This window comes from Pseudomonas sp. Z5-35 (assembly GCF_051131945.1).
GTDB classification, from domain to species: Bacteria; Pseudomonadota; Gammaproteobacteria; order Pseudomonadales; family Pseudomonadaceae; genus Aquipseudomonas; species Aquipseudomonas marvdashtae.
This window is the reverse complement of sequence record NZ_CP071640.1, coordinates 650,001-877,644: the sequence shown is the minus strand read 5'-3', so window position 1 is coordinate 877,644 and position 227,644 is coordinate 650,001. Positions and strand designations below refer to the sequence as shown.

The 227,644-nt window shown below is 59.7% G+C and carries 209 protein-coding genes, 6 tRNA genes, 5 rRNA genes and 2 pseudogenes (1 of these 222 running past the window's edge); 74 read left to right on the top strand and 148 right to left on the bottom strand.

Translation table 11 applies throughout. The features are described from left to right. Positions 1-177: 177 nt before the first annotated feature. Positions 178-1,191, top strand: a pseudogene (locus J3P95_RS04165) (methyl-accepting chemotaxis protein); the annotation flags it as partial. 42 nt (positions 1,192-1,233) lie between these two features. After that, complete coding sequence (locus J3P95_RS04160; RefSeq protein ID WP_434626627.1) at positions 1,234-2,097, top strand: methyl-accepting chemotaxis protein; 864 nt, start codon at positions 1,234-1,236, stop codon at positions 2,095-2,097. Positions 2,098-2,429: 332 nt separating this feature from the next. Here J3P95_RS04160 and J3P95_RS04155 read toward each other — a convergent pair whose 3' ends face one another. From J3P95_RS04155 to J3P95_RS04140, 4 genes are all read right to left on the bottom strand, one after another. Continuing rightward, positions 2,430-2,798, bottom strand: coding sequence for a glyoxalase superfamily protein (locus J3P95_RS04155; protein WP_434578584.1), 369 nt, complete (start codon positions 2,796-2,798; stop codon positions 2,430-2,432). A 142-nt stretch (positions 2,799-2,940) separates the two neighbouring features. Beyond that, positions 2,941-4,407: an N-acyl-D-amino-acid deacylase family protein gene (locus J3P95_RS04150; RefSeq protein ID WP_434578586.1), complete on the bottom strand. Its 1,467-nt coding sequence runs from the start codon at positions 4,405-4,407 to the stop codon at positions 2,941-2,943. 1 nt (position 4,408) lies between these two features. Then, positions 4,409-5,269 carry a MurR/RpiR family transcriptional regulator gene (locus tag J3P95_RS04145; RefSeq protein ID WP_434578588.1) on the bottom strand — a complete coding sequence of 287 codons (861 nt, stop codon included), beginning with the start codon at positions 5,267-5,269 and terminating at the stop codon, positions 4,409-4,411. Between the two features lie 24 nt (positions 5,270-5,293). Further along, on the bottom strand, positions 5,294-6,643 hold the full coding sequence (locus tag J3P95_RS04140) for a gluconate:H+ symporter (protein ID WP_434560912.1): 1,350 nt from the start codon (positions 6,641-6,643) through the stop codon (positions 5,294-5,296). Positions 6,644-6,922: 279 nt separating this feature from the next. Here J3P95_RS04140 and J3P95_RS04135 point away from each other — a divergent pair, with 279 nt between their 5' ends. Then, the gene (locus J3P95_RS04135) at positions 6,923-8,368 is read left to right on the top strand and encodes a SulP family inorganic anion transporter (protein WP_434578590.1); all 1,446 of its coding nucleotides are present in this window, start codon (positions 6,923-6,925) and stop codon (positions 8,366-8,368) included. A 40-nt stretch (positions 8,369-8,408) separates the two neighbouring features. On the opposite strand, the gene J3P95_RS04130 is transcribed toward J3P95_RS04135, so the two are convergent. Both J3P95_RS04130 and J3P95_RS04125 read right to left on the bottom strand, forming a co-directional pair. After that, positions 8,409-9,320, bottom strand: coding sequence for a LysR substrate-binding domain-containing protein (locus J3P95_RS04130; protein ID WP_434560908.1), 912 nt, complete (start codon positions 9,318-9,320; stop codon positions 8,409-8,411). Positions 9,321-9,515: 195 nt separating this feature from the next. After that, positions 9,516-10,106 carry an NAD(P)H-dependent oxidoreductase gene (locus tag J3P95_RS04125; RefSeq protein WP_434578592.1) on the bottom strand — a complete coding sequence of 197 codons (591 nt, stop codon included), beginning with the start codon at positions 10,104-10,106 and terminating at the stop codon, positions 9,516-9,518. A 195-nt stretch (positions 10,107-10,301) separates the two neighbouring features. Between J3P95_RS04125 and J3P95_RS04120 the strand changes: the two genes are divergently transcribed. Continuing rightward, on the top strand, positions 10,302-10,616 hold the full coding sequence (locus J3P95_RS04120; protein ID WP_434560904.1) for a putative quinol monooxygenase: 315 nt from the start codon (positions 10,302-10,304) through the stop codon (positions 10,614-10,616). On the opposite strand, the gene J3P95_RS04115 is transcribed toward J3P95_RS04120, so the two are convergent. Beyond that, complete coding sequence (locus tag J3P95_RS04115) at positions 10,606-11,370, bottom strand: sulfite exporter TauE/SafE family protein (protein ID WP_434560902.1); 765 nt, start codon at positions 11,368-11,370, stop codon at positions 10,606-10,608. The genes J3P95_RS04120 and J3P95_RS04115 overlap by 11 nt on opposite strands. An 86-nt stretch (positions 11,371-11,456) precedes the next feature. Here J3P95_RS04115 and J3P95_RS04110 point away from each other — a divergent pair, with 86 nt between their 5' ends. Together J3P95_RS04110 and J3P95_RS04105 are read left to right on the top strand one after the other, a co-directional pair. Further along, positions 11,457-12,338, top strand: a complete 882-nt coding sequence (locus tag J3P95_RS04110; protein ID WP_434560900.1) for a LysR family transcriptional regulator — start codon at positions 11,457-11,459, stop codon at positions 12,336-12,338. Between the two features lie 97 nt (positions 12,339-12,435). Continuing rightward, positions 12,436-12,780 carry a cupin domain-containing protein gene (locus J3P95_RS04105; protein WP_003177747.1) on the top strand — a complete coding sequence of 115 codons (345 nt, stop codon included), beginning with the start codon at positions 12,436-12,438 and terminating at the stop codon, positions 12,778-12,780. Between the two features lie 66 nt (positions 12,781-12,846). Here J3P95_RS04105 and mmsB read toward each other — a convergent pair whose 3' ends face one another. Beyond that, the gene (gene mmsB / locus J3P95_RS04100) at positions 12,847-13,743 is read right to left on the bottom strand and encodes a 3-hydroxyisobutyrate dehydrogenase (RefSeq protein WP_434560898.1); all 897 of its coding nucleotides are present in this window, start codon (positions 13,741-13,743) and stop codon (positions 12,847-12,849) included. Positions 13,744-13,753: 10 nt separating this feature from the next. After that, positions 13,754-15,280, bottom strand: a complete 1,527-nt coding sequence (locus J3P95_RS04095; RefSeq protein ID WP_434578594.1) for a CoA-acylating methylmalonate-semialdehyde dehydrogenase — start codon at positions 15,278-15,280, stop codon at positions 13,754-13,756. Between the two features lie 140 nt (positions 15,281-15,420). On the opposite strand from J3P95_RS04095, the gene J3P95_RS04090 reads away from it, so the two are divergent. Then, a complete protein-coding gene (locus J3P95_RS04090) occupies positions 15,421-16,368 on the top strand; it encodes a LysR family transcriptional regulator (protein WP_434560894.1) in 948 nt (315 codons plus the stop codon). On the opposite strand, the gene J3P95_RS04085 is transcribed toward J3P95_RS04090, so the two are convergent. The 13 genes from J3P95_RS04085 to J3P95_RS04025 all read right to left on the bottom strand — a co-directional run bounded on the left by J3P95_RS04085 (position 16,365) and on the right by J3P95_RS04025 (position 37,002). After that, the gene (locus tag J3P95_RS04085; RefSeq protein ID WP_434560892.1) at positions 16,365-16,868 is read right to left on the bottom strand and encodes an OmpA family protein; all 504 of its coding nucleotides are present in this window, start codon (positions 16,866-16,868) and stop codon (positions 16,365-16,367) included. The two genes, J3P95_RS04090 and J3P95_RS04085, sit on opposite strands and share 4 nt — an antisense overlap. A 4-nt stretch (positions 16,869-16,872) precedes the next feature. After that, complete coding sequence (locus tag J3P95_RS04080) at positions 16,873-18,141, bottom strand: diguanylate cyclase domain-containing protein (protein WP_434560890.1); 1,269 nt, start codon at positions 18,139-18,141, stop codon at positions 16,873-16,875. Beyond that, positions 18,138-18,710, bottom strand: a complete 573-nt coding sequence (locus J3P95_RS04075) for a YfiR family protein (protein ID WP_434560888.1) — start codon at positions 18,708-18,710, stop codon at positions 18,138-18,140. The genes J3P95_RS04080 and J3P95_RS04075 overlap by 4 nt, the downstream gene beginning before the upstream one ends. A gap of 137 nt (positions 18,711-18,847) precedes the next feature. Beyond that, positions 18,848-20,941 (bottom strand): exodeoxyribonuclease V subunit alpha, encoded by a 2,094-nt coding sequence (gene recD / locus J3P95_RS04070; protein ID WP_434578597.1) that lies wholly within the window; start codon positions 20,939-20,941, stop codon positions 18,848-18,850. Then, a complete protein-coding gene (gene recB, locus J3P95_RS04065) occupies positions 20,938-24,627 on the bottom strand; it encodes an exodeoxyribonuclease V subunit beta (protein ID WP_434578599.1) in 3,690 nt (1,229 codons plus the stop codon). Before recB ends, recD begins: the two co-directional genes overlap by 4 nt. Further along, on the bottom strand, positions 24,624-28,082 hold the full coding sequence (gene recC / locus J3P95_RS04060) for an exodeoxyribonuclease V subunit gamma (RefSeq protein WP_434578601.1): 3,459 nt from the start codon (positions 28,080-28,082) through the stop codon (positions 24,624-24,626). Before recC ends, recB begins: the two co-directional genes overlap by 4 nt. Before the next feature lie 155 nt (positions 28,083-28,237). After that, positions 28,238-28,353: ribosomal RNA gene (rrf, locus tag J3P95_RS04055) — 5S ribosomal RNA — on the bottom strand. 160 nt (positions 28,354-28,513) lie between these two features. Then, positions 28,514-31,405 (bottom strand): 23S ribosomal RNA (locus J3P95_RS04050). 242 nt (positions 31,406-31,647) lie between these two features. Then, positions 31,648-31,723 (bottom strand) — tRNA-Ala (locus J3P95_RS04045). 10 nt (positions 31,724-31,733) lie between these two features. After that, positions 31,734-31,810 (bottom strand) — tRNA-Ile (locus J3P95_RS04040). Between the two features lie 123 nt (positions 31,811-31,933). Continuing rightward, positions 31,934-33,470: ribosomal RNA gene (locus tag J3P95_RS04035) — 16S ribosomal RNA — on the bottom strand. The 16S, 23S and 5S rRNA genes sit together here with 2 tRNA genes alongside, the layout of an rRNA operon. A gap of 625 nt (positions 33,471-34,095) precedes the next feature. Next, entirely contained in the window at positions 34,096-35,589 is a 1,494-nt protein-coding gene (locus J3P95_RS04030; protein WP_434560880.1) for a CoA-acylating methylmalonate-semialdehyde dehydrogenase, read from the bottom strand. 63 nt (positions 35,590-35,652) lie between these two features. Beyond that, positions 35,653-37,002, bottom strand: coding sequence for an aspartate aminotransferase family protein (locus tag J3P95_RS04025; protein ID WP_434578603.1), 1,350 nt, complete (start codon positions 37,000-37,002; stop codon positions 35,653-35,655). A gap of 122 nt (positions 37,003-37,124) precedes the next feature. On the opposite strand from J3P95_RS04025, the gene J3P95_RS04020 reads away from it, so the two are divergent. The 3 genes from J3P95_RS04020 (at position 37,125) to J3P95_RS04010 (ending at position 39,401) form a co-directional block, all read left to right on the top strand. Further along, entirely contained in the window at positions 37,125-38,045 is a 921-nt protein-coding gene (locus J3P95_RS04020) for a LysR family transcriptional regulator (RefSeq protein ID WP_434578605.1), read from the top strand. A 105-nt stretch (positions 38,046-38,150) separates the two neighbouring features. Then, positions 38,151-38,801 (top strand): TetR/AcrR family transcriptional regulator, encoded by a 651-nt coding sequence (locus J3P95_RS04015; RefSeq protein ID WP_186613642.1) that lies wholly within the window; start codon positions 38,151-38,153, stop codon positions 38,799-38,801. Between the two features lie 6 nt (positions 38,802-38,807). Further along, the gene (locus J3P95_RS04010) at positions 38,808-39,401 is read left to right on the top strand and encodes an IMPACT family protein (protein ID WP_434578606.1); all 594 of its coding nucleotides are present in this window, start codon (positions 38,808-38,810) and stop codon (positions 39,399-39,401) included. A 310-nt stretch (positions 39,402-39,711) separates the two neighbouring features. Here the strand turns inward: J3P95_RS04010 and J3P95_RS04005 are convergent, their stop codons facing one another. Beyond that, positions 39,712-40,161 carry a hypothetical protein gene (locus J3P95_RS04005; RefSeq protein ID WP_434560872.1) on the bottom strand — a complete coding sequence of 150 codons (450 nt, stop codon included), beginning with the start codon at positions 40,159-40,161 and terminating at the stop codon, positions 39,712-39,714. A gap of 84 nt (positions 40,162-40,245) precedes the next feature. Between J3P95_RS04005 and J3P95_RS04000 the strand changes: the two genes are divergently transcribed. The 3 genes from J3P95_RS04000 to J3P95_RS03990 all read left to right on the top strand — a co-directional run bounded on the left by J3P95_RS04000 (position 40,246) and on the right by J3P95_RS03990 (position 42,813). Continuing rightward, positions 40,246-40,596: a MerR family transcriptional regulator gene (locus J3P95_RS04000; protein ID WP_434560870.1), complete on the top strand. Its 351-nt coding sequence runs from the start codon at positions 40,246-40,248 to the stop codon at positions 40,594-40,596. A 23-nt stretch (positions 40,597-40,619) separates the two neighbouring features. Further along, entirely contained in the window at positions 40,620-41,306 is a 687-nt protein-coding gene (locus tag J3P95_RS03995) for an SDR family oxidoreductase (protein ID WP_434560868.1), read from the top strand. A 148-nt stretch (positions 41,307-41,454) separates the two neighbouring features. Beyond that, positions 41,455-42,813, top strand: coding sequence for an 8-oxoguanine deaminase (locus tag J3P95_RS03990; RefSeq protein WP_434560866.1), 1,359 nt, complete (start codon positions 41,455-41,457; stop codon positions 42,811-42,813). A gap of 28 nt (positions 42,814-42,841) precedes the next feature. Here the strand turns inward: J3P95_RS03990 and J3P95_RS03985 are convergent, their stop codons facing one another. After that, positions 42,842-43,933 carry a calcium:proton antiporter gene (locus J3P95_RS03985; RefSeq protein ID WP_434578609.1) on the bottom strand — a complete coding sequence of 364 codons (1,092 nt, stop codon included), beginning with the start codon at positions 43,931-43,933 and terminating at the stop codon, positions 42,842-42,844. 187 nt (positions 43,934-44,120) lie between these two features. Here J3P95_RS03985 and J3P95_RS03980 point away from each other — a divergent pair, with 187 nt between their 5' ends. Further along, positions 44,121-45,074 (top strand): adenosine deaminase, encoded by a 954-nt coding sequence (locus tag J3P95_RS03980; protein WP_434560862.1) that lies wholly within the window; start codon positions 44,121-44,123, stop codon positions 45,072-45,074. Positions 45,075-45,216: 142 nt separating this feature from the next. Here the strand turns inward: J3P95_RS03980 and J3P95_RS03975 are convergent, their stop codons facing one another. After that, positions 45,217-46,593: an MFS transporter gene (locus J3P95_RS03975; RefSeq protein WP_434560860.1), complete on the bottom strand. Its 1,377-nt coding sequence runs from the start codon at positions 46,591-46,593 to the stop codon at positions 45,217-45,219. Positions 46,594-46,680: 87 nt separating this feature from the next. Next, positions 46,681-47,415, bottom strand: a complete 735-nt coding sequence (locus J3P95_RS03970) for an ArsR/SmtB family transcription factor (protein ID WP_434560858.1) — start codon at positions 47,413-47,415, stop codon at positions 46,681-46,683. A 391-nt stretch (positions 47,416-47,806) separates the two neighbouring features. On the opposite strand from J3P95_RS03970, the gene J3P95_RS03965 reads away from it, so the two are divergent. Next, positions 47,807-48,820 (top strand): zinc-binding alcohol dehydrogenase family protein, encoded by a 1,014-nt coding sequence (locus J3P95_RS03965; RefSeq protein ID WP_434560856.1) that lies wholly within the window; start codon positions 47,807-47,809, stop codon positions 48,818-48,820. 155 nt (positions 48,821-48,975) lie between these two features. Then, positions 48,976-49,146: a hypothetical protein gene (locus J3P95_RS03960; protein ID WP_434560854.1), complete on the top strand. Its 171-nt coding sequence runs from the start codon at positions 48,976-48,978 to the stop codon at positions 49,144-49,146. 1 nt (position 49,147) lies between these two features. On the opposite strand, the gene J3P95_RS03955 is transcribed toward J3P95_RS03960, so the two are convergent. Next, positions 49,148-50,350 carry a multidrug effflux MFS transporter gene (locus J3P95_RS03955; RefSeq protein WP_434578612.1) on the bottom strand — a complete coding sequence of 401 codons (1,203 nt, stop codon included), beginning with the start codon at positions 50,348-50,350 and terminating at the stop codon, positions 49,148-49,150. 93 nt (positions 50,351-50,443) lie between these two features. Continuing rightward, positions 50,444-50,641: a heavy-metal-associated domain-containing protein gene (locus J3P95_RS03950; RefSeq protein WP_434560850.1), complete on the bottom strand. Its 198-nt coding sequence runs from the start codon at positions 50,639-50,641 to the stop codon at positions 50,444-50,446. 148 nt (positions 50,642-50,789) lie between these two features. Here J3P95_RS03950 and J3P95_RS03945 point away from each other — a divergent pair, with 148 nt between their 5' ends. From J3P95_RS03945 to cueR, 3 genes are all read left to right on the top strand, one after another. After that, positions 50,790-51,173, top strand: coding sequence for a hypothetical protein (locus tag J3P95_RS03945; protein ID WP_434578614.1), 384 nt, complete (start codon positions 50,790-50,792; stop codon positions 51,171-51,173). Positions 51,174-51,302: 129 nt separating this feature from the next. Continuing rightward, on the top strand, positions 51,303-53,699 hold the full coding sequence (locus J3P95_RS03940) for a heavy metal translocating P-type ATPase (protein ID WP_434578616.1): 2,397 nt from the start codon (positions 51,303-51,305) through the stop codon (positions 53,697-53,699). Next, the gene (gene cueR / locus J3P95_RS03935) at positions 53,696-54,109 is read left to right on the top strand and encodes a Cu(I)-responsive transcriptional regulator (RefSeq protein WP_434560844.1); all 414 of its coding nucleotides are present in this window, start codon (positions 53,696-53,698) and stop codon (positions 54,107-54,109) included. The genes J3P95_RS03940 and cueR overlap by 4 nt, the downstream gene beginning before the upstream one ends. A 285-nt stretch (positions 54,110-54,394) precedes the next feature. Here the strand turns inward: cueR and J3P95_RS03930 are convergent, their stop codons facing one another. Continuing rightward, positions 54,395-55,288, bottom strand: coding sequence for a PA4780 family RIO1-like protein kinase (locus J3P95_RS03930; RefSeq protein WP_186641802.1), 894 nt, complete (start codon positions 55,286-55,288; stop codon positions 54,395-54,397). A gap of 210 nt (positions 55,289-55,498) precedes the next feature. Further along, a complete protein-coding gene (locus J3P95_RS03925) occupies positions 55,499-56,290 on the bottom strand; it encodes an AraC family transcriptional regulator (RefSeq protein ID WP_434578618.1) in 792 nt (263 codons plus the stop codon). A gap of 79 nt (positions 56,291-56,369) precedes the next feature. Here J3P95_RS03925 and J3P95_RS03920 point away from each other — a divergent pair, with 79 nt between their 5' ends. Next, the gene (locus tag J3P95_RS03920; protein WP_434560841.1) at positions 56,370-57,398 is read left to right on the top strand and encodes a bile acid:sodium symporter family protein; all 1,029 of its coding nucleotides are present in this window, start codon (positions 56,370-56,372) and stop codon (positions 57,396-57,398) included. On the opposite strand, the gene J3P95_RS03915 is transcribed toward J3P95_RS03920, so the two are convergent. Next, entirely contained in the window at positions 57,385-58,662 is a 1,278-nt protein-coding gene (locus J3P95_RS03915; RefSeq protein ID WP_434560840.1) for an acetyl-CoA C-acetyltransferase, read from the bottom strand. The two genes, J3P95_RS03920 and J3P95_RS03915, sit on opposite strands and share 14 nt — an antisense overlap. A gap of 136 nt (positions 58,663-58,798) precedes the next feature. Between J3P95_RS03915 and J3P95_RS03910 the strand changes: the two genes are divergently transcribed. Together J3P95_RS03910 and J3P95_RS03905 are read left to right on the top strand one after the other, a co-directional pair. Next, on the top strand, positions 58,799-60,151 hold the full coding sequence (locus tag J3P95_RS03910; protein ID WP_434560838.1) for a 3-oxoacyl-ACP reductase: 1,353 nt from the start codon (positions 58,799-58,801) through the stop codon (positions 60,149-60,151). A 2-nt stretch (positions 60,152-60,153) separates the two neighbouring features. Then, positions 60,154-61,011 (top strand): MaoC family dehydratase, encoded by an 858-nt coding sequence (locus J3P95_RS03905; RefSeq protein WP_434560836.1) that lies wholly within the window; start codon positions 60,154-60,156, stop codon positions 61,009-61,011. A 67-nt stretch (positions 61,012-61,078) separates the two neighbouring features. Here the strand turns inward: J3P95_RS03905 and J3P95_RS03900 are convergent, their stop codons facing one another. Genes J3P95_RS03900 through J3P95_RS03885 form a run of 4 tightly spaced genes read right to left on the bottom strand, consistent with a single transcriptional unit; the run spans position 61,079 to position 63,328 of the window. Further along, positions 61,079-61,636: a DUF4136 domain-containing protein gene (locus J3P95_RS03900; protein ID WP_434560834.1), complete on the bottom strand. Its 558-nt coding sequence runs from the start codon at positions 61,634-61,636 to the stop codon at positions 61,079-61,081. A gap of 20 nt (positions 61,637-61,656) precedes the next feature. Beyond that, positions 61,657-62,265 carry a DUF4136 domain-containing protein gene (locus tag J3P95_RS03895; protein WP_434578621.1) on the bottom strand — a complete coding sequence of 203 codons (609 nt, stop codon included), beginning with the start codon at positions 62,263-62,265 and terminating at the stop codon, positions 61,657-61,659. 12 nt (positions 62,266-62,277) lie between these two features. Further along, on the bottom strand, positions 62,278-63,027 hold the full coding sequence (locus J3P95_RS03890) for a methyltransferase (RefSeq protein WP_434560830.1): 750 nt from the start codon (positions 63,025-63,027) through the stop codon (positions 62,278-62,280). After that, positions 63,020-63,328, bottom strand: coding sequence for a MazG-like family protein (locus J3P95_RS03885; RefSeq protein ID WP_434560828.1), 309 nt, complete (start codon positions 63,326-63,328; stop codon positions 63,020-63,022). The genes J3P95_RS03890 and J3P95_RS03885 overlap by 8 nt, the downstream gene beginning before the upstream one ends. Before the next feature lie 163 nt (positions 63,329-63,491). Here J3P95_RS03885 and J3P95_RS03880 point away from each other — a divergent pair, with 163 nt between their 5' ends. Together J3P95_RS03880 and J3P95_RS03875 are read left to right on the top strand one after the other, a co-directional pair. Then, positions 63,492-63,785 carry a hypothetical protein gene (locus J3P95_RS03880; RefSeq protein ID WP_003197447.1) on the top strand — a complete coding sequence of 98 codons (294 nt, stop codon included), beginning with the start codon at positions 63,492-63,494 and terminating at the stop codon, positions 63,783-63,785. Positions 63,786-63,912: 127 nt separating this feature from the next. Then, positions 63,913-65,262 (top strand): MATE family efflux transporter, encoded by a 1,350-nt coding sequence (locus J3P95_RS03875; RefSeq protein WP_434578623.1) that lies wholly within the window; start codon positions 63,913-63,915, stop codon positions 65,260-65,262. Positions 65,263-65,266: 4 nt separating this feature from the next. Here the strand turns inward: J3P95_RS03875 and J3P95_RS03870 are convergent, their stop codons facing one another. From J3P95_RS03870 to J3P95_RS03805, 14 genes are all read right to left on the bottom strand, one after another. Next, positions 65,267-66,064 carry a DUF4123 domain-containing protein gene (locus J3P95_RS03870; protein WP_434560824.1) on the bottom strand — a complete coding sequence of 266 codons (798 nt, stop codon included), beginning with the start codon at positions 66,062-66,064 and terminating at the stop codon, positions 65,267-65,269. Further along, positions 66,061-67,371: a contractile injection system protein, VgrG/Pvc8 family gene (locus tag J3P95_RS03865; RefSeq protein WP_434578625.1), complete on the bottom strand. Its 1,311-nt coding sequence runs from the start codon at positions 67,369-67,371 to the stop codon at positions 66,061-66,063. Before J3P95_RS03865 ends, J3P95_RS03870 begins: the two co-directional genes overlap by 4 nt. Before the next feature lie 316 nt (positions 67,372-67,687). Then, complete coding sequence (gene lipA, locus J3P95_RS03860) at positions 67,688-68,710, bottom strand: lipoyl synthase (RefSeq protein WP_434560820.1); 1,023 nt, start codon at positions 68,708-68,710, stop codon at positions 67,688-67,690. Position 68,711: 1 nt separating this feature from the next. After that, on the bottom strand, positions 68,712-69,359 hold the full coding sequence (lipB, locus tag J3P95_RS03855) for a lipoyl(octanoyl) transferase LipB (RefSeq protein WP_434560818.1): 648 nt from the start codon (positions 69,357-69,359) through the stop codon (positions 68,712-68,714). Further along, on the bottom strand, positions 69,359-69,634 hold the full coding sequence (locus J3P95_RS03850; protein ID WP_003185772.1) for a DUF493 domain-containing protein: 276 nt from the start codon (positions 69,632-69,634) through the stop codon (positions 69,359-69,361). Before J3P95_RS03850 ends, lipB begins: the two co-directional genes overlap by 1 nt. A gap of 81 nt (positions 69,635-69,715) precedes the next feature. Then, complete coding sequence (locus tag J3P95_RS03845) at positions 69,716-70,873, bottom strand: D-alanyl-D-alanine carboxypeptidase family protein (protein ID WP_434560816.1); 1,158 nt, start codon at positions 70,871-70,873, stop codon at positions 69,716-69,718. A gap of 167 nt (positions 70,874-71,040) precedes the next feature. Further along, on the bottom strand, positions 71,041-72,069 hold the full coding sequence (locus J3P95_RS03840) for a septal ring lytic transglycosylase RlpA family protein (protein WP_186613704.1): 1,029 nt from the start codon (positions 72,067-72,069) through the stop codon (positions 71,041-71,043). After that, positions 72,069-73,079 (bottom strand): lytic murein transglycosylase B, encoded by a 1,011-nt coding sequence (gene mltB / locus J3P95_RS03835; RefSeq protein WP_434578629.1) that lies wholly within the window; start codon positions 73,077-73,079, stop codon positions 72,069-72,071. The genes J3P95_RS03840 and mltB overlap by 1 nt, the downstream gene beginning before the upstream one ends. Positions 73,080-73,096: 17 nt before the next feature. Further along, entirely contained in the window at positions 73,097-74,200 is a 1,104-nt protein-coding gene (gene rodA / locus J3P95_RS03830; RefSeq protein ID WP_186613787.1) for a rod shape-determining protein RodA, read from the bottom strand. A gap of 31 nt (positions 74,201-74,231) precedes the next feature. Continuing rightward, positions 74,232-76,127: a penicillin-binding protein 2 gene (gene mrdA, locus J3P95_RS03825; RefSeq protein WP_434578631.1), complete on the bottom strand. Its 1,896-nt coding sequence runs from the start codon at positions 76,125-76,127 to the stop codon at positions 74,232-74,234. Between the two features lie 10 nt (positions 76,128-76,137). After that, complete coding sequence (rlmH, locus tag J3P95_RS03820; RefSeq protein ID WP_047229490.1) at positions 76,138-76,605, bottom strand: 23S rRNA (pseudouridine(1915)-N(3))-methyltransferase RlmH; 468 nt, start codon at positions 76,603-76,605, stop codon at positions 76,138-76,140. A gap of 9 nt (positions 76,606-76,614) precedes the next feature. Then, on the bottom strand, positions 76,615-77,109 hold the full coding sequence (gene rsfS / locus J3P95_RS03815) for a ribosome silencing factor (protein ID WP_186613710.1): 495 nt from the start codon (positions 77,107-77,109) through the stop codon (positions 76,615-76,617). Positions 77,110-77,179: 70 nt separating this feature from the next. Next, on the bottom strand, positions 77,180-77,851 hold the full coding sequence (nadD, locus tag J3P95_RS03810; RefSeq protein WP_434560808.1) for a nicotinate-nucleotide adenylyltransferase: 672 nt from the start codon (positions 77,849-77,851) through the stop codon (positions 77,180-77,182). A 28-nt stretch (positions 77,852-77,879) separates the two neighbouring features. Further along, entirely contained in the window at positions 77,880-79,151 is a 1,272-nt protein-coding gene (locus J3P95_RS03805) for a glutamate-5-semialdehyde dehydrogenase (RefSeq protein WP_434560806.1), read from the bottom strand. A gap of 198 nt (positions 79,152-79,349) precedes the next feature. Here J3P95_RS03805 and J3P95_RS03800 point away from each other — a divergent pair, with 198 nt between their 5' ends. Beyond that, entirely contained in the window at positions 79,350-80,030 is a 681-nt protein-coding gene (locus J3P95_RS03800; protein ID WP_434560804.1) for a DNA-3-methyladenine glycosylase, read from the top strand. 61 nt (positions 80,031-80,091) lie between these two features. Next, entirely contained in the window at positions 80,092-81,408 is a 1,317-nt protein-coding gene (locus J3P95_RS03795; RefSeq protein ID WP_434560802.1) for a bifunctional DedA family/phosphatase PAP2 family protein, read from the top strand. Positions 81,409-81,426: 18 nt separating this feature from the next. On the opposite strand, the gene J3P95_RS03790 is transcribed toward J3P95_RS03795, so the two are convergent. Genes J3P95_RS03790 through J3P95_RS03780 form a run of 3 tightly spaced genes read right to left on the bottom strand, consistent with a single transcriptional unit; the run spans position 81,427 to position 83,106 of the window. Continuing rightward, positions 81,427-82,017, bottom strand: coding sequence for an LON peptidase substrate-binding domain-containing protein (locus J3P95_RS03790; RefSeq protein WP_434560800.1), 591 nt, complete (start codon positions 82,015-82,017; stop codon positions 81,427-81,429). Between the two features lie 10 nt (positions 82,018-82,027). After that, positions 82,028-82,744 carry an LrgB family protein gene (locus J3P95_RS03785; protein ID WP_434560798.1) on the bottom strand — a complete coding sequence of 239 codons (717 nt, stop codon included), beginning with the start codon at positions 82,742-82,744 and terminating at the stop codon, positions 82,028-82,030. Then, on the bottom strand, positions 82,741-83,106 hold the full coding sequence (locus J3P95_RS03780; protein WP_434560796.1) for a CidA/LrgA family protein: 366 nt from the start codon (positions 83,104-83,106) through the stop codon (positions 82,741-82,743). Before J3P95_RS03780 ends, J3P95_RS03785 begins: the two co-directional genes overlap by 4 nt. 189 nt (positions 83,107-83,295) lie before the next feature. On the opposite strand from J3P95_RS03780, the gene J3P95_RS03775 reads away from it, so the two are divergent. The 3 genes from J3P95_RS03775 (at position 83,296) to J3P95_RS03765 (ending at position 86,232) form a co-directional block, all read left to right on the top strand. Then, complete coding sequence (locus J3P95_RS03775; RefSeq protein ID WP_434578635.1) at positions 83,296-83,751, top strand: MaoC family dehydratase; 456 nt, start codon at positions 83,296-83,298, stop codon at positions 83,749-83,751. Positions 83,752-83,844: 93 nt separating this feature from the next. Continuing rightward, positions 83,845-85,563, top strand: a complete 1,719-nt coding sequence (locus J3P95_RS03770) for a C13 family peptidase (protein ID WP_434578637.1) — start codon at positions 83,845-83,847, stop codon at positions 85,561-85,563. Positions 85,564-85,590: 27 nt separating this feature from the next. Next, a complete protein-coding gene (locus tag J3P95_RS03765; protein ID WP_434560790.1) occupies positions 85,591-86,232 on the top strand; it encodes an oxidoreductase in 642 nt (213 codons plus the stop codon). A gap of 157 nt (positions 86,233-86,389) precedes the next feature. On the opposite strand, the gene J3P95_RS03760 is transcribed toward J3P95_RS03765, so the two are convergent. The 4 genes from J3P95_RS03760 to J3P95_RS03745 all read right to left on the bottom strand — a co-directional run bounded on the left by J3P95_RS03760 (position 86,390) and on the right by J3P95_RS03745 (position 90,711). Continuing rightward, on the bottom strand, positions 86,390-86,674 hold the full coding sequence (locus J3P95_RS03760; RefSeq protein ID WP_434578639.1) for a YceK/YidQ family lipoprotein: 285 nt from the start codon (positions 86,672-86,674) through the stop codon (positions 86,390-86,392). Further along, complete coding sequence (gene ubiX, locus J3P95_RS03755; RefSeq protein ID WP_217860410.1) at positions 86,667-87,299, bottom strand: flavin prenyltransferase UbiX; 633 nt, start codon at positions 87,297-87,299, stop codon at positions 86,667-86,669. The genes J3P95_RS03760 and ubiX overlap by 8 nt, the downstream gene beginning before the upstream one ends. Next, a complete protein-coding gene (gene mpl, locus J3P95_RS03750) occupies positions 87,296-88,645 on the bottom strand; it encodes a UDP-N-acetylmuramate:L-alanyl-gamma-D-glutamyl-meso-diaminopimelate ligase (protein WP_434578641.1) in 1,350 nt (449 codons plus the stop codon). The genes ubiX and mpl overlap by 4 nt, the downstream gene beginning before the upstream one ends. Before the next feature lie 161 nt (positions 88,646-88,806). Continuing rightward, positions 88,807-90,711, bottom strand: coding sequence for a sigma-54-dependent Fis family transcriptional regulator (locus tag J3P95_RS03745; RefSeq protein WP_434578643.1), 1,905 nt, complete (start codon positions 90,709-90,711; stop codon positions 88,807-88,809). A 473-nt stretch (positions 90,712-91,184) separates the two neighbouring features. On the opposite strand from J3P95_RS03745, the gene exaC reads away from it, so the two are divergent. From exaC to J3P95_RS03700, 9 genes are all read left to right on the top strand, one after another. Beyond that, positions 91,185-92,705 (top strand): acetaldehyde dehydrogenase ExaC, encoded by a 1,521-nt coding sequence (gene exaC / locus J3P95_RS03740; protein WP_434578645.1) that lies wholly within the window; start codon positions 91,185-91,187, stop codon positions 92,703-92,705. Positions 92,706-92,804: 99 nt separating this feature from the next. After that, positions 92,805-94,253, top strand: coding sequence for an ethanolamine permease (gene eat / locus J3P95_RS03735; protein WP_434578647.1), 1,449 nt, complete (start codon positions 92,805-92,807; stop codon positions 94,251-94,253). Between the two features lie 57 nt (positions 94,254-94,310). After that, positions 94,311-95,705, top strand: coding sequence for an ethanolamine ammonia-lyase subunit EutB (locus J3P95_RS03730; RefSeq protein ID WP_434578648.1), 1,395 nt, complete (start codon positions 94,311-94,313; stop codon positions 95,703-95,705). Positions 95,706-95,716: 11 nt separating this feature from the next. Further along, entirely contained in the window at positions 95,717-96,541 is an 825-nt protein-coding gene (gene eutC / locus J3P95_RS03725; protein ID WP_434578649.1) for an ethanolamine ammonia-lyase subunit EutC, read from the top strand. A 106-nt stretch (positions 96,542-96,647) separates the two neighbouring features. Beyond that, on the top strand, positions 96,648-97,109 hold the full coding sequence (locus J3P95_RS03720) for a GNAT family N-acetyltransferase (protein WP_053214645.1): 462 nt from the start codon (positions 96,648-96,650) through the stop codon (positions 97,107-97,109). A gap of 451 nt (positions 97,110-97,560) precedes the next feature. Then, positions 97,561-98,217 carry a DedA family protein gene (locus J3P95_RS03715; RefSeq protein WP_434578651.1) on the top strand — a complete coding sequence of 219 codons (657 nt, stop codon included), beginning with the start codon at positions 97,561-97,563 and terminating at the stop codon, positions 98,215-98,217. A gap of 6 nt (positions 98,218-98,223) precedes the next feature. Further along, the gene (locus J3P95_RS03710; protein WP_434578653.1) at positions 98,224-99,045 is read left to right on the top strand and encodes a zinc-dependent peptidase; all 822 of its coding nucleotides are present in this window, start codon (positions 98,224-98,226) and stop codon (positions 99,043-99,045) included. A 114-nt stretch (positions 99,046-99,159) separates the two neighbouring features. Then, on the top strand, positions 99,160-99,687 hold the full coding sequence (gene ppa, locus J3P95_RS03705) for an inorganic diphosphatase (protein ID WP_186641429.1): 528 nt from the start codon (positions 99,160-99,162) through the stop codon (positions 99,685-99,687). 195 nt (positions 99,688-99,882) lie between these two features. Further along, entirely contained in the window at positions 99,883-100,614 is a 732-nt protein-coding gene (locus J3P95_RS03700; protein WP_434578656.1) for a LexA family transcriptional regulator, read from the top strand. Between the two features lie 487 nt (positions 100,615-101,101). Here J3P95_RS03700 and J3P95_RS03695 read toward each other — a convergent pair whose 3' ends face one another. Beyond that, positions 101,102-101,509: a very short patch repair endonuclease gene (locus J3P95_RS03695; protein WP_434578658.1), complete on the bottom strand. Its 408-nt coding sequence runs from the start codon at positions 101,507-101,509 to the stop codon at positions 101,102-101,104. Between the two features lie 28 nt (positions 101,510-101,537). On the opposite strand from J3P95_RS03695, the gene J3P95_RS03690 reads away from it, so the two are divergent. The 5 genes from J3P95_RS03690 to J3P95_RS03670 all read left to right on the top strand — a co-directional run bounded on the left by J3P95_RS03690 (position 101,538) and on the right by J3P95_RS03670 (position 110,633). Then, positions 101,538-103,163, top strand: a complete 1,626-nt coding sequence (locus J3P95_RS03690; RefSeq protein WP_434578660.1) for a DNA cytosine methyltransferase — start codon at positions 101,538-101,540, stop codon at positions 103,161-103,163. 236 nt (positions 103,164-103,399) lie between these two features. Continuing rightward, entirely contained in the window at positions 103,400-104,866 is a 1,467-nt protein-coding gene (locus tag J3P95_RS03685) for an ATP-binding protein (protein ID WP_434578662.1), read from the top strand. Beyond that, positions 104,863-107,607, top strand: a complete 2,745-nt coding sequence (locus J3P95_RS03680; RefSeq protein ID WP_434626334.1) for a Z1 domain-containing protein — start codon at positions 104,863-104,865, stop codon at positions 107,605-107,607. Before J3P95_RS03685 ends, J3P95_RS03680 begins: the two co-directional genes overlap by 4 nt. Next, entirely contained in the window at positions 107,591-108,529 is a 939-nt protein-coding gene (locus J3P95_RS03675) for a PD-(D/E)XK motif protein (protein ID WP_434578666.1), read from the top strand. The genes J3P95_RS03680 and J3P95_RS03675 overlap by 17 nt, the downstream gene beginning before the upstream one ends. Positions 108,530-108,545: 16 nt before the next feature. Beyond that, positions 108,546-110,633: an AIPR family protein gene (locus J3P95_RS03670; RefSeq protein ID WP_434626332.1), complete on the top strand. Its 2,088-nt coding sequence runs from the start codon at positions 108,546-108,548 to the stop codon at positions 110,631-110,633. Positions 110,634-110,741: 108 nt separating this feature from the next. Here J3P95_RS03670 and J3P95_RS03665 read toward each other — a convergent pair whose 3' ends face one another. The 3 genes from J3P95_RS03665 to J3P95_RS03655 all read right to left on the bottom strand — a co-directional run bounded on the left by J3P95_RS03665 (position 110,742) and on the right by J3P95_RS03655 (position 112,581). Continuing rightward, the gene (locus J3P95_RS03665; RefSeq protein ID WP_434578669.1) at positions 110,742-111,101 is read right to left on the bottom strand and encodes a DUF6124 family protein; all 360 of its coding nucleotides are present in this window, start codon (positions 111,099-111,101) and stop codon (positions 110,742-110,744) included. A gap of 654 nt (positions 111,102-111,755) precedes the next feature. Next, positions 111,756-112,022 (bottom strand): helix-turn-helix transcriptional regulator, encoded by a 267-nt coding sequence (locus tag J3P95_RS03660; RefSeq protein ID WP_434578670.1) that lies wholly within the window; start codon positions 112,020-112,022, stop codon positions 111,756-111,758. 199 nt (positions 112,023-112,221) lie between these two features. Further along, positions 112,222-112,581 carry a DUF6124 family protein gene (locus J3P95_RS03655; protein ID WP_434578671.1) on the bottom strand — a complete coding sequence of 120 codons (360 nt, stop codon included), beginning with the start codon at positions 112,579-112,581 and terminating at the stop codon, positions 112,222-112,224. A gap of 588 nt (positions 112,582-113,169) precedes the next feature. Between J3P95_RS03655 and J3P95_RS03650 the strand changes: the two genes are divergently transcribed. Both J3P95_RS03650 and J3P95_RS03645 read left to right on the top strand, forming a co-directional pair. Beyond that, complete coding sequence (locus J3P95_RS03650) at positions 113,170-117,960, top strand: RNase A-like domain-containing protein (protein ID WP_434626329.1); 4,791 nt, start codon at positions 113,170-113,172, stop codon at positions 117,958-117,960. Beyond that, on the top strand, positions 117,957-118,277 hold the full coding sequence (locus J3P95_RS03645; RefSeq protein WP_434578675.1) for a contact-dependent growth inhibition system immunity protein: 321 nt from the start codon (positions 117,957-117,959) through the stop codon (positions 118,275-118,277). Before J3P95_RS03650 ends, J3P95_RS03645 begins: the two co-directional genes overlap by 4 nt. Positions 118,278-118,391: 114 nt before the next feature. Here J3P95_RS03645 and J3P95_RS03640 read toward each other — a convergent pair whose 3' ends face one another. After that, positions 118,392-118,751 carry a DUF6124 family protein gene (locus tag J3P95_RS03640; RefSeq protein WP_434581303.1) on the bottom strand — a complete coding sequence of 120 codons (360 nt, stop codon included), beginning with the start codon at positions 118,749-118,751 and terminating at the stop codon, positions 118,392-118,394. A 416-nt stretch (positions 118,752-119,167) separates the two neighbouring features. Between J3P95_RS03640 and J3P95_RS03635 the strand changes: the two genes are divergently transcribed. From J3P95_RS03635 to J3P95_RS03605, 7 genes are all read left to right on the top strand, one after another. Next, a complete protein-coding gene (locus tag J3P95_RS03635) occupies positions 119,168-119,404 on the top strand; it encodes a hypothetical protein (RefSeq protein WP_434578677.1) in 237 nt (78 codons plus the stop codon). A 213-nt stretch (positions 119,405-119,617) separates the two neighbouring features. Continuing rightward, a complete protein-coding gene (locus J3P95_RS03630; RefSeq protein ID WP_434578679.1) occupies positions 119,618-120,241 on the top strand; it encodes a CDP-alcohol phosphatidyltransferase family protein in 624 nt (207 codons plus the stop codon). A 10-nt stretch (positions 120,242-120,251) separates the two neighbouring features. Next, entirely contained in the window at positions 120,252-122,009 is a 1,758-nt protein-coding gene (locus J3P95_RS03625) for a bifunctional alpha/beta hydrolase/class I SAM-dependent methyltransferase (RefSeq protein ID WP_434578680.1), read from the top strand. Next, the gene (locus J3P95_RS03620) at positions 122,009-123,346 is read left to right on the top strand and encodes a phosphatase PAP2/dual specificity phosphatase family protein (protein ID WP_434578682.1); all 1,338 of its coding nucleotides are present in this window, start codon (positions 122,009-122,011) and stop codon (positions 123,344-123,346) included. The genes J3P95_RS03625 and J3P95_RS03620 overlap by 1 nt, the downstream gene beginning before the upstream one ends. Further along, complete coding sequence (locus tag J3P95_RS03615; RefSeq protein WP_434581305.1) at positions 123,343-123,801, top strand: hypothetical protein; 459 nt, start codon at positions 123,343-123,345, stop codon at positions 123,799-123,801. Before J3P95_RS03620 ends, J3P95_RS03615 begins: the two co-directional genes overlap by 4 nt. A 233-nt stretch (positions 123,802-124,034) precedes the next feature. After that, the gene (locus J3P95_RS03610; RefSeq protein WP_434578684.1) at positions 124,035-124,655 is read left to right on the top strand and encodes a lysophospholipid acyltransferase family protein; all 621 of its coding nucleotides are present in this window, start codon (positions 124,035-124,037) and stop codon (positions 124,653-124,655) included. Position 124,656: 1 nt separating this feature from the next. Next, positions 124,657-125,589, top strand: a complete 933-nt coding sequence (locus tag J3P95_RS03605; RefSeq protein ID WP_186614607.1) for a phosphatidate cytidylyltransferase — start codon at positions 124,657-124,659, stop codon at positions 125,587-125,589. Between the two features lie 144 nt (positions 125,590-125,733). On the opposite strand, the gene cyoD is transcribed toward J3P95_RS03605, so the two are convergent. From cyoD to J3P95_RS03575, 6 genes are all read right to left on the bottom strand, one after another. Then, positions 125,734-126,063: a cytochrome o ubiquinol oxidase subunit IV gene (cyoD, locus tag J3P95_RS03600; RefSeq protein ID WP_186641099.1), complete on the bottom strand. Its 330-nt coding sequence runs from the start codon at positions 126,061-126,063 to the stop codon at positions 125,734-125,736. Beyond that, a complete protein-coding gene (cyoC, locus tag J3P95_RS03595; RefSeq protein WP_434560736.1) occupies positions 126,064-126,678 on the bottom strand; it encodes a cytochrome o ubiquinol oxidase subunit III in 615 nt (204 codons plus the stop codon). It abuts the gene before it with no gap. A gap of 3 nt (positions 126,679-126,681) precedes the next feature. Further along, the gene (gene cyoB / locus J3P95_RS03590; RefSeq protein WP_434578686.1) at positions 126,682-128,655 is read right to left on the bottom strand and encodes a cytochrome o ubiquinol oxidase subunit I; all 1,974 of its coding nucleotides are present in this window, start codon (positions 128,653-128,655) and stop codon (positions 126,682-126,684) included. A gap of 3 nt (positions 128,656-128,658) precedes the next feature. Next, entirely contained in the window at positions 128,659-129,591 is a 933-nt protein-coding gene (gene cyoA / locus J3P95_RS03585) for a ubiquinol oxidase subunit II (protein ID WP_434578688.1), read from the bottom strand. A 14-nt stretch (positions 129,592-129,605) separates the two neighbouring features. Beyond that, the gene (locus J3P95_RS03580) at positions 129,606-129,848 is read right to left on the bottom strand and encodes a YdcH family protein (RefSeq protein ID WP_434560730.1); all 243 of its coding nucleotides are present in this window, start codon (positions 129,846-129,848) and stop codon (positions 129,606-129,608) included. Positions 129,849-130,008: 160 nt separating this feature from the next. Further along, complete coding sequence (locus J3P95_RS03575; protein WP_434560728.1) at positions 130,009-130,896, bottom strand: MBL fold metallo-hydrolase; 888 nt, start codon at positions 130,894-130,896, stop codon at positions 130,009-130,011. Positions 130,897-131,179: 283 nt separating this feature from the next. On the opposite strand from J3P95_RS03575, the pseudogene J3P95_RS03570 reads away from it, so the two are divergent. Then, a pseudogene (locus tag J3P95_RS03570) lies at positions 131,180-131,302 on the top strand (type II toxin-antitoxin system RelB/DinJ family antitoxin); the annotation flags it as partial. 114 nt (positions 131,303-131,416) lie between these two features. Here J3P95_RS03570 and J3P95_RS03565 read toward each other — a convergent pair. Genes J3P95_RS03565 through J3P95_RS03540 form a run of 6 tightly spaced genes read right to left on the bottom strand, consistent with a single transcriptional unit; the run spans position 131,417 to position 141,617 of the window. Next, positions 131,417-132,250 carry a YfaP family protein gene (locus J3P95_RS03565; RefSeq protein WP_434560726.1) on the bottom strand — a complete coding sequence of 278 codons (834 nt, stop codon included), beginning with the start codon at positions 132,248-132,250 and terminating at the stop codon, positions 131,417-131,419. A gap of 3 nt (positions 132,251-132,253) precedes the next feature. Beyond that, a complete protein-coding gene (locus tag J3P95_RS03560; RefSeq protein WP_434578690.1) occupies positions 132,254-133,873 on the bottom strand; it encodes a DUF2300 domain-containing protein in 1,620 nt (539 codons plus the stop codon). Between the two features lies 1 nt (position 133,874). Further along, on the bottom strand, positions 133,875-138,443 hold the full coding sequence (locus J3P95_RS03555) for an alpha-2-macroglobulin family protein (protein ID WP_434581307.1): 4,569 nt from the start codon (positions 138,441-138,443) through the stop codon (positions 133,875-133,877). Then, positions 138,440-139,099, bottom strand: coding sequence for a DUF1175 domain-containing protein (locus tag J3P95_RS03550; RefSeq protein WP_434560722.1), 660 nt, complete (start codon positions 139,097-139,099; stop codon positions 138,440-138,442). Before J3P95_RS03550 ends, J3P95_RS03555 begins: the two co-directional genes overlap by 4 nt. Next, positions 139,084-140,793 carry a DUF2138 domain-containing protein gene (locus J3P95_RS03545; protein WP_434560720.1) on the bottom strand — a complete coding sequence of 570 codons (1,710 nt, stop codon included), beginning with the start codon at positions 140,791-140,793 and terminating at the stop codon, positions 139,084-139,086. Before J3P95_RS03545 ends, J3P95_RS03550 begins: the two co-directional genes overlap by 16 nt. A gap of 35 nt (positions 140,794-140,828) precedes the next feature. Next, entirely contained in the window at positions 140,829-141,617 is a 789-nt protein-coding gene (locus tag J3P95_RS03540; protein ID WP_434578692.1) for a YfaP family protein, read from the bottom strand. A 268-nt stretch (positions 141,618-141,885) separates the two neighbouring features. Between J3P95_RS03540 and J3P95_RS03535 the strand changes: the two genes are divergently transcribed. From J3P95_RS03535 to J3P95_RS03515, 5 genes are all read left to right on the top strand, one after another. Then, on the top strand, positions 141,886-143,022 hold the full coding sequence (locus J3P95_RS03535; RefSeq protein WP_434578694.1) for a Fic family protein: 1,137 nt from the start codon (positions 141,886-141,888) through the stop codon (positions 143,020-143,022). A gap of 227 nt (positions 143,023-143,249) precedes the next feature. Next, the gene (locus J3P95_RS03530; RefSeq protein ID WP_003185917.1) at positions 143,250-143,492 is read left to right on the top strand and encodes an exodeoxyribonuclease VII small subunit; all 243 of its coding nucleotides are present in this window, start codon (positions 143,250-143,252) and stop codon (positions 143,490-143,492) included. After that, positions 143,489-144,376 (top strand): (2E,6E)-farnesyl diphosphate synthase, encoded by an 888-nt coding sequence (gene ispA / locus J3P95_RS03525; protein WP_434578695.1) that lies wholly within the window; start codon positions 143,489-143,491, stop codon positions 144,374-144,376. Before J3P95_RS03530 ends, ispA begins: the two co-directional genes overlap by 4 nt. 113 nt (positions 144,377-144,489) lie before the next feature. After that, positions 144,490-146,388 (top strand): 1-deoxy-D-xylulose-5-phosphate synthase, encoded by a 1,899-nt coding sequence (gene dxs, locus J3P95_RS03520; protein WP_434560712.1) that lies wholly within the window; start codon positions 144,490-144,492, stop codon positions 146,386-146,388. A 74-nt stretch (positions 146,389-146,462) separates the two neighbouring features. Beyond that, the gene (locus J3P95_RS03515; RefSeq protein WP_434578697.1) at positions 146,463-148,343 is read left to right on the top strand and encodes a TonB-dependent receptor domain-containing protein; all 1,881 of its coding nucleotides are present in this window, start codon (positions 146,463-146,465) and stop codon (positions 148,341-148,343) included. A gap of 36 nt (positions 148,344-148,379) precedes the next feature. On the opposite strand, the gene J3P95_RS03510 is transcribed toward J3P95_RS03515, so the two are convergent. From J3P95_RS03510 to nrdR, 12 genes are all read right to left on the bottom strand, one after another. Continuing rightward, on the bottom strand, positions 148,380-149,165 hold the full coding sequence (locus J3P95_RS03510; RefSeq protein WP_434560708.1) for a cobalamin-binding protein: 786 nt from the start codon (positions 149,163-149,165) through the stop codon (positions 148,380-148,382). Continuing rightward, a complete protein-coding gene (locus J3P95_RS03505; RefSeq protein ID WP_434578699.1) occupies positions 149,165-149,584 on the bottom strand; it encodes an MFS transporter in 420 nt (139 codons plus the stop codon). The genes J3P95_RS03510 and J3P95_RS03505 overlap by 1 nt, the downstream gene beginning before the upstream one ends. Beyond that, the gene (gene ribA / locus J3P95_RS03500) at positions 149,581-150,198 is read right to left on the bottom strand and encodes a GTP cyclohydrolase II (protein WP_186614576.1); all 618 of its coding nucleotides are present in this window, start codon (positions 150,196-150,198) and stop codon (positions 149,581-149,583) included. The genes J3P95_RS03505 and ribA overlap by 4 nt, the downstream gene beginning before the upstream one ends. 109 nt (positions 150,199-150,307) lie before the next feature. Further along, entirely contained in the window at positions 150,308-151,066 is a 759-nt protein-coding gene (locus J3P95_RS03495) for a substrate-binding periplasmic protein (RefSeq protein ID WP_434578701.1), read from the bottom strand. An 11-nt stretch (positions 151,067-151,077) separates the two neighbouring features. Next, the gene (locus tag J3P95_RS03490) at positions 151,078-151,581 is read right to left on the bottom strand and encodes a phosphatidylglycerophosphatase A family protein (protein WP_434560702.1); all 504 of its coding nucleotides are present in this window, start codon (positions 151,579-151,581) and stop codon (positions 151,078-151,080) included. Further along, positions 151,578-152,543, bottom strand: a complete 966-nt coding sequence (thiL, locus tag J3P95_RS03485; protein WP_434560700.1) for a thiamine-phosphate kinase — start codon at positions 152,541-152,543, stop codon at positions 151,578-151,580. The genes J3P95_RS03490 and thiL overlap by 4 nt, the downstream gene beginning before the upstream one ends. 17 nt (positions 152,544-152,560) lie before the next feature. Beyond that, the gene (gene nusB / locus J3P95_RS03480; RefSeq protein ID WP_434560698.1) at positions 152,561-153,061 is read right to left on the bottom strand and encodes a transcription antitermination factor NusB; all 501 of its coding nucleotides are present in this window, start codon (positions 153,059-153,061) and stop codon (positions 152,561-152,563) included. Beyond that, positions 153,058-153,534: a 6,7-dimethyl-8-ribityllumazine synthase gene (gene ribH, locus J3P95_RS03475; protein WP_181288414.1), complete on the bottom strand. Its 477-nt coding sequence runs from the start codon at positions 153,532-153,534 to the stop codon at positions 153,058-153,060. Before ribH ends, nusB begins: the two co-directional genes overlap by 4 nt. 150 nt (positions 153,535-153,684) lie before the next feature. Continuing rightward, entirely contained in the window at positions 153,685-154,776 is a 1,092-nt protein-coding gene (gene ribBA / locus J3P95_RS03470; RefSeq protein ID WP_434578703.1) for a bifunctional 3,4-dihydroxy-2-butanone-4-phosphate synthase/GTP cyclohydrolase II, read from the bottom strand. Positions 154,777-154,792: 16 nt separating this feature from the next. Further along, positions 154,793-155,467, bottom strand: a complete 675-nt coding sequence (locus J3P95_RS03465) for a riboflavin synthase (RefSeq protein WP_434578705.1) — start codon at positions 155,465-155,467, stop codon at positions 154,793-154,795. Positions 155,468-155,513: 46 nt separating this feature from the next. Further along, positions 155,514-156,647, bottom strand: a complete 1,134-nt coding sequence (ribD, locus tag J3P95_RS03460) for a bifunctional diaminohydroxyphosphoribosylaminopyrimidine deaminase/5-amino-6-(5-phosphoribosylamino)uracil reductase RibD (RefSeq protein ID WP_434578707.1) — start codon at positions 156,645-156,647, stop codon at positions 155,514-155,516. After that, positions 156,644-157,108: a transcriptional regulator NrdR gene (nrdR, locus tag J3P95_RS03455; protein ID WP_013694316.1), complete on the bottom strand. Its 465-nt coding sequence runs from the start codon at positions 157,106-157,108 to the stop codon at positions 156,644-156,646. The genes ribD and nrdR overlap by 4 nt, the downstream gene beginning before the upstream one ends. 127 nt (positions 157,109-157,235) lie before the next feature. Here nrdR and J3P95_RS03450 point away from each other — a divergent pair, with 127 nt between their 5' ends. From J3P95_RS03450 to trxA, 3 genes are all read left to right on the top strand, one after another. Beyond that, positions 157,236-157,700, top strand: a complete 465-nt coding sequence (locus J3P95_RS03450; protein ID WP_434560690.1) for a YbaY family lipoprotein — start codon at positions 157,236-157,238, stop codon at positions 157,698-157,700. Further along, the gene (locus J3P95_RS03445) at positions 157,697-158,350 is read left to right on the top strand and encodes a class I SAM-dependent methyltransferase (protein ID WP_434578709.1); all 654 of its coding nucleotides are present in this window, start codon (positions 157,697-157,699) and stop codon (positions 158,348-158,350) included. The genes J3P95_RS03450 and J3P95_RS03445 overlap by 4 nt, the downstream gene beginning before the upstream one ends. Positions 158,351-158,435: 85 nt before the next feature. Then, positions 158,436-159,308 (top strand): thioredoxin, encoded by an 873-nt coding sequence (gene trxA, locus J3P95_RS03440; RefSeq protein ID WP_434578710.1) that lies wholly within the window; start codon positions 158,436-158,438, stop codon positions 159,306-159,308. A 73-nt stretch (positions 159,309-159,381) separates the two neighbouring features. Here trxA and J3P95_RS03435 read toward each other — a convergent pair whose 3' ends face one another. Next, positions 159,382-159,738 (bottom strand): hypothetical protein, encoded by a 357-nt coding sequence (locus J3P95_RS03435; RefSeq protein ID WP_434560684.1) that lies wholly within the window; start codon positions 159,736-159,738, stop codon positions 159,382-159,384. Between the two features lie 120 nt (positions 159,739-159,858). On the opposite strand from J3P95_RS03435, the gene J3P95_RS03430 reads away from it, so the two are divergent. From J3P95_RS03430 to J3P95_RS03410, 5 genes are all read left to right on the top strand, one after another. Next, positions 159,859-160,443, top strand: coding sequence for a DUF2796 domain-containing protein (locus tag J3P95_RS03430; protein ID WP_434578712.1), 585 nt, complete (start codon positions 159,859-159,861; stop codon positions 160,441-160,443). A 70-nt stretch (positions 160,444-160,513) separates the two neighbouring features. Continuing rightward, positions 160,514-161,224, top strand: a complete 711-nt coding sequence (locus tag J3P95_RS03425; protein WP_434578714.1) for an ABC transporter ATP-binding protein — start codon at positions 160,514-160,516, stop codon at positions 161,222-161,224. Between the two features lies 1 nt (position 161,225). Next, the gene (locus tag J3P95_RS03420; RefSeq protein ID WP_434578716.1) at positions 161,226-162,491 is read left to right on the top strand and encodes an ABC transporter permease; all 1,266 of its coding nucleotides are present in this window, start codon (positions 161,226-161,228) and stop codon (positions 162,489-162,491) included. A gap of 11 nt (positions 162,492-162,502) precedes the next feature. Then, the gene (locus J3P95_RS03415; protein ID WP_434560676.1) at positions 162,503-163,021 is read left to right on the top strand and encodes a DUF3299 domain-containing protein; all 519 of its coding nucleotides are present in this window, start codon (positions 162,503-162,505) and stop codon (positions 163,019-163,021) included. A 127-nt stretch (positions 163,022-163,148) separates the two neighbouring features. Next, entirely contained in the window at positions 163,149-163,847 is a 699-nt protein-coding gene (locus J3P95_RS03410) for an OmpW/AlkL family protein (protein WP_434560674.1), read from the top strand. Between the two features lie 68 nt (positions 163,848-163,915). Here the strand turns inward: J3P95_RS03410 and J3P95_RS03405 are convergent, their stop codons facing one another. After that, positions 163,916-164,845 (bottom strand): NAD-dependent epimerase/dehydratase family protein, encoded by a 930-nt coding sequence (locus J3P95_RS03405; protein ID WP_434560672.1) that lies wholly within the window; start codon positions 164,843-164,845, stop codon positions 163,916-163,918. Continuing rightward, a complete protein-coding gene (locus J3P95_RS03400; RefSeq protein ID WP_434560670.1) occupies positions 164,838-165,722 on the bottom strand; it encodes a sugar nucleotide-binding protein in 885 nt (294 codons plus the stop codon). The genes J3P95_RS03405 and J3P95_RS03400 overlap by 8 nt, the downstream gene beginning before the upstream one ends. A gap of 201 nt (positions 165,723-165,923) precedes the next feature. On the opposite strand from J3P95_RS03400, the gene J3P95_RS03395 reads away from it, so the two are divergent. After that, positions 165,924-170,237 carry a DEAD/DEAH box helicase gene (locus tag J3P95_RS03395; RefSeq protein ID WP_434578719.1) on the top strand — a complete coding sequence of 1,438 codons (4,314 nt, stop codon included), beginning with the start codon at positions 165,924-165,926 and terminating at the stop codon, positions 170,235-170,237. 142 nt (positions 170,238-170,379) lie between these two features. On the opposite strand, the gene J3P95_RS03390 is transcribed toward J3P95_RS03395, so the two are convergent. After that, complete coding sequence (locus J3P95_RS03390) at positions 170,380-172,491, bottom strand: mechanosensitive ion channel family protein (protein WP_434578720.1); 2,112 nt, start codon at positions 172,489-172,491, stop codon at positions 170,380-170,382. 276 nt (positions 172,492-172,767) lie between these two features. Between J3P95_RS03390 and J3P95_RS03385 the strand changes: the two genes are divergently transcribed. From J3P95_RS03385 to J3P95_RS03370, 4 genes are read left to right on the top strand one after another with little or no spacing between them, the layout of a single operon-like run. Next, positions 172,768-173,694 carry a DUF72 domain-containing protein gene (locus J3P95_RS03385; RefSeq protein WP_434578722.1) on the top strand — a complete coding sequence of 309 codons (927 nt, stop codon included), beginning with the start codon at positions 172,768-172,770 and terminating at the stop codon, positions 173,692-173,694. Further along, positions 173,691-174,503 carry an endonuclease/exonuclease/phosphatase family protein gene (locus J3P95_RS03380; protein WP_434560662.1) on the top strand — a complete coding sequence of 271 codons (813 nt, stop codon included), beginning with the start codon at positions 173,691-173,693 and terminating at the stop codon, positions 174,501-174,503. The genes J3P95_RS03385 and J3P95_RS03380 overlap by 4 nt, the downstream gene beginning before the upstream one ends. Continuing rightward, on the top strand, positions 174,500-175,798 hold the full coding sequence (gene clsB, locus J3P95_RS03375; protein ID WP_434560660.1) for a cardiolipin synthase ClsB: 1,299 nt from the start codon (positions 174,500-174,502) through the stop codon (positions 175,796-175,798). The genes J3P95_RS03380 and clsB overlap by 4 nt, the downstream gene beginning before the upstream one ends. Further along, positions 175,785-176,789 carry a lysylphosphatidylglycerol synthase domain-containing protein gene (locus tag J3P95_RS03370; RefSeq protein ID WP_434578724.1) on the top strand — a complete coding sequence of 335 codons (1,005 nt, stop codon included), beginning with the start codon at positions 175,785-175,787 and terminating at the stop codon, positions 176,787-176,789. The genes clsB and J3P95_RS03370 overlap by 14 nt, the downstream gene beginning before the upstream one ends. A 60-nt stretch (positions 176,790-176,849) precedes the next feature. Here J3P95_RS03370 and J3P95_RS03365 read toward each other — a convergent pair whose 3' ends face one another. From J3P95_RS03365 to J3P95_RS03355, 3 genes are all read right to left on the bottom strand, one after another. Next, entirely contained in the window at positions 176,850-177,608 is a 759-nt protein-coding gene (locus J3P95_RS03365; RefSeq protein ID WP_186614527.1) for an alpha/beta hydrolase family protein, read from the bottom strand. After that, positions 177,598-178,707 (bottom strand): DUF3182 family protein, encoded by a 1,110-nt coding sequence (locus J3P95_RS03360; protein WP_434560656.1) that lies wholly within the window; start codon positions 178,705-178,707, stop codon positions 177,598-177,600. The genes J3P95_RS03365 and J3P95_RS03360 overlap by 11 nt, the downstream gene beginning before the upstream one ends. 199 nt (positions 178,708-178,906) lie before the next feature. Next, positions 178,907-179,890 (bottom strand): GlxA family transcriptional regulator, encoded by a 984-nt coding sequence (locus J3P95_RS03355; protein ID WP_434578727.1) that lies wholly within the window; start codon positions 179,888-179,890, stop codon positions 178,907-178,909. Positions 179,891-179,987: 97 nt separating this feature from the next. Between J3P95_RS03355 and J3P95_RS03350 the strand changes: the two genes are divergently transcribed. Both J3P95_RS03350 and J3P95_RS03345 read left to right on the top strand, forming a co-directional pair. After that, positions 179,988-180,545: a cysteine hydrolase family protein gene (locus J3P95_RS03350; RefSeq protein ID WP_434560652.1), complete on the top strand. Its 558-nt coding sequence runs from the start codon at positions 179,988-179,990 to the stop codon at positions 180,543-180,545. Between the two features lie 89 nt (positions 180,546-180,634). Further along, positions 180,635-181,258, top strand: coding sequence for a hypothetical protein (locus tag J3P95_RS03345; protein ID WP_434578729.1), 624 nt, complete (start codon positions 180,635-180,637; stop codon positions 181,256-181,258). Between the two features lie 78 nt (positions 181,259-181,336). Here J3P95_RS03345 and arsH read toward each other — a convergent pair whose 3' ends face one another. From arsH to J3P95_RS03325, 4 genes are all read right to left on the bottom strand, one after another. Continuing rightward, a complete protein-coding gene (gene arsH, locus J3P95_RS03340; protein WP_434578731.1) occupies positions 181,337-182,050 on the bottom strand; it encodes an arsenical resistance protein ArsH in 714 nt (237 codons plus the stop codon). Positions 182,051-182,097: 47 nt separating this feature from the next. Beyond that, positions 182,098-182,568 (bottom strand): arsenate reductase ArsC, encoded by a 471-nt coding sequence (locus J3P95_RS03335; RefSeq protein WP_434560646.1) that lies wholly within the window; start codon positions 182,566-182,568, stop codon positions 182,098-182,100. 380 nt (positions 182,569-182,948) lie between these two features. Next, the gene (locus J3P95_RS03330) at positions 182,949-183,473 is read right to left on the bottom strand and encodes a single-stranded DNA-binding protein (protein WP_186614519.1); all 525 of its coding nucleotides are present in this window, start codon (positions 183,471-183,473) and stop codon (positions 182,949-182,951) included. Positions 183,474-183,482: 9 nt separating this feature from the next. After that, positions 183,483-184,880: an MFS transporter gene (locus tag J3P95_RS03325; protein WP_186641024.1), complete on the bottom strand. Its 1,398-nt coding sequence runs from the start codon at positions 184,878-184,880 to the stop codon at positions 183,483-183,485. Positions 184,881-185,049: 169 nt separating this feature from the next. Between J3P95_RS03325 and uvrA the strand changes: the two genes are divergently transcribed. Next, entirely contained in the window at positions 185,050-187,884 is a 2,835-nt protein-coding gene (uvrA, locus tag J3P95_RS03320) for an excinuclease ABC subunit UvrA (protein WP_186614515.1), read from the top strand. Positions 187,885-187,971: 87 nt separating this feature from the next. Here the strand turns inward: uvrA and bfr are convergent, their stop codons facing one another. The 52 genes from bfr to J3P95_RS03060 all read right to left on the bottom strand — a co-directional run. After that, a complete protein-coding gene (gene bfr / locus J3P95_RS03315; protein WP_434560644.1) occupies positions 187,972-188,436 on the bottom strand; it encodes a bacterioferritin in 465 nt (154 codons plus the stop codon). A 158-nt stretch (positions 188,437-188,594) separates the two neighbouring features. Then, complete coding sequence (locus tag J3P95_RS03310; RefSeq protein ID WP_434578735.1) at positions 188,595-190,043, bottom strand: catalase; 1,449 nt, start codon at positions 190,041-190,043, stop codon at positions 188,595-188,597. A 240-nt stretch (positions 190,044-190,283) separates the two neighbouring features. After that, positions 190,284-190,670, bottom strand: a complete 387-nt coding sequence (gene rplQ, locus J3P95_RS03305; RefSeq protein WP_003176402.1) for a 50S ribosomal protein L17 — start codon at positions 190,668-190,670, stop codon at positions 190,284-190,286. 42 nt (positions 190,671-190,712) lie between these two features. Continuing rightward, positions 190,713-191,714 (bottom strand): DNA-directed RNA polymerase subunit alpha, encoded by a 1,002-nt coding sequence (locus J3P95_RS03300; protein ID WP_003186012.1) that lies wholly within the window; start codon positions 191,712-191,714, stop codon positions 190,713-190,715. Between the two features lie 22 nt (positions 191,715-191,736). After that, a complete protein-coding gene (gene rpsD / locus J3P95_RS03295; RefSeq protein WP_003176404.1) occupies positions 191,737-192,357 on the bottom strand; it encodes a 30S ribosomal protein S4 in 621 nt (206 codons plus the stop codon). An 18-nt stretch (positions 192,358-192,375) separates the two neighbouring features. After that, positions 192,376-192,765 (bottom strand): 30S ribosomal protein S11, encoded by a 390-nt coding sequence (gene rpsK / locus J3P95_RS03290; protein WP_002555466.1) that lies wholly within the window; start codon positions 192,763-192,765, stop codon positions 192,376-192,378. A 30-nt stretch (positions 192,766-192,795) separates the two neighbouring features. Further along, positions 192,796-193,152 carry a 30S ribosomal protein S13 gene (gene rpsM / locus J3P95_RS03285; RefSeq protein WP_009045849.1) on the bottom strand — a complete coding sequence of 119 codons (357 nt, stop codon included), beginning with the start codon at positions 193,150-193,152 and terminating at the stop codon, positions 192,796-192,798. Positions 193,153-193,282: 130 nt separating this feature from the next. Further along, positions 193,283-193,399 (bottom strand): 50S ribosomal protein L36, encoded by a 117-nt coding sequence (rpmJ, locus tag J3P95_RS03280; RefSeq protein WP_002555468.1) that lies wholly within the window; start codon positions 193,397-193,399, stop codon positions 193,283-193,285. A 30-nt stretch (positions 193,400-193,429) separates the two neighbouring features. Beyond that, complete coding sequence (gene secY, locus J3P95_RS03275; RefSeq protein WP_047229771.1) at positions 193,430-194,758, bottom strand: preprotein translocase subunit SecY; 1,329 nt, start codon at positions 194,756-194,758, stop codon at positions 193,430-193,432. Further along, a complete protein-coding gene (gene rplO, locus J3P95_RS03270; RefSeq protein ID WP_003186032.1) occupies positions 194,759-195,196 on the bottom strand; it encodes a 50S ribosomal protein L15 in 438 nt (145 codons plus the stop codon). A gap of 3 nt (positions 195,197-195,199) precedes the next feature. Beyond that, entirely contained in the window at positions 195,200-195,376 is a 177-nt protein-coding gene (gene rpmD / locus J3P95_RS03265; protein ID WP_003186033.1) for a 50S ribosomal protein L30, read from the bottom strand. Between the two features lie 2 nt (positions 195,377-195,378). Continuing rightward, positions 195,379-195,879, bottom strand: coding sequence for a 30S ribosomal protein S5 (gene rpsE, locus J3P95_RS03260; protein WP_003186035.1), 501 nt, complete (start codon positions 195,877-195,879; stop codon positions 195,379-195,381). A 3-nt stretch (positions 195,880-195,882) separates the two neighbouring features. Further along, complete coding sequence (gene rplR, locus J3P95_RS03255; RefSeq protein WP_003186037.1) at positions 195,883-196,233, bottom strand: 50S ribosomal protein L18; 351 nt, start codon at positions 196,231-196,233, stop codon at positions 195,883-195,885. 10 nt (positions 196,234-196,243) lie between these two features. Beyond that, positions 196,244-196,777 carry a 50S ribosomal protein L6 gene (gene rplF, locus J3P95_RS03250; RefSeq protein ID WP_003186039.1) on the bottom strand — a complete coding sequence of 178 codons (534 nt, stop codon included), beginning with the start codon at positions 196,775-196,777 and terminating at the stop codon, positions 196,244-196,246. Between the two features lie 12 nt (positions 196,778-196,789). After that, a complete protein-coding gene (gene rpsH, locus J3P95_RS03245) occupies positions 196,790-197,182 on the bottom strand; it encodes a 30S ribosomal protein S8 (protein ID WP_003186040.1) in 393 nt (130 codons plus the stop codon). A 210-nt stretch (positions 197,183-197,392) separates the two neighbouring features. Continuing rightward, positions 197,393-197,698: a 30S ribosomal protein S14 gene (rpsN, locus tag J3P95_RS03240; RefSeq protein ID WP_003186042.1), complete on the bottom strand. Its 306-nt coding sequence runs from the start codon at positions 197,696-197,698 to the stop codon at positions 197,393-197,395. Between the two features lie 13 nt (positions 197,699-197,711). Then, complete coding sequence (rplE, locus tag J3P95_RS03235; protein ID WP_003186044.1) at positions 197,712-198,251, bottom strand: 50S ribosomal protein L5; 540 nt, start codon at positions 198,249-198,251, stop codon at positions 197,712-197,714. Between the two features lie 20 nt (positions 198,252-198,271). Further along, positions 198,272-198,586, bottom strand: a complete 315-nt coding sequence (rplX, locus tag J3P95_RS03230; RefSeq protein WP_003186046.1) for a 50S ribosomal protein L24 — start codon at positions 198,584-198,586, stop codon at positions 198,272-198,274. Positions 198,587-198,597: 11 nt separating this feature from the next. Next, on the bottom strand, positions 198,598-198,966 hold the full coding sequence (gene rplN / locus J3P95_RS03225) for a 50S ribosomal protein L14 (RefSeq protein WP_002555479.1): 369 nt from the start codon (positions 198,964-198,966) through the stop codon (positions 198,598-198,600). 23 nt (positions 198,967-198,989) lie between these two features. After that, a complete protein-coding gene (gene rpsQ / locus J3P95_RS03220; protein ID WP_003176419.1) occupies positions 198,990-199,256 on the bottom strand; it encodes a 30S ribosomal protein S17 in 267 nt (88 codons plus the stop codon). A gap of 2 nt (positions 199,257-199,258) precedes the next feature. Further along, positions 199,259-199,450 (bottom strand): 50S ribosomal protein L29, encoded by a 192-nt coding sequence (rpmC, locus tag J3P95_RS03215; protein ID WP_002555481.1) that lies wholly within the window; start codon positions 199,448-199,450, stop codon positions 199,259-199,261. Beyond that, entirely contained in the window at positions 199,450-199,863 is a 414-nt protein-coding gene (gene rplP / locus J3P95_RS03210) for a 50S ribosomal protein L16 (protein WP_003186052.1), read from the bottom strand. The genes rpmC and rplP overlap by 1 nt, the downstream gene beginning before the upstream one ends. A 12-nt stretch (positions 199,864-199,875) precedes the next feature. After that, complete coding sequence (rpsC, locus tag J3P95_RS03205; protein WP_003176422.1) at positions 199,876-200,562, bottom strand: 30S ribosomal protein S3; 687 nt, start codon at positions 200,560-200,562, stop codon at positions 199,876-199,878. 13 nt (positions 200,563-200,575) lie between these two features. Beyond that, complete coding sequence (gene rplV / locus J3P95_RS03200; RefSeq protein WP_003103908.1) at positions 200,576-200,908, bottom strand: 50S ribosomal protein L22; 333 nt, start codon at positions 200,906-200,908, stop codon at positions 200,576-200,578. An 11-nt stretch (positions 200,909-200,919) separates the two neighbouring features. Next, on the bottom strand, positions 200,920-201,195 hold the full coding sequence (gene rpsS / locus J3P95_RS03195) for a 30S ribosomal protein S19 (protein WP_002555486.1): 276 nt from the start codon (positions 201,193-201,195) through the stop codon (positions 200,920-200,922). 16 nt (positions 201,196-201,211) lie between these two features. Continuing rightward, positions 201,212-202,036 carry a 50S ribosomal protein L2 gene (gene rplB, locus J3P95_RS03190; protein ID WP_003186055.1) on the bottom strand — a complete coding sequence of 275 codons (825 nt, stop codon included), beginning with the start codon at positions 202,034-202,036 and terminating at the stop codon, positions 201,212-201,214. Between the two features lie 14 nt (positions 202,037-202,050). Continuing rightward, the gene (gene rplW / locus J3P95_RS03185) at positions 202,051-202,350 is read right to left on the bottom strand and encodes a 50S ribosomal protein L23 (RefSeq protein ID WP_002555488.1); all 300 of its coding nucleotides are present in this window, start codon (positions 202,348-202,350) and stop codon (positions 202,051-202,053) included. Then, positions 202,347-202,949 carry a 50S ribosomal protein L4 gene (gene rplD / locus J3P95_RS03180; protein WP_186615425.1) on the bottom strand — a complete coding sequence of 201 codons (603 nt, stop codon included), beginning with the start codon at positions 202,947-202,949 and terminating at the stop codon, positions 202,347-202,349. The genes rplW and rplD overlap by 4 nt, the downstream gene beginning before the upstream one ends. Before the next feature lie 12 nt (positions 202,950-202,961). Beyond that, positions 202,962-203,597, bottom strand: coding sequence for a 50S ribosomal protein L3 (gene rplC / locus J3P95_RS03175; RefSeq protein WP_003186059.1), 636 nt, complete (start codon positions 203,595-203,597; stop codon positions 202,962-202,964). Between the two features lie 80 nt (positions 203,598-203,677). Further along, complete coding sequence (gene rpsJ / locus J3P95_RS03170; RefSeq protein WP_003186070.1) at positions 203,678-203,989, bottom strand: 30S ribosomal protein S10; 312 nt, start codon at positions 203,987-203,989, stop codon at positions 203,678-203,680. Between the two features lie 156 nt (positions 203,990-204,145). Beyond that, a complete protein-coding gene (tuf, locus tag J3P95_RS03165; protein ID WP_003186071.1) occupies positions 204,146-205,339 on the bottom strand; it encodes an elongation factor Tu in 1,194 nt (397 codons plus the stop codon). A gap of 30 nt (positions 205,340-205,369) precedes the next feature. Continuing rightward, the gene (fusA, locus tag J3P95_RS03160; protein ID WP_434560640.1) at positions 205,370-207,475 is read right to left on the bottom strand and encodes an elongation factor G; all 2,106 of its coding nucleotides are present in this window, start codon (positions 207,473-207,475) and stop codon (positions 205,370-205,372) included. Between the two features lie 30 nt (positions 207,476-207,505). Then, a complete protein-coding gene (gene rpsG / locus J3P95_RS03155; RefSeq protein ID WP_003186074.1) occupies positions 207,506-207,976 on the bottom strand; it encodes a 30S ribosomal protein S7 in 471 nt (156 codons plus the stop codon). Positions 207,977-208,092: 116 nt separating this feature from the next. After that, positions 208,093-208,464 carry a 30S ribosomal protein S12 gene (gene rpsL / locus J3P95_RS03150; protein WP_002555494.1) on the bottom strand — a complete coding sequence of 124 codons (372 nt, stop codon included), beginning with the start codon at positions 208,462-208,464 and terminating at the stop codon, positions 208,093-208,095. 216 nt (positions 208,465-208,680) lie between these two features. After that, a complete protein-coding gene (rpoC, locus tag J3P95_RS03145) occupies positions 208,681-212,880 on the bottom strand; it encodes a DNA-directed RNA polymerase subunit beta' (RefSeq protein ID WP_434560638.1) in 4,200 nt (1,399 codons plus the stop codon). A gap of 64 nt (positions 212,881-212,944) precedes the next feature. Beyond that, positions 212,945-217,018, bottom strand: coding sequence for a DNA-directed RNA polymerase subunit beta (rpoB, locus tag J3P95_RS03140; protein WP_434560636.1), 4,074 nt, complete (start codon positions 217,016-217,018; stop codon positions 212,945-212,947). Between the two features lie 220 nt (positions 217,019-217,238). Then, on the bottom strand, positions 217,239-217,604 hold the full coding sequence (gene rplL / locus J3P95_RS03135; protein ID WP_025215758.1) for a 50S ribosomal protein L7/L12: 366 nt from the start codon (positions 217,602-217,604) through the stop codon (positions 217,239-217,241). Between the two features lie 78 nt (positions 217,605-217,682). Next, entirely contained in the window at positions 217,683-218,183 is a 501-nt protein-coding gene (gene rplJ, locus J3P95_RS03130) for a 50S ribosomal protein L10 (protein ID WP_047230484.1), read from the bottom strand. A gap of 198 nt (positions 218,184-218,381) precedes the next feature. After that, on the bottom strand, positions 218,382-219,077 hold the full coding sequence (gene rplA / locus J3P95_RS03125) for a 50S ribosomal protein L1 (RefSeq protein WP_003186095.1): 696 nt from the start codon (positions 219,075-219,077) through the stop codon (positions 218,382-218,384). Beyond that, positions 219,077-219,508 carry a 50S ribosomal protein L11 gene (gene rplK / locus J3P95_RS03120; RefSeq protein WP_003176435.1) on the bottom strand — a complete coding sequence of 144 codons (432 nt, stop codon included), beginning with the start codon at positions 219,506-219,508 and terminating at the stop codon, positions 219,077-219,079. Before rplK ends, rplA begins: the two co-directional genes overlap by 1 nt. Before the next feature lie 117 nt (positions 219,509-219,625). Then, entirely contained in the window at positions 219,626-220,159 is a 534-nt protein-coding gene (nusG, locus tag J3P95_RS03115; protein ID WP_003186097.1) for a transcription termination/antitermination protein NusG, read from the bottom strand. Positions 220,160-220,168: 9 nt separating this feature from the next. Beyond that, entirely contained in the window at positions 220,169-220,537 is a 369-nt protein-coding gene (gene secE / locus J3P95_RS03110; RefSeq protein ID WP_024776457.1) for a preprotein translocase subunit SecE, read from the bottom strand. Positions 220,538-220,582: 45 nt separating this feature from the next. Next, positions 220,583-220,658 (bottom strand) — tRNA-Trp (locus J3P95_RS03105). Between the two features lie 53 nt (positions 220,659-220,711). Next, on the bottom strand, positions 220,712-221,905 hold the full coding sequence (gene tuf / locus J3P95_RS03100; protein ID WP_003186103.1) for an elongation factor Tu: 1,194 nt from the start codon (positions 221,903-221,905) through the stop codon (positions 220,712-220,714). 84 nt (positions 221,906-221,989) lie between these two features. After that, a tRNA-Thr gene (locus J3P95_RS03095) sits at positions 221,990-222,065 on the bottom strand. Between the two features lie 27 nt (positions 222,066-222,092). Further along, positions 222,093-222,166, bottom strand: a tRNA-Gly gene (locus J3P95_RS03090). Positions 222,167-222,190: 24 nt separating this feature from the next. Beyond that, positions 222,191-222,275 (bottom strand) — tRNA-Tyr (locus tag J3P95_RS03085). 142 nt (positions 222,276-222,417) lie between these two features. Then, positions 222,418-222,873, bottom strand: a complete 456-nt coding sequence (locus tag J3P95_RS03080) for a hypothetical protein (RefSeq protein WP_434560634.1) — start codon at positions 222,871-222,873, stop codon at positions 222,418-222,420. 7 nt (positions 222,874-222,880) lie between these two features. After that, on the bottom strand, positions 222,881-223,630 hold the full coding sequence (locus J3P95_RS03075; protein ID WP_434560632.1) for a pantothenate kinase: 750 nt from the start codon (positions 223,628-223,630) through the stop codon (positions 222,881-222,883). After that, positions 223,620-224,576, bottom strand: coding sequence for a bifunctional biotin--[acetyl-CoA-carboxylase] ligase/biotin operon repressor BirA (birA, locus tag J3P95_RS03070; RefSeq protein ID WP_434560630.1), 957 nt, complete (start codon positions 224,574-224,576; stop codon positions 223,620-223,622). The genes J3P95_RS03075 and birA overlap by 11 nt, the downstream gene beginning before the upstream one ends. 133 nt (positions 224,577-224,709) lie before the next feature. Next, a 5S ribosomal RNA gene (gene rrf, locus J3P95_RS03065) occupies positions 224,710-224,825 on the bottom strand. Between the two features lie 160 nt (positions 224,826-224,985). Further along, a 23S ribosomal RNA gene (locus J3P95_RS03060) occupies positions 224,986-227,644 on the bottom strand (it continues 233 nt past the right edge of the window).

Genomic DNA, 227,644 nt, shown 5'->3' with positions numbered 1-227,644 from the left:
TTAGCCCGCTCTCCCGCGGGCTTTTTTTTGCTCAAAATTTCCTCATCCAGGCAAAAAAACTTTCAGATTCAGGACACGCCGCCGATACAACCCCGTTAAACGTATTTGCTGGCTCTAAACAACAACAATCTTCCAGCCAACTGACGACAAGCAGCACAACGTTCCTGGAGGAATTTGATGAATAGCTGGTTTGGCAACATTAGCGTCAACATGAAACTGGGCCTGGGTTTTGGCCTGGTGCTGGTACTGACCTGTCTCCTGGCCCTGACCAGTTGGACCAGCCTGGGCGGTCTGATCGACCGCAGCAACTGGATGAGCGACATCACCCAACTCAACGCCGGCCTGACCAAACTTCGTGTCACCCGCCTGCAATACATGCTGGCCAACGGCGACGAAACCGTTGCGCAGACTGTGCAGACCGCCCTCGACGGTTTCGTGGCGCAACAGAATTCGCTGCTCAGCAGTTTCAAGAGCCCCGAGAACGTCAAGCTGCTCAAAGAGCAGAGCGCGACCATCAGCGCCTATCAGGTGTCGCTGAACAAAATGCGCGGCGCCTACCGCACCGGCAATAGCGCCCGCGACACCATGGGCGCGGATGCCGAGGCGGCCAACAAGCTGATCGAAGCGATCGACGCCGATGTGCAGCAAATGACCCTCAGCGATGAACGCTTCGCCCCGTTCCAGGCCATCACCCAGGCCAAGCAGGCATTCATGCTGGCCCGCTACGAAGTACGCGGCTACACCGCCAACAGCACGGCCGACACCGAACGCAAGGCCTTCGCCCAACTGGACGCCGCCATCGCTTCGCTCAAGCCGCTCAATGAACATTTCGCCAGCACTCGGCAAAATGAGCTGCGTCAGCTGGAAGCGATCCTGATCCAATACCGCAGCGCCGTGCAGGCATTCAAATCGGCCATGGCCGATGTGGTGCAGGCGCGCAAGGAAATGACCGACCAGGGCGCGACCATCGTGTCCTTGAGCGAACAGCTGTACCAGATCCAGCTCGATCGTCGCGACGTTGAAAGCGCCCAGGCCCGCACGCTGCAACTGGTCAGCACTTTGCTGGCGTTGCTGGTGGGCATCATTGCCGCGGTCATCATCACCCGCCAGATCACCCGCCCGCTGCGCGAAACCCTGGCCGTGGTCGAACGCATTGCCGGTGGCGACCTGTCGCAAAACGTCATCGTCACCCGTCGCGATGAGCTGGGTGTACTGCAACAAGGCATCGCCCGCATGGGCGTGACCCTGCGCGACCTGATCAGCGGCATCCGCGATGGCGTGACTCAGATCGCCAGCGCCGCCGAAGAGTTATCGGCGGTCACCGAGCAGACCAGCGCCGGGGTCAACAGCCAGAAAGTCGAAACCGACCAGGTGGCGACCGCCATGCATGAGATGACCGCCACGGTCCAGGAAGTCGCTCGCAACGCCGAAGAAGCCTCCCAGGCAGCAGCCGCCGCGGACGGCGAGGCCCGTGCCGGCGACCAGGTGGTCAACGAAGCCATCGCCCAGATTGAGCGTCTGGCCAGCGAAGTGGAACGTTCCACCGACGCCATGAGCGTGCTGCAACAGGAAAGCGACAAGATCGGCGCGGTGATGGACGTAATCAAAGCCGTCGCCGAACAGACCAACCTGCTGGCGCTCAACGCCGCCATCGAAGCCGCCCGCGCCGGTGAGGCCGGTCGTGGTTTCGCCGTCGTTGCCGACGAAGTCCGTGGCCTGGCCCAACGTACTCAGAAGTCCACTGAGGAAATCGAAGGCCTGGTAGCCGGCCTACAGAACGGCACCCAGCAAGTGGCCGCCGTGATGAACAACAGTCGCAACCTCACTGACAGCAGCGTCGCCCTGACGCGCAAGGCGGGTGTGTCACTGGAGAACATCACCCGCACGGTGTCGAACATCCAGTCGATGAACCAGCAGATTGCCGCCGCTGCCGAACAGCAAAGCGCCGTGGCCGAAGAAATCAGCCGCAGCATCATCAACGTGCGCGACGTGTCCGAACAGACCGCCGCCGCCAGCGAAGAAACGGCAGCGTCGAGTGTTGAACTGGCGCGGTTGGGGGGTCAGTTGCAGCAAATGGTCAGCCATTTCAGGGTTTGATTACAGAAGCGCCCGCTTCCAGCAGGAAGCGGGCGAACAGTTCACGCGCCAGCATTCGTGTGGTGTTGAATTATCGAGCGGGTAAATCCAGCTCAACTCCGCCGATGTCTCGGAACCGCCCGTGGATTCGTGTCCCCAATCCCGAAACCATATTAATAGCTTCCGGCTCTTTGTCGGGAGTTGGGCAAACGTTCCTCTTGGAACGCTCGGCATCGGTCTTCAAGTCATACGACTCTTGAGAGTCTGGGCGATGATCAATCATGCGCGCTCTCCTTCGCCTTCATATTGGGGAAACGAGACTAGCATGCCGTTGCACTGTTCGGCCCTGCCTGTTACACACTGATCGCATTGGTAAACACCAACCGATTCCCAAACGGATCGCTGATTGTCATGTCCTGGCTTCCCCAGGGCATGGCCTGGATGTGTGGACGGGCGTAGCGGTATGGCTTGTCCAGCAGTTGCTGCTGAAACGCTTCCAACTCATCGGTCTCGATCCGCAGCGCCGAGCCCGGTGTGCAGTCGCCGTGGTGCTCGGACAGGTGCAGCACGCAATCGCCACGGGAGACCTGCAAGTACAGCGGAAAGTCGTCACCAAAGCGGTGTTGCCAGTCGACGGTAAAGCCCAGGAAGTCGACATAGAACTCCAACGCCTTGGCTTCATCGAAAATCCGCAGGATTGGGGTGGTTTTACCGAAGCTCATGGGTTGCTCCCTGGCTGAAATAGACCCAGTTTAGATGGGTTGACCCCAATGCTTCGGCCTTGATTCCGGCTTCTTTAGTGTCGCAATGCCATTATTGTGGCGTCAATTAAAGCAAAATCAGCTGCTTAACCGCCTCCAATCGCTATAAAACAGCTGAAAATCCTTGGCGCAAATCACCTTCACGCGCCAGGAACCGTCCCGCCCTTTGTCCATTGGCTTGCCCATCGCGGTAACTCAGGGCGCCGTTGACCCAAACGCCATCAATGCCCTCAGCGGCCCTTTGCGGTTCGTTGAAGTCGGCAACGTCGCGAATGGTCTGGGGATTGAACAACACCAGGTCCGCCCAATGCCCTTCACGAACTTCACCACGGCCCTTCAAGCCGAAGCGCGCCGCTGAAAGCCCGGTCATTTTGTGTACGGCGGTGTGCAATGGAAAAAGCCCGATATCTCGACTGAAATGTCCGAGCACCCGTGGGAAAGCGCCCCACAAGCGCGGATGGGGAAACGGGTCTTCGGGCAGACCGTCGGAGCCGACCATGGACAACGGGTGAGCAAGGATTCGTCTTACGTCGCCTTCGTCCATGCCGTAATAAACGGCGCCGGCCGGTTGCAGGCGGCGCGCCGCTTCCATCAGCGGCACGCCCCATTCGGCGGCGATGTCCGTCAGATCCCGAGCGCTCATGTGCGGATGCGGCGTCGACCAGGTGATGGTGATGCGATGGGCATCGGTCACTTGCTTGAGGTCCAGGGTGGACGAGCTCGCCGCGTAGGGATAGCAGTCGCAACCAACGGGATGGGTTCTGGCGGCATTTTCCAGGGCGGCGAGCACCTGTGGACTACGGCCCCAGTTTCCAGCGCCGGCGCATTTGAGGTGGGAAATGATCACTGGGCTGCGTGCGTGACGGCCTATCTGGAACGCCTCGTCCATCGCTTCCAAGACCGGCTCGAACTCGCTGCGCAAGTGGGTGGTGTAGACCGCACCGAACGCGGCCAACTCTTCGGTCAGTTGCATGACTTCATCGGTGGATGCGCAAAACGCGTTGGCGTAGGCCAGGCCAGTGGATAACCCCAGCGCTCCGTCCTCCAGGCTTTCGCGCAACTGCTCACGCATGGCGGCGATTTCTCCCGCGCTGGCAGTGCGCAGCAGATCGTCCAGGTGATTACTGCGCAAGGCCGTGTGCCCGACCAGCGCCGCCACGTTGACCGCCGGAGCGGCGGCCTCCACCGCCGAACGATAATCACCGAAGCGCGGGTAGGCGAACGCGCTGGCGGTGCCAAGCAGATACATCGGGTCCGGCGGATCGCCGCGCAGCCTGACCGGCGAAGCACTGATCCCGCAATTGCCGACGATCACCGTGGTCACGCCCTGGCTGAGCTTGGGCAGCATTTGCGGCTGGCGTATCACCACCGTGTCGTCATGGGTGTGCACGTCGATGAACCCCGGCGCCAGCACACGGCCGGCGGCGTCGATTTCCTTTGTCGCCCGGGCATCGCGCAGGTCGCCGATGCGCGCAATACGACCGGCACGGATCGCCACGTCGGCGTTGTAGCCGGGCCTGTCGGTGCCATCGATCACCAAGGCGTTGCGGATAAGCGTGTCGTATTGCATGTCAGTCTCCCAGCGGCAAATCGTCATCGCCGCCGCGGTAGTCGTCCAAGGCGAGCTTGACCCGCCGCAGACGCTCTTGATTGTCTTCAGGATGGGCCAGCGCCAGTTCAGTGGCGAGCACATCGATGGCCAGCAGCATGCCGTAGCGCGCCGCCGTCGGTTTATAGATGAAAGAGGTTTCGGCGCCCTGCAGCGGCAACAGCACATCGGCCAGGCGCGCCAGGGGCGAGTCGGTGCGGGTGATGGCAAGGATCGCTGCGCCGTAGCTGCGGGCCAGCTCGACCGCACCCAACAATTCCGGGGTGATACCGGTCAATGAACAGGCAATGACCAGATGCTGGTCGCTCAACGAAGTGGCCGTGATGCGCATCATCACCGGGTCGTGGCACGCGGCGATCGGATAGCCGAAACGCACCAGCCGCACCTGCAATTCTTCGCTGCACAACGCCGACCAGCCACCGAGCCCGAACGCGTGAATCATCCGCGCCTTGCCGATCATCCGCACCGCGTCGCCGAACCGTGACTCCTCGAACGCGGACAAGTGCTGGCGCAGGGTCGACTCGATATCGCCGACGATCTGTCCATAAAACGCCGATTGCTCGGGGGCGCCGGCGGGGTCGAGGAAACGGCTGCCAACGCCGCTGGCCTGGGCCAGCTGCAGGCGCAGATCGCGCAAGTCGCGACAGCCAACGGTGCGGGCAAAGCGCGACAGCGTGGCGCTGCTGACGTCGGCGCGCTGGGCCAGTTCATCCAGACTGGCGGAAGCGGCAAAGCCGACGTCGTCGAGCATCAGCCGGGCGATTCGTCCTTCCCCGGCGCTGAAGGAATCCTGACGGGAGCGGATCTGATAAAGGATGTCCATGACGGCACCTCTGTTGGGGCGCGCTCAGAGCACGCGCGCAAGCCCGAGGGTCAGGCCGAACGCGACCAGGGAAATCAGCGTTTCGAGCACGGTCCAGGTCTTGAAGGTTTGGGTGACGGTCATATTGAAGTATTCCTTGATCAGCCAGAAGCCGCCGTCGTTGACGTGGGAAAAGATAACCGACCCGGCGCCGGTCGCCAGCACCAGCAACTCGGGATGGGGATAACCCAGGCCGATCGCCACGGGGGCGACGATCCCCGAAGCCGTGGTCATTGCCACCGTGGCCGAGCCCGTGGCGACGCGCATCAATGCGGCGAACAACCAGCCCATGACCAGCGGTGACAATTGGAACTCCTGGGCCAGGCCAACGATTTGCTGGGTCACCCCGGCGTCCACCAGGATCCGGTTCAAACCACCGCCCGCGCCGACGAGCAAGGTGATGCTGGCCGTCGGCGCCAGGCATTCGTTGGTGAATTTGAGGATCGATTCGCGGTTGAAGCCCTGGGCCAGGCCCAGGGTCCAGAAGCTTAGGATCGTCGCCAGCAGCAAGGCGATCACCGAGTTGCCGATGAACAGCAAAAATTGGTTGAAGCCGCTGCCTGGTGTGGAGATCAGGTTGGCCCAGCCGCCGATCAGCATCAGGACCACCGGCAGCAAAATGGTGCCCAGGGTCAGACCAAAACCTGGCAGCTTGGCTCGGGGTTCGCGCTCAAGGAATTGCCGCTCCAGCGGGTTATCCGCCGGCAGTTGGATACGTGGCACGATGAATTTGGCGTACAGGGGACCGGCGATGATCGCGGTGGGGATGCCGATCAGGATCGCGTACAGCAAGGTCTGCCCCACCGAGGCCTGGAACGCCTGCACCGCCAGCATCGCCGCCGGATGCGGCGGCACCAGCGCATGAACCACCGAGAGCCCGGCGACCATCGGCAGCCCCACCATGAGGATCGACACACCGACACGCCGGGCAATGGTGAAGGCAATGGGCACCAGCAGCACGAAGCCGACCTCGAAAAATAACGGCAAGCCCACCAGGAACGCGATGCAGACCATTGCCCAGTGAGCGTTACGCTCGCCGAAGCGCTCGATCAGCGTCTGCGCCATCCGCTCCGCCCCGCCGGACTCGGCCATCATCTTGCCGAGCATCGTACCCAACGCGACCACCAGCGCGATGTGCCCCAACGTTTTGCCCACTCCCGCCTCGTAGGCGCCGACGACGCTGGACGGCGGCATCCCGGCCAAGAGCGCCAGGCCGATGGAAACCAGGGTAATCACGATGAAGGGATTGAGCCGGTAGCGGGCGATCAGGACGATCAACGCAATGATCGCGATAGCCGCGTAGACCAACAGCCAATAAGCGAAAGCAGGTGCCATGCGTTGCTCCTCGAATGGGGTCACGTCGATGTGTTGTGAAACTCATAAATCATTTCGACGACGATTCTTCAAACCCACTGAAAGTAATTTTCGTACGCAGACAAGAAATGTCGCTGACGGATATCGCGACGCGGCGTGGATGAAAATTCCCCACAAGACTTTCATCGCCCTTCGCCGTAGATGGCTGGCCGCCCGCCCCACAATTCCGTACCATCGCCGCCTGTTTTTCCGCACTACTCCCGGCAGTCGACTCTCAACCGACGCCCAGTCAGGTAAACCATGAAACCAGCTCGCCTTCGCGCCGACGTCCTTGCCGGCCTCACCACTTCTTTCGCCTTGCTGCCCGAATGCATCGCCTTCGCCTTGGTGGCTCACCTCAACCCGCTGATGGGGCTGTATGGCGCGTTTATGATTTGCACACTGACCGCCCTGTTCGGCGGACGGCCCGGCATGGTGTCGGGCGCAGCGGGGTCGATGGCTGTGGTGATCGTCGCGCTGGTGGTGCAACACGGCGCGCAATACCTGCTGGCCACGATCCTGTTGGGCGGGCTGATCATGATGGCGTTCGGACTGTTGCGATTGGGCAAGCTGGTGCGCATGGTCCCACACCCGGTAATGCTCGGGTTCGTCAACGGCCTCGCCATCGTCATCGCCCTGGCCCAACTGGAGCATTTCAAAAGTGACGGAAGTTGGCTGAGCGGCGCGGCGCTGTATTTGATGACCGGCCTCGTGGCGCTGACGATGGCTATCGTCTACGTGCTACCGCGCCTGACCCGTAGCGTGCCGCCGGCCCTGGTGGCGATCCTCGGCGTTGGTCTGGCGGTCTACTTGCTCGGCCTGCCGACTCGCACCCTGGGCGACATGGCGCACATCGCCGGCGGCTTGCCGGTCTTTGCCTTGCCGGACACTCCCTGGAACCTGGAAACCCTGCTAATCATCGCGCCCTATGCGCTGGTGATGGCGATGGTCGGCTTGCTGGAGACCTTGTTGACCTTGAACCTGACCGACGAAATCACTCAAAGCCGTGGCTACCCGGACCGTGAGTGCGTGGCGTTGGGTGCGGCAAACCTGGCGTCCGGCCTGTTCGGTGGGATGGGCGGTTGCGCGATGATCGGCCAGACCGTGATCAACCTCAGCTCTGGCGGTCGCGGCCGGTTATCCGGCGTGGTGGCTGGGGTAATGGTATTGCTGTTCGTGTTGTTCCTGTCGCCATTGATCGAGCGCATTCCGTTGGCCGCGCTGGTGGGGGTGATGTTCGTGGTGTCGCAACAGACCTTCGCCTGGGCCTCGTTGCGGGTGATCAACAAAGTGCCGAAGAATGATGTGCTGGTGATCGTTGCGGTCACCACCATCACCGTGTTCACCGACCTGGCGATGGCCGTACTGTGCGGAATCATCATTGCGGCGCTCAACTTCGCCTGGCAACAGGCTCGGGAGCTGTACGCCGATACGCATCTGGAAGCCGACGGCAGCAAGCTCTACCGCTTGCACGGCACGCTGTTCTTCGCCTCGACGACGCCGTTCCTCAACCAGTTCGATCCGGCCAACGACCCGGAGCTGGTGACGCTGGATTGCCGTCATCTGAGCTTCGTCGATTACTCGGCCATCGCCGCGCTGAAGACCTTGCGTGAGCGCTACAGCAAAGCTGGCAAGCACTTGCGGGTATTTCATCTGTCGGAGCGTTGCAAGCAGATGCTCAAGCGCGCGGGTGTGCATCACGACTGAGTTCAACACCTGGTTGGTTGATTGACCTGGACGTCACGAATCAGCCGTGGAATTCTCGCGAAGCGTACCCGGCGAGCTTGCCTTGGATGAAATCCAGGAAGCACTGGATCCGCAATGCCAGTTGGGAGTTGCGGTAATACACCGCGTTGATCGGCTGGCGGTAGCCGCTGTTGGCATCGGCCAGCAATACCTTGAGACGGCCGGCGCTGATGTCGTCGCGGGTCATGAAATCCGACAAGCAGGCGATGCCCTGCCCTTGCAGCGCCAGGTGACGCACCGTCTCGCCGCTGGACGCGCTGATGGCCGGCTGGATTGCCCAGCGATCCCCATGAATGTGGCGCAGCGGCCACTGGTTGAGGCCGTCGTTCTGGGCGAAACCCAGCAGCGAATGCTCGGCCAGCTCGGCGACGCTGGTAGCTGTACCGTGCCGCTTGAGGTACGCCGGGCTGGCCAGGATGTGCAACGGACTGCAGCCCAGCGACCGCGCGTGCAACGTCGAGTCGGTGAGGGTGCCGATACGGATGGCGATATCGGTGCTTTGTTCCAGCAGGTCGATGATCAGGTCGTTGCTGTTGAGTTCGAGCTGGATGTCCGGGTAGAGCGTGCGGAACTCTTCGATGTGCGGAACGATGGCGTGCAGCATGAACGGCGAGGCAGCATTGATCCGCAAGCGCCCGGCGGGGTTCTTCTGACGGGACGACAAGCGCTCCTCCAGCTCGTCCATCTGATCGAGAATGCCCTTGGCCTGCTCGAAGAAATACTTTCCCTCTTCGGTCAGGTCCATGCGGCGCGTGGTGCGATTGATCAATGTGGTATCGAGCTTGGCTTCCAGGCGCGACAACGTGCGGCTGACCGCCGACGGCGTCTGTCCGACCTGCTCGGCGGCGGCGGAAATCGACCCGCATTCGATCACGCAGACAAATATCTGCAACTCGTCGGATCTGGCTTTCACAGACGCCCTCTCGTTGGAATGCACATCCAGTGTGAAGGATGCTTTTGTGGCGAGGGAGCTTGCTCCCGCTGGGCTGCGTAGCAGCCCTAAAAAGGCGGCCGCTGCGCGCCCGAGCGGGAGCAAGCTCCCTCGCCACAGAAGCCCCCTCGCCTTGGGTGCGGGATTGCTTTCGGGTAAGTTCCGATACTAGCCGGATTAACGCGAAAGGCCGAACACCTCAATCAAATGCCGCTCATACCGCGCCACATCCTCTTCGATGTTCGGACGCTTCATCACGTCCACGCACAGGAACGTCGGCAGGCCGGTCATGCCGAGGAATTGGTTGGCTTTGTGAAAGGCGAAATACACGGCGTCCACGCCCTTGGCTTCGAAGAAATCAGTCGGGTCGTCGAAAGCTTGTTGTGGGGCGTTCCAAGTCAGCGACAGCATGTATTGCTTACCCTGCACGAGGCCGCCGCTGCCGTATTTCTGCGATGCATCGGAACGGGTGCGGCCGTCGCTGGCATAGAGGCTGCCGTGGCCTTCGGTGAACACTTCGTCGATGTATTTCTTCACGGTCCACGGCGCGCCCATCCACCAGCCAGGCATTTGGTAGATGATCACGTCGGCCCAGAGAAACTTGGCGACCTCTTCCTTCACGTCGTAGCCGCCGTCGATGAAGGTGGTCTTCACGTCGAAACCGCCGCGGTCCAATACGCTGACCGCCGTGTCGTGAAGGGTGGCGTTGTAGCGACCGTCGGAGTGGGCAAATTGTTTACCACCATTGAGCAGCAGGACTTTTTTCATAGTGCCTCATCAGGTCCCATGACGTGCGCCGTGGAGCGGGCAGCGAAGGGACGGTTGAAAATGATGGCGGCAGAGTACCGGGGAGTGACGCGAGGAATAAGCACTGCGGGAGCAAAACTCATTTGACCAATACGCAAGAATAAGCCTCCGATTGTTGCCGTAGAATCCGTACAAACGTTAATTTCAGGACCTACGATGGACCAGCTGCACGGCTTTATCCTGTACGCCAAGACCCGCCCCGAAAAATCCGAAGCCTTCGAAGCGCTGTTTCGCGCCTACGTAGAACCGAGTCGCGCCGAGACCGGCTGCATCGAATACCACATGTTGCGCGACCAGCAGGACCCGACGTTGTTCATCTTCTATGAGATCTGGGCGTCCCAGGCTGACCTGGAGATGCATTCGAACCTGCCGCATATGAAGCAGTTTTTTGAGCAACGCATGGACTACCTGGAACGCGACTTCGATATCCGCCGCGTCGACATGCTCAGTCCATCCTCGGCTAGCCGCTGATCAACAGATGGCCGCCAAGCACGCCGAGGCCGATGAAAAAGACCCGCTTGAACAGTACGGCGCTGATCCGCTGGCGCAGCCATTGCCCCAGCCACATCCCCAACAACGCCGGCGCCAACGCCAGCAGCGAAGCGCTCAACTCGCCGCCGCCCAAGGCGCCACGCCATAGCAGGCCGGTCGCCAAGGCCAGTGTCGAGACGGTGAATGACAGGCCGAGGGCTTGCACCAGCTCATCCTTGCTCAGGCCCAACGCTTGCAGGTACGGCACCGCCGGAATGACGAACACGCCAGTCGCCGAGGTGATCACACCGGTCAGCAGGCCGCAGAGCGGAGCGAGCCAGTATTCACTGCTGGCGTTGACCCGCAGCGTCGGCAATAACAGCCCACTCAATGCATACAATACCAGCGCGGCACCGAGCGCCCGCACCGCCCAAGCGCCGCCCACCATGCCGATCCACAGCGTGCCGAGACCGGTGCCGATAAAAATCGCCAGCAGCAGCGGCCATAACCGCCGGATAAGCGCTCGCAGATGCCCGCCAGATGCCAATTGCCAAACGTTGGTCAGCGTTGCCGGAATGATCAGCAACGCCGCAGCCTGCGTCGGCGCCATAGCCAGCCCGAGCAAACCCATGGAGATGGTCGGCAGGCCCAGGCCGATAACGCCCTTGATCGTGCCAGCCAGAAAAAAGGTGCCAATGACCAATAGGGACAGCACCGGACCGAGGTTTTGATAAAACGCGATAAGTGTATTCATGGGCGTATCCTGCGCCGCGAGCGTTTGCTTGAAAATCCGTCATATACTCAGGCAGCCTCTCTTCCTGCAAGAGGCTGGAGTTTTCCATGCACTTCGACCTCATTGACTTGCGGCTCTACCTGAACATCCTCGAGACCGGCAATATCACCGCCGGCGCCGCCAACAGCCATTTATCCCTGGCGGCGGCGAGCGCGCGGGTCCGCGCGATGGAGGCGTCCCTGGGCATCGACTTGCTCGAACGCGGGCGGCGCGGCGTCACCCCGACGCCGGCGGGCAAAGCCTTGGCCCAGCATGCCCGGGTGCTGCTGCAACACGTCGAGCATCTGCAGCAGGACTTGGGCGAATACGCCAAGGGCGTCAAAGGGCGGGTGCGGCTGTTGTGCAACACCAGCGCCATGACCGAATACCTGCCGGAGTTGCTGGCGGGTTTCCTCAAGGCCCATGCGAACCTCGACATCGATCAACAGGAGTTGCCCAGCGCCCGAATCACTCATGCACTGCGCCAAGGCGCGGCGGACCTGGGTATCGTTTCCGACGCGGTGGATACCAGCGGCCTTCAGACCTGGCCTTTTCGCGACGATCCACTGGTCTTGATCCTACCGGCCGGACACCCTTTGGCTGACGGCCGCACGCCAAGTTTCAGCGAAACCCTTAGCCACGATTATGTAGGCCTGAACGCATCAAGCGCCTTGGCAATCCATCTGGAGGAGCAGGCATTGCACATCGGCTCACGCATGCAGATCCGCATTCGCGCCGACGGTTTCGACGGGGTGATTCGCATGGTGGCCCATGGCGCGGGTATTGCCGTCGTGCCGAAGGCTGCGATCGAGCGCCGCCCGCGCCAGCCTTCGTATCATTGCGTCGCGCTGCAGGAAGACTGGGCCCACCGGGCGCTGTTGTTATGCGCACGGAACTTCGAACGCTTACCCGCGTATGCCAAGGCCCTGGCCAGGCATTTGGCCGAGTGATGCGCGCTTCTGGACAACCCGGTGTCGAGCACAGGCATTTGCCCGGTTTCTCTGCGCGCTAGGGTGCAGGTTCTTTCCTGCCCCTTTCGGAGCTCACATGACCGCCCCCATCACCGTCCTGCGCGACACCCATCCGCTGCCCGTACTCGATGCCTGCAAATGGGAAAAACTCGAAGGCGACCCGCATACCGTCAACCTCAACGCCTACACCAGCGAAGACGGCAGCAAGATCATGGGCACCTGGATCTGCACACCTGGCAAATGGCGCGTGGATTACGTGAAGTGGGAATACTGCCATTTCCAGGAAGGCTACTGCGTGATTACCCCGGACGGGATGGCGCCGATTCACCTGCGCGCCGGTGACATTTTTGTCGTTGAGCCAGGCATGAAAGGCACTTGGGAAGTGGTCGAGACCGTGCGCAAATACTTCGTGTTTGCCTGAAACAAAAAAACGAGAGACCACCTGTGGCGAGGGAGCCCGCGCCCTCGCCACAAAAGCCTCCCGATATCAATGATCCTGTTGCGGCTTGCGATAGCTGTTCACAATCGCCGAAAAATCCTTCCCGCCCTCGCCCCGTTGGCTCATCGCCTGATACAACTGCTGCGCCACCGCGCCGAGTATCACCGGCTGACGCGCCTGCCGCGCGGCCTCGGTGGCCAGGCCCAGGTCCTTGAGCATCAGGTCGGCACCGAAACCGCCGGTGTAACCTCGCGCCGCCGGAGCCGTCTCGATCACACCGGGCCATGGGTTATAGGTGTCCGAGCTCCAGCAACGCCCCGTCGAGCTGTTGATGATGCCGGCCAGCACTTGCGTGTCGATCCCCAAGGCATCACCGAGCGCCATGGCTTCGCTGACGCCGACCATGGAAATCCCAAGCAGCAGGTTGTTGCAGATCTTGGCGATCTGCCCGGTGCCGACCTCGCCGCAGTGCACAATGTTGCGGCCCATTTGCGCCAGCACAGGCTGCAAGGTCGCGAACAACTCCGGCGTAGCGCCCACCATGAAGGTCAGGGTGCCTGCCGCTGCGCCGCCGGTGCCGCCCGAGACAGGCGCATCGGCCATGGCCACGCCTTGCCCGGCAGCGGCAGCCGCTACGTCGCGGGCGGTTTGTGGGTCGATGGTGCTGCAATCCACCGCCGGCGTGCCGGCGGCGATGCCAGCGAGCACGCCGTCTTCACCGAGCCAGACACTGCGCACATGAGCGGCAGCCGGCAGCATGGTAATGACCAGTGCCGCGCCTTGCGCCGCATCACGAGGCGAGGCGCTGATGGTGCCGCCCAACGCCGCGAGCTCGGCCAGCACGCTCTGGTTCAGGTCGAACAGATTCAGCGAATGGCCGGCCTTGAGCAGGTTGCGCGCCATCGGCGCGCCCATGTTGCCCAAGCCGATAAATGCGATATTCATGTCCGGCTCCTCAACGCAAATTGATGGTGGTGTTCACACCGTCGTTGACGCTGTCGTCATCGAACCAGCGCGCGGTAACGGTCTTGGTCTGAGTGTAGAACTGCACCACTTGTTTGCCGTATGGGCCGAGGTCGCCGAGTTTCGAACCGCGGGAACCGGTGAAGCTGAAGAACGGCACTGGCACCGGAATTGGGATATTGATGCCCACTTGGCCGACGTCGATTTCGCTCTGGAACTTGCGCGCCGCCGCTCCGCTCTGGGTGAACAGGCCGGTGCCGTTGCCAAATGGATTGGCATTGACCAGGGCGATCGCTTGATCGAGGGTATCGACCTCCAGCACCACCAGCACCGGGCCGAAGATTTCCTCGGTGTAAATGCGCATGTCGGTGGTTACGCCGGAGAACAGGGTCGGACCGACGAAGTTGCCCTGCTCGAAACCCGGCACGCTGATGTCGCGGCCGTCCAGTTCAAGCTCCGCGCCTTGCTGCACGCCGCTTTCGATCAATTCGAGGATACGCGCCTTGGCCCGCTTGGAAATCACCGGGCCGACGTCGGTACCCGGCTCGCTGCCCGCGTTGACCTTGAGTTTCTGCGCCAGCGCCTTGAGCTCCGGCAACCATTGCTTGGCCGCGCCCACCATCACCACGACCGAGGTCGCCATGCAGCGCTGGCCCGCCGCGCCGAAACCGGCACCGACCAAGGCATTGAGGGTTTGCTCGCGATTGGCATCCGGCAGCACCACCGCATGGTTCTTGGCGCCCATCATCGATTGCACGCGTTTGCCGTGACGGCCCGCCAAGTCATAGACATGGGTGCCGACCGCCGTCGAACCGACGAAGGAAACCGCCTTGATGTCCTTGTGGGTGCAGAGCGCATCCACCACGTCCTTGCCGCCGTGCACCACGTTGAGCACGCCCGCCGGCACGCCGGCCTCGATGGCCAGCTCCACCAGCAACATGGTCGACAGCGGATCCTGCTCGGACGGCTTGAGCACGAAGGTATTACCGCAGGCGATGGCCATCGGGAACATCCACAGCGGAATCATTGCCGGGAAGTTGAACGGGGTGATGCCCGCGCACACACCGATCGGCTGGCGCAGCGTGTAGGTGTCCACGCCACCGGCGACGTTCTCGGCAAACTCGCCCATTTGCAGGGTGCCGATGGAACAGCCGTGCTCGACCACTTCCAGGCCGCGGAAAATATCGCCCTCGGCGTCAGCAATGGTCTTGCCCTGCTCGGCGCTGAGCACCGCGGCGATGCGCTTGGAGTGCTCACGGATCAACGCCTGGAGCTTGAGCATGATGCGCATCCGCGCACCGATAGGCGTCAGCTTCCACTTCTGGAACGCTTGCTGGGCGGCGGCGATGGCAGCGTCGACTTCCAACGCAGTGGCGAACGGGACCTTCGCCAGCACCTGTTGCGTGGCCGGGTTGACGATGTCATGCCATTCGCTGGACTGGGATTCAACCCACTCGCCATTGATCAACAACTTGACGGTTTGCAGAGTGGTGTCGCTGGGCGTAAGGGAAACGTTCATGCTGGCCTCCGGGATTTGTTCTTATAAGAGAGCGCTGGTTCAGCAAAGACCAAGGTACACAGACACCTTGGTGACGAGACGGTTTTTGGAGTATAGATGTGCAAACTTCTAATAAGAACGCACATAAAAACCGGTCCATCATGCAAAAAAACATCACCTCTCTCGGGTCGCTGAATTGGGACGACCTCAAGTTTTTCCTCGAAGTGGCCCGTACCCGCAAGGCCAGCACGGCGGCGAAACGGCTGGCTGTCGATTACACCACAGTGTCACGACGCATCAGCTCGCTCGAAACATCACTGGGCACGCTGCTGTTTGAGAAATCCCGGACCAACGGTTTTGTCCTGACGGCTGAAGGCCAGCGGTTGCTGGGCTATGCCGAGTCGATCGAAAGCACGCTGCACATGGCTTGCGAACAGGTTTCAGGATCAGGCGTCGCGCTGTCCGGGCATGTACGCATGGGTTGCACCGAAGGCTTCGGCAGCTTTTTCATCACACCGCAGTTGAGCCATTTCGTCGACGCCTACCCGGCAATCTCGGTGGACATCCTTCCGCTGCCGCACTTCATCAGCCTGTCCAAGCGTGAAGCCGACATCGTCATTGCCCTGGAACGCCCCGAACACGGACCGTATGTATGCTGCAAATTGTGCGACTACCGACTGCAGCTCTACGCCACCCAGCAATACCTGGACAACCACCCGCCCATTCACCGCCCGGCAGACTTGGGCAAGCATTCGTTCATCAGCTATGTGGATGACCTGGCGTTCAGTTCCGAGCTGCTCTACCTGGCCAACGTGCTCCCCGGCGCGCACGCGCATCTGCGCAGCACCAGCGTGATCGCGCAATTCGTGGCGGCGCAGCAAGGCCGGTCGCTGGCAATCCTGCCATGTTTTTTGGCCGCCCAAGACCCGCGCTTGCTGCCGGTACTGCCAGAGGAAATCACCGTGACCCGGCAGTTCTGGATGTACTGTAGAGAAGACCTCAGGAAGCTCAAGCGGATCACCCTGTTGTGGGATTACATCCGGGAAGTCACCGAACAGAACCAGCCATTGCTGATGGGCAACAGCCGGGAGATGGTGTTCGCCGATTAGTCGGCGATGACCACGATGGCGACGCGACGATTCTCGGTGCGACCGTTAGCGGTGTCGTTGGACGCGACTGGCTGGCTACTACCGAGGCCGCGCAACTGAACGTTTTCTTCGCGCATGCCGACGCCGATCAACACTTTGCCGACACTGTTGGCCCGTCGTATCGACAATTGTTCGTTGTAGGCCTGGGAGCCTGATGCGTCGGTATGGCCATCGACGCGTACGCGCTCGATACGTGCACCCAGCAGCGCCTTGCCGATCCGCTCGACGATCTCGGTACTGGCCGTGTTGAGGCTTTCCACGTCGCTGCCAAACAACACCTTGCCGGAAAGACCGAAGGCCCAGCCTTCTTCAGTCAACTTGAACCCCTGCTCCTTGAGGACCGCTATTTGCGCTGGAGTAAGCCCTTTCTGCGGTGCCGTCTGGCATGCGGTGAGGGTAAAAATAGCGATGAATAAAAATGCCGCGTAACGCAGCAGAGGAAAACGAGAATTTGAAAGCATGCAATCAGCTCCTGGTTTGAAGATCCGCGACCGAGTGCTCCGACCCCGCCGTGTGTTGGCCGCCTCGGGCGAGGCGTTTGGCCTGGTACATCGCCGCATCGGCGGCACTGAGCAGGGCACCGGGCGTGGCGCCATGCTCGGGGTAAACGGCAATGCCGATACTGAGGGAAGTCAGGACCGAGGCATTGCCGGGCAATTGAATTGGCATCTCCATGCTCGCGATGATTTTTTCGGCGATACGTTCGGCGTCCTCGGTCTGGTGCAAGGGTGACAACAGCACGGCGAACTCATCACCTCCCAGGCGCGCCACCAGGTCATCCTCGCGCAGCTGCGCGCGGACCCGGGTCGCGACGGCCGTCAATACGGCGTCACCGGCGGCGTGACCAAAGTTGTCATTGATGCCCTTGAAGCGGTCACTGTCCAGGTACAGGACGGCCACTTGCTCGTCGAGCTTGCTGGCATTACGCAACGCACGGATCAGCCGGCCCTCGAAAAACGCCCGGTTCGGCAACCCCGTCAGACTGTCGTGGCTGGCTTGGTGGGCCAGGGTTTCGTTCTCGCTTTGTAAATGGGTCTGCCAAGACTCAAGTTCAGCGAGCAACGCGTTGAAGTCATTGCCCAGATTGTCCAGCTCGGCGATGTCGGCCGGCGGCACTCGACGGTCCAGGACGCGTTCGCAGCGCGCGGCGTGAGCCACTTCAGCCAGGCTGCGTAGAGGCCCGGTGATCGCCCGCAACTGACGTCGCGCCAGGAACAGCGCGACCCAGGCGCTGATCGCCGTGCATAAAATGATCCCAGCCAGGCCGCTGAGCAGAAAACGTAACAGGCTGCCGCCATGTCCTGCCAGCAGGATCCTGCCGACATTCTGCCCTTGATGGACGATGGGCAGGCTGATGGGCTTCTCCAGGAAGGCCTTGGCGATGTGCATTTCCAGTTCCGACAACAGGCCGGTTTCCGGTCGGTGCCAGTGGGCCAACAGTCGACCTTGCTCGTTGAACACCTGGGCATCGGCCACTTCTTCGGTGCTGGCAATCAAGGCAAGCGCTTCGGTGGCGGCGGCCGCGTCATCGAACACCACGGCGGCTTCCACCGTGTAGTTGATGGAACGGGCGATGAGGTGCAAGTTGTGATCGGCATAGACCCGCAAGGCAAGCACGCCCAGCAACGTCAGGGAAACGCTGGCCATGGTGATCGCCACCAGCGCGACGATCAAATGACCGCGGCCAATGACCGAGCCCAACGTAGGACGAATCCGCGGTCTCGACGAATTCATGGTGCGGCAGGCCTGCGGCGTGATAGCTGGAGCACGCTCGGATGGATACGCACGCCACTGCGGGCCACCGAATCGAGATTGACCTCGAACGACACTTGTTCATCACCGACCCGCAGGCAGAACAGGCTGCCGACGGTACATTGATCGCCGCCCTCGCTGATGCTCAACACCGGTTTACCGATCAAAGAGGCAAACAGGCGAACGCGTTCATCGCCGGTCAGCTGGCCGATGTAGACGGCGTTGCAGTCGGTGGGAATGCTTGGATGGTCCGCCAGCACTCGCTGCACGACCACCGGCCGACCGGTAGCCTGGATGGTGCCTTTGACCAGATCGTCCGTGTATTGGGTCGGCCCGACGATGCACAGTTGCAGCTGCGTTGGCTCCACAGGCCAGCGAGCGTAGCTGAGAATGCCCATCACGACTTGCGCAACCGCCTCGGCTCGCAGGTCGGCTCGGGTCGTGGACGGTGGATCCTGGGCGATAGCAACAGGCGACAGCAAACACAAGAGCGCAGCAGGCAAATGCCGGCATCGCTTCCTGCGAACTGTCTCCCATAGCCTCGTTGTCATGGACAATCTCTTGGTTGTAGATAAGAGCCGGAACGATAACACAGTGTCAAAAAGCCAGCGAGACAGTGAACTATAGCGACTTCCGACAAAAAACAGGCGCTTCACGGTCGAGACATTGCACCGCTATAGCTGATCGTTCATTCAGCCTGTTCCCACTCCAACATCAATCCGCTCAAGCGCTTGACCTTGCGCCGGACCGCTTCCTCGAATATTCCCGCACGCGGCTCTATCAGGCTGAACCAGCGCTTGCCCCGGGTAATGGCGGTATACACCAATTCCTTGGTTAACACCGGGTTCAACGCATCTGGAAGAATCAACGCCGTGTGGGTGAATTCCGAACCCTGGGACTTGTGTACGGTCATGGCGTACACGGTTTCCACATCATTCAGGCGGCTGGGAAGTACGAAACGCACTCCACCCTGGCCATCGTTACGCGGGAAGGCGACCCGCAAGACCTGTTTGCCCGCGTCAGGCCCGTCACGTTCGGGCAGCTTGAGGGCAATGCCGATATCGCCGTTCATCAACCCCAGCCCATAGTCGTTGCGGGTCATCAATACCGGACGCCCCTCGTACCACAGGTGATCGTTTTCGATCAGGCGAGCCCTGAGCAGTGCGGCTGTGATTCGCTGATTCAGCCCTTCGACGCCCCACGGACCTTTGCGTACAGCGCTGAGCAGTTGGAACTCGTCGAACGCCGACAGGACATCCCGCGCCCAATCGGCCCAGCAGCGATCTTCCAACGGGCGAGCAATGGCCGGGCGCAGTTGCCGCATGACGCTTAGATAATGCCGATATCCCTGCGGCCCCGCCGGCAGGCCGTCAAGCAGCAAACGCTCCAGCGTCCCGTCGTGCTCGCCTTTCAAGGCCAGGGTAAACAAGTCGTCATACTCGCCTTGCGATAACAACTGACGGGCTTGATCAGGCTGTTGCGCATTGACCCTGCGAGCCAGTTGGCCGATACCACTGCCCTCGCCAAAACGCCGCGAATGCCTGAGCATCACCACTTGCTGGGCCAAGGGGTGAGCACCATCGAGGTCCTGCTTCAGATCGCTGGCCGTCAGGTTTTCCCCGCTGACGGACTCGAGCCAAGCCAGGGTCTGCGGGCTATACCAGCCTTCCTCGGCATCCCGGCACAAATCCCCCAGTACCGCACCGGCCTCTACCGAAGCCAGTTGGTCCTTGTCCCCCAACAATATCAACCGCGCATGGGTCGGCAGCGCATCCAGCAAATTCGCCATCATTTCCAGATCGATCATCGACGCCTCATCGACCACCAATACATCCAGTGGCAATCGATTGCCCCGATGATGACGAAAATGTCGGGTACCGGGACGGCTGCCCAATAACCGGTGGACCGTGGTGACATCGCAAGGAATGCGTTCGCGCACGGCCTCGGTCACATCCAGCGTGCGGACTTGCTGGCTGATGGACTCGGTCAGGCGTGCCGCTGCCTTGCCGGTGGGCGCGGCCAGGCGAATGCGCAGCGGTTTTCCAGCCTCCACGGCCGGTGCCTGCAGCAAGGCGAGCAGGCGCACGACCGTAGTGGTCTTGCCGGTGCCCGGGCCACCGGTAACGATACTGAAGGCGCTCCGTGTCGCCAACGCACAGGCCAGTTTCTGCCAGTCGATCGGTCCTGTCTTGCTGGCCGGCCCGAACAACCCGGCCAGGCGCTCGCCCAAGTCAGCCGGCGCAGTTTCATGTTCGGCCAGTCGCTGGCGCAACGCTTCATCGATCCGTCGTTCGTACCCCCAGTAACGACGCAAGTAAAGGCGCTTGCCGGACAGTACCAACGGGCGTTGCTGCGCCTCCTCGCTCTTATCGACAGCCAGGGCTACCAGCCGGCTGGATGCCAGGACCTTGCACCAATGGGCACCCTCCAGGGTTCGCAACACCTGGGACGGCAGCAGTACCCCGCTTTGCAGGTCACCTTCCGGGGGCAATGACAGGGCAAAATCCGGCTCCTTGAGCGTCTCGAACAGGTCCAGGCAGACATGCCCGTGGCCCAGTTGATGGCTGGTGAGTGCCGCGGCAAGCAAGACCAACGGGTCGTCATCAGGCGCCAGGTCATGGAGAAACGCGACAAAAGCCTTGTCCAGGGCCCGCAGCCAACCACGCTCCACCCACCGCGTGAGCAACAGTAACAGGTCATTGGCGTGGCCCAGGGGCGCCAGGTTCATCAGGCTCTCGTCATCGGACGCCTTGGGCAGCAGATCGGCAAAAGAACGACTCATAACAATTCTCCCTGCACCCACGCCGGCTCGGCCTTGGGTTCGGGCGCCCCTTGGAACAGGCGATCGAGTTGTTCGATAAGGGTTCGTGGGGGTTTGGTGAAGTACACGCCCTGGCTGGCTGCGCGCGTTCCGCGAAGGAAGATGTACAACGCGCCACCCACGTGCCGGTCGTAGTCATAGTCGGGCAAGCGCGCCTTGAGCTGGCGATGCAGGGCCAACAGGTACAACACGTATTGCAGATCGTAACGATTGTCCAGGATCGATTGCTCCATGGCCTGCTCGGTATAGGCCGCATCATCGATACCCAACCAGTTGGATTTGTAATCGGCCACGTAATAACGACCGTCGTGCTCGAAGGTCAGGTCGATGAAGCCCTTGAACATGCCGTTGAGCAGCACCGGCTCCGCAGCGATGCGAGCCACGCCACCATGGGTCGATCGGCAGACCAGGTCATCGAGCTTGAGCACGTCGACCTTATGGCTGGCGAACCAGAACTCCATCTCGACCTGGAATCGCTCCAAGTGCCCCAACACCACCGGAGCCTGGTCCGCACCGCTCGGCAAAGGCGTTGTGATCAGGTGCAGCAACCAATCGCCAAGCGTATTGATCCAGCCGTTCCAGCCCCGACGATTGCAGCGCCGGGCAATGGCGTCCTCGATGATCCCCGGAGTCGTTGGGAAGCCTTCGCCGGCCGCCCATTCCAGAAGCCCGTGAAGAAAGGTGCCGGGGTTGGGACCGCGGGGAAAGCGGTGGATATCGCCGCCGGCAGCGACAGCTTCCCTCGGCGCGTCCGGGTCGAGTCGCTCGTCATCGAACAGCTTCTGCGCCTGCGGATTTTCCGGTGCGGTGTCGCTGCCTGCATTGAGGCTGTCGCCGAAGCGTAATGCGCTGTAGGACGCGATCCACCAGTTTTCGCTGGCCTTACGCACGGGTAGCAAGGGCTCGAGCAGTAACGCGTCGTTGCGGGCAGGCCGGTAGTGTTCAGCGCTGGGCTGCGGCATCTCCAGGCAGTTCACCGCTTGGCTGCCTTGTTGCAGATCTTCCAGCCACCGCCTCAATCCCACCGACTCGGTCAACGGCGCGCCTGCGCCGAGCAGATAACCCAAGGCAGACAGATGCAGGATCGAACGGTTGTTGCTGCCGCGCTTGAGATCGGCAACACCCAGCCAACAGGCATGCTGCGCGCGCGTAAGCGCCACGTACAAGAGGCGCAGATCCTCGGCCAGACGCTCGTCATCGGACTTGATGATCAGCTCTGGGGTAGGCGAGAGACTGATCTGCGCCTGGCCGGTTTCATCGTGGTAATGCAAAGGCAACCGACTGCCGTCGACCGGTTTCGTCGAGCAAATGAACGGCAAGAAAACCAACGGGTATTCGAGCCCCTTGGATTTATGGATCGTAACCACTTTGACCAACTGCTCGTCGCTTTCCAGGCGCAGGATCTGTTCTTCTCCCGCTTGCCCGGTCAATGCCAGGTGTTCGGAAAGATATCGAATCAACGCTTGTTCGCCATCCAGCTCGACCGCAGCCTGCTGCAACAGCTCGCACAAGTGCAACAAATTGGTCAGCACGCGCTCGCCGTCATCGCGCGTCATCAGCGCCTGGGGCAGTTTGAAATCGTGCAGCAGACGCCTCAGCATGGGCAGCACGCCTTGTGTACGCCAGACCATCCGATAGCCACGAAATTGCATGACACGACTTTCCCAGGCCAGCTCATCCTGGTTGAGGCGCTCCAATTCTGTCAGTGGCAAATTCAAGGTGATACTGGCCAGCGCTGCCCGCAGCGGTCGCTCGACATCCGGCTCGGCGCAAGCCTTGAGCCAGGCCAGCAAGTCCCGTGCTTCCTGCGAGGCGAAGACCGAGTCCTTGTCCGACAGATACACACTGCGCACACCGCGAGCGGACAGCTCGCCGCGCACGGCCTGCGCTTCCTTGCCGTCGCGCACCAGAATGGCGATATCGGCTGGCAGAATCCCGCGACGCATCGTTTCTTCCTGGACAAATCCGTCACGCCCCAACTGGCCGCCGTTAAGCAGCGCCGTGATTTCACTGGCGCAAGCAGCGGCCATTTGCTGTCGATACACCGCTCCGGAAATTGGCTGGTCCGAAGCCAGGTGCCAGATATTCAGGGCTGCCATGGCCTGTCCCGCGACCCACAAAGACTCCTTGCGTCCTTGGGACTCGACAGGCAGGAACGGCACCGGATTGCGACCCGATGGCTCACGGAACAAGAAAGCCCCGCGCCCCTGCGGACGCGACTCGGCACTCTGGAAAACATGGTTCACCGCGCTGACCATCGCATGACTGGAACGAAAGTTCGTTCCCAGCGTATGCAACCGACCAGCCGTGGCTTGCCGGGCGCGCAGGTAGGTATAGATGTCGGCACCGCGAAAAGCATAGATGGCTTGTTTTGGATCACCGATCAGGAAAAGCCCCGTCTCGGGATCATTGTCTTCAATGCGGTAGATGCTCTCGAAGATGCGGTACTGGACCGGATCGGTGTCCTGGAACTCGTCGATCAAAGCGACTGGAAACTGCTCGCGAATCAAGCTCGCCAGGCGCTCCCCGCCCTCAGCCTGCAAAGCCGCGTCCAGGCGCAACAGCATGTCGTCGAAGCCCATCTCCGCCCGGCGACGTTTCTCCGCTTCGAAGCGCGCCCCGACCCACTGCGCGGCATGCTGCAACACTGCGGCCTCCGGGGTAGGCAACGCATCCAGGCTGGCCTTGAGGCCCGACATGGCGTCCAGTCCGGGATGATTGGGCACCTCGCCTTTCCAGGCCTCTGCCATGCCCTCGGGCGTCAATCGCGTGAAGCCGGTGCCGATATCCAGGAGCTCGAGGCTTTCGTCTTCCACCCAGGCGGTGATTTTCTGAAACCACGGTTCGAAGTAACGGGCCTGCATCTTGCGCCCGTCGACGCTTTTATTGGCAACGCCTTGCTGGCAGATTTCCAAGAGTTCCACGGCCCATTGGCGCCAAGGAGCCTTGAGATCGAGCAAGGCGGCGCTGCGTTCCTGCAGGGACGTGGCGATGAGTTCGGCGGGGGCAAGTCCATCACCATTGCCGCGCTCGCTGGCAAATAACCCTCTTACTCGCGGCAGCAGCGCGGCGGGCCCGCCCCAATGAGTGCGCACCCAGCTCAACGCTTCGCCCTGCATCGAGTAGCAGAACAGTCGCCAGTAGTCGCGCAGCACCTCGCCGAGCAGTTCGCTGTGATCGGTTTCCAAGGTCTGGGTAAACAGGCTGCCGCTGTCAAAAGCGTGCTCGCGCAGCATCCGCTGGCACCAGCTATGGATAGTCGAAACAGCCGCTTCGTCCATCCACTGCGCGGCAATATCGAGTCGGTTCGCACAGGCTGCCCATTGCTCTGCATCGAACTCGTCGCGCAACGCCGCGATCAACGAGTCCGGGGCAGGAATTTCGTCGCGAAAAAACCGCGCCGCCTCTGCCAGGCGCGTGCGGATACGCTCACGCAGTTCCTTGGTGGCGGCGTCGGTAAAAGTCACCACCAGGATTTGCGGAGGCAGGAGCTCGCGACCAAACCGGTTCTGCGGACCGCCATGCCCCAACACCAGGCGCAGGTACAGCGCCGAGATGGTAAAGGTCTTGCCAGTCCCGGCGCTGGCTTCGATCAACTGGCTGCCACGTAGCGGAAAGGCCAGGGCCAAAGGGATTTGCCGGCTCATGAACGTCCTTCCTCGGCGGCCAATGAACGCCACGCGGCTTCGATTAGCGGTCGGTAAAGCGCATCGCACCAATCGGGAAATGTTTCGTCAGCCATCAAGGCATCGAAGTCGGCATATTGTCGAGCTAGCGCCGGGCTTTCGCGTCGCTCACCTTCAAACGTCAACCCGTCGCCTTCATAGGCTTTTCGAGCCGCCGCCTCGGCTTTGTCCGGGTCGCCCTGGCCGAGCCAGGCGAAAGCCGTCTTCACCGCTATCGGTAAAGGCTGGCGCATACCGCTCTGCCAGGCTTGCAACAGATCGCCGAGCAGCTTTCGCGCAACCGGCTCCTCAAAAGGCGCCAGTAGTAAACTATCGTCGCTGGCGACCAATGCCGTCGTCATCGAAAGTCCGCTGGCGCAGGCTACGAGATGGTTGACCCAGGGGCGTATCAGGCGATGCCATTTGCGGGTCTTGGTAGAGCCAATGCTGTTCGGGATCGCGGTGATGGCCAGGACTTCACCATCGGATCGCTGGTGCAAGCCGCTGAGCCAGCCTTCTACGCTGATATCGTTCAGTTGCAGGCTGACAGGCAACGCGCTTGTCAGCGGGGTTGGCCATAACGCCAGGAGCTGCTGGTAACGCTGGAGCAGGTCAGGCAGCGGCTCTACCAACTCACGCTGCATGCACTCACCAAAACCAGCCATGGGTAGCAGGCCGCTGTTCTGTAACCTCCTGGCATGAGCCTCCAGGGCCAGATCCGGTTGATCGAGGCGAACGAGAGCGGCCTCGAGCAGGCTGTCACTCAAGCTGTAGCGCTGCAGGGCATCGAGGACGAAGGGTTCGTCATTCGCCAGCGGAGCTTCAAAGGTCTCGAAAAATACCTTGAGCCGCTGACTGAAGAAATGACGGACAGGGTTGCGTAGGAAGTCCTGCAATTGACCGAGGGCCAAGGGTTCTTCCTGGACATAGGGGGCCAACATTGGAGGCGTGGCGACCTGATCGTGGCTATGGTGAAGCGCGCGCCATTCGCTGGCATAGCTGAACAGATCATCGCCCTGATAAAAATAACGGGCGCTGAACGGTTGCAAAGGATGTTCTTGGGTCAGTGCTTCGAGAAGCTCGCCATCGCTATCGCCATCTGGCAATTGCCAGCCGCTGGCGAGATGGTCACGCAACTGCCCGATCAAGACGGATGCAGGCCGATCGCTGTTGTCACGGATGCTGCGGCCGACCCAACTGATATAAAGCTTCTCCCGTGCAGAAAGCAGCGCTTCCAATAACAGGTAGCGGTCATCCTCACGCCGGGAACGGTCGCCAGGTCGGTAGTCGCTGCCCATGAGGTCGAAGTCCAACGGCGGTTGCGCTCGAGGGTAATCACCATCGTTCATTCCCAACAGGCAGACCAGCTTGAAGGGGATGGCGCGCATCGGCATCAAGGTACAGAAATTGACCGCCCCGGCGAGGAAGCGCTGGGACAATCGCCCCTGATCCAGCCCGGCCAGCCAGGCTTCTCTCACGACCGTCAAAGGCAGCTCGTCATCCAGTCCAACCGAATCGCAGGTTTCCAGCCAGGTTTCACGCAGGTCCTCCAGTTGGGCCAGCAAGTAGTCGTCATGCTCGTTGCTCGCCAGGAAGAACAACTGCATCAAGTCATGCAGGCGCGCGCCCCAGTCCTGGGGTGACGCCGGTTGACTGAGCTCTTGATGAGCGACCTCAAGCGCGTCCAGCAGGGCAACCAGCGGGCCGATCAATGCGGCGTCAAGGCCGCCGATTTCGTCATAGGGCTCAATGCCCTCGTAAGCCTGCGAGGTGCCGACGGCATATCCCAGCAACATGCGACGCAGGCCAAAACGCCAACTGTTCTGCTCAAGCTCCGCGGGCAGACCCAACCCTGCACGATGCTCGGCGTTCATGCCCCAGCGGATACCAGCCCCCTCGATCCAGCGGTGCAGTGTCGGCAAATCAGCCTCGTCAATGCCGAACCGCTCGCGCAATGCCGGCACATCGAGTAAATCGAGGACTTCGCTGACCGGGAAGCGACTATCAGGCAGCTTGAGCAAATGCTCGACGGCGATCAACAGAGGGTCGCGTCCACGCTGGCCCTGGTCAGTCAGCGTGAATGGAATGAAACGAGGGTCGGTCCTGTCGAGCTGGCCAAATACTGCCCGGATATGCGGCGCATAACTGTCAATGTCCGGGACCATGACGATGATATCCCGGGGGCGCAGGGTCGGGTCCTTGCTGAAATGGGCGAGCAACTGATCATGTAGGATTTCAACTTCGCGCTGGGCGCTGTGGGCAATATGAAAACGGATCGATCCATCTCGCTCGGTATCGACCGCTGGCCAGTGCTCCCGGGTTTCGTCCAAGGGGCGCAATTCGAGGATGTCATCCTGCAGCTGGCTGAGAAGGGTTGTGGGAGCGCTCTCGCTGAACAAATCGATCCGTCCCTCGCGAAATACCGAGCGATAGGTGTTTGGATCGTCATAACTGTCAAGGAGGTTGATGTAGTCGCGCCCTTGCTTTCCCCAGGCCGCCAAAAGCGGATGAGCGTGCTGATGCAACGCTTGCGGGTCGAGAATGTCTGGCATGCCGGTCTTGCGCGCCTGCCGCTTGTATTGATGGCGAAGCAAATCCTTGTCGGCAACGACGTCGGCCCAATGGTGACGGCACGGGTTGTGGACGCACAACAGAACCTGGCTGAATCGTGATAGGCCGGCGAGAGCCTCGAGAGCTTGTGCAGGCAACGAGGAAATGCCGAAGACTATTACCCGCGCAGGCAGACCTTGGGGAGCGACATCCAGACTATTGATCCGCTCAATATAGCGTTGATGGACGCCTGCTCGGCTTTGAGCCATGCCCTTCTCACCCACATCCAGCAACAAGGCCCGCCACAACTCCGCTTGCCAACAATTTGCCGGAGCGAGCGGCTTGGCTTCACCACGGACGCTTCTCGTCTGATGTCGTCCCTGCGCCCAATCTTCAAGCCAGTCGGCCCGGTACACCTGATATTGATCGAACAGATCGGCCAGGCGCTCGGACAGTTGGTATCGCTTGCGCAAGTCCGTGTCGTGGGTAAGAAAACGTCGCAGGGGTTCGAAATGGGGCTGTTCGATCAGTTGCGGAAGGAGGCGCATCAGCCTCCACGTGAGCGGAGCCTTATCCAATAGTGACTTTGCAGGAATTTCGTCACGGCCAAGTACCATCCGGTAGAGCTGCCACATAAAGCTGCCGGGCAACTGCACATCAATGGCAGCCGCAATACCGCAACCGCCCGTGTCATCGTCCTGCGGATCTTCCGCCAGTGCCAACTTCAGCCATTGGGCAATACCGTTGCTTTGTACCAGCGCGACTTCATTCTCAAGAGGCCCCAGCGGATAACGCCGCATCAGGCTGATTACCAGGCTGCGCAGCTCATCGAGGCGATTCCCATGGACCACCATGAAAGCAGGGGTGAGGGACGTCGCGTCTGGCATAAGGGCATCCTTGAAAAGTGCAAAAGCTAGGGCAGAACCTTAGCACTGTCGGGTGGCTGTGACAGCCAGGACCTGTCCGTGTCTGTCGTAAGAACTTTCCTGCGGGCAAAACAAAACCCCTACCTGCATCAGCAGATAGGGGTTTCGGAATTTAATCTTGACGATGACCTACTCTCACATGGGGAAACCCCACACTACCATCGGCGATGCATCGTTTCACTGCTGAGTTCGGGATGGGATCAGGTGGTTCCAATGCTCTATGGTCGTCAAGAAATTCGGGTACTGAGTCGTGGCCGGTTGGCCTCGCTTCAGCAAATTGGGTATGTGATAGCTTCGGTGTTTTGTGAGATTCGAACTTTCGGTTCGTTTCGTCTTCACACACCGCAATCTGGCGCCCTGCGAGCAGGATCAGCAAATTGCTTGGGTGTTATATGGTCAAGCCTCACGGGCAATTAGTACAGGTTAGCTCAACGCCTCACAGCGCTTACACACCCTGCCTATCAACGTCGTAGTCTTCGACGGCCCTTCAGGGGACTCAAGGTCCCAGTGAGATCTCATCTTGAGGCAAGTTTCCCGCTTAGATGCTTTCAGCGGTTATCTTTCCCGAACATAGCTACCCGGCAATGCCACTGGCGTGACAACCGGAACACCAGAGGTTCGTCCACTCCGGTCCTCTCGTACTAGGAGCAGCCCCTCTCAAATCTCAAACGTCCACGGCAGATAGGGACCGAACTGTCTCACGACGTTCTAAACCCAGCTCGCGTACCACTTTAAATGGCGAACAGCCATACCCTTGGGACCGGCTTCAGCCCCAGGATGTGATGAGCCGACATCGAGGTGCCAAACACCGCCGTCGATATGAACTCTTGGGCGGTATCAGCCTGTTATCCCCGGAGTACCTTTTATCCGTTGAGCGATGGCCCTTCCATACAGAACCACCGGATCACTAAGACCTACTTTCGTACCTGCTCGACGTGTCTGTCTCGCAGTCAAGCGCGCTTTTGCCTTTATACTCTACGACCGATTTCCGACCGGTCTGAGCGCACCTTCGTACTCCTCCGTTACTCTTTAGGAGGAGACCGCCCCAGTCAAACTACCCACCATACACTGTCCTCGATCCGGATAACGGACCTGAGTTAGAACCTCAAAGTTGCCAGGGTGGTATTTCAAGGTTGGCTCCACGCGAACTGGCGTCCACGCTTCAAAGCCTCCCACCTATCCTACACAAGCAAATTCAAAGTCCAGTGCAAAGCTATAGTAAAGGTTCACGGGGTCTTTCCGTCTAGCCGCGGATACACTGCATCTTCACAGCGATTTCAATTTCACTGAGTCTCGGGTGGAGACAGCGCCGCCATCGTTACGCCATTCGTGCAGGTCGGAACTTACCCGACAAGGAATTTCGCTACCTTAGGACCGTTATAGTTACGGCCGCCGTTTACCGGGGCTTCGATCAAGAGCTTCGCGTTAGCTAACCCCATCAATTAACCTTCCGGCACCGGGCAGGCGTCACACCCTATACGTCCACTTTCGTGTTTGCAGAGTGCTGTGTTTTTAATAAACAGTCGCAGCGGCCTGGTATCTTCGACCGGCGTGGGCTTACGCAGCAAGTGCTTCACCCTCACCGGCGCACCTTCTCCCGAAGTTACGGTGCCATTTTGCCTAGTTCCTTCACCCGAGTTCTCTCAAGCGCCTTGGTATTCTCTACCCAACCACCTGTGTCGGTTTGGGGTACGGTTCCTGGTTACCTGAAGCTTAGAAGCTTTTCTTGGAAGCATGGCATCAACCACTTCGTCACCCAAAGGGTAACTCGTCATCAGCTCTCGGCCTTAAGATCCCGGATTTACCTAAGATCTCAGCCTACCACCTTAAACTTGGACAACCAACGCCAAGCTGGCCTAGCCTTCTCCGTCCCTCCATCGCAATAACCAGAAGTACAGGAATATTAACCTGTTTTCCATCGACTACGCTTTTCAGCCTCGCCTTAGGGACCGACTAACCCTGCGTCGATTAACGTTGCGCAGGAAACCTTGGTCTTTCGGCGTGGGTGTTTTTCACACCCATTGTCGTTACTCATGTCAGCATTCGCACTTCTGATACCTCCAGCAAGCTTCTCAACTCACCTTCACAGGCTTACAGAACGCTCCTCTACCGCATCACTTGCGTGATACCCGTAGCTTCGGTGTATGGTTTGAGCCCCGTTACATCTTCCGCGCAGGCCGACTCGACTAGTGAGCTATTACGCTTTCTTTAAAGGGTGGCTGCTTCTAAGCCAACCTCCTAGCTGTCTAAGCCTTCCCACATCGTTTCCCACTTAACCATAACTTTGGGACCTTAGCTGACGGTCTGGGTTGTTTCCCTTTTCACGACGGACGTTAGCACCCGCCGTGTGTCTCCCATGCTCGGCACTTGTAGGTATTCGGAGTTTGCATCGGTTTGGTAAGTCGGGATGACCCCCTAGCCGAAACAGTGCTCTACCCCCTACAGTGATACATGAGGCGCTACCTAAATAGCTTTCGAGGAGAACCAGCTATCTCCGAGCTTGATTAGCCTTTCACTCCGATCCACAGGTCATCCGCTAACTTTTCAACGGTAGTCGGTTCGGTCCTCCAGTTAGTGTTACCCAACCTTCAACCTGCCCATGGATAGATCGCCCGGTTTCGGGTCTATTCCCAGCGACTAGACGCCCTATTAAGACTCGCTTTCGCTACGCCTCCCCTATTCGGTTAAGCTCGCCACTGAAAATAAGTCGCTGACCCATTATACAAAAGGTACGCAGTCACCCAACAAAGTGGGCTCCCACTGCTTGTACGCATACGGTTTCAGGATCTATTTCACTCCCCTCTCCGGGGTTCTTTTCGCCTTTCCCTCACGGTACTAGTTCACTATCGGTCAGTCAGTAGTATTTAGCCTTGGAGGATGGTCCCCCCATATTCAGACAAAGTTTCTCGTGCTCCGTCCTACTCGATTTCACTTCTAAGATCCTTTCGCGTACAGGGCTATCACCCACTATGGCCGCACTTTCCAGAGCGTTCCGCTAAAATCAAAGAAGCTTAAGGGCTAGTCCCCGTTCGCTCGCCACTACTAAGGGAATCTCGGTTGATTTCTTTTCCTCAGGGTACTTAGATGTTTCAGTTCCCCTGGTTCGCCTCTTGCACCTATGTATTCAGTACAAGATAACCATCTTATGATGGCTGGGTTCCCCCATTCAGACATCTCCGGATCACAGTCTGTTTGCCGACTCCCCGAAGCTTTTCGCAGGCTACCACGTCTTTCATCGCCTCTGACTGCCAAGGCATCCACCGTATGCGCTTCTTCACTTGACCATATAACCCCAAGCAATCTGGTTATACTGTGAAGACGACATTCGCCGAAAATTCGAATTCCTCAACTAAGAGAACTCACAAATTTTACCTTAGCCTGATCCGTTACCAGTGAAAGTAACGTCCAGTCTATCTTTCTATCACATACCCAAATTTTTAAAGAACGATCTAATCAAAAGACTAGAAATCAACATTCACCATCACGTCGATGGAATGCTCATTTCTAAGCTTTCAGAAGCAGTTTATGGTGGAGCCAAGCGGGATCGAACCGCTGACCTCCTGCGTGCAAGGCAGGCGCTCTCCCAGCTGAGCTATGGCCCCATTACAAAATTGGTGGGTCTGGGCAGATTCGAACTGCCGACCTCACCCTTATCAGGGGTGCGCTCTAACCAACTGAGCTACAGACCCAATTTCGAGCTTGTAACTGTTAGCTGTGAGCTATCAGCTTGGAGCTTAAAGCTGCTTCTATCGTCTTCTTCAATGAATCAAGCAATTCGTGTGGGAGCTCATGGAGCAGCTGCGGTCGTCGATTAAGGAGGTGATCCAGCCGCAGGTTCCCCTACGGCTACCTTGTTACGACTTCACCCCAGTCATGAATCACACCGTGGTAACCGTCCTCCCGAAGGTTAGACTAGCTACTTCTGGTGCAACCCACTCCCATGGTGTGACGGGCGGTGTGTACAAGGCCCGGGAACGTATTCACCGCGACATTCTGATTCGCGATTACTAGCGATTCCGACTTCACGCAGTCGAGTTGCAGACTGCGATCCGGACTACGATCGGTTTTGTGGGATTAGCTCCACCTCGCGGCTTGGCAACCCTCTGTACCGACCATTGTAGCACGTGTGTAGCCCAGGCCGTAAGGGCCATGATGACTTGACGTCATCCCCACCTTCCTCCGGTTTGTCACCGGCAGTCTCCTTAGAGTGCCCACCATAACGTGCTGGTAACTAAGGACAAGGGTTGCGCTCGTTACGGGACTTAACCCAACATCTCACGACACGAGCTGACGACAGCCATGCAGCACCTGTCTCAATGTTCCCGAAGGCACCAATCCATCTCTGGAAAGTTCATTGGATGTCAAGGCCTGGTAAGGTTCTTCGCGTTGCTTCGAATTAAACCACATGCTCCACCGCTTGTGCGGGCCCCCGTCAATTCATTTGAGTTTTAACCTTGCGGCCGTACTCCCCAGGCGGTCAACTTAATGCGTTAGCTGCGCCACTAAGAGCTCAAGGCTCCCAACGGCTAGTTGACATCGTTTACGGCGTGGACTACCAGGGTATCTAATCCTGTTTGCTCCCCACGCTTTCGCACCTCAGTGTCAGTATCAGTCCAGGTGGTCGCCTTCGCCACTGGTGTTCCTTCCTATATCTACGCATTTCACCGCTACACAGGAAATTCCACCACCCTCTACCATACTCTAGCTCGACAGTTTTGAATGCAGTTCCCAGGTTGAGCCCGGGGATTTCACATCCAACTTAACGAACCACCTACGCGCGCTTTACGCCCAGTAATTCCGATTAACGCTTGCACCCTCTGTATTACCGCGGCTGCTGGCACAGAGTTAGCCGGTGCTTATTCTGTCGGTAACGTCAAGACACCAACGTATTAGGTTAATGCCCTTCCTCCCAACTTAAAGTGCTTTACAATCCGAAGACCTTCTTCACACACGCGGCATGGCTGGATCAGGCTTTCGCCCATTGTCCAATATTCCCCACTGCTGCCTCCCGTAGGAGTCTGGACCGTGTCTCAGTTCCAGTGTGACTGATCATCCTCTCAGACCAGTTACGGATCGTCGCCTTGGTGAGCCATTACCCCACCAACTAGCTAATCCGACCTAGGCTCATCTGATAGCGCAAGGCCCGAAGGTCCCCTGCTTTCTCCCGTAGGACGTATGCGGTATTAGCGTCCGTTTCCGAGCGTTATCCCCCACTACCAGGCAGATTCCTAGGCATTACTCACCCGTCCGCCGCTCTCAAGAGGTGCAAGCACCTCTCTACCGCTCGACTTGCATGTGTTAGGCCTGCCGCCAGCGTTCAATCTGAGCCATGATCAAACTCTTCAGTTCAAACATCTTTGGGTTTTGAGAAAACCCTAAACTTGGCTCAGCAATCGTTGGTTACATCTTTGATTTCTCGCGGAGTAACTTGTGATGCTGATAATCTGTTGACTAGCAGTCTGACTCCACAAGCACCCACACGAATTGCTTGATTCAGTTGTTAAAGAGCGGTTGGCTGAGTCTTTCGTCTCAACCGAGGCGCGCATTCTACAGCGCCTTGTGTATCTGTCAAGCGGTTATTTTTAGAAGTTTTCAAAGTTTCCTTATCAACTTCAACCACTTGCGCTTCCGATCTCTCGTTAGCGGGAGGCGAATTCTACAGCGTTAGTCGCTGCTGTCAACACCTCTTTTTCTCCGCTTTCGACCGAGAAGATCGAACCGCCGATAAAGCCAAACAACGCCGCCCTACCCGCTCCTTCCGTGCCTCGACGAACTGAAGCACGCTTACATCGAAACCTACTTAACTCGTTGAAACTCAAGGAGTTTTCCGTTTCGACTGCGCCGGAAGTGGGGCGAATTATAGACACCCAGGATTTGCCGTCAACCCTTTATTTCATAATTCTGTCATATCGGTCGAAAAGCCCCGCGAACACAGAGGCCTGCGTCCTAGGGCGCAGGCCTCCCAGCCATCCCCTTACAAGCTAGGGAAAGCGAACTGCGAAGCCTCGTGACTGGCGCGCTGTGGCCAGCGCTGGGTGATGGCCTTGCGGCGGGTATAGAAACGCACCCCGTCCGGACCGTAGGCATGCAAGTCGCCGAACAGCGAGCGCTTCCAACCACCAAAGCTGTGATAAGCGACAGGAACCGGCAGGGGAACGTTGACGCCGACCATCCCTACTTCAATCTCATCGCAAAACAACCGCGCTGCTTCACCATCCCGGGTAAAGATGCACGTGCCGTTGCCATACTCGTGATCGTTGATAAGTTGCATCGCCTCTTCCAGGCTGTTGACTCGGACGACGCACAATACCGGCCCGAAGATCTCTTCCTTATAGATGCGCATCTCAGGCATTACGCGATCAAACAGACAGCCCCCCAGGAAAAATCCCTCTTCGTAGCCGCTCACACTCAAGCCACGGCCATCGACAACCAGCGAAGCCCCCGCCGCCACACCGTCTTCTATATAGCTACTGACTTTGTCGCGGTGTTGACCGGTCACAAGCGGCCCCATGTCCAGCCCGCAAGACGTCCCGGCGCCGATCTTCAACCCCTTGATTTGCGGCACCAACTTGGCCACCAGTGCATCCGCCACCTGGTCACCGACACACACCGCCACCGAAATCGCCATGCAACGTTCACCGCACGAACCGTATGCCGCGCCCATCAGTGCGCTGACGGCATTATCCAAATCTGCATCCGGCATCAGTACCGCATGGTTCTTGGCACCGCCCAGCGCCTGGACGCGCTTACCGCGCCGGGTACCCTCGGCATAGATGTACTCGGCAATCGGCGTCGAGCCGACAAAACTCAGCGCCTTCACCTCTGGCGCCTCGATCAACGCATCCACTGCCACCTTGTCGCCATGGATCACGCTCAGCACACCCTTGGGCAATCCCGCTTCCAGCAATAGCTGGGCGATCAACAGGGTGGAACTCGGGTCGCGCTCGGACGGCTTGAGAATGAAGCAATTGCCGCAGACGATCGCCAGCGGATACATCCACAGTGGCACCATCGCTGGAAAGTTGAACGGAGTGATACCCGCCACAACTCCCAGAGGCTGGAAGTCTGACCAGGCGTCGATGTTCGGTCCTACGTTGCGGCTGTATTCACCCTTCAGGATTTCCGGCGCTGCACAGGCAAACTCGACGTTTTCAATACCGCGCTTGAGTTCACCAGCGGCGTCCTCCAAGGTCTTGCCATGTTCTTCGCTGATCAGTTGGGCAATGCGCGACTCGTTCTGCTCCAACAACTGCTTGAAGCGAAACATTACTTGGGCACGCTTGGCCGCCGGCGTGTTGCGCCAGGCCGGAAAAGCCGCCTTGGCGGCATCGATGGCCTGCTGGACCGTGGCGCGATCCGCCAGCGGCACCTTATGGATAGCCTGGCCAGTGGATGGGTTGAACACGTCGGCGGTGCGCGCGCTATCGCTCGACAGTTCGCCATTGATCAAATGCGGGATGAGGCTCATGAGGACTCCAGACAATTCGGTCACCAGACGCCCGCTACAGGGCGCCTGTCTATAAAGAAGACATCAATCGATTTTATTCAACACTTCGCCGACTGCATCGAACAGACGATCCAGGTCCTGCGGCTTGCTGTTGAACGTCGGTCCGAACTGCAGGGTGTCACCGCCAAAGCGCACATAGAAACCGGCCTTCCACAGCGCCATGCCCGCCTCGAAAGGACGCACGATGGCATCACCATCGCGCGGCGCAATCTGGATCGCCCCGGCCAAGCCGTAGTTGCGAATATCGATGACGTTCTTCGAGCCCTTCAAACCATGCAAAGCGTTCTCGAAATGTGGCGCGACCTCGGCCACGCTTTGCACCAGGTTTTCTTTCTGCAACAAGTCCAGTGCCGCCAAGCCTGCCGCGCACGCCACTGGGTGCGCCGAGTACGTATAGCCATGGGGAAACTCGACGGCGTACTCAGGTGTCGCCTGGCTCATGAAGGTCTGGTAGATCTCGGAGCTGGCAATCACCGCACCCATGGGGATCGCGCCATTGGTGACTTGCTTGGCGATGCACATCAGGTCCGGAACCACGCCAAAGCTATCAGCGCCGAACATTGAACCGGTACGACCAAAACCGGTAATGACCTCGTCGAATACCAGCAGGATGTTGTGCTGATCGCAGATGTCCCGCAGGCGTTTCAGATATCCCTCCGGCGGCACCAATACACCGGCAGACCCGGCCATCGGCTCGACAAATACCGCCGCGATATTGGAAGCGTCGTGCAGCTCGATCAACTTCAACAACTCATCGGCCAAAGCAATACCGCCTTCCTTGGGCATGCCACGCGAATAGGCATTGCTGGCGAGCAAAGTGTGGGGCAAATGATCGACATCCATCATGGCCTGGCCGAACAACTTGCGGTTGCCACTGACGCCGCCAAGGCTGGTGCCGGCAATGTTCACGCCGTGATAACCACGGGCGCGACCGATCATTTTGGTCTTGGTCGCCTGTCCCTTGAGGCGCCAATAGGCGCGGACCATCTTCACCGCGGTATCGGCGCACTCGGAACCGGAGTCGGTGAAGAACACATGGTCAAGATTGCCTGGGGTCAGGCTGGTGATTTTTTCCGCCAACTGGAACGACAGCGGATGCCCGTATTGGAAGCCCGGCGAGTAATCGAGCGTACCCAGCTGCTTGGCGACCGCTTCCTGGATTTCCTTGCGGGTGTGCCCGGCGCCGCACGTCCACAGGCCTGACAGCGAATCATAGACCTTGCGGCCCTTGTCATCGGTCAACCAACTGCCTTCGGCGGCAACGATCAGCCGAGGGTCGCGTTGGAAGTTGCGATTGGCCGTGTAGGGCATCCAGTGGGCATCCAGCTTGAGCTGGCTGGCCAGGGATCCGGGAGCGTGTTCGGGCATGTTCATCGACAAAACCTCGCAGGGCGTAAGCGGCATGAAGTCAGAAGCGTTCTTGCAGCTAAATTGCCACGGGGATAAAGTCGGTGAAATCCAACTTTTCTAACCTTCAGTCGGCAGATCACTAAACTATGAGCGTCCGTCGTTCCGATCCCCTGGCCCAAGTCAGCGACTTCGACATCCGCTTGCTGCGCATTTTCCGAAGCGTGGTGGAATGCGGGGGATTCTCTGCCGCCGAGACGGTACTCGGGATCGGCCGCTCAGCCATCAGCCAGCAGATGAATGATCTGGAACAGCGCCTCGGCCTGCGCCTATGCCAGCGCGGGCGCGCGGGGTTTTCCCTGACGGAAGAAGGCCGCGAAGTCTATCAATCAGCCCTGCAGTTATTGAGCGCGCTGGAAAGCTTTCGTACCGAGGTCAACGGTCTTCACCAGCACCTGCGCGGTGAATTGACCATCGGCCTGACGGACAACCTCGTCACTCTGCCCCATATGCGCATCACTCATGCCTTGGCCCAGTTGAAGGAGCGCGGGCCAGATGTGCAGATCCAGATCCGCATGATCGCTCCCAACGAAGTCGAGCAAGGCGTGCTCGACGGTCGCCTGCATGTCGGTGTAGTTCCCCAGGCCAGCGCTCTTTCCGGCCTCGAATATCAACCGCTCTACAGCGAACGCTCACTGCTGTACTGCGCGGTGGGACATCCGCTGTTTTATGTCGACGACCAGCAGCTTGAAGATGCGCGTCTCGACAGCCAGGACGCCATCGCCCCGACCTTTCGCCTGCCCACCGAAATCCAGGCTCATTACCAGGCGCTCAATTGCACCGCCAGCGCCTCGGACCGCGAAGGCATGGCGTTCCTGATTCTCACCGGGCGTTTTATCGGTTACCTGCCGGATCACTACGCCAATCTGTGGGTCCAGCAAGGCCGGCTGCGAGCACTCAAACCCTTGGCGCGCTTCTACGATTTGAGCCTGGCATCGGTCACGCGCAAGGGTCGTCGCCCGCACCTGGTACTGGAAAGCTTCCTCGAAAGCCTGGCGGCAACCCGCTGAGATGTCTCCAACGCATGGCTTTTATAGCGGTGGTACTTGTCGGATCGGCACCGGTGCGCTATGAACGCATTTGCCCGCTCCCACAGACCCAGCCCGGAAACGTCCATGACCTTTGAAGTTCCCGCCCATGGTGGCAAGCCTACCGGCCGCATTCGTCAAAAGAATGAAGAGACTATCCTCAGGGCCGCCGAGGATGAGTTCGCCCGGCACGGTTTCAAGGGCACCAGCATGAACACCATCGCCGTGAAAGCCGGATTACCCAAGGCGAACCTGCATTACTATTTCACCAACAAGCTCGGGCTCTACGTGGCGGTGCTGAGCAACATCATTCAGTTGTGGGACAGCACGTTCAACTCTCTGACGGCCGAGGATGATCCGGCACAGGCGTTGACCCGCTATATCCGCGCCAAGATGGAGTTTTCCCGGCAGCATCCCCAGGCGTCGCGGATCTTTGCCATGGAGGTGATCAGCGGCGGCGAATGCCTGAGCGAATATTTCAACCAGGACTATCGCGCTTGGTTCAAGGGCCGGGCAGCGGTGTTCCAGGCGTGGATCGATGCGGGCAAAATGGATCCGGTCGATCCGGTGCACCTTATCTTCCTGCTGTGGGGCAGCACCCAACATTACGCCGATTTCGCCACGCAGATCTGCCGCGTGACCGGACGCAGCAAGTTGACCAAGCAAGACATGATCGATGCCGGCGACAACTTGATCCGCATCATCCTCAAAGGCTGCGGCCTGACACCAGACCTCTAGGATTCCATGCCTTATACCCTCGCCGGCTTTTGCGAATACCGAGAAGAAATCCGCAAGAGCCGATTCATTACCTTCGCGGCCCCCATCACCAGCCCCGCCGAGGCCCAGGCCTTTATCGAACAGCACAGCGACCCTGATGCCACGCATAACTGCTGGGCGTGGAAACTGGGTGACCAGTACCGCAGCAACGACGACGGCGAGCCGGGCGGCACCGCCGGGCGCCCTATCCTCGCCGCCATCCAGGCCCAGGATTGCGACCAGGTCGTGGTGCTGGTCATACGCTGGTACGGCGGAGTCCAGTTGGGCACCGGAGGCCTGGCTCGCGCCTACGGCGGTGGCGCCAATAAATGCCTGCAAAACGCCGATAAGATCCAGTCGATCAGCCGCGTGGCGCTGCGCTGTATCTGCGGGTTCGCGGAGCTGGCCCTGGTGAAGCTGCGGATAGCCGAATGCGGTGGCCTGGTCCACACCGAGGAGTTCACCGCCAACGGCGTGAAACTCCAATTAGCGGTGGGTGAAGAGCACATTGAAAGCCTGCAAGCGCGACTGGCCGACTTGAGCCGCGGACAGATATTGCTGGAGCGCCAACACGCCACATGATGCCCAATGCAGCCACCAGACTTGCCCACACCCGCTGTGCACCCGCCTGTGGATAACCTGGGCGCACTACGCTGTAACCCTTTTGTCATGCGGCTTTCCGAGCATTGTTCATTTTTCGTACAAAAAATGCCGACCAAGTCGAATCCCATCAAAAAACAACTGCTTGCAGTGCTTTAGCACCTTTAGAAGAAAGCTGCACCGGGCTTATGCCTGAGTTTTAACCTTGCGCACAATAACTGTGGAGCAACCTGTGGATAACCCGTTCATGGCTTCAACGGCCCCAAGAACAGCATGGGTTGCAGCCGCTTGCTCATTTTTTAACCAGACATGACGAGACAACCGGTTCATGTTGGGCGGTGAGCGCTTCATCCCGAACGGGCAATAGTTGCGCTACGCCCCATACCAGCTCAAAAAACAGGAAAAACCACAGCACGGCACTGGCACCGTGTAACAGCGCATAAAGCTGCCAAACCGAAAACAGGAACCGCGCCGCCGCGTCGTAACGACCATAGATCGACAGAGGATGACGAATCCGCAAGACCGCCCATACGCAGACAATCGAGCCCAAGAGATTCGCCATCAATAAATGCATCGGCTCGAACGGCGGCAGCTGGCCTGGCAGGTTGAACAGTCGGCTGACGCTTTCCAGCAGACCGTGCAGCGCGACAAAACTCCACGGCGTGATAAACGCAGCCGTGACAATCAGGTCGTAGCAAGCACTGGCCCGAACCAATCGACGATATTGCGCAGAAGTCCACATTCACTTTGCTCCAGATAATCGGGAAGCAAAGAGGCTAAAGCCTGGAGTATGCTCGAGGGTCAAGCGCCTTCTCGGAGACCCACGATGCGTATCGGTGAACTGGCCCAGGCCTGTGCCGTCAGCCGCGACACGCTGCGTTTCTATGAGCAGCGAGGCCTGATCGCAGCGCAACGCACCGCCAACGGCTATCGCGACTATCCCGCCGACATGGTGCAACTGGTGCTCTATATCAAGACGGCCCAACGCCTGGGCTTTACCCTTGGCGAAATCGGCAACAGCGTGGCCGCCCTGTGGCATGCCCCGGATCCGGACGTCGCCGTGACGCAATTGCTACACGACAAGCTGAACCTGATCGAAACCCGCATGACCGAACTCGACGCGTTGCGTCACGAGCTGAAACAACGGCTCGGGCAACGTTGTCCATTAAATCCGTGACTTTTTCTTTCAAGGAAGCATTCATGAATTCGGCAAAAAACGCATTGGTCATCGGCGCCTCCCGAGGCCTGGGCCTGGGTCTGGTAAAGACGCTTCTGAGCGATGGCTGGAACGTGATCGCCACCGTGCGCAACCCGCAGAACGCGCAAGCCTTGAAGGCGTTGGGCCCGGTGCGGATTGAAAGGCTCGACATGGACGACCAACAAGCTGTTATCGCCTTGAGTCAGCAGCTCAAGGATCAAATCTTTGACCTGTTGTTCGTCAATGCCGGCGTCAAGGGGCCGGAAAACCAAGCCCCTGGAGGCGCAACACTGGCCGAAGTGGGGCAGTTGTTCTACACCAACGCGGTGGCACCCATTAATCTCGCCCAGCGCTTCGTCGGTCAGATCCGCGACGGCAGCGGCGTGCTGGCGTTCATGAGTTCGGTGCTGGGTAGCGTGACCATGCCCGATGCGCCAGAACTGGCGCTGTACAAGGCAAGCAAGGCCGCGCTCAACTCCATGACCAACAGTTTTGTCGGCCAATTGGGCGACAAGGCATTGACTGTGCTGTCGCTGCATCCGGGCTGGGTGAAGACTGACATGGGCGGTGAAGGTGCCGACCTGGACGTGGAGACCAGTACCCGCGGGCTGATCGACCAGGTCAATGCCTATGCCGCCAAGGGTGGGCATCACTTCGTCAATTACAAAGGCGAAACGATTCCCTGGTAACCCGAACGCGTTCTCGGTCGGGCACTGGATAAGTGCCCGCCAACCTGAGTAAACTCCGAACCTCGCCGTTCCCCGGCGACCCTGGATCAGCAGACAGGGCATCACTGAGCTGGCTAACCTGAACCCACTTTCAGAGGAGCCGGCCACCATGCCTGCGACCCGTACCTGGTTAAAAAATCCCCTCGCCATTTTCACCGGCAACGGCCTCGATGCCCGTGGCGGTCTCGTCCTGCAGGACGGTGTGATCATCGAACTGCTGCGCGCCGGGCAACGTCCCGCGCAACCTTGCGACAGCGTGTTCGACGCTCGCGAACATGTGATCCTGCCGGGACTGATCAACACCCACCATCATTTCTACCAGACCCTGACTCGCGCCTGGGCGCCCGTGGTAAGCGAACCGTTGTTCCCCTGGCTGAAAACCCTCTACCCCGTGTGGGCGCGGCTGACCCCGGCAAAACTCGCGCTGGCAAGCAAAGTGGCGTTGGCTGAGCTGTTGTTGTCGGGCTGCACCACGGCGGCCGACCACCACTATCTGTTTCCCGAAGGCCTGGAAAACGCCATCGACGTGCAGGTAGAAACAGTCCGTGAACTGGGCATGCGCGCAATGCTGACCCGCGGTTCCATGAGCCTGGGCGAAGCGGACGGAGGTTTGCCGCCGCAGCAGACCGTGCAGCAGGGCGAGGTGATTCTCGACGACAGCCAGCGGCTGATTGCTCAATACCACGAGCGCGGTGACGGCGCGCGAATCCAGATCGCCCTGGCGCCCTGCTCGCCGTTTTCCGTCACGCCCGAGATCATGCATGCCAGCGCCGAACTGGCGGAAAAACTCGACGTGCGCCTGCACACGCATTTGGCCGAAACCCTCGACGAAGAAGACTTCTGCCTGCAACGTTTCGGCCTGCGCACGGTGGACTATCTGGACAGTGTCGGCTGGCTCGGCCCCCGCACCTGGCTGGCCCATGGCATCCATTTCAACCCTGACGAAATCACCCGCCTTGGCGCCGCCGGGACCGGCATCTGCCATTGCCCCAGCTCCAATATGCGCCTGGCCTCGGGCATCTGTCCGACGCTTGAGCTGACCGACGCCGGCGCACCGCTGGGCCTGGGCGTGGACGGCTCGGCATCCAACGATGCCTCGAACATGATCCTCGAAACCCGCCAGGCGCTATACATCCAGCGCCTGCGCTATGGCGCGCAAGCGATCACACCGGAGCGCGTGCTCGGCTGGGCGACCCGGGGTTCGGCGCAACTGCTGGGGCGCAGCGACATCGGTGAATTGGCGGTGGGCAAACAGGCCGACCTGGCGCTGTTCAAACTGGATGAACTGCGCTTCTCCGGCAGTCATGACCCGATTTCAGCGCTGCTGCTATGCGGCGCCGACCGGGCGGATCGAGTGATGATCGCCGGGCAATGGCGAGTGATTGACGGGCAGGTCGAGGGGCTGGACCTGAAGGGACTGATTGCCGACCACAGCCAAGCGGCGCGGGAGCTGATCGCAGCCTCCTGATCCCGCCCATAAGGGGGTTGCCCGGGCGTTAAAGTCCCAGCAACGACAACATGATAAAAGTCGCAAAGAGCACAAAGTGAGTCATCCCTTCGATGGCGTTGGTTTCGCCATCGTTGAGGTTGATGGCGCTGACGATCAGGGTGATGAAGATCATCACCGTCTGCACCGGGGTCATCGCCATCTGGAAAGGCTGGCCGGTGTAAAGCGCCATGGCTTCCATCACCGGCACGGTCAGGATCACGGTGGACAGCGACGCCCCCAGCGCGATGTTGACCACCGACTGCATGCGATTGGCGAGGGCTGCGCGCAAGGCAGTGAGGATCTCCGGTGCAGCGGAGATGGCCGCCACCAGGATCGCCGTCACCACCGGCGGCGCGCCCGAGCCTTCCAGCCCCAGGTCGATGGCCTTGGACATGACCTCGGCCAGCGCACCGATGACCACCACGCCAAACACCAGGGCACTGATGGAAAACGCCAGGCTGATGGGCTTCGGCTCGTTTTCTACCGGCTCTTTCCTGCGACGTTTTTCCGGATAGCTGTAGCTGAAGAAATAACTGTGGGGCCCCACCTGCATGCGCACGAACAACGTATACAACACGATCATCGCGCCGATGGTGAATGCCGAATAATGCTTCCAGTTCTCTTGCGGTATGAACTCCGGCACCACCATCGATACCCCCATGGCGGTGAGGATCATCACACTGTAGGTGCGCGCCGAATCGTCGTTATAGACCTGCTCGCCATGCTTGAGCCCGCCCATCAACGCCGCCAGCCCGAGAATACCGTTGATGTCGAGCATGACCGCTGAATAAATCGTGTCCCGCACCAGGGTCGGCGACGCCTCGTTGCTCATCATGATGGCCAGGATCACGACTTCCACCAGCACCGCGGACAAGGTCAAAATCATGGTGCCGTAGGGATCGCCAACCTTTTCCGCCAACAGCTCAGCGTGGTGAGCGACACGCATGGAGGCGGAAACGATAAAACCGATCAGCACCAATCCACCGACCAGCGCCACGACCCGCCCGCTACCCAGCAGCCAATGCTCCAACGGATAAGCGATGAATGCAGCAAGCAGCGCCAGTAACAACAGTTTTTCTTGCTTGATCAACGTGAACATCGTGGGCCTGTCGCCATGGATGGGTCATGAGCTACTAGACTGTGACGTGCCGGGAACGTTTCCTCCAGATGTGACGTAGCTGTCCTCCAGGCATGAACACTTAGTGGATCAGCCGGTCAGGTTTTACCCGACATCGGCGCCCGTCCCTGTAGAATGCCCGCCATCGATTCGCTGATGAGAAAAACACATGTACGACTGGCTTAACGCCCTGCCCAAGGCTGAACTGCATTTGCATCTGGAAGGCTCGCTGGAGCCCGAGCTGTTGTTCGCCCTGGCCGAGCGCAACAAGATCGCCTTGCCCTGGAATGACGTGGACACCCTGCGCCAGGCCTATGCCTTCAACAACCTGCAGGAGTTTCTCGACCTGTATTACCAGGGCGCCGATGTACTGCGCACGTCCCAGGATTTCTACGACCTGACCTGGGCCTATCTGCTGCGCTGCAAGGCACAGAACGTCATCCACACCGAACCGTTCTTCGATCCGCAGACCCACACCGACCGAGGCATTCCATTCGAAGTGGTGCTCAACGGCATCGCCGCCGCGCTCAAGGACGGCGAGCAACAGCTGGGGATCTCCAGCGGCTTGATCCTGAGTTTCCTGCGCCACCTGAGCGAAGAACAGGCCGAAAAAACCCTCGACCAAGCCCTGCCGTTTCGCGATGCGTTCGTCGCCGTGGGCCTGGACAGTTCGGAGATGGGTCATCCACCGAGCAAGTTCCAGCGGGTGTTCGATCGTGCTCGCCATGAGGGTTTCCTGACCGTCGCCCACGCAGGCGAGGAAGGCCCACCCGAGTACATCTGGGAGGCGCTTGACCTGCTGAAGATCCAGCGCATCGACCATGGTGTCCGGGCGATTGAAGACGAGCGGCTGATGCAGCGGATCATCGACGAACAGATCCCCTTGACGGTGTGCCCGTTGTCCAACACCAAGCTGTGCGTGTTCGACGACATGTCGCAGCACAATATCCTCGACATGCTCGAGCGCGGCGTGAAGGTAACGGTCAACTCCGATGACCCGGCGTACTTCGGCGGCTACGTCACCGAAAACTTCCACGCGCTGCATACCCATTTGGGAATGACCCAGGACCAGGCCAAGCGGCTCGCGCAGAACAGCTTGGATGCGCGACTGGTGAAACCTTAAGTCATGTGGCGTTGGTTACTGGAACATCTGTGGCGAGGGAGCTTGCTCCCGCTCGAGCGCGAAGCGCTCGCAATCGGTGAATAGGGTTTGACGAGGGGCTGCAACGCAGCCCAGCGGGAGCAAGCTCCCTCGCCACAGGGTGTCATCGTCCCCCCTCGCTCAACTCCTCCAGCGTCTTGCCCCGCGTCTCCATGCCAAACAACCAGACCACGCCCGCCGCCACGGCAAAGCACAGTGCGCCGAGGGCGAACACGCCGCCCTGGCCGGTGATAGGAAATACCAGTCCGGTCACCATGGGCCCGAGCAGGGAACCGATGCGCCCGACCGCCGAGGCGAAGCCCGAACCGGTGGCTCGGGCTGAGGTGGGATAGAGCTCCGGCGTATAGGTGTAGAGCACCGCCCACATGCCGAACAGGAAGAACTGCATCAGCAGACCGGTACCGATCAGCAAGCCGATGTTGCCGCCGAACACCGCGCTCTGGCCGTAAAGAAACGCCATCGCCCCGCCGCCCAGCAACGTGGTGACGCACACCGGCTTGCGTCCCCAACGTTCCACCAGCCACGCCGCCATCAGGAAACCGGGGATCCCGCCGAGGGAAATCAGCACGGTGTAATACACCGATTGGGTCACGGCGAATCCCGACTGCTGCAACAACGCGCTGAGCCAGGACGTCAGGCCATAGAAACCGAGCAAGGCAAAGAACCAGACACTCCAGATCATCATCGTGCGCTGGCGGTACAGCGGTGACCAGATCTGCGTCAGGGCCGAGAAGAAATTGCCGGGAACGCTGGCCAGCCTTGGCAGGCGAATCGGCTCAGGCAAGTCGCGCCCTCCCAGCGAAACCCGGACCTTCTCTTCGATCCGCTTAAGCACGGCATCCGCCTCGTCACCTCGACCAGCCTGTTCAAGCCAACGCGGCGATTCTGGAATGAAAAAACGAATCGCCAAGACGAACACCGCCGGCACCGCCAGTACCAGGAAGATGTCCCGCCAGCCAATCACGGGGAGCAGAAAATAAGACAGCACCCCGGCCGCCACGAAGCCCAGCGGCCAAAAACCGTCCATCAGGGCGATGTAACGCCCTCGGCGCTTCGCAGGAATCAGCTCCGAGAGCATCGATTGGGCAATCGGGAATTCCATGCCCATGCCGACACCCAGCAGGACCCGAAACAGCGTCAAGGTCTCGACGTCCTGAGCGGTGGAGCACAGGTAACTGGCAATCCCCCACAGCACGATGCTCCATTGGAACACCGGTTTGCGGCCAAAACGATCGGCCAACATGCCCGACAACGAAGCCCCCACCACCATGCCAAAGAAGCTGGAGCTGGCAAGCAACCCAGCCTGGGCGGAGCTCAGGCCGAACTCGGCTTTGATCGAGCCCAGCAGGAACGTCATCATTGCCAGGTCCATGGAGTCGAAGAAAAAAGCCAAGGCGATAATGATGAAAATGACCCGGTGGTAGCCGCTGATGGGCAACCGTTCCAGTCTTTCCGCTGCACTGTAGGCGTGAGTGTCCATGTTGCGCTCCCCAATCCGATAGAACCCCGGACCGAGTGTGCGCGAACCTCGCAGGCGGCTATTGCTGATTGCGACCTGTCTACCGCCCTAGAGCGCCATTTCCATAGTCTCCTGCCTGGCGAACCGATGGATTTCCTGTTGACCAAGCGCCGTTACTTGCAAGGCCCTTGAGTCATTGGGCAGGCTCAGCCAGCCGGACTGCATGAATAATTGCAGCAGCGCCGCCCCCAGCGCGCCCCCCAGGTGCGGACGCCGCTCGCTCCAATCGGGGCAGGCGCAAGCAACCCGGGCGTTGCGATGGGCCAGTGCCTGGATAAACAGGCCGCGTCCGGCCAACTGATTGGCGCCTTTGTGGGTCACTATCACCCGCTGCTCACATTGCTCAAGCCACCCGGCATCCAATAGCTGCTGATACAGGTCCGCCGCCAGCGTGCCCCCCAGATGGTCATCACAAAGCCTGGCGCGCATCAACGAAGCGGGAGCCGTCGGCGCCTTGGTGGCCAGCAGGCCGCGCTTGAAGACGTCCGGAACCTGTCGCGGCGTACTGGCGAGGGTTGCGCTCGCCAGCGCCTCGACAGCTGCGCCAATCTCGGGCGCCGCCAGGCGAAAGAAGCGCTTGCGTCCGCGAACTTCAACTTTCAACAGGCCCCCGGTGAAAAGGCGTCCCAGGTGGGCGTTGGCCGAGGATGGCGAAAGCCCAGCCAGCAAAGCCAATTCGTCGGCTTGTCGGGCGGTGCCATCCATTAACGCCCACATCATTGCGCTGCGCTTCGGGTCGGCCAGCAGCGTGGCAATCTGGCTGATGCAAGGTGCATGTTCCATGTATTCACTCCCTGTTGAATCATTCGTCTACTGCTTTGGGGCATGTTGACCCGTAAGAAGGTGCCGCCCAAAGCGGCTGACCGCCTGGATGGCCGGCATGCCCGTCCGGGCGTCGCCTTGTGCCGGCGGAGACAGCGGGGTCCAAATTGTTAGTCGCCATCCTCGTTGCCGCGCCGATACAGGCGGCCGCTAGTATAAGCGTGTGGGCCAAGGTTGCCTGTCCTCCGGAAACCTTTGGAGGCGATTGTTGGTGAGGGAAAAGTCTCTATTTACCAGCGACTAATGGTCATTATCAAAAAATCGCTGAAAGACCCTGTTGGTTTAGCCACTTTTATCTCGAATTCAAATGACCAAACATGGCCGCCAACATACCCACTCACGGAGCCACTTCATGAAAGCCATTGCGTACTACCGATCCCTGCCCATCAGCGATTCGCAATCGCTGCAGGACATCGAGCTGCCCACCCCCGTCGCCGGCCCCAGGGACTTGCTGGTGGAAGTCAAAGCGATTTCAGTCAACCCCGTCGATACCAAGGTCCGCCAAAACGTACAGCCTGAGGACGGCGTGGCCAAGGTGCTGGGCTGGGATGTGGCGGGCGTGGTCAAGGCGGTTGGCAACGACGTCACGCTGTTCAAGGCGGGTGACAAGGTGTTCTACGCGGGCTCCATTGCCCGCGCCGGTGGCAACAGCGAATTGCACGTGGTGGATGAGCGCATCGTCGGTCATATGCCGAAGATCCTCGGTTTTGCTGAAGCCGCCGCGCTGCCGCTGACGTCCATTACCGCCTGGGAACTGCTGTTCGACCGATTGCAAATCAACGAAGGCCAGGACGATCAGGGCCAGAGCCTGCTGATTGTCGGTGCCGCGGGCGGCGTGGGATCGATCCTGACACAATTGGCCAGCCAGCTCACCGGCCTGAAGGTCATCGGTACCGCTTCCCGCCCACAGACAGAGGAATGGGTACGAGGCCTGGGCGCCGACCTGGTGGTTGACCACAGCCAGCCGTTGGCCGAGGTCCTCAAGAAAGCGGGCCTGGGCCATGTGACCCACGTCGCCAGCCTGACGCAGACCGACCAGCATCTGGACCAGTTGGTCGAAGTCCTCGCACCCCAAGGCAAACTGGCGCTGATCGACGATCCCAAGTCCCTTGACGTGACCAAGCTCAAGCGCAAGAGCCTGTCGTTGCATTGGGAATTCATGTACACCCGCTCACTGTTCGAGACCGCCGATATGCTTGAACAACACAAACTGCTCAATCGCGTCGCCGGGCTGATCGACGCCGGCACGCTGAAGACCACCGTCGGCGAGCATTTCGGCACCATCAATGCCGAAAACCTGCGCCGGGCTCATACATTGCTTGAGAGCGGGAAGGCCAAGGGCAAGATTGTGCTTGAGGGGTTCTGATTGCGGGGATGGGCAAGCCAGATACCTGGCTTGCCCATCCCCGTATGGAAACCTGCACCGTCAGTCCGACAATTGACCGTCGTCACAACTGCGCCCGCATTCCGGTCTACACTCGAGGCCTTTGCAACGCAGTCTTTTACACGAGGAGGTCAGCAATGAAGATCCTGATAAAAGCAGTGGCAAAATCCCAATGGCAAGTGCGCCTTGACCAGCATGTCGTGACCTTTCGCACCGAGGCCGAAGCCCAGGCTTTCGCCAATACCCTGCAAGCGCGCATTCATGCGCCACATCATTTTCCCGAGCATCAGCAGCGCGCGGCCGGTTGAATCAATCCGGCTGGCCCGCCTGAGCGAGTGCCTGGGCATCCTGCAGACGGCGGGTCAGCATTGCCGCACCCACCACCAATAGTCCGCAGAGGCTGATGACGATCGCCATCGGCACCGCGGTGCCATCATGCAGCGCCGCCACCAGGGCAGCAGCCCCGGCAGCCACCGAAAACTGCAAGCACCCGAGCATTGCCGAAGCACTCCCGGCCCGGGCGCCCTGCCCGTTCATGGCGCACGCAGAAGCATTTGGAATGATGCAACCCAGGCTGGCGATGCAGATGAACAATGGAATCAATAGCGGCCACAATTGCTCCGGCTGCATGGCGCTGACAGCCAACAGGCTGAGCCCGGCGAGCAGGTAGACCCATACCGCGCGGGTCAGCAGGAATGCTGGGCCGCGCTTGGACAACAGCCGCGCATTGACCTGCGCAACCAAAATGAAGCCCGCCGCGTTGGTGCCGAACAGCCAGCCGAAATGTTCGGCCGGCACGCCATAGAGCTTGATGAAAACGAACGGCGAACCGGCGATGTAGGCAAACATCCCGGCAATCGCAATACCACCCGTCAGGGCATGCCCCAGGTAAACCGAGTCTTTGAGCAGCCGGCCATATTGACGCAACGCACCGGACAATGGTTGGCGAGGTACATGGTCCGGCAAGCTTTCAGGCAACCACAAGGCAACCGCCGTTGCCGCGAGTGCACTGAACACTGTCAAGCAGATGAAAATCGATTGCCAACCGTGCAAGTTCACCAGCAGGCCGCCGAGCATCGGCGCGAGGATCGGCGCCAGGCCCATCACCAGCATCAGTTGCGAAAACACCTTGGCCGAGCCCACCGCGTCGCATTTGTCGCTGACCACCGCACGCGAAATCACCATCCCCGCGCATCCGCCCAAGGCCTGGACGAAGCGCGCGCCAATCAGCCATTCGAGGCTCGGCGCATACGCGCAGGCCAGGGAAGCCACGGTGAACAAGCCGACGCCGGTGAGCAAAGGCACACGCCGCCCAAAGCGATCCGTCACCGGCCCATAGGCCAATTGCCCGAGGGACAGCCCGAGAAAATAGGCCGCCAGAGTCAGTTGGATATGGTTTTCGTCGGTTCCGAAGGCAGTTGCCATCGCCGGAAAGGCCGGCAGATAGAAATCGATCGCCAAGGGACCGAAAGCGCTCAAGGCGCCAAGAATCAGAATGGTACGGAGGTTCATCGGGCGTCCAGCTCAGGTCAGTCGGCAGCCCGACAGTCTAGCCGGGCTCGACGCTCTTGAACATTCCGATAGGTCGCTAACGATTAAAATGTTTCAAGCAGGACTGACTTCATATCCTTCTTCTTGGATTGCCTGAATCACGGCATCGGGCGACAACGTGCTTTGGACTTCAACGGTCTTGGCGCCCAGATCGATCTTTACTTCGGCTCCCGCGTCTTTGGTCTGAAGAGCCTGGGTAATGGCCTTGACACAATGACCGCAGGACATTCCCTGAACACTGAATATCTGCATGAAATGACTCCTTGGAATTGAGGTTGCCTGAAGTTTCAAGCTTGCCATCATGGCAAGGTCAAGTTCTGGCGAAAACTGCCGGGCTGGCAATCGGCGTCGCGCTCGGCCAAGCTGCACTTATCAAGGATTTCACACCGGAGGTTCAGCCATGCGCTGGTCAGCGTTCAGTCTGTTTTGCATGCTCGGTTTTTCAGCGGTGGCCCCCCAGACGTTGGGCGCCGGCGAGGATTACGGCGTGTTGATCATTTCTCGCGAGCGCCTGGAGGTGTCCACCAATTGCGAAATCGGCATCTACATCCAGGATCAGCTCTCGGCTAGGCTATTCCAGGAGCAAAGCACCTCGTTCAACCTGCCACCGGGCCAGTTTTCCCTGCGCCTGAAGCTGTTGCCAGGCCAGGCCCCGGGCTGTAATCCGGGCATGCTCGCGCCTGGATCGCAGAACATCACGCTCAAGGCCGGCGATATTTTGAAATACCGCATCGCCATGACTGAACAAGGCATGTACCTCAAGCAGGCTGGGCTCGGTTACTGACCCGTCATAAGCGAAGGGCGCGGGTTTGCCCCGCTCCCCAGGGTTTGAGTCACTCCTGAAGACTGGCGCTTGACCTTGCCAGCATGGCAAGGTTGATCCTGTGGTCATCCACTACAGGGAGCCTGACCCATGCCCGAATCCACTACCTTCGATCTGCCGATCTCCGGCATGACCTGCGCCAGCTGTGCCGGACGGGTCGAGCGCGCCTTGAGCAAAGTCGCTGGCGCTAGCGCCGTCAGCGTCAACCTGGCAACGGAACAGGCGCGGATCCAGGCACCCAAAGAAAGCCTGCCGGCCTTGATGCAGGCGGTTGAGCAGGCAGGCTATAGCGTTCCCGTCCAAACCCTGGAGTTGAGCATCGAAGGCATGACCTGCGCTTCCTGCGTCGGGCGTGTCGAACGGGCGCTGGTTAAAGTCGCCGGTGTCAACCGTGCCAGCGTGAATCTGGCCAATGAGCGCGCGCACCTCGAATTACTTGGGCAGGTCGATCCGCAAAGCTTGGTCGAGGCGGTCAAGCGCGCCGGTTACGACGCCAGCGTCTGGCAAGCCGAGCAGCCTCCTCCCACAGCACAAACCGATCATCTGAAGCGTGAGCGCTTGGCCCTGGTCCTGGCGATTCTGCTGTCCATCCCGCTGGTATTGCCGATGTTGCTGGAGCCGCTTGGCGTGCACTGGATGCTGCCGGCCTGGGCGCAGTTCGCCTTGGCGACGCCGGTGCAATTCATCTTCGGTGCGCGTTTTTACCTTGCAGCGTTCAAAGCTGTCCGCGCCGGCGCGGGGAACATGGACCTGCTGGTAGCGTTGGGCACCAGCGCCGGCTATGGCCTGAGCCTCTATGAATGGGCAACGGCCCGGCCGGCCAGCATGCCGCACTTGTACTTCGAGGCGTCAGCCGTGGTGATTGCCTTGGTGTTGCTGGGCAAATACCTGGAAAGCCGCGCCAAGCGACAAACCGCCAGCGCCATCCGCGCCCTTGAAGCCTTGCGACCGGAACGGGCGATCCAAGTCATTGACGGAGAGGAACGCGACGTCGCGATCAGCGCCCTGCGTTTGAATGATCAGGTGCTGGTCAAGCCCGGCGAACGCTTTCCGGTGGACGGCGAAGTGCTGGAAGGCCAGAGCCACGCCGACGAAGCGCTGATCAGCGGCGAAAGCCTGCCGGTGCCCAAGCAACCCGGCGACAAGGTCACCGGCGGCGCCATCAATGGCGAAGGCCGCTTGCTGGTGCGCACCCAGGCACTGGGCGCCGAGACCGTGCTGGCGCGCATCATCCGCTTGGTGGAAGACGCCCAGGCGGCCAAGGCGCCCATTCAAAAGCTGGTGGACAAAGTCAGCCAGGTATTCGTCCCGGTCGTATTGGTGCTGGCGCTCGCCACGCTGCTCGGCTGGTGGCTGTACGGTGCGCCGCTGGAGACGGCGTTGATCAATGCCGTTGCCGTGCTGGTGATCGCCTGCCCGTGCGCCCTGGGCCTGGCGACGCCGACGGCGATCATGGCCGGCACTGGCGTCGCCGCGCGTCACGGGATTCTAATCAAGGACGCCGAGGCGCTGGAGCGCGCCCACGCCGTCAACACCGTCGTGTTTGACAAGACCGGGACCTTGACGTCCGGCACGCCGCGCATCGCTCACTTGACCGCGCTCGACGGCGACCGGGACACGCTGCTGAGGTTGGCGGGTGCCCTGCAGCGGGGCAGCGAACATCCACTGGCCAAAGCGGTGTTGGACGCCTGTGCCGAGCGAGGCTTGAACGTACCGGATGTCAGCGATAGCCAATCCCTGACCGGACGCGGCATCGCCGGCAGCCTCGATGGGCGCCGCCTGGCCCTGGGCAATCGACGTTTGCTGGAAGAACTCGCGCTGAGCCCCGGTTCGCTGGGCGAGTCGGCGCAGGCTTGGGAAAGCGAAGGCCGGACGCTGTCCTGGCTGATCGAACAAGGCACGACACCTCGGGTCCTGGGCCTGTTTGCCTTCGGCGACACGCTCAAGCCGGGGGCTCTCGCTGCGGTTGAAGCCTTGGACCAGCGGCATATCGCCAGCCACTTGCTCACGGGGGATAACCACGGCAGCGCCCGGGTTGTCGCCCAGGCGTTGGGCATCACCAGCGTCCATGCCGAAGTATTGCCGGCCGATAAATCCGCCATCGTCGAGCAACTGAAAAGCCATTCGGTGGTCGCGATGGTCGGCGACGGTATCAACGACGCTCCAGCACTGGCTGCCGCAGACATCGGCATCGCCATGGGCGGCGGCACCGACGTAGCGATGCACGCCGCTGGCATCACCCTGATGCGCGGCGATCCGCGCCTGGTACCGGCGGCGCTGGACATCAGCCGCAAGACCTACGCCAAGATCCGCCAGAACCTGTTCTGGGCCTTCGTCTATAACCTGATCGGCATCCCGTTGGCGGCGTTCGGCCTGCTCAACCCGGTGCTGGCCGGCGCAGCCATGGCGCTGTCGAGCGTCAGCGTGGTGAGCAATGCATTACTGTTGAAGTTCTGGACGCCCAAGCACTTGGAGGACAAGCGATGAACATCGGCCAAGCGGCCCGCCAGAGCGGGCTGAGCGCGAAGATGATCCGGTATTACGAATCCACCGGCCTGCTCAAGCCAGCCCATCGCACGGACAGCGGTTATCGGATCTATGGCAAGGAGGACCTGCACACGCTGGCCTTCATCAAGCGTTCCCGGGACTTGGGGTTTTCTCTGGAGGAAGTCGGCAAATTGCTGACCCTGTGGCAAGACCGCCAACGCGCCAGCGCCGACGTCAAGACGCTGGCGCGGCAACACATCGACGACTTGAACCAGAAAATCCGCGAACTGGCCGAACTGCGCGACACCCTTCAGGACCTGGTGGATCATTGCCACGGCGACCATCGCCCGGACTGCCCGATCCTCAAGGAACTGGCATCGGGATGCTGCAAGGAAACAGCGCAAGCCTGAGCACTGGACAGCAGGCGCTGAGTGGAGGCGTTGCCCTAACAAAAAACCCGGCCGGGGCCGTAACGCTGTTCACTTAAGGCAATCGACAAAACCGTGGCGAGGGAGCTTGCTCCCGCTGGGCCGCGAAGCGGCCCTAAAACCTGCCAAATGCGGAACATCAGACACACCGCATCCGCCGGTTTACGACTGCTTCGCAGCCGAGCGGGAGCAAGCTCCCTCGCCACGGGTCGTCATTTTTCTTAAATGAACCGCATTGGGCCTGGGCCGGGTTTCATGATCAGCCGATTACTGCATCCACGGCGGAGGCGGTTCTTCGGTCTTGCCGGGCGGCGCATCGTCGGCCGCGCGTACAGCCTGGCGACGTTCCTCGTCGAGGCGCGCGGCTTCGATCTCGCGCATGATCCCGCCGACATCCGCCAGCTCTTCCGGCTCGTCGAACTCACCGGTCAACACGCTGGCCGGGTGCAGGGTGCCGGCCTCGAACAGGGCCCACATTTCCTTGGCGTACTTGGTGCGTTTCAGCTCCGGAGCGAACCGGCCAAAGTAGGATGCCATGTTGCCAACATCCCGCTCCAGCATGCTGAAGGCGTGGTTGTTGCCCGCGGCATCCACCGCTTGCGGCAAATCGATGATGACCGGGCCGGTCGGCGTGAGCAGCACGTTGAACTCCGACAGGTCGCCGTGCACCAGACCGGTACACAGCATCAGCACGATCTGGGAGATCAGGAATGCATGGTATTCACGGGCCTGGTCCGGCTCCAGCACCACATCGTTCAGGCGCGGCGCGGCATCGCCGTACTCGTCGGCCACCAGTTCCATCAGCAGCACGCCCTCCAGGAAGTCGTACGGCTTGGGGACTCGCACGCCAGCGCTGGCTAACCGGAACAGCGCGGCCACTTCGGCATTCTGCCAGGCGTCCTCGGTTTCCTTGCGCCCGAACTTCGACCCTTTCGCCATGGCGCGGGCCTGACGGCTGTTGCGGACCTTGCGGCCTTCCTGATATTCGGCCGCCTGGCGAAAACTTCGCTTGTTCGCCTCCTTGTAGACCTTGGCGCAACGTAGCTCGTTGCCACAGCGCACCACATAAACAGCTGCTTCTTTACCACTCATGAGTGGGCGCAGCACCTCGTCGACCAGACCGTCTTCGATCAGGGGTTCAATGCGTTTTGGAGTCTTCATCAGCTTTTATTCTGGGTCCTTTATTACCAAACACGCGAATGACAGGTCGTTATACGGCAATCCTCCCCTCTCGGGGAGGGGGGCCGACCTATGAACCTCGGATGCACACACTGTGCCGGCTCAGATCAACCGAGCCAAATCATAGCCGAGACCGGGTGCGGCGCTGCTAAATGAATATGCAGGCATTTGCGACAAGAGCTGACAAATGGATCAATGCTTGAACAGTTCGCCCGGTGTAAAACCGAACAGCCCCTTGAATGCCGCAATGAAAGCGGACGTTGATTCATACCCACAGGACAACGCCGCGCCGGTCACGCTGTCGCCTTTTTCCAGCGATTGCAAGGAAGACAACAATCGCATGCGCTGGCGCCAGGCGCGGAAACTCAGACCGGTTTCACGCTGAAACAACCGCATCACAGTCTTTTCCGACGTGCCCAGGCGTTCGGCCCAGGCTTGCAGCGTCACGCTGCCTTCAGGCTGTTCGATCAATTCATTGCACAGTTCCAGCAAACGAGCGTGACGGGGCAATGGCAGGGAAAAGCCCACTTCCGGCAGTGCTGCCAGTTGATCCAGCAGAACCTGGGCCAGGCGTGCTTGCTCGGTATCGCCCTCGGGGTACGTGGCGGGAAACTGACAGAACGCCTTGATCAGCTCCCGCGCCAATGGCGTGACTTCCAGCACCCGACAGCGGTCCTCGGCCCACGGGCACGCTTGGCGATGGACGTAAAGACTGCGCATTTCCGCGCGCATGGAGGACACGACATGATGCTCCAGGTCCGCCGGAATCCAGATCCCCCATTGCGGCGGCGCAAAGAAACTCCCCTCGGCGGTATGGACGCCGAGCACGCCGCTGATCGCATAGGAAAATTGCACCCAATCGTGGCGGTGAACCGGCGTCCATGATCCGGCGTTCAAACTTTCGACCCGGGCATAAAGCGGCCTGGGCAGTTCCGTCAGGTCGGGAATGCGTCGTTCGAGCTGTTGGTGTCCGTTAGTCGGCATTGATTGGCCTTATGTCGCAAGACGACTGTGTAAGGCGACGTTAGGCTAAGTCGACTTCTCTTTCAACGCGCGGTGGCTTATGCACATCCTCCAACATCTCAAACGCATGGTGACCGACTGGTTCCTCTGCGGCATGTTGCTCGCCACGCTGCTGGCTTACTTTTTCCCCCGCTTTGGCGCCACTGGCGGTGCCATGCATGCCGAGTGGGTGGTCAATATCGGCATCTTCGTGGTGTTTTTCCTGCATGGGGTCAATCTGTCCGGCGAACAGATCCGCCATGGCTTGAAGAACATCCGCCTGCACCTGATGGTGCAGGGCTTTACGTTTGTCGTGTTTCCGCTGATCTGGTTGCTCAGCAACTGGTTGTTGCGCAGCCATGTGCCGGCGCTGTTGATGCTGGGCTTCTTCTATTTGTGCGCGCTGCCGTCGACCATTTCTTCGTCAGTGGCCCTGACCGGCAGCGCGGGCGGTAACGTGCCGGCGGCGATTCTCAATGCCAGCCTGTCCAGTGTGCTGGGGATTTTCCTGACACCATTGTTGGTCAGCCTAGTGGTCGGCAGCGGTGCCGGTGGCATCGACCTGGATCCGACACTGCTCGATCTCTGCCTGATGTTGCTGCTGCCGCTGGTGCTCGGGCAGTTCCTGCGGCGCTGGCTGGGCGGTTTTTTCGCCCGCTACAAACGCTACACCAACGTCATCGACAAGCTGGTCATCCTGCTGCTGGTCTACGCGGCGTTCTGTAATTCGATGGTGTCGGGGATCTGGCAGCAGCAAGGCAATAGCGTGCTGCTCAGCGCGGCACTGGGCAGCGCCGTGTTGTTGGCCGTCATTTTGTGGATGACCACCCGAACCGCCCGCGCCCTGCGGTTCAGCAACGCCGATGAAATCGCTGCGGTGTTTTGTGCCAGCAAGAAATCCCTGGCGGCCGGGGTGCCAATGGCGGCGCTGATCTTCGGCAACAACCCCGGGCTTGGGCTGATCCTGTTGCCGATCATGATCTATCACCCGCTGCAATTGATCGTTTGCTCGATCCTCGCCGAACGCTACGCCAGCCGCCAGCGAGCGCAAGCGACTCGGCCGCGCGAAGCCATCGTCAGCGCTCGATAATCGCCGTCACACCTTGGCCGGCGGCCGCACAGATGGATATCAGCCCCCGGCCCTTCCCCGCCGCGTCCAGCAATTTGGCCAGGTTGGCGACGATCCGTCCGCCGGTGGCGGCAAACGGGTGACCGGCCGCCAGTGAGCTGCCTTTCACGTTCAACCGGCTGCGGTCGATGGCACCCAGCGGCGCGTCGAGGCCCAGGCGGGTCTGGCAATAGTGCGCGTCCTCCCAGGCTTTCAACGTGCACAACACCTGGGCGGCGAATGCCTCGTGAATCTCGTAGTAATCGAAGTCCTGCAACGTCAGGCCGTTGCGTGCCAACAGCCGTGGCACGGCATAGACCGGCGCCATCAGCAAGCCTTCGGCGCCATTGACGAAATCCACCGCGGCCGTTTCGCCATCGCGCAGATACGCCAGGATCGGCAGCCCGCGGGCCTTGGCCCATTCCTCACTGCCCAACAATACCAGCGAGGCGCCATCGGTCAGCGGCGTGGCGTTACCCGCCGTCAATGTGCCCTTGGCGCTTTTTTCGAAAGCCGGTTTCAGCGAGGCGAGCTTTTCCAGGGTCAGGTCCGGACGCAGGTTGTTGTCGCGGGTCAGGCCGAGAAAAGGTGTCATCAAATCGTTGTGCCAGCCTTCGGCATAAGAAGCGGCCATTTTCTGATGACTTTCCAAAGCCAGCTGATCTTGTTCTTCGCGCAGAATCTGCCACGTCTGTGCCATCAATTCGCAGTGTTGCCCCATGTTCAGGCCCGTGCGCGGTTCGTTGATGCGCGGCAGGTCGGGGACCAGATGCTGGGGGCGCAATTGCAAGAACGCCTTGATCTTATCGGCGGTGGTCTTGGAGCGGTTGGCTTGCAGCAGAATCCTGCGCAGCCCTTCATTGACGCCGATCGGTGCGTCGGAGGTGGTGTCCACGCCCCCGGCGATAGCGCTGTCGATCTGGCCCAGGGCGATTTTATTGGCCACCAGCAGCACGGTTTCCAGGCCAGTACCGCAAGCCTGCTGTACATCGTAGGCTGGAGTGCTCGGCGACAGCCGCGAGCCAAGCACGCATTCGCGGGTCAGGTTCATGTCCCGTGAAAACTTCAGCACCGCCCCCGCTGCCATTTCGCCGATATGCTCGCCGTGCAGGTTATAACGCTCGATCAAGCCCTCGAGCGCGGCCGTCAGCATTGCCTGGTTGCTGGCGGTGGCATAGGGCCCGTTGGAACGGGCGAAAGGAATGCGGTTACCGCCGATGATCGCGACGCGGCGTAGCTGTGCCATGGAAAACTCCCTGTGTATGCCCGAAACTGTCAACAATAGCCTGCCCCGGCCTCAGCTTAGGCTTTATCCAGGCGATCGAACGACTGATTGCCAAACATGGTCCACACTTGGAACCTCATCAGCCGGAGTGTGTTCCATGTCAGACCGTTACATAGACTTCGCCAATTCGCCCATTGGCCTGCGTCTGGTTGGCGCTCTCGGCCTGCCATCGCCGGTACGCCTGGAGCGTTGGCAAGCCGGGCGCCTGCGGCCAATCGAGGGCGCCCTGCTGCTGGGCGGCGGCCCGTTGGCCGAACAGGTCGGCGCGTTCGCCAAGCGCCTGACCGACGCCATTTTCATCTACGGGGGCGAACCGACGCTGGCGACCGAATGGATTCCCGGCCACGGCCCGAAGATCAAGGCGGTGGTGTACGACGCCAGCCATCTGGTGCAGGTTGACCAGCTCAAGCAGCTGCGCGAATTTTTCCAGCCACTGATGAAAAACCTCGACCACAGCGCCCACGTCGTCATCCTCGGCCGCACCCCGGAAAGCCTCGGCGATCCGTTTGCTGCCAGTGCCCAGCGGGCCTTGGAAGGTTTCAGCCGCTCCCTGGCCAAGGAGCTGCGCAACGGCGGGACGCTGCAATTGCTGTATGTCGGCGACGGTGCCGAAGCGCAGCTCGAAGGCGCCCTGCGGTTCTTCCTGTCGCCGAAAAGCGCCTACGTTTCCGGTCAAGTCATCCGCCTCAAGGCCTGTGAGACCCAGGTCCAGGATTGGACTCGACCGCTGACGGGGCTCAAGGCGCTGGTTACCGGCGCGGCGCGCGGCATTGGTGCGTCCATTGCCGAAACCCTCGCCCGTGATGGCGCCGACGTGATCCTGCTGGACGTTCCGCAGGCCAAGAGCGATCTCGAAGCGTTGGCTGCGCGCCTGAGCGGGCGCAGCGTGACGCTGGACATCTGTGCCGAAGACGCAGCCACGCAGTTGATCGGACATTTGCCCGACGGCGTCGATATCGTGGTGCACAACGCCGGCATCACTCGCGACAAGACCCTGGCCAATATGACCCCGGAATTCTGGGATGCAGTACTGGCGGTCAACCTCAACGCGCCGCAAGTGCTCACCAAGGCCCTGCTCGACAACGGCACCCTGCGCGATAACGGCCGGGTGATTTTGCTGGCGTCCATCAGTGGCATCGCCGGCAATCGCGGCCAGACCAATTACGCCGCAAGCAAGGCCGGGCTGATCGGCCTGGCACAGGCCTGGGCGCCAGCCTTGCAGGCGCGAGGGATCAGCATCAATGCGGTGGCGCCAGGCTTCATTGAAACGCGCATGACCGCCGACATTCCCTTTGGCCTGCGCGAAGCCGGGCGGCGCATGAGTTCGCTGGGCCAGGGCGGCTTGCCTCAGGATGTCGCCGAAGCCGTGGCCTGGCTCGCCCAACCGGGAACCGGCGCCGTCACCGGACAAGCGCTGCGAGTCTGCGGACAAAGCCTGTTGGGGGCATGACCATGACGATCCAATGGCATGAAATAAACGCCGCGCCGTCGATGTCCGGGCTGTACGCAAAGGCCGCGACACGCCGCAAGATAACCGGTACCACGTTGCCGGACGTTGGGCTGCGCCAGATGATCCAAGTCGATCGGCAACGCCTGGCGGCGTATCGCAAGGTCTGCGGTTTCGCTGAAAGCGGGCTGCTGCCGCCGACTTATCCGCACGTCCTGGCGTTCGCCCTGCAAATGCAACTATTGACCGACCGGGACTTCCCGTTCCCGCTGCTGGGGCTGATCCACTTGAGCAACCGCATCCGCGTGCTACGGCCCATGGGCGGGGTCGGTCAGGTACGGGCCAGCGTCAACGTCGAAAACCTGCAACCCCATGCCAAGGGTGCGGTGTTCGACCTCGTGACCCGTATCGAGGATCAACTGGGACCGCTGTGGGAGGCCGAAAGCCAGATGTTGTGCAAGGGCGTCCAGCTTGATGGTGCCTTGGTCGAAGAGCCACCGCAGGTCGAGCACGAGTTGGCCGAAGTGGCGCGCTGGACCGCACCGGCTGACATTGGCCGGCAATACGCGAAGGTGTCCGGTGACTACAATCCGATCCACCTGAGCGGCGCCAGCGCCCGTCTGTTCGGTTTCCCTACCGCCATTGCCCATGGTCTATGGAACAAGGCGCGGACCTTGGCGGCGCTGGATGCCCATTTGCCTGAGGCCAACGTCGAGATCGACGTGACCTTCAAGAAACCGGTACGCCTTCCCAGCGAAGTGACGCTGCTGGCGAGCGCCGCGGGGTCCAGCGGGAAGCTGCGATTGGTAGGCGCTGGGGAGCTGGAACATATGATCGGGGCGTGGCGGCCGGCGGTGGCCTGAGCCACAGACGGCTTTCGCGATAAATCCTCTGTCGGGAGCTGCTCGCCCCCAACGAGAATTTTCACGATCAGCGTGGTGGATAATTGGACAGGATCCGCCCCACCGTCTCGCGCACCTTGGTGCTGCGATCGGTCGGGTTGGGCGAATTGCCCAGCAGTTGCTCGTCGCTGCCGCGCCACACCAGCTTGCCGTCCTTGCCATCGAGCAAATCGATCTGCACCGTCGCGACCCTGTAGCTGACGTTGCGGGTTTCGTTGTACATCGGCCCGCCCCAGTAACCATTCCAGGGACCGCCCCAACCGCCACCGTAATGGGTCGTCACCTGCTGCTGGCGATCCTCGACAATCAGGTAGGCCTGGACTTGCACATCGCCCCGGGCACTGGCAGGCGCCGGTCGCAGGCCGCGTTGGTCGAGTTGATCGGCAACGGCCTGGCGGATCCGCTGCTCGGTCAGGTCGCTCTGGATGCGCGGGTCGTCGGGGCGATACTGCAACGCCGGCTCTTTCCAGCTCCAGCTGCGGTAGGCGGCGAAATCGCGGCTGGTGTCAAAATCATGGTTGACCTGATTGGAAGCACAGGCGCCAAGCAACAGGACAAGGGCAAACAAGGCAAGACGGCGAAACATGGTTTTTCTCCGTTGCGTAATCAACTGGGGGGATAAGCCGACATGGCCTTTTCCACCGCTTCACGAATAGCATCGGTGCGCTCGCTCTGATGGCCTCGCTGGCTCGTCTCGGCACTGGCGCTCCATACCGGCTGGCCATTGCGGGCATCGAACAGATCCACCCGGACCACGACGACCTGTTCCTGGTAGGTGCGCACCATCGGAACGGTGTTGTACATGCCATAGCCTGGGCCGTAGCGGTTGTAGCCGCCGTAATAACCGGAATCATAATCTTCCCGAACCTGGCGGATGCGAGTCTCCAGGCGCAGGTCGGCACTGACGAAAAGGTCCGCCGGCCGATTGTCATGCAATGGGCGCAAGCCACGCTGGTCCAGGGCTTCGCTCACCGCCTCGGCCACTTGGGCCGAATCCGCCCAGGCCGTGCCGGGTGGCAGCCGACCATTGAGCCAGGCCCAACTGCGGTAGCGCCCATAGTCACGGGGCGGCGCCGGATAGGCGCTGCGATCGAACACCTTGGCGGCCTCCGGCGGAGCCGGCGGCAACGGATTGGATGTCGCCACATAGGGGTTGCTGCCCTGGCAGGCTGCCAGTCCCAGGCACAACACCAATAACCCTGAACGACCTTTCATTTCGCTCTCCAGTCACACCGGACGGCAGACCCAGTGCAGATAACGTCCCAATCCGGCAAACGCCGGATGGCGACGGTGAGCCAGTTCCATTTCCAATAACTGCGCAAGCTCTACGCGCCCCTGGAACTCCACCGGCATGTAGTCATGAAAAACCCGCACGCCGCTGTGGATTTCGACCTGCCACAAGCCTTCAAGTTGCGCCGCCAGTTCCCGCGGATCAAGGGGTTGTTGCGGCGTCAGGCTCTGTTTTTCGCCAGCCATGTCGTTTTTGCGCAATTTTCGAAAATGCCCCTTGAGCAGGTTGCGATAAACCAGCGCGTCACGGTTGTAGAAGGCCAGGGACAACCAGCCGCCGGGCACCGTCAGTTGATGCAGCACGGGCAGGATCGCGTGAGGCTCGGCCAGCCATTCGAGCACCGCATGGCACAGCACCAGGTCGTAAGGTTCGGTGAGCTGGCCGAGCAGATCCTGCCACGGCGCCTGGATGAATGTTGCGCTCTGGCCGGCCTCGGCAAACCGCTGGCGGGCGCCTTCGAGCATGGGCTCGGCCGGCTCGGCCAGGGTGACCTGATGGCCCCGCTCGGCCAGCCACAACGACATGTGTCCAAGCCCCGCGCCAATGTCCAATACCCGCAGCGGGCGGTCTGGCAAGGTTTCAAGCAGATCGGCCTGGAGCACGGCCAGACGAATCGCGCCCTTGGCGCCGCCGTAGATTTTTTCAGCGAAGCGCGTGGCGAGCTGATCGAAATGACGGTCACTCATTGGCGAACCGCCGCTCGCTGTCGGTCAACTTGCTGCGTACCACGGCGTCCATGTCCAGCCCCAGTTCGCTGCAAAGCAACAGCAGGTACAAAACGATATCGCCAATCTCCTGCCCGGCATGGGCCAGTTTATCCGCCGGCAATTGGCGCGACTGGTCCTCGGTCAACCATTGGAATATCTCCACCAGCTCAGCCATCTCCACACTGGCGGCCATGGCGAGGTTTTTCGGGCTGTGAAATTGCCGCCAATCGTTACGGTCACGTATTGCGTGCAGGCGTTTGGTCAGTTCAACAAGGTTCATCGGGCTCTCCTGGATGCGCATAGCTTCGGGGGATGATGGGGGGAAGGCAAGCGTCTCGGTACGAAGCGGCGAAATACCCCATAATCGAACCATCGCAGCCGCCATCGCTCCTACTATCAGGAGCCCAGGCTCGATTTCGATCCCCCTTCATCAGGATGCACACATGCAGGTAGAAAGCTTTTTCGAATGGCTTGGCCAGGCGCTCGGTTCGGTGATCCGTTTTATCGTCGATCTGCTCAGCGGCCTGTTCAATACCCTGGCCAATGCCGGCGGCAACTTCGTCGATGGTTTGTCCCGCACCCTCGGCATGGACACGTCGATCATCAGTATCATCGCGCTGATCCTCGGCCTGATGCTCCTGTACTCAGCCATCCGCGCGTTCATGCGGGCGTCGATTGTGATGGGCATCATCTGGCTGGTACTGGGGCTGTGGTTGTTGAGTTGGATCATTCACTAAAGCGCTGATCGATCCCGAGCCGAACACCCTCGTGGCGAGAAAATAAATCCCCTCGCCACAATCAATCCGAACGCTGAGGAACGACTAACTGGAAGCCGCTACAATCGCGGTCCATCCAGGAGCCACCATGTCCAACCTGATCGCCGACTGGCGCGACCGCCTCACCCATCGCCGGGTATGGGCGCTGGCCGCGCCGATGATTCTCTCGAACATATCCGTGCCGCTGGTAGCGCTGGTCGACAGCACTGTCATCGGCCACCTGCCGCATGCCCATCAATTGGGCGCGGTGGCGGTCGGGGCGAGTCTGTATACCGTATTGGCCTGGGCCATGGGTTTCCTGCGCATGGGCACCACCGGGTTCGCCGCCCAGGCTGCCGGGCGGGGCGACGGGGCGGCGTTGCGACAGGTGTTGCTGCAAGGACTGCTGCTGGCGATGGGGCTGGCGATTATGCTCGGCGCGGTGGGCGTGCCGCTGAGCAACGTCGCGTTGCATTTCATGCAGCCATCGGCCGAGCTTGATCAACTGACTCGGGATTTCTTTCACACGCGACTCTTCGGCTTGCCCGCGGCGTTGGCCAGCTACGCGCTGGTGGGCTGGTTTCTCGGCGCCCAGAATGCTCGCGCACCATTGGTGATCCTGCTGGTCACCAATCTGGTGAACATCGCCTTGAACCTCTGGTTCGTCATTGGCCTGGATTGGGGCGTAACCGGTTCGGCGCGGGCGTCAGTCATCGCCGAGTGGACGGGCGCGCTGGTGGGCTTGGCCCTGGCCCGCCACACGTTGCGCGCCTGGCCAGGACGAATCGCCTGGGCGGCCCTGGGGTTGTGGCAGAGCTGGCGACCGTTGCTGGCGGTGAACCGGGACATTTTCATCCGTAGCCTGATCCTGCAATCGGTATTTTTCCTGATCACCGTGCAGGGCGCCCGCCTGGGGGATGCGACGGTGGCGGCAAACGCCCTGCTGCTCAATGGCTTGCTGCTGACCGCCCATGCCCTGGACGGCCTGGCCCATGCCGTCGAGGCGCTGTGTGGCCACGCCATCGGCGCCCGGGATCGCCTGGCGCTGCGCCGCTCGCTGGTGATCGCCTGCGGCTGGTCGCTGATTGCAAGCGTCGGATTTGCCTTGCTGTTTCTGCTCGCTGGGCATTTGTTCATCGATATGCAAACCAACATCCCCGATGTGCGCGACACCGCTTACCACTACCTGCCTTACCTCGCAGCGCTGCCGTTGATTGCGGTGTGGAGCTATTTGCTTGATGGCTTGTTCATCGGCGCCACCCGCGCCCGGGAAATGCGCAACGGCATGTTGCTGACGCTATTGCTGGCGTTGCCATTCGCCTGGGCGCTGCAAGGACTGGGCAACCACGGACTGTGGATCAGCTTCCTGTCGTTCATGGTATTGCGCAGCCTGACGCTCGGTGCCGTCGCCTGGCACTTGCACCGGCGCGATGGCTGGCTCGACGCAACCGCTCGATGAAGGCTCAGCCTTGATCGTCCTGCCACAGCCGACGCAGATGGTCGAGACGTTCTCGCTGCGAGCCGCCCACCAGCCCTGGCACTGGCCGGGCATCGGGATATTGCAGACGTAACCACAACCAGCCGTCGATAACGGCCTGCTCGCTGAACCCCAGCGCCCGGCCTTGTTGCAGATACTCCCAGAGCACCCAATAGTCATGCCCCGTGGAGCGGGACCATTGCCAGACGTGACGCTCCAGCAGGCACTCCTGCAATCTGATCTGCTGTCCGTCGCTGAGGCCATGCTCGGTCTCCAGCGCCGGCACCGGCAGCCTGGGATTAGAGAGTTGTTGCCAACCGTGGCAGCCCGTCGCCCGGTCAGCCCAGGTACCACCGAACCACCGCAACAGGCTGATCGGCCCGAGCCAGCAGCTGAGCTCCCGAGGATCGCAACCATCGAAGAAATAGCTGGCGGTGTGCGGGTTGTAATAGTTCAACAGAGCCTTGTGGTGAAGGCCAAGCGTCACGATCAACATGCGACGCAAATGCGCCAGCAGCGACTCGACTGGCGTCGCGCTCACCAACAGCAGCCCTGGCCAGGACTGGGCGTCCAATCGGCACAGGCTGGCCAGCGCAGGCGACTTGCGCAAATCCACCAACAACGGGCCGTGCGTCTTCAATTCATCGAACTCGGTGTCTTCGAGCAGGGGGAACCGTCGCGCCTCTCTGAACTGCTCCCGCAGGCGCTGCGCAGCCTCCGGCGCGCCCGGCACATCGAGCAGCAACCATTGCGGGGCCGGGCCAGGCAGCATTGCGACGTTCATGGAGCAGCGCCCGCGCCGTGCCGCGTCAACATGCGGCACGTACACACTGGCTCGGCACAAGGGCTGAAGCGCCCCCCGCCGGGCAACAGGCAAAGCAAGACCAGCGGCTCGCCTCCCTGGATCGCGGACAATAAGGATGTATCGACTCCAGACGGCTCCGAGGACGTTAGCGAGGACGCGTTCGACGAGACCGTTTGTGGCGTCCGGGCGTCGGCAGGAGCGCCGAGAAATGCGCAGACCAAGGGGCGATCAGGATCGCCCTCGATAAAACTCACCAATACTTCGGTGCCTTCGCAAATGGCCCCCGCACGGCGCGACGCCAACTCGGGCGCCAATGGCAGCCAACAATGGCTGGGGCTGGCCCCCTCCCCCTGATAGGCCCAGTCGAACTGAACCGCCACTCGTCCGGCCAGCGGTGGTTCATCGACCACCACGACCCATCCGCGTTGCCTGCTCACCATGACGGGCTTGGCTGGCACCCTGTCCGCCACGAAAGGCCACTCCCAGGGAATGGCCCGGAAATGATTGCCATAGATGCCGGACTGACCTCGGTGCTCCACCTTGGTCAATCGCCAGAGCTGGTTGCGTCTTTCGAATGAATGGGCCGTCAGCGACAGAATCTGCTCGGCACGCAAGTGCATCAGATCGCTGCGCCCTTGTGCCACCGGCACTCCCGAAGCGTCAACCTGTACCCTGAAGGCCTGCACTGCGCAGGTTCGCCCTTCATCGCTGCAAACCGCTTTGCCTGCTATGGGAACGCCGACCACCGTGTCAGCGAAAACCAGGCAATGCCGATCCCGAGTGTGTTCGAAATGGAAGTGAATCCCTGCCTGGGCGCACACCCGTTGCAGGAAGTGCAGGTCCGATTCTCGGTATTGGGTGCACAGATCCTGCGGCGGATATTCGCCGCTCAGGTCCAGGCATAGATTGCGACCACCGATGCCATGCCCCTTGAGCACCTGGCGAATGATCTGCGGCACCGAACAAGCATTGAACACTCGTTGGCTGAAGCGCTGGGCGAGGCACGCCAGCTTCGGCCCGATGCGAACACGACAGGCCTCGCCATGCCGGTGGACAATCTCGTGAAGCTGTCCATGGATGCCCCGATCCGGCGCCCCGAAACTCAACCATACGTCGCGGTACAGCAAACCCGCCAAGTCCAGGGTCAGGTCGCCGAGCACCAGTTCCACTTCGAAAACAAACGGTTCGCTGATGGCTTCAAGGCCGGTGAAGGCCACGACGATAAGCGCTTCGGACAAACCGGCTACCTCCAGACGAAATGATAACTCGCAGGCTGGATCGGACATCGGCGTTTCTCTACAGGAGGGGCGACCGGGCATTCTCGCTGAGAGCCGGGGTCGAGTAGAGGGCTCAACTGCAAATTAGGAAAAGGACTACATGAAATACGGAAAGCAGCGGTTAGGGGAAAGGGGGCTGGAGCAAACAGGCTGTACACACGGCAGCCCGACGATGGCTCCCCTTCTCCCTCGCCAGCAGGCAGGCAGAGGCCTCGGAACAAAGCAAAAAAGGCGCTTTTCCTTTTCAGGAGAAGCGCCTTTTCCATAAGTGAACCGCTACGGGCCGCCGATGAGCCCTGCAGTCATTGTTGCATTTGGGTATCGATCAGGAACCCAACAGCTCAGCCTTGACCAGTTTCGCCTGCTCATCGGCATGATACGAAGACCGTACCAACGGACCGGACGCGACGTTCTTGAAGCCCATCTTGTAGCCTTCCTCGGCGAACCAGGCGAAGGTGTCCGGGTGCACGAAACGCTGCACTGGCAAGTGGCTACGGGACGGTTGCAGGTATTGGCCCAGGGTCAGCATGTCGATGTCATGCTCGCGCATGCGCTTCATGACCTCGATGACTTCCTCGTCGGTTTCACCCAGGCCCAGCATCAAGCCGGACTTGGTCGGAATGTGCGGCATCATCTGCTTGAAGCGTTGCAACAGGGTCAGCGACCACTGGTAGTCCGAACCCGGGCGCGCAGCCTTGTACAGGCGCGGCACGGTTTCCAGGTTGTGGTTGAACACATCCGGCGGCTCGGCCGCGGTGATTTCCAGGGCGATGTCCATGCGGCCACGGTAATCGGGCACCAGGGTTTCCAGCTGGACGTTCGGCGACAGCTTGCGGATTTCGCGGATGCAATCGGCGAAGTGCTGGGCGCCGCCGTCACGCAGGTCGTCGCGGTCCACCGAGGTGATGACCACGTACTTGAGCTTCAGGTCGGCGATGGCGATGGCCAGGCTTTGCGGCTCATTGGTGTCCAGTGGCTTCGGACGACCGTGGCCGACGTCGCAGAACGGGCAACGACGGGTGCAGATGTCGCCCATGATCATGAAAGTCGCGGTGCCGCCGGAGAAGCACTCGCCCAGGTTCGGGCAGGAGGCTTCCTCGCAAACGCTGTGCAGCTTGTGCTTGCGCAGCAGGGCCTTGATCCGGTCGACTTCCGGCGAAACCGGGATGCGCACGCGGATCCAGTCGGGTTTCTTCGGCAGTTCGGTGGTCGGGATGATCTTGACCGGGATGCGTGCAACCTTCTCGGCGCCGCGCAGCTTGACGCCGGCCTCTACCTTGGCACGCGGGGCCGGACGTTCGGTGACGTCCAGCGTCGGGATCATGGTTTGCACTGCATCAGTAGTCATATCAGTCGATTCCGCCCGTGAGGGTCGTCTGCTCAGCATAGTCGAGGTGTTTGACGAGCTGCGCACGCAGCCGGGCACTTACCTCGGCAAATTCAATCGATCCTGTGTGATCGCGCAGCTGGGTCATCGCCAGCCCTGCGTAGCCACAGGGATTAATCCGTTGGAACGGCTCAAGGTTCATGTCCACATTCAACGCCAGGCCGTGAAACGAACAGCCATGGCGGATTCGCAGGCCCAACGAGGCGATCTTCGCCCCGTCGACGTAGACACCCGGCGCATCCGGCTTGGCCGCCGCGGTCACGCCATAGCTTTCGAGCAGGTCGACCAGGCATGTCTCCATGCGGGTGACCAACTCGCGAACGCCGAACCCCAGCTTGCGTACATCCAGCAGCAGGTAGGCAACCAGTTGGCCGGGGCCATGGTAAGTCACCTGCCCGCCCCGGTCGACCTTCACCACCGGGATGTCCCCCGGCAACAACAGGTGCTCGGCCTTGCCCGCCTGCCCCTGGGTGAACACCGATGGGTGCTCGACCAGCCAGACTTCATCGCCGGCGGTGGTGCCGCGTTCATTGGTAAAGCGCTGCATGGCATGCCAGACCGGCTCGTAAGCCATCGTGCCCAGCTCGCGAAAGCCCAGCGTGCCCGGCATCACAACACCATGTGCACGAAACCGGTCGCTCGCAGCTCGCTATTGATGTCGTAGAGCTGTTCCTGGCCAGTGGCAATGATATGCAACTGGATAGTCGTGTACTTGCCGTTGGTACTCTGGCGCTCGGCCAGGGTCTTGTGGTCAACGGTGGCGTGCTTCTCAAGGATCGCGATGATCCTGTCCTTGAAACCCACACCGGTGTCGCCGATTACCTTGATCGGATAATCCGCGCAGGGAAATTCGATCTTTGGCGCCTTTACTTCGGAGTCTGTCATGGCGTAACGGCCTCGCAAGCCGTGGTAACGAACATGGCCCCGCGCCGGAAAGGAACGGGGCCATGCAGGTCAACACTCGAATCAGTTGAACAAGCCGTAGAAGAATAGACGGATGCTATCCCACATGCGGCGGAAGATACCACCTTCCTCGACCGCGTCCAGCGCGATCAGGTCGGCGCTGTGCACCACTTTGTCGTCCAGCTTGACTTCGACCTTGCCGATGACGTCGCCCTTGGCGATCGGCGCGGTCAGTTGCGGGTTCATGGTCATGCTGGCGGCGAGTTTCTTGAGCTGGCCTTTAGGCAAGGTCATGGTCAAGTCTTGGGCCAGGCCGGCCTTCACCTGGTTGGTGGTGCCTTTCCAGACCTGGGCCTGGGCCAGTTCGGTGCCCTTCTGGTAGAACGTCTGGGTTTCGAAGAAGCGGAAACCGTAGGTCAACAGCTTTTGGGTCTCGGCGGCACGGGCCACTTCGCTGTTGGTGCCGAACACTACGGCGATCAAGCGCATACCGTCACGGACAGCCGAGGACACCATGCAATAGCCGGCCTCTTCGGTGTGGCCGGTCTTCAGGCCATCGACGGTCTTGTCGCGCCACAGCAGCAGGTTGCGGTTAGGCTGCTTGATGCCATTCCAGAAAAATTCCTTCTGGGAATAAATAGCGTAGTGCGCCGGGTCTTCGTGGATGATCGCCCGCGCCAGCAGTGCCATGTCGTGAGCCGAGGAATAATGCTCGGGGTTCGGCAGGCCGGTCGGGTTCATGAAGTGGCTGTTGGTCATGCCCAGGTCGGCGACGGTTTTGTTCATCATGTCGGCGAACGCATCTTCGCTGCCGGCGATGTGCTCGGCCAGGGCGACGCTGGCGTCGTTGCCGGACTGGATGATGATGCCGTGCAGCAGGTCGCTGACGGTCACTTGCGAACCGACCTTGATGAACATCCGCGAACCGCCGGTGCGCCAGGCGTTTTCGCTGACAGTCACCGGGTCGTTTTCGCCGATCTGGCCACGACGGATCTCCAGGGTCGCGATGTACGCGGTCATCAGCTTGGTCAGGCTGGCCGGCGGCAGGCGCTGGTCACCGTTGTTCTCTACCAGGACCTCGCCGCTGCTGGCATCCATGAGCACAAAGGATTTGGCGGCCAATTGAGGGGGCGCCGGCATCATCTCGACCGCGAACGCGGCCGGTGAAAGAAGCAGCGGGACTAGCAGGCAAAGGCGTTTGGCAAAGGTGGTGATGTTCATCCGTCTCTCGAAATCGCTAATGGAACTGCCCAAAGGCAAAACTAAACAGGCAACTCATCAAGGAGCTGCCGCGTATTTAAGTTGCTCACTCACAACCCTTGCCGGGCTTTTGTTATTCATGGAGCCAACAACCTGACCCGCTGCAACCGCAGCGGGCTTTCAATCAGTTACTCGGCGGTGACCAGGCTCGGCGAACCGAGATTGGCCAGGCGCACGCTGTTCTGTACCTGCTGCACCTCACCCGGAGAACCGATCGGCCCCAGGCGCACCCGATGCAGTGTCTGCTGGTTGCGCACGATCGAGCTGATGAACACCGGCGCGCTGACCATCGAACTCAGCTTCGATCGGAGCAGCTCTGCAGCGTCCGGGTTGGCGAACGCGCCCACTTGCAGATACTGGCCAGACGCTGTTGCAGAAGCGTTTTTTTTTGCGTCGATCTGCACAGGCACCACGGCCGCGGCATGTTGCTGCGGCGGCGGGGTCCATTGCTCGACCGTGCCGGTGGAAGCCGTCAGGGTCGGCGCGGCATTTTGCGCCACTTTCGGTTCGTTGAGCATCAGAGGCGCCGGACGGCCACGCTGGGCCCACCATTCCTGGGGATCGATACCTTCGACCTTGACCCGGGCAGTGCCGGTTTCAGCGTAACCGAGCTTTTTCGCCGCCGCGTACGACAAATCGATGATGCGATCGGAATAAAACGGCCCACGGTCGTTCACCCGCAAGATCACCGTCTTGTTGTTGTCCAGGTTGGTCACCCGTACATAACTGGGCAGCGGCAAGGTCTTGTGGGCCGCGCTCATGCCGTACAGGTCGTACACCTCGCCATTGGCGGTGTTCTGGCCGTGGAACTTGGTGCCATACCAGGACGCCGTGCCCGAAGCGACGTAGCGCTTGGATTCGGCGATCGGAAAATAGGTCTTGCCCAGCACCGTATACGGATTGGCCTTGTAGGGACCGGTGTGCAGCGTCGGCGTCGCGTCGGGAATGCGCGAGACATCGACGTCCCACCACGGCGCGCCGTCCTTGTGGGCCCGGTTGATGTCCAGGCCCGGCGTGGCGCGCACGGCGGTGGTGGGCGTTTTCTGGGTCGGTGCGCGACTGGTCGAACAACTGACGACCAGCAACGACAGCGCCGCCAATGCCACCAGCTTGAGGGGCCTGGCTTTCAGGGGTTGATAGGTAGGCAATGCCCGCATTATTTGACGCCCCGTGCTTTGACCAGCTCTTCAGACAGTTGATGTACGGCCATGGCGTACATCACGCTGCGGTTATAACGCGTAATCGCGTAGAAATTCTTCAGGCCCATCCAATATTCAGGGCCCTGCTCGCCTTCAAGGCGCATCGCGGTGACCGGCATGTCGTCACGCAGCGCATCATGACTCGACCAGCCCAGCGCTCGCAACTCCCCGACGGTTTTCGTCGGCTCGATACCTTCGGTCAAGCCTTCGTCCACCTGCTCGCCACGCACCTCGGCGCGGCTGACCACAGGCTGGCCAGCCTCCCAGCCGTGACGCTTGAAATAGCTGGCGACGCTGCCGATGGCATCGGTCGGGTTGGTCCAGATATTGATGTGGCCGTCGCCGTCGAAGTCCACCGCGTAGGCGCGGAAACTGCTGGGCATGAATTGCGGCAGGCCCATGGCGCCTGCGTAGGAGCCCTTAAGGGTCAGCGGATCGACCTGTTCTTCGCGGGCCAGCAGCAGGAACTCGCGCAGCTCCTTGCGGAAGAACTCGGCGCGCGGCGGGTAATCGAAGCCCAGGGTCGACAGTGCGTCGATCACGCGGAAATTGCCGGTGTTGCGGCCAAAGAAGGTTTCGACGCCGATGATGGACACGATGACTTGGGCCGGCACGCCATATTCCTGCTCGGCGCGGGCCAGGGCCGCCTCATGCTGGCGCCAGAAATCCACGCCCCGGGCGATCCGCGCCTCGGTGATGAACATTGGCCGGTACTCGCTCCACTGCTTGACGCGCTCGGCGGGCCGGGAAATCGCGTCGAGGATCGATTGCTTGCGCTCGGCCTCGCGGAACACGCCCATCAGCTGTTCACCGGCGAAACCGTAGTCACGGGTCATTTCACCGACGAACTCGGCCACCTGCGGCGAGCCTTCGTATTCGCCGGCCAGGGCCTGCGGCGCGCAGCCCAGGAAGCCGACCAGGCCGACCCACGGCGCATATCGCGTCGACCAGCCACGCATTGCTTGCATTGAACTCTTCACCTTATTCAAACCTGTGCGATCCACTTGCGGTGCGTATGAATCGACATCAAAACCCCAAACGCTGACAGTAGCGTCACCAGCGAAGTTCCTCCGTAGCTAATGAATGGCAACGGCACCCCCACGACTGGCAGCAGGCCACTGACCATACCGATATTGACGAAAACATAAACAAAAAACGTCATGGTGAGGCTGCCCGCCAGCAATTTGCCGAACAACGTCTGCGCCTGGGCGGTAATCACCAGCCCCCGGCCGATCAACAGCAAATAGATCAGCAGCAGCACGCAAATGCCCACCAGGCCGAACTCTTCGCCCATCACCGCGATGATGAAGTCGGTGTGGCTCTCTGGCAAAAAGTCCAGGTGCGACTGGGTGCCCATCAGCCAACCCTTGCCGAACACCCCGCCGGAACCGATGGCGGCCTTGGACTGGATGATGTTCCAGCCGGTGCCCAGCGGATCGCTTTCCGGATCGAGGAAGGTCAGCACGCGCTGCTTCTGGTAGTCGTGCATCACGAAATACCACATGGCCACCGACACCGGCACGGCGGCGGCGATCACGCTGAGGATCCAGCGCCAGCGCAGCCCGCCCATGAACAGCACGAAGGCGCCACCGGCCAGGATCAGCAGCGAGGTGCCGAGGTCTGGTTGGCGGACGATCAGGATGAACGGGATGCCGATCAGCAACAGGCTGATGCAAACATGCTTGAGCTGCGGCGGCAAGGAACGTTTGGCCAGGTACCAGGCGATGGTCGCCGGCATGATGATCTTGAGGAATTCCGAGGGCTGGAAACGGATCACTCCGGGAATGTTGATCCAGCGGGTGGCGCCCATGGCGTTGTGACCCATGATGTCCACCACCACCAGCAAACCCACGCCGACGACATAGGCCAGCGGCACCCAGCGCGCCATGAACCGTGGTTCGAGCTGCGCGATGACGATCATCGATACCAGGCCGATGCCGAACGAGGTGGCCTGCTTGGCCAGCAGGTCCCAGCTCTTGCCACTGGCCGAATACAGCACGAACAGGCTGCCGGCGGCCAGCGTCAGCAGCAGGATCAGCAACGGCCCGTCGATGTGCATGCGTTGCAGCAAGGTGGCGCGGCGGCGCATCACGTCTTCGCTGGACAGGATGCGGTCGAAATTATTCTTCACGGGCCGTAGCCTCCGCAGTGGTGGGGCTTGCGTATTCGGGCTTGAGCTGACCGTGCTCATCCAGCAGCCAGGCGTCCATGATCTGGCGCACCACCGGCGCGGCGACACCGGAACCGGACTCACCGTTCTCGACCATCACCGACACCACGATCTTGGGATTTTCGGCCGGCGCGAAGCCGACGAACAAGGCGTGGTCACGATGGCGCTCCTGAACCTTGGAGCGGTCGTATTTCTCGCCCTGCTTGATCGCCACGACCTGGGCCGTGCCGCTCTTGCCAGCGATGCGATATTGCGCGCCAATGGCCGCCTTGCGCGCGGTGCCCCGGGCGCCGTGCATCACCTGCTGCATGCCGATGTTGACCTTCTGCCAGTCCGACGGGTTGCGCAGGATAATGTCCGGCATCGGGTCCGGGTCCAAGGGCTTCTGGCCTTCGATGGTCTTGGCCAGGTGCGGGCGATACCACTTGCCCTTGCTCGCCACCAGGGCCGTGGCCTGGGCCAGTTGCAAGGGCGTTGCCTGCATGTAGCCCTGGCCGATCCCCAGGATCAGGGTTTCGCCGGGGAACCAGGGCTGGCGGCGAGTCGCCCGTTTCCACTCCCGCGACGGCATCAGGCCAGGGGACTCTTCGAACATGTCCAGGGACACCTTCTGACCGAGGCCGAACTTGTTCATGTAGGACGACAACCGGTCGATCCCCAGCTTGTGGGCCAGGTCGTAGAAGTAGGTGTCGTTGGAACGCATGATCGCCGCTTCCAGGTCCACGTAGCCGTCACCGGTGCGGTTCCAGTTACGGTACTTGTGGTCGTAGTTCGGCAATTGGTAGTAACCCGGGTCGTAGACGCGGCTCGACGCAGTCACAACGCCAGCGTCCAGCCCGGCAATCGCCACGGCCGGCTTGATGGTTGAGCCCGGCGGATAGAGCCCGCGCAGTACACGGTTGAACAGCGGCCGGTCGATGGAATCGCGCAGCTCGGCGTAGGCCTTGAAGCTGATGCCGGTGACGAACAGGTTCGGGTCGAAACTCGGTTGGCTGACCATCGCCAGCACTTCGCCAGTGTTGGGGTCCAAGGCAACCACCGCGCCACGCCGTCCTCCCAGTGCTGCTTCGGCGGCTTCCTGCAATTTGATGTCCAGGCTCAGGACAATGTCCTTGCCGGGAATCGGGTCGGTGCGCTTGAGCACTCGCAGTACGCGGCCGCGGGCGTTGGTCTCGACTTCCTCATAACCCACCTGGCCGTGCAGCTCGGCTTCGTAGAAACGCTCGATGCCGGTCTTGCCGATATGGTGAGTGCCGCTGTAGTTGACCGGATCGAGCGTCTTGAGCTCTTTTTCGTTGATCCGGCCCATGTAGCCGACCGAATGGGCGAAGTGCGGCCCTTGGGGATAATGCCGCACCAGTTGCGCCACCACCTCGACGCCCGGCAGGCGGAACTGGTTCACGGCAATCAGGGCGATCTGTTCTTCGGTCAGCTCGAACATGATCGGCACCGGCTCGAAGGGACGCCGGCCCTGGCGCATGCGCTTTTCGAAGATCGCCCGGTCCTCTGGCGTCAGTTGCAGCACCTCGACGATCACGTCGAGCACCTGCTGCCAGTCACCGGAGCGCTCGCGGGTCATGCTCAGGCTGAAACTGGGCCGGTTGTCGGCCACCACCACGCCATTGCGGTCGAAAATCAACCCGCGGGTCGGCGGGATCGGCTGAACATGTACGCGGTTACTTTCCGACAGGGTCGAGTGGTATTCGTACTGGATCACCTGGAGGAAATACAGCCGCGCGATCAGCACGCCGATCAGCGCCACCACCGCAATAGCACCGAACACGACGCGGCCCCGCACCAGGCGGGCGTCTTTTTCGTGGTCCTTGATGCGAATCGGCTGAGGCATGAGGGCAGGATTACTTGTGATAAGGGTGCCCGGACAGGACTGTCCAGGCACGATACAACTGTTCACCGATCAGGATCCGCACCAGCGGGTGCGGCAACGTCAGGGGCGATAAGGACCAGCGTTGATCGGCTCGCGCGCAGACTTCCGGCGCCAGCCCTTCCGGGCCACCCACCATGAAATTGACCGTGCGCGCATCCAGCCGCCAGCGATCGAGCTCGACCGCCAGTTGCTCGGTGCTCCAGGGCTTGCCGTGGACTTCGAGGGTGACGATCCGCTCGTTCGGCCCGACCTTGGCCAGCATGGCTTCGCCTTCCTGGCGGATGAAGCGCGCCACGTCAGCGTTCTTGCCACGGGTATTGAGCGGAATTTCCACCAGTTCCAAGGCCAGCTCGGACGGAAGACGCTTGGCATATTCATGCCAGCCTTCTTCCACCCACTTGGGCATGCGAGAACCGACGGCGATCAGGCGCAGTCGCACAGCGATCCCTTATTGCTGGTCTTTGTTGAGCTTGGTGAAGTGCTCATGGGGGTTTTCCGGGCTGTGGTGCGCGGCGCTGGCCGAACGGCTCTGCTCGGCGCCTGCCCACAGGCGTTCCAGGTCATAGAACTGGCGCGCCGAGGCGGTCATCATGTGCACGATGACGTCGTCCATGTCCAACAGGACCCAGTCGCTGTCGCCCTTGCCTTCTTCGCCCAGCGGCTTGACGCCCTGGGCCTTCACCGCTTCGCGGACCTTGTCGAGCATCGCGCCGATCTGGCGATTGGACGTACCGGTGGCGATGATCATGTAGTCGGTGATGCTCTGCTTTTCACGAACGTCGATCACCTGGATGTCCTGGGCCTTGACGTCTTCGAGGGCCGCCACGGCCACCTTGACCAGCTCTTCGCCGGCCAGCACCACGCCGGTATGCGCCTCTACCGGCAGCGGGGCGCTCTTGAAGGTGCCCTTGCGCTTTACTTTGTTCAGGTCTTTGTCAGTCATATAAAACTCGTTTTGCTCATGTTCGGGCGCTTCGGTACACGTTGATTCGTGTCGGCGAAGCACACCTTGTTCAGTTCGACGCACGGTACAGACCGTGCGCATCGATGTAGGCCAGGACCGCGTCGGGCACCAGGAAACGTACCGACTTACCGCTGGCCAGCAGTTGACGGATCTGGGTGGCGGATACCGCGAGCGGTGTCTGCCAGACGAATGCAATCTGTCCGCTCGGTCCCTTGAGGGCCAGCGGGTCGCTCACCGAGCGCGCCGCCAGCAGGTTGCGCAAGGCATCCGGCGGTTCGCTGTCGGCATCCGGGCGTTGCAGCACCAGGATGTGGCAATGCTGGAGCAACTCTTCCCAGCGATGCCAAGTGGGCAGGCCGCAAAATGCGTCCCAGCCCAGAAGCAGGAAAACCTGGGCATCGGCGGCCAGTTCGGCGCGCATCAGCTCCAGGGTGTCAATGGTGTAGGACGGCTTGTCCCGCTGCAATTCTCGGGCGTCCACCACCAACGGCGCCACACCGGCCACCGCGCACTCGACCATCGCCAGGCGGTCTTGCGCCGACACCTGCGGCGTATCCCGATGAGGTGGCCGGGCGCTCGGCGTCAGGCGCAGCTCATCGAGGCCCAGGGCATCGGCGACTTCCAGTGCACCGCGCAGATGGCCGATGTGCACCGGGTCGAACGTGCCGCCCAGGATACCGATGCGCTTTGACGCGGTCGCCGTCACAGCGGTCGTAGTCATAGAGGCCAGTGGGTCGAGGTCGCCCAAGTCAGACCGGCTCCTGGCCGCGCAGCTGGCCGTCACCGACCACAATGTACTTTTCGCACGTCAGGCCTTCGAGGCCCACCGGGCCGCGGGCGTGCAGCTTATCAGTAGAAATGCCGATCTCGGCACCCAATCCATATTCGAAGCCATCGGCGAAGCAAGTCGGGGTGTTGATCATCACCGACGCCGAGTCCACTTCGGCCACGAAACGCCGGGTTTCACCCTGGTGTTCGCTGACGATGGAGTCGGTGTGGTGGGAGCCATGGCGATTGATGTGCTCGATCGCCTGGTCGAGCCCGTCGACCACGCGGATCGACAGGATCGGCGCCAGGTACTCGGTGTCCCAGTCTTCCTCGGTGGCGACCGCCGCGTCGATGATCGTCCGGGTCCGCTCGCAGCCGCGCAGCTCGACGCCTTTTTCGCGAAACTGGGCGGCCATCGATGGCAGGAAATCGCTGGCAACAGCCTGGTCCACCAGCAGGGTTTCCATCGCGCCGCAGATACCGTAGCGGTAGGTCTTGGCGTTGAAGGCGATGCGCTGGGCTTTCGGCAGCTCGGCGTGGGCACTGACGTAGACGTGGCAGATGCCGTCCAGATGCTTGATCACCGGCACGCGGGCGTCGCGGCTGACCCGCTCGATCAGCCCCTTGCCGCCGCGCGGCACGATGACGTCGACGAACTCGGGCATGGTGATCAGCGCGCCGACTGCCGCGCGATCGGTGGTTTCCACCACTTGCACCACCGCCGCCGGCAGATCGGCTTCAGCCAGGCCGCGCTGGATGCAGGCGGCGATAGCACGGTTGGAATGAATCGCCTCGGAGCCACCGCGCAGGATGGTCGCGTTACCGGACTTCAAGCACAGGCTCGCGGCGTCGATGGTCACGTTCGGCCGCGACTCGTAGATGATCCCGACCACGCCCAGGGGCACGCGCATCTTGCCGACCTGGATACCCGACGGCCGATAGCTCATGTCGCGGATCGCCCCGACCGGGTCCGGCAGGGCCGCGACCTGACGCAGACCGACGATCATGCCGTCGATACGCGCCGGAGTCAGCGCCAGGCGCTCGAGCATCGCCGGCTCCAGACCATTGGCCCGGCCAGCGGCCAGGTCCAGTTCGTTGGCGGCGGACAACTCGGCGCGCGCAGCATCCAGCGCATTGGCGGCGGCCTGCAGGGCGCGGTTTTTCTGCGCGGTGCTGGCACGGCCGATGATGCGCGACGCTTCGCGAGCGGCGCGACCCAAGCGGGTCATGTAGTCAAGAACGGACTCAGTCATGGTCTGTGTGGTCTTGGCAAAGAGGAAAGCGGCAGATTATAGCTGTCGTAACCCTCGACTAACAGCATGGACTCGCAGCGGTGACCGGCGGAGGAGCAAAACCGGCATTAATCGCAGGTATTCCCGTGAATGTTCAGCGGTAATTAAGCTTTCCGTTGTTATCATCGCGCTATCTTTGGCCCTACTCCGTTCCTCGCCATGACCGATTCGCCAACCACGCCCATTGCCTTGCCCCACGCTTTTTTTGATCGCGACGCCCAAGTACTTGCCCAGGATCTGCTGGGCAAGGTCATTCGCCACAAAGTCGGTGACGTGTGGCTCAGCGCGCGAATCATCGAAACCGAAGCGTATTACTTCGCTGAGAAAGGCAGCCATGCCTCCCTGGGCTATACGGAAAAACGCAGGGCTTTGTTTCTGGATGGCGGCCACATCTATATGTACTACGCCCGCGGCGGCGATTCGCTGAACTTCAGCGCCCAAGGCCCGGGCAACGCGGTATTGATCAAATCGGCGTATCCCTGGGTCGACGCCACCAGCGGCCCGGCGAGCCTGGCGCAGATGCTGCTCAACAACCCCGACGCCCAGGGCCGACCACGCACACCGCAAAAGCTTTGTGCCGGGCAGACCTTGCTGTGCAAGGCGCTGGGGCTGAAAGTGCCGGACTGGGACGCGAAGCGCTTCGACCCCGAACGGTTGCTGGTGGAAGATGTGGGCGTGCCGACGGTCAATGTGATCCAGACCACTCGTTTGGGCATCCCACTGGGACGGGACGAAGACCTGCTCTATCGCTTCGTCGATGCCGCCTACGCGCCGTGGTGCACCCGCAATCCGCTGCGGCGCGGCCAGGTCGAGGGCCGTGATTATTTTTTGCTTGCCTGAACGCAGTACCGCTCCCTGACAAAAATTGCATGCCGCTTGAATAAACAATGGAGTTGTCTTTATGGGCCCATGGCTCGATAGCATTACCGGCTGGCTGACTGTAAACCCGCAATGGCTGGCGGTGGCGGTGTTCGTCGTCGCTTGCGTGGAATGCCTGGCCATCGCCGGGCTGATCGTACCGGGCACGGTGCTGTTGTTCGCGATTGCGGTGCTGGCCGGCAGCGGTGCGTTGTCCTTGGGCGAAACGTTGCTGCTGGGGCTTCTAGGGGGACTGCTCGGGGATCTGGTGTCGTACTTGCTGGGCCGGCATTTCCACCAGAACATCCGGCGCCTGCCGGGGCTGCGGCACCATCCGGAATGGATGAGCGCGGCGGAGAGCTACTTCCAACGCTACGGCATCGCCAGCCTGCTGGTGGGGCGCTTTATCGGACCGCTGCGGCCAATGCTGCCGATGGTGGCCGGGATGTGCGACATGCCGTTCCTGCGCTTCGCCGCTGTCAGCCTGGTCGCGGCGGCAGGCTGGACCGTGGCGTACCTGCTGCCGGGCTGGGCCACCGGAGCGGCGTTCCGCCTGCCGCTGCCCGAAGGTTTCTGGCCACAGGCCGGTGTCGTCATCGGCAGCATCGCCGTGATGCTTGGACTCAGCGTCAACAGCAGCCTGCGTCGCCATCGCCACGCCTCGGCGATCATCGCGGTGGTTGGCCTGGCGATCCTGATCGGCCTGTTTATCGGTTTTCGCTACCTGACGGCGTTCGACCAAGGCCTGATGGCCCTGGTCCAGGAGCATCGCAGCGCGACGATGGACGAGATCGCCGTGACCTTTACGCTGATCGGCGAATTTCGCTACATGCTGATTGTCTGCAGCCTGGTGACCGGGTTGCTGCTGTTGGCACGACAATGGCGGCAGGCAATCTTTGCCGGCGGCACAATGCTGCTTACCGCCCTGGCCAACACCGGCTTCAAGCTGTTCTTCGCCCGCGTGCGCCCTGAAATCCTGAGCGAACCCTTGACCAGCTACAGCATGCCCAGCGGCCACGCTTCCGGCGCCTTTGCGCTGTTCCTGGCCCTGGCGATACTGGCCGGGCGCGGCCAACCGCCACGCCTGCGCTTGACCTGGCTGTTGCTCGGCTCGTTGCCGGCGCTGGCCATTGCCTTGTCGCGGGTGTACCTCGGTGCCCACTGGCCGAGCGATGTCGTCGCCGGCGCCGTGCTCGCCGCCACCGTCTGCGCCGCTGTCCTGTGGCTGAGCCAGCGCCAGGAGCCGCTTCGCGCCATGTCGCCAAAAGTCTGGTGGCTAGTCCTCCCGGCACTGATGGCGGCGTTCAGCTTCTTCGCCCTGCGGCATTTGCCCCACGCGATGTTGCGGTATGCCTATTGATGCATCGGCGCAGTCGTGTCAGGCGAACAACTCACCCTGTAATTCATCGAGCAAGGCCTGGATCGCATCCAGGCGCTGCTGGGGATCGTCGAGTTGCAGCAGGTCGATCTTGTCCAGTTCGTTGAACGGCAGCAGATAGGCCAGTTGATTGGCCAGCGATTGCTGGCCGGTCGCTTCGGTGCCCATGTTCAGCGCTTCGACCATGGGGTGTTCGGCCAGGGCCTTGAGCAAGGCGACCAGATCGGCGTCCTCATCCTGTAGCGGTTGCTCCGGCTCGTCTTCGAGCCACTCGACCTGAGCCACGGTGAGTTGATCGGCCTGGACGCTGCTGTTGTGCACCAGGAAACGTCGTGCGCCCTGCACGCGAATACCCAACAGGCCATTCTCTTGCTGGGAAAAGTCGGTGATCAGCGCTTCACAACCCACCCGCGCATAGCCGTCAGGCGCGATGCCGACTTCCTCGCCGTCGAGGATGCAGACCACGCCGAAGCCTTCGCCCTTTTTCATGCAACGCCCGATCATGTCCAGGTAACGCGCCTCGAAGATCTGCAGATCGAGGGTGCAACCGGGGAACAGTACGGTGTTCAACGGGAACAGCGGCAAGCTCATAACCCATTCCTTAAACAGTCATCGACACCACCAGCGGCAGCACCACCGCCGTGGCCACGCCCATCAGACTCATCGCCAGTGCCGCGAAGGCGCCCGACTCCTCGCTTTCCTGCAACGCCACCGACGTACCTACCGCATGGGCGGTCAGGCCCAGGGCCATGCCACGGGCCTCAGGACTGTGGACCCCCAATCGGGACAAAATGCTCGGGCCCAGAATCGCCCCGAGCACGCCCGTGATCAACACGAACACCGCCGCCATCGCTGCCACGCCGCCGATCTGCTCGGCCACCAGCATGGCGATCGGCGACGTCACGGACTTGGGCGCCATGGTCATCAGAATCATGTGTTCGGCACCTAATGCCCAGCCCAGTACCACCGCAGAACCGGTGGCGAACACTCCGCCTATCACCAGCGTAGTAAAAATCGGCCAGAACAATTGACGGATTCGTCGCAGGTTCAAATACAACGGCACCGCCAGCGCCACCGTGGCGGGACCCAGCAGAATGCTGAGTATCTCGGTGCTCTTGCGGTATTCGGCGTAGCTGATGCCGCAGCCGACCAGCACAGCGATCAACAGCAGCATCGACATCAATACCGGTTGCAGGAACACCCAGCGGGTTTTTTCGAACGCCGCCAAGACCAGTTGATAAGCGCCCAGGGTAATGCCGATGCCGAACAGCGGATGATGGATCACCGAAGTCCAGGCGCCCTGCCAATCGAACATCATTGGGCGTCCTCCGGCTCGACACTGTGACGCCGGGACAGGCGCTGCATCAGCACGCCCGTCAACGCCACGGACAGGATCAAGGACAACACCAGTGCACCGACAATCGCCCAGAAATCGGCGGCAATTGCCCGGGCATACACCATCACCCCCACCGCCGGCGGCACCAGCAGCAACGGCAGATAACGCAGCAGGCTGCTGGCGGCCAGGTTCAACGGCTCGCTGACTTCGCCGCGCGTGATCAGGTAGCCCAGCAACAGCAGCAGGCCAATGATCGGCCCCGGCAGGATTGGCAGGAATAAATGATTCAAGGCGGTGCCCAGCAATTGGAACAGCACCAGCCAGGTCAGGCCCCGTAACAACATCCGCTCTTCCCCCTGCAACACTTACTCAAAGAATGCGTCGGCATTATAAGCACGCCGGCGCTATGGTTCGGCATTCGTAAAAAGCATGGTCGATGACCTTCCCGGCGCGCCATGTTGATCTACAGTGATTCCCGGGGGCGCAGCCCCCCGTTCCAAAAAAACAGGACAGATGAACCAAGGAGAGCCTCAATGCCCTACGTTCCAGTTGCAGAGCTTAAAGATTATGTCGGCAAGGAACTTGGACGTTCCGACTGGCTGACCATCGACCAGGACCGCATCAACCTGTTCGCCGAAGCCACCGGCGACTTCCAGTTCATCCATGTCGACCCGGTCAAGGCCGCGCAGACCCCGTTCGGCAGCACCATCGCCCACGGGTTCCTGTCGCTGTCGCTGATGCCCAAATTGATGGAAGACATCCTGATCCTGCCCGAGGGCGTGAAAATGGTCGTCAACTACGGGCTGGACAGCGTGCGTTTCATCCAACCGGTGAAAGTCGACTCCAAGGTCCGTCTCAAGGTCGACCTGGTGGACGTCACCGAGAAAAAACCCGGTCAATGGCTGCTCAAGGCCATCGCCACCCTGGAAATCGAAGGGTCGGAAAAACCGGCCTACATTGCCGAGCCGCTGTCGCTCTGCTTCGTGTAAACCCCCGCGGTCGCGAAACCGCTCATGCAGTTTCGCATCGCTTCAATGCGCATAGCTGCGGCATACTCGTCGCCTGATTACTTGGATCCCGTTATGCGCGCACTTGTCCCCCTGACTCTGGCCCTCTTGCTCACCGCTTGTGGCGACGGCGAATCGCTGTTGCCCCCCGACGCGCGCCTGCCCGACGGCGGGCGCTATCGCGGCGATCTGGTGGATGGGCTCTTGCAAGGCCAGGGCCGCATCGATTACCCCAACGGCAGCTGGTACGCCGGCCAATTCGACAAAGGCCAGTGGCATGGCACCGGGGAATGGCATGGCAGCAATGGCGAAGTCTATCGCGGCCAATTCCAGCAAGGTCTGTTCCACGGCCAGGGCAGCCTGACCACACCGACCAGCAGCTACAGCGGCGGTTTCAAGCTGGGCCGGCGGGACGGCGAAGGGACGCTCAAGGAAAACGGCATGACCTACCGGGGCGAGTTCAAGGCCGACCGCTACTCCGGTCTCGGACGCCTGGAGCTCGACGACGGCAGCCAGTACCAGGGCCCCTTCGCCAACGGCAAGCCCAACGGTGAAGGCCAGCGTTTCGATGCCAGCGGTAACCAGTTCACCGGGCACTTCGTCGACGGCCAGCTCCAGGGCAAGGGCACCTTCAACAGCGCCGATGGCGACGTTTATGTCGGCGGCTTCAGGAACAACCAACTCAACGGTCGCGGTCGCTACGAAAATGCCGATGGCGACGTCTGGATCGGCCAGTTCAAGGACGGCGCGCTGACCGGCAAGGGCGAGTTGATTGGCGCCGACGGCAGCCATTACCGCGGCCGCTTCAATGAATGGCGCTTCACCGGTGAGGGGCGCCTCAACCTGCCCGATGGCAGCTTCTACGTCGGCCAGTTCGAAGCCGACAGCTACCACGGGCGCGGCACCCTGGTGCTGACCGACGGCACTGTGCAAAGCGGCACCTGGGCCAACGGCCAGCGGATACGCGACGCCGACGGCAAGCTGCTGCCGGACGTCCTTGAACTCGGCGTCCTGGCCCAAGGCCGGCTGCTGGACGATGCCCTCGCCAACATCCCGGCCTCGACCCCGGCCGTGGAGCTGTACAGCTTGACCCTGGGCGGCGACGGCAAGCAAAGCGTGTTCCTGCGCGAATCCGACTATGTCGCCAACATGCTCGCCAGCCGTTTCAACGCGTTTGGCCAGATCCGACTGGTGAACCACCGCGATCACCTCGGCGATCGACCCATGGCCAGCCGTGAAAGCCTACGCCGTGCCGCCGCTACCCTGGCCGAGCGCAGCGGCCCGGAAGACCTGATCTTCATCTACCTGACCAGCCACGGCACCAGCGAGCATGAATTGGTGCTCGATCAACCACGCATGGAACTGGCCGACCTGCCCGCCGACGAGCTGGCCGTGGTCCTGGCGCCGCTGAAGAATCGCGACAAGATCATGGTGATTTCAGCCTGTTATTCCGGCGGTTTCATTCCGGCCCTGAAGAATGAGCGCACGCTGGTCATGACCGCGTCCCGGGCTGACCGGGTGTCTTTTGGCTGCTCCGAAGAAGCCAACTTCACCTATTTCGGCGACGCCCTGTTTGCCCAGGCGCTGAACCAGACCGACGACCTGGAACAAGCCTTCAAGCTCGCCAAGGGCATCGTTGCCGAACGGGAGCAGGCGGACAACTTCGAAGCCTCGGAGCCGCAGATCTGGGCGCCCCGGACCGTGCTGTCCCACTGGCAATTGCTGCGCAAGCAACAGGCGCGAAAAGCGTTGCAAAGTGCTGCACTGAACGACGAGCGTAAAAAGAGCAACTAAGCTGAACCGTATCAAGGGGGAAACACTATGTACTTGACGCCTCAGCATGTTTTGCTCGCCGGCGCGACCGGATTGACCGGGGAACATCTACTGGACCGGCTGCTCAACGAGCCGACCATTACTCGGGTACTGGCGCCTTCCCGCCGGCCATTGGCCGAGCATCCGCACTTGGAGAATCCGGTCGGGGAACCGGCCGAGGTGCTGCCAAGATTGGACGGCCCAGTCGATATCGCCTTCTGCTGCCTCGGCACGACGATCAAGAAAGCCGGCTCCGAACAGGCCTTCCGGGCGGTGGACCTGGACCTGGTGGTGGCCTTCGCCAAACGCGCCCGCGAACTGGGCGCGCGGCACCTGATCGTGGTCAGCGCCCTGAATGCCGATGCGAAATCATCGATTTTCTACAACCGGGTCAAAGGCGAAATGGAAGAAGCCCTGACGGCCCAGGACTGGCCGCAATTGACCATTTGCCGCCCTTCCCTGTTGTTGGGCGACCGCGTCGAACCGCGCCTGGCCGAACAACTGGCCGGCCCCTTGTCCAAGCTGATCCCGGGCAAGTACCACGGCATCGAAGCCTGCCAACTGGCCCGGGCCATGTGGCGCCTGGCGCTGGAAGAAGAGGATGGGGTGCGGGTGGTGGAGTCGGATGAGTTGCGCAAGCTGGGTAAATAACCTGCTGCCCAGGCCAATGCGATCATTGTGGCGAGGGAGCTTGCTCCCGCTCGACTGCGCAGCAGTCGCCCTCGGATTTGGATCAGCCCAAGAAGCTTAGGGCCGCTTCGCGGTCCAGCGGGAGCAAGCTCCCTCGCCACGGGGTTCCAGGCGTCTGTTACATGCCGCCCGTCGCCTGAAACCCCACGCCAATCACCGTCAACAACGACAGCGGCAACAACAGCGTGTCGAGCAACGCACTGCCCGGCAGATCAAGACCCGGATAACTCGGCGCCTCGGCACCAAAGCGGTCCTTGGCGCAGCAACCACCGTTCAGGGCGTATAGATCCAGGCGCGTGCCCGCGTATACCACCGGCGCACCCGGCTTGGCGGCGTCGAGGGTGCGGGCGGTGGCGCAGCCGGTCAGTTGCAGCGCCAGCAGCACGATCAGCAGCTTATTCATCACTGCTCAAATGATGCTCGCCCCAGCGCGGCAACATGTCTTGGGGGATGTTCAGCAGATTGAGAATCCGCGCGACGACGAAATCGATCAAGTCGTCGATGGTCTGCGGCTGGTGATAGAAACCCGGCGAGGCCGGCAGGATGGTCACGCCCATGTTCGACAGCTTGAGCATGTGCTCAAGGTGAATGCTCGAATACGGCGCTTCCCGCGGTACGAGGATCAACTGGCGGCGCTCCTTCAGCGTGACGTCCGCGGCGCGCTCGATCAGGTTGTTGCAAGCCCCGGTGGCAATCGCCGACAGCGTCCCGGTGGAACACGGCACCACCACCATGGCCGCCGGCGCACCGGAACCCGAAGCCACCGGTGACATCCAGTCTTCCTTGCCGTACACGCGAATCTGCCCCGCCGCCGCACCGGTGTATTCGGTGAGGAAGGCCTGCATCATCTGAGTCTTGGGTGGCAGGGTGACGTCGGTCTCGGTGGCCATCACCAGTTGCGCGGCCTTGGAGATCAGGAAGTGCACCTCGCGGTCTTCGCGCACCAGGCAATCGAGCAAGCGCAAGCCATACTGGGCGCCGGACGCACCGGTCATCGCCAGCGTGATGCGTTCGGGGCCATTGCTCATTTCAGTGCCTCGGCCAGTTTCCCGTGCAGGCCGCCGAAGCCGCCGTTGCTCATGATCACCACGTGAGTGCCGGGCTGGGCCTGGCTTTTCACACGCTCGATAATGCCTTCCAGAGAATCGCTGACAATCGACGGCACCGTGCACAGCGCAGCGGTCGCTGCGAGGTCCCAGCCCAGGTTGGCCGGTGCGTACCAGATGACTTGGTCGGCATCGACCACGCTTTCCGGCAGGCCGTCGCGGTGGGCGCCGAGCTTCATGGAGTTGGAACGCGGCTCGATGATGGCGATCAGCGGTGCATCGCCGATGCGCTTGCGCAGCCCGTCGAGGGTGGTCGCGATGGCCGTCGGGTGGTGGGCGAAATCGTCATAAATGATGATGCCGTTCACCTCGGCAACTTTTTCCATCCGCCGTTTCACGCTCTTGAACGCGCTCAACGCGGCGATGCCCATGGACGGCACCACGCCAACATGCCGAGCCGCCGCCAGGGTTGCCAAGGCGTTGGCGACGTTGTGCTGGCCGGTCATGTCCCACTCGACCACACCTTGGGACTGGCCCTCGAACATGACTTCGAACTGCGAACCATCGTCCTTGAGCAACTTCACCTGCCACTGACCGCCCGCGCCGGTGGTCTGCACCGGGGTCCAGCAGCCCATTTCGATGACCCGTTGCAGGGCTGGCTCGGTGGTCGGATGGATGACCAGGCCTTCGCTTGGGATCGTGCGCACCAAGTGATGGAACTGCCGCTCGATGGCCGGCAGATCGGGGAAAATGTCGGCATGATCGAACTCAAGATTGTTGAGGATCGCTGTACGCGGACGGTAGTGGACGAATTTCGAGCGTTTGTCGAAGAAGGCGCTGTCGTATTCATCGGCCTCGATCACGAAGAACGGCGTGCCGCCCAGGCGGGCCGACACCGAGAAATTCTGCGGCACGCCACCGATCAGGAAGCCCGGGCTCATGCCCGCGTGCTCCAACACCCAGGCGAGCATGCTGCTGGTGGTGGTCTTGCCGTGGGTACCGGCCACGGCCAGGACCCAACGACCCTGCAACACATGATCAGCCAGCCACTGCGGTCCGGACACGTACGGCAGGCCTTTGTTGAGCACGTATTCCACCGCCGGGTTGCCACGGGACATGGCGTTGCCGATCACCACCAGGTCCGGCGCCGGGTCCAGCTGCGCCGGGTCATAACCTTGGGTCAGCTCGATGCCCTGGGCTTCCAGCTGCGTGCTCATCGGCGGGTAGACGTTGGCGTCGGAGCCGGTCACGTGATGGCCCAGTTCCTTGGCCAAAACCGCCATCGAACCCATGAAAGTGCCGCAAATACCGAGAATATGGATGTGCATAGTCGACCTCGTAAAACATGGCCGCAGGTTAGCGTAGGGAGGGGGAAATCGCACCTTGTGTTTCGAACTTATCCGCGCCAGAACACCGCGGATTCCTGCTCGAGCACAGGTTTTTGTGGCGAGGGAGCTTGCTCCCGCTGGGCTGCAAAGCAGTCCGTAGCTCAGCGGGCGATGGCGTGTTTGCGCAGCTTGCGGTAAAGGGTATTGCGGCTGATCCCCAGTTGTTCCGCCGTATGGGTCATGTGCCAGCGCTGGCGCTCCAGTGCGTCGAGCAGCGCCAGGCGCTCGGCATCTTCCAGCGGCCGCTCCGCCACCGTTTCAACCACTGCAACCGGGCGTTGGCGAATCATCGCCGGCAAGTCCTCGAGCCCAATCCGCCCGCCATCGCACAGCGCGGCGAGGGTGCGCAGTACATTACGCAGTTGCCGCACGTTGCCCGGCCAATCGAAGCCCAGCAATGCCTGGCGCGCAGGTTCGTCGATGAACACGGTGTCAGCGCCGCTCTCCTCGGCCAGCAGGAAATCCAGCAGCTGGGCTTTATCGCTGCGCTCGCGCAAGGCTGGCAACGGGATTTCCAGGCCGTTGAGCCGGTAATACAAATCCTCCCGAAAACTGCCGTCCTGCACCCGATCGAGCAATTGCCGGTGAGTGGCGCTGATGATGCGCACGTTCACCGCCTCGGGCTCGCCGCCGATGGGCACCACTTGGCGATCCTCCAGCACCCGCAGCAAGCGGGTCTGCAAGGCCAGTGGCATGTCGCCGATTTCATCGAGCAATAGCGTGCCGCCATCGGCCTGTTGCAGCTTGCCGCGCATCCCTTCCTTGCGCGCGCCAGTGAAGCTGCCGCCGCGATAACCGAACAACTCGCTCTCGATCAGGCTTTCCGGAATGGCCGCGCAGTTGAGCGCGACGAAATTTTTCCCGGCGCGCTGGCTGGCGTGGTGCACGGCCTTGGCGAACGCCTCCTTGCCGGAGCCGGTTTCGCCGTGGATTAGCAGCGGCACGTCGCGCTCGAAGACCCGCAGCGCCTTGCGAAAATGCTCCTGCAACGCCGCGTCGCCGAGGCAGATGCCCGGCAGGCGCGCGGGCTCGATGGCCTTGAGCTGCGGCGCGACCGGCACCGGCACGCTGCGCGGCTGCCCGCGCAACACGGCGAACAAATGCCGGCCATCACGGGTGCGCAGCGGCCAACTTGCACTCGCCTGGGCGCTGGCCCGGCCCAGTAACTCGTCCAGTGAGCAGTCGAAAAAATCCTCGACCCGCTGACCGAGCAAGCCGCCGCGAATGTGCCCAAGCAGGTTCAGCGCGCTCTGGTTGACTGCACGGATCCGCCCTTCGCCGTCAAACGCCATCAGCCCTTCGCTGAACAGTCCCACGGACTCAGCCTGCAAATGAAAGCGCAGCAGCCACTGATTGTCGAAGCAACGGAGGAAATAGCAGCTCTCGATCATCTTCGCCGAGAGATTGACCAGGGCCATGGTGTGGAACTGGCTCTGGCGCGAGACGTCTGGCCGGGCCGAGGACACGTCGAGCACCGCCAGCAACTCGCCGTGCGGGTCGAACACCGGGCTGGCCGAGCAGGTCAGCCCGGTGTGACGACCGCGAAAGTGTTCTTCCTGGTGGATGGTCAGGGCTTGGCGCTCCACCAGGCAGGTGCCGATGCCGTTGGTGCCTTCGCAGGCTTCGCTCCAGTCGGCGCCGAGCCAGAGGCCGGCCCGTTCGAAAATCTTCCGTTCGCTGGGGGCGGTGACACAGTTGAGGATCACGCCCCGGGCGTCGGTCAGCAGTACCGCATGGCCGGCGCCGGACAGTTGCTGGTGCAGGCTGGTCATTTCATTGCCGGCGATGTGCAGCACTTGTTGCAGGCGCTCGCGGCTTTCCAGCACCCGGCCATGCTCAAGCACCGTCGGCGCCAGGTTCTGGGCCGGGTCGAGGTGATAGTCCTCAAGGCAGCGCAGCCAGGAACGGGCAATCGACGGATCGCTGCCAGGGCCTTGCAATTGGGCCTTGCCTTGGGTGACCGTCAGGACTTGCCGGGCATGGCGACTCAAACGGTTGCTGTGCATTTCTTATTGTTCTCCCCGAAGGACCTTTTGGACCTGCCGACACATTACCCCGTGGCGAGGGAGCTTGCTCCCGCTGGGCTGCGCAGCAGCCCCAAAACCTGAGTGTGCGGTGTATCAGGCTGATCGAGTTGGCTGCCTTGGGACCGCTTCGCGGTCCAGCGGGAGCAAGCTCCCTCGCCACAAAAGCGGTCCGTCCATGGCCTCGCCGTCGGAGCCAGCATCCTCCAGCCCAATAACCTTTGCAATGCTGGCGCGACCTGCCGGTCACAGACCGTCTCGCTAATGGTACAAACTGTCACACCCTGCGTATCGCAACCGTGACACAGCCCATCCGTTTGTCCGACCACCCCCTTCTAAAGCCTTGATTTCCGGGCCCCGCAAGGCAATGGCCCGACCTTTGCTCTAGGCTTTATTACCGGCGCTAAATTTTGCGCGGCCTCCCTTATAAGCACAAAAGCCAAGGAGAACTCATCATGCGTTACGCTCACCCCGGTACTGAAGGCGCCATCGTTTCGTTCAAGGCCAAATACGGTAACTACATCGGCGGCGAGTTCGTCGCGCCGGTCAAAGGTCAGTACTTCACCAACACTTCCCCGGTCAATGGCCAGCCCATTGCCGAATTCCCGCGTTCCACCGCCGAAGACATCGAAAAAGCCCTGGACGCCGCCCACGCCGCAGCCGATGCCTGGGGCGCCACGTCGGCCCAGGCGCGTTCGCTGGTCCTGCTGAAAATCGCCGACCGCATCGAAGCCAACCTTGAAGTGCTGGCGATCACCGAATCCTGGGACAACGGCAAGGCCGTGCGCGAAACCCTCAACGCCGACATCCCCCTGGCTGCCGACCACTTCCGCTACTTCGCCGGTTGCCTGCGGGCCCAGGAAGGCAGCGCCGCCGAGATCGACGGCAACACCGTGGCCTATCACATCCACGAACCGCTGGGCGTGGTCGGGCAGATCATCCCGTGGAACTTCCCGCTGCTGATGGCCGCCTGGAAACTCGCCCCGGCCCTGGCCGCCGGTAACTGCGTGGTGCTCAAGCCCGCCGAGCAAACTCCGCTGGGCATCTGCGTGCTCATGGAACTGATCGGCGACCTGCTGCCGCCGGGCGTGCTGAACGTGGTGCAAGGTTTCGGCAAAGAAGCCGGTGAAGCCCTCGCCACCAGCAAGCGCATCGCCAAGATCGCCTTCACCGGTTCCACCCCCGTCGGCTCGCACATCATGAAATGCGCCGCCGAAAACATCATCCCGTCCACCGTGGAATTGGGCGGCAAGTCGCCGAACATCTTCTTCGAAGACATCATGCAGGCCGAGCCGAGCTTCATCGAAAAAGCCGCCGAAGGCCTGGTGCTGGCGTTCTTCAACCAGGGCGAAGTCTGCACCTGCCCATCCCGCGCGCTGGTGCAGGAATCGATCTACGACGAATTCATGCAAGTGGTGATGAAAAAGATCCAGCAGATCAAGCGCGGCGACCCGCTGGACACCGACACCATGGTCGGCGCCCAGGCGTCCGAGCAGCAATTCGACAAGATCCTGTCCTACCTGGAAATCGCCAAGGGCGAAGGCGCCGAGCTGCTGACCGGCGGCAAGGTGGAAAAACTCGAGGGCAGCCTGGCGACCGGGTATTACATCCAGCCGACGTTGCTCAAGGGCACCAACAAGATGCGCGTGTTCCAGGAGGAAATCTTCGGCCCGGTGGTGAGCATCACCACCTTCAAGGACGAAGCCGAAGCCCTGGCGATCGCCAACGACACCGAGTTCGGCCTCGGCGCCGGCCTCTGGACCCGCGACATCAACCGCGCCTACCGCATGGGCCGGGCGATCAAGGCCGGTCGCGTCTGGACCAACTGCTACCACCTGTACCCGGCGCACGCCGCGTTCGGCGGCTACAAGAAGTCCGGCGTAGGGCGTGAGACGCACAAGATGATGCTCGACCATTACCAACAGACCAAAAACCTGCTGGTGAGCTACGACATCAATCCGTTGGGGTTTTTCTAAGTAAAAAAGGGCGAGGCAGTTCATGCTGCTTCGCCCTTCATAGCTATCGCGAGCTCCCCCTCCCACAGGGCAAAAAACAATAAAAACAGGTAAACCCTTATGCCAAGCGATCATGCAAATCCGCAACCGGCAACGTCCTCGGTCGACTTCGAAAAAGTCGGCTCCGAATATTTCCAACAACGCGAACTGAAAAAAGGCGCGGCGGGCTGGGTCCTGCTGGTGGGCCTCGGCGTGGCCTATGTCATTTCCGGTGACTACGCCGGCTGGAACTTCGGCCTGGCCCAGGGCGGCTGGGGCGGGATGTTCCTGGCCACGCTGCTGATGGCCGCGATGTACCTGTGCATGTGCTTTTCCCTCGCCGAGCTGTCTTCTATGATTCCCACCGCGGGCGGCGGCTACGGCTTTGCCCGCAGCGCATTCGGGCCCTGGGGCGGATTTCTCACGGGCACGGCGATCCTGATCGAGTACGCCATCGCCCCGGCGGCGATTGCCGTGTTCATCGGTGCTTATTGCCAATCGCTGTTCGGGATTGGCGGCTGGATGATCTACCTGGCGTTCTACATCGTCTTTATTGCCATCCACATATTCGGCGTCGGCGAAGCCCTCAAGCTGATGTTCATCATCACCGCCGTCGCCGCCCTGGCGCTGGGGGTTTTCCTGGTGGCGATGGTGCCGCACTTCGACGTCGCCAACCTGCTCGACATTCCCGTCACCGAGGCCGTGGGGGCCAGCTCGTTCCTGCCCTTCGGCTACGTTGGGGTGTGGGCAGCGATTCCTTACGCGATCTGGTTTTTCCTCGCCGTGGAAGGCGTGCCACTGGCGGCTGAAGAAACCAAGAACCCCAAGCGCGACCTGCCGCGTGGCCTGATCGGCGCGATGCTGGTGCTGGTGGCCTTCGCCTTGCTGATCCTGGTCATCGGTCCGGGCGGCGCCGGCTCCAATGCGCTGATGGCATCGGGCAACCCGTTGGTGGAAGCCCTGGCCAAGGCCTACGGCGGCTCGACCTGGATGGGCCACTTCGTCAACCTCGTCGGCCTGGCCGGTTTGATCGCCAGTTTCTTCTCGATCATCTACGCCTATTCGCGGCAGATCTTTGCCTTGTCCCGCGCCGGCTACCTGCCACGCAAACTCTCGGAAACCAATAAAAGCAAAGCGCCGGTACTGGCGCTGGTCATTCCCGGCATCATCGGTTTCGGCCTGTCCTTGACCGGCCAGGGCGACTTGCTGATTCTGGTGGCGGTGTTCGGCGCGACCATTTCCTACGTGCTGATGATGGCCGCGCACATCACCCTGCGCATCCGTCGCCCCAAAATGGACCGGCCATACCGCACGCCGGGCGGCATCTTCACCTCGGGCGTGGCGCTGGTGTTGGCGTGCATCGCCGTGGTGGCGGGCTTCCTGGTCGACCCTAGGGTGGTCATCGGTGCCGCGATCATCTATGGAGTGTTAATTGCTTACTTTGCCTTCTACAGTCGGCATCACTTGGTCGCAGGCACGCCCGAAGAGGAATTCGCGGCCATTCAAAAAGCCGAAGAAGCCTTGCACTAAGCCGTAACGTGCCGAAAACCACGGCGCCGCCCAGCGGCGCCGTCACGGAGAACCTGTATGGCCAGTTTTGCACACACGGTCGGCGCCCAGACCTACCGCTTCGACAGCCTCAAAGACCTGATGGCCAAGGCCAGCCCGGCGCGCTCCGGGGATTTCCTCGCCGAGATCGCAGCGCTCAACGATGGCGAGCGAGTGGCCGCACAAATGGCCTTGGCCGACCTGCCCCTCAGCCATTTCCTGCAAGAAATGCTGATTCCTTACGAGGATGACGAAGTCACCCGGCTGATCGTCGACACCCACGATAAACAGGCCTTCGCCACGGTCAGCCACCTCACCGTCGGCGGTTTCCGCGACTGGCTGCTCAGCGACGCCGCCGATGAACAGAGCCTGCGAGCACTGGCACCGGGCCTGACGCCGGAGATGGTTGCCGCTGTCTCAAAAATCATGCGCGTGCAGGACTTGGTATTGGTGGCGCAGAAAATCCGTGTGGTCACCCGGTTCCGCGGCACCCTCGGCCTGCGCGGACGCCTGTCCACACGCCTGCAACCCAACCACCCCACCGACGAACCGGCCGGGATCGCCGCGAGCATCCTCGACGGCCTGCTCTTCGGCAACGGCGACGCCATGATCGGCATCAACCCGGCCACCGACAGCACCGCGTCGATCTGCGCGATGCTGGAAATGCTCGACGCCATCATCCAGCGCTACGACATCCCCACCCAGGGCTGCGTGCTCACCCACGTCACCACCTCCATCGAAGCGGCGAACCGCGGCGTGCCCCTGGATTTGGTGTTCCAATCCATCGCCGGTACCGAAGCGGCCAACGCCAGTTTCGGCATCAGCCTGAGCGTCTTGAAAGAAGGCTACGACGCCGGGCTCAGCCTGAACCGCGGCACCCTCGGCAACAACCTGATGTACTTCGAAACCGGCCAGGGCAGCGCGTTGTCGGCCAACGCCCACCACAGCGTCGATCAACAAACCTGCGAAACCCGGGCCTACGCCGTCGCGCGACATTTCAACCCCTTCCTGGTGAACACAGTCGTAGGCTTCATCGGCCCGGAATACCTCTACAACGGCAAACAGATCATCCGCGCCGGCCTCGAGGACCACTTCTGCGGCAAGTTGCTCGGCGTGCCGATGGGTTGCGACATCTGCTACACCAACCACGCCGAGGCCGACCAGGACGACATGGACACCCTGCTGACCCTGCTGGGCGTGGCCGGGATCAACTTCATCATGGGCATCCCCGGCTCTGACGACATCATGCTCAACTACCAGACCACCTCGTTTCACGACGCCCTCTACGCCCGCCAGACCCTGGGCCTGAAACCGGCGCCGGAATTCGAAACCTGGCTGGCGAACATGGGCATCTTCACCCAGGCCGATGGCCGGGTGCGGTTCGGCGACGATTTGCCTCCGGCGTTCCGTCACGCCCTCGCGCATTTGGGATGAGAGACCTGCCCATGGCTAAATCACCTGTCGACCCACAAAACCCCTGGCTGAACCTGCGCAACCTGACCCCGGCGCGCATCGCCCTGGGCCGCACCGGCACCAGCCTGCCGACCTCGGCGCAACTGGACTTCCAGTTTGCCCACGCCCAGGCCCGCGACGCGGTGCACCTGGCGTTCGATCACCGGGGCATCCGTGCACAGTTAACCGAACGCGGCCGTGAAAGCCTGCTGCTGCACAGCGCCGCGGCCGACCGCCACAGCTATCTACAACGCCCGGATCTGGGCCGACGGCTCGACGAGGCTTCGGTGCAAACCCTGCAGGACTACGCGACCGCTCATCCGGGCGGCGTGGATTTGGCCATCGTCGTGGCTGATGGCTTGTCGGCGCTGGCGGTGCATCGGCATACCTTGCCATTCCTGGCGCGGCTGGAAGAACAGATCGCTGCTGAAGGCTGGTCGGTGTCGCCCATCGTCTTGGTGGAGCAAGGCCGCGTCGCCGTGGCCGATGAAGTGGCCGAACGGCTCGGTGCCAAGATGTCGGTGATCCTGATCGGCGAACGTCCCGGCTTGAGCTCTCCGGACAGCCTTGGGCTGTATTTCACCTACGCGCCCAAGGTCGGCCTGAACGATGCGTATCGCAACTGCATCTCAAATGTCCGCCTCGAAGGCTTGAGCTACGGCATGGCGGCCCATCGCCTGATCTACTTGATGCGCGAGGCCTGTCGCCGACAGCTTTCGGGAGTCAATCTGAAGGACGAAGCCCAGCTTCACACTCTAGAGGCGGAAAACGGTGCCGATATGAAAGGTAATTTCCTACTGGCGCCGCCCCCAAGCTGATCCTGTTTTGCAATTGCGCTTTCGATCCGCTTTCAGGCAGCATCTTGGCACGGCGGTCCGACGTTATTGTCAGACTTCATGTCGACCTTTGCAGACGAGACCTACCATGCGGATTATCCAAGCGACGCTGGAACACCTGGACCTGCTGACCCCATTGTTCGTCAAATACCGGGAATTCTACGGCTCGCTGCCCTACCCGGACTCGTCCCGGGCATTCCTGGAAAAACGCCTGCGCCGCAAGGAATCGGTCATCTACCTGGCCCTGCCGGATGACGACGACAGCCGGTTGCTGGGGTTCTGCCAGCTCTACCCAAGCTACTCGTCGCTGTCGCTCAAGCGCGTGTGGATCCTCAACGACATCTATGTCGCCGAAGACGCCCGCCGCCAACTCGTCGCCGACAACCTGATCCGCACCGCGAAAAAAATGGCCAAGGAAACCAACGCCGTGCGCATGCGCGTCTCCACCAGCAGCAACAACGAAGTCGCGCAGAAAACCTACGAATCGATCGGTTTCAAGGAAGACACCGAGTTCAAGAACTACGTGCTGCCGATCAGCGAAGGGCTTTGAGCCCTGTGGCTTAGTGAACCTCTGTGGCTGAGTGAAACCCTTGTGGCGAGGGAGCTTGCTCCCGCTGGGCTGCGCAGCAGCCCCAATCTTCCTGCAACCCAAAAATCCAATGACACAGCACCGCCCCCTGTGGCGAGGGGATTTATCCCCGTTGGGCTGCGCAGCAGCCCCCAAAACCTGAGCACGCGGTGCACCAGGATGACCGAGGTGGCTGCTGTTGGGACCGCTTCGCGCTCCAGCGGGGATAAATCCCCTCGCCACAGGTACTCCTCTCACCATAAGTGTTCACCTAGTCTCGAAATCCCCAGCTACAAACTCACCCCGCACTTCCCCCGCCCCGCCGTATAATGCCGCTCTTCCCGGCTTGTAAGAAAAAGCTACACACGCTGTAGTCATACTCAAAGCCAGACCCACCAGCCCGCCGAGCCGGGCCGCCACCAAGGTGTTATGCATGGACTTCAACCCCCTCGACCTCATTCTGCATCTCGACGTCTATCTCGACCTGCTGGTGACCAACTACGGGACCTGGGTCTACGCCATCCTGTTCCTGGTGATCTTTTGTGAAACCGGCCTGGTGGTGATGCCGTTCCTGCCGGGTGATTCCCTGCTCTTCATCGCCGGCGCCGTAGCCGCCGGTGGCGCCATGGACCCGGTGCTGCTGGGCGGCCTATTAATGCTCGCTGCAATCCTCGGCGACAGCACCAACTACATCATCGGCCGCACCGCCGGCGAAAAACTGTTCAGCAACCCCAACTCGAAAATCTTCCGCCGCGACTACCTGCAGCAAACCCACGACTTCTACGCCAAGCACGGCGGCAAAACCGTGACCCTGGCGCGCTTCCTGCCGATCATCCGCACCTTCGCGCCCTTCGTCGCCGGCGTCGGCAAAATGAACTACCTGCGCTTCTTCGGCTTCAGCGTCCTCGGCACCATCCTGTGGGTCGGCGGCTTGGTGACCCTCGGCTACTTCTTTGGCAACGTGCCCTTCATCAAGCAAAACCTGTCGCTGCTGGTGGTCGGCATCATCCTGCTGTCGCTGCTGCCGATGATCATCGGCCTGGTGCGCAGCAAAATGAGCCAGCGCGGCTCGAACGCCGAAACGCGCTGATCGCCCATGTGGTCGCTAAGCAACTGGCGTCGCCGACGCACCCTCGCCAAACACCCCATTACCGAAGAAACCTGGCAGCGGGTGCGTCATCAGTTGAGCTTTCTCGACGGCATCAGCGTTGAAGAAGACCAATGGCTGCGGGAAGCCTGCGTGCTGTTCCTGCATGACAAGCACCTCACCGCCCTGCCCGGCGTCGAACTGCACCAGGAGCAACGCCTGCTGATCGCCGCCCAGGCCCAATTGCCGCTGATGCACCTCGGCGAACTGAACTGGTACCAGGGCTTCCACGAAATCGTCCTCTACCCCGACGACTTCCTCAGCCCCCAGCGCTACCGCGACGCCAGCGGCATCGAACACGAGTGGGACGGAGAACACAGCGGCGAAGCCTGGCCGCAAGGCCCGATCATCCTGGCCTGGGACGGCGTGCTCGCCAGCGGCGGCTGGGAAGGCTACAACCTGGTGATCCACGAGCTGGCGCACAAACTCGACATGCTCAACGGCGACGCCAACGGCCTGCCACCGCTGCACGCCGACATGCGCGTCGGCGACTGGGCCGAGGCCATGCAGCACGCCTTCGACGACCTCGACCGCCAACTCGACCAGAACCCCGACGCAGAAACCCTCATCGACCCCTACGCCGCGGAAAACCCGGCGGAGTTCTTCGCCGTCACCAGCGAATACTTCTTCAGCGCCCCGGACCTGCTGCACCAGGCCTATCCGGCAGTGTATGAACAGCTCAAAGCGTTCTACCGCCAGGACCCATTGGCCCGGCTGCGGCAACTTCAGGCCGAAGATCCGGTCTATCAGGCGTCATACCAAGGTCTCTAGGGCAAAGCCTAAGACCCTGGTAGCGTGGCAACAGCGGCGGAATATGCCTATAATCGCCGCCACTTTTTGGTCAATCCGACCAGTCATTTGGTCAACTAACGGGGGCACCGCCCAATGAGCTACAGCAAGATTCCGGCTGGCAAAGACCTGCCGAACGACATCTACGTCGCGATCGAAATCCCGGCCAACCACGCCCCGATCAAATACGAAATCGACAAAGACAGCGATTGCCTGTTCGTTGACCGTTTCATGGCCACCCCGATGTTCTACCCGGCCAACTACGGTTACATCCCCAACACCCTGGCCGACGACGGCGACCCCCTCGACGTGCTGGTCGTGACGCCTTACCCAGTAGCCCCAGGCTCGGTCATCCGCGCCCGTCCGGTCGGCATCCTGAACATGACCGACGACGGCGGCGGCGATTCCAAAGTCATCGCCGTACCGCACGACAAACTGTCGCAACTGTACGTCGACGTGAAGGAATACACCGACCTGCCGCCACTGCTGATCCAGCAGATCGAGCACTTCTTCGCGAACTACAAAGATCTCGAAAAAGGCAAATGGGTCAAGATCGAAGGCTGGGCCGGTGCAGACGCCGCCCGCGAAGCGATCACCCAGTCGGTTGCCGCCTACAAAGGCTAAGACCGAACTAAAAAAGAACCCCGGCTCGCACCGGGGTTTTTTTATGCTTTCAGGGAAGTTAATACAACTTCGTATTAGCAGCGTTTAAATGCGTTTAACGCGCCAGTTTCGATTCCTGCAAACGGAAAGATCATCTTATAAATTTGCACGACATGTTTATTGCTCAAAACCCAGTCGCCCCTAAACTTTCCGTTTATGAAAATACTTTCCAGTGGCGATCGCTTCAGAGCCCTTCTCAAAGAAGCCAACATCCGATCCGCCGACTTCGCGAAGTTGTACGGCGTGAAATCGCAGCACGTGAACAACTGGTTCAACCGTGGCATTCCCCCGGGACGCATCTACAGCATCGCCGGCCTGCTGACCGTCAGCCCGCAGTGGCTCGCCACCGGCGAAGGCCCACAAACCCCGCTCGGCCTCGGCCCCGGCATCACCTATGAAGCCGCCGAAAACGACGGCGTCTACAGCGTGCAAGAACCCACGGACATCGAACTGCCTTTCTATAAGGAAGTCCCCATCGCCCCCGGCGAAAGCAAAACCCACATCACCGAAATCCCCGACCAATCCATCCGCCTGCCCCGCAGCCACCTAGAGTCCCTGGAAATCGACCCCAGCGACGCCATCTGCACCACCATGATCGGCGACAGCATGGCCGAACGCATCGAAGACGGCTCCACCCTCGCCATCGACCGTGGCCTGACGCAAATCGTCGATGGCCAAATCTATGCCCTCGAACACGACGGCATGCTCCGCATCAAATACCTCCACAGAATCCCCGGCAACCGACTGCGCCTGCGCAGCCACAACAGCGCTGCATATCCCGACGAAGTCTTCAGCGCAGAGCAAATCGACGCGCAACACATCCACGTGATCGGCTGGGTGTTCTGGTGGTCCACCCTCAACAAACAGCGACCGCCGGTGTCCGATTGATTCCGGCATCACCGCAGCTCCCCGTGGCGAGGGAGCTTGCTCCCGCTGGGCTGCGCAGCAGCCCCCTGCTTTTCCCCCTGAATCACCGATAACCCAATGATTCCACACCACTTACCACTGGGATTCCAAAGCAAACCCGCGTATCCTCCGCCCCACATTTGCGAGCCCACGCCTCGCACCGACAAGGCAGAGCACTTTCTGACCAAGTCCCACAGCCGGCCGCAAGAGCCGGATGTACGTTTTGAAGGCTGGTAAGGTTTGTCAAAAACGAACTGAGTTAGTCAACGAGAAGCCGGCCATAAGCCGGCTTTTTAATGCGCGCTTGAAATTTATTCTTACTTGCCAAATCTTTTACAGCCTTGTTGTATGTATGATTTTGTGGAAGTGGCTGCTCTGGTCGCTGAATAGCTAGTCTCTCTGGACAGACCCTTTGGATGCTAGCTTCATGAGTGAGCTAGGGAAAACATAACCGTGTCGATGATTGCCCCTACTCCTGAAGGGCGTGGTGCAGCTGAGAAAGGCATTCGGAGCCTCGCTTGATCTCACACTCCCAAACGGTAATAACCCTCCAGCCGAGGGACCTCAAGGCGTAAACATTTTCGAGGTCTCTCTCAACATTTCTGGAGAATTTTGCTGCCCAGAATTCGCTCCGGGTCTTAGGTGTAGTAGCGTACCGACACCCTGCATGGCGATGCCAAAAACATCCATGTACAAATATACAGGTCCGTAGTTTGGGAATTACAATGTCAGGCTTCCCTGGAAGGTCCTTGCGGTGCAGGCGGAAGCGGTAACCATTGGCATGAAGAAACCGGCGCAGCGCGAGCTCAGGCTGCGTATTTTTGCCAGTTATTGCTGCCATCATCCTCGACCTGGTCTCTTTATCTACAACATCCACTTTCGATTACCTTTGGCAGATGTAGCTCATGAATTGTGACAACCCTTTACAGGTCGTGGATCTCTTTGCCGGCCCCGGCGGCCTAGGTGAAGGGTTCTCTTCACTCAGTGAGGGCAGAAGCTTTGATATATTAGTCTCTGCCGAGATGGATCCGTTCGCTCGATCTACACTGAGACTTCGCGCATTTTATCGAGCGCTAAAAAAATACAACCCAACAGCCCTTGACGATTATTATTATTACTGCGAAACGGCTGGTGTGGCACAACCTTGGAGCTCAGACAGCTATAAAGAATGGCAACATGCCGACACCGAAGCCCGTCAAATTAAACTCGGAAGCGTAGAAGGAAATGCCGAACTAGACCGGATTCTGGAGAAGCGCCTAGATACCAGTAAGCCTTGGGTATTAATTGGTGGACCTCCTTGTCAAGCTTATTCAATTGTCGGGCGCGCGCGCAACAAAGGAAATGTCGACTATAAGGCGGAAGATGATCATCGTCATTTTTTGTATCGGGAATACCTGCGAATAATCCAGAGCAAGCGCCCCGCTGTATTTGTTATGGAAAATGTCAAAGGAATTCTTTCCTCAAAAGTTAGCGGCACGCAAATTTTTCCCCAAATACTCCAAGATCTTGCCGACCCTGATGCGGCGCTGGGAATAAAAAACGGAACTGGTAAAAAATATAAAATCTGCTCTTTAGTTTCAGATGACATCTATGAATCTGGGATGGCGCCAGATTCTATAGACTTTAATAATTTTATAATACGTGCGGAAGATTACGGCATTCCGCAAGGTCGCCATAGAGTTATACTAGTAGGCGTATCCGAGGATTATGTTGCCGGCATAAGCGAACACAAACTGGCATCCGCTCCACCTATCACCGTTAGGGACGTTCTTGGCAATCTCCCTCCGCTGCGCAGTACGCTTTCCAGAGGAAATGATACCCCAGACAAGTGGTGCAACGAGATTTTGGGACATCTCGAAACCCTATATAAGGATCTTATTTCGTCCGAAAAAAAGGATCTCACTTTAGAGATGAACCTTAGAATATTTCGAGATTCTTTTTCGGGTGGACGTTTAAACAATGGAGGACTACGCGTAAAAAAAACCAGCTCTTGGAGTGGAGCAGTAAACTCGGACGAATTAAATTCTTGGCTTATAGACTCTAAATTAGGCGTTTGGCTCAACCACGAAGCTCGAAGCCACATGAGCGCAGATCTTAAGCGCTATATTTATGCATCAGTCTTTGCGCAGGCTCATCATTACTCCCCAAAGGGTCACCAAGAATTCAATCTTCCTGGATTAGCGCCCGATCATAAAAACTGGGAAAGTGGTAAATTTAGTGATCGTTTTCGAGTTCAAATTGATCGCCAGCACTCTTCCACCATAACCAGTCACATCTCGAAAGATGGACACTATTTCATTCATTACGACCCTAATCAATGTCGCAGTTTAACTGTAAGGGAAGCGGCTAGATTACAAACCTTTCCCGATAATTATTTTTTTATGGGAAATCGCACACAACAATACCATCAAGTCGGCAACGCCGTTCCTCCCCTACTTGCAAGTAAAATTGCGAGAGTAGTCGAGCGTATTATCAAGGGTAGAATCTCATCTCAGCGCCCCGAAAGGATTGTGGCTTCCATGGTCAGCTGAAAACGGGGTTGCTACGGTAAATAACGCAATGCGACCAGCGAATCGGACTTGCGACATAGCTAAATTTGTGCAAAGAATGGTGGCTAATAGATGTCATGCCTTGTCGGCTAATCTATGATCAAAGCCATGCTGCGCGGCAGGATGGACTGCAAAGAATTAACGCCAGCCCGCAGGGGGACAAGGATGCTTCTGTTCGAGACCATTTCGATTGACTTCCGTACCGGAAGGCGGCTGCGATGAAAGAGGTTCAGCACCCTCCCCACGCAGCCTCCTTGCTCGAGTCAATGCGATCTATTGGATATACATTGGATTCGGCCGTGGCGGATTTGATAGATAACAGTATTTCCGCCCACGCAAAAGAGATTCATATCGAGTTTCGCCCTAACGATAACCCTTACATTGCGGTTATAGACGATGGGAAAGGTATGTCGCATGAGGCGCTGCAGAACGCAATGCGACACGGCAGTAAGAACCCCCTTCTAGAAAGAAGCGGGGAAGATATGGGCCGCTACGGCTTAGGGTTAAAAACCGCTTCCATATCTCAATGTCGATGCATGACAGTTATTTCGAAACAAGAAGCGAATATAAGTGCCTATTGCTGGGACCTTGATGTCGTTATCGAGAAAGGCGCTTGGGTAATGCTTCAGCTGGAAGCATCAGAATACCAAGCTCTACCTCATTTTAATCAGCTTTCGTCGCAGAAAACCGGAACAATCGTATTGTGGCAAAACTTAGACAAACTACTTATTGGAGAAACAGACCCCGCAAGTGCGCTAGGCATGAAAATGTTGGCCGCTCGCGAGCACTTGTCACTTGTTTTCCATAGATTTCTAGTTAAAGAAGGAAGTAAACCTAAAATCTCAATAGCTTTGAACGGCTCTTTAATTGTGCCGTTTGACCCGTTCCTTAGCCATCACAAAGCCACACAGCCATTGGATGAGGAGACTTTTTCCGTAGAGGGCAAGAAGGTCGTGGTCAAACCTTTTATCTTGCCTCACATAAGCAAACTTAGTAATAACGACACACAACTTGTTGGCGGAGCCGAGGGAGTTCGAAGCCAGCAGGGTTTCTATATTTACAGAAATAGACGACTAATCATTTGGGGCACATGGTTTCGCTTGGCGCGAAAAGATGAGCTGAGCAAACTTGCGCGCGTTCGGGTGGACATTCCAAATGCGCTTGATCATCTTTGGACCCTAGACATAAAAAAATCAGCTGCCCACCCTCCTGAGATAGTCCGACTAAATCTGAAGCGAACGGTAGATCGAATAAGAGCCGTAAGTGGACGAACCATTACTTTTAAAGGCCGAAAAGTCTCTGACTCTGAAGTCGCTGCTGGATGGAATGAGGTTATCGATAGATCAGGGGTCCGATTCGACATCAATCGAAAGCACCCACTAATTTCAGAATTTTCTAAATTTCTCAATAAAGAAGGGCGGATGCAGTTCAACCTGATCCTAGGCGTTATTGAAAGCTCCTTTCCCGCAGACGCCTTGTATAATCGAATGGCGAGCGATATCAGATCTGACTTCGCCAACGATAGTTCGGTCGAAAGCATTAACGGCATGATCGCGGATCTTCTGAGCAATATGCCTGTAGACTCGCCGGTTCGAAAACAATTGCTAATGTCCCTCCACTTGATTGAACCATTTAATTTGTATCCGGCGCTGACAAAAAAAATCATTGAGGAGTATGAGTCATGAGTGAGGCTTCCAGGAAGGTATTGTCAGCGAACGCTCGGCGTTTGGAACTAGGTGTTATCACGGCACTGACGGTCGATGGAATTCCAACCGAGGAAGGCATTTTAGACTTAGCCTCCACTCTTCGGTTAATCCCACCTTATAGAGTCACCGATGAAGAGTTTGAAACTGTTATTAAGCGACTTCATGAGGCGCTTACAGTTGACATGGGATTGGGAGACTGTGTTTACGACGAGCAAAACCCATGGTTAAGAGCTCGAAAAGCCGAGATCGACCCATTTTATTGGAATCGCTATAAAACAGACCTTTTGAAACAGGGTTGGGGTCCCAAGGTCGTTAATTCACTAGACAAGGTTACAGATGAGATCTTGGACTTGATGGGAGATCCATCGGGTCGCACCGGATGGCCTCGTCGGGGCTTGGTAATGGGCGACGTTCAGTCAGGGAAGACGTCTAATTATACTGGTCTTATCTGCAAGGCAGCGGATGCCGGTTATAAGCTAGTGATTCTGTTGACGGGCACGTTAGAAAGTTTGAGACGGCAAACCCAAGAACGCTTGGACGCGGGCTTCGTTGGGCTTGATAGTTCGGGCGTCGTTAATAACAGAAAACGCCATAGAAAAGAAATAGGGGTAGGACTAATTGACGCTGCGAGGTCAGCTGGGGTTTTCACATCTACAGTAGGCGATTTCAAGGCAACAACTGTAAATCAGTTAGGTTTTAGGTTAAGGGACTATAGGGAACCGGTACTCCTTGTAGTAAAAAAAAATAAGCGAATTCTCGAAAATCTTGCCGACTGGCTGGTTAACTATAATGCAAGTGCGGGTGGAAACATTGACATCCCCCTGCTGCTGATTGATGACGAAGCAGATAACGCGTCCATTAATACAAACCCCAAAAAAGCAACTGCGATAAATTCGGCCATACGAGGATTGCTCAAAGTTTTTCCGAGATCCAGCTACGTCGGATTCACCGCCACTCCCTTCGCGAATGTATTTATAAATCCCGACACCACGAATAATGTTGAGGGGGATGATTTATTCCCTCGTGATTTTATTTACACCTTGGAAGCCCCTACAAACTACGTTGGGGCGAGCCGGATTTTCAGCGAAACATCTGATTTAAACTGCTTAGAGGTAATTCACGATGCGGAAGAATATTTTCCTCGTGGGCAAACCTCTGATAGCAACGTAGAGGGAGTCCCTCCCTCTCTAATAGACGCGGTTGTCTGCTTCTTCTTGGTCAATACACTGATGGATATCCGTGCTGGGATGCCAAAGCACAGATCCATGCTAGTAAACGTGAGTCACTTCACATTAATCCAAGACCAAGTTAGGGATATTTTGGACCATGAGGTCCGCCTGATGCAGGGTGATATTCAGAATTATGCATCATTGTCTTTCGATGAGGCGATGCAAAACCAAACCATAAATACTCTTTTTAATAAGTTTCAACGGCTTTTTTCCAATTTGGAGGTATCTTGGGGTCAAGTCCAAGCCCAGCTTGTGGCCTCCACACTACCGATTCAAACTACAGCCGTAAACCAAAAAAGTGGACCTGCCAGCCTAGATTACACCGCCTACAAAGAACATGGGCTAAGAGTTATAGCGGTGGGCGGCAATAGTCTAGCGCGCGGTTTAACGTTAGAAGGACTGTGTGTCAGCTATTTCTACAGATCTACTCAGATGTACGACGCATTGCTTCAAATGGGGCGATGGTTCGGCTACCGCGTTGGCTATGAAGATCTGTGTAAAATCTGGATGTCTGAGGAAACCGCTGATTGGTATGCTCATATTTCGGAGGCCACCGACGAACTACGTAATGAAGTGCGTCGGATGCAGAATTCCCGCCTTAAACCAATTGACTTTGGACTGCGCGTAAGGTCTCACCCTGAATCACTACTTATTACAGCCAGAAATAAAATGCGGGACTCGGACGAAATCATACAAATCATTTCTATAACTGAAGAAAGTTTAGAGTCGCCTAGATTATTGAAAGACCCTTCTATAGTTACCGCGAACTATAAGGAAGCGCAAAGTTTCATACGTTCAGTGATCTCTTGCCAAACTGCAAAACCTGAGAGTGGCTCCTTTCCGGTATGGCGGTCCGTGCCAAAACAATTGGTTGTAAAATTCTTAAAGGCATTTGTCAACCACCCCCTTAGCGTCAAACTACAAACATCGAGCCTGGCAGACTTTATCGAGAAATCAGATGATGAAAAGCTCGATCACTGGGATGTGGCTTTACCAACAGGCAGCGGAGATTCAATTAAATTTGTTGGTGACATAGAAGTCAAAAGGCGAATTCGGAAAATCTCCATTGATGAAAGTATAAAAGCCTTGCTTGTTAACGGGAACAAACTTCGAGTGGGCTCTGCGGGTGATGAGAAAGTGGGACTATCTGAAGCTGAAGTTCAGGCAGCAGACCTTCGTTTCCGAAGCGAGTCCAAGAAAAGCGTTCAAACAATACCAGGTAAAGCATATGCTGCTGTTAGGCAGGCGCCGCTGCTGTTGATCCATTTAATTCAGCCGAGAGCTGAGAGCAATGGGGAAAGTCCTTATACGCTTCCTTCCGATTGTGATGCGCTGGTGGCAGTAGGTCTAAGTTTCCCCTCTCTTAATGTGTCGAGTCACCGAGTCGCTTATCGGATTAATCTTGTCGAACTCAGAAATATTTTGTCTGGAGATAATCCCTCCATTGACGACAACGATGACGAGGACGAGGACGATGAAGATGATGAATAAGGTTAAATCCATCTGGACGGCGGTTAAGTCGGAAGGTGTCGGATCTGGTTTTCGCCGAATTGACGCGGAGCACTTGCTTGATTTTTACGCCGGTGTGGATTCAATAGGCCGGCTCACGCTCCTGTTGATTACACAAAAAAACCCTAGTATTGAGTTAGAGCTCCAATCAGTAAAAATTCGCAGCGTGCTGCGAGATGATAACCAATGGTCTCTACTTTTCATATTAGAAAAACCTGAGCTTTCCGAGTTATTCTTACTCTTCTGCGGAGACCTAATTGAATCCTCACGTCACTGTGGGGAGAAATCTAGAGGCCTTCCATTCATTTTAGCTCGTCTTGTTAGCTGGCGCTTGCTATTTGAACGAGGGAATTTCGATTTACTGACTGAAGGACAAGTTCGAGGGTTGACTGGTGAGCTTCTTTACCTAAAAACACTAATTGGGACTATTAGCGCATCAGCGGCAGTTCAGAGCTGGAAAGGGCCTGATCGAGCTGATCAGGACTTCCAATTTGAAACAAATGCGTGGGAGGTCAAGACAATCTGGCCAGCGAGCAACGAAGTTATAATAGCCTCAGAAAGACAACTTGACTTCACCCACCGAGAGCTGGAACTCGTCGTTATCGAGCTCGGAAGTGGATCTGAGGATACGGAAGCTGACTTCACACTTAATCAGTTAATTGATGAAATTCGAAGAATAATTAAATCAGATTTTGATACATATTCAGCGTTTGAAAATGCACTGCTGAGATATGGCTATGTTGTACGCCCCGAATATGACGCGTGGGTAATGACTCTAGGCAAAGTAACCCGCTATAAAGTCAGTACTGGCTTTCCCTGTATTCGCCCACAAGATCTATCGACAGGGATTCGTAGTGTCAAATACAAATTAAACCTCCAAAGCTGCATACCTTTTCAGATATAGCGAACGAGTAAATTATATGGACCTCCTCACATTTCATAAAGACATCATAGAGACCGTCCGTTCAAAAGCCGAATCTTCGCGCGACTTCATTCGCACCGCATTTGTGGAGGAGTGCGGAGAGAGGCTGGTAGAGGCGGAGGAGCTTCTTTCCTTCGAAATGTGCAGATTTGAGGGCGTCAATGGAAAGCGCAAAAAACTTCGAGTTGACGGCTATTCATTTGATGATGCCGACAACTCGATGACTCTTCTGATAGCTGAGTTTTTTAATGAAGATGAAGTGCCCTCATTTATTACTTCCGATGTAAAGGCTGCGCTCGGTGATTTGCGTGCCTTTCTTGAAGAGGCATTGGAGGGCAACTTAACTGACGGCAGTGTAGACGAAAGCCAACCAGGCTTTGGCTTCGCATGTGACTTAATGAATTGGCATTCGAAAATAACGAAATATCGTTTTTATTTCGTTAGCGACGGCATGCTAAAAACTCGTCAGAAAGGATGGCCTGAAGATGCTGTGAGCGGTACTCCTGTCGAGTTCCATATCTGGGATATCGGACGATTCCATTCAGCTTATATCTCAGCTACTGGCCGCGATGATCTTGTTGTTGATTTTTCGACAAATAAAACGAGCGGTCTGAAATGCCTTGCTGCTGCCGAATCCTTGGGAGACTATAGCGCTTATCTTTGTATGATTCCCGGCGACACTTTAGCGGATATATACGACATTTACGGCAGCAGATTGCTTGAAGGTAATGTTCGAACATTTTTGAGTACAAAAGGCAAGGTCAACGCAGCAATACAAAACACGATTCGTAATCAGCCAGAAATGTTTTTTGCATTCAATAATGGAATTGCGGCGACTGCTGAACATGTTGTAATAGAAGAGGATGCGGGGGGGACGCGTATTCGAAGCGCGGTGAACCTTCAAATTGTGAACGGAGGGCAAACCACGGCGTCGTTAGCGTTTGCAAAAAGAGGTGGTACTGCACGTAAAGACTGCTTGGACCTCTCAAAAGTTATGGTGCAGATGAAGCTTTCTGTTCTGCCACCGGAAAAAGCTGGGGAGTTAACTCCGGAAATTGCACGTTACGCGAATAGCCAGAATAAAGTTAGCGATGCAGACTTTTTCTCCAACCACCCGTTTCATATTCGCCTTCAAGAATTCTCTCGCCGTCTGTTCACCTCGCCAAAAACCGGGGCACAGTTTGGAACACATTGGTTTTATGAGCGAGCTAGAGGTCAGTATTTTAATGAACAAGCCAAGCTCACAAGCGCACAAAAAAACCACTTTTTAGTACAAAACCCAAAAAACCAGCTATTTACAAAAACCGATGTTGCAAAGTATGAGAATAGCTGGCGCGAGCAACCCCATAAAGTAAGCATGGGGGCGCAAAAAAACTTTATTTTTTTTGCTGACATCATTTCAAAATCTTGGGTATCGGACGGCAAGACTTATAATGAAGAGTACTTTCGCAGCCTAGTTGCTCTAGCTATAATCTTCAGGAAAACGGAGTCTCTGGTTAGCCAACAGACATGGTACCAAGGGGGATATCGCGCAAACATCGTGACTTACTCGATCGCCAAGCTTCATAATTTGATATCTGAGGACGCACTGGGCAAGCAATTCAACTTCAGAACTATTTGGGATCTACAGGCTGTTCCGCAGGCACTATGCGACCAACTATCTATAATTGCAGAAAAAGTTTTTCTCGTGCTTACTGATCCTGACAGACCCAAGGATAACGTCACTGAATGGGCAAAAATGCAAGCCTGTTGGGAACAAGTAAAAAACACCAAAGTAAAGCTAGTTTCAAACTCAGATGAATTTCTTCAGGACGTGCGCCTCTCTGTTGAGGATGTAAAAAAATCGAAGACGATGCAAAAAACTGATGATGGCATACAACTTCAAATTATGGTCGTGGACTTGCCCGGCGCGGAATGGACACGGCTATTAAATTGGGGGATCAAGAAGGGGAAACTTTCGCCCAAGCAAGCTAGTCTATTGACTATCGCAACTCAAATCCCCCATAAGCTTCCTACGGAACGTCAGTGTATCGAACTTTGGAAACTACGGGGAGAGATGATTGAGGACGGCTATCTTGCTCTATGAATACATGAAATTTTTTATTAATCAGTCTTTTTTGTATCCGTCCTAGTTTTCGTAAAGGTCTTGCTATGCAAGACCTTTTTGTTGCCTAAGGACAGCTTGCGCCCCGCCCTACCTCACCTCAACAATATCCAAAGCCCGATTCGCCAACAGCTCACTCACCTCAATCACCTGCAAAATCCCCATCGCAACACGCCGTCGCGAGCCTTCCAGGTCAAACGCCAAATCACTGATCATGGCGTTAGCCGAAGCCAGGTTTTCACTGAGACTAGCAAGCAAACACTCCGAATCAACATCAGGAGCGATGCGAAAGATGGAGTTGGGCTTGTCAGACGTTTCTTTCTTAAGCGTAGGCTTTAGATAAAAATCCAAAGCCCGATCGGCTGCCTCATCAAGCTTTTTATTCCGAGCAGATTGAACGCGGGACACATGCTCGTCTGCAATCGAAGGGTTTGGTGTAATTTTAGCCATGGTAAAGCTCCTAGAGTCTGTTGGAGCTACCACCATTCGCTGCGAAACGAAGTTGGGGTGGCAGCTGTACGCGGGTTCGCAGACCGGGACTCTAGGGACCGGCAGACCCATGGGGCCTCCCACGCACAGCCACCTCTGACGAAATCACAGACATGAGGATCTGCTTTCGAGGGTGACGTTATGCGCCTATAGAGTCCGGGCTGCGAAACCCGATCACTGATTATCAGTGACGGACTCAAACTACCGACGCCCTCCAAGACGCACAAGCCGGCGGATTCTGGCGTAGTTGTAGGCAATGGCGCAAGGCGATGTCGGTCGTGGCTGGTCTCGTGGAGTCACGATAAACAGCTGGCCAGAATGTTGGCTGACACACTGCTATCGCGAGTAAGCTCGCCCCCCACAGAGAAGCTTGTGTGCATATGTCGCTGGTGGCGACATGACGATAGAACGTGTCGCTGAAATCAAAGAATGGCGGGGACGCATCAGGCATTTCAAACATAGGACTGGCGGGAACAGGTTTACTCGTGAATGCGGTGCGTTAGCGTTATTTATGTTGCTCGATATGGTGCTATCGCGAGCAAAGAGCGACGCGGCGGTTGGGGAAATTGTGCAAGAGGTACTTGCACAACTTCTCTGTCAGCGCTCCAGCTATGACTAGGACTCGCTTGCCCCGAAACGCTGCTCGGCCAGGATGTCCTCAACCGTGCGTTCATGACCTGCCTTCACCAGTTTCAAGTCGTATCCGGCCGCTTCCAATAACCGAACGAGGGCCGATACGCTCATATCCCCTTTAGCTAGTGTCTCCATACGCGCTACCGTTGAACGTGATACGCCAGCGCGACTGGCCAAGGCTTCTTGGCTCAAATGGGCCTCACCTCGAGCCTGTTTCAGCATTTCGGCCACATCAAACAGGGTGGTCATTTGTAGCCCTCGAGCATCAAACATCTATATTTTTCTGATTGCTGTAGCCCTGGGGACACAGCATCGCGAGTTTCGATTTGTGATTTGTGCAGCAGTACTGCACTAATTGAGCGATAAATTCCTTTCAATCTCTCGCCCACAAAAAAGGCCTTGCCATGCAAGACCTTTTTTTCATGCCTGGGGTAAGCGCGGCCCCTTGTTACCTCACCTCAATAATATCCAAAGCCCGATTCGCCAACAGTTCACTCACCTCAATCACCTGCAAAATCCCCATCGCAATACGCCGTCGCGACCCATCCAGGTCAAACGCCAAATCACTGATCATGGCGTTGGCCGAAGCCAGGTTTTCGCTGAGGTTGGCAAGCAGACATTCCGAATCAACATCCGGTGCGATACGGAAAATAGTGTTGGGTTTGTCGGACGTTTCCTTCTTGGGCGTAGGCTTAAGATAAAAATCCAAAGCCCGATCAGCCGCTTCATCAAGCTTTTTATTACGAGCAGCCTGAACACGAGACACATGCTCGTCTGCAATCGGAGGGTTTGGTGTAATTTTTGCCATTAACTTAGGTTCCTGTATGTGATGCTGCAACCGCCTCGCGACTAAACGAGAGGGCGGCAGCTGTACGCAGGTTAGTCGACCGGTGAACCTAAGAATCCCGGCGCGCCCGGGGGCGCCCTGCGCACAGTTGCCATCAATACAGGAACAGCAAAGCCTGTCCGACGGGACCTGATACGCCTTAGGTTGAGACGGGCGACTAAACCCGATCACTGATAAGCAGTGACAGGACCCAAGCTACCGACCAATCCCAAGGCGCACAAGCCGGCGGATTCTGGCGTAGTTGTAGGCAATGGCGCAAGGCGCTGTCAGGCGCGCCAGAATCCCACGCGCCCCGATAAACAACGCTGCCCTTGCCCCAACGGGTCGTGTGTTGGATGGTTTTGGGGCTGCTGCGCAGCCCAGCGGGAGCAAGCTCCCTCGCCACGGGGGCGTCGTTTTAGCCATTACGTTCCTATAGGGAGCGTCGGTTTCCGACGGCGCAGGGGCAATTTGAGAATTGCCCTACATACGCTGTTTCTTTCCCTGACTTCTTTCCCCTGCCAACCCCGGCACAGTCTCGCGCCCACTTCCGTGCTGCGAGCTGCCTGCATGTCCAACTACGACAAAATCCTTGCCCAGGGCAACATCATCGGTTCGCTGGTGATGGCAGCCATGGATTCTGACCAGCCGGATGTCGAGGCAGTGTTGCAGGACTTTCGCCACTGCCTGAACGACTACGACAGTTGGGCGGAACGTTTCTGGACTGGTCGGGCGCTGGACATCGAGCAGATGTTCAAGGTGGGCAACGAGGTGTCGCTCGCGCCAGCGAAAAATGGCGGCAAGCAGGTCAGCGCCGTAATGGCGGCCTGCCCGGCCCAAGGCCCGTTGACGCTGGTGCACATGTTCCAGTCCTCGCGTTTCGTGCCGATCGGCGACACGCCGGTGATGCTCGAACCGGTCATCGGGGGCGAGCAGGGGAAGGACGTATTTGGCGAGCCAGTCCGTCACGTTATCGGCCCCAGCGGCATCCTGGAGATCCCCGAGTGCGATCGCGGCCAGCGTTACCGAATCACCTTTTTTCCTGATGTCACGACGGATCATGTGAAAGCTCTGTACGCCTCCTACCAGCTCGTGATCGTCGAGCTCGAAGGTTGGCTGAAAGCGGAGTGGGAGGAGTTTCAACCGCTCTGGAAAGAGTTCTCCGAAAGCGGCTTCGTGAAGCGCTTCAACGTCTTGCAAGAAGCCGAGCAGCGCGGTTTTGAAAGAGCCGTGTATGGGCTGTGGGACAACGTCAAACAGATCTTTAATCTGTTGGCGGACCTGCAGGCCAACAGTGAAAAGCTGCTGGAATACCTCACCGAGGTCGAGCTTGAGCAATTGGTGAAAGCTTCATCGCAGGCGATTGCCAAGGCCCTGATGATCTTGAGTGACGAGCCTTTGCTCTTCGTCTACACCGCGGCCTTCACCAGTTGGCTGCAGATGCTGCCGCCGCAGTATGTGACCGAAGTCATGGGCGAAATGCGCGCCTCGGTGCTGATCAACTTCCTTTTGACGGCTGTCACCGGTGGCCTGGGTTTGGGGCTAAGCCTGAGCGGCAAGGCGCTGAACTTGATCCGTTCGGAAAGGGCCCGGGGGTGGTTGAAGGCCTCGAGCCAGCGCCTGGGGCAACTCGGCGGCGATCGCCTCGACAAACATACCGATGCACTAAAACCGCTGGTGATCAATGGCCGAGGAACGTCGGCGGGACCGGCGCCGGTCACGCCTTTACAGATCACCGCTGGGGATTCCGCGCCGCTGTCGGTCAGTAATCCGCTCCCGGTCGTGCGGGAAAAATCCCTGCCTTCTACACAGCTAAGCAAATACGAACCCCACGACGACGCCCCCGCCCAATCGAAAAACCCCAACGGCGACCCCGCCGACAGCGCCGACCAAACCCGCACCCATGGCTGCCCGGTGTCGATGGTCACCGGCGAAGAACTGCTGATCCTGGAAGACGGCACCCTCGACGGGCGCATGCCCTTCGTCTTCACCCGCCTTTATCGCACCAGCGCCGCCGACCTGGACGTCGGGCTCGGTCGTGGCTGGAGTCATGCCCTGGCCCATCGCCTTTTGATTGAAGGCGAGCAGGTCATCTGGATCGATCAGGAAAACCGCCGCACCACGTTTCCTCGGCCAAACCTGCAACGTACGGCGATCCACAACAGCCTGGCCCGCGCGGCGATCTACCTGAGCAGCGAGCCGGACGAACTGATCATCGCCCAACCCGGCGACGGTGCGCCTTTCCTACACTTTCGCGACGGTCATCTGATTGCCCTGAGCGATCGGTACGACAACCGCCTGACGATCCAGCGCAACATCTACGGCGACATCAGCCGCGTGGACAACGGCGCTCGGCGCTGCCTGCGCCTGCGTTATGAACACCGCCACCTGGTCGCCATCGATTACCAGAGTTTTCACCTGGAACTGCTGCCGGACGAAGCCTGGCGCACCGAACAGACGCTGGTGACCTACCGCTACGACGCGCGTTGGCGACTGATCGAAGCGACCAACGCCGCCGGCGAAAGCGAACGCTACGACTACGACGACCAGCACGTCATCCTCCAACGGCAACTGGCCGGCGGCGCGAGTTTTTATTGGGAATGGCAAGGCCTCGGCCCGGCGGCCCGCTGCGTGCGGCACTGGGCATCTTTTGCGCAGATGGACAGCCGCTACACCTGGGGCGAGGACGGCAGCGTCACGGTCCAGAACCTCGATGGCAGCCGGGAAGTGTACGTCCATGACGACCGCGCGCGGCTGGTGCGCCAAGTCGATCCTGATGGCGGCGAACACCTCAAGGCCTATGACGAACAGGGTCGGCTGGTCGCTGAGCAGGATCCACTCGGCGCGGTGACCGAATACCGCTACGACGAAGTCGGACGGCTGGTGGCGCTGATTCCGCCCGAAGGCGAGCCCACGTCCTACGAGTACCGCAACGGTTTCCTGCACGCACGGCATCGCGGTAACGCCGTGTGGACCTACCGGCGCAATGAACAGGGCGATGTGATCGAGGCCATCGACCCGGATCGCCACAGCACCTGGTACTCCTACGACACCCAAGGCCAGCTGATCTCCATCCGCTACCCGGACGGCAGCCAACACGCCTTTGTCCGTAATCGCCTGGGCCAGTTGACCGAAGAAATCCTGCCCGACGACAGCCAGCGGATCTTTTCCTACGACGCCCTCGGGCGTTTGCTGACCCGCCAGGACGAACATGGCGCCATCACCCATTACCAATGGGACGCCGTGGGCCGTTTGCTGCAAACCACCTTGCCCACCGGCGCAACCCGCGCCTGGAGCTACAACGCCTACGGCAAGGTCACCGCCGAACGCGACGAACTGGGGCGCATCACCCGCTACGAATACGCCGACGACCTGCACCTGATCAGCCGCCGCCTCAACCCCGACGGCAGCGAACTGAAATACCGCTACGACTCGGCGCGGCTGTTGCTGACGGAAATCGAGAACGAGTCCGGTGAAAAATATCAGCTGGACTACACGCCCAACGGACTGATCCGACAGGAAACCGGCTTCGACGGCCAACGCACCGGCTACGCCTACGACCTCAACGGCCACCTGCTGGAAAAGACCGAGTTTGGTTCCGACGGTAATCAACGGGTCACCGCTTACCAAAGGGATTCTGCAGGACGCCTGCTGCGCAAGACCTTGCCCGACGGCGAAACGGTCGAGTACCGCTACGACGGCCTTGGGCGTCTGGTCAGTGTCGACGACGGCCATTGGCCGCTGGCCTACGAATACGACGCGCAAGACCGCCTCGTCGCCGAACACCAAGGCTGGGCCACCCTGCGTTATCGATACGACAGCGCGGGCCGGCTGATCCATTGCCGTCTGCCCGATCGCAGCACCCTCGACTACCGCCACCTCCCGGGCGGCGCGCTGATTGCCATCGACCTCAACGGCACGTGCCTGACCGAGCACCGTTTCAAAGGCGGACGCGAGACCCAACGCCAGCAGGGCCGGCTGCTCAGCGACTACAGCTACGACGAACAAGGCCGCCTCAAGGCCCAGACCGTGTGGCAGACCCAGCAACAGCAAATGTTCTGGCGCGACTATTCCTACGACGCGGGCGGCAACCTCGCCGCGCTGTCCGACACACGAAACCGCCGCAGCTACCAATACGACAAGCAAGATCGCCTGCTGCGCATCGACTACGCCCACAACCAAGCCCCGGAACGCTTCGCCCACGACCCGGCCGGCAACCTGCTGATGCAAGACCGCCCCGGCCCGACCACCCTCAAGGGCAACCGCCTATTGATGGAGGGCGACCGCCATTACGACTACGACGCCTACGGCAATCTGATCCGCGAACGCCGCGGCACGGCCCAATGCCTGGTCACTGAATACCGCTACGACAGCCAACACCGCCTCATCGGCGTCACCAGCCCGGACGGCAACGAAACGTCCTACCGCTACGACGCCTTCGGCCGACGCATCAGCAAGACCGTGGACGACCAGACCAGCGAATTTATCTGGCAAGGCGACCAGGTCATCGCCGAAAGCAGCGACCAACATTACCAAAGCTACATCTACGAACCCGGCACCTTCCGCCCCCTCGCCCTGCTCGAAGGCGAAGGCCCAGAAAAAGCCACGCCGTTCTACTACCACCTCGACCACCTCGGCACGCCCCAGGAACTGACCAGCCACCAAGGCGAAGTGGTTTGGGCCGCGCGCTACAACGGCTACGGCAAACTCACCGAACTGCGCCACGGCGGCGGCCCCCGACTGCATCAACCGCTACGTTTCCAAGGCCAATACCACGACCGGGAAAGCGGCCTGCACTACAACCGGCACCGGTACTACAATCCGGAGACAGGGCGGTACCTGACGGCGGATCCGAGCAAGCTGGCGGGTGGGCTTAACGGATATCGGTATACCCTGAACCCGACGGGGTGGGTGGATCCGTTGGGGTTGGCCTGTCAATGTCCTGGTGATATCGAGGCCGAGGGGCCATTCAGCGAGATTGTTCCGGGAGGAGGTTTGGCTGCACATGAGGCTCGCGGCGGGCATTTGATTCGGAAGCACATAGGCAGAACAGATGCGCAGCTAGCCCAAAGGATAGAAGCAGAGCCGAATGTCCCAGCGGCCTCCACATTTCCTGACAGAGCGACTGCTGAGTCGTCTGCTGCAAGAGCAATTGCGTCGAACGAAAAAAAAATTGAAAAATTCTTAAACAGTAAAAAAGGGAAGACGACTATCACACATACCTACGCTAAACCGGTGGGAGTTAGTTTAATACGTGGCCACGATGATTACGCACCAGCATACAAAGCGCTCTTCGTATTGATAAAAGACCCTAAAAAACCAGAAGGATATTTTTTACTTACAGGATTCCCTGAAGCATGAATACAAACTTCGAAGAACTACATGATTTTTTTGGCGCTTACTTTCATCAAGACTGGATGATAGAGCATGAAAATGCAGAAGAGGTTATCAGTGCTTTTTTAACCGAATCCGACATTGAAGTCCTAAGACTCGTTCAACAGGAAATCAACTTACTTATCAGAGACAATAAAGATGAACAGAAATTAAGGGAGTACCTCCTGAAGGAGCTTAGCTGTTATTACTGCTACTGGAACGAATGGGAAACCGGTGAGCACTGGCTACTTCATATTGCTAGTAAATTGGATATTATGATCAACCAACTCGACAGCCCCACATAAAAGCCAAAATCCATAGAGTCTCGGCAGATCATTATGCAGACTGTAATCTCGAGTAAAACTCTAGCCGCGTAAAAGATCTCGCTAAGAAGATCTTTTACGCATAACGCTTTCTCTCTACCTCACCTCAACAATATCCAACACCCGATTCGCCAACAATTCACTCACCTCAATAACCTGCAAAATCCCCAACGCAATATGTCGCCTTGACCCATCCAGATCAAACGCCAGATCACTGATCATTGCATTAGCCGAAGCCAGGTTCTCACTCAGATTCGCCAGCAAGCACTCTGAATCGACGTCAGGATCAATACGAAAAATAGTGTTGGGCTTGTCCGACGTTTCGTTTTTGGGCTTGGGTTTCAGATAGAAATCCAAAGCGCGAGTGGCAGCATCGTCGATTTTCTTGTTGCGAGCGGACTGGGCGCGGGAGACATGTTCGTCTGCGTCCGGAGGATTCGGAGTAACTTTTGCCATCATCTTGCTTCCTGTTTTGGAGCCATCACCCGCTCGCTGCTAAACGATGGGAGGCAGCTGTACGCAGGTTAGCAGACCGGGGAAACAAGAAACCGGCGCGTCCGAGGACGCCCTGCGCACAGCTACCATCAAGTGCAGGATGGGGGAATCCTGACTGGATGACGCCTTGCACAACCTGTTTCGCCACGAGCTGCTAAACCCGATCACTGATGAGCAGTGACAGGACTCAAGCTACCGACGCGGCCCCAGGCGCACAAGCCGGCGGATTCTGGCGTAGTTGTAGGCAAAGGCGCAAGGCGATGTCGGCCAGTTATCGATGCTGCGGATTTCAGGACGACGGCTGTAAGAAAACGGAACCCAATCCGGCGAGCGCTCTCAATTCTAAAGAGAGCAACCAAACCTCGGAGCCCGCCACCATGACCCCTCCAACCCTAACCTTCGCCCAACTCCACCCCGGCGATCGCTTCACCCTCCCCGCCGATCACCGCCTATTCACCAAGCTCACCGACAGCACCGCCCGCGAGCACAGCGTGCATTCGATCAATCTCAAGGAAGAAGGCTACGGTAATACCGAAGACCCCATAAAAAACCTGCCCGGGGAAGCGCCGGTCGAGTACGTCCCGGTCGGCGGCCCGCTGCGGGCTGGGGGTTAGCTTTGGGGCTGCTGCGCAGCCCAGCGGGAGCAAGCTCCCTCGCCACAGGTTCAGCGTTTTTTCATATCTCCCAGGGTGTTTCATGCAGATAAATGCGCGAATAGATGCCTACCCGCGCACATTCTCAAGAAATACCCGCCGTCCCCCCTCAACCTATCGTAATCTCGCACCTGCACAAGCCCAGCCCCGAATCCGGCCGAGATCACAGACCCAATGCCCTCCATCTATCAACTCAAGCCCGCCTTCCAGAATCTGCTCCGCCCCACCGTCCAACGTCTTTACAACAACGGCGTCACCGCCAATCAGGTCACGCTCCTGGCCGGCATCGTGTCCGTGTTGGTGGGGGCGGTGGTTGCCTGGTTCGCCAGCCATCCGTGGATTTTCGTCCTGGTGCCGATCTGGATGTTCCTGCGCATGGCATTGAATGCGGTGGACGGCATGTTGGCGCGGGAGTTTGGCCAGCAATCGCATCTGGGCGCGTACCTGAATGAGCTATGCGATATCATCGCCGACGCTGCCTTGATCCTGCCTTTTGCCTTGTTTGCCGATACCAGTCTTTTGCTCGTGTTGTTGGTCACGCTGTTGGCGTTGTTCAGCGAATACGCCGGCGTGTTGGGGGCGATGGTCGGGGCTTCGCGGCGCTATGACGGGCCGATGGGCAAGAGTGATCGCGCCTTTGTGTTCGGCGTGCTGGCGACCGGTATTGCCCTGGGTTGGCTCGGGGCGCTCTGGGTGAATGGTGTGATGGCGGTGGTTGCCGCCCTGCTGGTTTATACCTTGGTCAATCGGGTCCGTCATGGCCTGAGCCAAGTGTCGGAAAACGCCCCCTCAGCATAAGGAAGTTGCAATGCGCGAAGCCCAGGAATTGACGTTCACCACCCACGATGGCGTGGAGTTGTTCTACCGGCACTGGCCGGCTGTCGACATTGTTGCGGGTGAACCCCGTCAGGCGGTGTTGTTGTTTCATCGTGGTCATGAACACTCCGGGCGCATTGCGCACCTGGTGGATGAGCTGGATTTGCCCGGGTTCGAGTTTTTCGCCTGGGACGCGCGCGGCCATGGCCAGTCGCCGGGCGCTCGCGGCGACAGCCCGAGTTTCGCCACCAGTGCGCGGGATGTGCAGACGTTCTGCGATCACATCGGCGCCACGCATCAGATCGACGAACAGAACATTGCCGTGGTGGCGCAAAGCGTCGGCGCGGTGATTGCGTCCACTTGGGTCCACGACTACGCGCCGCGCATCCGCTCGCTGGTGCTGGCGTCGCCGGCCTTCAAGGTCAAGCTCTACGTGCCGTTTGCCCGTCCGGGCCTGGCGTTGATGCGCAAGTTTCGTGGCAACTTTTTCGTCAACAGTTACGTCAAGGCCAAGTTCCTCAGCCATGACCCGGAGCGCGTGGCGTCCTACGACAACGACCCGCTGATCACCAAGGCGATTTCGGTGAACGTGCTGCTGGGCCTGTACGAAGCGGCCGACCGGGTTGTCGCCGATGCCCAGGCGATCCAGGTGCCGACGCAGCTGTTGATCTCCGGTTCCGACTTCGTTGTGCACCGCAAACCCCAGGAACAGTTCTTCGAGCGGCTGGGCAGCCTGCACAAGGAAAAGCACGTCCTGCCGGGGTTCTTCCACGACACCCTCGGTGAGAAGAACCGTGCTCCGGCCATTGCCAGCGCCCGCCGTTTCATCCTGCAAAACTTTGCCCGCCCGCTGGACCGCCCTTCCCTGCTGGATGCCGATCGCCTGGGCGTGACCTGCGCCGAAGCGGAAACCCTCGCCACGCCGCTGCCGCACAATTCGCTGCGTGATCTTTACTGGCGCATGACCCGCGCCAGCATGCGCTTTGGCAGCAAGTTGTCGGCTGGCGTGAAGCTGGGTTTCGACACCGGGTTCGACTCCGGCAGCACCCTGGATTACGTCTACCGCAATCGCCCTACCGGCACTTCGGCGCTGGGGAAAGCGATCGATCAGAACTACCTGAACTCCATCGGCTGGCGCGGCATTCGCCAGCGCAAATTGCACGTCGAGGAGTTGCTGCGCCTGGCCATGGGCAAGTTGCGCGAGCAAGACCGCGAAGTGCGCATCGTCGACATCGCCGCCGGCCATGGCCGGTACATTCTTGAAGCGCTGCAAGGCGTCAGTCCACTGCCGGAGTCGATCCTGCTGCGCGACTACAGCGACATCAACGTGCGCGACGGCAATGCGCTGATCGTTGAAAAAGGCCTGGGTGACATTGCGCAGTTCGTCAAAGGCGATGCCTTCGATCGTCAGGACCTGGCGGCGCTGGAGCCCAAGCCGACCCTGGCCGTGGTGTCCGGCTTGTACGAGTTGTTTGCCGATAACCAGATGGTCGGCGCTTCCCTCGCCGGTCTGGCCGAAGCCGTTGAGCCTGGCGGATTCCTGGTCTACACCGGCCAGCCATGGCACCCGCAACTGGAGCTGATCGCCCGCGCCCTGACCAGCCACCGCGCCGGCCAGGCCTGGGTGATGCGCCGACGTACGCAAGCGGAAATGGATCAATTGGTTGAGGCGGCGGGTTTCCGCAAGATCACGCTGCGGGTCGATGAATGGGGCATTTTCAGCGTTTCCCTGGCTCAGCGAGTGCAGTAATGAGCGCCGTCATTGCTCCGGCCCGCGAACCGGCACTGCTGAAACCGGCGGTGCTCTGGCTGCTGTTGCTCGCGCCGCTGTTCTTCACTACCTACGGCTTCGCCACTTGGGTCACCGCCCAGCGTGACGACGTCGGCAGCCTGGTGTTCGACTGGGAAAGCCACATGCCGTTCATGGCGTGGACCATCGTGCCGTACTGGTCGATTGACCTGCTCTACGGCCTGTCCCTGCTGCTGCCCAACAGCCGCGACGAACTCAAGCGCCACGCCTTGCGGCTGCTCACGGCCCAGGTGATTGCGGTCAGTTGTTTCCTGCTCTGGCCGCTGACATTTACCTTCCCACGGCCAGAAATGGATGGCGTGTTCGGCTGGATGTTCGACGTGCTGGCGGGCTTCGACAAGCCGTTCAACCAGGCGCCGTCGCTGCACATCGCGCTGCTGGTGGTGCTCTGGGTTTGCTATCAACGCCACCTGCAAGGTATTCGGCGTTGGTTGATGCACGGCTGGTTCGCCTTGATTGGCGTGTCGGTGCTGACCACCTATCAACACCACTTCGTCGACGTGCCCACCGGCGCGTTGGCGGGTTGGTTGTGCGTCTGGTTGTGGCCGCTGGACCGGCCGAGTCCGCTGCAAAGTGCCCGGCTGACGAGCGACTCCGCCCGCCGGCGACTGGCCTTGCGTTACGGCTTGGGCGCGGCGGTGTTCTTTACCTTGGCGTTCGCGTTCGGCGGCGCGTGGCTCTGGCTAATCTGGCCGGCGGTCGCGGTACTCATGGTCGCGCTGAACTACCTGGTGTTCGGCGCCAGCGGGTTCCAGAAGCGTGAGGATGGCCGGTTGAGCCCGGCGGTGCGTTGGTTGTTGGCGCCGTATCTGGCGGCGGCCTGGATCAATTCCCGCGTGTGGACGCGCAAACATCCGCAGCCGGATCAGGTCGCGGATGACGTCTGGCTCGGACGAATTCCTACCTCGGCGTCGCTTAAAAGCAGCCCGTTTACTGGCGTGCTCGACCTCTGCGCCGAGTTGTCGATGGACAGCACCGCAATCGCCTATCGCAGCTTGCCGGTGCTCGACCTGACGGCACCGACGGCCGAGCAGTGCCTGAACGCGGCGCAGATGATTGAGCAACTGCGTCAGCACGGGCCGGTGCTGGTCTGCTGCGCCCTGGGTTATTCGCGCAGTGCCACCGCCGTGGCGGCGTGGTTGCTGGACAGCGGTCGCGCCGAGAGTGTCGACGCGGCCATCGCCCAGATTCGCCAAGCCCGGCCGGGTATCGTGTTGCACCCGGCCCATCGCCAGGCGTTGGAGCAACTGTCCAAGGGATTCGGGGCATGGTCATGAGCAGCGACATGGAACTGCACACCGTGGCGAGCCTGTTGCGGCGCGGTCAGTCGCTGGACCAGTTTTCCACCGGCTTGACCCTGTTGGCGGCGCTGATCGGCCTGGGCCAATGGCTGGTGGGCAGCATCGATCCGTGGCTGCTGTTGCTGAGCTTCGGCGTGTTCGTCCTCGGCATGCAGGAGAAATATCTGGCGTTTCGCGTGGCGTTTGATGCCGACCTGTTTCAGATCGTCGCGGATGCCGGCAAGCCGCTGACCGAACGCACCGAGGCGCTGGACGCAGCCCTCGCCAATCTCGGCCTGCAACCGGTCGAGCGTGGCGGGCGTTCATGGCCCGAGCGCAGCCACGGTTCGATGCGACTGCTTCGCCGCCAAGCCTTGTCGGTGGCTACGCAAGCGGTGTTGACGGTGAGCGTCATTCTGGCCAGTCCCTGGCTGATGTTCTCTGGTGTTTAAACAATGAATTACAGGAAAAGATGGCTTTGTGGCGAGGGAGCTTGCTCCCGCTGGGCCGGTCCGAGGCTTCGGGCGCAGCGGCCCCAAAACCAAGCACTGCGTTGTGTCAGGCTGATTACATTGAAGCCTAATGGGTCTGCTGCGCAGCCCAGCGGGAGCAAGCTCCCTCGCCACGATGGTTTGTCAGCTATAGAAGTCGCATAAAACCAAAGCTTTCAGGACAAGGAATCCTCATGTTCGAACCCGTGGTCGCCAATCTCATCACCTCCGCCGCGCGCATGGTCACCGGCGCTCGCAGCCTGTGGCTCGGCTGCGCGCCGACGCCGGTGCAGCGGATCTATTTCGCCAACCACAGCAGCCACGGCGACTTCGTGTTGCTCTGGGCCTCGCTGCCGCCGGCGCTGCGCAAGCTCACCCGCCCGGTTGCCGGGGCCGACTATTGGCAGACCAGCCCGATGCGCCGCTACATCATCAATCGGGTGTTCAACGGCGTGCTGGTGGATCGTGAGCGCAAGGACCCGTCCTACAGCCCCTTGCAGCCGATGCTCGATGCGCTGGAAAACGGCGACTCGCTGATCATCTTCCCCGAGGGCACGCGCAATCCGGAGGAAGGCCTGCTGCCGTTCAAGAGCGGGATCTATCACTTGATGAAAAGCCACCCCGAGGTCGAAGTGATCCCGGTGTGGATCGCCAACCTCAACCGCGTCATGCCCAAGGGCCGGGTGCTGCCGCTGCCGCTGCTGTGCACCACCAGTTTCGGTGCGCCGCTGCGCATCGAGGACGGCGAAAGCAAAGAGCACTTTCTTGAACGCAGCCGCGCCGCACTGCTGGCGCTGGCCCCGGAGCACGTCTGACATGGATCGATATACCTTGATGTTGTTTGGCGGGATCGGCGCGATTCTGCTGCTGGCTTCGCTGGTCGGTTTCATTCTCAAGCTGCGGACAAAAGGCGCGCCGAATTCGGTCATCGAGAACCTCAACGCCCGGATCAACGCCTGGTGGATCATGGTGCTGGTGATCGGCATCGCGTTCTGGCTCGGCAATGCGGCGGTGATCCTGTTGTTCTACGCGGTATCGTTCTATGCCCTGCGGGAATTCCTGACGCTCACGCCCACGCGACGCAGTGACTACCCGGCCCTGGTAGCGGCGTTCTACCTGGCGTTGCCGCTGCAATACCTGCTGATCTACTTCGACTGGTACGGGCTGTTTTCGATTTTCATCCCGGTGTACGTGTTCCTGCTGCTGCCGATCCTCGCGTCCCTGGGCGGCGACAGCACACACTTCCTCGAGCGCGCTTCCAAGGTGCAATGGGGGCTGATGATCGCGGTGTTCTGCATCTCCTTCGTGCCGGCCTTATTGACCTTGGACATCGCCGGTTTCGAAGGGCGCAACCTGCTGCTGATCGCCTACCTAGTGATCGTGGTGCAGCTGTCGGACGTGTTGCAGTACGTCTGCGGCAAGTTGTTCGGCAAGCACAAGATCGCGCCAAACCTGTCGCCGTCGAAAACCGTCGAGGGCTTTGTCGGCGGGATTTTCCTGGCCTCGCTGATTGGTGGCGCGTTGTGGTGGATCACGCCGTTCAACCCGTGGCAGTCGTTCCTCATCGCCTTGCTGATCAACCTGCTGGGCTTTGCTGGCGGCATCGTCATGTCGGCGATCAAGCGCGACCGCGGCGTCAAGGATTGGGGGCACATGATCGAAGGCCACGGCGGCATGCTCGACCGGTTGGACTCGGTGTGCTTCGCCGCGCCGATCTTCTTTCATCTGGTTCGGTATTGGTGGACGTGAAATAAACCTGTGAGGCTGAAGAGGTTTCTGTGGCGAGGGAGCTTGCTCCCGCTGGGCTGCGCAGCAGACCCAAAATCTTAGGGCCGCTGCGCGACCCAGCGGGAGCAAGCTCCCTCGCCACGAAGAGCGGGTCGCCGTACCGCCTCAATGGGCCAACATGTTGTGATGCACGCTGTACATGATCCACAGCGACAGCCCCACCAACAGCGCAATCACCACCGTGGAGAACACCAGCGCCGTCAGGTTCCAGCGTTGCTGCGGTGAGAAGTCCAGGTGCAGGAAATAGATCAGGTGCACGACGATCTGGATCACCGCAAATACCGCCACGATCCCGGCCGTCATGGACTTTGGCAATGTGGGATACATCACCAGGGCGAACGGGATCACGGTAAGGATGACCGAGAGAACGAACCCGGTGAGGTAGGACTTTGCGCTGCCGTGGCTGGCATCGACGCTGCTCTGAAGATTGCTCATCTACATCACTCCAAACAGATAGACCACGGTAAACACACAAATCCACACCACGTCGAGGAAGTGCCAGAACAGGCTCAGGCATCCCATGCGGGTGGCGTTGACGGTGGTCAGGCCGTTGCGTTGCACTTGGAACATCACCACGGCCATCCAGATCAGGCCCGTGGTGACATGCAGGCCGTGGGTGCCTACCAGCGTGAAGAAACCGGTGAGGAAGGCGCTGCGGTTGGGGCCGTAGCCTTCGGCAATGAGCTTCTGGAACTCATGGACTTCCATGCCGATGAACGCCAGGCCAAGAACGAACGTCAGGCCGAGCCAGGCCAATACCTTCTGCTTCTGGCCGGCGCTCAGGGCGAGCATGGCGAAGCCGTAGGTAATGCTGCTGAACAGCAGGATGAACGTTTCCGTCAGCACGTAGGGCAATTCGAAAATGTCGGCGGAGCCAGGGCCGCCGGCGACGCTCTGGCCGAGTACCGCATAGGTCGCGAACAGCGTTGCGAACAAAATGCAGTCGGTCATCATGTAGACCCAGAAGCCGAACAGGGTCATGGAGCTGGCGTCCGAGTGCCCGTGTTCGGATTCCGGCGCCGTGGCGTTTGGCTGGACGAGATTGGACATGGATCAAGCCTCCGCCAATGCCTTGATGCGTTGATTTTCGATCCGCGCCACCTCTTCGGCGGGGACGTAGTAATCGATGTCGTCATCGGCGCTGCGCCAGATCACGCCACCAATGGTCGCGACCAGCCCGACGATGGCCAGCCACCAGATATGCCAGACCAAGGCGAAACACATGATCAGGCTGAACAGGCTGATGACCAGGCCCATGGCGGTGTTGCGCGGCATGTGAATGCTCTGGTAATCGGCTTCGACGACGGTCTTCTGGCCGCGCTCCTTCATGCCCCAATAGGCGTCGATGCCGTCCACCACCGGTTGCTGGGCGAAGTTGTAGAACGGCGGCGGCGAGGCGGTGGACCACTCCAGCGTGCGGCCGTCCCATGGGTCGCCGGTGAGGTCGCGGTTCTGGTGGCGCTGGCGAATGCTGAAGTAGAACTGCAGGATCTGGCAGACCACGCCGCAGAGAATGATGCCGACGCCGAGCAATTCCAGTTCCAGCCACGGCCGCCATTCGGGTACGTTGAAGTGATTCAGGCGCCGGGTCATGCCCATGAAGCCCAGGAAATAGGACGGCATGAAGGCAAAGTAGAAGCCGATGATCCAGCACCAGAACGCCGCCCGGCCAAAACCATCATGAAGCTTGAAGCCGAAGGCCTTGGGGAACCAGTACGTCAGGCCACACAGATAGCCGAACACGGCGCCGCCGATGATGACGTTATGGAAGTGGGCGATCAGGAACAGGCTGTTGTGCAGCAGGAAATCCGCGCCGGGCACCGCCAGCAACACGCCGGTCATGCCGCCGATGCTGAAGGTGACGATAAAGCCGACCGTCCACAGCATCGGCGTTTCAAAGCGCACGCGCCCACGGTACATGGTGAACAGCCAAGTGAAGATTTTCACCCCGGTGGGCACGGCGATGATCATGGTCATGATGCCGAAGAACGCGTTGACGTTCGCCCCCGAGCCCATGGTGAAGAAGTGGTGCACCCAGACGATGAACGACAGGATCGTGATTGCAATCGTCGCCCACACCAGCGAGTGGTAGCCGAACAGGCGCTTGCGGCTGAAGGTCGACGCCACCTCGGAGAAGATGCCGAACGCCGGCAGGATCAGGATGTACACCTCCGGGTGGCCCCAGGCCCAGATGAGGTTGACGTACATCATCGGGTTGCCGCCCAGCTCGTTGGTGAAGAAGTGCATGTCCAGGTAGCGGTCGAGGCTGAGCATCAACAGCGTGGCGGTGAGAATCGGGAACGAGGCAAGGATCAGCACCGCCGTGCACAGCACCGTCCAGGTGAACACCGGCATGCGGAAAAGGGTCATGCCCGGCGTACGCATTTTCAGGATGGTGACGAAGAAATTCACCCCGGTGAGTAACGTCCCCACGCCGGATACCTGCAATGACCAGATGTAGTAATCCACCCCGACCCCGGGGCTGTAGGACAACCCTGATAACGGCGGATACGCGACCCAACCGGTGCGGGCGAATTCACCGACCGCCAGGGAGATGTTCACCAGCATTGCACCGGCGACGAACAGCCAGAAACTCAACGCATTGAGGAACGGGAACGCCACGTCCCGGGCACCGATCTGCAAGGGCACGACGATGTTCATCAAGCCCACCACCAGCGGCATCGCCATGAAGAAAATCATGATCACGCCATGGGCCGTGAAGATCTGGTCGTAGTGTTCCGGAGGCAGGTAGCCGGGCGAGCCGTCGGACGCCATGGCCTGTTGCGTGCGCATCATGATCGCGTCGGAGAAACCGCGCAGTAGCATCACCAGCGCCACGATGATGTACATCACGCCGATGCGCTTGTGGTCCACCGAGGTAAACCACTCTTTCCACAGGTAGGTCCATTTGCGCTGATAGGTGATGGCGCCCATGCCGGCCAAGGCAACCAGGCCCACCACCGCCAGCGTCCACATGATGATCGGCTCATCCGTCGGGATCGCCTCAAGGGTGAGTTTTCCAAACATGTCTTACTCCTGCGCTGACCTTTGAGCCCCGACGGGAGGCTCGATGCTGCCCTGCATGTCGTGCATGCGATGCTCGACTTCACGGGAACGGTTCATGCCTTCGTATTTATCGATAATGCTCTGGAACAAGTCCGGCTGGATCGAGGCGTAATGCTCCACCGGATGCTTGAACGTCGGCTTGGCAAGTCGGGCATAACTGTCCTTGTCCAACCGTGCCTGCCCCGCCCTGACCTGGGCGACCCACTTGTCGAAGCCCGCCGCGTCGGTGGCCAGGGTCCGAAAGTGCATGTCGGAGAATCCCGGGCCGTTGTAGTTGGCGGCGATGCCTCGATATTCCCCGGCCTCGTTGGCGATCAGGTGCAGTTGGGTCTGCATGCCGGCCATGGCATAGATCTGCCCGCCGAGGGCCGGGATGAAAAACGAGGTCATGGCGCCGTCGGACGTCACCTTGAAGTTCACCGGTGTATCCAGCGGCATGGCCAGTTCGTTGACCGAGGCAATGCCCAGTTCCGGGTAGATAAACACCCATTTCCAGTCCGCCGCGATAACCTGCACCACGATCGGTTTCACGTCCGAGTCCAACGGCCGGTATGGGTCCAGCGCATGGGTCGACTTCCAGGTAACCACGCCCAGGATGATGATGATCACCAACGGAACGCCCCACACCACCGTTTCGATCTTGCGCGAGTGGGCCCACTCGGGCGTGTACTGGGCCTTTTCGTTGGAGGCGCGGTATTTCACTGCGAAAACGAACGTCATGACGATGACCGGTACCACCACCAGCAACATCAATAACGTCGAGAGAATGATCAAGTTGCGTTGGTCAACGCCGACCTGGCCCTTGGGATTGAACAACACCATGTCGCAACCACCGAGCAACAGTATCCCGCCGACCAGCAACAACCTCATCAAGTAACAAGGCAGTCGAGTTCCCATGTCTTACGCTTCGCTTATTGAGTGTTTGTCAGTTGCCGAGCGATCTTGTCTTTGATCGACAGACGCTGTTCCTTGAGTCTGCGGATGTCATCATCCTCGACGTTGCCCGCCGATATCGATTCGGCCGCCAGGACCTGGTTATCCACGTCCGTGTATTCATCGAGCAGGCGATCAAGCTCCGGGTCTTGTTGACGACGTTGTTGAACCGCCTCTTTGCTGCAATTCAAATCTTGATAGAGATCGTGAGAAGCAGGCATGGCCTTCTCCTTAAGCAGTGATGTTGGGGTACACGATTTTTAGAATTGGCCCCCACGGCTAAGTTGAAAGAAACATCTGGACACGGTGACGAACGGCATCCCTGATAAAAAAAGCCCACGAGACGTGGGCAAAGGGAACGCGGTTTCCGGTTGGATCGGGTCAGGAAGACTGTCTGCCCGCAGCCGATGGCATGGCCGTGGAGTCTACCCGGACCGTGCGAGCCTGGAGGGTGGCGCGCTCCCACTCCCTGGCGTCGTGGCTGCAAAAAATCTCGACGTGCCCGTCCTGGGTCCGCGCCAACTCCCGCAGGCGATTCTGATTGCGCATCCGTGCCGGGCGGTGAGTGTCCATCATGTATTGATAGAACTTCAGGCCCGGCGGGCAGTGACGCTCGGGTCGATGCACTTCATCGTGGAAAAAATACGCGTCGCCGGCGTGCAGCATCCAGCCATGGGCGGTGCGCAGGGCAATCCCGGCGTGGCCGGCGGTGTGGCCCTGGAGCGGCACCAGGAAAATGTCCTCTTCTTCGGCCCCGACCAGCGCGCGCACCGAGTCAAAACCAAACCAGGTGTCGCCTTCGGTGTTGTAGAACTCCCAACTGTCGACGCCTTGCCATTGCCGCGCCTGGAACCGTCGCCGACTGATCCAGCTGTCAGCGGAACGCGCCGCCGCCATCTCGTCGCGCATGACATGCACCCGGGCCTGGGGGAAATCCTGGAGTCCGCCGGCATGATCGAAATCCAGGTGCGTCAGCAGGATATGCCGCACGTCATTGGCGTCGAAGCCCAGGTGCCGCACTTGCTCCAAAGCCGTGAGGCGATGCTCGAACTTGATGTTGTTGAACATGCGGAAAAAACGACTCAGCCGCTCGGGCGTCTGCACATCCCGCTGGCCGAAACCGGTGTCCACCAGGACCAGGCCGTTGGTGTCGGTTTCAATCAGCAGGCAATGACACACCAGGCACGCGGTCAGCCCTCGACTGTAGCCATCGAACAGCGCACCACCCACCGGGCACATGCAACCGCAGTTCAGATGATGGATGCGCATGGACGGCCTCCTTTCCCGGGTGGGGCTTTTGTTGCAGGTTTTTTAACGGACTCTGTGGAATCGACTGGCGGGACGTTGAGGGAATTCCGAGAAGGCGACGGGTGGTGGCTTAGTGCAGCGCCTGGCGAGGGGGAATAAAGTGAACCACCTGTGGCGAGGGAGCTTGCTCCCGCTGGGGTGCGCAGCGCCCCTAGATCAGCCGGCGCGGTTAGCCAGGATTAGCGCATCCAACCCTGTTGGGGCCGCTGCGCAGCCCAGCGGGAGCAAGCTCCCTCGCCACATGGAGCGAGGCAAGCTGCCTTTCAAAGCTGCGCTACTCAGCGAAGAAGACGAAGCGCTCATTGCCGTTGTGACGGAGCGTCTCGCTAACCCTCAAAGGGTTAAGGTAAGCCTGGATGACCTATAGCCTGGAGTTTGATCGACGTGCCCTGACGGATTGACTGGCGCTGTTCGTGGGGGCGCCACCAGCGCTTTTCGTGGCGAGGGAGCTTGCTCCCTCGCCCCATGGATCGCGTCGGGTTCAGGGGTAGCTGAAGCTCTTGACCAACGTCAGCTCGCCGACCGCGCGCATTGGCACCACAAACGTTTCCATCTTCTCGCTCGGCGTGCCTTCTTCCGTGATGACGGTGACCTGGGCCGTGGTCAGGGCTTGTTGCGCCTGCTCCACTTGTTCACCGTCGCCCTCTTCATCCTCGTCACTGCGATACCCGCCGCCATAGTAATTCACGTACACCAGGTACTGGCCCTTGATGGGCGCGGGCATGGCGAAAATTTCCGGGCCATAGCCGGTGGTGACATCGACGTCGAGCGCGCCGCCGTTGGCGACGGCGCGGTCGCCGTACCAGATGTGGGCGCCGTCGGGAGTGACAAGGTGCAGGTCGAGGTCGGTGCCGTCGCTGTCCCAGGTCAGCAGGACGCGCAGCTTGGCCGGGGTGGCGCCGCCGCTGGTGTTGAGGAATTGCGTGCGGTGGCGCTGCTGGCCGTCGGCGCTGCGCACTTCAACGCTGTTGCTGCCGTTGGGGAATGAGAACGGGCGGTCGAAACGGCCTTCTTCATCCACTTTCAGCGGCAGGCTGACGCCATTGACGATGAGCTGGCCCGGCGCGCTGCTGTCCTTGGGCGCGCCTTTGATCTGGCCGCTGATGCGTGCCGTGTCGGCCTGGCCTGGGGGCGTATTGACCGACGAGGCCGGGTAGTTGACGGTCTGGCTGAAGCTTTCGCCCTCGCCGCCCGGCGCACCGCTGCGCCAGCCGCCGACCGGAGTGTCCAGTTTAATGGTGTCGGCGCCAATGGCCGGTGGCAACGCAGTCAGGGCGCAGAGCAACAGCAAGACCTGTGGATAACGGAGTGTCATGGTCTATTCCAGCAAGAGGTGACGGGCAAGCCCTTCGATATAGGTTTCGTCCTGGCCGTTGGGATGAGCTTCAAAGGCCAGGTGCAGGTATTCATGTGTCAGGTCGAGGCGGTCTTGCAGCGTCAGTACGCCGCGCACATAGATGCGCTGGCGCTCGCGGTCAACGTAAGGCCGGCCAAAGGCGACGCGGCAGACGGCGAAAGCACTGATTTCGTTGTAGCCCACTTCGCTTTCCAGCCGCTCACGCCAGCCCCGTCGCTGTTTCAGCAGCCATTCCTGGGCGGCGGGCAGCGCTTCGCAGGACGCCACCGGATTGTCCCAGCGGCTAAGGCTGGCGCGCGGATAAGCGTGTAGCAGGATGGCGTCATAACGCTGGCCGCCGTTGGCCTGCTCGACGGCGTGCGCCCAGGACAACTTGTCCGGACCTGGCTGATCGGAGTGGTAAGTGACATCGGTGCCCGCCAGGACCAGGTCCGTGGTCCACGCCGCAACGGCGCGGGTTTCAGGCGCCGCCGGACGCGGGGCGACGCGCTGGCGGTGGCTGCTGTCGTCGATGCTCAGGCAATCGCCATTGCGCTGGGCGTTTTGCAGCAGGTAGGTGCGGATCGCCACGGCCAACGCCTTGGCGGCTTCGACGGGCTCGGCCTTGGCTTCGCGTTGCAAGACCCGGGCGACGTATTCCTCCCGGTCCAGGCGCGCCACCAGCTTGCCGGGCATCAGGAACAATTCGCCGTCGCTGTGGATATCCAACTGGTTGCCGTTGGTGAACTCGACGCGATAGTCGCCACGCAGCTGACCCGGCGTGGCTGGACGCTCACCAGCCATCACCCGTTGCAAGGGATAACGGGCAAACAGGTCGACTTCCACACAACGCCCGGTTTCCGCCGGCCAGCGGGATGGCAAGGCCGTGGCCAGGCCATCGCCGTACTTTTTCAGGATTTGCTGGCTGGTGCCGCGGCCACCGGCCCAAACCGGCGTACCGTCGGCCAGCCAACCGGCGAAACCGCCCTGGCGCGACGCAGGCCCCTGGTCGCCCAGCCAACTCCAGGTCTTGACCCGCAAGCGCCCGCCCAACTGGCCGACCACTCGCCCGTCCGCCGCGCCAAGCACGACGTCGAGCAACACCCGGCGGGCCTGATCCTGGGCCGGCAGCATGGCCAGCGCCTTGAGCAATTGCGCGACAGGCACCTGGGTTTGCGGCTGCAAGGCCGGCAAATCCAACAACCAATTCGGTGCCTGGCGGACCTGCCAGTAATCACGCCAAGTCGCGGTCGAAAGCCCGAGGCGTTGCGGTTCGAAATACAAACCGCAGGACTTCACCAGCGCCTGGTCGCGGCCAATGCTCTTTCCGGCGGTGCAGCAATAGACTTCCTCTTTCGATTCACCGCGACATTCATACACAGGCTCGCGGGCATCGGTGTCTACCAGCCAGGCGTAGACGAACAGCTTCCACAAGCTGCCCAGCGGCGCTTGCAACGAATCGGGCAGTGGCTGGCGGTCCAGCACTTGGGTCTGGCTCACTCGCAGCAGTTCGCCATCGAAGGCCAGGCGCAACGGCTCCTCCTGCGCTGTCGCCAGCGCAGGAATCAAGCACAGCCACCACCAGCCCCGCCGCTTGCGCATGTCAGTCGACCGTGACCTGACCGAGTGCCGGTTTCTGCTCCCGGGCCTGGTTCTGTGGCGCGTAGACCTGAGTGAAACGCACCGGCGGCACGCTGAACTGGCCCTTCTGGGAGAAGCGCACCAAATGACGCAGGCGCAGCTCGCCACTGAGGGCATCCACCGGCACCGCGTAGGCCATCTGGCCCGGCTCGAAACGAGCCTTTTCCAGGGACGTCGACTCACTGTCGGCCTTGCCCAGCAACTGAATGCCCCACGTCGTGCGTTCCACATCGGCGCCCGGCGGCAGCGGCACTTCGAGCATGCCGTAGCGCAGCGGAGTCGGGGCCTTGCTGTTGATGATCACTTCATCCAGATAGAGGCTGTCACTGGACAACGGTTTGTTGCCCACCGCTTCGAGCTTGAAGGTGAAGGCCTCGTCGCCCGGCACCAGACGGGACAGGCGGCGGGTGATGGATACGGCCATCGGCGCCAAGGGCGCTTGCTGGCTCTGGAAGCTCAATGCCGCTTGCAATGGACGCTCCTGGGCGCCGGTCAGGGTCAACATCGTTGGAAGCTGCGCGCCCTGCCATTGCCAGTAGGTTTCACCGGTCGCGCCTTGCTTGGCTGCCCAGCCTTCGCCCGGCGCCAAAGCCACGGCCGGTGCGGCCTGTTCGATGCTGCGTTGCAGCCAGGTCAAGGCCAGGGCCCGCTCGAGGGTGGACTGTTGCGGCAGCACACGCTCGAGCAGCGCCGTGGCACGCGTCTGGTCGAAGCTCTGCAACGACAAGAGCAAGGCCTCGACAAACGGTTGCGAGCTGAGCTCCAACTGCTGTTGCGCGGCGTCCGCTTGGCGACTGAAGGCGGCTGGCAATGGCACTTTCGCCTGTTTGGCCAGCGATGCCGTCAGGACACGGGCGCTGGCCAGGCCAAGGGCTGAATCCGGCGCGTACATGACCAGGCTGTCTTCACCGCTGTCCAGCACGCTCTCGGTGCTGTCTTCGCTGGCCTTCGCCAGATCATCCATCAAGCCACTGAGCAAGGTGTTCACCGGCAGTTGCATCTGCTTGGCGAACGACAGGATCAGCGCACGTTGCAACAGCGGCGTATCACCGGCCTGCTTGGCGTAGACCTCCAGCACCCGCTGCCAGTGTTCCGGCGGCAGGCTCAAGTCCAGCGCCTGGCTGGCGTGCCAGTCCGCGTAATAGGCATAGGCGGTGAGGAACGCATCCGGCTCACCGTCCTGGCCCCACCAAGTAAAGCTTGCCGATGGACCGGCCATTTGCACCAGGCGCAGGCGGCTGTTCTGCATGATCAACCGCAAGCGGTCGCGGATCTGCGGGTTCGACGCCAATGTCGGGTAGGCGATGCTCAACGGCAGCAGGCGGCTGGCGGTCTGCTCGACGCCGCCGTACGGGTAGCTCAGCAGGTCATCGAGGGCCGAACGGAACAGCGCTTGCGGGCTGTCATCCAGGCGCAAGCGAATGTCGCTGGCGTCGGCTGGCAAGGTCAGCGGGGTGTCGCCGCTGGCCACGTCGAGGCGTTGGCTCTGGGTGACTTGCCAACCGTTGCCGCTGGCGTTCAAGTGCATGGCCAGGGCGTCCTGGGTTTCGCCGTTGAGTTGCAACTGCACGTTCAAGTCGCCATTACTCAGCTCCATGGCAGGCAACGCCACGTAGTTGATGCCGCTTTTCAGGTCCGCCACGACGCGCTGTTCGGCACCGGCGTAACGGATCACCAGCTCGGCCTTCAGCGGCTTTTCCGATTGGCTGAAGACGAACATGCCCAGTTGCGGCTTGTCGCCTACGCGGAAACGGGTCGGGCCGCTCCACTTCAGGTACAGCGGTTTTTCCGAGGCGATGAATTGCTTCTTCTGTCCCACTTGGCCGTCGTCGGCGATCGCCTTGGCGGTGATGCGCCAGCGGGTCAGCGAGTCCGGCATCTTGAAGGTGAAGCGGGCCTTGCCATTGGCGTCGGTGACCAGCTCCGGTTGCCACGCGGCGGTGTCGACGTCCTCGCGACGCGGTCGCTCCAGTACCTTGACGCCACGCTCGCTGCGGTTGGCCTTGCCCGGCGCGCCGGGGCTGCCTGGCAATGCCACGTCGTAGCTGATGAACGACAGGCTGGCGCTGGTGCGCACGTTGTTACGACGCGGGTGATAGAAGAACTGGTCGATGGTCGGCGCGACTTCCGGTTGCAGCGCGTAGACCATTTCATCGACAACGCTGACGGTCAGGTGCGCCGGGATCGCCTTGCCGGCGAAATGGGTGCCGAGGTCCACGGTCACGGTGTCGCCCGGCCGGTAGGTGGCTTTATCAGTGGTGATGGCCACGTCGATCTGCGGCGCAACGACCTTGATGCCGGCGTTCTGGAAACTGTACTGGCCGCCCTTGGTGTACAGCACCGAGAAGGTCAGGTTCGGCGCAAAGTTGTCTTTCACGGTGATGCGCGCGCGGTATTGGGTGTCGCTGAGTTTTTCCATCTTCAGCCAGTCGGCGCCCTTGGTCAGCAGGGCAGTGGCCTCGACCTTGTCCCGCTCCAGGGACAGCAGCGCATCGCTGACCGGCTCGGGGAAGGTGATCAACGCCAGGGCTTCGTCACCGGTCTTGTATTCAGGCTTGTCAAAAACGATCTCGACCGTGCCCGGCACGGCCTTGACCCCTTGACCGGTCACCGCGTGGGCGGCGGCGCCAATGACCCGGCCGTGGTCGTCCTTGAGCGTCAGGTTGTAGGTGCCCGGACGCTCGAAGGTCAGGCTGAAGCCCTTGTCCTTGGCCGCCAACTTGCCTTCACCGGTGGTCTGGTCTTCCAGGCGCACCCAGGCGTAGCTGCCCGGCGCTACAGCCTTGGCTTGCTCGTTGCCGCCCTCGTTGGCGTAGCTGAACGAGACCTTCTGGCCGGCGGCGCTGAACCGCTGGGGCGCGCTCAAGCGGAAATTCGCCGCGCCACGGTCGATGAGGATTTCCTTGGTGGTCTTGACCCGGTACGCCGCGCCATCGCTGGCGAATACCGTCAACGTATAGCGGCTCGGCTTGTCCGCGGCCGGTAGGTCGAGGGTGGCGTTGCCCTTGTCGTCGGTAGTCACTTCGCTGCTGGTCAGCTCGACCGGGAATTGCCCCAGGTATTGCAGCTCGTTATCGACCATCGACAGTTGCTGGGCCCGCAGGCTCAGGCTCACCTTGGCGTTCGCCACCGGCTTGCCGTCGGGGTACAGCAACACGAGATTGCCTTTGACCGGCTCACCGGTGCGGTAATCCTGCTTGGCCAGGTTCAGGGCAATCTCGAAGTGCGGCTTGATGTATTCAGCCACACGGAAGGCGCTGCTGTAGAGCTGGTCCTTGTAGCGCAAGCGCAATTCATAACCACCGGCCACGGCGTTTTCCGGCAGTTGGAAACGGCCCTGGGTGCCGGCCTTGGAGTCCAGCTTCAAGGCCAGGGTTTGCAACGCGGTGCCGGTCGCGTCCAACACGCTGACGTTGACGTCGGCGGCGGTCGGTTGCACCGATTCACGGGCGTTCTTGAACTCGCGCCCGACGATTTTCAGCGACACCCAATCCCCCGGCCGGTACAGCGGCCGGTCGGTGAAGGCGTAGAGCTTGGTGTCGTAGATTTCGCTGTCGTAGTAGAAATTTTCCGAGACAAACACCCCACCCTCTTCGTCTTCACCGATGACGAACGAACGCTCCGGGCTGACGTGCTTGAGGCGCAGCAGGCCATCTTCATCGGTGGCTCCGCTGCTCATCACGCCCAGGCCGTCGGTCCACAACACGTTGACCTTGGGCACCGAGCGCCCTTCATGCTTGCGCGCGGCCCAGACCAGCAACTCGTCGCCGGCAATCTTGCTCACCGCCACGGTATTGGAGACGAAGACCATGGTGGTCGCGCGATATTTGCCGATCAGCGCTTCCACCAGGTACAGGCCCGGCTTCAACTGACCCAGCGGCACATAGACGTTACCCGGCGCGACGCTGACGAAGTCGCTGGACGAACCGGCCAGGTCGACGCCGGCCGGCGGCTGGATCGGTTTGGCCTGCCACAGCGGGTAGCGGAACTGGCTGACCACTGGCAAATCGGGGATCAAGGCGAATTGCGCTGGAGCGTCGTACGGGGTCGGAGCGATCAGGGCGTTGCCGACCTTCAGTTCCGGCACTTCTTCAGTGACCTGCTGACGCGACTCGTAGGAGAACGCCCGCTGCATCACCCGGCGGGACTTGCGGTACCAGTTGTCCCACAGGTACGCGAGGGTGTTGGACAGGCCTTCGCCCTTGAACTGGCCGTCGCTGACCACGCGGTGCAAGTTTTTCTGGCGCTTGAGGAAGTCCAGTGGCTTTTCGATGCGATAGACGCGGATGTCGGCGCCGCCGTAGGGCTCCATGCGGAACCGACGGTAGTCGCGGCCCGGCGCTTCGAGACGGACCATCGCCTGCTCGTCGCTGGCAAAGCTGCTGTCGGCCAGCAGGAAGAAGCTCTCACCGGACACCGGCGTGTAGCCGCTGGGCTCCACCGTGTCTTCGGCGTTCACCAAGGGGGCCAGCAACAAGGCAAACAGCAGGGGCAATTTCGAACACAAGCGCAGCATGCGGGCACCGGTCATTGGGTGAGAAAGTTGAGTCGATAGACGCCGATGAAGTTGGGGTTGGCTGCGTCGGGTATCCATCGGGTGTCCTTCCAGTTCATGAGTTGTTGCAGGCTTGCGGAGCGCATGCCGTTGTCAGTTGGGGTAGTGGTGCCGGTGTGATAGGCGATGTAGCGGCCCATCCAGATCATCAGGTGCTGGTCGTCGCCCTGATCGAAGAACATCAAGTCGCCGGGCCGGGCCTGGGTGACATCGCGACCCACCAGGCGGCTATTGAACTGGATCAACTTGATCGCGTTGACATAGGGCCCGACTTTGCCGCCACCCTGCTGCCATTGCTGGGCAAGGCGCCGTTGCGCATCGCTCAGGGGCAATTCCGGTGGCAGGTAACGATTGGACAAACCATTACTGCGCAGCCATTTGTCATCGTGGACCTTCAGCGCTTCGTTGGCGGCGAAGCGCACCAGGCCGGCGCAATCCTGCTGATACCAGCGCGGACTCGGGCCTTTGGTCAGTTGCTCTTGGGCGATGCGCACGAACCAGGCACGAAAGACCTGGGATTGCTGGGCGTCCAACGGCGGCGCCTCGACGGCAAGCGCAGGCCCGCCGAGCAGCAACGCCAGTAGCAACGCCAACGCTGGGTTGCGGATCAGTGCTGTCACAGCGCTTTCCATTCCAGCGGCAGCCACTGCCAATGGCCGTCCGGCTCGCTGCCCTCAGGCAACGTCAGGGCGTATTTGCCGTAGCCGCCGAGGGTGCGCAGTTTAGGAATCAGGTAGGTTTGCGCGGCGTTGTAGAACACTGGCTCCATGTCCTGGGGCAGGCTGTCGAGGGTTTCGCGCTGCATCAGTTGCGCCATGGAGTCGGGACCGAAGTAAATCGGCATCAGCACGTCCTTGGGCACGACGTCGGCCATGGGCGGGAAGCGCTTGTCGAGGGTGCCGAGGGCCTTGTCCACCAGTTTGTCGTCCAGGGAGAACAGCAACGTCGAGCCGTGCCGCGCCAGGCTCACGCGCATGAACGCCTTGCCGGTGATCGCTTCGGGCTGCTGCGCTTCCTTGGCCGAATAAGGACCGAAGTTTGAACTGACCTGGCGCTGCCACTGGTGCGTCGAGCCTTCTTGCTTCTCGACCACCGGGAACGCGTGCTCGGCAACGTTGTTTTCGTAGGCGCCCACCATCGAACCGAACAGGTTGCCCAGGTCGCCGTCGAGCTTGCCCTCGTCGTCATTCAAACTTGCCACCAGCAGCGGCGTGTACAGGCGCGACTCGGCGTACCAGCACAGGCCTGCCGCGCCGGCCATGTGGTCGACCATGGCCTGGGCGGCCTTGTCGTCGGCGCCGAGTTTCACCAGCAGCGGCTTCTGTTGCTCCGCCGCCAGCGGCAAGGCGACACAGGCGCTGGCGCCCATGGGCATGGCTTGCCAGATTGGCTTGAAGTCGAAGTCAGGCTGGTTCTCCTGCTCGTCCATGGCCAGGAAGCTGTGCCAGCCCTTGTCGTCCATGTCGAAACGCAACCCGGCAAAGTTCGGGATGAAACGCTGGTAACCCATGGCAAGCACGCTGGCGTTGACCGAGATGCGTTGCTTGACCTGCGGCGCCTTGGGCGCCAGGCCGAAGGCTTCGGGAAAGAGTTTTTCACCGGCCAGCAGCGCTTCGATGGCCTGGGTCGAGACCATGCCGGGTTCATCGGTGGGGCCATTGCCCTTGTCGTAAAGCTTGGTCGGGTTGGACAGCACGACGAGCTTGTCACCATGGGAGGCGAAGACCAGGGATTTGCTGGCGTTATAACTGAGCTGGTACAGCGCGACTTCATCGCCGCCCACTTTCAAGTCGCCGAGTTTGCTCAACTGGGTGTCATCCAAGGCGACTTTTGCCAACGGCTCCAGCACCTTGGCCAACCCGCCGCGATCCATCACCAACAGGAAATCCTTGAGCCGACCGTCCGCACCGCGCCACAGCGCCACGTCCGCCGGTTGGTCGAAAAGCTGCTCGATCAGGCTGTCCTGCAGCTTGAGGTCATGCTCGTAGATGATCCGGCGCAGGCTGCCGATCAGCCCGAGACGGTCGGCATGGGCTTCGTAATAGAAGACGAAATCCTCGGTGAGCGTGGCCTTGAGGAATGGCACGGCCAACAGGTCCTTGGGCAATTGGCTCAGGGAGTGGGCCTCGAGCAAGCCGTCGGGGCGGCTCAGGCCGAGCTTTTCCAGTGCCAGCTCCATGGGCGGCGACTTGGGCTTGGTCATGAACCAGCCCAACCCGGCGGCGACCCCCGTTACCAGGCACAGCCCGATCAGTATCGCCGGCCAGCGGCGCACAGGTTTGGCGACAGGTGTCGGCGTGGTCGGGGAAGCAGTGTTGTCGCTCATATTCACTAGGGCCTGTTCATCCGTGGAGCGGATACTTAGTAATTGAAAGTCTTGACCAGCAACAGATCGCCAATGGCGCGCAGGGGCACGACAAAGGTCTCGCGTTTTTCATCGACGGTGTTTTCGTTGAGCACCAGGTTGATCTGCGAGGTAATCACCTCGTTCTGGTTGCTGGATTCATCGAAGTTGTAGCCGCCGCTGCCGTAGTTGCCCCAATAGTTCACGTAGACCAGATAAGTGCCGTGCATCGGCGCGGTCATGGTGAACATCTCGGGGCCGGGGCCATCGACACCGTCCGGGTCGAGGCCGCCGCCATTGCTCAGCGCCGGCTGGCCGAAAAAAGCATGTTGGCCGTCGGGTGTGACGATATGCAGGTCGAGCTCGGCGTTCGGATCGTCCCAGCCCAGCACCACGCGGATCTGCGCCGGGGTGCGCAGGTTGTTGGCTTCATAGAATTGCACGCGTTTGAGGGACTGGCCTTCAGAGCTACGTACTTCAACGCTGTTGGAGCCGGCGCCGAACGCATACGGCCGGGCAAAACGCCCCTCGTCGTCGGTATAGAGATTCAGCGGATTGCCATTCACCGCCAGGCTGTGGGGCTGGCGCGCGGTGCCCATGTCTTTGATCCGGCCCTCGATCATCGTGCGATTGCGCTGCACGCCGCGGTCGATGGGCGGCGTGGGGTAGGCGACTTGCGGGTTTTCCGTGCGATCGAGCAAGCCGCTGTAGCGCCAGCCGCCGACCGGCTCCGACAACTCAGCCGAAGGCGCGGCCCACGCCAGCGGCGCACCGAGCAACACGATCAATAGAGAAAGAAAACGCACGTATGCCTCCTGCCATGCACGACGCAACCCGGCGCCCTTCCCAGGCGCTGATTGTCATTATTCGGGTTTCGTCTGAAGGCCCCGTCGCACGGGGCCGTAGATGGCGCGAAGAGTAGCCATTTGACGGATTTTTCACAATCAGGCAACGCGCGATTCTGTGTGGGAAATCACGGACTGAAGCGTGCGTGAGCCGAATAGAGGATTTATTCGGCTCACGGGATGAGCCGAATAGCGCTATTATTCGGCTCATCGCTCTTTGGACAGGCTCATGGAACCCTACTGGATCTGGCAGCATCCCGACTGGCCCGACTTCCGCTGGCAATCCGAAGCACTGGCACCGCTGCTGCGCGAATGCGTACAGGCCCAAGGCCAACTGCTCGGCATGACAGGCGCGGTCACGGCTTCGCTCAGCGCCCAGAATGAGCTGGACGCACTGCTGCAAAACATCGTGACCTCTTCGGCTATCGAAGGAGAGCAATTGAATGTCGGCTCGGTGCGCTCGTCCCTGGCGCGCCGCCTCGGTCTGGAACAAGGCGACGACCATCCGGCCAGCCAACGCAGCGAAGGCTTGGCAAACCTCTTGCTGGACGCGACCCGGCACTTCAACCAGCCGCTGACTGTCGAGCGCTTGCTGGAATGGCACAATTGGTTGTTTCCTGACCAAACCAGTGACTTTGCCCATCGGCAGATGCACGTGGGTACGCTGCGCGGTGACGAACCGATGCAAGTGGTCTCGGGCAGGCTGGACCGCCCAACCGTTCACTTCGAAGCACCGCCTCGCCAGGGGCTTGAGCGACATTTACAGACCTTTGTCGACTGGTTCGAGGCCAGCCGTCATCAGGCCGGCCTCGATCCGTTGCTACGCGCCGGTATCGCTCATTTCTGGTTTGTCACCCTACATCCCTTCGACGATGGCAATGGTCGCTTGACTCGCACGCTCACCGACTTGGCGCTGGCCCAGGGCGAGGCCCAGGCGATCCGTTTCTATGCCATGTCCGTGAGCATCCTGGAAGACCGCGCCGGTTATTATCGAGTCTTGGAAAGCAGCCAGAAAGCCACGCTGGATATCACCGCTTGGCTGACCTGGTTTTTGCAAACGCTGTTGCGCAGCCTGCACACAGCGATGGCGCAGATCGAAAGCGTGCTGGGCATGACGCGGTTCTGGCAGGCCCATCGCGCCTCAGCCTTCACCCCGAAGCAGATCAAGGTCCTGAACCGCTTGCTCGATGGCGGTGAGAAGGGCTTCGAGCAGGGGATCAACGCCGCTCAATATCAAGCCGTAGCCAAGGTCTCAAAGGCGACGGCCACGCGACACTTGGCGGAGCTGCTGGAAAAAGGCTGCCTGGAGAGGATGCCCGGCGGCGGGCGCAGTACCCGGTATCGAATCAACTATCCCGCTGACTGAACACCCGTGGCGAGGGAGCTTGCTCCCGCTCGATTGCGCAGCAGTCGAAAGTCTGAAAGTCTGGATGAGTCTTCGCAGGTTTGGGTCTGCTTTGCAGCCCAGCGGGAGCAAGCTCCCTCGCCACAAAAGCAATGGATCATCGCCGGCGTTAGCCCCACCCTGATTTGCCCCAAAACCCCATGTCTGCTAGTGTCGCGCCGGTTTAACAGTCAACCGGAATAGCCGCCATGGCCCGCAAAAAAGCTGCACTGGATTTCGAACAATCTCTGGCCGACCTGCAAACGCTGGTCGAGCGGTTGGAGAACGGCGAATTGTCGCTGGAAGACTCGCTGACCGCTTTTGAACAGGGTATCGGCTTGACTCGCGACTGCCAGGCGGCGCTGGCCCAGGCCGAGCAGAAAGTGCAACTGCTGCTCGAACGCGACGGGGAGCTGACCGAAGAGCCTTTTGACGCGGAACAGCCTGAATGATCGGCGCCTATCAGGCCAGCAGCCAAGCCCGGGTCAATGCCGCGCTGGACACCTTGTTCAGCGCCCCGAGCCCGGAACTGGCGCGACTGTACGAAGCCATGCGCTACAGCGTGATGAACGGCGGCAAGCGGGTGCGACCGCTGTTGGCCTACGCCGCGTGCGAAGCCCTTGGCGGCGAGGCCGAGCAGGCCAACGGCGCCGCCTGCGCGGTTGAGCTGATCCACGCGTATTCGCTGGTGCACGACGACCTGCCGGCCATGGACGATGACGATCTGCGTCGCGGCCAACCGACAACACACAAGCAATTCGACGAAGCCTGCGCGATCCTGGCCGGCGATGGCCTGCAGAGCCTGGCGTTCAGCGCCCTGCTGGACCCGGTCCTGAGTAACTGCCCGGCGCAGATTCGCCTGGACATGGTCAGCGCGTTGGCGTTGGCCGCCGGTCCCGCTGGAATGGTCGGTGGCCAAGCCATCGACCTCGGCTCGGTGGGCTTGAAGCTCGACCAAAACGCCCTGGAATACATGCACCGGCACAAGACCGGCGCCCTGATCGAGGCCAGCGTCAAACTCGGCGCCCTGGCCAGTGGCCGGGCCACGCCCGATCAGCTTCACGCCTTGCAGACATATGCCCGGGCCATCGGCCTGGCATTCCAGGTGCAGGACGACATCCTCGACGTCGAGAGCGATACCCAGACCCTCGGCAAGCGCCAGGGCGCCGACATCGCGCGGGACAAGCCAACCTACCCGGCCCTGCTCGGGCTCGATGCGGCCAAGGCCTACGCCCTGGAATTGCGCGACCACGCCCTCGACGCGCTGCGACCCTTTGACGCGGCGGCCGAGCCGCTGCGCGAGCTGGCGCGTTATATCGTCGAACGACGCAGCTGATACAGGGTCAACCATTCATAGTGCGTATCGGCCAAGTTCCGGCCAACGCGTGGGCAGCTTGCGATGCATAAGGTAAACTGCCGCCTCTTTCTATACCTATAACGATTCGCCTGATGCCCACGACGTTCCAAGAGATTCCCCGCACACGCCCGAGCACGCCACTGCTGGACCGCGCCAACACGCCGGACGGCCTGCGTCGCCTGGGTGAAGCCGAGCTGGAAACCCTGGCCGATGAGTTGCGCCTGGAATTGCTCTACACGGTCGGCCAGACCGGTGGGCATTTCGGCGCGGGCCTGGGCGTCATCGAGCTGACCATCGCGCTGCATTACGTCTTCGACACCCCGGACGACCGGCTGGTGTGGGACGTTGGGCATCAGGCGTATCCGCACAAAATCCTCACCGATCGTCGCGACCGCATGGGCACGCTGCGCCAGAAAGACGGGATCGCGGCCTTTCCGCGCCGTTCCGAGAGCGAATACGACACCTTTGGCGTCGGCCATTCCAGCACTTCCATCAGCGCCGCCCTGGGCATGGCGATTGCCGCCCGCCTGCAGGACAGCGAGCGCAAGGCGATTGCCGTGATCGGCGACGGTGCACTGACCGCGGGCATGGCGTTCGAGGCGCTTAACCATGCTCCCGAAGTCAACGCCAACATGCTGGTGATCCTCAACGACAACGACATGTCGATCTCGCGCAACGTCGGCGGGCTGTCCAACTACTTGGCGAAGATCCTTTCCAGCCGTACCTACGCGAGCATGCGCGAGGGCAGCAAGAAGGTGTTGTCGCGCCTGCCCGGCGCCTGGGAAATCGCCCGGCGCACCGAAGAATACGCCAAGGGCATGCTGGTCCCCGGCACGCTGTTCGAAGAGTTGGGCTGGAACTACATCGGCCCCATCGACGGCCACGATTTGCCGACGCTGATCGCCACGCTGCGCAACATGCGCGATCTCAAGGGCCCGCAATTCCTGCACGTAGTGACCAAGAAGGGCAAGGGTTTCGCCCCGGCGGAAATCGATCCGATCGGCTACCACGCCATCACCAAGCTCGAACCGCTCGATGCCCCGGCCGCCGCGCCGAAAAAGGCTGGCGGACCGAAGTATTCCGGCGTGTTCGGCCAATGGCTGTGCGACATGGCCGCCGCCGATCCGCGCCTGGTGGGCATCACCCCGGCGATGAAGGAAGGCTCGGACCTGGTGGCCTTCAGCGAACGCTACCCGCAACGCTATTTCGACGTGGCGATTGCCGAGCAGCACGCCGTGACCTTTGCCGCCGGCATGGCCTGCGAAGGCGCGAAACCGGTGGTGGCGATTTATTCGACCTTCCTGCAACGGGCTTACGACCAACTGGTGCATGACGTGGCCGTGCAGAACCTCGATGTGCTGTTCGCCATCGACCGCGCGGGCCTGGTCGGCGAAGACGGTCCGACCCACGCCGGCAGTTTCGATTTGTCTTACCTGCGCTGCATCCCCGGCATGTTGGTCATGACGCCGAGCGATGAAAACGAATTGCGAAAAATGCTCACCACCGGCCACCTGTTCAATGGTCCCGCGGCGGTGCGCTACCCTCGCGGCAATGGCCCGAACGCCACGATCGAAACTGACCTGGAGCCGATCGAGATCGGCAAGGGCGTGATCCGTCGCCAAGGCAAGCAAACCGCCCTGCTGGTGTTCGGCGTGCAATTGGCCGAGTCGCTTAAAGTCGCGGAAAAACTCGATGCCACCGTGGTGGACATGCGTTTCGTCAAACCCCTGGACGAAGCCCTGGTACGGGAAATGGCCGGCAGCCACGAGCTGCTGGTGACCATTGAGGAGAACGCCATCATGGGCGGCGCCGGCTCGGCGGTGAGCGAATACCTGGCCAGGGAAAACATCCTCAAACCCGTGCTGCACCTGGGCCTGCCGGACACCTATGTCGAGCATGCAAAGCCTGCGCAGATGCTGGCCGAATGCGGGCTGGACGAAGCCGGGATCGAAGCATCGGTGCGTCTGCGGTTGCAGTTGCTGGGCTTGTAAGGTCAGCCGATACAAACTCTGCGGGGGACGACGATGCTCGCTCCCGCAGCAGTTCTGATCTTCTCGGAAATGCCATGAAACTGCGCTTCGCCCTCACGCTTTCCCTACTCCCTGCCCCTGACCTGCTGGCCGACACCTTCGAACGCGACCAGGCCCTGAAGCTGCCCGACATCGTGATCAGCGCCAACCGCCAGGTCGAAGCCCGCAACGACAGCAGCGCCGCCAATACCGTCTTCACCCGCGACGACATCGAACGCCTGCAACCCGCCAGCGTCACCGAGCTGCTCAGCCGCGTACCGGGCGTGCAGGTGGCGCCACTGGGCGGACGCGGCAGCCTGCCGGGGATTTACATTCGCGGCACCAAATCGGCCCAGAGCCTGGTGCTGGTGGATGGCCAGCGTATCGGCAACGCCACGTCCGGCGACAGCAACCTGCAGCGCCTGAACATCAATCAGATCGAACGCGTGGAAGTACTGCGCGGTTCGCGCTCGGTGATCTACGGCGCCGATGCGGTGGGCGGTGTCATTCAGATTTTCACTCGACGCAGCAACGACCAAGGCCTGCAACCGCGCTTGCACCTGGGTGCTGGCAGCCAGCAGACGTGGGAACGCAGCCTCGGCCTGTCCGGCGGTGACCAGCAGACTCGTTTCAACCTCGGTGCGAGCCTGGACGAAACCGAGGGGAGCAATCGCACGCACGCATCCTACGCCAGCGACCGAGACGCCGATGCCAACCGCAACCAGTCCTTCAGCCTGAGCCTGAGTCATGCGCCCAGCGACGACCTGGAAGTGGGCCTGAACCTGCTGGATAGCCGTGGCAAAAGCGAATACGACAATCCGTTCGGCCGTTTCGACCCCAACACCTTCGCGTCCCTGCCCCAACAGCCCTACAGTGAATTTGCAGTGAGCAGTTTCAGCGGCTATGTGGATGGACGGATCAACAACGGCTGGAAATCGCGCCTCGAGCTCGGCCACAGCGAGAACCGGGAGAAAACCTTCGACAAGCTCAGCGATGTACGCGAAACCTTCAACACCTACCGTGATTCCCTGACCTGGCAGAACGACGTGACGCTGGACGAGCGCAACAGCCTGGTCGTCGGCGGCGACTGGTATCAAGACCGCGTCAACAGCAGCACGCCGTTCGACGAAGACAGCCGCTGGAACCGCGCGGCCTTTATCCAGCATCGCTTCCAAGGCGAAAAATTCTCCACCGAACTGGGTCTGCGCCGCGACCAGAACCAGCAATTTGGTGGCCAGAATAGTTGGAGCGGCACCCTCACCCTACCGATGAACCCGGACAACGATCTGCTGCTGACCTACAGCGAAAGCTTCCGCGCGCCGACCTTCAACGACCTGTACTACCCGGACTTCAGCAACCCAGACCTTGCGCCCGAAACCGCCAAGAGTTATGAGCTGCAATGGCGTAGCCAACTGAGCGACAGCGCCCGCCTGGAAACGTCGTTGTACCGCACCGATCTGGAAGACGCGATCATCTTTGGCAGCAACTCGCGTCCGCAGAACGTTGCCTCAGCACGGATCAACGGGTTCGAAGCGGCCTTGCGACAGGAGTTGTTCGGCTGGCAGGGCAACCTGGGCCTGGCCATTATCGATCCGCGCGATCGTGACAGCGGCCACACCCTCGCCCGCCGCGCCCGCCGAACCTTGAGCCTGGATCTGGACCGGCAATTCGATCGCCTGGGCCTGGGCGCAAGCTGGCAAGCGGTGAGCGGCAGCTACGATGATGAAAACAACCGCAATGCCTTGGGCGGCTATACCCTGCTCGGGTTGCGCACAAGTTGGGCCTGGACTCGGGAACTGAAGCTGGAAATGAAAGTGGATAACCTGCTGGGCAAGGATTACAGCCGGGCGCTGTATAGCCACGACGGAGCGCAATATGGTTATCGCGAAGAGCGGCGGACCTGGTTGTTCGGGGTGACGTGGACGCCGGCCCTTTGATCGCAACCCCGCGCACGGCGATGACGACGTCGCGGCCTACCGGTCCGGCGCGATCAGCTCACACAACCGGGCAACGGCTTCGATCATCTGCCCGCTGGGCCGCTCCAATCCCTTGTCAGTGACCAGCAACAACCGCCCCTGCGCCACCGGCCAGGCCTTCCAGGCATCGAGCTGCGCCTGGTCCGTGGCCAGGATCATTTGCGGCTTACGCTGCAACACCGATTCCACGCTCACCTGCGGCGCCGGCAGATCCTGGTCGGCAAATACGTTGTGTGCACCGCAAGTGGCCAGCGCATCGCTGATGATCTGCCCGCCACCCACGGTGTACAACGGCCGGTCCCAGACCTGATAGAACACCGGCAATGGCGTGTCTCGCCGATAGCGCAGGCGCAGTGCCTCAAGACGCACGCGCAGTTGCGCGGTTCGCTGGGCGCCCCGTTCCGGGCGGCCGAGTATCTGGGCAATTTCTTCGATTTGCGTGATAAGTTGGTCGAGACTGCGGGGTTCGGCGACATAGGCAGGGATCTGCAAACCCTTGAGCTGTTCGCGCTGGGCCGGGCCGACACTGCCAGGCCAGAGCAGGAGCAGATCAGGCTTGAGGCTGAGCAAGCGCTCCATATCCAGTTGCCCGTAACGCCCCACCGAAGGCAGGTCTTTCAGGGCCGGTGGGCGATCGCCGCCGTCCAGCACGCCCACCAACAAGTCGGTAGAACCCAGTTCGACGACGATTTCAGACAGCGACGGCGCCAGGCTGACGACCCGGGAAGCCGCCGCCGTCGACGCGCTGGCGGCCAGCAGCAGGACCGCCAGCCAGAGGCGCATCAGCCGAGCTGGCGCGGAATGCGATACAGGTAGAACAGTACGGCGGTGGACAGCGCCAAAAGCATCAGCGGCACCGCTTCCAGACCGACGAATACTGCCAATGCGCCAATCCAGGCCGGCAAGCCGGCGGCCAGGAAGGCTGCGCGACGCCGGGCCGCGAGGGTGATCCAGGCCTGAGGCTCTTCCGGTGTATCGAGGGATTCTTGCGTGGCGATCAGGGCGTTTTTATAGCCACCGAAAAACCGCAGGCTGACAAACATCGACGCCATGCCGGCGATGAACAATGGCATCGCCAGCACCGGCAGAATCGCTTCGCCCTGGCCAAACACCGCGTTGATCACGAACAGCGGCAGCAAGGCCAGCGCCAAGTATTGCCACCAACTGACGGACAGCCGCCGCCGAACCTGACCGCGCGTCACGCCCGGTCAACCTCGCCCTGGTGCTCGTTGCCCATCATGTGGTCGAGCTTGCTGGCCTTGGTCGCCAGGTACAGTTTGTTATGCGGGTTATGCCCGGTGTGCAACGGCACGCGCTCGGCCACCACGATGCCCATGTCGGTCAATGCCTTGACCTTGCGCGGATTATTGGTCATCAACCGCAACGACTTGATACCCAGATGTTCGAGCATTGGCTGGCAAATGCTGTAGTCGCGCATGTCGGCGGCAAACCCCAGGCGTTCGTTGGCTTCCACGGTATCGGCGCCGCCATCTTGCAGTTCATAGGCGCGGATCTTGTTCAGCAAGCCAATGCCGCGTCCTTCCTGGCGCAGGTACAACAGCACGCCACGGCCTTCGCGGGCAATGGCCTGCAGCGCGGCTTCGAGTTGCGAGCCGCAGTCGCAGCGCTGGCTGAACAACGCATCGCCCGTCAGGCATTCGGAGTGCAGGCGACCGAGTACCGGAGCACCGTCGGCGAAATCCCCCAGGCTGAGCACGACGTGCTCGCGACCGGTGGTTTCATCGAGAAAACCATGCATGGTGAATTGCGCAAAGGGCGTTGGCAGCTTGGAAGCGGCAACAAAAACGACAGGCACCGGTGTGCTCCTGATCTAGTACTGGAGTTTCGCAGAGGCGGGCATTGTAACAGCAGGCTCCCGCAGACGCTTAGGCTGAATTATCGGCCATAAACATCAAAAAGTTTGATCACAGCTTCGGTGGTTTACCGTGCTCGTCGAAGGGATAGGGTTGCTTCCAGCGTTCGAAAATCGGTTTCAACTCGCCGTTTTTCACCAGTACATCCATGCGCCGGTCAAACAGTGCACGCAACGCACGGCCGTTTTCGGTGTTGGCAAAGCCCAGGTACAGCGGCAGGTTGATCAGCGGGGAAAGCTTGTATTGCTTGGGATCATCGGCCTTGGAAAGCACATCCTGGATCTCCATCAATGCATCGATATAAAAATCGGCGCGATCATGGACGAGCATCGGCAGGATGCCGACAGAGCGGTGGATTTCATTGAAACGGCGGATGTTAGGCAGATAGCGGTCGTATTCGTAGCCGCGCATCCACACAAGCCGGTAGTCACCGATGGTCGCCAATGAGGGAGAGGGTTTGGAGGCCAGGCCCAAGGCATAGATGTGATCAACGTCGTAGTGCCAACGGGGGTACAGCAATCCCTCGGTCTCATCGCGATAGGCACCGACCTGGACATCGGCGTCGGCGCGCTCCACCAAGCCGATTGAACGTGTGTAGGGGACACTTCGGATCTTCAGCTTGACGCCCTCGGGTTCGAACACCTCGCGCAGAATGTCCCATGCCATGCCTTGGCCGTCTGCCTGGGTGTAATCGGCCCACTCTTCGCTGGCGGCGCGGATCTCGCCGGGCAAGGGCGCCGACTCGGCCACCCGAAAGCCGAGCAAGGCTCCAAAACACAGCAACAGCAGAAGTGCGCGGCTTACGCCCATGCCTGGACCCCTCAGGTGAAACACCACACCAACCCTTGCATTGCCAGCCAGGCGAAGACGCCGGCCAGTACGTCGTCGAGCATGATGCCTACCCCGCCGTGTACCTTGCGATCGATCCAGCGGATCGGCCACGGCTTGAGGATATCGAAGAAGCGGAACACCAGGAAACCCGTCAACAACCAGTACCAGCCTTCCGGCACCAGCCACAGGGTAATCCACATGCCGACCATCTCGTCCCAGACGATGCCTTCATGGTCGTGCACCCGCAAATCATCCGCCACTTTGCCGCACAGCCAGAAGCCGAACAGCATGGTGATGCCGAGCATCAGCCAGTAGCCCCAATCGGGCAACATCTGCCACAACGGTATGAAGGGTAGCGCAACCAGCGAACCCCATGTGCCTGGCGCTTTCGGCAACGTGCCCGAACCGAAGCCAAACGCCAGGAAATGCCAGGGATTACGCCAGACCGAGGGCGGAACGAATTCTGCTGGAACCTGGTTGGGATGATCTGTCACGGTGTCTCCCGAAAATGTTGATAGCCCCGGATTGGCGGGGTGATGTCCTGTCCAAGGCTGTCGAGCAGCATGACGCCCTGCCCCGCCGTGACATTGCCGACCACATGGATCGGCCAGCCTTCGGCCAGGAGTGCCGACAATCGGACCGGCGGCAATGTGAACAGCAACACGTAATCGTCGCCACCGCTCAGGGCGGCGTGTTCTGCGCCCGATTGGCCAAGCAGCGTCACCAGCGGCATGGACAGCGGCAAGCGGTCCCGTTCAACCGTCAGTGCCACGCCGGACGCCAATGAGATATGCCCACAGTCGGCCAGCAGGCCATCGGAAATATCCATCGCCGCGCCGGCCTTGCCTCGCAGCGCAAGGCCCAAGTCGATCTGCGGTCGCGGTGACCAGTAATGTGCCAGCAGCGGCTCGGCAACAGCAGGCTCGGCGCTACGCTCGCCAAGAACCAGCGGCAACGCGCCAGCGGCATTGCCCAGGTCACCGCCGACGCAGAGCAGATCGCCGGGCTGCGCGCCGCTGCGGATCAAGGCCTGGCCGGACGGTACGCGACCGAGCACGGTCAGGGTCAGGCTCAACGGCCCGCGGGTGGTATCGCCGCCGACTAGCGCTACGCCACAGGCCTGGGCCATCTGGTTCAAGCCACAGGCATAAGCCTGCAGCCAATCGGTGGTCACCGTCGGCAAGGTCAAGGCAAGGGTAAAGGCAAGAGGACTGGCGCCCATGGCGGCCAGGTCGCTGACCGCCACGGCCAGCGAGCGCTGGCCGAGCAGGAACGGGTCGCAAGGGTCTGGAAAATGCACACCGGCCACGAGCGTATCGGTGGATACCGCCAGCTGTTCCCCGGGAGGAACGGCCAGCAGGGCGCAATCGTCGCCGATTCCGAGCGCAACGCCCTCGCCGCCTTGCGCACACGCAGCGGCAGCGAAGTACTGACGGATCAGCTCGAACTCACCCATGGGATTTCAAGCGCCAATCAGCGCTTGAACGCCTTCACTTCAGCTTCACGCAGGCGCGGGGCGAGCTTGTCGAGGACGCCGTTGACGAACTTGTGGCCATCGGTGGAACCGAAGACTTTCGCCAGTTCGATCCCTTCGTTGATCACCACGCGATACGGTACGTCGACGCGCTGCATCAGTTCCCAGGTGGACAGGCGCAACACGGCCAGTTCAACCGGGTCCAGCTCATCGATGGTCAGGTCCAGGCAAGGTGCCAGGGCGATATCGATTTCGCTCTTGTGCGCCGGGACGCCATGGAGGATCTCGCGGAAGTACGCACCATCGACATCGCTGAAATCGTTATCGACGCGAAACTGCGCTTCGATCTCGTTCAGCGACTGCTTTGCCATGTGCCATTGGTACAGGGCCTGGGTCGCGAGCTGACGGGCTTCGCGGCGCTTGACGCTTTTCGAAGGTTTACCGGCGTCGGCCGGCTTCGGATCGCGCGGATTGAAACGATCGCTTTCGTCGCTAATCACTTGGCCTCCAACTGCGCCAGCAGGCTGACCATTTCCAGGGCGGACAGGGCAGCTTCGGCACCTTTGTTACCGGCCTTGGTGCCGGAACGTTCGATGGCTTGCTCGATGGAATCAACGGTCAGCACGCCGAAGGCGACCGGTACGCCAAATTCCATGGACACCTGGGCCAGGCCCTTGGTGCATTCGCCGGCCACGTATTCGAAATGCGGAGTACCGCCACGAATGACCGCGCCGAGGGCGATGATCGCCGCATATTCGCCCTTTTGAGCGACTTTCTGCGCAACCAACGGAATTTCGAAGGCGCCAGGCGCGCGGATGATGGTGATGTCGCCTTCGCTCACGCCATGGCGAACCAGGGCATCGACCGCACCGTCGACCAGGCTCTCAACCACAAAGCTGTTGAAACGGCCTACTACCAAAGCGTAGCGGCCTTTGGGGGCGATGAAGGTACCTTCGATGGTCTTCAGGGTCATTCGTCAGATCTCTTAAAGAGCCGGAGCGCGTTCTATACGCACTCCTCAGTGATATTAGTCTCGAATACAACGCTGTGGACTCCGCCATCTCGTTCGCTTGCCACAAATGGATCTAACAAGCCTGAACAACAATCCGGAATCCGCAGGCCATTATTCGGAGGGCACGTATTCTACAACTTCCAGATCGAAACCGGATATCGCATTAAATTTCATCGGTGCACTCATCAGGCGCATTTTACGTACACCCAGGTCACGAAGGATCTGCGAACCGGCACCGACGATGCTGTAGGTGGTCGGTTTTTTCAGCGGTTGCTGCTCGGTGGTTTCGCGGATATGCGCCAGCAGCACGTCGCCGTCGAGCGGGTGCCCGAGCAGCAGCACCACGCCGCTGCCAGCCTCGGCCACGGCGGCCATGGCGGCGCGCAGGCTCCAGCGGCCCGGTTGCTTGACCATCAACAGGTCGCGCAGCGGGTCCATGTTGTGCACGCGAACCAGGGTCGGCTCTTCGGCGCACACGGTGCCCAGGGTCAGCGCCATGTGCACATCGCCTTCCACCGAATCGCGGTAGGTCACCAGGTTGAACTGGCCCAGTTCGCTGTCCAGCGGCTGCTCGGCGATCCGCTGAACGGTACGTTCGTGGATCATGCGGTAGTGGATCAGGTCGGCGATGGTGCCGATCTTGATGTTGTGCTCAGCGGCGAAGGTTTCCAGTTCCGCACGGCGGGACATGGTGCCGTCGTCGTTCATCACTTCGCAGATCACACCGGCGGGCTCGAAACCGGCCATGCGCGCCAGGTCGCACGCCGCTTCGGTGTGGCCGGCGCGGGCCAGGGTGCCGCCGGCCTGGGCCATCAGCGGGAAGATGTGGCCGGGACTGACGATGTCTTCAGCCTTGGCGGCAGTAGCAGCGGCCGCTTGCACGGTTCGCGCCCGGTCAGCGGCGGAGATACCGGTGGTGACGCCTTCGGCGGCCTCGATCGACACGGTGAACTTGGTACCGAACCCGGAGCCGTTGCGCGGCGCCATCAACGGCAGCTTCAGCAGCTCGCAGCGCTCGCGGGTCATCGGCATGCAGATCAGCCCGCGGGCGTGCTTGGCCATGAAGTTGATGTGCTCGGCCTTGCAGCACTCGGCGGCCATGATCAGGTCGCCTTCGTTCTCGCGGTCTTCGTCATCCATGAGGATGACCATCTTGCCTTGGCGGATGTCTTCAACCAGTTCTTCGATGCTATTGAGCGCCACGCGGCACCCCCTTGGGTCAGGATTTGAGGTAGCCGTTGGTGGCCAGAAAGCTTTCGGTGATGTTGCCGCCTTTTTGCGAGGCGCCGGACTCTGCGGCCTTATCGCCCAACAACAGGCGTTCCAGGTAACGCGCCAGCAAGTCGACTTCCAGGTTGACCCGGCGACCCGGCCGGTACGAGGCCATGATGGTTTCGCTCAGGGTATGCGGAATGATCGTCAGCAGGAATTCGGCGCCGTCCACCGCATTGACCGTCAGGCTGGTGCCATCGACGGTGATCGAGCCTTTGTGGGCGATGTACTTGGCGAGTTCTTTCGGGGCGCGGATACGAAACTCCACGGCACGGGCGTTATCGGTGCGCGAGACCACTTCGCCGACACCGTCCACGTGACCGCTGACCAGGTGCCCGCCGAGGCGAGTGGTCGGGGTCAGGGCTTTTTCCAGGTTGACCGGGCTGCCGCTCTTGAGATCGTTCATCGCCGTGCAATCGAGGGTTTCCCGGCTGACGTCCGCCAGGAAACCATTGCCCGGCAGCTCAACGGCGGTCAGGCAGACGCCGTTGACGGCGATGCTGTCGCCGAGTTTGACGTCGCTCAGGTCGAGCTTGCCGGTTTCGACATGGACCCGCACGTCCCCACCCTTGGGAGTGAGTGCACGGATGCTGCCGATGGATTCGATGATGCCGGTAAACATGGAGTCCTCCTCGAGAACGGGCCGCCGCTTGCGCGAAAGCCGGGAATTATACGCTGGCCTGTGGAGCGGGGACGGCGATGACTCGCCAGTCATCGCCCACGGCGCGGATTTCGGTGATGCTAAGTTCCGGCGCGTCTTTGATCTGCTCCAGCGGCCAGTCCAACAGCGGCCGCGCTGAAGAACCGAGGAACTTGCCGGCGATAAAAATCTGGAACTCGTCCACCAACCCTTGCCGGGCGAAAGCCCCCGCCAACCGTGGCCCAGCCTCCACCAGCACCTCGTTGACGCCACGGTTCGCCAGCTCGACCAGCAGGCGCCGCAAATCGACCTGGCCGTCGTCACCCGCGACGATCATGCACTCGGGGCCGTTGGCGTATTGTTCCTCCACCGCCATGCAGGTAGCGACGAGCGCCGGGCCGGCCCTGAAGAAGGCTGCATCCAGCGGCACCCGCAGGCGACCGTCAACCAGCACCCGCAGCGGCGGACGGCTCATGACCAGCGCGGTTTGTTCGGCATCCAAGCCGAGTTCGTCGGCGCGCACGGTCAGCCGGGCGTTGTCCGCCAGCACCGTGTCGGCGCCGGTCAGGACGACGCTGGCCTGGGCTCGCAGGCGCTGCACCGCCGAACGCGCGGCCGGACCGGTGATCCACTGGCTCTCGCCGCTTTCCATGGCGGTGCGGCCATCGAGGCTCATGGCGAGCTTGACCCGCACGAACGGCAGGCCCTGCTCCATGCGCTTGAGGAAACCTTCGTTGAGCTTGCGCGCCTCGCCCTCCAGCACACCGCTTTGGGTGGCGATACCGGCCTGGGCCAGCCGTTGCAAACCACGGCCGGCGACTTCCGGATTGGGGTCCTGCATCGCCGCGACTACCCGCTTCACGCCGGCGTTGACCAACGCATCGGCGCAAGGCGGAGTGCGCCCGTGGTGGCTGCACGGCTCGAGCGTCACATAGGCGGTGGCGCCCCGGGCGTTGTCACCGGCGGCACGCAGGGCATGGACTTCGGCATGGGGTTCGCCGGCGCGGATGTGCCAGCCTTCGCCGACAATCTGCCCGTCCCGCACGATCACGCATCCGACCCGGGGGTTGGGGTGGGTGGTGTAATGCCCGCGCCGCGCCAGTTCCAGGGCGCGGGCCATGTAATGAGCGTCGAGGACGGTCTGCTGTCCGGGGCCGGTCATTCTTTCACCGGTTCGCGGGCCAGGCGGTCGATTTCTTCGCGGAATTCGTTGAGATCCTGAAAGCGCCGGTACACCGAGGCAAAGCGAATGTAGGCAACTTCATCGAGCTTCTGCAGCTCGGCCATCACCAGCTCGCCGACTACCAGGGACTTGACCTCGCGCTCGCCGGTCGCGCGCAGCTTGTGCTTGATGTGCACCAGTGCCGCTTCCAGGCGCTCGACGCTCACCGGGCGTTTTTCCAGGGCGCGCTGCATGCCGGCGCGAAGTTTTTCTTCGTCGAACGGCTGGCGGCTGCCGTCGGTTTTGATCAGGCGCGGCAACACCAGTTCAGCGGTCTCGAACGTCGTGAAACGCTCGCCGCAGGCCAGGCATTCGCGGCGGCGGCGGACTTGTTCGCCTTCGGCGACCAGTCGCGAGTCGATGACCTTGGTGTCGTTGGCACCGCAGAAGGGACAGTGCATGGTGGCAGGCAACAAAAAAAGGGAGGGCCATGGTAGCGCATCCCACTGGCAAGACAAGCCATAGGGTTTACGGTATACAGACGGGCTTACCGTCAGATCCATGGAATTCACCTTGCTGGAGCCACACATGCCGCTACGATCGCTCGTTTTGCTCAGTTTTTTCAGCCTGCTGATGGCGTGCAGCAGCGACGCCCCCAAACCCGCCGCGCCCGCTCCAGCCCCGGCGCCGAAACAGGCCCAGGAAAAAGCCCGGCAGGCCACCGAGCTGGGGCCGTTGCCGGCGCATCAGCGTGAGTTGAGCGGCACCTTGCAAGGCGTGCCGGCCGGGGCTGAAGTTGAACTGGCGCTGCTGGTGATCGACGACAAGGATCGGCCGCAACAACTGCTCGCCAGCTCCAGCCTGATCGGCACCAACCAGGCGCTGCCCTTCCGCTTGCGTTTCAATCCCGAAGCGTTCCCGGTCGGCGCCCGCGTGGAACTGCGCGGTCGCGCCAGCCAATCCGGCCAATTGATCCTGCATCTGCCTGAGCAACGTATTGCCCAACCAACCACCCAGGCCCTGGGCGTGCTGCAATTTGTCAAAGCACCATGATTGCACCGCACGACCTGCAACACGCCTTGGGCGAGTTGCTTGGCGATGCGCGCCTGGTGCCTTGCCCGTTACCCGGCACTGACCTGACGTTATGGCTGATCGACGGCGACAATATGGACCGTGCCTTCAGCTCGGAAGAAACCCAGCGCATCCTCCACGAACCGCCCTACTGGAGCTTCTGTTGGGCCAGCGGCCTGGCGATGGCCCGCTACTTGGCCGAACATCCGCAGTGGGTCGAGGGCAAGCGGGTGCTGGATTTCGGCGCCGGTTCCGGCGTGGCGGGGATCGCGGCGGCCAAGGCCGGGGCGATGGAAGTGGTGGCCTGTGACCTGGATCCGCTGGCACTTGCCGCCGCAAAGGCCAACGCCCTGCTTAATGACGTCACGCTGAATTATTCAACGGATTTTTTCGCCGAAGCCGATCGCTTCGACCTGATCCTGGTTGCCGATGTGCTCTATGACCGCGCCAACCTGCCGTTACTCGACCAGTTCCTCAGCCGTGGCCGCGAGGCCCTGGTGGCCGACTCGCGGGTGCGGGATTTCCAGCATCCGTTGTACCGGCGCATCGAAATGCTCGAAGCCATGACCTTGCCGGACCTGGCCGAGCCCGAGGAGTTTCGGCATGTGAGCCTGTATCACGCCCGTCGCTGACCTCAAGCGCCGCGAGCACCTGGCCTTTCAGCCACCCCACACCAAGCCGTATAGTTGCGCTATTCAAGCGTTCTACGAGATTCCCATGACCCAGGACACGCCCTACATTTTCGACGCAACTACCGCCGATTTCGACCAGTCGGTAATCGCCAACTCCTTCCACAAACCGGTGCTGGTGGATTTCTGGGCCGAGTGGTGCGCACCGTGCAAGGCGTTGATGCCAATGTTGCAAGGCATCGCCGAGGGTTATCAGGGCGAACTGCTGCTGGCCAAGGTCAATTGCGACGCAGAGCAAGACATCGTCGCCCGCTTCGGCATTCGCAGCCTGCCGACGGTGGTGCTGTTCAAGGACGGCCAACCGGTCGACGGTTTTGCCGGGGCCCAGCCGGAATCGGCGGTGCGGGCGATGCTCGAGCCGCATGTGCAGATGCCGCCTCCGGCCGCCGCCGACCCGTTCGAACAGGCTCAGGCGCTGTTCGACGATGGTCGCTTCGCCGACGCTGAAGCCTTGTTGAAAGTGCTCTTGGAAGAAGACAACACCAACGCCAAGGCGCTGATTCTCTATGCGCGCTGCCTGACCGAGCGCGGCGAGCTGGGCGAGGCGCAGACGGTGCTCGACGCGGTGAAAAGCGATGAACACAAGGCCGCCCTGGCCGGCGCCAGGGCGCAGATCCAATTCCTCGGCCTGGCCAAGGATCTGCCGGACGCCGCCGACCTCAAGGCGCGCCTGGCGCAAAATCCGCAGGACGATGAGGCGGTGTACCAACTGGCGATCCAGCAACTCGCCCGCCAGCAGTACGAACCTGCGCTCGACGCACTGCTCAAAGTGTTCATCCGCAATCGCAGCTACAGCGAAGGCCTTCCCCACAAGACCTTGTTGCAAGTGTTCGAACTGCTGGGCAACGACCACCCGCTGGTGACGACCTACCGCCGCAAGCTGTTCGCTGCGTTGTATTGAAGGCTTAGCTGCAAGCGCCAAGCATCGAGCGGCAAGATGATTTCAGCTTGAAGCTTGCAGCTCCTCGCTGCTTTTATCCCACCCAGCTATAGAGCGGCGTATCCCCGCCGCTCAACACCTTGACCTCGGCGCTATGGCGCAGGCGCACCAACAGGCGCTTGCCTGCCGAAGCGCTGCCGGTCAAGCCTTCGAGTTGCTCCAGCAGGTCCGGGCCGCTCAATTGCCCCGCCTTGCGCAGCAATTCCCGGGCGATCTGCCACTGGGTGTCGTCCGGGTTCACTGGTTTGGCCGTCGGATTGGCCGCCGGTGCCGCCGCGCCTTCGTATTTGACCGCTTGCAACTGGGCACCGAGCTGCGCCCAGTCGCCCTCATCCATTTCGATCGACAAGTCCACCGGCCATTCGCCGACGGTTCCGCGTATCCGCAACATCACCGTGCTCCTGAAGATTTCATCTGCGCATGCTCCCATGGGCCTTGCGCGACGCCAAGCAGACGGTCAAACTCTGCGCACTTTCGTTATAAGATTACATAACTTTTCCGGAGACTCGTCATGCGTCGTTTGCTTCTCGCTTTGCCGTTCGCCCTGCTGCCGTTGGCTGTCGCTCACGCGGCCGCCGAACATGATCACGACCATGACCATGAGCACGGCAGCCTCGGTGCCCATGAACACGGCGTCGCTCAGCTGAACGCGGCGCTGGACAGCCAGACCCTGGAGCTGGAACTGGAAAGCCCGGCGATGAACCTGGTGGGCTTCGAACATGCCGCCACCAGCGACGCCGACAAGGCCAAAGTCGCCGCCGTGCGGGCGCAGCTGGAAAAGCCCCTGGCGCTGTTCAACCTGCCGGCCGCCGCCAAGTGCACCGTGGCCAAGCAAGAGCTGGAAAGCCCATTGTTCGGCGATGAGCCGGACCATGAAGACCACGATGAAGACGGCGACGAGCATCACGACGAGCACAGCGAAATCCACGCTCACTACCTTTTCACCTGCGCGGCGCCTGGCGCGTTGAAGAACCTGGACCTGGCGACCCTGTTCAAAACCTTCCCCGCGACCCAGAAAATCCAGGTACAACTGATCAGCCCGAGCGGCCAGCAAGGCGTTGAGGTCACGGCCAAGGCGCCAGCCCTGAAATTCTGATTCACTGCAAGAACCCTGTGGGGAGCATGTTCGCTTCCACAGGGCTCCATTATTTGTTGAAGCGGCAAACATGACCCAAGCACTCATCCAACTGTCCGACCTGGGCTTTAGCTGGCCCGGGCATCCGCTGCTGCTGGATATCCCGGCGTTTCGCCTGGAAGCCGGCGAAACCTTGTTCCTGAAAGGTCCCAGCGGCAGCGGGAAAACGACGCTGCTGGGCCTGCTGGGCGGTGTGCAGACGCCGGATCGCGGCAGTATCCGCCTGCTCGGCCAGGAGCTCACCGAGCTGGGCGCCGGCAGTCGCGACCGCTTTCGCGTGGATCACACCGGCTACATTTTCCAGCAGTTCAACCTGCTGCCGTTTCTCTCGGTGCGCGAGAACGTCGAGTTGCCTTGCCACTTTTCCAAGCTGCGCGCGCAACGCGCCATCCAGCGCCACGGCAGTGTCGACCAGGCCGCCGCCACGCTGCTGGCGCACCTTGGGCTGACCGATTCGAGCCTGCTGGAGCGTCGCGCCGACTCGCTGTCCATCGGCCAGCAGCAAAGGGTCGCCGCCGCCCGCGCCTTGATCGGCCAACCGGAACTGGTGATCGCCGACGAACCGACGTCAGCCCTGGACTACGACGCTCGGGAAAACTTCCTGCGGCTGCTTTTCGCCGAATGTCGTGAAGCCGGGTCGAGCCTGTTGTTCGTCAGCCATGACCAGAGCCTGGCGCCGCTGTTCGACCGCAATCTGTCGCTGGCCGATCTCAATCGCGCCGCCACGCCACTCGAGGTCTGAGATGTATTTGTTCCGCCTAGCCATGGCCAGCCTGGCTAACCGCCGCTTCACCGCGATCCTTACCGCGTTCGCCATCGCCCTTTCGGTGTGCCTGCTGCTGGCGGTGGAGCGGGTGCGCACCGAGGCGCGGGCCAGCTTCGCCAGCACCATCAGCGGCACCGACCTGATCGTCGGCGCTCGCTCAGGCTCGGTGAACCTGCTGTTGTATTCGGTGTTTCGTATCGGCAATGCCACCAACAACATCCGCTGGGACAGCTTCGAACACTTCGCCAACAACCCGAAAGTGAAATGGGCAATCCCCATGTCCCTCGGCGACTCCCATCGCGGCTACCGAGTGATGGGCACCACCGAAGCCTACTTCGAGCATTACCAGTACGGCCGCCAGCAACACTTGGCGCTGGCCGAGGGCCGGGCGTTCGTCACCGATCCATTCGAAGTCGTGCTCGGCGCCGAAGTGGCCGAGGCGCTGCATTACAAACTCGGCGACAAACTGGTGCTGGCCCACGGCGTGGCGGCGATCAGCCTGGTCAAGCATGACGACAAGCCTTTCACTGTGGTCGGGATTCTCAAGCGCACCGGCACGCCAGTGGACCGCACGCTGCACATCAGCCTCGGCGGCATGGAAGCGATTCACATCGACTGGAAAAATGGCGTGCCGGCCCAGGGCAACGGGCGCATCAGCGCCGACCAGGCCCGCAACATGGACCTCACGCCCCAGGCGATCACCGCGTTCATGCTTGGCCTCAACAGCAAGATCTCGACCTTTGCCTTGCAGCGCGAGATCAATGAATTCCGTGGCGAACCGCTGTTGGCCATCCTGCCCGGCGTGGCACTTCAGGAACTCTGGAGCCTGATGGGCACGGCCGAAAAAGCCTTGTTCGTGATTTCGTTGTTCGTCGTGCTGACCGGGTTGATCGGCATGCTCACGGCGATCCTCACCAGCCTCAACGAGCGTCGTCGAGAGATGGCGATCCTGCGCTCGGTGGGCGCGAGGCCGTGGCACATCGCAAGCCTGCTGGTGCTCGAGGCCTTCGCCCTGGCGTTGGCCGGGGTGGTCGCCGGGCTGGCGTTGCTTTACGTTGGCATTGCCGCCGCCCAGGGCTACGTGCAGTCGGCCTATGGCTTGTACCTGCCATTGAGTTGGCCGAGCGAGTATGAATGGACGCTGCTGGCTGGCATTCTGGTCGCCGCCCTGCTGATGGGCAGCGTGCCGGCCTGGCGCGCCTATCGCCAATCGCTGGCCGATGGCCTGTCGATCCGTTTATGAGGACGTTGAAAATGCCCCGCGCCCTGCTTGCGCTGTTGATGCTGGTCGCCCTGCCCTTGTGGGCAGCCGAGCCGAGGAACCTGTCCTGGTCGGAAATGATCCCACCGGACGCGCCGCCGGAAGTGCCGAACATGACACCGCTGCACGACCTGTCGAAGATGAGCGATGCCCTGGCGGCCGAATCCGCGCCTGCGGCCAAGCAGGACCTGCCCAACGCCCCGGTGGTCAAGGCGCTGGACGGTCAGCAGATTCGCTTGCCAGGTTATATCGTGCCGCTGGAAGTCAGCGAGGAAGGCCGCACCACCGACTTTCTGCTGGTGCCGTATTTCGGCGCCTGCATCCACGTGCCGCCACCGCCGTCGAACCAGATCGTGCACGTGAAAAGCGAACTCGGCGTCAAGCTCGACGAGTTGTACCAGCCGTACTGGGTCGAAGGGCCGATGCAGGTCAAGCCGTCCACCAGTGAACTGGCCGATGCCGGATACCAGATGGACGCCGAGAAAATCTACGTTTATGAGCTGCCGGAGTGAGACCGATCCAGTAGCGGCGGTCTGTTCGCATCAGCCTCATCACACTTTCATTGAGCTGAGTCAAAAGACCTGTCCAGACGGCTTCGTACCATGGGACATCCTTTTTTGAATGTTCTCTGGAGCCCCCATGCACAAGTCCTTGCTCAGCGCTTCCCTCGTGGCCCTCGCACTCTCCGCCCCGATGGCCCAGGCCCATACCGCCGGCGATATCATCGTTCGCGCGGGCGCCATCACCGTCAATCCGGATGCCGACAGCTCCAGCGTCAAGGTCGACCGAGGCCCGCTAGCCGGCGCTGACCTGGGCGGCAAGGCAACCATGAGCAGCGACACTCAGTTGGGCCTGAACTTCGCCTACATGCTCACCAACAACTGGGGTATTGAGTTGCTGGCGGCTTCGCCATTCGAGCACGACGTCAAAATCAAAGGCACCGCCCTGGGCGCGGCCAATAACAAGCTCGGCACCCTCAAGCACCTGCCGCCAACCCTGAGCGTGGTTTACTACCCGCTCGACGCCAAGTCGGCCTTCCAGCCTTACGTCGGCGCCGGCATCAACTACACCTGGATCTACGATGAACACGTCGGCAGCGAAGCCAGCGCCAACGGCTTCAGCAATTTCCGGGCGAAAAACAGCTGGGGCATGGCGTGGCAAGTCGGTGCCGACTACATGCTGACCGATAACATCATGATCAACGGCCAGGTCCGCTACATCGACATCGACACCACGGCCTATGTCGACAACAACGCCGTGGCCGGCGGCACCCGGGCCAAGGTGGACGTCGACGTGGACCCGTTCGTCTACATGGTGGGCTTGGGCTACAAGTTCTAAGCCTGCGCAATTGCCAGGTGACAAAAAAGGCGCCTCGAAAGGCGCCTTTTTTTTTGGCCGATGGAAACTCAGCGCCCCAGCAACCGCGCCAGCCCCACACTCATTGGCGTCTGCGCTGGCAATTGGAAACGCTCCAGCAACCGACGGTTATCGGCCCGCGAATGACGAATGTCGCCGGAGCGCGCCGGGCCATAGCTGATCGTCGGCAAGTCACCCACGACCTCGGCCAGGGCCTGGAGCATCTGCTTGAGATTGGTGGCCTGGTTCCAGCCGACATTCACCGCGCCTGCGTCCACCTCAGTTTTTTCAATGGCCTGCACCAGCACGTCCACCAGGTCTTCGACATAGACGAAATCGCGGGTCTGCTCGCCATCGCCGAATACGCTGATCGGCAAGCCTTTTTGTGCCCGTTCGCTGAAGATGCTGATCACCCCGGAATAGGGCGAAGACGGATCCTGGCGCGGGCCATAGATATTGAAGAAACGGAACACCGCCGGTTCCAGGGCATGCTGGCGCCGGTAGAAATCCAAGTAGAACTCGCTGGCCAGTTTGTCTGCCGCGTAAGGCGTGAGCGGCGCCTTGGGCGTCTCTTCATCGATGGACTGGCCTTCGCCGTTATTGCCATAGACCGCCGCGCTGGAGGCGAACAACACACGCTTCACACCGGCCTGGCGCATGGCCTCGCAAACGTTCAAGGTGCCGATGAAATTGCTCTGGTGCGTGCGCACCGGGTCATCCACCGACGCTTGCACCGAAGCCACGGCCGCCAAGTGCGCCACGCCACTGCAACCGAGCATGGCCCGGGCGAGCAGCGCGGCATCGGCGACATCGCCCTCGATCAGTTCGAGCGCGGGGTTGTCCAGCGGCAGGTTGCTGCGCTTGCCGGTAGACAAGTCGTCAAGGATGCGCACCGAATGCCCCTTGGCGAGCAACGCGTCGGTCAGGTGCGAACCAATGAAACCCGCGCCGCCGGTGATTAAAACAGGGCCTTCAGCCATGGCGATAAAACCTATCCAGTAAGCCCGGGAGGGCCGCGCGCCAGGCGCGGGGCTTGATCCCGAAGGTGTGCAGAATTTTCTTGCAGGCCAGGACCGCGTGCTGCGGTTCTTCCGCCGCGTCCGGCCTGGCGGCGTGGGCCTGGGGTGTGGGCGACTCGATGGCCAGCGGATGCAGTGCACGGGCTTCGGTGAGGATCGCCTGGCCCAGCGCCAGCGGCGTGGTCGCCTCGTGGCCAGCGTAGTGATAAGTGCCCCACAGCGGCGCCGCACAGTCGAGTTGCTTGAGCACCGAGATGATCACCCGCGCCGCGTCGTCGACCGGTGTCGGATTGCCCCGACGGTCGTCGGCCAGCAGCAGCTCTTCGGGCTGCTCGGCCCGAGCGAGGAACCGTCCGAGGATGCCGTCGGCGCTATCGTCCAGCAGCCAGCCAAAACGCAGCAGCACATGTTGCGGGCAGGTGGCGCGCACGCTTTGCTCGATTCGCCACAACGCCTGGCCACGCAGGCCCAGGGGCACGGGCTCGTCTTTTTCGCTGTAGGCAGTGGCGCGGGAGCCATCAAACACGCGGTAGCTCGACGGTTGCAGCAAGACGATATTGTGATGCTGGCACAGTTCGGCCAGGCGCTCGACCGCCCGCTCCTGGCTGGCCAGGCGCTGCTCGCTGACAGCCTCGGCCTGGAACCAGTCGAAGTAGTACGCCAGGTTGATCAAGGCGTCCGGCCGGGTGTCGTCGAGCAGTTGAGTCAGGCTCGCGGCATCCCAGCCGTCTTCGGGTGGGCGGGGGGCAAGAAAACCGATGTCTTCTTCTGCACCGAGGCGAATCAGCGCCTGCCCAAGGGCATTTCCGCCGCCCAATAACATAAGGCGCATTCGCATAAAGTCAGCAGGCCCAGTCTGTTGGCACAAGAATTTGGTCGACAACGCCCGTGGGCGTCGCCGGAATCGTTGCATTTTGCGGGTTTAGTGCGCAACCGTCATCCGTAAAGTGCAGATCGGTGGGTTTGTGTGACCCTGGGAGGCAATGAAGGCCTCAAGCGGTACTTGCATCTTCCCCGCCCCACCCGCATAACTTGCACCATGAATTCACCCCTTGCAGCCGACCACGCGATGGCAGGCTTTCACCCCGCCGTTCGCGCCTGGTTCAGCCAGACATTTGCGGCGGTCACGCCCGCCCAGGCCCGAGCATGGCCGTTGATCGGCGAGCGCCGTTCGGTGTTGGTCGCGGCGCCCACGGGCTCGGGCAAGACCCTCACCGCGTTTCTCGCGGTGCTCGATGACTTGGTGCATCGCGGCCTGGAACAGGGTGGCCTACCGGACCAGACCCTGGTGGTTTATGTCTCGCCGCTGAAGGCGCTGAGCAACGATATCCAGATCAACCTGCAGAATCCACTGGCCGGTATCACCGAACAATTGCGCCGGATGGATTTGCCGCCCCTGCACATCACCACCGCCGTGCGCACGGGTGATACGCCGCAAAAAGAACGCTCGGCGATGCGCAAGACGGCGCCGCACATCCTGGTGACCACCCCCGAATCGCTTTATGTGTTGCTCGGCTCCGATTCCGGCCGGCAGATGCTCGCCAGCACCCGCACGGTGATCGTCGATGAAATCCACGCGATCGCCGCCAGCAAGCGCGGCAGCCACCTGGCCCTGAGCCTGGAACGGTTGCAAGCGCTGTGCGCCGAGCCGCTGGTGCGCATCGGCCTGTCCGCCACGCAAAAACCCATCGAGGCGGTGTCGCGCTTTCTCGTGGGCCATGGCCGAACCTGTGAGATCGTCGACATCGGCCACGCCCGTCCGCGAGACCTGGACATCGAAGTGCCGCCGGTGCCGCTCTCGGCGGTGATGGCCAACGACGTGTGGGAACTGGTCTACAACCGCCTCGCCGAGTTGGCCCGGGAACACCGTACGACGCTGGTGTTCGTCAACACCCGGCGCCTGGCCGAACGCCTGAGTCGTCACTTGAGCGAGCGCCTGGGCAAGGACGCCGTGGCCGCACACCACGGCAGCCTCGCCAAGGAGTTTCGCCTGGACGCCGAACAACGTCTCAAGCGCGGCGAACTGCAAATCTTGATCGCCACCGCGTCCCTGGAGCTGGGCATCGATATCGGCGATGTCGACCTCGTTTGTCAGATCGCCTCGCCCCGCTCGATCTCGGCGTTCCTGCAACGAGTTGGCCGCTCCGGTCACCAAGTCGGCGGCACGCCCAAGGGTCGCCTGTTCGCCACCACCCGCGACGACTTGATCGAATGCGCCGCACTGCTCGATTGCGTGCGCCGTGGCGAACTCGACATCCTGCACATCCCCAAGGCGCCGCTGGACGTGCTGGCCCAGCAGATCGTCGCCGAGGTCAGTTGCCAGGAATGGCAGGAGCAAGCGCTGCTGGCGATGTTTCGCCGCGCCTCACCCTATGCCGAATTCGACGAGGCGCATTACCAGGCGCTGCTGCAAATGCTCGCCGAAGGCCTTAATGGCAGGCAGGGCGTGCGCAGCGCCTACCTGCACCGGGACGCCGTGACACGGACCTTGCGCGGTCGTCGGGGCAGCAAGCTGACGGCCGTGACCAGCGGCGGGACGATTCCGGACAACGCCGACTACAGCGTGCTGCTCGAACCCCAGGGCCTGAACATCGGCAGCGTCAACGAGGACTTCGCGGTCGAGAGCATCGCGGGCGATGTGTTCCAACTGGGCAATACCTCTTATCGCATCATCCGCGTAGAAACCGGTCGCGTGCGGGTCGAGGATGCCCAGGGCCAGCCGCCGACCATTCCGTTCTGGCTCGGCGAGGCCCCGGGGCGCAGCGCCGAGTTGTCCCTGGCCGTCGCCCGCCTGCAAGCCCAACTGGACCAGCTGCTCGGCGCCACGCCGGGCAACCTGCAACCGGCCCTGGACTGGCTGACCGGCACCTTGCAACTGAACCTCGCCAGCGCCGAACAATTAATTAATTACCTGGCCCCGGCGCGCCTGGCCTTCGGCGCCTTGCCGTCCCAGGAAACGCTGCTGATGGAGCGCTTCTTCGATGAGTCCGGCGGCACGCAACTGATCATCCACACGCCGTTCGGCAGCCGGATCAACCGCGCCTGGGGCCTGGCGCTGCGCAAGCGCTTCTGCCGCACCTTCAACTTCGAACTGCAGGCCGCCGCCAGCGAGGATGCCATCGTGCTCTCGCTGTCCACCAGCCACAGCTTCGAGCTGGACGAGGTCTGGCGCTACCTCAACAGTCACAGCGCCGAGCAGATTCTCGTGCAAGCGGTGCTGGATGCGCCGCTGTTCGGCGTTCGTTGGCGCTGGAACGCCGGCGTGGCCCTGGCCTTGCCGCGCTATACCGGCGGGCGCAAAGTCGCCCCGCAGATCCAACGCATGAAAAGCGAAGACCTGATCGCCAGCGTCTTCCCCGACCAGATCGCCTGCCTGGAAAACCTCGCCGGCGAGCGCGAGATTCCCGACCATCCGCTGGTTGAACAAACCCTGGACGATTGCCTGCACGAAGCCATGGACAGCGAAGGCTGGCTGGCCCTGTTGCGGCGCGTGGAAGCAGGCGAGGTTCGCCTGATCAGCCGCGACCTCCCGGCGCCCTCGCCCCTGGCAGCGGAAATTCTCAGCGCCCGGCCCTACACCTTTCTCGACGACGCACCGCTGGAAGAGCGCCGCACCCAAGCGGTGATCAACCGCCGCTGGAGCGATCCACAGTCCACCGACGACCTGGGCGCGCTTGACGCCGATGCCATCCAGGCCGTGCGGGACGAGGCCTGGCCGACGCCGACCAACATCGACGAAATCCATGAAGCACTCATGAGCCTGGCGTGCATCGCCGACAGCGAAGCCAGCGCCGAGCCGGCGTGGCTGGATGGGTTGCGGACCCTGGCCGAGCAGGGTCGCGCCAGTCATGTCGAGATCAGCGACGAACGCGGCCTGTGGGTGCCGCTGGAACGGCTGACTTGCCTGCAAGCGATTTATCCACAGGCCCAATGGCAGCCAGCGCTGACACCGCTGCCAGGGTTCGATGAACAGTGGAACGCCGACGACGCCGTAGTGGAAATACTCCGTGCGCGGCTCAGTGCCTTTGGCCCGCAGCCGTTGACGGCGATTGCCTACCCGCTGGGGCTGTCACCGGCACAAGCGACCCAGGCCCTGGCCCAGCTGGAACAGCAGGGGTACGTGTTGCGCGGGCGGTTCACGCCGGGCACCGGCCAGGAAGAATGGTGCGAGCGGCATCTGTTGGCGCGTATCCACCGCTACACCGTCAAGCGTCTGCGGCGGGAAATCGAGCCGGTGATGTTGCAAGACTTCATGCGATTCCTGTTCGATTGGCAGCACCTTTCGCCGTCGGCCCAGGGCCGTGGCAGCGCCGTGCTGCCGTCGATTGTCAGCCAGTTCGAGGGCTACCCGGCCGCCGCCTCGGCCTGGGACAGCGACTTGCTCCCGGCACGGGTCAAGGATTATTCGCCGAGCTGGCTCGACGAACTCTGTCGCAGCGGCAAGTTCGTCTGGACGCGCCTCAGTGCCCGCCAGAAGCTGGCCGCCAGCGCCTTGCGCAGCACGCCGATTGTCTTGCTGCCACGCGCCAGGGTCGCGCTGTGGAGCAACCTGACCGAGCAGACGCCGGTCAGCGAACTGTCGCCCAAGACGCAGAAAGTCCATCAAGCCCTCAGCGAACATGGCGCGCTGTTTTTCGATGAGCTGCTGCACGAAGCCCACCTGCTGCGCAGCGAACTGGAAATCGCCCTGCAGGAACTGGTGGGCGCGGGCCGGGTGAACGCCGACAGCTTCGCCGGGCTGAGGGCGTTGATCACGCCTGCCAGCAAGCGCCAGGCCCGTAGCAGCCGGCGCGGGCGTGGGGCGTTTGTCGGCGGCATGGACGATGCCGGGCGCTGGGCCTTGTTGCGCCGCAGCTCACCCGCCCCAGCGCCGGATAACCGGCCCTCGCCGACGCCGCCCGAGACTCTGGAACACATCGCCATGACCCTGTTGCGCCGCTACGGTGTGGTGTTCTGGCGGCTGCTGGAGCGCGAAGCCGATTGGTTGCCGAGCTGGCGTGAACTGCTGCGCACTTTTCATCGCCTGGAAGCACGGGGCGAGATTCGTGGCGGGCGTTTCGTCAGCGGGCTGGCCGGCGAACAGTTTGCCTTGCCCGAAGCCATCCCGTTGCTGCGCGAAGTACGCCGCCGCCCCACCGATGGCAGCCTGGTCGCGGTATGCGGCGTTGATCCGCTGAACCTCGCCGGGACTTTGCTGCCGGGGACGAAAGTACCGGCGCTGGTGAGTAATCGACTGGTATACCGCGATGGGTTGCCAGTGGCGGCGCAGATTGCCGGCAAGGCGCAGTTTTGGGCGGAGCTGGATGCCCAAGTGATGTCTGAGATTCGCACCAAGCTGATTCAACACCATTAACCAGAAACGCAATAACCCGTGGCGAGGGAGCTTGCTCCCGCTGGGCTGCGTAGCAGCCCCAACGCTCTCGGCACACTATCCAAGTCTGCTCAAAAGCGACGACTGCTGCGCAGCCGAGCGGGAGCAAGCTCCCTCGCCACAGTTATCGGGCAGGCTGGTCGGACGGCTTCGATGACTCCTCCGGCGAAGGCGGTGAGTGTTCAGCTTGCGTATCCCACCGCTTGGGCAACATCACCTGCTGTGGATAAGTCTGCGCGAAATGCACCGCAGGGTCGTTATCCACAAGCTTTTTCAGTCGTTGGTTGAACGCCCGGCTGACCGCGTATTGTCCGCCCGACACGGTGCGGAACTGGGCCGTCAGTACCACGCCGTTGAGGTCCATCCTGTCCACCCCGAAAACATCCAGTGGCCCTTGCAAATTGAACTTGAGAAACGGGTCTTCGGAGATCGAATCCCCGGCTTCGCGGATCAATTCAATGGCGCGGTCCACGTCGGTGTCATAGGTGAACTGCACCGAGAAAAACGCAAAGGCAAATTGCCGGGACTGATTGGTTACGGCCTTGATCTGGCCGAACGGCACCGAATGCACGAAGCCCTTGCCGTCGCGCAGGCGCAGGGTGCGGATGGTCAGGCCCTCCACGGTGCCGGCATGGCCGGAGCTCAGCACGACCCAGTCGCCGATGGACAGTGTGTCTTCAATGATGATGAACAGCCCGGTGATGACGTCCTGCACCAGTTGCTGCGAACCAAAGCCGATCGCCAGCCCCACCACGCCGGCACCGGCCAGCAACGGCGCGACGTTGATGCCAAGGTTGGCCATGGTGGTGATTGCGCAGATCACCACCAAGATGATTTTCGCGGCGTTGCGCAACAACGGCAGGATGGTCTTGACCCGAGTGCTGGGTTGGCGGGCGCCGCGCTTGTTGAGCGGCGGCTTCAAGGCTTCCTGGATCGCCGTATCAAGTACCACCCACATCAGCCACGTCACCAGGAAGATCAGGCCGATACGGCTCAAGGAATCGCTGATTGCCCGGCCAAGGGCATTGCGCGAGGCGAACTCGAACAGGGAAATGCCCCAGATCCGTCCTAGGATCTCTATGAACGCCACCGCCATGACGATGCGCAACAACGCGTGCAGCAAGCTCAACAGTCGCCCCTTGTAAGCGCTGTTGCGCTGGATGACCTCGGCCTTGGGGGATTTGAAAATGTGCTGGAACACGGTGCTGAGGAACACCGTCGCGATCAGCAGGAGGGTGGTGAACAAGGCGCAACGCAGGGCTTTCTGATTGTCTTCGCCGACGCCGATCAGGCTCACCGCCGAGACCAGCACCATCAGCAGGATCGGCCAGTACCAGAGCCCGGAAAAAATCCGCAGCGATTCCTGCAACGCCGGCTGTTTCAGGCGTTGGGCCAGCGGGCGGTTGCGGATTAGATGGGCCACCGGTCGGCGCATGTGAATCACTAGCCAGCCGAAAATCATCGAGGCCGACAGCCCGGTAAATACCGCGACGCTGCTGGTGATGTTGCCACCCAGTTGCCGAGCGATCTGCGGGCTGGTCAAGGCATCGCTGAGGGCAGCCAGAAAACCGATCATGAACAGCGGCCGCGGACTGAAACGCCGAATCATCGCTACCGCCCGCCGTTTGTGGCCGGCGTTGAACATGACGATCACGCAGAGCAACACCGAGGTCGAGACGATGCCGCTACTGGTGGCGTAGGCAAAGCACAGCGCCAATGCCCGGCCGACCGAAACCTGCAGGAAATGGCTGACATAAAGGGTCAACGGCAGGCAAGCCACGGCCGGCAAAGTATAGGGCAGCAGGTAACCGAGCAGGTCTCGCACACGCTGGCGGGTGCGCAACCAGCGGCGACGACCCAGGCGCCGCACCAGCAATCGCGCGCTGGCCCAGATCAGCGCAAACGCCCCTAGCCAGACGCCTGAAAGCAGGAGGAAATCCCCCGCCACGCGCCAGGTGGAACGAGAGGTCTGGTCCACCAAGCGATCCACTTCGTCCGCCGCCCGGTCCGCACGCAGGCGCCAGGCATCGACCAGGCTCTGGTTGAGGTCGAGTTTGTCCTGGACATCGTCGATGCTCGAACTGATCGCCCCGAGCAGACCGCCCTGTACCAGCGGCTCGGGTTCGGCGGGGGCCTCGCTGGGCGCGGAGGTGCCAGGGACAGCGGCGGTCCCGTAGGCGCTGGTACCGGTCAACGTCAACAAGGCCAGCAGCAATGCAGTACTCAATCGAGACAAAACGCGAGGCTCCTTCGGGCAGGGTCGGTAAGGAACTGATCGATAATGGGCCGGCAAGTTCGCTCGGAAGGCCAATACAAAACCTTGTGGCGAGGGAGCTTGCTCCCGCTGGGGCGCGCAGCGGCCCTGTTTTTTGGGGCTGCTGCGCAGCCCAGCGGGAGCAAGCTCCCTCGCCACGGGTTCACTGCCGCCGGGCACTCCAGCGAAACTTTCCAGCCCGCGCGGCAGTCATCAAAAGACACAGGCGGTACGAGGTCATTGGCACGGGAGGGATACATGACGGCGATCCACATTGGCATTTCCGGTTGGCGCTACACGCCTTGGCGGGGAGATTTCTACCCCAAGGGGCTGGTTCAGAAACGGGAATTGCAATTCGCCTCGCGAGCGGTCAACAGCATCGAAATCAATGGATCGTTCTACGCCCTGCAACGTCCCGAACGGTATGCCCAGTGGTACGCCGAGACCCCGTCCGACTTCGTGTTCAGCGTCAAGGCGCCGCGCTTCATCACCCACATCAAGCGCCTGCGAGATATCCATAAGCCGTTGGCGAATTTCTTCGCTTCCGGGGTGCTGGAGCTCAAGGAAAAACTCGGCCCCATCCTCTGGCAGTTTCCGCCCAGCTTCAAATTCGACCCCGAACTGTTTGAGGATTTTCTCAAGCAATTACCCCACGACACCGAAGCCGCCGCTGCGCTGGCCCGCGAGCACGAGCCGCGCCTGGATGGCCACGCCAGCACCGAGGCGGACAAAAAGCGTCAGCTGCGCCATGCGGTCGAGATCCGTCATGAAAGCTTTATCGACCCGCGCTTCGTTGCCCTGCTCAAGCGCTACGACGTCGCCCTGGTGGTCGCTGACACCGCCGGCAAGTGGCCCTATCGCGAAGACGTCACCAGCGATTTTGTCTATCTGCGCCTGCACGGCGCCGAAGAGTTGTACGCCAGCGGCTATACCGACCAGGCGCTGAAACGCTGGGGCGATCGGATCGAGGCCTGGAGCCAAGGCAGCCAACCGGATGACGCGCACCTGATCGACCCGAAAAAGAAACCCCGGGCGCGCAAGAGCCGGGAGGTGTTCTGCTATTTCGACAACGACATCAAAGTTCGCGCGCCGTATGACGCGCGCCATCTGCTGGAGCGTTTTGACCTGGACAAGCATCTCGCCACCGCTCCCGGCGTGCGCCCGGCCGAAGGGGTCTTGCCATGACCACGCCAGAATCCAGCGAGGCCACCCGCGAGCCGATCCCAGACGTGGCGCAAGACCTTGATCGGGTAAACCGCTTCACGGTGCTCACGGTGAACACACATAAGGGGTTCACGGCGTTGAATAGGCGTTTCATTTTGCCGGAACTGCGCGAAGCGGTACGCAGCGTGTCCGCCGACGTGGTGTTCCTGCAGGAAGTGCATGGGACCCACGAGCACCATCCCCAGCGCTACAGCAACTGGCCGAGCATGCCGCAATACGAATTCCTCGCCGACACCCTCTGGCCGCAGTTCGCCTACGGGCGCAACGCGGTGTACCCGGCGGGCGACCATGGCAACGCGTTGCTGTCGAAATTCCAGATCATCCGCCATGACAATCTAGACGTCTCCATCAGCGGCCATGAAAGCCGCGGCATGCTCCACAGCGTGCTGCGCCTGCCCGGCGGCGAAGGGCAAGAAGTCCACGCGATTTGCGTGCATTTGGGGCTGCGCGAAGGCCATCGCATTGAACAGCTGAAACTGCTTTGCCAGCGCCTGAGCGAATTGCCCGCCGGCGCCCCGGTGATTGTCGCGGGCGACTTCAACGACTGGCGCGGCAAGGCCAATGATCTGCTCGAACCTTGCGGCCTGCGGGAAGTGTTCGCCGAACAATGGGGCAAACCGGCGCGCAGTTTCCCTGCGCGCCTGCCGATCCTGCGCCTGGACCGTATCTATGTGCGCAACCTCAAGGCCCATCATGCCCAGGTATTGAATGTACGTCCCTGGTCGCACCTTTCCGACCACGCACCGCTGTCGGTGGAGATCGAATTATGAGCGCGACGATGAACAAGGCGACGGTGGAAAAGATTGAAGTCCCGCCGACCGAACGCAACCCGGCGCTGGCCGATATCGAATACGGCTGGCACGGCAACAACCGCGTCACGCTGCTGGAAAATGGGGAGGAATATTTCCCAAGGGTTTTCGAGGCCATTCGCCGCGCCCAAGAGGAAATCCTCCTGGAGACCTTCATTCTGTTCGAGGACAAGGTCGGCGTTGAATTACGCGACCTGCTGGTCGATGCCGCCCGGCGCGGCGTGCGCATCACGGTCAACCTGGACGGTTTCGGCTGCGGCGAGCTGACCACCGAGTTTCTCGCATCGTTGAGCGATGCCGGGGTGCGCTTGCAGATGTTCGACCCGGCGCCCCGACACCTCGGGATCCGCACTAACTGGTTCCGCCGCCTGCACCGCAAGATCGTGGTGGTGGATGGCGTCATCGCGTTTATTGGCGGGATCAACTTTTCCGCCGATCACCTCGGCGACTTCGGTCCCGAGGCCAAGCAGGACTACTCGGTGGAGATCAAAGGCCCGGCGGTGGTGGATATCCATCACTTCGCGCTGCTGCAAAGCGGCCGCCCGGCTCGGGCCAAGTATTGGTGGCAACGTCGCCGCAACCGTCGCTCCGAGCTGGCCTTCAATGACCATGACGGCCAGGTGCGCCTGGTCTATCGCGACAACCATGAGCACCAGACCGACATCGAGGAGGTCTATCTGCAGGTGCTGCGCAGCGCCCAGCGCCGGGTGGTGATCGCCAACGCCTACTTCTTTCCCGGTTATCGCTTGCTGCGGGAGATCCGCAACGCCGCCCGGCGTGGCGTCGAAGTGCGGCTGATCCTGCAAGGGCAACCGGACATGATGATCGCCAAGCTCGCCGCGCGGATGCTCTATGACTATCTGCTCAAGGCCGGTGTGACGATTTATGAATATTGCGAGCGACCACTGCACGGCAAGGTCGCCCTGGTGGATGAGGACTGGAGCACGGTGGGCTCGAGCAATCTCGACCCGTTGAGCCTCTCGTTGAACCTGGAAGCCAACGTGCTGATCCGCGACCGGGCGTTCAACCGCGAGCTGTTCGAGCGCCTCGATCACTTGAGCCGCAACCATTGCACGATCATGCCTGAGAACCATGCCCCACGCGGCCTGCTGTGGCGCATGACTATCGGTTTCATGGTGTTCCACTTCTTGCGTCACTTCCCGGCCTGGGCCGGATGGCTGCCGGCTCATAAACCCCGTCTGAAACCTTTTTCACCGCCGACGGCGGTCCGGAGCGAACCCCATGAACCACTCTGACGCGCACACCGCGCCGAGAGATGACGCCCATGCAGCGGAACAGGCCAAGCCGAAATCCCGCTGGAGCCGTTGGAAACGGCCACTGACGCTGGTTTTTTTCCTGCTGCTGATCGTGCTGTTTACCGCGTTGGCCCGGCGCATCGATTGGTCCGAGGTGTTCACCACCCTGGCCGATTTTAAGCTGCGTACTTTGCTGATAGCCGCCGCGCTGACGGTGACCAGTTTCATCACGTACGCCTGTTTCGATTTGATCGGCCGCACCTACATCCGGCAAAAACTGGGTTGGCGGCAGATCTTGCCGGTGGGGGTGATCAGCTATGCCTTCAACCTCAATCTCAGCGCCTGGGTCGGTGGCATCGCCATGCGCTATCGGCTGTATTCGCGGCTCGGGGTCAGTAACGGCAACATCGCCAAGATCCTCGGCCTGAGCCTGGCCACCAACTGGTTCGGCTACATGACCTTGGCCGGCGTGGTGTTCAGCAGCGGCCTGGTGACGATGCCGCCGGGTTGGAAGCTGAGCAGCAACGCGTTGCAAGGCGTCGGCGTGCTGCTGTTGCTGATCAGCGCCGGGTACTTGGTGGCGTGCCGCTTTTCCAAGCGCAGGGCCTGGACCGTGCGCGGCATGGAAATCAACTTGCCGTCCCTGCGCATGGCCGTGCTGCAATTGGCGCTTGGCGCGCTGAACTGGTCGTTGATGGCCGCGGTGATCTTCACACTGCTGCCCAGCAAACTGGATTATCCGGTAGTGCTCGGGGTGTTGCTGATCAGCAGCATTGCCGGGGTGATTACACACATTCCGGCGGGGCTCGGGGTGTTGGAGGCGGTGTTCATTGCGCTGCTGCAACACGAGGTATCGCGGGGCAGCCTGTTAGCGGGACTGATTGCCTACCGGGCGATCTACTTCATCCTGCCGCTGCTGGTGACCGTGGTGATGTACCTGGTGATCGAGGCGAAGGCCAAGGCGCTGCGGGTCAAGCCTGGGACCAAGTGAGAGGTTGGCTGGGTTGGGCCCTGCACGAGCAGGCGTGCGGGGCCTTATTGATACTGCAAATCACCGCTCCTGAATGATGCTCAAGCGCTCGCCTACCACCATTTCCGTGATCCAGCCCACCAGGATCGAGGTGTAAGCCTGCTGTGATATGGGGTCACTCAGGGAATGGTCGGCGCCGTCGATAATCCTGTGAGTCAGTGAATGAGTCTGCTGGCAGGCGGCTCGGTAACTCATGATGGTCGCGTGGGGCACATGGTCGTCGGTCTCGGATTCCACCAGCAACACATCGCCGGTGAACTGCGAGCAGGCCTGCAAAGCGCGGTTGGTGTCGGCGTGTACCAGCGTACTGCGGTAATCGAGCAGGTCGGCCTTGTCCAGGTCGCGCTTGGGCGTGTGCCATTGCTCGTCGCGGTACAGCGCCGGCACCCGCAAGGCCAACCAGCGCACCGGTCGCAATGCGGTCAGGATCGAGGCCAGGTAGCCGCCGTAGCTGGTGCCGACCACGGCAATCGCCGAGGTGTCCAACGCGGGGTGGGCGAGCAGCCGGTCGTAGGCTGCCAACAGGTCTCGCAGATTGTCCTCGCGCGTGACCCGCGACAGCGGGATTCCCGCCCCGCCCGTGTGCCCGCGCAAATCGAAGGTCAGGCACACGCAGCCCAGGCCGGCAATGCCTTTGGCCCGTTCCAGGTCACGCTCCTGGCTGCCGCCCCATCCGTGTACGAACAAGACACCGGGAACCTTCGATTTTGGGCTCAGGAAGGTCCCGTTCATGTGTTCGTCATCTATTGCAATCTGAATCGTTTCGCTTCTAGCCGTCATAGGGTTGAACCGTTACGTATTTGAGTAGGAAATCACTATTTTCCGCCGCGCCGCGATAGATCTCCGTGGCACCGGCAGGCAGCGGCTGGTCGGTGTAGGTTTCCACCGAAGAGACGCGAACCGCGCGGGCCGAAGGGTGTTCGACAAACACTTGAAGTGCCGCCAGCTCCGCGCTGCTGGCGCCGCCCATGCGCCAGGATTGTTCCAGCACACCGCCGCGTGGCTGTCCGCCGGTGTCGATGCCCTGGGCAATGTCGTAATTGCGCCGCGAGGCAAAGAAGGACGGAAATGCCTGGTTGGCCGCGTCGTCAAATACTTGCGCCAGCCGCACCGCTTCACGCACATCGTCCGGCAGCTCCAGGCCGAGCAACTCGATGTAGCCACCCTGCACCACCAACAGGTCCGAGCCGCCGTAGACCTCCAGTCCTTCATTGTCGTGGGTGAGGTGTTGCACGCCGCAATAACTCATGACCTGGCCATTGATGAAGCTCTGGCCGACGCTCTGGGTCCTGACGCCGCTGAGGTTCTGCTCAAGCACCACACCGTCGCGAAACACTGACTGGGCGTCAGGCGCGGCGACAATTTCATCAAACTCGGCGAGGCTGTTGATCACCCGTTGACCACGTCCCGCGCTGGCATGAATCGGCTTGAAGCGAATCGGCCCTGCGTAAAGCAAATGTTCAGCGGCTGGGCGCGCATCCTTGAGCGAGAACACGCTGATACCGTCGAGCACCACGCCACGGGTCAGATTGGCGAACAGCGGCGACCACCCCTTCGGCGCGACCGCATCCTTATTCAAGAGACCATGGGCGATCGCCTTGGTGCAGATAAAATCATGGTCGACGTAGCCGCCCCACAAGTCCTCTGGCCCCTTGATGCCAAGGCGCAATGCCGCCTCGGCACCGATCAGGGTTTGCGTGGGCAACAGATACAGGTCCCGTCCTGCATGCTCGCGGCTGTCATGACTGCCGCCGTACTCCAAGCCCAGGATGTTCGCCAGCCAGCGGGCCAGTGCCTGATTGGTCTCGACTTCATGCTGCGGTGCGTGGGGATTGACCGAATGGGCCACTACCAATTTGGTGCGATGGATGGACGTCATGCGTTGTCCTTCTTAACTGCGCTCAATAGCTGTAGCTATAAGGATTGCAGAGATCAGGCCAACGGCGTGTTGGGGGACGAACGGTCAAGGAAACGGGCACAAACGTTCGACCCTGTGGCACAGGGCCTGTTTCATTCTGCACGACCGGCGGCGGCCATCCGGCAAATTGCACGACGCGGGGCACCACATCAGGAGGAGCTCAGCCCTTTGGGCTTACGCCAAATCTCGTACGGTAATCACTCGGCGCCAGCCCGGTGATTTTCTTGAAGGTCGATCGAAAGGCGCCGGGATCCTGATAACCGACGGTCCAGGCAATGTGATCGATGGTGCCGTTGGTAAACTCAAGCATTTCCCGGGCCTTGCCCACCCGCAGGTGCTGGCAGTATTCGGTGGGCTTGAGCCCGGTGGCCGCGCGGAACCTGCGCAGGAAAGTTCGCTCTTCCAGCCCGGCCTGCTCAGCCATCGCGCCAAGGGAAACGTCCACCGCGCCGCTGCGTTGCAGCCAATGCTGGACCTTGAGGATCGCCCCGTCACCGTGCCCGAGGATCGGCGCGAAATTGCTGCCGCACTGGCTCGCGCTGTCGCTGTGCTCAATCACCAGGAACTGCGCCGTGCGCGTGGCGATACTGGGCCCGAGCAGACGATCGACCAGGCGCAGTCCAAGCTCTGACCAAGCCATCAGCCCGGCCGTGGTGATCAGGTCGCCGTCGTCGACAATGGGTTTATCGGCGTCGAGCTTGATCTTCGGATAACGCGCCGCAAACGTCTTCGCCGAGGTCCAGTGGGTCGTGGCGCTGCGCCCATCCAGCAAGCCGCTTTCGGCCAGCAGGATAGACCCGACGCACACCCCGCCCAGCACCGTGCCGCCGGCATGGAGCGTGCGCAGCCAATCCATTAGTGTCGGCGAGACCAAGTCTTCGTTGAAGCCGGCGATGGATGGCGGGATGAGCAGTGCCACCAACGGGCCCGCCGGGCCGGTCTCGCTGTCGAATATCCGCCGTGGCGCCTCATTGTTGTCGGTCTGCCAATGACTCACTCGTAACCGAGGTAACTGCGCGCTGGCGTGCTCAGCCGCGATCCGCTGTGCTACGGCAAACAGGTCGGTCAAGCCATGCACCGCGGCCATTTGCGCGCCGGGATAGATCAATACCCCAAGCTCGGCGATTGCCGTTTGCTGCGCCATTGTCAGTTTTCCCTCGCTTATTGTCGTTGCGGCCAATCCTCGACCCGGCGGTAAACGCCAATACTGGCGCCCTACCCAACCTGATCAAGGAAGCCCCATGTCCAAGCAAGCGCTCATCGTAGTCGATATCCAGAACGACTACTTCCCCCAAGGGAAATGGCCATTGGTCGGCGCCGAAGCCGCCGCCGATAACGCTGCACGGTTGATCGAAGCGTTTCGTCAGGCCGCAAAGCAAGTGGTGCACATTCGCCACGAATTCACTTCCGACGAAGCGCCATTTTTCACGCCCGGCTCCGAAGGCGCGCAGTTGCACCCCAAGGTGCTCAACCGCCCGGACGAACCGGTGGTCCTCAAGCACTTCGTCAATTCGTTTCGCGAAACCGAACTGCAGGCCATCCTCGACCAGCACGGCATCGAGCAGTTGGTGGTTGTCGGCAGCATGAGCCATATGTGCATCGATGGCGTCGCTCGTGCAGCGGCGGACCTGGGCTACGGCGTCACGGTGATTCACGACGCTTGCGCGACTCGCGATCTTGAATTCAATGGCGTGATCGTCCCTGCCGCCCAAGCACATGCGGCCTTCATGTCGGCGCTGGGGTTTGCTTATGCAAATGTGGTGAGTACCGAGCAATTTCTGAGCGACAGCCAGGCGTAGGCGCAGGCATAAACAGCCAGCGAAAATGACTAGGCGGGTGTGAGCGGTTACGACGAGAATGACCAGGATTTTCTCCCAGAGCTCGCCGTATGAAACGTAAGCGCCCGCCGCGCCTGGTCCCCTCCCCAGCCCCGAGCGACATCGCCGGATGGGCGTCAAAACACCCGCCGACTTGGGATTGCTCAAACGACGTCTCCAAGCCGGGATTCCTGGGAACCATGATTTACGCCGCAGGGATGTTGCTGGCCCTGCCCATCTACTGGTTGGCAGTGTTTACCATGACGCTGGCCAAGGTCGAAGGCCTGTCGCCCATTCACCAGAAAATCATCCTGGACCCGCTGATTATTGGGCTCATGTTCATTAGCGCATTCGTGGCCGTCTGCGTGCTCAACTGGCTCGCCTCCGGGCCCAAAGTGCTTGGTTTTTGCTTTGACGAGCGCCAGCAACGTCTCACTTTTACCCAGCGCCGCCCCGCCCGACAAACCACCAACGAATGCGTACCCTACAGCGCCATCCATTACATCAAGCCCTATACCTTGACCACTTTCGCCAACGTGAGTCACTTTGAGGTGTGCTACGCAGGGGCCGATGGCAAGCCGGTTACGCTTCGGTTCTGGGTGGACATAACGGTAAAGGAAATGGCATTCCATGCGACGTGGTTGGCGCAGTCGGTTGACGAGCGGATGCTGGAGCTACTGGACCTGGATTTATGACTTGGATCGCTTTGCTTCTTGGAACCACAAGCCTGGCATGCACCCCACACGAATCTCGATAATTTCCTCGCACAGGCATTAAATGGAACGCTGGTTGACACGTTTGGACAGCTCTTCGGCGGACTCTTTACGCTCGGAATAACGATCAACCAAGTAGTCCTGACGATCCCGCAAGAGCAGCGTGAACTTCATCAGCTCTTCCATTACGTCCACCAGGCGGTCGTAGTACGAGGACGGCTTCATGCGACCGGCCTCATCGAACTCTGTGAATGCCTTGGCTACGGAAGATTGGTTTGGGATGGTGAACATCCGCATCCACCGACCCAGTACCCGCAGCTGATTGACCGCGTTGAAAGACTGCGAGCCGCCGCAGACCTGCATCACTGCAAGCGTCTTTCCTTGCGTAGGTCGAACAGCACCTATCGTCAGAGGAACCCAGTCGATTTGGGCTTTGAACACAGCACTCATGGAGCCGTGACGCTCAGGGGAACACCACACCTGCCCCTCAGACCATTGCATCAGCTCACGCAACTCCGCGACCTTGGGATGTGTATCGGGGGCGTCATCCGGCAGCGGCAGACCCGAGGGGTCAAAGATCTTCGTTTCGGCGCCAAACTCATTCAGCAGGCGTGCCGCCTCTTGCGTGACCAGACGACTGAATGAGCGCTCTCGCGTTGATCCGTATAACAGAAGAATTCGAGGTTTATGAAGCGACGGCGTACGCGGCGATAAGTGTTCCAACGAAGGAATGTCGATCAGGTCGGCGTGTACGTTCGGCAATGTGTCTTGCATATGAACTCCTGCGGCGGGGCCTGGTTGAGTGCCGCCTCGGTTGATCTTTAAAGCGAACCGATGCGGTTCAGTTCAGCTTTCAGTTGGTCTGGGCTCATGGTCTTGAGCGGCAGCGCAAGAAACGCACTCACACGTTCGTGGATTTTGGCCAGTGTGCTTTCGAACGCTGCGGTAATGACCGCTTCCGGCCCGGTTGCTTCGGACGGATCAGCCAAGCCCCAATGTGCCTTTAAGGCTGGCCCGAAAAAAATGGGACATGCTTCGCCCGCAGCCCGATCACAGACAGTGATCACGACGTCTGGAGGCGAGCCTTCAAAAGCATCCGAAGCCTTGCTGCTCAAGCCCTCCGTGGAAATCCCCGCCGCCTCCAGGGTTTGCAATGCCCGCTGATTCACTCGACCACTGGGAAAGCTTCCCGAGCTGACCGCCTCAACGCCTGCTGGGGCCAAGTGGTTGAAAAGTGCCTCGGAAAGAATGCTGCGGCAGCTGTTGTGGGTGCACATGAACAGGACTTTCATTAGAAGACTCCTTGATTCAGAAACTGAGCCGCAGTGCCAGGGCAGACAATGTGGCGAGGAGGATGGCACAGCCGACACAGCCGTGCCTCATGGTTGAGCTCGACGCATATGGAAAATCGAATATATGATTTACCGAATATCCGGTAAAGCGAATGTGATGTCCGCTGTTTTTGCATAACGTCTTAACAATCCATGCATGGCGGCACAAAGGAGATGAAAGGGTGGGAAGTGAGATATGACCCAGGCAACGGAAATGGCCGCAGAGCAATGGTGGGCCTGGTTAAAACACGTCGACTTATTTCTTGCAACGCACAAACGAGAAAGCCCCCGCAATGCGGGGGCTTCCAGAAGAAACTTTACAAAAAAGTCTAAGGTGTGCGCTAGAACGGAATATCGTCATCAAAGCTGTCGAAATCCGGGGCCGGTTGCGGCGCGGCCTGTTGGGGAGCGGCCGGGCGCTCGCGTTGTGGCTGTGGCGCCGACTGCGGACGAGGCGCCTGCTGACGCGGAGCCGGAGCCGACTGCTGGTAGTTGTTGCCACCTTGCTGTTGGTCGCCCTGAGGACGGCCACCCAGCAATTGCATGGTGCCTTGCATGTCGACCACGATTTCGGTGGTGTAGCGCTTGATACCGTCTTTTTCCCACTCGCGTGTCTGCAACTTGCCTTCGATATACACCTGCGAACCCTTGCGCAGGTATTCGCCAGCAATCTCAGCCACCTTGCCGAACATCGACACGCGGTGCCATTCGGTCTTCTCGACCTTCTGGCCGGTCTGCTTGTCGGTCCATTGTTCGCTGGTCGCCAGGCTCAGGTTGGTCACGGCGTTGCCATTGGGCAGGTAGCGAACTTCTGGATCCTGGCCGCAAGTACCGACCAATATGACTTTGTTAACCCCACGGGCCATAACGTTCTCCTAGGCTTCGCACGCTGCCGGGGCCGGGTTGTTCACCAGGCGCTCGAGCGTCGCACGATCCAATAATTCGGTGTCCAGTTTGATATAAACGGCCGCCTCGTCGGCGACCACCACTGCATCGGTTACTCCAACGACGGCCCTGAGGCGCTCGGCCAGGCCTGCTTCGCGGATGGCTTCGGGCGACAACGGCAAGCGCAGGCTCGTCACATACGGAGGTTCGCGCATGGTAACAGCAAAGAGCAGCCAAAGTGCAGCCAGCGCGGCACAACCCAGGAACACAACCGACAAACCGCCGTGCTGGAACAGCCAGCCGCCGAGGATGCCGCCCAGCGCCGAACCGAGGAACTGGCTGGTGGAATAAACCCCCATGGCCGTTCCCTTGCCGCCCGCTGGCGAAACCTTGCTGATCAACGACGGCAGCGACGCTTCCAACAGATTGAACGCGGTGAAGAACACCACCGTGCCGATCACCAGCGCTCGAAGGCTGTCGCCGAACTGCCAGAAGAATAGCTCAGTGAGCATGAGCGTCACGACGGCGCCGAGCAAAACTCGTTTCATTTTGCGTCGCTTCTCGCCATAGATGATGAAAGGGATCATGGCGAAGAATGAAATCAGCAGCGCGGTCAGGTAGACCCACCAGTGCTGTTCCTTGGGCAGGCCGGCCTTCTCGACCAATGCCAGCGGCAGCGCCACGAAACTCGACATCAGCATCGCATGGAGCACGAAGATGCCCAGGTCCAGGCGCAGCAGGTCCGGATGCTTGAGCGTTGGCAGTAGCGCCTGGCGAGCCACGCCGGATTCACGGTGCTGCAACGGCCCGGTGGAGCGCGGCACAATGAACGCAACGATAAGGATGCCGACCAAGGCCATGGCGCCGGTAGCCAGGAACAGGCCCGACAGGCCGAAAGCCCGGGTCAACAGTGGGCCTACAACCATGGCGACCGCAAAGGACAGGCCAATCGTCATGCCGATCATGGCCATGGCTTTCGTCCGATGCTGTTCGCGAGTCAAGTCGGACAGCAAGGCCATGACCGCTGCGGAAATAGCACCCGCTCCTTGTAGGATCCGTCCGGCAATCACGCCCCAGATCGAGTCTGCATTCGCCGCCAGGACACTGCCGAGAGCGAACACGATGAGCCCCAGGTAAATCACAGGCCGTCGGCCGATACGGTCGGAAATCATCCCGAATGGAATCTGGAAAATCGCCTGGGTCAGGCCGTAGGCACCGATCGCCAAGCCGATGAGGGCCGGGGTCGCGCCGGCCAGGTCCATCCCATAGGTCGCCAGCACCGGCAACACCATGAACATGCCCAGCATGCGGAAGGCGAACACCAGGGCCAGGCCGCTTGCCGCGCGGGTCTCGCCGCTACTCATGCGCTCGCTGTGGGGATCTTGCATGGAAAAACCTCGTGTGAACCGGCGGGGATTCTACCAGTCCCATCGATTGAGGGGGTATAGGGCGACCGTTTGCCGCGCAGTCTTCATGCAGGGCTTCCAATAGTGTGCATCCATCCAGTATTTGCCCGTATACTCCTACGTTTTCGACGCCCGCCGAGCGAGGCCACTTTTGGACAAGATCCTGATTCGTGGGGCCCGTACCCACAACCTGAAGAACATCGACCTGACCCTGCCACGGGACAAGCTGATCGTCATCACCGGCCTGTCCGGATCCGGCAAATCCTCCCTGGCCTTCGACACCTTGTACGCCGAAGGCCAGCGACGCTATGTCGAATCGCTGTCGGCCTATGCCCGGCAGTTCCTGTCGATGATGGAAAAACCCGACGTCGACACCATCGAAGGCTTGTCGCCGGCGATCTCCATCGAACAGAAGTCGACCTCGCATAACCCGCGGTCGACGGTCGGCACCATTACCGAGATCTACGATTACCTGCGCTTGCTGTATGCGCGAGTCGGTATTCCGCGCTGCCCTGACCACGACGCCCCGCTGGAAGCCCAGACCGTCAGCCAGATGGTCGACCTGGTGCTGGCCCAGCCGGAAGGCAGCAAGCTGATGCTGCTCGCACCGGTGATTCGCGAGCGCAAGGGCGAACACCTGATGGTTTTCGAAGAGCTGCGCGCCCAGGGTTTCGTGCGTGCGCGGGTCAACGGCAAGTTATGCGAGTTGGACGAGCTGCCGAAGCTTGATAAACAGAAGAAGCATTCGATCGATGTAGTGGTCGACCGCTTCAAGGTCCGGGCCGACCTGCAACAGCGCCTGGCGGAGTCCTTCGAAACCGCGCTGAAACTGGCCGACGGCATAGCTCTGGTAGCCCCGATGGATGACGAGCCAGGCGAAGAGATCATCTTCTCCGCGCGCTTCGCCTGCCCGATCTGCGGCCACGCCATCAGCGAACTGGAGCCCAAGCTGTTCTCCTTCAACAATCCGGCCGGCGCCTGCCCGACCTGTGACGGCCTGGGGGTCAAGCAGTTCTTCGACACCAAGCGACTGGTCAATGGCGAGCTGACCCTGGCCGAGGGGGCGATTCGCGGGTGGGACAGGCGCAACGTCTATTACTTCCAGATGCTCGGTTCGCTGGCGGCCCACTACAAGTTCAGCCTGGACAAGCCGTTCAACGAGCTGCCCGCCGACCAGCAAAAATTCATCCTGCACGGCAGCGGCTCGCAGAACGTCGATTTCAAATACCTGAATGACCGCGGCGATATCGTCAAGCGCTCCCACCCGTTCGAAGGCATCGTGCCGAACCTGGAGCGGCGCTACCGCGAGACCGAGTCGGCCAGCGTGCGCGAAGAACTGGCGAAGTTCCTCAGCACCCAGCCCTGCCCGGATTGCCGCGGTACTCGTTTGCGCCGGGAAGCGCGACATGTGTGGGTCGGTGAAAAAACCCTACCGGCGGTGACCAGCCTGCCAATCGGCGATGCCACCGATTACTTCGGCGGCCTCAAGCTCACTGGCCGCCGTGGCGAAATCGCCGACAAGATCCTCAAGGAAATCCGTGAGCGCTTGCAGTTCCTGGTGAACGTCGGCCTGGACTACCTGACCCTCGATCGCAGCGCAGACACCCTATCCGGCGGCGAAGCCCAGCGTATCCGCCTGGCCAGCCAGATCGGCGCGGGCCTGGTCGGGGTGATGTATATCCTCGACGAACCGTCCATTGGTCTGCACCAACGCGACAATGACCGGTTGCTCGGAACGCTGAAACACCTGCGGGACATCGGCAATACGGTGATCGTGGTCGAGCACGATGAAGACGCGATTCGCCTGGCCGATTACGTGGTGGACATCGGCCCAGGCGCCGGCGTGCACGGTGGGCATATTGTCGCTCAAGGCACCGCAGCCGAAGTGATGGCGCACCCCGACTCCCTGACAGGCAAATACCTCTCGGGCCGGGTGAAGATCAAGGTGCCGGCCAAGCGCACCCCGCGCAATAAGAAGCTGTCGCTGACCCTTAAAGGAGCTCGCGGCAACAACCTGCGCAACGTCGACCTGGAAATCCCGATCGGCCTGCTGACCTGCGTTACCGGCGTCTCCGGCTCCGGCAAGTCGACGCTGATCAACAACACGCTGTTTCCTCTCAGCGCCACGGCCTTGAACGGCGCCACCACGCTTGAAGCTGCTGCTCACGACAGTATCAAGGGCCTGGAGCACCTGGACAAAGTGGTCGACATCGACCAGAGCCCGATCGGGCGGACGCCGCGTTCCAACCCAGCGACCTACACCGGGTTGTTCACGCCAATCCGCGAACTGTTCGCCGGCGTACCGGAATCCCGCTCACGGGGCTATGGGCCTGGTCGGTTCTCGTTCAACGTCAAGGGCGGACGCTGCGAAGCTTGTCAGGGCGACGGCTTGATCAAGGTGGAAATGCATTTCCTGCCCGACATCTATGTCCCGTGCGACGTGTGCAAGAGCAAGCGCTACAACCGCGAAACCCTGGAGATCAAATACAAGGGCAAGAACATCCACGAAACCCTGGAAATGACCATCGAGGAAGCCCGGGTGTTCTTCGACGCGGTACCGGCGCTGGCACGCAAGCTCCAGACGTTGATGGACGTAGGGCTTTCCTACATCAAGCTCGGGCAGTCAGCGACGACCTTGTCTGGCGGTGAAGCGCAGCGGGTCAAGCTGTCACGCGAGCTGTCCAAGCGCGATACCGGCAAGACTTTGTATATTCTCGACGAGCCGACCACAGGTCTGCACTTCGCCGATATCCAACAGTTGCTCGACGTGCTGCATCGCCTCCGCGACCACGGCAACACCGTGGTGGTGATCGAGCACAATCTGGATGTGATCAAGACCGCTGACTGGCTGGTGGACCTGGGGCCGGAAGGCGGCTCCAAGGGTGGTCAGATCATTGCCGTGGGTACGCCGGAGCAGGTGGCCGAAATGAAGCAGTCCTACACCGGCTACTACCTCAAGCCATTGCTGGAACGTGATCGGGACTGATTTCGCCCGAGCACTAAAAAGCCCCTGTCATCTCATCGATGACAGGGGCTTTTTGTTTTATTGTGGGAGCAAGCTTGCTTCCACAAATCAGAACTGCGATTGCAGGTAGTTCTCCAACCCGATCAGCTTGATCAGCCCCAACTGCTTCTCCAGCCAGTAGGTGTGGTCTTCTTCGGTGTCGTTGAGCTGAATCCGCAAAATCTCACGGGTCACGTAGTCGTTGTGCTGCTCGCAGAGCTCGATGCCTTTGCACAGCGCGGCGCGGACTTTGTACTCCAGGCGCAGGTCGGCGGCGAGCATGTCGGGCACCGTGGCGCCGACGTCCAGGTCATCGGCACGCATGCGCGGCGTCCCTTCGAGCATCAGGATCCGACGCATCAGCGCATCGGCGTGCTGGGTCTCTTCTTCCATCTCGTGGTTGATACGTTCGTAGAGCTCGGTAAAACCCCAGTCCTCGTACATCCGCGAGTGGATGAAATATTGATCACGGGCTGCCAGCTCGCCGGTCAGCAACGTGTTGAGGTAATCGATTACGTCTGGGTGACCTTGCATCGCCCTACATCTCCACAAGCTTTTAAAGGTTGTAGTTTGAACCAAGCTGACCGCAAGGTCACTCGGCTATCGCAATAAAAGTGAAGAAAATCTGAGAAAAGCAGGGTAAATAACACAAAAACCGCCCAAATGAGGGCGGTTCTGCTTCTCGTTTAGACTTAGTTAAGCTGTACGCCCATGGCTTTTGCGATCCCTTCTCCATAAGCAGCGTCTGCCTTGAAGAAATGCTGCAGCTGGCGGTCGATAACATCCGCCGAGACACCCGCCATTGCACCGGCGATATTGCTGATCAACAGCGCTTTCTGCTCATCGTTCATCAAGCGGAACAGCGCACCGGCATGGCTGTAGTAGTCGGTATCTTCGCGATGATCATACCGATCCGCTGCACCGCTGAGGGCCAGTGCCGGCTCCGCATAACGCGGCGCCTGCTTCGGCGCCTCCACGAAGCTGTTTGGCTCATAGTTCGGAGCCGCGCCGCCATTGCTGCCGAACGCCATCGCGCCGTCGCGCTGGTAGGTATTGACCGGGCTGCGCGGCGCGTTCACCGGCAACTGCTGGTGGTTGGTGCCTACGCGGTAGCGGTGTGCATCGGCATAGGCAAACACACGACCCTGCAGCATGCGATCAGGCGAGAGACCCACACCCGGCACCATGTTGCTAGGCCCGAATGCCGCTTGCTCGACTTCGGCGAAGTAGTTCAGCGGGTTGCGGTTGAGCTCCAGCTCGCCGACTTCGATCAGCGGAAACTCTTTCTGCGACCAGGTCTTGGTCACATCGAACGGGTTTTCGTAATGGGCCGCGGCCTGTGCCTCGGTCATGATCTGGATGCAGACACTCCATTTCGGGAAATCACCGCGCTCGATCGCGTTGAACAGGTCGCGCTGGGCATAATCCGGATCGGTGCCCGCCAAGCGTGCAGCTTCGGCCGGCGCGAGGTTCTTGATGCCCTGCTTGGTCTTGTAGTGCCATTTCACCCAGTGACGCTCACCCTGGGCATTGGTCAGGCTGTAGGTGTGGCTGCCGAAACCGTGCATGTGACGGTAGCCGTCAGGAATACCGCGATCAGAGAACAGAATGGTGACTTGGTGCAACGCTTCGGGCGAGTGCGACCAGAAGTCCCACATCATCTGGGCACTTTTGAGGTTGCTTTGTGGCAGGCGCTTCTGGGTGTGAATGAAGTCTGGAAACTTCAGTGGGTCGCGGATGAAAAACACCGGTGTGTTGTTGCCGACGATGTCCCAGTTGCCTTCCTCGGTGTAGAACTTCAAGGCGAAACCGCGTGGATCGCGCTCAGTGTCGGCTGAACCACGCTCGCCACCCACGGTGGAAAACCGCAGGAAGGTGGGCGTCTGCTTGCCGATCGACTCGAACAGCTTGGCGCTGGTGTATTGGGTAATGTCGCGAGTTACGGTGAAGGTGCCGTAAGCGCCCGAACCCTTTGCGTGCACGCGACGCTCGGGGATGTTTTCGCGGTTGAAATGAGCAAGCTTTTCGATCAGGTGGAAATCGTCGAGTAGCAGCGGGCCACGTGGGCCGGCGGAGCGAGAGTTCTGGTTATCGGCGACAGGAGCGCCACTGGCGGTCGTAAGCGTTTTGGTCTGGCTCATGCTCAAATCTTCCTAGGTCGGTCTTCGGACTGCCGGCTAATCGGCTGGTGAGGAGTATCGATGAACAACATGACGCCTACAAATTCATTAAATTTTAGGTATCAATAGATTTTCTCTACCAATAACCCCCGCCATTCATAGTGAAGCCCGCTGGGCCGTGGAAGCTTGTATGGATAACGCTTTTGTTACGGGCATAAAAAACCGGGCACTAGGCCCGGTTCTTCGTTACAGACTGTCGTCTTACTCGGCGCTTACAGCTTCGCCAGCAGTAGCACGATCAACCAACTCGACGTACGCCATAGGCGCGTTGTCGCCAGCGCGGAAACCGCACTTGAGGATGCGCAGGTAGCCACCCTCACGGGTAGCGTAACGCTTGCCCAGATCGTTGAAGAGCTTACCAACGATAGCTTTCGAACGGGTACGGTCGAAAGCCAGGCGGCGGTTAGCCAGGCTGTCTGTCTTGGCCAGAGTGATCAGCGGCTCAGCAACGCGACGCAGTTCTTTGGCTTTCGGCAGTGTAGTTTTGATCAGCTCGTGCTCGAACAGCGACACCGCCATGTTTTGGAACATGGCCTTGCGGTGCGAGCTGGTGCGGCTCAGGTGACGTCCACTTTTACGATGACGCATGGTTCATTCCTTACCAAACACAACGTTCGGTGATTACGACGATCAGGCAGTCGCCTTGTCGTCCTTCTTAAGACTTGCAGGCGGCCAGTTGTCGAGGCGCATGCCGAGGGACAGACCGCGGGAGGCCAGAACGTCCTTGATTTCAGTCAAGGATTTCTTGCCAAGGTTCGGAGTCTTCAACAGCTCTACTTCGGTACGCTGAATCAGGTCGCCGATGTAGTAGATGTTTTCCGCCTTAAGGCAGTTAGCCGAACGTACAGTCAGTTCCAGATCGTCAACCGGGCGAAGCAGGATCGGATCGATCTCGTCTTCTTGCTCGACAACCACTGGCTCACTGTCACCCTTGAGGTCGACGAACGCAGCCAACTGCTGTTGCAGGATGGTTGCAGCGCGGCGGATAGCCTCTTCAGGATCCAGGGTACCGTTGGTTTCCAGATCAATAACCAGCTTGTCCAGGTTAGTACGCTGTTCGACACGGGCGTTTTCCACCACGTATGCGATACGGCGAACCGGGCTGAACGAAGAGTCAAGCTGCAAGCGACCGATGCTGCGGCTTTCGTCTTCATCGCTCTGACGCGAGTCTGCCGGTTCATAACCACGACCACGAGCTACGGTGAGCTTCATGTTCAGGGCGCCGTTAGACGCCAGGTTAGCGATTACGTGATCGGGGTTAACGATCTCGACATCGTGATCCAGCTGAATATCGGCAGCGGTAACCACCCCCGAACCCTTCTTCGACAAGGTCAGCGTAACTTCGTCACGACCGTGCAGCTTGATAGCCAGACCTTTAAGGTTCAACAGGATTTCAATTACATCTTCCTGTACACCTTCGATGGCGCTGTACTCATGGAGTACACCGTCAATCTCGGCCTCGACTACTGCACAGCCGGGCATTGAGGACAACAGGATGCGGCGCAGCGCGTTGCCCAGGGTGTGGCCGAAACCACGCTCGAGAGGCTCGAGTGTGATCTTGGCGCGGGTTGGACTGACAACCTGCACATCAATGTGGCGGGGTGTCAGGAACTCATTTACCGAAATCTGCATGGATGCACCTATTTTCTAGCCCTTACTTGGAGTAGAGCTCGACAATCAGGCTTTCGTTGATGTCGGCGGACAGATCACTGCGAGCAGGCACGTTCTTGAAAACGCCCGACTTCTTCTCAGTGTCTACTTCTACCCATTCTACGCGGCCACGTTGGGCACACAGATCGAGAGCTTGGACAATGCGAAGTTGGTTCTTTGCTTTCTCGCGAACAGCAACCACGTCACCAGCACGAACCTGGTAGGACGGTACGTTTACGGTCTGACCGTTAACGCTGATCGACTTGTGCGATACCAGCTGACGAGATTCGGCACGAGTAGAACCGAAACCCATACGGTATACAACGTTGTCCAGGCGGCATTCGAGCAGCTGCAACAGGTTTTCGCCGGTTGCGCCTTTCTTGCCAGCAGCTTCTTTGTAGTAGCCGCTGAATTGACGCTCGAGAACGCCGTAGATACGACGGACCTTCTGCTTTTCACGCAGTTGGGTGCCGTAATCGGACTGGCGACCGCGGCGTTGGCCGTGGATACCAGGTGCTGCTTCAATGTTGCACTTCGATTCGATCGCGCGCACGCCGCTCTTCAGAAAGAGATCGGTGCCTTCGCGACGAGCGAGTTTGCATTTTGGACCAATGTAACGAGCCATTCTTTACAATCTCCTGGATTACACGCGGCGCTTCTTCGGCGGACGGCACCCGTTGTGCGGGATAGGCGTCACGTCGGTGATGCTGGCGATCTTGTAGCCACAGCCGTTCAAAGCGCGGACTGCGGATTCACGACCTGGACCTGGACCTTTGACGTTGACGTCGAGGTTTTTCAGGCCGTATTCCAGCGCAGCTTGACCAGCACGCTCGGCAGCTACTTGAGCAGCGAACGGGGTGGACTTGCGGGAACCGCGGAAACCCGAACCACCGGAGGTAGCCCAGGAAAGAGCGTTACCTTGACGGTCGGTAATGGTCACGATGGTGTTGTTAAAAGAAGCATGGATGTGGGCGATGCCATCAACCACTGTCTTTTTAACTTTTTTACGAGGACGAGCAGCAGGTTTTGCCATGATTAAATTCCTGTCGATTCGCTGGGGCGATTACTTGCGGATCGGCTTACGCGGACCTTTACGGGTACGCGCGTTGGTCTTGGTACGCTGACCGCGCACTGGAAGACCACGACGATGACGCAGACCGCGATAGCAACCGAGGTCCATCAAGCGCTTGATTTTCATGTTGATTTCGCGACGCAGGTCACCTTCAGTGGTGAACTTCGCCACTTCGCCACGCAGCTGTTCAATTTGCTCGTCGCTCAGATCCTTGATCTTTGCCGCTGGGTTGACCCCAGTCTCTGCACAAATTTTCTGTGCAGTAGTGCGACCAACACCATAGATGTAGGTCAGCGAGATAACAGTATGCTTGTTATCTGGAATGTTAACGCCTGCAATACGGGCCATTCAGTGGGACTCCAATTGACAGCTACCTACGCCCCGGAAGCCAAGAAATAGGGCGCGAGATAATATCGCTGTAATAACAAATAATCAACCCGGCAGCGCACTAGCTGCCGGGCTTAAAGCACAATCACACTCAGCCTTGGCGCTGTTTGTGACGCGGTTCCGCGCTGCAAATTACCCGAACAACACCTTCGCGGCGAATAATCTTGCAGTTACGGCACAGCTTTTTCACCGATGCACGAACTTTCATCACCAACTCCTCGAACCTTATGGACGCTACTCAGCGCAACATGCCGCTGCCGTAGCCCTTCAGGTTGGCTTTCTTCATCAGGGATTCGTACTGGTGCGAAACGAGGTGCGATTGTACTTGGGACATGAAGTCCATCACAACCACGACCACGATCAGCAACGAGGTCCCGCCAAGGTAGAACGGTACGTTTGCCGCAACCACCAGGAACTGGGGAAGCAAGCAGACGGCCGTCATGTAAAGAGCACCGAACAAGGTCAAGCGAGTCAGAACGCCATCAATGTAGCGCGCAGACTGCTCACCCGGACGGATACCCGGAATAAAGGCACCGGACTTCTTCAGGTTTTCCGCTACGTCTTTCGGATTGAACATCAACGCCGTATAGAAGAAGCAGAAGAAAATAATCCCTGCACTAAACAGCAGAATATTCAACGGCTGACCAGGAGCGATCGACTGCGAGATGTCCTGCAACCAGCCCATACCTTCAGACTGGCCGAACCAGGCACCCAACGAAGCCGGGAACAGCAAGATGCTGCTCGCGAAAATGGCCGGAATAACGCCGGCCATGTTCACCTTCAACGGCAAGTGGCTGGTCTGCGCAGCAAACACCTTACGGCCCTGCTGACGCTTGGCGTAGTGAACGGCGATACGACGCTGACCACGCTCAATGAACACCACGAAACCGATAATCGCTACTGCCAGCAAACCGATGGCAACCAGGGCGAAAATGTTGATATCACCCTGACGCGCAGACTCGAAAGACTGCCCGATCGCTCTCGGAAGACCGGCGACGATACCTGCGAAGATCAACATCGAGATACCGTTGCCAACACCACGCTCAGTAATCTGCTCACCCAGCCACATCATGAACATTGCGCCCGCCACAAAAGTGGTTACCGCAACGAAATGGAAGCCAAAGTCACCAGTGAACGCCACGCCCTGCCCTGCCAGCCCGATGGACATGCCAACAGCCTGGACAAGAGCAAGGACGACGGTGAGGTAGCGGGTGTACTGGCTGATCTTGCGACGGCCAGCTTCACCTTCCTTCTTCAACTGCTCCAGCTGCGGGCTGACGGCGGTCATCAATTGCATGATGATCGATGCCGAGATGTACGGCATGATCCCCAGTGCAAAGATGCTCATCCGTTCCAGCGCGCCGCCGGAAAACATGTTGAACAAGCTAAGAATGGTCCCCTCATTCTGTCGAAACAGGTCCGCGAGTCGGTCCGGGTTAATACCTGGAACCGGGATGTGTGCGCCTATTCGGTAGACGATAATCGCCAGGAACAGAAAACGCAGACGAGCCCAGAGTTCAGACATACCGCCTTTGCCGAGCGCAGAGAGAGCACCTTGCTTAGCCATTTATTCCTCGAACTTGCCGCCAGCTGCTTCGATAGCCGCACGCGCACCTTTGGTGGCGCCGATTCCCTTTCCGATGGTGACAGCACGAGCAACTTCGCCCGACAGCATGATTTTCACACGCTGTACGTTCTGGTTGATCACGTTGGCATCCTTCAGGGACTGCACGGTGACGATGTCGCCGTCCACTTTAGCCAGCTCGGACAGACGCACTTCTGCGCGGTCCATGGCTTTCAGGGAAACGAAACCGAACTTCGGCAGGCGACGATGCAGCGGCTGTTGACCGCCTTCAAAGCCTGGAGCAATGGTGCCACCGGAGCGGGAGGTCTGACCTTTGTGGCCACGGCCACCGGTCTTGCCCAAACCACTACCGATACCACGGCCCGGACGATGCTTTTCGCGACGGGAACCCGGCGCTGGACTCAGATCATTGAGTTTCATCGATTAACCCTCGACACGCAGCATGTAGTAAGCCTTGTTGATCATCCCGCGATTCTCGGGAGTATCCAGGACTTCTACAGTGTGACCGATGCGACGCAGACCCAGACCCTTAACGCACAGTTTGTGGTTAGGGATGCGGCCGGTCATGCTTTTGATCAGCGTAACTTTTACGGTAGCCATGATCAGAAGATCTCCTTGACGCTTTTGCCACGCTTGGCGGCAATGGATTCAGGAGACTGCATTGCTTTCAAACCCTTGAAAGTGGCGTGAACCACGTTTACCGGGTTAGTCGAGCCGTAGCACTTGGCCAGAACGTTCTGAACGCCAGCAACTTCGAGGACAGCACGCATAGCGCCGCCAGCGATGATACCGGTACCTTCAGAAGCAGGCTGCATGTACACCTTCGAAGCGCCATGGGCGGACTTCATTGCGTACTGCAGAGTGGTGCCGTTCAGATCAACCTGGATCATGTTGCGGCGAGCAGCTTCCATTGCCTTCTGGATCGCAGCAGGCACTTCACGCGACTTGCCACGGCCGAAGCCAACACGGCCCTTACCATCACCCACCACGGTCAACGCGGTGAAAGTGAAGATACGGCCGCCTTTGACGGTTTTGGCTACGCGGTTAACTTGAACCAGCTTCTCGATGTAGCCTTCGTCGCGCTTTTGGTCGTTATTTGACATAACTTAGAACTCCAGCCCAGCTTCACGAGCAGCATCAGCCAGCGCCTTGACGCGGCCGTGGTACTTGAAGCCAGAGCGGTCGAAAGCCACCTGCGAGACGCCAGCGGCTTTAGCACGCGTAGCGACCAGCTGGCCAACCTTAGTGGCCGCGTCGATGTTGCCAGTGGCGCCATCACGCAGTTCTTTATCCAAAGTCGAGGCACTTGCCAGGACTTTGTTGCCGTCGGCCGAAATGACCTGGGCGTAGATGTGCTGCGACGAGCGGAACACGCAGAGACGCACGACTTCGAGTTCGTGCATTTTCAGGCGTGCTTTGCGAGCGCGACGCAGTCGAGTAACTTTTTTGTCGGTCATTTGCTATGCCCTACTTCTTCTTGGCTTCTTTACGACGGACGACTTCGTCCGCGTAGCGCACACCTTTGCCTTTGTACGGCTCTGGTGGACGGAAGTCGCGGATCTCGGCGGCCACTTGACCTACCAGCTGCTTGTCGATGCCCTTGATCAGGATATCGGTCTGGCTAGGAGTCTCAGCGGTGATGCCTTCCGGCAGTTCATAATCCACTGGATGCGAGAAGCCAAGAGCCAGGTTCAGCACTGTGCCTTTTGCTTGCGCTTTGTAACCAACACCGACCAGCTGGAGCTTGCGCTCGAAGCCTTGGCTTACGCCTTGGACCATGTTGTTTACCAACGCACGAGTGGTACCAGCCATTGCGCGAGTCTGTTGATCGCCATTGCGAGCAGCGAAACGCAGCTCACCAGCTTCTTCAACGATCTCAACGGACGAATGGATGTTCAGTTGCAGAGTGCCCTTGGCACCCTTCACCGAAAGCTGTTGGCCTGCGAATTTGACTTCGACACCGGCTGGCAGCTTAACGGGGTTCTTAGCGACGCGTGACATGCTTATCCCCCCTTAGAACACAGTGCAAAGAACTTCGCCGCCGACACCGGCAGCGCGCGCAGCACGATCCGTCATCACACCTTTGTTGGTGGAGACGATAGACACACCGAGACCGCCACGAACTTTTGGCAGATCATCGACGGACTTGTACTGACGCAGGCCAGGACGGCTAACGCGCTTCACTTCCTCGATGACCGGACGGCCTTCGAAGTACTTCAGCTCGATGGACAGCAGTGGCTTGATTTCGCTGCTGATCTGATAACCCGCAATGTAACCTTCGTCCTTCAGGACTTTGGCAACAGCTACCTTCAACGTAGAAGATGGCATGCTTACGACGGACTTTTCAGCCATCTGGGCATTACGGATACGAGTTAGCATGTCCGCTAACGGGTCCTGCATACTCATGGGCTAGACGCTCCTAATACACAAAAAATTAGCCTTTCGGCTAGTACGTGTCGCCGAGCGCATCCGTGCAATAAAAACACGGGCTCAGGCGAGCCGGGTATTCTAGACACACCCCACAAATGAATCAAGCCCCAAAAGGGGCTTGATTCAAGTTCAAGGTCACCGACGGTCAGGATCTTGCGATCCCGGACGCCGTGACTTTGACAGTGCTTACCAGCTGGCTTTAACCAGACCTGGAACGTCACCACGCATTGCAGCTTGACGCAGCATGTTACGACCGAGGCCGAACTTGCGGTACACGCCGTGCGGACGACCAGTCAGGCGGCAGCGGTTACGCATGCGCGAAGCGCTGGCGTCACGTGGCTGCTTCTGCAGTGCTACGGTAGCTTCCCAACGTGCTTCTGGACTTGCGTTCAGATCCACGATGATCGCTTTCAGCGCTGCACGCTTGGTGGCGTACTTGGCAACGGTGAGCTGACGCTTCAGCTCACGGTTCTTCATGCTCTTCTTGGCCATTTTCCTACTCCAATCAGTTGCGGAACGGGAATTTGAAAGCGCGCAGCAGTGCGCGACCTTCGTCATCCGTCCGAGCAGTGGTGGTCAGGGTAATGTCCAGACCGCGGAGAGCATCGATCTTGTCGTAATCGATTTCCGGGAAAATGATCTGCTCTTTTACGCCCATGCTGTAGTTGCCACGACCATCGAAGGACTTGGCATTCAGGCCGCGGAAGTCGCGAACCCGAGGCAGGGAGATCGACAGCAGACGATCCAGGAACTCGTACATACGCTCACGGCGCAGGGTCACTTTGACGCCGATCGGCCAACCTTCACGGACTTTAAAGCCAGCGATGGATTTCCGAGCGTAAGTCACAACGACTTTCTGACCGGTGATCTTTTCCAGGTCGGCAACAGCGTGCTCGATGACTTTTTTGTCGCCGATCGCTTCGCCCAGACCCATGTTCAGGGTGATTTTGGTAACGCGCGGAACTTCCATCACGTTCGAAAGCTTAAGTTCTTCCTTAAGTTTCGGTGCGATTTCCTTCCGGTAAATCTCTTTTAGTCGTGCCATGGTCTTCTACCTAGCAGTGTTCAAGCATCAACCGCTTTTTGGGTCGACTTGAAGACACGAATTTTCTTACCGTCTTCTACTTTGAAACCAACGCGGTCAGCCTTGTTGGTTTCGCCGTTGAAGATGGCGACGTTGGAAGCGTGCAATGGCGCTTCTTTCTCGACGATACCGCCCTGTACGCCCGACATCGGGTTAGGCTTGGTATGACGCTTGACCAGGTTCAGACCACCCACAACCAGACGGTTGTCAGCAAGAACCTTCAGCACCTTACCGCGCTTACCTTTGTCTTTGCCGGCGATCACGATGATCTCGTCGTCACGACGAATCTTTTGCATGTCGGATCTCCTTACAGCACTTCTGGGGCGAGCGAGACGATCTTCATGAACTTCTCAGTACGAAGTTCACGGGTCACTGGCCCAAAGATACGGGTGCCGATCGGCTCTTGCTTGTTGTTCAACAGAACAGCAGCGTTGCCATCAAAGCGGATGATGGAGCCGTCAGCACGACGAACGCCATGGCGAGTGCGGACTACGACAGCAGTCATCACTTGGCCTTTTTTCACCTTACCGCGAGGAATTGCTTCCTTGACGGTAACTTTGATGATGTCACCGATACCAGCGTAACGACGATGGGAGCCACCCAGCACCTTGATGCACATAACACGGCGAGCGCCGCTGTTATCGGCCACATCGAGCATGGATTGAGTCTGAATCATATAATTTCTCCGACCCCTAGTCCTTAGACTTCCACAGCGCGTTCGAGAACATCAACCAGCGCCCAAGACTTGGTCTTGGCCAAAGGACGAGTTTCACGAATAGTGACTTTGTCGCCGATGTGGCACTGATTGGTTTCGTCGTGCGCGTGCAGCTTAGTCGAACGCTTAACGTATTTACCGTAGATCGGGTGCTTAACGCGACGCTCGATCAGAACGGTGATGGTTTTGTCCATCTTGTCGCTGACAACACGGCCAGTCAGCGTACGGACAGTTTTTTCGGCTTCAGCCATGATCACTTACCTGCCTGCTGGTTGAGCACAGTTTTCACGCGAGCGATGTCACGCTTAACTTGCGAGAGCAGATGAGACTGCCCCAACTGGCCAGTTGCTTTCTGCATACGCAGATTGAACTGGTCGCGCAGCAGGCCGAGCAGTTGCTCGTTCAGCTGCTGTGCTGATTTTTCACGAAGTTCATTCGCTTTCATCACATCACCGTCCGTTTAACAAAGGAGGTGGCGAGCGGCAGCTTTGCAGCAGCCAGGGCGAAAGCCTCACGCGCCAGCTCTTCAGAAACACCCTCGATTTCATACAGGACTTTACCTGGCTGAATCTGGGCAACCCAGTACTCCACGTTACCCTTACCTTTACCCATCCGAACTTCGAGTGGCTTCTTGGTGACAGGCTTGTCCGGGAATACACGGATCCAGATCTTGCCGCCACGTTTTACGTGACGGGTCAGAGCACGACGCGCTGACTCGATCTGACGAGCGGTGAGACGACCACGAGCAACAGACTTCAGCGCGAACTCGCCGAAGCTGACTTTGCTACCGCGCAATGCCAGGCCACGGTTGTGGCCGGTCATCTGCTTGCGGAACTTCGTACGCTTTGGTTGCAACATTTGGCGTACCCCTTACTTAGCAGCTTTTTTACGAGGCGCTGGTGCTTGTGGTTTCAGTTCTTCTTGGCGACCACCAATTACTTCGCCTTTGAAGATCCAAACCTTTACACCGATCACACCGTAAGTGGTGTGAGCTTCGTAGTTGGCATAGTCGATGTCGGCACGCAGGGTGTGCAGAGGCACACGACCTTCGCGATACCATTCAGTACGTGCGATTTCAGCACCGCCGAGACGACCGCTCACTTGGATTTTGATGCCTTTGGCACCAATGCGCATTGCGTTCTGTACAGCGCGCTTCATAGCGCGACGGAACATTACGCGACGCTCCAGCTGCTGAGCTACGCTCTGCGCAACCAGCATACCGTCGAGCTCCGGCTTGCGGATCTCTTCGATATTGATGTGCACAGGCACACCCATTTGCTTGGTCAGGTCCTGACGCAGCTTCTCAACATCTTCACCTTTCTTCCCGATAACGATACCTGGACGAGCGGTGTGGATGGTGATGCGTGCAGTCTGCGCCGGACGATGGATATCGATACGGCTTACGGACGCGCTTTTTAGTTTGTCTTGGAGATACTCACGCACCTTCAGATCAGCGAACAAATAGTCCGCATAAGTCCGACCGTCTGCGTACCAGACGGAGGTGTGCTCCTTGACGATTCCCAGGCGAATGCCAATGGGATGTACTTTCTGACCCATCTCTTCGACTCCGTTACTTGTCAGCAACCTTGACAGTGATATGGCAAGACCGCTTGACGATGCGATCAGCACGGCCTTTGGCACGTGGCATGATGCGCTTCAGCGAACGCCCTTCGTTGACGAAAACGGTGCTGACCTTCAGGTCATCAACGTCTGCGCCTTCGTTATGCTCGGCGTTGGCTACGGCCGACTCCAGCACTTTCTTCATGATCTCGGCGGCTTTCTTACTGCTGAAAGCCAACAGGTTGAGCGCTTCGCCCACCTTCTTCCCGCGGATCTGGTCGGCGACCAAGCGGGCTTTCTGGGCGGAGATTCGAGCGCCCGACAACTTAGCGGCTACTTCCATTTCCTAACCCCTTAACGCTTGGCTTTCTTGTCAGCCACGTGCCCACGATATGTGCGGGTACCGGCGAACTCGCCCAGTTTGTGGCCGACCATGTCTTCGTTCACAAGAACTGGGACGTGCTGGCGACCGTTGTGTACTGCGATGGTCAGACCGACCATTTGTGGCAGGATCATCGAACGACGCGACCAGGTCTTAACTGGTTTGCGATCGTTCTTTTCCGCCGCCACTTCGATCTTCTTCAGTAGGTGAAGATCAATAAAAGGACCTTTTTTCAGAGAACGTGGCACTGTCGTATCCCTCTATTTACTTGCGACGACGGACGATCATTTTGTCGGTACGCTTATTACCACGAGTCTTCGCGCCCTTAGTCGGGAAGCCCCATGGCGATACCGGATGACGACCACCAGAGGTACGACCTTCACCACCACCATGTGGGTGGTCAACCGGGTTCATGGCAACACCACGAACGGTTGGGCGAACGCCACGCCAGCGCTTGGCACCCGCTTTACCCAACGAACGCAGGCTGTGCTCGGAGTTCGAGACTTCGCCCAGGGTCGCACGGCATTCAGCCAGTACTTTACGCATCTCACCAGAACGCAGACGCAGGGTCACGTAGACACCTTCACGAGCGATCAACTGAGCCGAAGCACCAGCGGAACGAGCGATTTGCGCGCCTTTACCTGGCTTCAATTCGATGCCGTGTACGGTGCTACCAACTGGAATGTTACGCAGTTGCAGAGCGTTGCCCGGCTTGATCGGCGCCAAGGCACCTGCAATCAGCTGGTCGCCAGCGCTCACGCCTTTAGGGGCGATGATGTAGCGACGCTCGCCATCTGCGTACAGCAGCAGAGCGATGTGCGCAGTACGGTTTGGATCGTATTCGATACGCTCGACGGTGGCAGCGATGCCATCCTTGTCGTTGCGACGGAAGTCGACCAGACGATAATGCTGCTTATGACCACCACCGATGTGACGAGTGGTAATACGGCCATTGTTGTTACGACCACCAGACTTCGATTTTTTCTCGAGCAGCGGTGCGTGAGGAGCGCCTTTATGCAGCTCCTGGTTGACCACCTTGACCACAAAACGGCGGCCAGGGGAAGTCGGTTTGCATTTAACGATTGCCATGATGCACCCCTTCCTTACTCAGCACTGCTGCTGAAATCGAGATCTTGGCCTGGCTGAAGGGAGATAACTGCCTTCTTCCAGTCATTACGCTTGCCCAGACCGCGAGCAGTGCGCTTGCTCTTACCCAGAACATTCAGGGTAGTAACGCGCTCTACTTTCACGCTGAACAGGCTTTCGACGGCCTTCTTGATTTCCAGCTTGGTTGCGTCGGTCGCAACCTTGAAAACGAACTGGCCTTTCTTGTCTGCCAGAACCGTAGCCTTCTCGGAAACGTGCGGGCCAAGCAGAACTTTAAATACGCGTTCCTGGTTCATCCCAGCAGCTCCTCGAATTTCTTCACGGCCGACACGGTGATCAACACCTTGTCGTATGCGATCAGACTGACCGGATCGGAACCCTGAACGTCACGAACATCGACGTGCGGCAGGTTACGAGCAGCCAGGTACAGGTTCTGATCAACAGCGTCAGACACGATCAGGACGTCAGTCAGGCCCATGCCATTCAGCTTGTTCAGCAGATCTTTGGTTTTCGGTGCTTCAACAGCGAAGTCCTGAACCACGACCAGACGATCAGTACGCACCAGCTCAGCAAGGATGGAACGCATTGCTGCGCGATACATCTTCTTGTTCAGCTTCTGGGTGTGATCCTGAGGACGAGCTGCGAAAGTGGTACCGCCGCCACGCCAGATAGGGCTACGGATAGTACCGGCACGAGCACGGCCAGTACCTTTCTGACGCCATGGGCGCTTACCGCCACCACGAACGTCGGAACGGGTCTTTTGCTGCTTGCTACCTTGACGGCCGCCGGCCATGTAGGCCACGACTGCTTGGTGAACCAGCGTCTCGTTGAATTCGCCGCCAAATGTCAGTTCGGAAACTTCGATCGCTTGAGCGTCATTTACATTTAATTGCATGTCAGCTTCCCCTTAACCGCGAGCCTTGGCTGCTGGACGTACAACCAAGTTGCCGCCAGTAGCGCCAGGAACAGCGCCCTTGACCAACAACAGATTGCGTTCAGCGTCCACGCGCACTACTTCAAGGGACTGCACGGTCACGCGCTCAGCGCCCATATGACCGGACATTTTTTTGCCCTTGAATACACGACCAGGAGTCTGGCACTGGCCGATAGAGCCTGGAACGCGGTGGGACACGGAGTTACCGTGGGTATTATCTTGCCCGCGGAAGTTCCAACGCTTGATCGTACCCTGGAAGCCTTTACCTTTGGACTGACCGGTTACATCAACCAGTTGACCAGCAGCGAAGATTTCAGCGTTGATCAGATCGCCGGCCTGGTACTCGCCTTCTTCAAGGCGGAATTCCATTACGGTACGACCAGCGGCAACGTTCGCCTTGGCGAAGTGGCCAGCTTGAGCAGCTGTTACACGCGAAGCACGACGCTCGCCGACAGTGACTTGCACTGCACGATAGCCATCGGTCTCTTCAGTTTTGAACTGGGTGACGCGATTCGGCTCGATCTCAATGACCGTGACCGGAATGGAGACACCTTCTTCGGTGAAAATACGGGTCATACCGCATTTACGACCGACTACACCAATAGTCATGTTGTAAACCTCATGAGTGTACGGGGCTTTCACCCGCTATGGCCGCCCATTTCAGAGCGTTACACGACTAAGACCGAGTCTTAGCCGAGGCTGATCTGCACTTCCACACCGGCCGCAAGATCGAGCTTCATAAGAGCATCAACGGTTTTATCCGTTGGCTGGACGATGTCCAGAACGCGCTTATGAGTACGGATCTCGTACTGGTCACGCGCGTCTTTGTTGACGTGCGGGGAGACCAGAACGGTGAACCGCTCTTTACGGGTAGGCAGTGGAATTGGACCACGCACTTGAGCACCAGTACGTTTCGCGGTTTCCACGATTTCCTGGGTGGATTGGTCGATCAGGCGATGGTCGAAAGCCTTCAACCTGATACGGATTTGCTGATTTTGCATTGGATTTCAGACTCCGGCTGCTATTCCCACCGGGCGCAATACGCCCGTTAAAAGGAGGCGCAATTCTATAGACGCCCCTGATAGGTGTCAACCCAATAAAAAAGCCCCCGCTGGGCGGGGGCTCCTTCAATCCATCAGAGCGAACTCAAAAAGAGCTTACTCGATGATTTTGGCTACGACGCCAGCGCCGACGGTACGACCGCCTTCACGGATAGCGAAACGCAGACCGTCTTCCATTGCGATGGTCTTGATCAGGGTGACAACCATTTTGATGTTGTCGCCTGGCATTACCATTTCAACGCCTTCCGGCAGTTCGCAGTTACCGGTCACGTCAGTGGTCCGGAAGTAGAACTGTGGACGGTAGCCCTTGAAGAACGGAGTGTGACGACCGCCTTCTTCTTTGCTCAGAACGTACACTTCAGCTTCGAACTTGGTGTGCGGCTTGACCGAACCTGGCTTAACCAGAACCTGGCCACGCTCAACGTCGTCACGCTTGGTACCACGCAGCAGAACGCCGCAGTTCTCGCCAGCACGACCTTCGTCGAGCAGTTTGCGGAACATTTCAACACCGGTGCAGGTGGTGACGGTGGTGTCACGCAGACCAACGATTTCCAGTGGATCCTGAACCTTGACGATACCGCGCTCGATACGGCCAGTCACAACAGTACCGCGACCGGAGATCGAGAATACGTCTTCGATTGGCATCAGGAACGGCTTGTCGATCACACGAACTGGCTCTGGGATGTAGCTGTCCAGAGTTTCTACCAGGCGCTTGACAGCGGTGGTGCCCATTTCGTTGTCGTCTTGGCCGTTCAGAGCCATCAGAGCCGAACCAATGATGATTGGAGTGTCATCACCTGGGAAGTCGTAAGTGCTCAGCAGATCGCGCACTTCCATCTCAACCAGTTCCAGCAGCTCAGCGTCGTCAACCATGTCAGCCTTGTTCAGGAAGACAACGATGTACGGAACGCCTACCTGACGGGACAGCAGGATGTGCTCACGGGTTTGTGGCATCGGACCATCAGCGGCCGAGCAAACCAGGATCGCGCCGTCCATCTGGGCAGCACCGGTGATCATGTTCTTCACATAGTCAGCGTGACCTGGGCAGTCAACGTGAGCGTAGTGACGAATCGAAGAGTTGTACTCAACGTGCGCGGTGTTGATGGTGATACCACGAGCCTTCTCTTCCGGAGCGCTGTCGATTTTATCGAAAGCAACAACAGCCGAACCGAAAACTTCGGAGCAGACGCGAGTCAGAGCAGCCGTCAGAGTGGTTTTACCGTGGTCAACGTGACCAATGGTGCCAACGTTGACGTGCGGTAGGGAACGATCAAATTTTTCTTTAGCCACGACAATTAACTCCTTGCCTAAAGGACTGAATCAGCCTTGTTTTTTGGTAACAGTTTCGACGATATGCGACGGAGCTGTATTGTATTTTTTGAATTCCATAGAGTAGCTTGCGCGACCCTGAGACATGGAACGAACGTCGGTTGCATAACCGAACATTTCACCCAACGGAACCTCGGCACGAATGACTTTGCCGGATACCGTATCTTCCATACCCAGAATCATGCCACGACGACGGTTAAGGTCGCCCATGACATCACCCATGTAGTCTTCAGGCGTAACGACTTCTACCGCCATGATCGGCTCAAGCAACTCACCACCGCCCTTCTGGGCCAGCTGCTTGGTCGCCATGGAAGCAGCCACCTTGAACGCCATCTCGTTGGAGTCGACGTCGTGGTAAGAACCATCGAACACGGTCGCCTTCAGGCCGATCAGCGGATAGCCGGCAACAACGCCGTTCTTCATCTGCTCTTCGATACCCTTCTGGATCGCTGGGATGTATTCCTTAGGAACCACACCACCTACGACTTCGTTCAAGAATTGCAGACCTTCCTGACCTTCGTCAGCCGGTGCAAAACGGATCCAGCAGTGACCGAACTGGCCACGACCGCCGGATTGGCGAACGAACTTGCCTTCGATTTCGCAGCTCTTCGTGATGCGCTCACGATAGGAAACCTGAGGCTTACCGATGTTGGCTTCGACGTTGAACTCACGGCGCATCCGGTCAACCAGGATGTCCAGGTGCAGCTCGCCCATGCCAGAGATGATCGTTTGACCGGTCTCTTCATCAGTCTTGACGCGGAAAGATGGATCTTCCTGAGCAAGCTTGCCCAGAGCGATACCCATTTTTTCCTGGTCGTCCTTGGTCTTAGGCTCAACGGCAACCGAAATAACCGGCTCCGGGAAGTCCATGCGAACCAGGATGATTGGCTTGTCGCCATTGCACAAGGTTTCACCAGTGGTGACGTCCTTCATGCCGATCAAGGCCGCGATGTCACCAGCGCGCACTTCCTTGATCTCTTCGCGGGCGTTTGCGTGCATTTGCACCATACGACCCACGCGCTCTTTCTTGCCTTTTACAGAGTTGATCACGCCGTCGCCGGAGTTCAACACGCCCGAGTAAACCCGGACAAAGGTCAAGGTACCCACGAATGGGTCGGTAGCGATCTTGAACGCCAGAGCCGAGAACGGCTCGTTGTCGTCTGCATGACGCTCCAGCTCGATAGTCTCGTCATCCGGGTCAGTACCCTTGATGGCAGGAATGTCGGTTGGCGCAGGCAGGAAGTCGATAACGGCGTCGAGAACCAGGGGAACACCCTTGTTCTTGAAGGAAGAACCGCAAACAGCCAGGACGATTTCACCAGCAATAGTACGCTGACGCAGAGCGGCCTTGATTTCCTCGTTGGTGAGTTCTTCACCCTCGAGGTACTTGTTCATCAGTTCTTCGTTGGCTTCGGCAGCAGCCTCGACCATGTTGCCGCGCCATTTCTCGGCTTCTTCCAGCAACTCGGCAGGAATGTCCTTGCGAACAGGGACCATGCCCTTGTCAGCATCGTTCCAGTAGACAGCTTGCATGTTGATCAGATCGATCTGACCCTGGAAGTTATCTTCGGAACCGATAGCCAGCTGGATCGGCACCGGAGTGTGACCCAAACGCTGCTTGATCTGAGCGATCACGCGCAGGAAGTTGGCACCAGCACGGTCCATCTTGTTTACATAAACAAGACGTGGAACGCCGTATTTGTTGGCTTGACGCCATACGGTTTCCGACTGAGGCTCAACACCCGAGGTGCCGCAGAAAACAACCACAGCGCCGTCGAGTACGCGCAGGGAACGTTCCACTTCAATAGTGAAGTCTACGTGGCCCGGGGTATCGATGACGTTGAAGCGGTGCTCGTCCTTGTACTGCTTCTCGGAACCCTTCCAGAAAGCGGTAATAGCAGCAGAAGTGATGGTAATACCACGCTCCTGCTCCTGCACCATCCAGTCGGTGGTCGCGGCGCCATCATGCACCTCGCCCATCTTGTGACTTTTGCCGGTGTAAAAAAGGACGCGCTCGGTGGTGGTGGTTTTACCAGCATCCACGTGAGCAACGATACCGATGTTACGGTAGCGGTTAATCGGTGTAGTACGAGCCATAAAGCCCTCGCAAATTGAGTGACGCTAAAATTAGAAGCGGTAGTGCGAGAAAGCCTTGTTGGCTTCAGCCATACGGTGCACGTCTTCACGCTTCTTAACTGCAGCACCTTTACCTTCAGCAGCGTCCAGCAGTTCGCCAGCCAAACGCAGGGCCATGGACTTCTCGCCGCGCTTGCGGGCGAAGTCTACCAACCAGCGCATTGCCAGGGCGTTACGACGGGACGGACGAACTTCGACCGGAACCTGGTAAGTAGCACCGCCTACACGGCGCGACTTCACTTCGACCAGCGGAGCGATGGCGTCGAGAGCTTTCTCGAAGATTTCCAGGGGATCGCTGTTCTTGCGTTCTTTAACTTTGTCCAGTGCGCCATAAACAATACGCTCGGCAACGGCTTTCTTGCCGCTTTCCATTACGTGGTTCATGAACTTGGCGAGAATCTGGCTTCCGTATTTCGGATCGTCCAGAATCTCACGTTTGGCTGCTACGCGACGTCTTGGCATGATAAGCCCTCAAGCGGTCTTCAGGTTCGCTCGGAATCGGTGCCCTTGCGGGACGCCTCCGACCTTACTCTTATCGACTCAAAAAATAGAAAATCAATTTTTACAAAAAGCCACTACTACTTAGGCTTCTTGGTACCGTACTTCGAACGACCCTGGTTACGACCTTTGACGCCGGAAGTATCCAAAGAACCGCGAACGGTGTGGTAACGAACACCTGGCAAGTCTTTTACACGGCCGCCACGGATCAGTACGACGCTGTGCTCTTGCAGGTTGTGGCCTTCACCGCCGATGTACGAGGAAACCTCGAAACCGTTGGTCAGACGCACACGGCATACCTTACGCAGTGCCGAGTTAGGTTTTTTCGGCGTGGTGGTATACACACGGGTGCATACGCCACGACGTTGCGGGCAGTTCTGCAGCGCAGGCACGTCGGATTTCTCGACGATACGCTTACGCGGCTGACGTACCAGCTGGTTGATAGTTGCCATCTACTAGCTCCACTGTTGTCTTGCGACGCTATTGTCTTACAAGAAAAGCAAAATGGCAGGAACGAATTCCCGCCAAATTTAGGGGATCAAGAGTCTAAAGAGGATCTTGCCCCCAGTCAAGGCAAGGCCCCGACCTCCACGCCCGCCGGATCTCGACAATTTGTCTCGATCCGCCGAGCGGAATGACCAGGGCCAGGCACTCAATTACCGCCGAACTCAGTTACCACTCGAGTTCAGTGCTTCGGTCAGTGCAGCTTCCACTTCACTGGCGCTTACGCGCAACGGCTTGTCTGCTTCACGGCGACGCTTGCGCTCGCTGTGATAGGCCAAGCCGGTACCGGCCGGGATCAGACGACCCACGACTACGTTTTCTTTCAGGCCGCGCAGGTAATCGCGCTTGCCGGTTACCGCCGCCTCGGTCAGAACGCGAGTGGTTTCCTGGAAGGAAGCCGCCGAGATGAACGATTCGGTGGACAACGACGCCTTGGTGATACCCAGCAGCACGCGAGTGAACTTGGATACGAATTTGTCTTCCGCAGCCAGACGCTCGTTCTCTACCAGTACATGAGTCAGTTCCATCTGGTCGCCCTTGATGAAACTCGAATCGCCGGACTCGGCAACTTCAACTTTACGCAGCATCTGACGCAGGATGGTCTCGATGTGCTTGTCGTTGATCTTCACGCCCTGCAGACGATAAACGTCCTGGATCTCGTTCACGATGTACTTGGCCAGCGCACTTACACCCAGCAAACGCAGGATGTCGTGTGGATCGCTCGGGCCGTCGGAAATAACTTCGCCGCGGTTTACCTGTTCGCCTTCGAAGACGTTCAGGTGACGCCACTTCGGAATCAGCTCTTCGTACGGATCGCTACCGTCGTTCGGTGTAATGACCAGACGGCGCTTGCCCTTGGTCTCTTTACCGAACGCGATGGTGCCGCTGACTTCAGCCAGAATCGAGGCTTCTTTCGGACGACGGGCTTCGAACAAGTCGGCAACACGCGGCAGACCACCGGTGATGTCACGGGTCTTCGAAGTTTCTTGCGGAATACGAGCGATAACGTCACCGATCGCGATCCGCGCACCGTCCGCAACACCGACCAAGGCGTTGGCTGGCAGGAAGTACTGAGCGATTACGTCAGTGCCTGGCAGCAACAGGTCCTTGCCGTTGTCGTCGACCATCTTCACGGCTGGACGGATGTCCTTGCCGGCAGCTGGACGATCTTTAGCATCGAGTACTTCAATGTTGGTCATACCGGTCAATTCGTCAGTCTGACGCTTGATCGTGATGCCTTCTTCCATACCCACGTAGGTCACGGTACCTTTCATTTCGGTAACGATTGGGTGGGTGTGCGGGTCCCACTTGGCCACGATGGCGCCAGCGTCGACCTTGTCACCTTCCTTCACCGAAATCACAGCACCGTATGGAAGCTTGTAGCGCTCGCGCTCACGACCGAAGTCGTCGGCAATCGCCAGCTCACCAGAACGGGACACAGCCACCAGGTGACCGTCCACGCGCTCAACATGCTTCAGGTTATGCAGGCGAACGGTACCGCCATTCTTCACCTGGACACTGTCGGCCGCGGAGGTCCGGCTTGCTGCACCACCGATGTGGAACGTACGCATGGTCAGCTGGGTACCCGGCTCACCGATGGACTGGGCAGCGATAACGCCGACCGCTTCACCGATGTTCACCTGATGACCACGAGCCAAGTCGCGACCGTAGCACTTGGCGCAAATACCGTAGCGGGTTTCGCAGCTGATCGGCGAACGTACGATCACTTCGTCGATGCTGTTGAGCTCGATGAATTCGACCCACTTTTCGTCAACCAGGGTGCCAGCAGGAACGATGACGTCCTCGGTACCCGGCTTGAATACGTCACGGGCAATGACACGACCCAATACGCGCTCACCCAACGGCTCTACAACGTCACCGCCTTCAATGTGCGGAGTCATTACCAAGCCATGTTCGGTGCCGCAATCGATCTCGGTCACGACCAGATCCTGCGCAACGTCTACCAGACGACGGGTCAGGTAACCGGAGTTCGCAGTTTTCAATGCGGTATCCGCAAGACCCTTACGAGCACCGTGAGTGGAGATGAAGTACTGAAGTACGCTCAAACCTTCACGGAAGTTCGCGGTAATCGGGGTCTCGATGATGGAGCCGTCCGGCTTGGCCATCAGGCCACGCATACCGGCGAGCTGACGGATCTGCGCCGCAGAACCCCGTGCGCCCGAGTCGGCCATCATGTACATCGAGTTGAAGGATTCCTGATCGACTTCGTTACCGTGGCGGTCGATGACTTTCTCTTTCGAGAGGTTGGCCATCATCGCCTTGGACACTTCGTCGTTCGCTTTGGACCAGAGGTCGATCACCTTGTTGTACTTCTCGCCCTGGGTTACCAGGCCGGATGCGTACTGGCTCTCGATCTCTTTCACTTCTTCGGTGGCAGCACCGATGATGCGGGCTTTTTCATCCGGGATAACGAAGTCGTTAACGCCGATGGAAACGCCGGAGATGGTCGAATAAGCGAAACCGGTGTACATCAACTGGTCAGCGAAGATTACGGTCTCTTTCAAACCAACCACGCGGTAGCACTGGTTGATCAGCTTGGAGATCGCTTTTTTCTTCATTGGCAGGTTGACGACGTCAAACGACAGGCCAGGTGGAACAACCTGGAACAACAGCGCACGGCCGACGGTGGTGTCGACGATACGAGTGTTCTTGACGCTGCCGCCATCACGGTCGTTTACGGTTTCGTTGATCCGCACCTTGACCTTGGCATGCAGTGCGGCTTCGCCGGCACGGAACACACGGTCAACTTCCTGCAGATCCGCGAACACGCGACCTTCGCCCTTGGCGTTGATGGCTTCACGGGTCATGTAGTACAGGCCCAATACAACGTCCTGGGACGGAACGATGATCGGCTCACCGTTCGCTGGCGACAGGATGTTGTTGGTCGACATCATCAACGCGCGCGCTTCCAACTGGGCTTCCAGCGTCAGCGGCACGTGCACGGCCATTTGGTCGCCGTCGAAGTCGGCGTTGTACGCAGCACAGACCAGAGGGTGCAGCTGGATAGCCTTGCCTTCGATCAGTACCGGTTCAAACGCCTGGATACCCAGACGGTGAAGGGTCGGTGCACGGTTGAGCAACACTGGGTGTTCGCGAATCACTTCGGCGAGAACGTCCCAGACCTCTGGCAGCTCGCGCTCGACCATTTTCTTGGCGGCTTTGATGGTGGTCGCGAGACCACGCATTTCCAGCTTGCCGAAAATGAACGGCTTGAACAGTTCCAGCGCCATTTTCTTAGGCAGACCGCACTGGTGCAGACGCAGGGTCGGGCCTACGGTAATTACCGAACGACCGGAGTAGTCAACACGCTTACCGAGCAAGTTCTGACGGAAACGACCCTGCTTACCCTTGATCATGTCAGCCAAGGATTTCAGAGGACGCTTGTTGGAACCGGTGATAGCGCGGCCACGACGACCGTTATCGAGCAGTGCATCGACCGCTTCTTGCAACATACGCTTTTCGTTGCGCACGATGATGTCCGGAGCGGACAGATCGAGCAGGCGCTTCAAGCGGTTGTTACGGTTGATCACCCGACGATACAGATCGTTGAGGTCGGAAGTCGCGAAGCGACCGCCATCCAGCGGGACCAGTGGACGCAGGTCTGGCGGCAGGACCGGCAGAACGGTCAGCACCATCCACTCTGGCAGGTTGCCGGAGCCCTGGAAGGCTTCCATCAACTTCAGACGCTTGGACAGCTTCTTGATCTTGGTTTCGGAGTTGGTTTGCGGAATTTCTTCGCGCAGACGGCCGATCTCGTGCTCAAGGTCGATAGCGTGCAGCAGTTCGCGGACAGCTTCGGCACCCATGCGGGCGTCGAAATCGTCACCGAATTCTTCCAGCGCTTCGAAGTACTGCTCGTCGTTGAGCAGCTGACCCTTTTCAAGGGTGGTCATGCCTGGATCGATAACGACGTAGCTCTCGAAGTAGAGAACGCGTTCGATATCACGCAGGGTCATGTCCATCAGCAGGCCGATACGGGACGGCAGCGATTTCAGGAACCAGATGTGGGCAACCGGCGAAGCCAGTTCGATGTGGGCCATGCGCTCACGACGAACTTTTGCCAATGCGACTTCAACGCCGCACTTCTCGCAGATCACACCGCGGTGCTTCAAGCGCTTGTACTTACCGCACAGGCACTCGTAATCCTTTACCGGGCCAAAGATCTTGGCGCAGAACAGGCCGTCACGCTCAGGTTTGAACGTACGGTAGTTGATGGTTTCCGGCTTTTTAACTTCACCGAACGACCACGAACGGATCATCTCAGGCGAGGCCAATCCAATACGGATGGCGTCGAACTCTTCGACTTGACCCTGGTTTTTCAGCAAATTCAGTAGGTCTTTCAAGGCCTTTCCTCCTGGCGGAGCAGAGAGCGGGCAAAACAGCCCCGCTCTCGATTCGCGTCACGTGTTATTCGGTTTCCAGATCGATATCGATGCCGAGGGAACGAATTTCCTTGATCAACACGTTGAAAGACTCGGGCATGCCCGGCTCCATACGGTGATCGCCGTCCACGATGTTTTTGTACATCTTGGTCCGGCCGTTCACATCGTCCGACTTCACTGTGAGCATTTCTTGCAGAGTGTATGCAGCACCGTACGCTTCCAGTGCCCAGACCTCCATCTCCCCGAAACGCTGACCACCGAACTGCGCCTTACCACCCAGCGGCTGCTGGGTAACCAGGCTGTAAGAACCGGTAGAACGAGCGTGCATCTTATCGTCTACCAAGTGGTTCAGCTTCAGCATGTACATGTAGCCAACGGTGACCGGGCGCTCGAATTTGTTGCCGGTACGGCCGTCGAACAGCTGCATCTGGCCGCTTTCCGGCAGGTCTGCCAGTTTCAGCATGGCCTTGATTTCGCTTTCCTTGGCACCGTCGAACACCGGAGTAGCCATTGGAACGCCGCCGCGCAGGTTCTTCGCCAGATCCAGGATTTCCTGGTCGGAGAAGGTGTCCAGCTCTTCGTTGCGGCCGCCGATCTCATTGTAGATCTCGTGCAGGAACTTACGCAGGTCAGCGACCTTGCGCTGCTCTTCGATCATCCGGTTGATCTTCTCGCCCAGACCTTTGGCCGCGAGGCCCAGGTGGGTTTCGAGGATCTGACCGACGTTCATACGCGAAGGTACGCCCAACGGGTTGAGGACCACATCGACCGGAGTGCCGTTGGCATCGTGCGGCATGTCTTCAACCGGCATGATCACGGAGACCACACCCTTGTTACCGTGACGACCGGCCATCTTGTCGCCCGGCTGGATGCGGCGACGGATTGCCAGGTAAACCTTGACGATTTTCAGCACGCCTGGAGCCAGGTCATCGCCCTGCTGCAGTTTGCGCTTCTTGTCTTCGAACTTGTCGTCCAGCAGACGGCGGCGATCAACGATGTAGGCCTGGGCCTTCTCGAGCTGCTCGTTCAGAGCATCTTCAGCCATGCGCAGTTTGAACCACTGGCCATGCTCAAGACCGTCAAGGACCTCGTCGGTGATCTCCTGACCTTTCTTCAGACCGGCGCCGCCTTCGGCTTTGTGGCCGACCAGGGCGGAGCGCAGACGTTCGAAAGTTGCGCCTTCAACAATACGGAACTCTTCGTTCAGGTCCTTGCGGATCTCGTCGAGTTGAGTCTTCTCAATGGACAGTGCACGAGCATCACGCTCAACGCCGTCGCGAGTGAAGACCTGTACGTCGATGACGGTACCCTTGGTGCCGGTCGGCACACGCAGGGAGGTATCTTTAACGTCGCTGGCTTTTTCACCGAAGATGGCACGCAGCAGTTTTTCTTCCGGAGTCAGCTGGGTCTCGCCTTTCGGAGTGACCTTGCCCACCAGGATGTCGCCTGCGCCAACTTCAGCACCTACATAAACGATACCGGCTTCGTCCAGCTTGTTCAGTGCAGCTTCACCCACGTTCGGGATGTCCGCAGTGATTTCCTCTGGGCCAAGCTTGGTGTCACGGGCCACACAGGTCAGTTCCTGGATGTGGATCGTGGTGAAGCGATCCTCCTGGACCACACGCTCGGACAGGCAGATGGAGTCTTCGAAGTTGAAGCCATTCCATGCCATGAACGCGATGCGCATGTTCTGACCCAACGCCAGTTCACCCATATCGGTGGACGGACCGTCGGCCATGATGTCGCTACGCTGAACCCGATCACCCTTGCTCACCAACGGACGCTGGTTGATGCAGGTGTTCTGGTTGGAGCGGGTGTATTTGGTCAGGTTGTAGATGTCGACACCGGCTTCGCCAGTTTCAACTTCGTCATCGGCAACACGAACCACGATACGGCTGGCATCAACGGAGTCGATCACGCCGCCACGACGAGCCACGACGCAGACGCCGGAGTCACGAGCTACGTTACGCTCCATGCCGGTACCTACCAGCGGCTTGTCGGCACGCAAGGTTGGTACAGCTTGACGCTGCATGTTCGAACCCATCAACGCACGGTTGGCGTCGTCGTGCTCGAGGAACGGGATCAGCGACGCGGCGACCGAAACTACCTGCTTCGGCGATACATCCATCAAGGTGACGTCTTCCGGCGCCTTGACGGTGAACTCGTTCAGGTGACGAACAGCTACCAGCTCGTCGGTCAGGACTTTCTTGTCGTTCATCGTGGCCGAAGCCTGGGCGATCACGTGATCAGCTTCTTCGATGGCGGACAGGAACACGATCTCGTCGGTGACCAGAGCGTCTTTCACCACGCGGTACGGGCTCTCGAGGAAACCGTACTGGTTGGTGCGCGCATAGGCCGCCAGGGAGTTGATCAGACCGATGTTCGGACCTTCCGGCGTTTCGATCGGGCATACACGACCGTAGTGAGTCGGGTGTACGTCACGAACTTCAAAGCCTGCGCGCTCACGGGTCAGACCGCCCGGGCCGAGTGCGGAGACACGACGCTTGTGGGTGATCTCGGACAGCGGGTTGTTCTGGTCCATGAACTGGGACAGCTGGCTCGAACCGAAGAACTCTTTCACAGCCGCAGCCACTGGCTTGGCGTTGATCAGGTCTTGCGGCATCAGGCCTTCGCTTTCAGCCATCGACAGACGTTCCTTGACCGCGCGCTCAACACGCACCAGGCCAACACGGAACTGGTTCTCGGCCATCTCGCCTACGCAGCGAACACGACGGTTACCCAGGTGGTCGATGTCATCGACGATGCCTTTGCCGTTACGGATGTCGACGAGAGTCTTCAATACCGCAACGATATCGTCCTTGTTCAGTACGCCCGAACCTTCGATTTCGGTACGACCGATACGACGGTTGAACTTCATCCGGCCGACCGCAGACAGGTCATAACGCTCAGGGCTGAAGAACAGGTTGTTGAACAGGGTCTCGGCTGCATCCTTGGTTGGCGGCTCGCCAGGACGCATCATGCGATAGATTTCGACCAGGGCTTCCAGCTGGTTGCCGGTGGAGTCGATCTTCAGCGTGTCGGAGATGAACGGACCGCAGTCGATATCGTTGGTGTACAGAGTTTCGATGCGAACGACCTGGGCCTTGGCGATTTTTGCCAGGATCTCAGTGTTCAGCTCGGTGTTGCACTCTGCCAGGATTTCGCCGGTGGCCGGATGCACGATGACCTTGGCGGTGGTGCGACCCAGGACGTAGTCCAGAGGCACCTGCAGCTCCTTGATCCCGGCTTTTTCCAGCTGGTTGATGTGGCGAGCGGTGATGCGACGACCCTGCTCGACAATAACCTTGCCTTTGTCATCGAGGATATCGAGGACCGCGATTTCACCGCGCAGGCGCTGAGGCACCAGTTCCAGGCTGAGGTTTTCACCTTGCACATGGAAGACGTTGGTGGTGTAGAACGCGTCCAGCACTTCTTCGGTGGTATAGCCGAGCGCGCGCAGCAGTACCGATGCAGGCAGCTTGCGACGACGGTCGATACGCACGAATACGCAGTCTTTCGGGTCGAACTCGAAGTCCAGCCACGAACCGCGGTAAGGAATGATGCGCGCGGAGTAAAGCAGTTTGCCGGAGCTGTGCGTCTTGCCACGGTCATGGTCGAAGAACACGCCCGGAGAACGGTGCAGCTGGGAAACGATTACACGCTCGGTACCATTGATTACGAAGGTACCGTTCTCAGTCATCAGGGGGATTTCACCCATGTAGACTTCTTGCTCTTTGATGTCCTTGATCGCTTTGTTCGACGATTCTTTGTCGAAAATGATCAGGCGCACTTTTACCCGCAAAGGTACGGCGTAAGTAACACCGCGCAATACGCATTCTTTGACATCAAATGCCGGTTCGCCCAGGCGATAACCGACGTACTCCAGCGCAGCATTGCCGGAGTAGCTGATGATCGGGAAAACGGATTTGAAGGCCGCATGCAGGCCCACGTCGCGGAACTGATCTTTAGTCGCTCCCGCTTGCAAGAATTCACGATACGAATCCAGCTGGATGGCCAGGAGGTACGGCACATCCATGACGTCCGGCAACTTGCTAAAGTCCTTGCGGATACGTTTTTTCTCAGTATATGAGTAAGCCATCAGCGTTCCCCAGCTTGGTCACCTGCTTGTTTGGCCCCTCCCGACGGGAGCAGCCAGAAAATCGTGCAAACCCCATGGTTTGCGCCACCACATCGGGTGGTTACAGCTCGCGATCAGCACCGACCCAGTCGGCTGCCAATAACGGAAAAAGGCCGGTGGCAAGAGCCACCAGCCATCAGCCTGTCGCTTAACGCTCGGGCTGGAGACGCAAAGTCGATGCTTACTTCAGCTCGACTTTAGCGCCTGCTTCTTCCAGAGTTGCCTTGGCTTTGTCAGCTGCGTCTTTGGAAACAGCTTCCAGAACCATGGCAGGAGCGCCGTCAACTACAGCCTTGGCTTCTTTCAGGCCCAGACCGGTCAGTTCACGTACTGCCTTGATCACGTTTACTTTCTTCTCGCCAGCTTCGGTCAGCATGACGTTGAATTCGGTTTGCTCTTCAACAACGGCGGCAGCAGCAGCTGGACCAGCGGAAGCAGCGGCAGCGGAAACGCCGAATTTTTCTTCGAAAGCTTTGATCAGCTCAACAACCTGCAGAACCGACATTTCAGCTACGGCGTTGAGGATATCGTCTTGGGAGATAGACATTACTGTATTTCCTGAATTGGGGGACGGCCTACGCGGCCATCGAAATAAACAAAAAAGCGCGAGAGAAAGTGCTCAGCCTTAGGCTGCGGCAGCTTCTTTTTGCTCGCGAACTGCAGCCAGAGTACGAGCCAGCTTGCTGGTAGCGCCTTGAATCACGCTCATCAGCTGCGAAATGGCTTCGTCGCGGGTCGGCAGTGTTGCCAGTACATCGATCTGATTAGCTGCGAGGAACTTGCCCTCGAACGCAGCTGCCTTGATCTCGAACTTATCCTGACCCTTGGCGAATTCCTTGAACAAACGGGCAGCAGCGCCTGGATGATCCTTGGAGAACGCGATCAGGGTCGGGCCGGTGAACACGTCGTTGAGAACACTGTATTCAGTGTCAGCAACAGCGCGCTTGAGCAGGGTGTTACGTACGACACGTACGTAAACGCCAGCTTCACGGGCCTCTTTACGGAGTCCGGTCATTGCGCCTACTGTTACGCCACGGGCATCAGCCACGACAGCGGACAGAGCGACTTTGGCAGCCTCGTTGACTTCAGCGACGATGGCCTTCTTGTCTTCGAGATTAATTGCCACGGGTTTAACTCCTGCTTGTTACCGTTTCATTCGGTCGAAACCGAATGTCGTTTTGGTGTCTGATTCGGTAAGGAACCGGGAGCACCATCTGCGTAGGCTTGTGGTTTAAGACTTGCGTCGCCTACGGTCTTGGACAGCCCCCGCCAGGCAGGGACCCCAATTTTTCAATTGGCGCAATCGCTTGCGCCAACCTGAGTCTTACGCGTCGAGCGAGCTCTGATCGATAACCAGACCTGGGCCCATAGTGGTGCTCAGGGTAACGCGCTTGACGTAGATACCTTTCGAAGAAGCTGGCTTGATACGCTTCAGATCAGCGATCAGGGCTTCAACGTTTTCCTTCAGCTTGACGGCGTCGAAGCCGATCTTGCCAACGGAAGTGTGGATAATGCCGTTCTTGTCGGTGCGATAACGAACCTGACCAGCCTTGGCGTTTTTAACCGCAGTGGCTACGTCTGGCGTTACGGTGCCGACTTTAGGGTTAGGCATCAGACCACGTGGACCGAGGATCTGACCCAACTGACCGACAACGCGCATGGCATCCGGGGATGCGATCACTACGTCGTAGTTCAGGTCGCCGCCTTTCATTTCAGCAGCCAGATCGTCCATGCCTACACGGTCGGCGCCAGCAGCCAGAGCAGCTTCAGCTGCTGGACCCTGGGTGAACACGGCAACACGTACGGTCTTGCCAGTGCCGTGTGGCAGCACGGTAGCGCTACGAACGACCTGGTCGGATTTACGTGGGTCAACGCCCAGGTTCACAGCAACGTCGAAAGACTCGCTGAACTTGACAGTCGACAGCTCGGCCAGCAGAGCGGCGGCGTCTACAAAGTTGTAGGCCTTGCCTGCTTCGATTTTGCCGGCGATAGCCTTTTGACGCTTGGTCAGCTTAGCCATTACACACCCTCCACGTTAAGGCCCATGCTACGAGCAGAACCGGCGATAGTACGCACGGCTGCATCCATATCAGCTGCAGTCAGATCCGCGTTTTTGGTCTTCGCGATCTCTTCCAGCTGAGCACGGGTAACGGTGCCAACCTTAACGGTGTTTGGACGAGCGGAACCGCTGGTCAAACCTGCAGCCTTCTTTAGCAGAACCGAAGCAGGGGTGCTTTTTGTTTCGAAAGTGAAGCTACGGTCGCTGTAGACAGTGATGATCACTGGAGTCGGCAGGCCTGGCTCAAGACCCTGGGTACGGGCGTTGAAAGCCTTGCAGAATTCCATGATGTTCACGCCGTGCTGACCCAGTGCAGGACCAACAGGTGGGCTTGGGTTAGCCTGAGCGGCCTTCACTTGCAGCTTGATGTAAGCGGTAATTTTCTTGGCCATGAGGCACTCCAATTACGGGTTCTAACGCCTCGAAAGGCTCCCCGGTTGCTTGCGCGTTTATCCCAGTGACGACAAAACCCCACAGCCTTGGGCTGCGGGGTTGGGATGCCTGTTCAATCAGACCTTTTCGACCTGGCTGAACTCTAGCTCTACCGGAGTAGAGCGACCGAAAATGAGCACTGCCACTTGGATCCGGCTCTTTTCGTAGTTAACTTCTTCAACCGTGCCATTGAAATCAGCGAATGGACCGTCGGTGACGCGTACAACCTCACCCGGCTCAAACAGTGTTTTCGGCTTCGGCTTATCGCTACCATCAGCGACACGACGCAGAATCGCTTCTGCCTCTTTATCCGTGATCGGCGCAGGCTTGTCGGCGGTACCGCCAATGAAGCCCATCACCCGAGGGGTATCCTTGACCAAGTGCCAAGTCCCTTCGTTCATGTCCATCTGTACCAGCACGTAGCCCGGAAAGAACTTGCGTTCACTTTTGCGCTTCTGGCCATTACGCATCTCAACCACTTCTTCAGTGGGGACCAGAATTTCGCCAAAGCCATCTTCCATGCCAGCCAGCTTTACACGCTCTACCAATGAGCGCATAACATGCTTCTCGTAACCCGAGTAAGCATGCACAACGTACCAACGCTTAGCCACGGGACACCCTTAGCCAACAATCAAGGAAACAAGCCAGCCGAGCAGGGAATCAAGCCCCCACAACAGCAACGCCATTACCAGAACAACAGCCACAACGATCAACGTGGTCTGCGTGGTTTCTTGGCGAGTCGGCCATACGACTTTACGGATCTCGGTGCGAGCTTCCTTAGCGAGTACAAAGAATGACTTACCCTTTGCCGTCTGCAGCCCTACAAAGGCAGCAACAGCAGCAATAGCAAGCAATGCAAGTACGCGGTACAGGATCGGCGAAGCAGAAAAATACTGATTGCCAACAACGCCAACAACCACCAAAGCGACTACTACTAGCCACTTGAGCAGATCGAAGCGAGAGCCTTGAGCTTCAGCTTTAGGAGTCATCTATGAAGATCCTGTGAAAAGAAAGCCAGACACACCAAGTGAATCTGGCAGGTCAGGAGGGAATCGAACCCCCAACCTACGGTTTTGGAGACCGTCGCTCTGCCAATTGAGCTACTGACCTAAAACAAAATCAGGCCGACCATTATGCCGGCCCGAAAAAGACATTACAACTGTTTACTCGATGACTTTGGCTACGACACCAGCGCCGACGGTACGACCGCCCTCACGGATAGCGAAACGCAGGCCGTCTTCCATCGCGATGGTCTTGATCAGAGTGACAGTCATCTGGATGTTGTCACCCGGCATTACCATTTCAACGCCTTCTGGCAGCTCGCAGTTACCGGTCACGTCAGTGGTCCGGAAGTAGAACTGTGGACGGTAGCCCTTGAAGAACGGAGTATGACGACCCCCTTCTTCCTTGCTCAAAACGTAGACTTCAGCAGTGAACTTGGTGTGCGGCTTGACGGTGCCTGGCTTGACCAGAACTTGGCCACGCTCAACGTCGTCACGCTTGGTGCCACGCAGCAGAACGCCGCAGTTCTCACCGGCACGCCCCTCATCGAGCAGCTTGCGGAACATTTCAACGCCAGTGCAGGTAGTTTTCTGAGTGTCGCGCAGACCAACAATCTCAACCTCTTCCTGAATGCGAACGATGCCACGCTCAACACGGCCAGTCACAACAGTACCGCGACCGGAGATCGAGAATACGTCTTCAATCGGCATCAGGAACGGCTTGTCAATGGCACGCTCAGGCTCGGGAATGTAACTATCCAGAGTCTCAACCAGCTTCTTGACCGCAGTGGTGCCCATCTCGTTGTCGTCTTGGCCATTCAGAGCCATCAGAGCCGAGCCGATGATGATTGGAGTGTCATCACCTGGGAAATCGTAAGTGCTCAACAGATCGCGCACTTCCATCTCAACCAGTTCCAGCAGCTCAGCGTCGTCAACCATGTCAGCCTTGTTCAGGAAGACAACGATGTACGGAACGCCTACCTGACGGGACAGCAGGATGTGCTCACGGGTTTGCGGCATCGGACCATCAGCGGCCGAGCAAACCAGGATCGCTCCATCCATCTGAGCAGCACCGGTGATCATGTTTTTTACGTAGTCGGCGTGACCTGGGCAGTCAACGTGTGCGTAGTGACGCACGGCCGAATCGTACTCAACGTGAGCGGTGTTGATGGTGATACCGCGAGCTTTTTCTTCCGGGGCGCTGTCGATCTTGTCGAAGTCAACCTTGGCCGAACCGAAAACTTCGGAACAGACACGGGTCAGAGCGGCAGTCAGTGTGGTTTTACCGTGGTCGACGTGACCAATGGTACCAACATTGACGTGCGGCTTATTACGTTCGAACTTTTCCTTAGCCATCGAAATCACCCCTAGGAGAAGAATTTAGCAAGTCACACAAGCCATTAAAACAAAGGCAGATATTTTCATATCTGCCTTGTAATATGGAGCTCTTGAGCGGATTTGAACCGCTGACCTCACCCTTACCAAGGGTGTGCTCTACCAACTGAGCTACAAGAGCAAAAACGCTTTGCACAACCTGCAAACTTGGAGCGGGTAGCGGGAATCGAACCCGCATCATCAGCTTGGAAGGCTGAGGTTCTACCACTAAACTATACCCGCGGAGCTTGCAGCTCACGCTAAAAATGGTGGAGGGGGAAGGATTCGAACCTTCGAAGTCGTAGACGTCAGATTTACAGTCTGATCCCTTTGGCCGCTCGGGAACCCCTCCTAAGCGAGCCGGCATTCTATATCATGCCAGCCTTCTGTCAAGCATTTTCTCATTAAAAACCTGAGGTTAGCTGCGTTGACCACGCTTCGTATCGCCAACCCTTAAGGGTCTTCGCTGCGAAGCGGGCGCCATTCTATGCAAACTACCCAGCGGGTGCAACCCCTTCACAGGGCATTATTTTATGTTTTAACTCATTGAATTCTTTGGAAAGGTTTTGGATCGTTGCGTCACTCAACTTTCCCGCGCTTTCCGAGGGAATCTGAAGCCAGAATGCTCCGCCCTCCGGAGAGTCCGGGGAGACCAACGTGACGGGACGCGCTACAACCCCCAACGAAACCAACCGCTGCTCCAGTTGCCTGGCCGATTCCGGGCGCAAAACACCGCCCAGATAATTACAGCTCTTGCGTGCTTCACCCGTTTTGCCTTTGTCACGCCGGACAAGCGAATCCGCCGTCTCGCTCAAGAGATGAATATCCTGCTGAGAACCGCGATACAAACTCAGCGGAGTAACGTCCTTGGCGCGAAGCGGGGCCTCTTGCTGATGCCAGATGTAGTAAAAGCCATTCAAAACCAGCAACAAAAGAAACAGCCACCGCATAGAAACCTCAAGACAAAGGACAGGCCATCGCCAAACCAACAAAGACCAAGTCAGGCGCGACCTTGGCATCAGGAACAACCCCGGAAACCAGCCCGGCGTCCCCTCCCGTTAAAAACACCTCGAAATTCTTTCCCCAATATTGCTTCGCCAATTCAAGTTGAGTCAGGACGAACCCCCTGAGCATCAGCATACAGCCACGCTCAACCGCTTCCACCGTCGCCCTACCCGGCGCAAGACTCTCGTGAGCTCGCTCCGCGGCAGTATCGTCATACCGAATTCGCCGTGTATGGGTACGCAACTGATTACGCATCAAAGGCATACCAGGACAAATAAACCCGCCGAGATGCTCACCGTCCGCCGCCACGAAATCCGCCGTAACAGCCGTGCCAAAATCAAGTACAAGGCACGCCCCGGATGCGAGATGGAAGCCGCCAAGCAAGGCTAGCCATCGATCGAGACCTAATCGCTCATATTCTTCGTAACCGTTTTTCACACCCGCCATGTCCCGAGCGGGCACAGCACGAGCCACCGACACCCCAAATGCGCTCACGAGGGAGGCAACCAGGGAGTCAGTTTCGTCAGGGGTCCTGACACTTACAAGGCGGCACTTTTCCAGCCGAAATTTCTCAGCATCGCTCAGGCTAGCCAGCAGGTCATCGTCAGAACTGACTACGCCCCCTTCGACAGGCGTCACGCCATCGGAGCGAAGGACGCGCCACTTGATAAAGCTATTGCCGCAATCGAGCTCAAGAATCATCACGCAACCTCAAACTGAGCTCACCGCCGCTAAAAATTTTCTCCACACCATCCACCTTCAAGCGCAGCGCACCCTGAGGGTCGATGCCCATCACCACCCCGTCAATTTGATTGGCACCTGCAATCAGCGAAACAGCCTTTCCCTGCCATAAGTGGAAGTGTTCCCACTCTTGCTGAATCGCTGCAAACCCAGACACTTGGTGCAATGTCAGATAGTGCTGGAGCTTTGCACTCAGGCGCACCACCAACTCGTTCCGATCAAAATCCCGGCCTGCCTCCAAACTCATGGACGTCCATTGCTGATCAACCTCCTCAGTCGACCGCATATTCACATTGATCCCTACGCCCAGGACAACATGACAAACATCTGCCGGGTCTCCTACCAATTCAAGCAGAATACCTGCGATTTTTTTCTCACCAACCAAGACATCGTTGGGCCATTTGAGTCCCACATTCATGCCGCCTAGGTCGCGCAATGTCTGCATGACGGCGAGCCCGACAACGAGGCTCAGGCCTTCGATCTGCCGCATGCCGCCTTCGATGCGCAACACCAAGCTGTAGTAGAGGTTGTCAGCGAATGGACTGACCCATTTACGGCCGCGACGACCACGACCCGCTACCTGGCGTTCGGCCAAGATCAAGGAGGGCGCCGCCATACCACGCTCTATAGCGCGCAAAGCTTCGGCATTGGTGGAGTCGATGGAGTCATGTATTTGGACAGGCCACTCGAACCCTTCTTTCGAGACAATTTCGGCCGCATCTAAAAGCAACAGCGGTCTTGCCAACTGATACCCCCTGCCTCGGACCTTATGGACGGACAACCCTAGTTCCGCCTCCAGATGTTGTAATTGCTTCCACACCGCGCTACGGCTGATACCCAACCCCGCACCCAGCGCCTGGCCTGAATGAAAGCGGCCGTCCTTCAGAAGTTTTAGCAACGTGAGCATACGAACCGTGCCTGATAAGGAGGCCCGCATGATAGCCATGCACAGGGCAGTTGCATAGAAACACCAAACTTGCTTTTCTACAGGCAAAACAAAACCCCTACCTGCATCAGCAGATAGGGGTTTCGGAATTTAATCTTGACGATGACCTACTCTCACATGGGGAAACCCCACACTACCATCGGCGATGCATAGTTTCACTGCTGAGTTCGGGATGGGATCAGGTGGTTCCAATGCTCTATGGTCGTCAAGAAATTCGGGTACTGAGTCGTGGCCGGCTGGCCTCGCTTCAGCAAATTGGGTATGTGATAGCTTCGGTGTTTTGTGAGATTCGAACTTTCGGTTCGTTTCGTCTTCACACACCGCAATCTGGCGCCCTGCGAGCAGGATCAACAAATTGCTTGGGTGTTATATGGTCAAGCCTCACGGGCAATTAGTACAGGTTAGCTCAACGCCTCACAGCGCTTACACACCCTGCCTATCAACGTCGTAGTCTTCGACGGCCCTTCAGGGGACTCAAGGTCCCAGTGAGATCTCATCTTGAGGCAAGTTTCCCGCTTAGATGCTTTCAGCGGTTATCTTTCCCGAACATAGCTACCCGGCAATGCCACTGGCGTGACAACCGGAACACCAGAGGTTCGTCCACTCCGGTCCTCTCGTACTAGGAGCAGCCCCTCTCAAATCTCAAACGTCCACGGCAGATAGGGACCGAACTGTCTCACGACGTTCTAAACCCAGCTCGCGTACCACTTTAAATGGCGAACAGCCATACCCTTGGGACCGGCTTCAGCCCCAGGATGTGATGAGCCGACATCGAGGTGCCAAACACCGCCGTCGATATGAACTCTTGGGCGGTATCAGCCTGTTATCCCCGGAGTACCTTTTATCCGTTGAGCGATGGCCCTTCCATACAGAACCACCGGATCACTAAGACCTACTTTCGTACCTGCTCGACGTGTCTGTCTCGCAGTCAAGCGCGCTTTTGCCTTTATACTCTACGACCGATTTCCGACCGGTCTGAGCGCACCTTCGTACTCCTCCGTTACTCTTTAGGAGGAGACCGCCCCAGTCAAACTACCCACCATACACTGTCCTCGATCCGGATAACGGACCTGAGTTAGAACCTCAAAGTTGCCAGGGTGGTATTTCAAGGTTGGCTCCACGCGAACTGGCGTCCACGCTTCAAAGCCTCCCACCTATCCTACACAAGCAAATTCAAAGTCCAGTGCAAAGCTATAGTAAAGGTTCACGGGGTCTTTCCGTCTAGCCGCGGATACACTGCATCTTCACAGCGATTTCAATTTCACTGAGTCTCGGGTGGAGACAGCGCCGCCATCGTTACGCCATTCGTGCAGGTCGGAACTTACCCGACAAGGAATTTCGCTACCTTAGGACCGTTATAGTTACGGCCGCCGTTTACCGGGGCTTCGATCAAGAGCTTCGCGTTAGCTAACCCCATCAATTAACCTTCCGGCACCGGGCAGGCGTCACACCCTATACGTCCACTTTCGTGTTTGCAGAGTGCTGTGTTTTTAATAAACAGTCGCAGCGGCCTGGTATCTTCGACCGGCGTGGGCTTACGCAGCAAGTGCTTGACCCTCACCGGCGCACCTTCTCCCGAAGTTACGGTGCCATTTTGCCTAGTTCCTTCACCCGAGTTCTCTCAAGCGCCTTGGTATTCTCTACCCAACCACCTGTGTCGGTTTGGGGTACGGTTCCTGGTTACCTGAAGCTTAGAAGCTTTTCTTGGAAGCATGGCATCAACCACTTCGTCACCCAAAGGGTAACTCGTCATCAGCTCTCGGCCTTAAGATCCCGGATTTACCTAAGATCTCAGCCTACCACCTTAAACTTGGACAACCAACGCCAAGCTGGCCTAGCCTTCTCCGTCCCTCCATCGCAATAACCAGAAGTACAGGAATATTAACCTGTTTTCCATCGACTACGCTTTTCAGCCTCGCCTTAGGGACCGACTAACCCTGCGTCGATTAACGTTGCGCAGGAAACCTTGGTCTTTCGGCGTGGGTGTTTTTCACACCCATTGTCGTTACTCATGTCAGCATTCGCACTTCTGATACCTCCAGCAAGCTTCTCAACTCACCTTCACAGGCTTACAGAACGCTCCTCTACCGCATCACTTGCGTGATACCCGTAGCTTCGGTGTATGGTTTGAGCCCCGTTACATCTTCCGCGCAGGCCGACTCGACTAGTGAGCTATTACGCTTTCTTTAAAGGGTGGCTGCTTCTAAGCCAACCTCCTAGCTGTCTAAGCCTTCCCACATCGTTTCCCACTTAACCATAACTTTGGGACCTTAGCTGACGGTCTGGGTTGTTTCCCTTTTCACGACGGACGTTAGCACCCGCCGTGTGTCTCCCATGCTCGGCACTTGTAGGTATTCGGAGTTTGCATCGGTTTGGTAAGTCGGGATGACCCCCTAGCCGAAACAGTGCTCTACCCCCTACAGTGATACATGAGGCGCTACCTAAATAGCTTTCGAGGAGAACCAGCTATCTCCGAGCTTGATTAGCCTTTCACTCCGATCCACAGGTCATCCGCTAACTTTTCAACGGTAGTCGGTTCGGTCCTCCAGTTAGTGTTACCCAACCTTCAACCTGCCCATGGATAGATCGCCCGGTTTCGGGTCTATTCCCAGCGACTAGACGCCCTATTAAGACTCGCTTTCGCTACGCCTCCCCTATTCGGTTAAGCTCGCCACTGAAAATAAGTCGCTGACCCATTATACAAAAGGTACGCAGTCACCCAACAAAGTGGGCTCCCACTGCTTGTACGCATACGGTTTCAGGATCTATTTCACTCCCCTCTCCGGGGTTCTTTTCGCCTTTCCCTCACGGTACTAGTTCACTATCGGTCAGTCAGTAGTATTTAGCCTTGGAGGATGGTCCCCCCATATTCAGACAAAGTTTCTCGTGCTCCGTCCTACTCGATTTCACTTCTAAGATCCTTTCGCGTACAGGGCTATCACCCACTATGGCCGCACTTTCCAGAGCGTTCCGCTAAAATCAAAGAAGCTTAAGGGCTAGTCCCCGTTCGCTCGCCACTACTAAGGGAA

What these genes read in the sequence shown, in the direction of transcription:
- J3P95_RS03730 (WP_434578648.1), top strand. Translation starts at nt 94,311, where the DNA reads ATGGCCAGTTTTGCACACACGGTCGGCGCCCAGACCTACCGCTTCGAC.
- J3P95_RS03700 (WP_434578656.1), top strand. Translation starts at nt 99,883, where the DNA reads ATGAAAATACTTTCCAGTGGCGATCGCTTCAGAGCCCTTCTCAAAGAA.
- rplD (WP_186615425.1), bottom strand. Translation starts at nt 202,949, where the DNA reads ATGCAATTAAATGTAAATGACGCTCAAGCGATCGAAGTTTCCGAACTG.
- J3P95_RS03910 (WP_434560838.1), top strand. Translation starts at nt 58,799, where the DNA reads ATGTCAGACCGTTACATAGACTTCGCCAATTCGCCCATTGGCCTGCGT.
- recB (WP_434578599.1), bottom strand. Translation starts at nt 24,627, where the DNA reads ATGAGCCGGCAAATCCCTTTGGCCCTGGCCTTTCCGCTACGTGGCAGC.
- J3P95_RS03665 (WP_434578669.1), bottom strand. Translation starts at nt 111,101, where the DNA reads ATGGCTAAAATTACACCAAACCCTTCGATTGCAGACGAGCATGTGTCC.
- secE (WP_024776457.1), bottom strand. Translation starts at nt 220,537, where the DNA reads ATGACTCCTAAAGCTGAAGCTCAAGGCTCTCGCTTCGATCTGCTCAAG.
- J3P95_RS04095 (WP_434578594.1), bottom strand. Translation starts at nt 15,280, where the DNA reads ATGAACGTTTCCCTTACGCCCAGCGACACCACTCTGCAAACCGTCAAG.
- J3P95_RS03335 (WP_434560646.1), bottom strand. Translation starts at nt 182,568, where the DNA reads ATGAAAGTCCTGTTCATGTGCACCCACAACAGCTGCCGCAGCATTCTT.
- J3P95_RS03360 (WP_434560656.1), bottom strand. Translation starts at nt 178,707, where the DNA reads ATGACGTCCATCCATCGCACCAAATTGGTAGTGGCCCATTCGGTCAAT.
- J3P95_RS03970 (WP_434560858.1), bottom strand. Translation starts at nt 47,415, where the DNA reads ATGGAACATGCACCTTGCATCAGCCAGATTGCCACGCTGCTGGCCGAC.
- J3P95_RS03415 (WP_434560676.1), top strand. Translation starts at nt 162,503, where the DNA reads ATGCCCCGCGCCCTGCTTGCGCTGTTGATGCTGGTCGCCCTGCCCTTG.
- mpl (WP_434578641.1), bottom strand. Translation starts at nt 88,645, where the DNA reads ATGCACATCCATATTCTCGGTATTTGCGGCACTTTCATGGGTTCGATG.
- lipA (WP_434560820.1), bottom strand. Translation starts at nt 68,710, where the DNA reads ATGACTACTGATGCAGTGCAAACCATGATCCCGACGCTGGACGTCACC.
- J3P95_RS03300 (WP_003186012.1), bottom strand. Translation starts at nt 191,714, where the DNA reads ATGCAGATTTCGGTAAATGAGTTCCTGACACCCCGCCACATTGATGTG.
- lipB (WP_434560818.1), bottom strand. Translation starts at nt 69,359, where the DNA reads ATGCCGGGCACGCTGGGCTTTCGCGAGCTGGGCACGATGGCTTACGAG.
- J3P95_RS03405 (WP_434560672.1), bottom strand. Translation starts at nt 164,845, where the DNA reads ATGGCTGAAGGCCCTGTTTTAATCACCGGCGGCGCGGGTTTCATTGGT.
- thiL (WP_434560700.1), bottom strand. Translation starts at nt 152,543, where the DNA reads ATGGGTGAGTTCGAGCTGATCCGTCAGTACTTCGCTGCCGCTGCGTGT.
- J3P95_RS03410 (WP_434560674.1), top strand. Translation starts at nt 163,149, where the DNA reads ATGCACAAGTCCTTGCTCAGCGCTTCCCTCGTGGCCCTCGCACTCTCC.
- J3P95_RS03955 (WP_434578612.1), bottom strand. Translation starts at nt 50,350, where the DNA reads ATGAACCTCCGTACCATTCTGATTCTTGGCGCCTTGAGCGCTTTCGGT.
- rpsQ (WP_003176419.1), bottom strand. Translation starts at nt 199,256, where the DNA reads ATGGCTGAAGCCGAAAAAACTGTCCGTACGCTGACTGGCCGTGTTGTC.
- J3P95_RS03685 (WP_434578662.1), top strand. Translation starts at nt 103,400, where the DNA reads ATGAAAGAGGTTCAGCACCCTCCCCACGCAGCCTCCTTGCTCGAGTCA.
- rpmC (WP_002555481.1), bottom strand. Translation starts at nt 199,450, where the DNA reads ATGAAAGCGAATGAACTTCGTGAAAAATCAGCACAGCAGCTGAACGAG.
- rpsE (WP_003186035.1), bottom strand. Translation starts at nt 195,879, where the DNA reads ATGTCAAATAACGACCAAAAGCGCGACGAAGGCTACATCGAGAAGCTG.
- J3P95_RS03885 (WP_434560828.1), bottom strand. Translation starts at nt 63,328, where the DNA reads ATGAACCTTGTTGAACTGACCAAACGCCTGCACGCAATACGTGACCGT.
- J3P95_RS03510 (WP_434560708.1), bottom strand. Translation starts at nt 149,165, where the DNA reads ATGCGCCTCTGGCTGGCGGTCCTGCTGCTGGCCGCCAGCGCGTCGACG.
- J3P95_RS03990 (WP_434560866.1), top strand. Translation starts at nt 41,455, where the DNA reads ATGCCTGCGACCCGTACCTGGTTAAAAAATCCCCTCGCCATTTTCACC.
- cyoD (WP_186641099.1), bottom strand. Translation starts at nt 126,063, where the DNA reads ATGAGCAATCTTCAGAGCAGCGTCGATGCCAGCCACGGCAGCGCAAAG.
- tuf (WP_003186103.1), bottom strand. Translation starts at nt 221,905, where the DNA reads ATGGCTAAGGAAAAGTTCGAACGTAATAAGCCGCACGTCAATGTTGGT.
- J3P95_RS04135 (WP_434578590.1), top strand. Translation starts at nt 6,923, where the DNA reads ATGAAACCAGCTCGCCTTCGCGCCGACGTCCTTGCCGGCCTCACCACT.
- J3P95_RS03780 (WP_434560796.1), bottom strand. Translation starts at nt 83,106, where the DNA reads ATGTTGTTACGGGGCCTGACCTGGCTGGTGCTGTTCCAATTGCTGGGC.
- J3P95_RS04005 (WP_434560872.1), bottom strand. Translation starts at nt 40,161, where the DNA reads ATGTGGACTTCTGCGCAATATCGTCGATTGGTTCGGGCCAGTGCTTGC.
- J3P95_RS03395 (WP_434578719.1), top strand. Translation starts at nt 165,924, where the DNA reads ATGAATTCACCCCTTGCAGCCGACCACGCGATGGCAGGCTTTCACCCC.
- rplV (WP_003103908.1), bottom strand. Translation starts at nt 200,908, where the DNA reads ATGGAAGTAGCCGCTAAGTTGTCGGGCGCTCGAATCTCCGCCCAGAAA.
- J3P95_RS03785 (WP_434560798.1), bottom strand. Translation starts at nt 82,744, where the DNA reads ATGATGTTCGATTGGCAGGGCGCCTGGACTTCGGTGATCCATCATCCG.
- J3P95_RS03310 (WP_434578735.1), bottom strand. Translation starts at nt 190,043, where the DNA reads ATGAGCCAGACCAAAACGCTTACGACCGCCAGTGGCGCTCCTGTCGCC.
- J3P95_RS03925 (WP_434578618.1), bottom strand. Translation starts at nt 56,290, where the DNA reads ATGCCGACTAACGGACACCAACAGCTCGAACGACGCATTCCCGACCTG.
- mltB (WP_434578629.1), bottom strand. Translation starts at nt 73,079, where the DNA reads ATGCAAGCAATGCGTGGCTGGTCGACGCGATATGCGCCGTGGGTCGGC.
- J3P95_RS03945 (WP_434578614.1), top strand. Translation starts at nt 50,790, where the DNA reads ATGCGCTGGTCAGCGTTCAGTCTGTTTTGCATGCTCGGTTTTTCAGCG.
- rplB (WP_003186055.1), bottom strand. Translation starts at nt 202,036, where the DNA reads ATGGCAATCGTTAAATGCAAACCGACTTCCCCTGGCCGCCGTTTTGTG.
- J3P95_RS03765 (WP_434560790.1), top strand. Translation starts at nt 85,591, where the DNA reads ATGTACTTGACGCCTCAGCATGTTTTGCTCGCCGGCGCGACCGGATTG.
- J3P95_RS03605 (WP_186614607.1), top strand. Translation starts at nt 124,657, where the DNA reads ATGGATCGATATACCTTGATGTTGTTTGGCGGGATCGGCGCGATTCTG.
- J3P95_RS04020 (WP_434578605.1), top strand. Translation starts at nt 37,125, where the DNA reads ATGAGCGTCCGTCGTTCCGATCCCCTGGCCCAAGTCAGCGACTTCGAC.
- J3P95_RS03670 (WP_434626332.1), top strand. Translation starts at nt 108,546, where the DNA reads ATGGACCTCCTCACATTTCATAAAGACATCATAGAGACCGTCCGTTCA.
- clsB (WP_434560660.1), top strand. Translation starts at nt 174,500, where the DNA reads ATGAGCGCGACGATGAACAAGGCGACGGTGGAAAAGATTGAAGTCCCG.
- J3P95_RS03770 (WP_434578637.1), top strand. Translation starts at nt 83,845, where the DNA reads ATGCGCGCACTTGTCCCCCTGACTCTGGCCCTCTTGCTCACCGCTTGT.
- rpsN (WP_003186042.1), bottom strand. Translation starts at nt 197,698, where the DNA reads ATGGCCAAGAAGAGCATGAAGAACCGTGAGCTGAAGCGTCAGCTCACC.
- nrdR (WP_013694316.1), bottom strand. Translation starts at nt 157,108, where the DNA reads ATGCACTGTCCCTTCTGCGGTGCCAACGACACCAAGGTCATCGACTCG.
- J3P95_RS03530 (WP_003185917.1), top strand. Translation starts at nt 143,250, where the DNA reads ATGGCCCGCAAAAAAGCTGCACTGGATTTCGAACAATCTCTGGCCGAC.
- J3P95_RS03840 (WP_186613704.1), bottom strand. Translation starts at nt 72,069, where the DNA reads ATGCGGGCATTGCCTACCTATCAACCCCTGAAAGCCAGGCCCCTCAAG.
- J3P95_RS04085 (WP_434560892.1), bottom strand. Translation starts at nt 16,868, where the DNA reads ATGCTTTCAAATTCTCGTTTTCCTCTGCTGCGTTACGCGGCATTTTTA.
- rpsM (WP_009045849.1), bottom strand. Translation starts at nt 193,152, where the DNA reads ATGGCCCGTATTGCAGGCGTTAACATTCCAGATAACAAGCATACTGTT.
- J3P95_RS03580 (WP_434560730.1), bottom strand. Translation starts at nt 129,848, where the DNA reads ATGCCTGCTTCTCACGATCTCTATCAAGATTTGAATTGCAGCAAAGAG.
- J3P95_RS03535 (WP_434578694.1), top strand. Translation starts at nt 141,886, where the DNA reads ATGGAACCCTACTGGATCTGGCAGCATCCCGACTGGCCCGACTTCCGC.
- rplQ (WP_003176402.1), bottom strand. Translation starts at nt 190,670, where the DNA reads ATGCGTCATCGTAAAAGTGGACGTCACCTGAGCCGCACCAGCTCGCAC.
- mrdA (WP_434578631.1), bottom strand. Translation starts at nt 76,127, where the DNA reads ATGCCTCAGCCGATTCGCATCAAGGACCACGAAAAAGACGCCCGCCTG.
- J3P95_RS03575 (WP_434560728.1), bottom strand. Translation starts at nt 130,896, where the DNA reads ATGCGCATCCATCATCTGAACTGCGGTTGCATGTGCCCGGTGGGTGGT.
- J3P95_RS03950 (WP_434560850.1), bottom strand. Translation starts at nt 50,641, where the DNA reads ATGCAGATATTCAGTGTTCAGGGAATGTCCTGCGGTCATTGTGTCAAG.
- J3P95_RS03350 (WP_434560652.1), top strand. Translation starts at nt 179,988, where the DNA reads ATGTCCAAGCAAGCGCTCATCGTAGTCGATATCCAGAACGACTACTTC.
- J3P95_RS03565 (WP_434560726.1), bottom strand. Translation starts at nt 132,250, where the DNA reads ATGACACTCCGTTATCCACAGGTCTTGCTGTTGCTCTGCGCCCTGACT.
- J3P95_RS03645 (WP_434578675.1), top strand. Translation starts at nt 117,957, where the DNA reads ATGAATACAAACTTCGAAGAACTACATGATTTTTTTGGCGCTTACTTT.
- rpsD (WP_003176404.1), bottom strand. Translation starts at nt 192,357, where the DNA reads ATGGCTCGTTACATTGGTCCAAAATGCAAACTCGCTCGTCGCGAAGGC.
- rpsC (WP_003176422.1), bottom strand. Translation starts at nt 200,562, where the DNA reads ATGGGTCAGAAAGTACATCCCATTGGCATTCGCCTGGGAATCGTCAAG.
- J3P95_RS03960 (WP_434560854.1), top strand. Translation starts at nt 48,976, where the DNA reads ATGAAGATCCTGATAAAAGCAGTGGCAAAATCCCAATGGCAAGTGCGC.
- J3P95_RS04125 (WP_434578592.1), bottom strand. Translation starts at nt 10,106, where the DNA reads ATGAAAAAAGTCCTGCTGCTCAATGGTGGTAAACAATTTGCCCACTCC.
- J3P95_RS03680 (WP_434626334.1), top strand. Translation starts at nt 104,863, where the DNA reads ATGAGTGAGGCTTCCAGGAAGGTATTGTCAGCGAACGCTCGGCGTTTG.
- rpoB (WP_434560636.1), bottom strand. Translation starts at nt 217,018, where the DNA reads ATGGCTTACTCATATACTGAGAAAAAACGTATCCGCAAGGACTTTAGC.
- J3P95_RS03655 (WP_434578671.1), bottom strand. Translation starts at nt 112,581, where the DNA reads ATGGCAAAAATTACACCAAACCCTCCGATTGCAGACGAGCATGTGTCT.
- J3P95_RS04145 (WP_434578588.1), bottom strand. Translation starts at nt 5,269, where the DNA reads ATGGACATCCTTTATCAGATCCGCTCCCGTCAGGATTCCTTCAGCGCC.
- J3P95_RS04115 (WP_434560902.1), bottom strand. Translation starts at nt 11,370, where the DNA reads ATGAATACACTTATCGCGTTTTATCAAAACCTCGGTCCGGTGCTGTCC.
- J3P95_RS03380 (WP_434560662.1), top strand. Translation starts at nt 173,691, where the DNA reads ATGACCACGCCAGAATCCAGCGAGGCCACCCGCGAGCCGATCCCAGAC.
- rpsJ (WP_003186070.1), bottom strand. Translation starts at nt 203,989, where the DNA reads ATGCAAAATCAGCAAATCCGTATCAGGTTGAAGGCTTTCGACCATCGC.
- ppa (WP_186641429.1), top strand. Translation starts at nt 99,160, where the DNA reads ATGAGCTACAGCAAGATTCCGGCTGGCAAAGACCTGCCGAACGACATC.
- ispA (WP_434578695.1), top strand. Translation starts at nt 143,489, where the DNA reads ATGATCGGCGCCTATCAGGCCAGCAGCCAAGCCCGGGTCAATGCCGCG.
- J3P95_RS03975 (WP_434560860.1), bottom strand. Translation starts at nt 46,593, where the DNA reads ATGGACACTCACGCCTACAGTGCAGCGGAAAGACTGGAACGGTTGCCC.
- J3P95_RS03720 (WP_053214645.1), top strand. Translation starts at nt 96,648, where the DNA reads ATGCGGATTATCCAAGCGACGCTGGAACACCTGGACCTGCTGACCCCA.
- J3P95_RS03895 (WP_434578621.1), bottom strand. Translation starts at nt 62,265, where the DNA reads ATGAAAGGTCGTTCAGGGTTATTGGTGTTGTGCCTGGGACTGGCAGCC.
- rpsL (WP_002555494.1), bottom strand. Translation starts at nt 208,464, where the DNA reads ATGGCAACTATCAACCAGCTGGTACGTCAGCCGCGTAAGCGTATCGTC.
- rplP (WP_003186052.1), bottom strand. Translation starts at nt 199,863, where the DNA reads ATGTTGCAACCAAAGCGTACGAAGTTCCGCAAGCAGATGACCGGCCAC.
- J3P95_RS03365 (WP_186614527.1), bottom strand. Translation starts at nt 177,608, where the DNA reads ATGACGGCTAGAAGCGAAACGATTCAGATTGCAATAGATGACGAACAC.
- J3P95_RS03080 (WP_434560634.1), bottom strand. Translation starts at nt 222,873, where the DNA reads ATGCGGTGGCTGTTTCTTTTGTTGCTGGTTTTGAATGGCTTTTACTAC.
- rplF (WP_003186039.1), bottom strand. Translation starts at nt 196,777, where the DNA reads ATGTCACGCGTCGCTAAGAACCCCGTTAAGCTGCCAGCCGGTGTCGAA.
- J3P95_RS03865 (WP_434578625.1), bottom strand. Translation starts at nt 67,371, where the DNA reads ATGTCCGATCCAGCCTGCGAGTTATCATTTCGTCTGGAGGTAGCCGGT.
- cyoC (WP_434560736.1), bottom strand. Translation starts at nt 126,678, where the DNA reads ATGTCCAATCTCGTCCAGCCAAACGCCACGGCGCCGGAATCCGAACAC.
- J3P95_RS03450 (WP_434560690.1), top strand. Translation starts at nt 157,236, where the DNA reads ATGCCGCTACGATCGCTCGTTTTGCTCAGTTTTTTCAGCCTGCTGATG.
- J3P95_RS03550 (WP_434560722.1), bottom strand. Translation starts at nt 139,099, where the DNA reads ATGGAAAGCGCTGTGACAGCACTGATCCGCAACCCAGCGTTGGCGTTG.
- recD (WP_434578597.1), bottom strand. Translation starts at nt 20,941, where the DNA reads ATGAGTCGTTCTTTTGCCGATCTGCTGCCCAAGGCGTCCGATGACGAG.
- rplC (WP_003186059.1), bottom strand. Translation starts at nt 203,597, where the DNA reads ATGACTATTGGTGTAGTCGGTCGTAAATGCGGTATGACCCGTATTTTC.
- J3P95_RS03980 (WP_434560862.1), top strand. Translation starts at nt 44,121, where the DNA reads ATGTACGACTGGCTTAACGCCCTGCCCAAGGCTGAACTGCATTTGCAT.
- J3P95_RS03845 (WP_434560816.1), bottom strand. Translation starts at nt 70,873, where the DNA reads ATGAACATCACCACCTTTGCCAAACGCCTTTGCCTGCTAGTCCCGCTG.
- rpsG (WP_003186074.1), bottom strand. Translation starts at nt 207,976, where the DNA reads ATGCCAAGACGTCGCGTAGCAGCCAAACGTGAGATTCTGGACGATCCG.
- trxA (WP_434578710.1), top strand. Translation starts at nt 158,436, where the DNA reads ATGACCCAGGACACGCCCTACATTTTCGACGCAACTACCGCCGATTTC.
- J3P95_RS03385 (WP_434578722.1), top strand. Translation starts at nt 172,768, where the DNA reads ATGACGGCGATCCACATTGGCATTTCCGGTTGGCGCTACACGCCTTGG.
- J3P95_RS03690 (WP_434578660.1), top strand. Translation starts at nt 101,538, where the DNA reads ATGAATTGTGACAACCCTTTACAGGTCGTGGATCTCTTTGCCGGCCCC.
- J3P95_RS03900 (WP_434560834.1), bottom strand. Translation starts at nt 61,636, where the DNA reads ATGTTTCGCCGTCTTGCCTTGTTTGCCCTTGTCCTGTTGCTTGGCGCC.
- rplK (WP_003176435.1), bottom strand. Translation starts at nt 219,508, where the DNA reads ATGGCCAAGAAAATTACCGCTTACATCAAGCTGCAAGTGAAGGCCGCT.
- J3P95_RS03930 (WP_186641802.1), bottom strand. Translation starts at nt 55,288, where the DNA reads ATGAAGACTCCAAAACGCATTGAACCCCTGATCGAAGACGGTCTGGTC.
- J3P95_RS03625 (WP_434578680.1), top strand. Translation starts at nt 120,252, where the DNA reads ATGCGCGAAGCCCAGGAATTGACGTTCACCACCCACGATGGCGTGGAG.
- rsfS (WP_186613710.1), bottom strand. Translation starts at nt 77,109, where the DNA reads ATGACTGACAAAGACCTGAACAAAGTAAAGCGCAAGGGCACCTTCAAG.
- J3P95_RS04010 (WP_434578606.1), top strand. Translation starts at nt 38,808, where the DNA reads ATGCCTTATACCCTCGCCGGCTTTTGCGAATACCGAGAAGAAATCCGC.
- J3P95_RS04120 (WP_434560904.1), top strand. Translation starts at nt 10,302, where the DNA reads ATGGACCAGCTGCACGGCTTTATCCTGTACGCCAAGACCCGCCCCGAA.
- J3P95_RS04030 (WP_434560880.1), bottom strand. Translation starts at nt 35,589, where the DNA reads ATGAGCCTCATCCCGCATTTGATCAATGGCGAACTGTCGAGCGATAGC.
- J3P95_RS04000 (WP_434560870.1), top strand. Translation starts at nt 40,246, where the DNA reads ATGCGTATCGGTGAACTGGCCCAGGCCTGTGCCGTCAGCCGCGACACG.
- J3P95_RS04025 (WP_434578603.1), bottom strand. Translation starts at nt 37,002, where the DNA reads ATGAACATGCCCGAACACGCTCCCGGATCCCTGGCCAGCCAGCTCAAG.
- rplN (WP_002555479.1), bottom strand. Translation starts at nt 198,966, where the DNA reads ATGATTCAGACTCAATCCATGCTCGATGTGGCCGATAACAGCGGCGCT.
- J3P95_RS03880 (WP_003197447.1), top strand. Translation starts at nt 63,492, where the DNA reads ATGCAGGTAGAAAGCTTTTTCGAATGGCTTGGCCAGGCGCTCGGTTCG.
- J3P95_RS03715 (WP_434578651.1), top strand. Translation starts at nt 97,561, where the DNA reads ATGGACTTCAACCCCCTCGACCTCATTCTGCATCTCGACGTCTATCTC.
- J3P95_RS03445 (WP_434578709.1), top strand. Translation starts at nt 157,697, where the DNA reads ATGATTGCACCGCACGACCTGCAACACGCCTTGGGCGAGTTGCTTGGC.
- J3P95_RS03640 (WP_434581303.1), bottom strand. Translation starts at nt 118,751, where the DNA reads ATGGCAAAAGTTACTCCGAATCCTCCGGACGCAGACGAACATGTCTCC.
- J3P95_RS04140 (WP_434560912.1), bottom strand. Translation starts at nt 6,643, where the DNA reads ATGGCACCTGCTTTCGCTTATTGGCTGTTGGTCTACGCGGCTATCGCG.
- J3P95_RS03630 (WP_434578679.1), top strand. Translation starts at nt 119,618, where the DNA reads ATGCCCTCCATCTATCAACTCAAGCCCGCCTTCCAGAATCTGCTCCGC.
- rpmJ (WP_002555468.1), bottom strand. Translation starts at nt 193,399, where the DNA reads ATGAAAGTTCGTGCATCGGTGAAAAAGCTGTGCCGTAACTGCAAGATT.
- birA (WP_434560630.1), bottom strand. Translation starts at nt 224,576, where the DNA reads ATGCTCACGTTGCTAAAACTTCTGAAGGACGGCCGCTTTCATTCAGGC.
- J3P95_RS04015 (WP_186613642.1), top strand. Translation starts at nt 38,151, where the DNA reads ATGACCTTTGAAGTTCCCGCCCATGGTGGCAAGCCTACCGGCCGCATT.
- J3P95_RS03745 (WP_434578643.1), bottom strand. Translation starts at nt 90,711, where the DNA reads ATGCACAGCAACCGTTTGAGTCGCCATGCCCGGCAAGTCCTGACGGTC.
- J3P95_RS03760 (WP_434578639.1), bottom strand. Translation starts at nt 86,674, where the DNA reads ATGAATAAGCTGCTGATCGTGCTGCTGGCGCTGCAACTGACCGGCTGC.
- J3P95_RS04160 (WP_434626627.1), top strand. Translation starts at nt 1,234, where the DNA reads ATGGGCGTGACCCTGCGCGACCTGATCAGCGGCATCCGCGATGGCGTG.
- rplX (WP_003186046.1), bottom strand. Translation starts at nt 198,586, where the DNA reads ATGCAAAAGATTCGTCGTGACGACGAGATCATCGTGATCGCCGGCAAA.
- J3P95_RS03545 (WP_434560720.1), bottom strand. Translation starts at nt 140,793, where the DNA reads ATGAGCGACAACACTGCTTCCCCGACCACGCCGACACCTGTCGCCAAA.
- mmsB (WP_434560898.1), bottom strand. Translation starts at nt 13,743, where the DNA reads ATGAATATCGCATTTATCGGCTTGGGCAACATGGGCGCGCCGATGGCG.
- J3P95_RS03940 (WP_434578616.1), top strand. Translation starts at nt 51,303, where the DNA reads ATGCCCGAATCCACTACCTTCGATCTGCCGATCTCCGGCATGACCTGC.
- J3P95_RS03800 (WP_434560804.1), top strand. Translation starts at nt 79,350, where the DNA reads ATGACCGATTCGCCAACCACGCCCATTGCCTTGCCCCACGCTTTTTTT.
- J3P95_RS04150 (WP_434578586.1), bottom strand. Translation starts at nt 4,407, where the DNA reads ATGCAATACGACACGCTTATCCGCAACGCCTTGGTGATCGATGGCACC.
- J3P95_RS03330 (WP_186614519.1), bottom strand. Translation starts at nt 183,473, where the DNA reads ATGGCCCGTGGGGTTAACAAAGTCATATTGGTCGGTACTTGCGGCCAG.
- rplR (WP_003186037.1), bottom strand. Translation starts at nt 196,233, where the DNA reads ATGACCGACAAAAAAGTTACTCGACTGCGTCGCGCTCGCAAAGCACGC.
- exaC (WP_434578645.1), top strand. Translation starts at nt 91,185, where the DNA reads ATGCGTTACGCTCACCCCGGTACTGAAGGCGCCATCGTTTCGTTCAAG.
- eutC (WP_434578649.1), top strand. Translation starts at nt 95,717, where the DNA reads ATGGCTAAATCACCTGTCGACCCACAAAACCCCTGGCTGAACCTGCGC.
- rodA (WP_186613787.1), bottom strand. Translation starts at nt 74,200, where the DNA reads ATGCGCCGCCGCGCCACCTTGCTGCAACGCATGCACATCGACGGGCCG.
- J3P95_RS03560 (WP_434578690.1), bottom strand. Translation starts at nt 133,873, where the DNA reads ATGCGCAAGCGGCGGGGCTGGTGGTGGCTGTGCTTGATTCCTGCGCTG.
- J3P95_RS03620 (WP_434578682.1), top strand. Translation starts at nt 122,009, where the DNA reads ATGAGCGCCGTCATTGCTCCGGCCCGCGAACCGGCACTGCTGAAACCG.
- J3P95_RS03710 (WP_434578653.1), top strand. Translation starts at nt 98,224, where the DNA reads ATGTGGTCGCTAAGCAACTGGCGTCGCCGACGCACCCTCGCCAAACAC.
- rplE (WP_003186044.1), bottom strand. Translation starts at nt 198,251, where the DNA reads ATGGCACGACTAAAAGAGATTTACCGGAAGGAAATCGCACCGAAACTT.
- J3P95_RS03515 (WP_434578697.1), top strand. Translation starts at nt 146,463, where the DNA reads ATGAAACTGCGCTTCGCCCTCACGCTTTCCCTACTCCCTGCCCCTGAC.
- J3P95_RS03325 (WP_186641024.1), bottom strand. Translation starts at nt 184,880, where the DNA reads ATGCAAGATCCCCACAGCGAGCGCATGAGTAGCGGCGAGACCCGCGCG.
- J3P95_RS03635 (WP_434578677.1), top strand. Translation starts at nt 119,168, where the DNA reads ATGACCCCTCCAACCCTAACCTTCGCCCAACTCCACCCCGGCGATCGC.
- J3P95_RS03675 (WP_434578666.1), top strand. Translation starts at nt 107,591, where the DNA reads ATGAAGATGATGAATAAGGTTAAATCCATCTGGACGGCGGTTAAGTCG.
- eat (WP_434578647.1), top strand. Translation starts at nt 92,805, where the DNA reads ATGCCAAGCGATCATGCAAATCCGCAACCGGCAACGTCCTCGGTCGAC.
- J3P95_RS03370 (WP_434578724.1), top strand. Translation starts at nt 175,785, where the DNA reads ATGAACCACTCTGACGCGCACACCGCGCCGAGAGATGACGCCCATGCA.
- rplO (WP_003186032.1), bottom strand. Translation starts at nt 195,196, where the DNA reads ATGAAACTCAATGATCTGAGTCCAGCGCCGGGTTCCCGTCGCGAAAAG.
- J3P95_RS03905 (WP_434560836.1), top strand. Translation starts at nt 60,154, where the DNA reads ATGACGATCCAATGGCATGAAATAAACGCCGCGCCGTCGATGTCCGGG.
- rpsK (WP_002555466.1), bottom strand. Translation starts at nt 192,765, where the DNA reads ATGGCAAAACCTGCTGCTCGTCCTCGTAAAAAAGTTAAAAAGACAGTG.
- J3P95_RS03650 (WP_434626329.1), top strand. Translation starts at nt 113,170, where the DNA reads ATGTCCAACTACGACAAAATCCTTGCCCAGGGCAACATCATCGGTTCG.
- fusA (WP_434560640.1), bottom strand. Translation starts at nt 207,475, where the DNA reads ATGGCTCGTACTACACCGATTAACCGCTACCGTAACATCGGTATCGTT.
- cyoA (WP_434578688.1), bottom strand. Translation starts at nt 129,591, where the DNA reads ATGGGAACTCGACTGCCTTGTTACTTGATGAGGTTGTTGCTGGTCGGC.
- J3P95_RS03345 (WP_434578729.1), top strand. Translation starts at nt 180,635, where the DNA reads ATGAAACGTAAGCGCCCGCCGCGCCTGGTCCCCTCCCCAGCCCCGAGC.
- J3P95_RS04105 (WP_003177747.1), top strand. Translation starts at nt 12,436, where the DNA reads ATGACCGCCCCCATCACCGTCCTGCGCGACACCCATCCGCTGCCCGTA.
- J3P95_RS03430 (WP_434578712.1), top strand. Translation starts at nt 159,859, where the DNA reads ATGCGTCGTTTGCTTCTCGCTTTGCCGTTCGCCCTGCTGCCGTTGGCT.
- J3P95_RS03915 (WP_434560840.1), bottom strand. Translation starts at nt 58,662, where the DNA reads ATGGCACAGCTACGCCGCGTCGCGATCATCGGCGGTAACCGCATTCCT.
- J3P95_RS03795 (WP_434560802.1), top strand. Translation starts at nt 80,092, where the DNA reads ATGGGCCCATGGCTCGATAGCATTACCGGCTGGCTGACTGTAAACCCG.
- J3P95_RS03465 (WP_434578705.1), bottom strand. Translation starts at nt 155,467, where the DNA reads ATGTTTACCGGCATCATCGAATCCATCGGCAGCATCCGTGCACTCACT.
- cueR (WP_434560844.1), top strand. Translation starts at nt 53,696, where the DNA reads ATGAACATCGGCCAAGCGGCCCGCCAGAGCGGGCTGAGCGCGAAGATG.
- J3P95_RS03425 (WP_434578714.1), top strand. Translation starts at nt 160,514, where the DNA reads ATGACCCAAGCACTCATCCAACTGTCCGACCTGGGCTTTAGCTGGCCC.
- J3P95_RS03420 (WP_434578716.1), top strand. Translation starts at nt 161,226, where the DNA reads ATGTATTTGTTCCGCCTAGCCATGGCCAGCCTGGCTAACCGCCGCTTC.
- dxs (WP_434560712.1), top strand. Translation starts at nt 144,490, where the DNA reads ATGCCCACGACGTTCCAAGAGATTCCCCGCACACGCCCGAGCACGCCA.
- J3P95_RS03995 (WP_434560868.1), top strand. Translation starts at nt 40,620, where the DNA reads ATGAATTCGGCAAAAAACGCATTGGTCATCGGCGCCTCCCGAGGCCTG.
- nadD (WP_434560808.1), bottom strand. Translation starts at nt 77,851, where the DNA reads ATGACTACGACCGCTGTGACGGCGACCGCGTCAAAGCGCATCGGTATC.
- ribH (WP_181288414.1), bottom strand. Translation starts at nt 153,534, where the DNA reads ATGACCCTGAAGACCATCGAAGGTACCTTCATCGCCCCCAAAGGCCGC.
- J3P95_RS03400 (WP_434560670.1), bottom strand. Translation starts at nt 165,722, where the DNA reads ATGCGAATGCGCCTTATGTTATTGGGCGGCGGAAATGCCCTTGGGCAG.
- recC (WP_434578601.1), bottom strand. Translation starts at nt 28,082, where the DNA reads ATGCCAGACGCGACGTCCCTCACCCCTGCTTTCATGGTGGTCCATGGG.
- J3P95_RS03555 (WP_434581307.1), bottom strand. Translation starts at nt 138,443, where the DNA reads ATGACCGGTGCCCGCATGCTGCGCTTGTGTTCGAAATTGCCCCTGCTG.
- J3P95_RS04075 (WP_434560888.1), bottom strand. Translation starts at nt 18,710, where the DNA reads ATGACAACGAGGCTATGGGAGACAGTTCGCAGGAAGCGATGCCGGCAT.
- bfr (WP_434560644.1), bottom strand. Translation starts at nt 188,436, where the DNA reads ATGCAAGGTCACCCAGACGTAATCGATTACCTCAACACGTTGCTGACC.
- cyoB (WP_434578686.1), bottom strand. Translation starts at nt 128,655, where the DNA reads ATGTTTGGAAAACTCACCCTTGAGGCGATCCCGACGGATGAGCCGATC.
- J3P95_RS03920 (WP_434560841.1), top strand. Translation starts at nt 56,370, where the DNA reads ATGCACATCCTCCAACATCTCAAACGCATGGTGACCGACTGGTTCCTC.
- J3P95_RS04090 (WP_434560894.1), top strand. Translation starts at nt 15,421, where the DNA reads ATGCAAAAAAACATCACCTCTCTCGGGTCGCTGAATTGGGACGACCTC.
- J3P95_RS03660 (WP_434578670.1), bottom strand. Translation starts at nt 112,022, where the DNA reads ATGACCACCCTGTTTGATGTGGCCGAAATGCTGAAACAGGCTCGAGGT.
- rpmD (WP_003186033.1), bottom strand. Translation starts at nt 195,376, where the DNA reads ATGGCTACCGTAAAAGTTACGCTGATCAAAAGCATGACCGGCCGCATC.
- J3P95_RS03775 (WP_434578635.1), top strand. Translation starts at nt 83,296, where the DNA reads ATGCCCTACGTTCCAGTTGCAGAGCTTAAAGATTATGTCGGCAAGGAA.
- J3P95_RS03355 (WP_434578727.1), bottom strand. Translation starts at nt 179,890, where the DNA reads ATGGCGCAGCAAACGGCAATCGCCGAGCTTGGGGTATTGATCTATCCC.
- J3P95_RS03610 (WP_434578684.1), top strand. Translation starts at nt 124,035, where the DNA reads ATGTTCGAACCCGTGGTCGCCAATCTCATCACCTCCGCCGCGCGCATG.
- J3P95_RS03870 (WP_434560824.1), bottom strand. Translation starts at nt 66,064, where the DNA reads ATGAACGTCGCAATGCTGCCTGGCCCGGCCCCGCAATGGTTGCTGCTC.
- rplA (WP_003186095.1), bottom strand. Translation starts at nt 219,077, where the DNA reads ATGGCTAAGCTGACCAAGCGTCAAAAGGCTATCGCCGGCAAAATCGAA.
- J3P95_RS03790 (WP_434560800.1), bottom strand. Translation starts at nt 82,017, where the DNA reads ATGAGCTTGCCGCTGTTCCCGTTGAACACCGTACTGTTCCCCGGTTGC.
- J3P95_RS03875 (WP_434578623.1), top strand. Translation starts at nt 63,913, where the DNA reads ATGTCCAACCTGATCGCCGACTGGCGCGACCGCCTCACCCATCGCCGG.
- J3P95_RS04155 (WP_434578584.1), bottom strand. Translation starts at nt 2,798, where the DNA reads ATGAGCTTCGGTAAAACCACCCCAATCCTGCGGATTTTCGATGAAGCC.
- J3P95_RS04080 (WP_434560890.1), bottom strand. Translation starts at nt 18,141, where the DNA reads ATGAATTCGTCGAGACCGCGGATTCGTCCTACGTTGGGCTCGGTCATT.
- J3P95_RS03805 (WP_434560806.1), bottom strand. Translation starts at nt 79,151, where the DNA reads ATGACTGAGTCCGTTCTTGACTACATGACCCGCTTGGGTCGCGCCGCT.
- J3P95_RS03615 (WP_434581305.1), top strand. Translation starts at nt 123,343, where the DNA reads ATGAGCAGCGACATGGAACTGCACACCGTGGCGAGCCTGTTGCGGCGC.
- rplW (WP_002555488.1), bottom strand. Translation starts at nt 202,350, where the DNA reads ATGAACCAGGAACGCGTATTTAAAGTTCTGCTTGGCCCGCACGTTTCC.
- J3P95_RS04110 (WP_434560900.1), top strand. Translation starts at nt 11,457, where the DNA reads ATGCACTTCGACCTCATTGACTTGCGGCTCTACCTGAACATCCTCGAG.
- ubiX (WP_217860410.1), bottom strand. Translation starts at nt 87,299, where the DNA reads ATGAGCAATGGCCCCGAACGCATCACGCTGGCGATGACCGGTGCGTCC.
- rpsH (WP_003186040.1), bottom strand. Translation starts at nt 197,182, where the DNA reads ATGAGTATGCAGGACCCGTTAGCGGACATGCTAACTCGTATCCGTAAT.
- J3P95_RS03435 (WP_434560684.1), bottom strand. Translation starts at nt 159,738, where the DNA reads ATGTTGCGGATACGCGGAACCGTCGGCGAATGGCCGGTGGACTTGTCG.
- rplL (WP_025215758.1), bottom strand. Translation starts at nt 217,604, where the DNA reads ATGTCTATCTCCCAAGACGATATCCTCAACGCCGTAGCTGAAATGTCG.
- J3P95_RS03890 (WP_434560830.1), bottom strand. Translation starts at nt 63,027, where the DNA reads ATGAGTGACCGTCATTTCGATCAGCTCGCCACGCGCTTCGCTGAAAAA.
- J3P95_RS03495 (WP_434578701.1), bottom strand. Translation starts at nt 151,066, where the DNA reads ATGGGCGTAAGCCGCGCACTTCTGCTGTTGCTGTGTTTTGGAGCCTTG.
- secY (WP_047229771.1), bottom strand. Translation starts at nt 194,758, where the DNA reads ATGGCTAAGCAAGGTGCTCTCTCTGCGCTCGGCAAAGGCGGTATGTCT.
- arsH (WP_434578731.1), bottom strand. Translation starts at nt 182,050, where the DNA reads ATGCAAGACACATTGCCGAACGTACACGCCGACCTGATCGACATTCCT.
- J3P95_RS03985 (WP_434578609.1), bottom strand. Translation starts at nt 43,933, where the DNA reads ATGTTCACGTTGATCAAGCAAGAAAAACTGTTGTTACTGGCGCTGCTT.
- J3P95_RS03965 (WP_434560856.1), top strand. Translation starts at nt 47,807, where the DNA reads ATGAAAGCCATTGCGTACTACCGATCCCTGCCCATCAGCGATTCGCAA.
- J3P95_RS03075 (WP_434560632.1), bottom strand. Translation starts at nt 223,630, where the DNA reads ATGATTCTTGAGCTCGATTGCGGCAATAGCTTTATCAAGTGGCGCGTC.
- ribD (WP_434578707.1), bottom strand. Translation starts at nt 156,647, where the DNA reads ATGACCGGCCCCGGACAGCAGACCGTCCTCGACGCTCATTACATGGCC.
- J3P95_RS03850 (WP_003185772.1), bottom strand. Translation starts at nt 69,634, where the DNA reads ATGACAGACTCCGAAGTAAAGGCGCCAAAGATCGAATTTCCCTGCGCG.